This is a genomic window from Alteromonas sp. 5NS40-0096 (assembly GCF_057544385.1).
Genome location: NZ_BAAJLQ010000005.1, coordinates 1 through 230,686, shown reverse-complemented (window position 1 = coordinate 230,686; position 230,686 = coordinate 1). Strand labels below are relative to the sequence as shown.

Below are 230,686 nucleotides of genomic sequence, written 5' to 3'. Positions count from 1 at the left end.
TCGTCGCTAAGCCAATGGGCGTGCGTGATGGTGTCGATTATGAAAACACAGGTATGGTTCGCCGTATCGACACCACAGGCATTAATGATCACCTGAACGATGGCTCAATCGTTTTGCTTTCTCCAATGGGTTATTCGTCTACCGGCGAAGTGTTCAATCTGTCCCATGAAGATGTGGCTACCCAAGCGGCTATCGCACTTAAAGCCGACAAACTGATCGTTTTCTCCAGCAAAGACGGTATTTTCAACCAGGAAGGTAAATTGCTTCGGACCTTGGTTCGTCCAGATTTACAGAGAATGGTGAGTGACGGCGCTATTCAAACCGAAACGACAGTAGCAACCGCACTTGCCACCAGCGTAGCGGCAGGAATCCCTCGAGCGCATTGCGTGAGCTTTGTCAAAGATGGTGCGCTGTTACAAGAATTGTTTACTCGCGACGGTACGGGTTCCTTGGTGATGGAGCATCATTATGAGCAATTACGCGGTGCCACCATTGACGATGTAGGCGGGATTCTCAAACTGATTAACCCATTAGAAGAACGGGGAATATTGGTGAAACGGTCCCGCGAACGCTTAGAGAGCGAAATTAACCAATTTGTTGTTATCGTTAGAGACGGCATGATCATCGCCTGTGCTGCCTTGTACTTATATGAGGATGAGGGATTAGCAGAGTTGGCCTGTGTTGCGACCCACCCAGACTACCGTGGTAAGAATCGTGGCGAGCGGATCCTGGAGGAAGTGACACAGCGTGCAGTGAATGCTGGTATCGATAAATTATTTGTTTTAACAACCGTCACCGCACACTGGTTTCTTGAGCAAGGCTTTGAACAAGCTGATGTCAGGGCGTTACCTTCACAAAAGCAAGAGCTCTATAATTTTCAGCGTAACTCCAAGGTATTTACCCTGAATTTACGATAGTAATAATAGTGCAGAGCGCCTGCTAGGGCTCGAAGCTTCAAGGAAGCGCATTAACCAGCAGGCCCCTCTCTACCCCTTCTCTGGCCAATAGATTCTCCTGCCAATCGCAAATGTGCTTGTACTGGGCCAGATTGAGAGTATCACCTGCTTGATAGAATCGATCTAGACACAGTAACCAAGGCAGGGTTGCCATATCTGCGATTGTCATTTCCTCTCCAGCGATGTAAGCGCTGTGGCTGAGCTGATCGTTCAGCACTCCCAAAATCCGTGTCGATTCATTTTTGAATCGTTCTATCGGATAACTCAGCTCTAAACTTTGATCCGCAAAGACGGTGAAATGACCGAACTGCCCAAACATAGGGCCCAGCCCCGCCATTTGGAAGAACAACCATTGCATCGTTGCCATTCTGCCATGGACGTCTTGTGGTAAGAATTGGCCCGATTTTTCGGCTAAGTACATTAAAATCGCACCTGACTCCGACAGTATTAACGGTTCTCCATCTGGCGTATCAGTATCCACCAGCACGGGAATTTTACCGTTGGCATTCATGGCTAAAAACTCCGGCGTTTTCTGTTCACCTTCGCGAATATTAATTAAAACCGGTGTATACGCTAAGCCCATCTCCTCCAATGCAATTCCTATTTTTTGACCGTTGGGCGTGGCCATAGAATAAAGCGTCAGTGATGGTTTGGTCATTTTGCACTCCCCTAGGTGAAAGCGAACTCGTCATGTAAGCATAGATTGATATTAGTAATCTGCGCGGTGATTTGTAAAACGGCATGAGACGCTTTGGCCTTTGCTCTGCATATTGGCAACAACCTGAGCGCTTTTACGACGATACTTGTTTGTCTGCATTGCCACCCACTATCAAATACACGCCACAAAGACCAATACAATCTGGTTTATTTAACACTATTCACTATGATGAATTTACTCGAGAGTCGACTTTGCCTTACACTCACACTAACTGGTAATACCAGATTGACGTCGAGGGACAATATGAATGACAACATGACAATAACCTGTAGCGATGGACACCCTTTAGCTGCCAGTGTGTATACACCAACAACACCAATCAAAGCCGCCATAATGATTGCGCCAGCGACGGGTATCAAGCGACAGTTTTACCATAACTTTGCAAATCATTTAGCGCAGCAAGGGTATGGCGTCATTACGTTCGACAATCGCGGTATCGGCGAGTCTCAACCCGTTCCGATTAATGAAAGTGAAGCGGATTTAGTACAATGGGGGCGCCTCGATATGTCGGCGGTTCTTCGCACCCTACAAACGACCTTTCCCTCTATGTCTTATCATCTGATTGGGCACAGTGCCGGTGGCCAGCTCGTAGGTTTAATGGATAACGCTGAATCGCTAACTTCAATGTTTGCTTTTGCCAGTTCGTCTGGGCAATTGCGTAATATGGCATTTAAATCTAAGTTCAAAGCTCACTTTTTCATGAATACCTTTATACCTCTTAGCAATATGGTGTTTGGACATACTAAATCGCAGTGGCTTGGCATGGGCGAGCCACTACCTAAAAAGGTCGCGCGCCAGTGGCAAAAATGGTGCAATGGTCAAGGCTATGTCAAAACGGATTTCAATCGCGCTATCGATTCGCACTTGTACGACAAAGTCAATTTTCCCGCTCTTTGGGTTAACGCGAGCGATGATTTTATTGCATTAGATATCAACGTCGATGACATGCTCAGTGTTTACACTAAAGTGAATGCACAGCGCGTGAGCTTAGAGCCGAAGTCACTGGGGTTGAAAGACATCGGACACATGAAATTTTTCAGTCGTCAGTGCCAATCACTTTGGCCACTTGCCACTGATTGGCTAGAACAACACAGCACGGATAAAGCCCAAGCGAGTTAGTAAGCATGAGCTACCAAGAAAATGGTTACCTCCACCTGACAAACTTTCTGCCAGTGGCAGACCTTGAGTCTTTACGAGAACACTTGGTATCGTATTTCGAGCGATGGAAAGACGCTAATCGCACCTTCTATCGCGAACGAGCGGTCAATGCGGCCTACCTAACCTCTTTAGAGGTCATGGATAAGGCGGGGCGGCAATTTTTGTTCGAATTAATTACCGACGCTAAACTGGTTGAGATCGCCGAAGCGTGTTTGGGCGAAGCCCCTGCGTTCATGAATACCCAGTTGTTTTTCAACCCCTATAACACCACTCAACGCAATTACTGGCACCGCGACGGGCAATATCATTTGTCTTTAGCTGAGCAGCAAAAAGCCCTTCATCAATCGGATGTATTGCATTTCAGGCTACCCGTTTTTGATGAACCTGGTATTGAACTAGTGCCGGGCTCTCACAGACAATGGGACAGCGAGGAACAACTCGACATCAGGTTGGCTAAAAATGGCAAAACGGTTTCAGATCCCATGCAAGAAGGTCGAGAGGTAGCGCTAGCCGCAGGTGATTTACTCGTGTTTTCTGCAAACATGTTGCACAGAGGGATATATGGCGGCGAACGCCTTGCGTTAGATATTATTTATTGCCCCCAGCAACGGGTACTGTTGAAGTATGTTGATGTGAAATGTCTACCTAACACATCGGAATTACGCGCGCTCAATACCCCGCAAGTGTTTGAGCGCACGCTAGCCTGTATCGACAAAGCTTAGTCGAAGGTTCGGTCAATATCGGCTGCGCTGTGTCGCTCAGCCACTTGCTCGTCCTCTGGCCCCCAAGTACGATTTACTCTTCGCCCTCTTTTCACGGCCTGACGGCTTTCAATCTGTTTTGCCCAGCGCACGACATGTTCATACTCATGAACTTGTAAAAACGTTGCTGCGTCGTACAAGTACCCTAAAACAAGACCTCCATACCAAGGCCATATTGCAATATCAGCAATCGAGTATTCACCCCCTGCCATATATTCATTATTAGCAAGATGCTGATTAAGCACATCAAGCTGTCGTTTGGTTTCCATGCTGAAACGGTCTATCGGATATTCCATCTTAAATGGTGCATATGCATAGAAGTGGCCAAAGCCGCCGCCCAGATAAGGGGCTGATCCCATTTGCCAAAACAACCAGTTCATACACTCCACGCGAGCCAACGGATCCTTTGGAATAAACGCATCAAACTTCTCAGCGAGATACATGAGAATTGCCCCAGACTCAAACACTCTTACCGGCTCACCGGCAGAATAATCGAGTAGTGCAGGAATTTTGGAGTTCGGGTTCGCTGCGACAAAGCCCGAAGAAAATTGGTCACTATCCCCAATGCGAATGAGGTGGGCGTCGTATTCTGCGGCCTTGATGCCTGAAGCTAACAACTCTTCGAGCAAGATAGTGATTTTCTGACCATTAGGTGTGGCGAGGGAATAGAGCTGTAAATCGTGTTCACCTTTGGGTAAATCTCGCTCGAATCTCGCGCCTGACGTAGGCCTGTTAATACTTGCCCATTCTCCACCGTTCTCTGAATCCCATGTCCAAATCTCTGGTGGTGTATAGTTAGCGTCACTCATCCTGTTCTCCAATTTTCAAAACGATTCTGTTGTGCAATACAAAAGGTTGATTGGTATTTCTTTATCGCGGTAGACGTATTACATGGGGACGAGTACTGTGATGCACTAGTCCATTGTGATCTTAGTTAGCTGATTTATGCTTAAAAAAAAAGCAGGCACTCCTTTGCCCGCAAAAGTACATCATCAGCCTATACATAGACCTTCTATGCACTCATCTACTTTCGTCTATATTTACATTTTTTTTACTCGTCTCGAAAACCTAGTGTTTGTGTCGCTAACATCGCTTAACTACCGTGAAACGTGCAAAAAAAAGCCCGCGTTGCTGCGGGCTTTCATACATTATGGACTTAAATACTGACTCGCTTGTAAGGTCGATACTCAGCCTGCCAGAAGTGTTTTTCAATGCGATCTCGAAGCGCTTCATCAGACATTTCTAATGTCAACGACTGCTCCATCGCCATTTTGCCAACGGCAAATGCAATCTGTTTACTCAAGTTAGTGATTTCGGTCAACGGGGGCAACAATTCACCTTTGCCTGTTGTCGCTAACGGAGAGTTGTCAGCCAATGCATTACTCGCTGCCATTAGCATTTCATCGCTAATCAATTTTGCTTTTGATGCAATCACACCTAACCCAATACCTGGGAAAATATAACTGTTGTTACACTGTGCGACGGGATAGGACTTCCCTTGATACTCTACTGGTTTGAATGGACTACCAGTAGCGATAATTACCTCGCCCTCTGTCCATTCAATGACTTGCTCAGGTCTCGCCTCAACTTGCCTAGATGGATTACTCAAAGGGAAGATGATTGGCAGCTCACAATGTTTTTTCATCGCCTTCACTACCTGCTCAGTGAACAAGCCAGGTTGCCCTGATACACCAATCAGGACATCAGGTTGAGCACAGTTAACGACGTCTAGCAGCGACGGATAGTCACCACTAAATTGCCATTCAACGAGGTCTTCTCGTTTTTGCTGTAATTTTTCTTGGAAGTCTCTTAGCCCTTCCATGCCCTCTGTCACCAGACCAAAGCGATCTATCATGAACACCTGCTTACGGGCTTGCTCATCGGATAAACCTTCGCGGCGCATCTGTGCGATCAGCATTTCAGCAATACCACAGCCTGCGGAGCCTGCGCCAACAAACACAACTTTCATCTGTGAAAGTGTCTGCTTCTTCATCTTACATGCCGCGAGAATCGTGCCCAAGGTTACCGCGGCCGTGCCTTGAATATCATCGTTAAAACAGCAAACCTCATCGCGATACTTTTTCAAGATTGGCATCGCATTGGGTTGAGCAAAGTCTTCAAACTGAATCATGGCCTCTGGCCAACGACGTTTAACCGACTTGATGAACATATCAATAAATTCATCATACTCTTCCTGAGCAATACGCGGATGTCTCGAACCCATATACATAGGATCGTTCAACAGTTTCTCGTTATTAGTGCCCACATCTAGCATAACTGGCAATGTATACGCGGGACTAATCCCACCACATGCGGTGTACAAGGAGAGCTTTCCGATAGGAATGCCCATGCCACCGATACCTTGGTCGCCAAGCCCCAAAATCCGCTCACCGTCTGTGACAACGATCACTTTCACTTTGCGCTTAGTAGCATTTCGCAAAATGTCATCTAGCTCATGTCGTTCTTCATACGACACAAACAAACCACGAGAACTGCGATAGATGTCAGAAAACTGCTCGCAAGCGTCACCTACCGTGGGTGTGTAGATAATTGGCATCATCTCGTCGATGTGCGCTTGCACAAGGCGATAAAACAGGGTTTCGTTATTGTCCTGAATCGCTCTGAGATAAATGTGTTTGTTCAGCGGCTCACTGAAACTACAATATTGCATATAGGCTCTTTCTACCTGCTCTTCGATGCTTTCATAGCGAGGAGGCAGTAAGCCAGTTAAATTAAACGTCGCACGTTCATCGGCGGTGAACGCGCTGCCTTTATTGAGTAAGGGGGTCTCTAGTAATGAGGGTCCAGAGTGCGGGATATACAAATATCTTGATGATTCGTCAGACATTATTTTTCCGAATTTATAATTATCAGGCAACAGAGAATGCCAAACCCGAAGTACTAAAAAATATCTTCGGGCTCAGTTAGGGTATCTTTTTCCTGTTCGGCAGGGTCAACAAACTCGCTTGGGCTCACATATACCTGCGGTTCTGTCCCTTTCAGGAAATATTCGAATAGTGTGGTATGGTCTGTCAATCGAGTCAACTTCCCACTGGTACGATCAATCCTTACACGCACGATATCATCGGGGATTGGCATTGGCGTATGTGGCATTTCTGCCATGGCTTTTTCCATGAAACGAATCCACGCTGGTTGCGCCGCTTTCGCACCATCTTCCGCGCCAATTAAACCATTACCGATCCAATTGAATTTCTCAGGATTGCGATTGACAAGGTGCTGGTTTCGAGTGGTGCGGCCAAGTTGTCGATTCATGTCATCAAAGCCGACCCAAGCCGTTGCCACTATGTTTGGATTGAAACCACTGAACCAAGTATCTCTGGAGTCGTTTGTTGTACCGGTTTTACCGGCTATGTCAGTCCGCCCTAGAATGTTTCTAGCTCGCCACCCTGTCCCCAGCCAATAGGTCTTTTTGTTCCAGTTACCATTCGCTCGCACAGCCGTACGCATCATCTCTGACACTAAAAATGCGTTCTGTGCTGAAATAACACGAGGCGCACTGCGCTTGTCTTCTTGCGCCGCAGGCTCTGTCGCTTCTGCGCCAAATTCTGCGGCTAAGAGCGCTTCTAAATCGTCTTCGGCGATGGCTTCGTCAGTCACGTCAGCGCTACAAGGATCACATGCCCAAACCGGCTCAGCTCCCCAAAGTGTTTCACCTAAGTCATTTTCTACGCGCTCGATAAAGTAGGGTTCTATCAAGAAACCACCATTCGCAATCACTGACATTGCGCGGACAACTTCGATGGGGGTATGCGAGCCCGAACCCAATGACAAGGTTTCATCGCGGTTGATTTCATCTCTGACAAAACCAAATTTGGTCAAATGCTCGATGGTTTCGTCTAGGCCTACCCCGCGAAGCAACCTCACCGAAACCACGTTCTTGGACTTACCAAGTGCAACCCGCATTCGAATTGGGCCATCGTAAACCGCTGGAGAGTTTTGCGGACGCCAAGCGACACCTGAAGAGGCATCCCATTGGTTTATCGGCGCATCATTGAGCAGGCTCGCTATGGTGTAACCATGCTCAAGGGACGCAGAGTAAACAAAAGGTTTAATATTCGAGCCCACTTGACGCTTGGCTTGAGTCGCGCGGTTAAACTGGCTCTGGTAGAAACTGTATCCGCCAACGATAGCCTGCACTGCGCCATTTTTTGGATCAACTGCGACAAATGCGCCACTGACTTCCGGTAGCTGAGCCAGTCGCCATTCATCATCATAGTGGCGGATATACACTACCTGCCCAGGCATTACGATATCTGTAGCCGCTTGTGGAATATCGCCTTGTTTGTTGTCCGAAATGTAAGGTCGAGCCCAATCCATACCTTGCCATTGGATCGTGCGGTTAATGCCATTGGTATCAATAACGGAGAACGTTTTTTCATAAACAAAGGTCACCACCGCTGGAACCAACTCCCCATATTCTGGGATAGGTTCAAGTGCACTGATTAGCCCCGCTTTATCCCATTCCTCAGGCACGCCGTTAGTCCATTGCTTTGGAGTTTCTTCATTTTCTACGGCGTTCCACAATACCGAAAGCGGGCCTCGATAACCGTGACGCTCATCATAGTCATGCAGGTTTTGCTGAACAGCAAACTGGGCGGCTTGTTGTAAGTGTGAAGGAACCGTCGCGTAGACTTGATAGCCACCTGTTTCCGCTTCTTCTTTACCGTACAACTCAACCATCTCGGTATAAATCAAATCTGCGAGGTAAGGGGCGTCTAATTCAATTTCCGCACCGTGTTTTTTTGCCGTAACTGGAGCGGCTACGGCCTCTTCAAACTCAGCTCGGGTGATAAAGCCTTCATCGAGCATTCGCAGCAACACTATTCGTCGTCTTTCAACTGAGCGCTCGGGCCGGCTAATCGGGTTTAACACTGAGGGCGCCTGTGGCAGTCCAGCCAATGTCGCGAGTTGCGCAAGTGATAAGTCGTTTAAATCCTTTCCATAATAAACCTGTGCCGCTGCGCCAACACCAAAGGAACGATGTCCTAATTCTACTTTGTTTAGGTAAAGTTCTAGAATTTCATCCTTAGTGAGTTCGTTTTCCATATGCAGCGCAATAAAGACTTCTTTAATTTTGCGGATATAGGTTTTTTCACGGGTTAAGAAAAAACCACGCGCTAGCTGCATGGTTAACGTACTGGCACCTTGGCCTTTTTCACCCGTTACTGCCAAATTGAGCGCTGCGCGAAAAACACCAATAGGATCAACGCCATAGTGTTCGTAAAAACGGCTATCTTCGGTAGCGATAATGGCTTGAATTAACGCTTCAGGCGTCTCCGTTAATTTAACAGGGATGCGGCGTTTTACCCCGTACTGTGAAATTAATTTGCCGTCTTGAGTGTAAATTCGCATCGGCGTTTGAAGACGCACGTCCTTTAAAACAGTGACGCTTGGTAGGTCCGGTTTGATATAAAAATAGATACCCAATAGACAAAGGCTACCGAGTACGATTCCGGATAATGTAAAAAGAATTAGGGCTTTGATGTACTTCACAGGGTAATATTACCAAGGCAAAAGTGTGAAAATAACTTAATATTTATACGTACGTGTCGTTAATAGAACCATACGCTTACAGAAAATTGCGTAATATCCTAATCTAGAATACTTATTTGGTACGTTGGACACCATGATATGAAAAGCTTGTTCAAAAAGAAACTGCCTTCCATTATCGGTCTCGATATTGGTACAAGACAAATAAAAGCAGTTTTAATCGAGCAATCAGGCGACGGTTATATTTTACAAGGTTATGCGTGCGAAACAATCGCAAAACAAGCTTTTTCCGAAAGAGAAATCAAAGATTTTGACGCGGTAAATCTTGCGCTTAAAAAAGTAAAACATTCGCTAAAGACAAAAATTAAGGATGCTGCAATTGCTGTGGCGGGTACATCCGTTATTAGTAAGATTGTCTACATGGATCCAGACCAAAATGATTTCGAACTTGAAAGCCAAATCGAAATAGAGGCGGATAGTTTAATCCCCTACCCGCTTGAAGAAGTGTATCTTGATTTTGAAGAGGTTGGCCCGAGTCCTACGCATGTCGGTAAAGTCAACGTTTTACTCAGTGCTGCACACAAAGATGCTGTCGATTCTCGCCTTACCCTCGTACGAGAGATTCCTTTTGTGCCAAAAGTAGTCGACATTGAGGGCTATGCCCTAGGTAATGCACTCGATTATTTCTATCCACACTCTTCGAGTGAAGAACAAATCGTCTGCGTTAATGTAGGAGCAAGTCTGCTTCAGGTCTGCGTTTGGCAAGACGGCCAAGTCATTTACAGCAAAGAACATCAGTACGGCGTGGGAGCGCTTGTGCAGGATTTGTCGGTTATCCATATGCTTGATAAAGAAGAAGCAGAGCGACAACTGCTAGAAAAAGCCTTACCCGGAAACTGGATAGACGACACCTTGCCAATATTTGCAGCGAATTTACAGCAACAAATCAACCGTGCGTTACAAATGTACATGACGACACTTAACGCCCAACGACCAGAACGTATCCTCCTGACTGGTGGTGCCGCTAATATTGCGCCTTTGGTTGAATTGTTACAGCAAGACTTAGGATTAGATGTAGACGTGTTCAATCCATTTGCCAACATGAAGGTAAACAGCAAAATTGATCAAGCTGCACTGGAAACCATCGCACCACAGCTAACCATTGCGGCTGGACTTGCTAGCAGGAGCTTCAATACATGGCACATATAAACCTGCTTCCCTGGCGTGACGCACAGCGCCAAAAACAAAAACAGCAATACCTTGGCATGTTGGCTGCAGTCGCTGCTATTTCGGGTCTGATCTTTTGGTTTATTGGCGAAGCCATCGATCAACAGATTAGCAATCAAAATGCCCGAAACCGCTACCTAGAGCAAGAGATAGCATTGCTCGATGCGCAGATTCGCCAGATTCAGAAGATCAAAGAAAGCAAGAATGCAATTGAACAACGCATGGCATTAATTGAACAACTTCAAGCGAGTCGAAATACATCGCCGGCGATTTTCGATGAACTCGCTCGAATTGTACCACCTGGTGTGTCGTTTAAGACGATGCGCCGCAATGGCAACAATATCGAAATTCAAGGTGTAAGCGAGTCAAACAACCGCCTATCAGAATTCATGCGCCGTATCGAAAATTCAGATATTTTTAATAATGGTGAACTGTCATCCATTGTCGCTGACACCACGAGTACTGATTCGGTAAGTGACTTTATTCTCACATTTACCATTAGCCCTCAGTTGGCACCTGATTCCGTCGTTGAGAACACAACAGGAGGCTTACAATGAGAAAGTTTGACGTTGAAAAGCTCAAAGAACTCAACGAACTGGACTTTGAACAGGTTGCCATATGGCCATTTGAAGTTAAATCGGTAGTCGCCCTGTTTGTTGCCGTTATTGTTTGTGCGCTCACTTACTACATGGTCGTCAGTCCCAAGCTTCCATTATTGGACTCGGCCGAACTAAAAGAGCAAGAACTCAAACTTCAATTTGAAGCGAAATATCGCATTGCGGTTAACCTTGTCGCCTACAAAAAGCAATTGGAACGCATCGAAGAAGACTTTTCTTCTATGTTGAAGTCGTTACCGACCAGTAACGAAACGCCAGGGCTTTTGGACGATATTACCTATGTTGGCACTACATCGGGGCTCACATTTAAGTTGCTCAACTGGCAACAAGAGATCCCCAAAGAGTTTTATACCGAATTACCGATTGAATTAGAGGTAACTGGCAGCTACCACAACTTCGGCGATTTTGTATCGAAAGTCGCTGACCTGCCAAGAATCGTCACATTACATGATTTTGCCATTGATGCTGAGAAGGATGGGTTACGCTTACAAATGCAAGCAAAAACCTATCGCACAGCAAGTGCACCTGTTGGGCAACAAACGGCGGAGGCAGCGCAATGATGAAGTATGCAAAGCACCTCGTTTTGATAACGGCTACTTTTTTAGTCAGCGCCTGCGCGCCGCGTATCGATGACTTGGTTGCCTACACCAGCCAAGTGAAACAAACGACGCAGGTTAGAATTGAGCCTTATCCTGAGTTTGAAACTCAACCCCCATTTAAATATGCTGCACAGCATATGCGCAGTCCATTTAGCCGTCCGAGAGGTCAGAATGAAGCGCCTGTAGTTGTGCAAAAAGCCAATTGTATTCAGCCCAACTACCAACGCTCGAAAGAAGAGCTAGAATCCTATGGTTTAGATGCCATCGCATTGTCTGGTTCATTCTCAATATCGGGTAAACAATGGGTACTGTTTAAAACCAATGATGGTGGTTTGTACAAAGGCACGATAGGCACACACTTAGGTCTGTTCCACGGCAAAATCAAACGTATTACCGGTGACAGTGTGATCATCGACGAGTTACTACCCGATGGCGCGGGTTGTTGGCAACAAAAAGAAACAACGTTAACAAAAATGGCGTTAACAGGAGAGCAGGATAATGTCTGAGCGCTATATCTTTAATAAGAAGCTAAACCGCAGCCACCGAGTAAGGTACTGGCTCACAGGTTCAATCATCGCCTGTGCTGCAGCAACGGCATTTGTTTCTCCAGTGAGAGCCCAAGAAGATCCTGTGCTTCTCAACCCTAACGCGGCGCAAGAACAGGTATTTAACAATACCCTGACTAACATCGATTTTAATCGCAATATCGGCAACACTGCGGTCACTACCGTTACGTTTAAAAATACTGCTATCGTGCCGCAAATGGTTGAGTCGCAGGGTGAACTGTCTATTACTTTTCCCGGCGTTGATATTGACGAAGATCAGCTAGTCAAACTCGATGTCGTACAATTTGCGACGGCAGTTAGCGAAATAGAAACGTATCAAGATACCGATAGCTCACGCTTGGTTATTCGCTATGAAGGTCGCGTTCTGGCTCGCCACAAAGTCGATAACAATGTTTTGCAAATCGAAGTGTCTCCTATGACCGAAGAACAGGTTGAAGAACTCAACCAGCAAACGGTGTATACCGGCGACCCAATTTCCTTGGATTTCCAAGATGTCCCTGTGAGACAGGTACTACAGATTATTGCTCAAGTTAACGGATTTAATTTGGTCACCACTGACACGGTAACAGGTAACGTTACCATAAGCCTTACCGGTGTACCTTGGGATCAAGCTTTAGAAATGATTCTCAAGATTAAAGGGCTCGACAAACGACTAGAAGGCAACATTTTGCTAATCGCACCAGCGGACGAGTTAACAGCAAGAGAAACACAACAGCTGCAGTCTCAGAAGCAAGTCGCCGATTTAGCACCGCTTGAGTCAGTGAATATCACAGTTAACTACGCCAAAGCACAGGAAATGGCCAACATCCTCAAATCAACAGAGGGTGGCATTCTAAGCCAGCGCGGTTCGGTTACAGTAGATGAGAGAACCAACACGTTGCTGATTCGCGATACGCAAGTTTCGATTGATGAAGCTCGCCGCATGATTGACGCACTGGATATCCCGGTTAGACAGGTTCTGATTGAATCACGTATGGTCACTGTTCGCGACAATGTCGATGAGCAATTAGGCGTACGTTGGGGTTTCACCGACCGTCAGGGTGATGATGGTGTGTCGGGTTCATTAGAAGGCGCCGACACGGTAGCCGGCGGTGTTATTCCAACGCTGGACAACCGCTTAAACGTAAACCTCCCAGTTTCCTCTGCCGCGGGCCGTATCGGGTTCCAAGTGGCGAGCCTAGTCGACGGCACTATTCTCGACTTAGAGCTTTCTGCTTTAGAAAACGAGAACAAAGGCGAGATTATTGCGAGTCCGCGTATCACGGTGGCAAACCAACAAGAAGCCTATATCGAACAAGGTACCGAAATACCATTCGTTCAAGCGACATCCAGTGGTGCTACCTCGGTTGAATTCAAAAAAGCGGTATTGAGCCTGCAAGTGACGCCTCACATCACACCAGATAACAGAATCATCTTGGATTTGATCGTCACTCAAGATACTCGCGGCGAAACCGTTAGTACATCGACTGGCCCAGCGGTCGCGATTGATACGCAAGAAATCAAGACACAAGTGCTGGTTGAGAATGGCGAAACCGTGGTTTTGGGCGGTATTTTCCAGCAAATCAATACCGACGATGTCAGCAAAGTTCCTCTGTTTGGCGATTTACCTGTGGTCGGTTCACTTTTCAGAAATACATCAACTGTGTATCAGAAGCGTGAACTTTTGATTTTTGTCACGCCAAAGATCGTAACCGACTCGCTATAGCCTGAGCTTATAAGCAAAAGCCCAATGTTCTATAAGAAGCGGACTAAACGTCCGCTTTCTTTTTTACTTTTTGCCTCTATCTTTGGCCAAATCGCAATCCACCTTGCCGATATTGGTGTTTTTTCTCATACTTATTCGCGGTGATTGATGCAAAAACGCAGTAAAATCATACAAAACCAAATATAAGCCATTGAATTAAATGAATATTCAATAAAGGCACAACAAAACTTGCAACCCCTTGTATGAAACTGAGATAATCCCGCTCTCGAAATTTAAGCGAGGTAGATGGAGTGGTGCTTATTGAGTTTGAATAAGCACGTGCGTATGGGTAGTCAACGACCAGTTTATTATTACTACCCTCAACAGAATTTAAAGTTGTGATAAAAGCAAAATGGCTGAAAAACGTAATATCTTTTTGGTTGGCCCTATGGGTGCCGGTAAGAGCACTATCGGTAGACACCTAGCAGACGAACTACACCTAGAATTTTTCGATTCAGATCAAGAAATCGAACGCAGAACAGGCGCCGATATTACATGGATTTTTGATTTAGAAGGCGAAGACGGATTTCGCAAGCGTGAAGAAAACGTAATTAACGACCTGACTGACAAGCAAGGTATTGTACTTGCGACAGGTGGCGGCTCTGTTATAAACAAAGCGGTACGTAACCGTTTATCTGCACGTGGCATCGTAGTATATCTACAAACACCAATCGACAAACAAGTGGCACGTACACAGCGCGACAAGAGACGCCCGTTGTTGCAGAAGGACGATCCTGAAATTGTACTTCGCAACCTGGCTGAAGAACGCAACCCGCTTTACGAAGAAGTTGCGGATTATGTGATTGACACTAATGAGCAATCGGCTCGCGCAGTAGCGAATCAAATCATCAGTAAAATCGGCCTATAACGGCTAAAAAGGGAGTAGCGCGCATGTCAACCTTAACAGTAGAACTAGGTGAGCGCAGCTACCCTATCTTTATTGAGCCAGGGGCACTTAATAAAAAAGGTCTACTTGACGATTTTATTAAAGGCCCATTGGTAGTCATCGTCACAAATGAGACGATCGCCCCACTATACTTAGACAACGTCGTATCATCACTTACTGACGTTGTTGTTGAAACCATCGTCTTGCCTGACGGGGAACAGTATAAGTCGCTCGAGCAATTTGGTGTCGTAATGACTCGCCTACTCGAAATGAACGCGGCTCGCGATACGACACTCATTGCACTTGGTGGTGGCGTAATAGGTGATTTGTGCGGATTTGTCGCCGCTACCTATCAAAGAGGCGTCCCATTCATACAAATCCCCACAACTTTGCTGTCTCAAGTGGATTCTTCGGTCGGTGGCAAAACGGCGGTGAATCACCCGCTCGGCAAAAATATGATTGGTGCATTTTACCAACCTGTTGCTGTAGTCATCGATCCTGCGACCCTACAAACACTGCCCAAAAGAGAGTTTGCCGCCGGTATGGCTGAGGTCATTAAATACGGCATCATATATGATGCGGCATTTTTTGACTGGCTTGAGAGCAAAATCGATTCATTGAAAGCACTTGATGATGCGACCTTGTGTGACGCGATAGAGAAATGTTGTGCCATCAAGGCCGACGTTGTCGCGAAAGACGAGCGAGAAGGCGGTTTGCGTGCCATACTCAATCTCGGTCATACCTTTGGCCATGCCATTGAGGCTGAGCAAGGTTACGGCAATTGGTTACACGGCGAAGCTGTCGCCGCTGGTACTATAATTGCTTGCCATGCTGCAGAGCATCTGTCTTGGATGACATCGTCAGAAACTCGTCGCATCCAAGACCTTTGTGAAGCATTTGAATTGCCTACGTCAGGTCCACAGACTATGACCAAAGCGGATTATATCAAACATATGAAGCGCGACAAGAAAGTGGAAGCTGGCGCCATTCGATTTGTTATTCCTCAGGGGATTGGCAAAGCGGTCGTCACCAAAGACGTAACAGAAGACATTCTGAGCGCAATTCTATAACCCGCTTCACTTGATTAACAAGCGCAGGCGCAGAAGTGTCCTACGGCTGAGTATATTTAGAAGAGGGCGTCGACGTGAATTCGGAACTTCATGAGCGTTTAGAGTATCTTGTCAATTTTTCATCGCAGCTAATTTTTGTTAGCGGCGATTCAATTGCACAGCAACAACGTACGCTAGAAGCTTTCGTTTATCAGCAACATGATGATACTGAAATTGCCTACCTCACTGCCGACGAGAATGCCGATGCTTCAGACTATCGACGACAACTGTGCCGTCAATTACTCGGCCAAGTTGTGGGTAGTTTTGTTAGACCGTTGAACGAGCTATTAGCAGAGCTTAATCAGCACGACGGTCCCATTCTTATCACCATTACTCAAGCCCAGCATCTTCCCGATGGTTTGTTACAAGAACTATGGGATCTAGTGTTACAAAGCCGATTTGCGGGAAACAAGCAACACCTCAACGTGTTGCTATTCGGTGAGACCCAATGGGCTGAGCAGGCAAAACAATGGTTACCCGCCAAAAATACCGACACACCTCTGCTTATAGGAAGCCAGTCCGTCAGTTCTGATGACGATACCTCCGAACTAGACAAAATGATTGCGAAACGTCGAGCTGAGTTTAACGACCACCTAGCGAAACGGGCACAAGCGGGTGCGATTACCGTGAATAGCCGCATGACGTCACCTTGGTTTTGGACTGGGATGGTCTTACTGTTCGTCTCCTTGTTCTTTGCCATATTTAGTTGGCAGTATGGCGAAACGTTTAGCACCTTGTTCAACCCCATTGAAAAACAAGCACCAGAAAGTCAAGTATCAGTGCCCAGTGCTCAGACGGCCGTGGTGCAAGAGAGTCAGGCCGGAGCTATCCCGACTGCTGTAATTGTTGAGCCTGGAGAGGCGACAAGCGAGCCGTCTGAAGAGATACCCAGCACAACAGATAGCTTGTTAGTGACTGACTGGCCTACCGCACGAGAAAATCTACCAGAAGTTGGAGAAGCGGCAATCAACGAGACGCTTCAAGATGAGTCTAGCGCTAGCCCAGAATTGACGCTGACAACGCCAGAACCAGAATCAACAGCCACCCCACAGATAGCAGATGATTCGAAACAAGACACGCTTGCCGTGCCGTCGGCTAATGAAAGTATTGATACGGTTGCCACACGTCAACCTTCCGATAACCAATGGCTACTGGATAACCTTTCACCAACCGATTACGTGATTCAAATCGCCGGTATGAAAGACAGAGCCCTACTAGATGATTTTCTCAATGACAACGCATTAACATCACTTGTTCGGGTATATGAAACTCAGAGATACGGCGGTGATTGGTTCGTTATTGTGCTGTCAAACACTTACCCAAGTTTAAATGACGCACGAAACGCCATAACTCAGATGCCTGAGTATCCGCAGCGCAGCCAAGCTTTTGTTAAATCGGCTACCGCGGTGCTCTCTGAGATAAGTCTCGAGGCGCAATAATAAGCAAAAGTCGCGATAACTCTTGTTTTTCTGTTGTCGGGATCTTCGATGCCAGATACAATCTTATTTTTTACTGATGTAAGTGTGTGATTTTGTTTAGCCCTCGGGCAATAAAACCTCGCATTTTAACACGCGACACTTTCTAAGCGCGTTTGCTCAATATAATTACAATGACAAAAAAGAAACATCGCGCTTTTCTGAAATGGGCGGGCGGAAAGTACAGCTTAGTAGAAAATATCAATGCTAGATTACCCAGCGGTAACAAGCTTATTGAGCCTTTTGTGGGCGCCGGCTCAGTATTTTTAAACTCAGACTATCGTCGCTATTTGCTCAATGATATCAACCCCGATCTCATCAACCTGTATAACCTGTTGAAAGCGCAACCCGATGCCGTTATTCACGATGCGTCGCAATACTTTACGCCCGAATACAATGAAGAATCACGATATTACGCGATGCGTGAGGAATTCAATAAAACCCACGATGATTACTATCGCGCCATTTTGTTTCTCTACCTCAATCGTCATGGTTACAACGGATTGTGCCGCTATAGCTTAGCTGGTAAGTTCAACGTCCCTTTTGGACGATATAAAAAGCCTTACTTCCCTGAAGAAGAAATGTTGATATTCGCTGAGAAATCACAAAAAGCGACTTTCACTTGTTTGCCGTTTGAGAAAGTCTTCAGTCGGGCGAGGAAAGGCAACGTAATTTATTGCGATCCACCCTATGCACCGATTAGCAAAACGGCACAATTTACCAGCTATGCAGCCAAAGCATTTGGCCTTGATGCCCAAGCAAAGTTAGCACAGCTGGCCAATAGAGCAGCCTACAAGCGGGGGATACCCGTGCTAATTTCCAATCACGATTTACCTTTGACCCGAGATTTATATGAAAACTCAGATATGTCTGAGCTTTCAGTAAAACGTTCAATTAGTCAAAATGGTGCCAAGCGAAAGCCTGTCATGGAGCTGCTGGCATATTTCGACCCAGCATCGCAAAAGTAGTTGCTGTTAGGGTGTCACTAACGCCACAACGGCGTATATGGCCAACACAAATAACAAAAGAAATACGATACCAACAACGATGAAGCGCATAGGTGATTGCGCCTCGAAATCTTGTTCGTAGTTAGAGTGAGACTGCACGCCGAACACGCTAGCGAATACACTTTTTAGCGCATTCGCCCAGGTGACTGGCTTAGTACCTGCCATTATGGCGTCGTCGCGTGGTACGTCTCAGCGTCTTCGCGAGACAGCAATTCGAGTAAGTCTAAGAAATGAAACTCAAACGAAGAGGATTGACCTGTTACCCAAGAGAGCCAGCTCACTCGTTCATTTTGCTTCGAAGATGCGCATTGTGAGGGCGCTTCGACTAAATTCACCATTGGCGTAACGGTAGCATTAAAACTCGGTGCGTCGTCAGCGCAAAAGAATGCTGATACGCTGTCTACATCAGACAAAGTAAGCGTAAGCACGCCAGCGCAGGCCATTGCAGCTATCGTTTTTTTACGTTGTTCTTTCCTGAACATAATGCACCTCTGTTTAATTTTCATACGAATTATACTCATTTTAACGTTCGCAACAATGTATTTAATCGCGATAAATCGCATATACAGCGGTGTACACATTAAAAATACGTACGACTGTATCCATTTGTTGAACGTTTATAGTGATAGTACGCAGAATGTTGCCCTGAGGATTAAGTATATCTCAATACCGTAAACATACAGAATGGCGTGTTATCAGCCAAAGCAAAGCATAAAAAAAGCCGCGATAACTCGCGGCTTTTGAACGCTTTAGCTGAAACTAATTACAGCTCGAAATCGACTGCGTAAGATACGACAAACTTCACTTCGTCGTTGTCAAGGTTATCAGCACCAGCGTCGTCAAGGTCAGTTGAGCTCACCATGAATGTGAAACCGTCTTTAGACACGCTTACGTTGTAATCTGTGTAGCTTCCTGGCACGCCGTTAAAGCCTTCGTTAAAGTCACCACTGTGGTGACCTACGTGGAAACCAAGTTCTACGCCTTCTTTCACTTCAAATGCGTAATCTGCAGACAAGTAATACGCGTTACCAAAATCGTAATCAAGGATCTTTTCGCCCGCTTCATTTACAGGTTCGTCAGCTTCAGTGTTAGTGAACAAGTAACCCGTCAATGAGAAACCACCCATACCAACTGACGCGTAAATTTCACCGAAGTCGAATTCTGCTTCACCGTCGTAGTTGTAGTACAGGTAACCTACGTCATATGAAATGCCGTCTACTTCACCAGCGAAACCAAAATAGATGTCGTGCTCGTATGAAAATACATCATCTGCTGCGTACTGAACGTTTGATGCCCAAGTACCTACGTAGAAACCACTCTCTGATGCGTAGTCGATACCACCTTGTACCGCTGGTTCGTTGGTAGTTTGCGTCAAACCACGCCAAATGTAGTTGTTTGTGACAGATGCATTAGCACTCCACTCTGCTTGCGCAGCGAAGCTAGATAGTGAACCTAGTGCTACCGCAGCAGCAACAATAGTTTTGTTAAAAGATTTCATGTGTGTTCTCCGATTTATTTTTAAGGTTTTTAATCTTTAATCTGTCTGTGTTTTTATTTTTATGGCATTGACTACGCAAAACCGATGCCCAAAAAAGAGACATGCACAAAAATGGAGAAGAACACACGTAAAACCTTGTTTAAAAAGAACTTTACTTACTTACATTTTGTTTCTAACGAAATTCCCTCCGTGTAATTCACATGAAAAATGCACCACGATGGCGCTGCCTCACCAAAAACGAGCAAAAATCTCACTTTTTTCGCCCCTCGCTTTTCGTTACACTCCCACGCTATTCAAAACCGCTTGATGAATGAGCGATTCAGCGTGTTATTCCATCGCGTAGTGACACAAACACTGGGGACTCTTGATGAAAGAATTTTTGATTGCACCGTCGATACTCTCAGCGGACTTCGCAAAATTAGGTGAAGACGTAGAAGCAGTACTTAAAGCAGGCGCCGACATTGTTCACTTTGATGTAATGGATAATCATTATGTTCCCAATCTCACATTTGGCCCGATGATTTGTAAGGCACTTAGAGATTATGGCATTACGGCGCCAATTGATGTCCACCTTATGGTTCAACCGGTGGACGAGATGATTACACAGTTTGCTGAAGCCGGTGCATCGATGATCAGTTTCCACCCGGAAGCCAGTCAACATGTTGACCGCAGTTTGCAATTGATAATCGACGCTGGCTGTAAACCAGGGCTGGTATTCAACCCTGCGACACCACTTCATTACCTTGACCACACGCTAGACAAGCTTCATCACGTATTATTAATGTCCGTAAACCCTGGTTTTGGTGGCCAAGCGTTTATTCCGTCAACTCTCGACAAAGCGCGCCAATTGAAGCAGCGTATTGAAGAAAGTGGTCGCGATGTGAGAATTCAAATTGACGGCGGCGTGAAAGTCGATAACATTCGCACCATCGCCGAAGCAGGCGTCGATATGTTTGTCGCAGGCTCCGCTATCTTTAATCAGCCAAGCTATGCATCGGTGATCGACAAGATGCGCGCAGAACTCGCAGCTGCCGACATAACAAAGTAACAAAATTAGGAAACACTATGAGTAATAAACCTGTTGTATTAAGTGGCTGTCAGCCTTCTGGCCAACTCACCATTGGTAACTACATGGGCGCCCTTAAACAGTGGGTTAACATGCAAGATGACCACAACTGCCTTTATATGTTGGTTGACTTGCATGCCATTACTGTAAGACAAGATCCCAAAGCGCTGTATGAAGCCTGTCTAGACGGCCTCGCACTTTACATCGCTTGTGGCATAGACCCTGAAAAAAGTACGTTATTCGTTCAATCTCACGTACCAGAGCATGCTCAACTTTCTTGGGTGCTCAACTGTTACGCGCAAATGGGCGAACTCAATCGCATGACGCAGTTTAAAGACAAATCTGCGAAGAACGTCAACAATATCAATGTTGGCCTATATAGCTACCCTGTTCTGCAAGCTGCTGACATTCTTTTGTATCAAGCCGATAAAGTTCCCGTGGGCGAAGATCAGAAACAACACCTTGAACTCACTCGAGATATTGCAACGCGTTTTAACAACCTTTACGGTGAAACATTCCAACTGCCGGATCCCTATATTCCAGAGTTCGGTGCGCGCATCATGAGCTTGCAAGAGCCTGAGAGAAAGATGTCTAAATCAGACAACAACCCAAATAATTTTATTGGATTGTTGGAAGAACCCAAAAAGTTAGCGAAGAAAATTAAACGCGCGGTAACAGACTCTGACGAGCAAGCCCGTATTTATTTTGATGTTCAAGAAAAGCCAGGAGTGTCAAACTTGTTGACCTTGTTATCACTGGCAACAGGAAAATCAATCGATGCACTCGTGCCAGAGTACGAAGACAAGATGTACGGTCACCTTAAAGGTGACGTTGCAGACGCTGTAGTTAGCTTGGTAGAACCCATTCAACAACGCTTTGAAACGCTCAGGAATGACCGCGAGTACCTGAACAAAGTTATGAGAGAAGGTGCAGATAAAGCATCTGCAGTGGCCTCTCAGACGCTTAAATCCGTTTATGAAGCTGTAGGCTTTATCCCAAAACCATAACTGGATGACAAGCCTGCTTTGTTGTTGCTAATCGACAATTTTGACTCGTTCACTCACAACCTTGCTCGATATTTTATTGAAATCGGGCAGGATGTGCGTGTTGTTCGTAATAACGACATCACCATCGAAGACATCGAACGACTATCTCCAGATTATTTAGTCATATCTCCTGGGCCATGTACTCCTAATGACGCGGGAATAAGCCTGAGTGCTATTTCTCATTTTGCAGGTAAAATTCCAATCTTTGGGGTGTGCTTAGGCCATCAAGCGATAGGTCAGGTGTTTGGCGCCAATGTCGTCGGTGCACAAGAAATTAAGCACGGTAAAGTATCTCCTGTTATGCATAATGATCATGGGCTATTCGATCATATGCCTAGCCCATTTAACGCTACCCGGTATCATTCACTCGTACTCTCTCCGCAATCGTTGCCACAATCACTTGAATCGCTAGCTTGGTGTGAAACGAAAGACGGCGAACGCGAGATAATGGCGATAAAACATAAAACGCTGCCAGTCTGGGGCGTTCAATTCCATCCCGAATCCTTGTTGACTGACTTCGGCCATCAACTTCTCAAGAATTTTATCGCGCTAGCATCTCAATTCAAGTAATCGTCTTTCTCCGCATCTTAGACCAGATCTGTCAAAGGTTTTGCTATGCTTGCCGATATAAGCGATGCGCTATATGTTATTAGGTCGATAAAACGTCATATTCTCGTAGGCTGATTGAACAGTGATCACCTCCAAATGTGATAAAAATGCGCAAATTGACGTGAAAGCGTCGCGTATTTGGTTGATTTGCATATACTATCAAGTGTGAGTCTGTAAAAGCGGTATTGTGTGGAGTCATTGGTGAAATCGGAAGTTGTCGACACCGAACCTAGTGTCAGTGAAAAATTCGAAAATTTGCTCATCCATAAGGAGCGTGTAATCGATATGCTTGGTCTTGAGGTCCCCGGTAAGGTGACCTTTGAAGAATCAGAGCAGAACAACGCGCGCCGCCAGCTTTTAAAAGTGGAAAAGGTCGCCATTCGCAAGAAAGAAAAAATTGCGGTGACAGAAGCAGACTTCATCGAGCAAGCCAAAGACCGAGTCAATAGCCTCACGCTGTCAGAGATTGAGCGCGCACTCGATAAACCCGGTGATATCTTCGCAAAAACACTGGGGCTGAATGATCACGTCACCAGTTTAATAGAAGCACTGTCTTTACGGGCATCTTCTATTTCTCAACTCGAGCCTTTGGTTGCAGAGCTACCTTGGTTACAAGAAGAACTGCTGCGCATGGTCAATTCCCCGAAATACCGGAGAAAAGACGCCACAGGTAAGCCTTTACTTGTCGAGAATTTGCGAACGGCACTGAGTTTCGTCGGTATAGAAAACTTACAATTGATATTCCCAGCATTAGTAGTAAGGCGCTCTTTACCCCCGATTACTGACCCTTACCCACAGATAAAGAAAAAACTGTGGCGGTTTGCAATGCAGTCTTCTTTGTCTGCCCTGGAAGTGGCTAACTTTATCAAACACAAAAAGCCCTATGATATCTTTGTGCTAACCATGCTCAGTCATCTCGGTCGATGTGCGATTGGGCGGTTGTATTTTAGGACCTTTGATCAGGTACATCGCCAAGAGTTGGAACACGCGCAACGGGAGAAAGACCGCAAAGGTCACGCGAGTTTAATGCGCATCGAACCATGTGCGAATTATTTTATCGCACTGGCTGAAGAATATTCTGACCGTATCGTCAGTGATTTGTTCGACTACATGGGATTTAGACGAATTAACGTTACTAATCCCATGCGCAATGTCGCGTTAAATGAAGTGGATACCGCCCACGACGCGCCTGAGCGCATCTTGGTTCAAGCGCGAGCCTATGCCAAGTACCGAATGCTCAACGACGATAAACTCATTACGCGAGAAGAAGCCGTCGAACTACTCAGCCCTCTCGGTTTCCCCGTTGGTGCTTTGGAAATGCTTAAAAAGAAAGAGCTACAGCATCTTCCGATCGAAATAGAAGAACCGAAGCGATAATTTTTTTATCAATATTTATGCAAAATCGCTTAAAAGCCGATTATTCAATCGCTCAATCTCTACGCAAAATTCACCCTTAGAAAGTCAAAATCTGCGTGTAGCTGGCTTTTACAGGTATTGGCAAAAAGCCTGACGGTGCCTCGATTACAAACCTACGAACGGGGATTACAGTGCGAATACCCAGTGTTTTTGGATAGTTATTCACTTTTCCTGCAAAAAGAGCCAGAGTCCTTGAATTTAAAGGCTTTCAGCGATTTACAAGCGAGACAAATCGAACGAAAAGTGTCATACTTTGGCAAAATTTTTGTCCCGTTTTGTGACTGAAGAACAATAATAGCTAGTCGCAAAGCCGCAAATGAACTCACTTAAAGAGGTAATAAAATGAATGTAACTCGCGCCACATTTGATGAAGTAATGGTACCCAACTATGCGCCTGCCAAAATGGTTCCCGTTCGCGGAGAAGGTTCTCGCGTTTGGGATCAAGACGGTGCCGAGTACATTGATTTTGCCGGCGGTATTGCCGTTAATGCATTGGGCCACTGTCACCCAGAGCTTGTCAATGTACTTAAGGAGCAAGGTAGTACCTTGTGGCATTTGAGCAACGTATTTGCCAATGAACCATCAATTCGCCTTGCTAAGAAACTCACAGATGCGACATTCGCTGAACGTGTTTACTTCTGTAACTCAGGTGCAGAAGCAAACGAAGCGGCACTAAAACTCGCCCGCCGTTATGCGCTAGACAAGTTTGGTCCAGAAAAAGACCAAATCATTGCATTCAATCAAGGTTTCCACGGCCGTACGTTCTTCACCGTGACGGTAGGTGGTCAAGCAGCGTACTCTGACGGTTTTGGTCCTAAGCCTGGTGCGGTTGATCACTGCGCGTATAACGATTTAGCAGCGTTTGAAGCACTTATCTCAGACAAGACTTGTGCGGTTATGATGGAGCCACTTCAAGGTGAAGGCGGTATCATCAGCCCAACTCAAGAATTTATCGAAGGTGTTCGCGCACTGTGTGACAAGCACAACGCGCTATTGATCTTTGACGAAGTACAATCAGGTGTCGGCCGTACGGGACACTTATATGCCTACATGGGATTGAACGTAACGCCTGATATTTTGACTTCTGCTAAAGCATTAGGTGGTGGTTTCCCTGTTGGCGCTATGCTGACAACCACTGAGATTGCACAACATCTCAAGCCTGGTACTCACGGTTCAACCTACGGTGGTAATCCACTAGCTTGTGCCGTTGCCGAAAAAGCGGTTGATGTAATCAACGACCAAAGTGTGCTTGATGGCGTGAAAGAAAAAGAAGCCTTGTTCCGCAGCCTACTTAACGACATCAATGAAAAGTACGATGTCTTTTCAGAAATCCGCGGGAAAGGTTTACTACTCGGTTGTGCGCTCAATGAAAAATATGCGGGTAAAGCTCGTGATTTCTTACTCGCATCAACAGACAACAAACTAATGTGTTTGGTTGCTGGTGCAAACGTAGTTCGTTTTACTCCTTCGTTGGTGATTCCAGAAGCCGATATCCGTGAAGGTTTGGCTCGCTTTGAAAAAGCGGTAGCTGACGTAGTAAACGCAAACGCCTAAAACGAACTAAATAGCGAGTAAGCGAACATGAATATAATTCGCCCAATCACTGCGGCTGATTACGACGCACTATACGCGATAGCGGAAGAATCAGGCATTGGCTTTACGTCTTTGCCTGTGAATGAAGAACTACTGCGCAAGAAGATTCAACGAGCTGAACATGCATTTTCTCAAGAAGTAGAAAATGTTGGCAATGAGTCTTACTTGTTTGTTATGGAAGACACCGAAACTGGCCAAGTACTGGGTACTACAGGTATCGAAGCAACGGTTGGTTTGGATGATGCCTTCTACCACTATCACTTGGGCAAAGTCGTTCATGCCTCTCGAGAGCTCAACGTACACAATACCGTAGAGATCCTTACGTTTTGTAATGATTACACTGGGGTATCTGAGATTTGTACGCTGTTCCTTCGCGAGTCGGCAAGAAAAGGCGTTAACGGGCGTTTCTTATCGAAAGTTCGCTTCTTGTTCATGATGGAGCACCAGCATCGTTTTGCTGAGACCGTCATTGCAGAAATGCGTGGTGTAAGCGACGAAGAAGGTCGCTCACCGTTTTGGGAATGGCTAGAGAAACACTTTTTCTCTGTCGATTTTCCTACCGCAGATTATCTCACAGGTATCGGCAACAAGGTGTTCATCGCCGAGTTGATGCCTAAGTACCCTATATACGTGAACCTACTCAGTGAAGAAGCACAAGCTGTCATTGGCAAGGTCCACACTAAAACAGAACCAGCCCTAAGACTTCTCGAAGAGGAAGGCTTTAGCTGTCGAGGCTACGTTGATATTTTTGACGGTGGCCCAACAGTAGAAGCCGATCTAACCAAAATCAATACCGCTTTGAATAGTCAACGACGCCTTATTGAAATCAGCGATAAAGCCGCAGAAGACGGTCGCCAAAGCTATATTATCAATACGTCGGTTAGCAACTTCCGCGCTACCGTGGCCAATGTACTATTTGAACAAGACAGCGACACCGCACTTGTTACACAAGCTACAGCAGACGCGCTGAATATTCAGGCTGGCGACGCGATTCGCTTTGCACCGACTAAGTGTAAAGACTAACGACAGGACACAATTATGCAAACCACTCACTTTATTGATGGCCAATGGCTTCCTGGTGAAGGCAGTGCTTTTCAATCAATAGACCCGGCGAAGAATCAATCAATTTGGGAAGGCGCAGGTGCCAGCCCTTCACAAGTTGATTCTGCGATTGCTGCGGCGCGAAGAGCATTCGAAACGTGGGCGATGACGAGCGTTGAAGAACGTCTCGACATTATCAAACGCTACGCTGAATTACTCGGCGAGAACAAAGCCTTACTGACGAAAGCGATTGCCAAAGAAACGGGCAAACCCGAATGGGAAACCGCAACTGAAGTAGCTGCCATGATTGGCAAAATTGGTATTTCTGAGAAAGCCTACAATGAACGCACCGGTACAGTTGAAAACGCGATGCCAGTAGGCAAGGCATTCATTCGTCACAAACCCCATGGTGTGGTTGCGGTATTTGGTCCTTACAATTTCCCTGGTCATTTGCCTAATGGCCATATTGTGCCAGCGTTAATCGCGGGTAATACCATTGTCTTTAAGCCGAGCGAATTAACCCCTCTGGTTGCCCAAGAAATGGTGAAACTCTGGGAACAAGCAGGTTTACCTCAAGGTGTTCTCAACCTTGTTCAAGGTGAAGTTGAAACGGGTAAAGCCTTGGCTGGCCACCCTCATATCGACGGCCTATTTTTCACGGGAAGCTCCACTACAGGCAAGTTACTACATGAGCAATTCGCGGGGCACCCAGGAAAGATATTGGCGCTAGAAATGGGCGGCAACAACCCGCTAATCGTCCGTGATGTCAAAGATGTCGATGCAGCGGTACATGACATTGTACAGTCGTCATTTGTCACAGCTGGTCAACGCTGTACTTGCTCACGCCGTTTGTTCATACCCAATGGTGAATTTGGTGATGCCCTTCTTGCACGCCTGATTGAGGTCACTAAACAAATTGAAATTGGCCACTACGATGCAGAAGATCAACCCTTTATGGGCTCAATGATTTCTGCACGCGCTGCAAGCATGATGGTTGGCGCACAACAAAAACTGGAAAGCTTAGGAGCCGAGGTATTAGTTCGCCTTGAACACACTGACGAAAACACAGGTTTTGTTACACCAGGCATCATTGACGTCACCAGCATCCTCGCATCGTTGCCTGATGAAGAGCACTTTGGCCCCTTGGTTAAGGTGATTCGATACAGTGATTTCGACCAAGCCATCAAAGAAGCAAACAACACTAGCTTTGGTTTGTCTGCTGGCTTGTTAAGCGATAGTGAAGAAGACTACAACCATTTCTTCGCTCGTATTCGAGCAGGTATTGTTAACTGGAATCGTCCGATCACAGGTGCAAGTAGTGCAGCACCATTTGGTGGTATCGGAGACAGCGGTAACCACCGCGCCAGTGCCTACTATGCTGCGGATTACTGTGCATTCCCAGTGGCATCGGTCGAACTCGATACGGTAACGCTACCTGGCAAGCTTAGCCCTGGCCTTAAGATGTAAGTTAGGACACACAATGCATAATAATATCGATACCCTATTTTCAGAATTGTGGAAGGACTATGTTGCAATTACACCGTCTGCACACAAAATTCACGCATTGTTGGCGAATAAAGCGCAAAGCGAAACTATTGTTAACGACCATGTTGCGTTTAGAACGTTTAATACCGAAAAGGTAAACCTCGAAAAGTTGGCCGCCCACTTCTTAGCATTGGGTTATGAAGAAAAAGGCCAATACAATTTTGAAGCAAAGAAATTATCGGCTAAGCACTTTGAACATGCAGATATCACTAAACCCAAAGTGTTTATCAGTGAGTTACGAGTTGAAGAGCTTTCAGATAAGGCACAGGCCATCATTGCTAAAATGGTCGAAGGCGTAAATGCTGAGTCAGTCGTTGCGGATAATTTCTTATACTCAGGCACACATTGGCAGGTGACCAAAGCAGAATACGACACGCTGCTTAATGAGTCAGAATATGCGGCTTGGATGTCTGCTTGGGGTTACCGAGCCAATCATTTTACAGTAAGTGTTAACCAGCTCAACGGTGATTACACCTTACCTCAAGTCAACGACTTACTGAAAGAAGCCGGTTTTACGCTGAATACGTCCGGTGGTGAAATCAAAGGCGGAAAAGACGTTTGTCTGGCGCAGTCATCGACCATGGCTGACTCAGAGACTGTGGTATTCAGTGATGCATCGGTTGCGATCCCAAGTTGTTTCTATGAATTTGCCGAGCGCTTTGAAATGGCTGATGGCCAATTATATCAGGGCTTTGTCGCCGCCTCGGCGGACAAAATCTTTGAGAGCACCAACGCCTCATAATGGTAAAAAACGAAAAAGCCCTCTTTTAAGAGGGCTTTTTTTGTGATGTTACCTAGAGCCTGTTGCTCTATTCATCAATGATTTTTACACTCAACGCATAGGTACCTGGTTTCTCAGCTTTCTCAGTAGAGCGTTCTATCTTGTTATTAAATCTGGCAGCCGCGCCGTCAATTAACCCCTCTGCCAACGCGTACAATTCCCGTTTTGAGGTGTAGAGTAAATCGATATGGCTGTCGCTACTGTCGATGACCTCAAAAGTGGGCAAATCAGCATCGGCATAAAGTTTTCGCACCTGAACGTGAATATCGTCTTCCAACGATTTCAAAATATCAACGACCGAGTACTTATCCGTTGCCACCTGCGGGTGCGCATTGATTAACGTGTTGAACAAGTAGATACCATAGTCGTACAACAGCTCATTTACCGTTTTACCCGTTTTATTGCTGAGGATAGTCAACAAGGTCACCATCTCTTCAAAAGGATAATAACCAACTGCTGTGTATGCGCCTTGATGAGGAAAATCGGCTTCCACCAAGACCTCGTCTGCGAAATCTGGTGACACATTTTCTTCCAACATATCAATGAGTGTAGTGAATACAACACCTAACATAATTCGTCCTTAAGTTTTCGAGATGGACGCGTAAACTGCGCTGGCGTGCCTATTTAAGTGTAGATGAGTTAGTTTGTTAGACAAGTCAACAAAACGCCCACCAAAAGGTGGGCGTTGTAGGCTACTCTGCTGGTGTATCAGGTGAATCCGACACTTGGGTATCAGCCACTGCGGACATTTCGACTTCCACCCCATCTACACGTTGCAAACCTCTGGGGAGCTTGTTACCTCGGCGGCCTCTCTCACCGTGATAATGGGCAAGATCATCAGCACTCAATGTCATCCCCCGTTTACCGGAAATGATTTTCACCGTAGCTTTGTCTGGTACAACTGCAATGACTTTGACGTATTCCTCTCGCGATTGCGCTTTTGCCGATGGAATATTGATCAGTTTGTTCCCTTTACCCTTGCCCAAGCTCGGTAAATCTCTCAGCGGGAACAATAGCATGCGGCCTTCATTTGAAATACACAAACACCAATCAGATTCAATATTTGACACGTTTTGTGGGCCGAGGACTTTGGCACCTGTCGGTAGGCTCAAATACGCCTTACCCGCCTTGTTCTTACTGACCATGTCTTTGAAGGTACCGACGAATCCATAACCTGCATCAGATGCAATCAGGTAACGTCGGTCATCATCGCCCATTAGCACGTGTTCCCACTGCTCACCCGCCACCATATTAAAACGCCCAGTCAAAGGCTCACCTTGGCTTCGAGCTGACGGTAAACTGTGCGCATCACAGGAGAATGCTCGCCCTGATGAATCGAGGAAAACGGCTGGCTGATTACTGCGTCCAGCAGCGCTTGCCAAATAGGCGTCACCAGCTTTGTAGCTCAGTGCCGCAGCATCGATATCATGGCCCTTCGCACAGCGTGCCCAACCTTTTTCTGATACCACAACGGTTACAGCTTCAGACGGTATCAATTCTTTTTCAGACAACGCTTTCGATTCGGCTCTTTCTACGATAGGTGAACGTCGGTCATCACCATAGGTTTCAGCGTCTGCAAGAATTTCTTTCTTGATGAGGGTTTTCATACGACGGTCAGAACCTAGGGTAGTTTGTAGCTGGTCCCGTTCTTTTTCGAGTTCATCTTGCTCGCCGCGAATCTTCATTTCTTCTAACTTGGCAAGGTGACGTAGTTTTAACTCAAGAATGGCCTCTGCTTGTTTGTCGCTTAGACTGAAACGACGCATCAGTTCTGCTTTTGGCTCATCGTGGAAGCGGATGATCTCAATCACTTCATCGATGTTGAGGAAGGCCACCATCAAGCCCTCTAAAATGTGTAGTCTCGCCAGTACTTTATCTAGACGATATTGCAAACGACGAGTGACAGTCTCGCGACGGTACACTAGCCACTCGCTTAGGATGGTTTTCAGATCTTTGACTTGAGGTCTACCGTCTAAGCCAATCATATTGAGATTGACGCGATAGCTCTTTTCGAGGTCCGTTGTAGCGAAAAGGTGCTGCATCAACTGTTCGACGTCAACGCGATTAGAGCGAGGCGTAATGACCAATCTCGTTGGGTTTTCATGGTCGGATTCATCTCTTAAATCACTGACCATTGGCAGCTTTTTCGACTGCATTTGCGCCGCAATTTGCTCGAGCACCTTAGCCCCAGAACACTGATGCGGCAGAGCAGTAATGACCACATCACCGTTTTCTTCTGAGAATACGGCTCGCATTTTAATCGAGCCACGACCCGTCTCGTAAATTTTTTGAATATCAGGACGCGGCGTAATAATTTCCGCTTCTGTTGGGTAATCTGGGCCTTGAACATGTGTTAACAGCTCTGCCATATCACTGCGGCTGTTATCCAGTAACATAGCACACGCGTTTGCAAGTTCTCTCACATTGTGAGGTGGTATATCTGTTGCCATACCAACCGCAATGCCGGTTACACCATTGAGAAGAATATGCGGTAGACGCGCAGGCAAGGTACTAGGTTCTTTCAAAGTGCCATCGAAGTTCGGTACCCAATCTACTGTGCCTTGACCTAGTTCATTGAGTAACACTTCACTGAACTTAGACAATCGCGCTTCGGTATAACGCATCGCCGCGAACGATTTAGGATCATCTGGCGCTCCCCAGTTACCTTGGCCGTCAACCAAAGGATAACGGTAGGAAAAGGGCTGGGCCATTAGCACCATGGCTTCGTAACACGCCGAATCACCGTGAGGGTGGAATTTACCTAATACATCACCGACAGTCCGTGCCGACTTTTTGTATTTCGCCGTCGCACTCAATCCCAAGTCAGACATTGCATAGATGATACGCCGCTGAACCGGCTTCAAACCGTCACCGATGTGAGGTAGTGCTCGGTCCATGATTACGTACATGGAATAGTTGAGGTAGGCTTCTTCAGTGAAACGTCGTAAGGGTAGTTGTTCTACGCCGTCGCGGTTTATCGTTATGTCGTCACTCATAGTTTCTTATAATTCTCGACCTAGTAATCCTATGCTGTACACAGCATCGCGCTCCCCATTCTGTGCTAATCAGGAACGTAACGCAATGCCATTGTGAGCAAATAGATGGGCGCGATAAACAAAACGTGAAGTACCTTGGCCTGGCTGCAGAGGTTGGATGAAAACGAAAAATGTTTATGCGAAAGATTGCATTGATTTGATAACAAAGGTTACAGTTTAACAGTACATTAACTTCAGCCACTTTATTCAGACGCCAGTGACAATGCCACTTTCCAAAATAGTAAGAATGCTTTGCCTAGTTGTATTTACACTTGTTACTGCGCCCAGCTTCGCTCAATCCACGATTCAGCTTTACGACGAAAAGAATACGGTGGATTTATCTGAGCACTTTGCCTACTACTTTGAAGGCAGTAAAACCCTGACTATAGAAGACGTCGTAAAACGTCGGCAACAGTTTCAATGGTACACAGAAGACAACCCCAATTTTGGTTTCCACGAACGTGGCTTGTGGTTAGCCAATAAATTGAGCAATGTCAGTGATGTAGACGAATGGGTATTCAAAATTCCCTTTAGCCAGCTCGACACTGTCGACTTTTATCTGGTATCCGGCGGTAGGGTGTTACTGGAAAGCCATCAAGGCAAATTGCAATCAGACCAGATTCATCGTTATCCAACCTTACGCGCTAACTTACCCGTCGCCACCCCTTTGGAGTTGTATATTCGGGTAGAAAGCCATAGTTCGAGTTTGATCGTGCCTTTGAAAGTCCAGCCAGAGAATCAGTTTGATAAGGAAACGCAATTTGACAGTGTTCTTTGGGGATTGTTTTACGGTGGTCTGATAATACTCGCAGTTTACAACCTTGTTTTATATGTAGGTGTGCGAGAGCCAAGTTTGCTCGCTTATGTCGGCTATATTTCTGCAGTATTGGTGTGGCAGTTTGTGTGGGGCGGCCATATCCAATTGATATTTGACAATGGCCTTCCAGACGCCCTAGTTTCTCATACAGAACTCATCTTCGTGGTCATTGGTATCAGTTCTGGGATTTTCACCGTCACTTTCCTCGAAACCAAAAAAATGCCGTTAGCTCTCATCCCATCGTTATCGGATTACTGATATTACAGGGTATTTTAGGCGCGTCATCGGTATTCGGACTATTGCCACCTGTATGGGAGAACAACCTCATTTATGGCATAGGGATACTCGCTATTTGTAGTTATATCTATGCTGGCTTTGAAGCGTTTCTCAACCACTTCCAACCCGCCCGCTACTTTATTTTCGCTTGGACCATGCTAGCCCTAGGCGCGGTAGTTGGAATGCTCAGTCTCATGGGAGTGTTACCTTCCAACACCTTCACCACATACTGCTTCCAAGTCGGTGTATTTATCGAGTCGGGCTTATTTTCTTTTGCGTTAATGGAGAAGAGCCGCAGTCAACTCGAGTCAGAAGTGGCTCAAGCCACCAATGACTTGCGCAACAATATGGAGTTGATTGAAGAACAAAATGTGCGACTAGATATCGCGCGCAAAGATGCGATTAAAGCCAGTAACGTCAAATCTCAGTTCTTAGCGAATATGTCGCATGAAATTCGCACGCCTCTCAACGCCATCCTAGGTTTTAGCCGGGAATTGAACTCGTTTACTTTACCTGCCGAAAAACAGGAGCAAGTTAGGATTATCAATACTGCGGCGGACAATCTACTTTCCATCGTCAATGACGTGTTAGATTTTTCTAAGATCGAAGCCGGTAAGCTACAGATAAACAACCAACCCTTCTCGCCCAATCAATTGCTGGAAGAGATGGTAACCATGATGTCTAAATCAGCACACTCGAGAGGCCTCGAATTTGTATACAACTTAGGTCCCTTGCCTGAGAAATTGATTGGTGACGTCTTCCGAATAAAGCAGATACTCAACAACCTTTTGAGCAATGCCCTCAAGTTCACGTCGTCGGGCAATATTACGTTGTCGATAGAAGGCCAAGCCCTGCCTCATGGTATTCATGAGATGACTATAAAGGTCGAAGATACGGGAATAGGTATTAGCCGCCAAGACAGAAAAAAGCTGTTTTCAGCCTTTTCTCAAGTTGATGATGCACTTAACAGAAACTACCAAGGCACCGGCTTAGGGTTGGTCATATGTCAGGAGCTGGTAAGGTTAATGCGCGGTACCTTGACCTTAAAAAGTACGCCAGGGGTAGGCAGTTTATTTACCGTAACACTGAAAACGAACCAGCTAAGTCAAAAGTTTGCGCTGACCCCCAACGCCGAGTGGCTGGGCAAGCGAGTCACCTTGTTTGATCCCATCCCTGAGACTCGCCGAGCAAGTGCATCCATGTTGAAACACTTAGGGGCTAATGTCACCTCGGCAGAGTCCACTGACTTTTTATTGCGCCTCGATACCACAGCAGATGTTCTCATTGCTACCGTGCCAGGCAGCCAAAGTGAAAAACGCGATGCCATTCTCGCTGAATTGGTAAAAGTCCCTGCGAAAAAGCGCATACTCATGTACTCAGGTGAAGAGCCGTTCGCTCAATTCCCGACCCTTGCACAACATTTCCATTCACAAGTCAGAATGCCATTAACGCTGTCCAAGATGGATAGTATTCTGCACCACAAAGACCACAGGATGCGCAACCCTGTACAAGAGAAATTGAGTGGGTTACCTCGTGCACGCATTTTGGCAGTGGACGACATGGACATGAACCTGAAACTATTGCGTACTTGGCTAAAAGATTCATCTATCGAATTAACAACGGTATTGAGTGGTACAGAAGCCGTAGAATTGTGTCAAAGCAACGAATACGAACTGATTTTGATGGATGTTCAGATGCCCGTGATGGACGGTTTAAAAGCCTCGAGACTGATTCGTCAATCGCCCCTTAATTTGGGTACGCCTATCATCGCAGTCACCGCCCATGCATTTAAAGAAGAACAAGAACGTCTTTTGGCGTCTGGTATGGATGACTATTTACCTAAGCCGATAGACGTCGAACAATTACTCGACCTTATCAAACGTTGGTGTCAAATTACGGACCCTGAAAAGCTCGCACTGCCATCCTTAGACTGGCAACTTGCTCTCAAGCGTACCAATCACAACGAAGAAGCCACAAAAGAACTGCTTAATGACTTCATCAACCTTTTGCCTCGTTCAATTGAGGCAATCAAAACCGAGTGGGAGAACCGAAACTATGCGGGCCTCCAAGCAGAAGTGCATAAATTGCATGGTGCCAGTTGCTATACTGGCGTACCCAAGCTGCAGGGTTTAGCTGAAGAAATTGAAGGGGCATTAAAACTCGGCCAGCACTTTGTTGTAGCAGAGCAGTTACCATCTTTGATTATCGAGGCTGAAATCATTGTGGCTGAGGGAAGAACTGCACCGGAGTTAGACCCCAGCTAAGCCGCCCAGCCTATCAAGAATTGGCGCGCTGCCGCCTGGCTTGGTCACAATCTTTGAGTAAAGAAACAAACTCACTTGGTGTTCTATCTAGTTCGTTAGACGAGACAAACACATCGTAACCCAACCTCTCGCGAAGCTGATGCATTCGGCTTGCTAGCATCGCTTGTACTCCCGTTAACTGCTTCCCACTTTCCAATTTAAAGCGAGTATCTTCCATGAAATCGTTGCCGTAGCACGTACCCGTGGGGCAATCTTCGAGGTTTTGCATCAATAATGGTCGTTGTTCCATCAACAAATGCGTCGCTAGCCTAGGCGAAATCGTCTGAATAAAATTGTCGTAGTGTTTAAGCCTAAACCCCACGGTTTCCAGCGGAACCATATCCAAACCACGACGGACTTTGGGCATATCAACCCGCTGGATATTGTCCCAGTCAAGTGCCCACTGGCCTCGCCTGTGTTGGTAAATGATGGCATCTGGACGAATTTCCAAACTATGCGCAGGTTCTCTCATCTTAAAGTAGCCAATCAGGATAGTGACTATTGATGCACTCGTTAGAAACACCGTCCCTAAAAACAGCCAGTCTGGCACAAGTGCCAAAGCGAGCAGAGATAAACACAGTGCAACAGTGCCTATCACTAGTGTCGTAATACTATTGCGCTTTGCACTTGCAGTAATGAAGATGGATTCTGTTGAATTCATGTAACCAAATACTCGTGTTTCTCAAAGTTCGGCGGCTTAAGCCCAGAACAGCAGATAAACTCCGCCCATCAACACAGCCCAAATCACGTATAACCGAATACGTTGGCAATATGGGCAGTCGGTCTTCCACCAACTGTTTGATTGACTCTTTTTCATACTGTGTGCATGCCGGATAGATCACAAACCAATAGCAGCAGTATACCAAGTTTTAAACGGAGAATGAGAAGCGCGAGAATAAAAAAAGGTGTGGGCGCTAAACTCAACCCACACCTGAAGCTAAACGGTAATTAAGCAGGTATGCATTCGCCAAAGCGGGCGATTTTTTTGGCGCGTAAACGTGCCAGAGCCGCAACGATGGTTGGCGTAAATATCAAAGACAAGATGACGGAAAAGCCAACGCCACCAGCCAGCACCACCGCGAGAGGCGGCCAGAACGATCCTTCGCTGAACAACAACAATGGAATAAGACCTCCTACCGTCGTAAAGGTAGTGGACAAGATGTGACGACTACAGCTTAATGTCTCGTCGATGATGGCCTGAGTATCACCGAGTTTGGCCTGGGGGTTTGCATTGATTGCAGCAATGACAACGATGGAGCCATTGATTGCAACACCAATTAGACCGGCGCTACCGAGCAGCGGATTGAAGCCTATTGGCAAACCAGACAACCATAAACTGAACATTCCCAACCCAACAGATAGAATCGCTACCATACCGATAACCCCGGCCATGCGAATACTACTGAATGTTAGAATCAAGGTGGTAATCATCATCACCAACAACACTGGTGCATAAGTGCCAAGCTGTCCTAACGCTTGTTTCTGTTCATCGGCGTCACCTGCCATCTTGATCCGATATCCAGGTGGGGCACTAAAACCACTGCTCTGCAAGGCGTCACGTACTGCATTTGACGCATCAACGGCTGGCACACCTGGCAATAAATAGGCTTGAATGCGATTGATACGCTCACCATCTTGGCGTGTAATACCCGATAACGAAGGACGCAATTCGAACTCACTTACCGCGGCCAGTGGCATCCATTGTCCCCCTTCTACCACAGTTGGATTTAACAAAGGAATCGCACCTAATGACGTCAAATTACTTCTAGATTGCTCAGCTAAACGCACTCGAACTGGAATCTCCTCCGTGCTTTCAAGTACTGATCCTCCCGCCAAACCACTGAGATTGACCTGCATTTGGTCAGCCACATCTGACAAACTAAATGCGCCAAGTGAGGTATTGTCACTAGTCGTATCAACAACCAACTCGGGATTCCCCATGGTAATGGATGCGGTTGATTGGGAGATCCCCGGTACCTGAGACATCGCTCGTCTCACTTCCTGACCTAAGCGATCTAACGTTGCCAAATCTGGGCCGATAATATCCACCTCAACAGGGGCATCAATCGGTGGGCCTTGGCCAAATGCTCTTACCACAATTTGCACATTGGGGAATTGGGCTTGGAGCTCAATTTGCAACTTCGCAATCAAACCAGCCGCTTGTTCGACTGTTTCAGTAGATATCACGCCATTAGCAAAATTCGGCGAGTTGTCACGCTTCATGATTTGGTTGTAATACACAGAAGGAGCGGAACCACCAATCAACCATGAAACTTGTTTAATACCGTCATAACTTCTGATCGCTTCATCAATCGCGAGTGTTGTTTGTTGTGTTTGCTTGATACTAGAACCGTCGCCAGTCCATACGTATATTTCAAACTGGTCACGGTCTGCACTGGGGAAGAACACATTGGCCAACTGCGATGACAACACGAACCCACTCAAGCATATTGCAATAACAACCGGCAGCACGAGGATAGGTTTGGTCACCCAAACCGCTAAGTACTTGCGAAAAACCTGGGTAACCGATGGCATTTGAATACCACGAGCGTACCAAGCGTGCTCTGCTGATGTTTCGCCCCGTGGTAAGAACCTCGCAGCTAACGCGCCAATAATGGTGATAGAAATAAACAATGAGCCAATCAAGGCCATCACCACACTAATAGCGATGGGACCAACGAAATCACCAATGTTGCCGTTTAACAAAAAGATAGGCATAAAACCCAAGATGGTGGTCAGCGTAGACGCCAACAATGGAGCAAATAAATGGCGGATACTTTTGGTTAACGCTTGGCCGCGTGTAAGCGCCCGGTCTTGCAAGTTGATGCGAATCTCATCGGTGATAACGATGGCATTATCAATTAACAAACCAATGGCAATGATAATGCCAAAAATCGACATCTGATGAATCTGCTCTGAGAAAAAGCTCAATGAAAACAAGGCAAACGCTGCACATAATGGCAGTGCCAAACCAACAATCCAACTCGCCCGCATGCCCATAAAGACCAAGATAACCGCCATCACGACCAAGCTACCCATCAGCAAGTTCTGCGTAAGTTCTGACAGTCGAGCGTCAGTGTATACGTTTTGCTCGAACACAACTTCGGCATCAACAGTGTTATCAAACAATTGATTAAACTCATCAACCACTTCAATAGCAGACTGCGTCCACTTATCAACGCGTACCGTTGTTTGCATTCTTGCTGCAACAAAGATAACAGGCTCGCCATTGACTAACCCCATGTCCGACTGGGGCTGACGATATCCTCGAGAAACCTGCGCAATATCGCCTAATCGCAAATAAGCGCCTTGTTGGTTAATCAAAGGGATGTTTTGAATCACCGAGAGGTTGTCTAAGGTGTCACCGACTTGAATTCGAATATCATGGGTATCAGTATGTACCACCCCTGCAGGCAATTTTGGGTCCGCCCGCTGGATGATTTGGCTAATTTGTCCCAGTGTGAGCCCGCTTCGCGTTAGCTGACTCGGGTCGATACTGACGTTGATTTCCTCTTCAGGATCACCGTAAATGCGCACCAACTCTGTACCTGGGACATTTCTCAATCTATCTGCCAACTCGTCGGCCAAACGCCCCACCATCGTCATTGGGGTTTGATCTTGAACACTCGGCTTGATACCAATCAGTAATGTAAATGCGGTCGCACCGCGCTTTTCATCGAGCAACGGTGTACCCGCGCCCGCCGGAAATGCCGTTGCAGCATCTGCAATCGAGTCGCGAATTTCACTGAATAATGACTCATTGTTACTGTTGTTCACCCAGTCTTGCATTTCAATTGAGATAACGGAAATGTCAGCGCGAGAGGTCGATTTAATCTCTTTTATCTCGTAAATTTCACGCAATTTGTCTTCGATAACGTCAGTAACCAATGCTTCGACTCTGTCAGCCGATGCACCAGGGTATGGCGTTATTACCAATGCGTTACGCGTATCAATCCTCGGATCTTCCAATCGCGGCAAATTGGACAAGGCTGACAAGCCTGCAACCAATACGATAACAATGCTCAGCGCAAGTAGATGCCCACGTCGATAAAAAGACGTAAACCAGGGTAATTTAGGTGTTGTAGACACTGTGGTTACCCCGCGTTGACATCAGTCGAAGATTTTACGGCTACCACTTGCTGATTGGGCACCAGTCTGTGGGTGCCTGACATCACAACGTAATCCTGCTCACTTAGGGCACCACGGACAAAGGCTTTGTCACCATTGGTGTAAATCACTTCAACACTGCGACTCGACAGCGAATCATCTCCTTCATGGCCCACGACATAAAGTGTCCATAACCCTCGTAGCCCATTGCTCAAGGCAGAGACAGGCACCCAAACACCCCTTTGATCGAATTCTTGCTCGAGCGTCGCGGTAACAATGTCACCGGGTAGCAGTGTTTGAGAGGCATCTCGAACCTCAACCATCACATCAACCGTTCGCGTTTGCAATGCGCGCTGTGGCAACTTAGCGCGAACAATACCCTGATAACGCATTTCGCCTTGCTCTAGAGTTAGCATCTCGCCTACCTGCGTGCGCTTGGCGAGGCTAGACGGCAATGCAAATCGAGCTTCTAGTGAAGAGTTTGCGGTTAATCCAAGCACCGGTTGACCGGCGTTAACTACGGTACCCGTGTCTACGAATCGCCGAGTAATTTGGCCATCGAAAGGGGCTAACAGTTGACTCTTGTCGATTTCGACGCGAATGCGCTCGATTCCCGCTTGAATTTCTGAAACCTGCGCTTGAGTCGCACGCAGCTCGGCGTTGACCTCATCTAAACGCTGGCTAGACTCCAGATTTTGTTTGACCAACGATGCCACGCGTTTAGCCGTCAAATTAGCCAAATTCGCCTGTGCATCGGCCCGTGTCAGGCTTGCCTCCAGTTCGGCTTGTTGAGCTTCGAGTCGACGGGTATCCAAAAGTGCGATGACATCCCCTTTCGCCACTTTATCGCCTTCGTCAACAGTGAACACTGAGACTTGACCACTAAGCTCAAAGCCTACATCAGAGTTTTCTTTGGCTTCGATTATGCCCACCCCTTGTGTCGTTTGAATGTAGCTAGATTCCAAACTGACTTGCATCACTTCCACGGTTTGAGGTGTGGGAGAAATCGCCGCTTGATTAGCACGGCCGACTCCAGCAAAAAACAGCAGTAATACCAGCGAGCAAACAAAGCTAACCGTGAGTAGCCAAAAACGACGGTGAGAGGGCTGAGAAGAAGAGAGCCCAACTGATTCATGCGACATGGTCATATCCAAATTCCGTAAAAAGCCGAAGTTTCTATAGAGCCTGTTGAACCATGGTGTAAACTAGCTTTGCAATGCTGACGCCTTATCGCAAAAAATCGCGCAGCAAGCTGTAAGTTTAACTATTTTGATTCAACAGTCTTTACCATACTCGGCGATCGTAAAAACCGTTCAAAAAGTACAATAAGTGTACAATCACTGAGTATATGCTAGACTATAAATACTGGACTGTACAGTTTAGTAATATAATTTTTAATCGATTTGTGTTGTGAGAAGTAATTTTGACCGAAGTAAAAACCGTTAAAGCAGGCCGCCCCAAAAGCGCTGAAAAGCGCAACCAGATTATGATTGCAGCAAGTGAACTCTTTCTGGAACACGGCTTTACCAACGCGTCGATGGACCAAGTTGCAAAACGTTCTGGCGTATCAAAACAAACGGTTTACTCTCATTTTTCTAACAAAGATGCACTTTTTACGGCAGTAATTGAGTGGAAATGTAACCAGTACCGACTGGCTCCTGATGCATTGCAATCTGCTGAACTTGATTTGCAAGAAAAACTCACCCAAGTTGGCCAGCAGTTCTTGCAATTAATGCAAGATCCACAGGTCAATGCCATGTATACCGTGGTGATTGGCGAGGGTCGAAACAACCCAAGTGTCGCGAGCCTGTTTTACGAAGCGGGACCGAAGCGCGCCATTAGTGTCGCGACTCAACTGATCAAGCACGCTCCTGGGTTAGAGCTCACTGACCATCAAGCAGTGGAATACAGTGTCGACTTTTTCAATTTGCTCAAAGGCGAATTTCATATGAAAAACATGCTCGGTTTAGAAGAAAAGTTAAAGCCCGGCCGTGCAGACGCGTTAGTAGAACATGCCGTAACGAAAATAATGACACTGATCAAAGTCCTGCATAACAGTTAACAAAACAGACTTTTAGCTATAAGCAATGCCAGTAAAACTCTGTTAGACTACGCCCGTCAAAAACATCCGCGAGTTTCTTCATGTCAGAGTTTACTGGTAATCACATCTTGTCGGTCAACCAATTTGACCGCGACGCCATTGAGCGTATTTTTCACGTTGCACATTGTATGGCGCCCTACGCCCAAAGGGAAAGAAGAACAACAGTTCTAGACGGCGCAATTCTAGGAAATCTTTTTTTTGAACCCAGTACCCGTACTCGTGTGAGTTTCGGCACCGCTTTCAACTTATTGGGCGGTGAGGTTCGCGAAACGACTGGCATGGATAACTCCGCCTTAGCAAAGGGCGAATCACTTTACGACACCGCCAGAGTGCTCAGTGGATACTCCGATATCATTGCCATGAGGCATCCGCAGGCAGGCTCGGTTAGTGAGTTTGCCGAAGGTAGCCGCGTTCCAGTTATCAATGGCGGTGACGGTGCAAACGAACACCCAACTCAAGCATTATTAGACCTCTACACCATTAGGCGTGAGTTAGAGCACAAAGGCAAGACGATTGATGGGTTACATATCGCTATGATTGGTGACCTCAAATTTGGTCGAACCGTGCACTCACTGTCGAAATTGCTTTGTCTATACAAGAACGTTAAGTTCACCCTGGTGTCTCCAAAAGAACTTAGCATGCCTGATTACATTATCGACGAGATAGAAAACGCAGGCCATCAATTGGTGATTACTGACCAACTTGAAGGCAACATGGATGCCGACATCTGTTACCAAACTCGAATTCAAGAAGAGCGTTTCCCATCGCAAGAGGAAGCCAACAAATACCGCGGTAAATTCCGCTTAAATCAATCCATCTATACCAGACACTTCCAGTCAAAAACCGTCATCATGCATCCACTGCCACGTGATTCACGTGCGCAGGCAAATGAACTAGACAATGACCTCAATATGAATCCCAATCTCGCTATCTTCCGTCAAACTGACAATGGCGTCCTAGTGAGAATGGCATTGTTTGCACTAACTTTAGGTGTAGAAAATCTAGTTAAGCAATACGAACGTAGTGTGGTGTGGTACACAAATAAGAGTAATGAATCTAATGCATAAGTCAGAACAACTTTTCGCGCGCGCTCAGCAAACTATTCCAGGTGGCGTAAATTCTCCGGTTAGGGCATTTAAAGCCGTTGGCGGGACGCCACGCTTTATTACCAAGGCTGACGGCCCTTACATCGTTGATGCCGATGGCAAGCAATACATTGATTACGTGCAATCATGGGGACCAATGGTGCTTGGTCACAACAATGCGAAGATCCGTGAAGCCGTCATAGCGGCCGCTGCGAATGGCTTGAGCTTTGGTGCACCAACAGAAGCAGAAATCATCATGGCGGAGACGGTTAGCCAATTGGTACCGTCAATGGAAATGGTGCGTATGGTAAATTCGGGCACCGAGGCTACTATGTCGGCGATTCGCCTCGCTCGTGGCTTCACCAACCGCAACAAAATTCTTAAATTTGAGGGATGTTACCACGGCCACGCTGACGCCTTGCTAGTCAAAGCGGGTTCTGGCGCGCTGACGTTGGGCGTACCAAGTTCACCGGGCGTACCAGATGACTATGCTAAACACACGATGACGGTTGAATTCAACAATCTAGACAGTGTGCAAGAGGCTTTTAATGAGCACGGCGATGACATCGCTTGTATTATCGTTGAGCCAGTAGCCGGTAACATGAACTGTATCCCTCCGGTTCCTGGCTTTTTGGAAGGCTTGCGCAAAATTTGTGACGACTTCGGCAGCGTTTTGATTTTTGATGAAGTCATGACTGGGTTCCGCGTTTCCCGCGGTGGCGCACAAGAGCGTTTTAATGTGAAACCCGACCTAACTTGCCTAGGCAAAGTTATCGGTGGTGGCATGCCTGTTGGTGCGTTTGGTGGCAGACGCGATATCCTGACTCACATTGCGCCTACGGGCCCAATCTATCAAGCTGGTACGCTATCAGGTAACCCTGTCGCGATGGCAGCTGGATTGGCTGCACTTGAGCAAATCTCTCAGCCCGGATTGTACGACAGCATTTTCGCGAATACACAAGCGCTAGCCGATGGTTTCCAAGACCTTGCCAATCGGTATGGCATTCCGTTAACGACAAACGTGGCAGGCTCTATGTTTGGTATCTTTTTTACCGATATTGAGCACGTAACCAACTATCAACAAGCAATCAATTGCAATACAAAACAGTTTAACTCGTTCTATCATGGTATGTTGGAACAAGGGGTGTATATGGCGCCTGCGTCTTATGAAGCGGGATTTGTCTCTAAACAGCACGATGAAACTATCATCGCTCAGACGTTAGAAGCGGCAGAGACGGTATTCAAAACCCTATAAATTGTTGAGGAAATAAGCGCGCGTGAGTGAGTTCATGGCCATCATAGTGTTGTCAGTCATTCTGTCTGTGTACAGTTTGGTTGTTACACTGCTGTACGTTCGAGAAAGGCGATCTTCTCGCTTGTCTCGACGGTTGCAACGGGTCGACAAGACAGCTTCGCTCGCGCTGCTTGACACGGACGAGCGCTTCAAAGAGAAAGCCGACGAAGCAATGCGGCTAACACAAACATTTCAAAAGTTTGTCCCTCGCCAATTTGTTGAGCACTTTGCCAAACACGGTACAGTGAACCTCGAGCTCGGTCATGCCGATGAAGACGAAGTGGCCATTTTGTTTTGTGATATTCGCGGCTTTACTGGGTTGTCTGAACAAATGCGGCCTCAGGAATTGATGAACTTTCTCAATTCTTACTTCTTGAGAATGAACGACCCGATTCATCAAAATGGTGGCTTCATTGATAAGTTTATCGGCGATGCCATTATGGCGCTGTTTGATCATCCAGGAGGCTCTCAAGTCCACAAGACTCGCGATGCCCTATCAGCCGCATTGGATTTGAGAAAAGCCATCACCATTTACAATATGCACCGCAGCAACAGCGGTTATGAACCGATTAATATTGGCATCGGCATTCACTACGGCCCAGTTATCATTGGTACTGTGGGCTCAGATGACAGAATGGATACCACGGTTATTGGCGATAGCGTCAACATTGCCTCCCGTTTAGAGGGTTTATCTCCGGTGTATCACGCCGATATTATTATCAGTGCCCAGGTGTTAGAGGCATTGGGCCCAGATTACCCAATACGCACTAAACTTCTCGACTGGGTCAGAGTAAAAGGCCGCAAAGCACCGTTACAAATCTATGAGGTGTTAAGCCACTTACCCGATGCTGAAATTGAACGCAAGCTGGCTACAGAAGTGTACATAAAAGCGGGCATAGAATACCGAATCTCCCGGAATTGGGAGCAAGCAAAAGCGCAGTTCTATCAAGCGTTAACCATCCAACCAGATGATCCTCTTATCGCTCACCACATTAGCGTTTGTGAAAAGTACGAGCACATGAAACTATCCAGCGATTGGGATGGCGCTTTGGCCTTATAAGCCACTACCCTTCGAAGTTTTGATGTTGTTTAATGAAGTTAACGGAGGGCGCAAAGAAGGCGGCCCCGGTTTGTGCACTGGTGAAGTCCAGCCAACGGTCGTAATCGTTGTTACCTGAACCAAATATCTGACTGTGAAGCATGGCCTTGAATGGCTGAGAACTGGAAGCGCAAGAGACAAAGAGCAAACCTTGAGAAGTCATATCCCCATAGGGCATACCTTGTTTCAGTAATTGCGGGTTATCCCCTCCAGGAAATTTCGCCGATGCTCTTACACTGTGAGACCATTCAGATTGTTCGGCACTGGGTAAATTATGTTCACGCGTCATGCCCATCGTTTGCTCTTGCTGCCTTTCAGAAAGGCTAAGCCAGCGTCTTAAATCATGTTGGTATCGCTGGACATGTACATAACTTCCACCTGCGAAATCCGTATCCTGATCACCCACTATTGCGACTTCTCGGCGGTACATCCCCCTTGGGTTGTCAGCCCCATAGACGAAACCATTGAGATCCCGCCCATCGAGATAACGGAAGCCTTTGATCTGTTCCACAAGTTCCACGTGCAAACGCATTAAATCAATCACTTCAAGGCCAATTGCATGGCAAATATCCATGCGGTCAGCGCGAATTTGAATAAAGAGATCTACCGGTGTAACAGGAGCACAGCGGTCTTCACATTGCATATCGGGGAAGGGCTTGAGTTCTAAAGGAATCAAACCGGGATACAATTCGTGCCAATACGAGGTACCAATCGCAATCATGCCGGTTACCATAGCCTCGTAATGCTCATTGTCGTAGTGCTCAAAGATATCTAGGATTCGCGCGAGTTTTGCGCGCACCGCCTCGCAGTCGTCATCGACAACATTTAGCATTAAGTATTGCGCATGTAGATTAGGTTCTGCACACACACCTTTTTGAGGCTGAGACATCGTTTATTATTGTCCTTTTACTCGGCCGATGTAATCTCGTCAGTATCCTGCTGCCTGGCCGTCTTTGCGACTTTCAGATGCACCAAAATACACATTCCGTTTACTATCATAACTGATTGCTTGATACCCACCAAATGAACCAACGTTATCTTGGAGTTTATGACCTCTTTCAATTAGTTCGCGCTTCGTCGACTGAGCGACTCCCGACTCTAGACTAACAAAGCCGCCATCCAACATCATTGCGCCCGTTGGGCTGCTCGAGCCCGAGTGCAAAATACGCGGAGCATCGCCGGCCTCTTGCAAGTTCATACCGAAATCAATCATATTCACAATAATTTGTGCATGCATTTGTGGTTGGGTTCCCCCCCCCATTACGCCAAAGCTTAACCATGGCTTACCATTGCGCGTCACAAATGCTGGAATGATGGTATGAAATGGCCGCTTACCCGGCTTATATTCGTTGGCGTGGCCTTCTTCTAACGTAAAAAGTTCACCCCGATTCTGTAATATAAAGCCGAGTCCCGGCGGTGTCATTCCCGATCCCATCCCACGGAAGTTACTTTGAATCAGTGACACCATGTTGCCATCACTGTCTGCAACCGTCATATAGATGGTATCACCGTGATTAATGCCAGCATCAACGCGTTTTGCGGCTTTTTTAGGGTCAATGAGTTTTTGTCTTTCTCTTGCGTATTCCTTGGAAATCAACCAATCCACTGGCACGTCACTAAACGCCATATCCGCATAAAATTTAGCGCGGTCGGCAAACGCCAGTTTTTTCGCTTCAACGAAGGTATGAATGTAATCAGCGGAGCCAAAGCCCATGCCTTCGATATCATATCCCTCTAATATATTGAGAATTTGCAATGCGGCAATGCCTTGACCATTGGGTGGTAATTCCCATACATCGTAACCGCGATAATTGGCTGATACTGGCACCACCCACTCAGATGTGTGCGAGGCCAAATCTTCGTATGACAAAAAACCGCCTTGCTCTTTGATATAAGCATCTATGGTTCGCGCAATATCACCTTTGTAGAATGCATCTCTTCCACCCGTTGCGATTTTCTCGTATGTCGCCGCCAATGCAGGATTGGTAAAGATGTCACCTTTTCTTGGTACTTTACCATCGGGCAGGTAAATATCGGCAAAGCCGTCGTAGTGCCCAATTCGGTCTGTATTCATCTGCCAGTAATAGGCAATCAACTCACTGACGGGGAAGCCTCGCTTTGCATACTCAATTGCTGGTGTCAGCACGGTTGTCATTGGCAATTTGCCAAAACGTTCATGCAGCATAAACCAGCCATCGACGGCACCGGGAACTGAAACAGGCAATGGCCCAAACGAAGGAATTTTTGTCATCCCCTGGGCGGCGAATTCTGATTTTTCGAGGGATTTGGGTGAGCGGCCCGATGCGTTTAAGCCAACCAAGCTTTGATTTTCTGCATCCCAGACAATGGCATACAAATCACCTCCAATACCGCATCCAGTTGGCTCTACTAACCCCAGCATCGCATTTGCAGCAATCGCGGCATCAACGGCACTGCCGCCGCGTTTTAAGATATCAAGCGCCACTTGTGTCGCCAATGGCTGGCTCGTTGCTGCCATCCCCTGTTGGGCAATAACTTCCGAACGGGTCGCAAATGTATGGCCGGTTATCCTATCGGCGGCAAAAACCGAGATACAAGTGGATAAACCCAAAAACAAACTGGCTAGCTTTTTCATGATGGCTCTCTTCGTTTTTCTTGTTGTGGCCACTTTCCCGCGCAAACGGGGCAAAAGATTTACGCACAAAAACCTAAGGATATTGAAAAAGTATAGATGACAACGCGTTGATACAAAAGCGATTTAAGATGGCCACCAGGGCTTTTGTTTCAGGCAGAAAAAAGCCCCGCAAAAGCGAGGCTAATCGTGGTGAGTCAGGCTTATTATTATTATTTTGTTTGCCTAATCATGAATCCGATTATTTACGGCCGCTTGTAAAGTCAGGGTAAGCTTCTAAGCCACACTCACTCAAGTCAACGCCGTCAAACTCTTCTTCTTCGCTTACACGAACACCCATGATAGCTTTCAGTGCGAACCACACAGCCAAACTAACAACAAATGTCCAACCGAAGATAGTCAATGCACCAATCAACTGACCAGAGATTGAAGAACCATCATTTGTAGCTGGTACAAGTAATAGACCAAGAAGACCTACAGTACCGTGAACAGAGATAGCACCTACTGGATCATCGATTTTTAGCTTGTCTAGAGTAATGATGCTGAATACTACCAAGGCACCGCCAAGCGCACCGAAGAGTGTTGCTTGTAGTGGTGTAGGTGTAGACGGCTCAGCTGTGATTGCTACTAGGCCAGCCAATGCGCCATTTAATGCCATAGTCAGGTCAGCTTTGCCGAACAATACGCGAGCCAATAGCAACGCGGCGATAGTACCACCCGCAGCTGCAGCGTTTGTGTTCATGAATACAACAGCAACGCTGTTTGCACTTTCTACTGTGGCTGTAGCCAATACAGAACCACCGTTGAAACCAAACCAACCCATCCAAAGAATGAATGTACCTAGAGTTGCTAGTGGTAAGTTTGCACCTGGGATGGCGTTAACTTTGCCATCAGCCGTGTACTTGCCTTTACGAGCACCTAGAACTAGTACACCCGCCAATGCTGCTGCAGCACCAGCCATGTGAACGATACCAGAACCAGCAAAATCAGAGAAACCAAGGTCACCTAGCGTATACATACCGAATACCGCTTCGCCGCCCCAAGTCCAACGACCTTCCATTGGGTAGATGAAACCTGTCATGACAACAGCAAAAGCAAGGAATGCCCAAAGCTTCATACGCTCAGCAACTGCACCCGATACGATAGACATTGCTGTTGCAACGAATACCACTTGGAAGAAGAAGTCAGCTGAAGGTGCATACGTTGCAGGCTCTTCTGCACCTGTTGCGCCGTCGCCAGTAATATCTTTTAAGAACCAAGAGAAGTCATCGCCACCGTACATGATGCTATAACCGCAAACCATGTACATGGTACAAGCGATACCAAAAAGCGCGATGTTCTTAGTCAAAATTTCAGTTGTGTTTTTCGCTCGAACTAGACCAGCCTCAAGCATTGCAAAGCCTGCAGCCATCCACATGACAAGCGCACCACAGACTAGGAAATAGAAGGTATCTAATGCATACCCAAGTTCAAATGTGATTTCCATTATTATTTTCTCCGCAAAATTATCAGTCGCGCTTACAACGCGTCGCTGTCAGACTCGCCGGTTCTAATTCGAACGGCATGCTCAAGGTCATAAACAAAAACCTTTCCGTCGCCAATTTTGCCGGTTTTCGCTGCGCCAACGATGGCTTCTACTAAACGCTCTACCTGATCATCCTGAACGGCGATTTCCAATTTCACCTTAGGTAGAAAATCCACTTGATACTCTGCACCACGGTAGAGTTCAGTGTGGCCTTTCTGACGTCCGAAACCTTTCACTTCGGTAACGGTTAGACCGTCGATACCGATTTCTGAAATGGCTTCACGGACATCATCTAGCTTGAAAGGCTTGATGATAGCTGTGACTAGTTTCATGAGTTGCTCCCAGATTTGAATGGATTTATTGCAATTTTGTTTTTATGTATTGTCCTTAACACAAGACCTATGCCACAAATTCAATCTCATAAAAAACAACAACTTACACTCAAAACAAATTATCACGCACTGATTTAGTGCACCACAATTGTGCAAGGGCTAAGCAACGCACCCTATTGGATCGCATCCACTGGCAATATCAAATTTGTCTAATAAATGGGAACTTTTTAAACACAGTCGCGTCTATTTTGCTGCGCAAATTGGTTTGTGAATTTAGGCGTACTTATACTTCAAGTTGAGACAACTAGGGACAGTAAGGGCAATGCAACATATTGAATTATCTGGTGAATATAGATGACAACACAGATAATTGGCGGTTTTTCCGAGCTAATAGAGCTGCCTGCTAGACCCACTCCTTTAGTCAAAAAACGTCAAACATCGCTGATTTTATTGAGCTTGTCGCTATTGGTGCACCTGGCGATTTTTTTCGCGCTGTCACTGGGCAACGACGTCTCTGTATCGAGTGACAAGGTGAACGAACCGATTTCAGCGATCTTAGTATTTCCTACTGTCGTCCCTCAATCCGAGCCAGAGCCCATTGTTGAACAACTCGTCCCTCCAACGGAAGACAGCGACGTGCAAACCCAAGCGATAGATAAAGCCCCTTCGGAACCCGAGGTATTAAACTCACCAGAAAGCCCGCCGGCTCAGCCTGCAGAGGCCATAGCGTCGCCGCCAAGCCCAGAGATACTCACTACGGACTCAGAAAACGCAACGACACAGCTGTCTCAAAAGCAATTGAACTTGTCGACAAAACAAGCCTTACAGCAGTTCATGCAGTCCCATCAAGACCGAGCAATTAACGAAGACGGTGCCCGAGCGGCGCAAGAGCATAGACGTTTAAAAACGTCACCTGATCTACCTGAGCGAGACTTGGTGCAAGAAGAGAGAAAACGCGCGACGCTGCAGCCGACCAAAGTTAATTGTGATTCTGGCGCAGCAAAAACCTTGGCCGTTATCAGTTCATTTACCGGTGGCCGAGTGCAATGCAACAAACGCAATGATGGGTTAGATAAATTTATCAAAAAACATGTCAACAAAGAGAGTGACGTGGACAACTAAGTCTGGGTAGAGCGAGTATTAGCAGCGATAGCCGTGTCCTCGCCCCGTTTACAACAAAGTGAGTGGTCTTTTTGTCACCGCATAAGTGCACCAACGATTTTTATTTGGTCACACCACGTGGTTAGTACTATCAACTCTGCTTGGTCTAAGACATTCTCTCGGTTTGGCACCCAGAAACAGAGTTATCGTATGAATTGCTTTCATTGCTATTGAAAAGTTACGCTACCACGCCCTCCTCGGACACATGCTAACAACGTTAAGGTTATTCTCCCTTTTAGTGTAGCTACTCGTTAGAATACAAACGCCGAGCGACCATTTATCTACACGCACTGGCATGAGCGCAAAAGCCTTGTTTGGCCAACTCGTTCAACCAGTCCATTTACGCATTTTCAAACGATACGCAATACTTGCTTTTTTAACTGTATGCCCGAAGATAGAGAAAAAAAGCTAACAAGGAAATTGCATGGCTTCTGCCAATTTACTCGCTCTTATTGACGATATTGCGACACTGATGGATGACATTGCTGCTATGTCAAAAGTGGCAGCGAAAAAAACAGCCGGGGTACTGGGCGACGATCTCGCCCTGAATGCAAACCAGGTTCAAGGCGTAAAGGCAGACCGAGAGCTTCCCGTTGTTTGGGCCGTTGCAAAAGGGTCATTCCTTAACAAAGTCATCTTGGTACCCAGCGCCTTACTGATCAGCGCATTTTTTCCACCACTAATTACACTTCTATTAATTGCCGGCGGCCTCTTTCTGTGCTTTGAGGGTTCGGAAAAGGTACTCCATCGTTTTATCTCCGGCGATGATCACGAGCGCGAGGAGCGCTTGAGTGCAGCATCCCATCAAGAAGTTGACATGGTCGCTTTTGAAAAAGAAAAAATTAAAGGGGCTATCAGAACTGACTTTATTCTGTCAGCGGAAATCATTGTCATCGCACTGGGAAGTGTTCAAAAAGCAGATATTGTGACGCAACTTGGTGTACTTATCGCGCTGAGTATTGGCGTAACAGTGGGTGTGTATGGACTCGTAGCGGGCCTTGTCAAAATGGATGACGCCGGGCTTTACATGCTGAGAAAGTCTTTTTCTGGTGGTTACAATACTTTTCAAAAATGGTCTGGACGCGCCCTACTCATTGCCGCCCCCGCCCTGATGCGATTACTTGCAATCGTTGGGACAATCGCGATGTTCCTCGTCGGCGGTGGTATTCTTACCCACAATATTGGTCCATTACATCACCTAGCAGAACGTCTAAACCAGATGGCGGCCGACTATTCGTTAGCTTCTGCACTGCTGTTTGATGCGGCATGTGGCTTTGTCGCTGGGGCCTTAGTGTTGGGGATCGTCATGGTAGCCAAAAAGCTAAAACGCTAGCGTGACAAAGTGTTGGTCAATTTCACAAAATCATCTGTGAATTTGACCAACTTTTAGTTTCAACAGATCAGACAAAATCCACTTCTCATTCTCATAAAAATTAAAAAGCATTATAAATCAATAATTTAAAATTTTTTTCTAAATTGGCACAACTATCGCAAATGTTATTGCGACTTAATTGTTAACTGCAAAGCAGAAGTAAACAGAGTGCAGTTTTTTAACCAAATTTTAGGAGAACATCATGCTTTTTAATCGTCGTCTTTTCACTGCACTAGTTTTTGTTGGCGTATCATCAACAGCTGCTGCAGCACAAAATCCCGTTGAGAATGTATTGACTCAGTACATGAATGAATCAATCGCTCAAACACAAGCCCAGCTGTCAGTAGACGCAACACGTAACGTGCTAACTGCTAGCTTGTATTTTGAACCAGAAGCGGTTGAGAAGAGTCTAGTTGCAGACGTCACTGTAACAGACTTACCAGCTCAACAAACTGCTGCCAACACTGACGCTGAGTAACCAGTATGTTAGTGGGCGCAACACCAGTATTAATGCTCGCGATGGGACCTGTGCTTGCTTTCCTAGCCAGTCTCATCGTGTTCAATGGTGTGCGATTCATCGCACATCGCCTCTCCCAACCAAAACCCTTACTCCCGTAGGGCCTTTCCTCAGGTAAATCATGATGATCATTTACCCCATCATCATGATTCTCCTGGGGCTTTTTATCTGCCTAGTAACCTATCCCACCAAGTTCGTTTTTTCTTTTTATCCGCTGGCGGTGGCATACCTTTGCAATCGGAGGGCGCAGGTAAAACGTCTAGCACGGCTGGCACATTCAGAGTATTAGGACACCCAGGCGCCATAATATCTCCGCTACTTCTGTCGAAATTTGCGATCCCCAAGCCTTGTGGAAAGCGTCTAGATAATGATTTTGGCGATTGCAAACGCTGATAATTGACAAAAATAGGTAGCGCGCCGCTAGCCCCCGTCAAGCCAATTGGCTGATTATCGTCGTTACCTACCCAAACCGTAGCCACGTTATTTCTGTCGAACCCGGTAAACCAACTATCTCGATAATCGTCAGTTGTTCCCGTTTTCCCTGCCATATTAATGCCCGGAAATGTTTGGCTGATGCGTTTAGCCGTCCCTTCCACAGTGACTTTATACAGCGCATAGTTCAGTAAATAAGTTGCCGCTTCGTCAACTCGTTGCTCAGAAAAGTCAGCGTACTGCCACAATAACCGGTTATTGGAGGACACAATTGAATTTACAGTATGTAAAGGGGCGTAGCGGCCACTATTTGCGATAGTTTGGTACATTTGATTCATCGAAAATGGACTAAGCGTTACCGCGCCCAGTGTTAACGCGGGCACCTGCTCGATTGGCTCACTAACACCCAGCCGTTGTAGCGTGTTAGTAATGCTGTCTAACCCCACTTCCAAGCCAAGGTTCACGGTAGGCACATTCAAAGAACCTGTTAATGCATCAATAAGTGGCACTTGGCCTCTGAACTTTTTGTCTGCATTGAGCGGCGACCACGGCTGACCTTCTCTTCCTTTGAGGGTGACGGGTTCGTCTTTTAAAGGCGTTGCTAAGTTATACAATCCGGGGCTTTCAAGCGCAGTAAGATAAACCGCGGGCTTGACCAGACTGCCAATTTGACGGCGAGCATCCAAAGCGCGATTAAAGCCCGAGTAGCTGGTATTCACGCTCCCGACAATTGCTCGAATCTCCCCAGCTGAAATGTTAGATACTACCATCGCACCTTCCAGCGGAACGCTGCGATTTTTTTGCAACGAGCCGAGCGTAGATGTCAGTGACTTTTCCGCTCGCCTTTGCGCGTAGATATCCAGTGAAGTAAAGACTTTTACCCCTGACTCCCGAATATTCGGATCCGCAAGGATATCAGACAATTCACGGCGAACTTGCTCCATAAACGCAGGGTGTTTGCCACTCGCCAGACTGGCCCCGCTGGCAAGTGTTAGTGGAAAGTCAACGAGCGTTTCGTATTCAGCTCTATCAATTTCATTGGCTTCAAACAAGATTCGGAGAACGAGATTTCGACGTTCAAGGGCTCGCTCAGGATAACGACGAGGATTGTAATAGGATGGCCCTTTTATCATCGCTACCAACGTAGCGATTTCCGCTGTGTTGAGTTCATGCGCTGGGCGATCAAAGAAAAAGTGGCTCGCTAAACCAAAACCGTGTACTGCGTTTTCACCATTTTGGGCAAGAAACACCTCATTTAAATAGGCCTGTATAATCTGTGTTTTGCTGTAACGGGCATCAATAATAATGGCCATCAAGGCTTCTTTTATTTTTCTCACGATGGAACGCTCGCGAGTCAGATACAAGTTTTTCACGAGCTGTTGAGTCAGGGTGCTGCCACCTTGAACAGTCCGCCCTGCCGCGATATTGGCCATGAGTGCGCGAATAATCGAAAGTGGTGCTACCCCGTGGTGATCATAAAAGTTTCTATCTTCAACCAATGTCAGCGCTTTGGGCAACAGAGGTGGCACCTCGTTGATATCGAGTAGCATTCTATCTTCACGAGAGCTACTAACCAGCCGGGTAACCAACCAAGGCTCTAAACGGATAGTTTTCACATCACCGAGGTCACGGTCGAGAATACGACTTACTCTGCTACCCGACCAATGAATCGCGATTTCGCGAAGTGGTTGAGAGCCATCGGGAAAGTGAAACCCACGGCGCTGAACGTGTAGTACTCCATTTTTAAACGTATATTGGCCACTTGTTTTGGCATTTTGCACGCGTCGATAACCGAGCAGCTTTAGCTCGTCAATCACTTCTTTAGTTGTGATCTCTTGTTCCACCGCTATCGCTAAGGGACGAGCATATATCTGCGCGGGAACAACCCATTTGTTACCTTCAAAGGAGTGCTTAATTTGAGCATCGAGGTAAAACATGTAAGCGCCGAGTAACACAGTACCTACTAAGCTCAACTTAACAATTAATCCGGTCCAACCACGCTTTTTTTGCTTATTTTTCGTTTGTTTTTTCGCCACTTATCATGCCATCATATTTAAAGGAGTGAAGAATCGACTCGTCCGCTCAAGGAAGGCGCCTCATGGTTTCGCACCATGAAGTATATCGAACGAGAATGTCATTTTGCGGCCTAACTGGGGGAAATTCCAGTGTATTTTTGCCACATTTCGACAATCTTCACACATCAGATACGTGTAGTGGCGGTTTGCAAGCGTATAAACCTTCATGCCAGTGAGGATAACAGCATGAAAATCACTATCGATGTCGACTTGTCTCCCCAAGAGGCCCGCGAGCTATTTGGCTGGCCTGATTTAAGCGCGCTTCACGAACCGACGCTAAAACTGCTACAAAAGCAAATTCAGCGTGGCGATATCAACACGATGTCGTCCCTACTACAACATTACCTCGATGGCAGTCAGAATGCCTTCACAATGTATTCAAAATTGTTTGAGAATATTGCCCATTCTCAACGTTCGGAGAATTAATCCAAGGAGCTAGCGTGCAACATACACATGATGACGACATATTGGATACACTCAACCAATATGCTCACCAATTCAATGCCATGGTCAAAGAAGTATTATCTCGCAGCGCAAGCAGTGCAGATACTGCAGCAATGTTTGATCCAGCCAAATTACAACATTTGTTGTCGGGCTCTGTAGAAGTGGATACGGCGAAGTTGGTTGAGAACCAAATGGAATTCATGCGACAACAAACCGAGCTGTGGCAACAAGCTACCAAAGCTATGCTAGGTGAAAAAGCGCAAGCTGTTGCTACCGAAGAGCCCGGCGATAAGCGTTTTGTCCATTCTGATTGGCAAGATAATCCCGTTTTCAGTTACCTCAAACAGGCGTATCTCATCAATTCTAAAATGCTCCAAAGCATGTTAGAAACGATGAAGTTCGACGATCCAAAATCGGCAGAACAAGTGAAGTTCTATACCCGCCAGTACATCAATTCTGTGTCTCCCACTAACTATTTGCTGAGCAACCCCGAAGTCTGTGAAGAGATTCTCAAAACCAGAGGCCAAAACATGGTTCACGGTATTGAGAACTTCATGCGCGACTTGGAGAAAAGCCCAATAGAAGCATTTAAAATCACCCAAACAGACAATACGGCTTTTGAACTGGGTGACAATTTAGCGAATACGCCAGGTAGTGTGGTGTATCAAAATGCCTTAATTCAACTTATCCACTATCAGCCGAAGCAGGCCAAAACGTACTCCCGTCCAATCTTGTTTGTTCCGCCGTTTATTAATAAGTACTACATACTCGACTTGGAAGAACGTAAGTCCATGGTGAATGGATTGCTCAACGCAGGCCACAGTGTATTCATGATTTCGTGGGTCAATCCAGATGCCACTCTAGCTGACTATGATTTCGTCGACTATATGAAGCAAGGCCCTGTTGCAGCATTAGATGTTGTCGCAGACATCACCCAACAAGAGAAAGTCAATATGGTGGGCTTTTGCGTGGGAGGCACGTTGCTTTCAATGGCAAGTGCTTACCTGAGAGCGAAAGGCGACGAAAGACTCGGTTCGATTACCTTGCTGACTACATTGTTAGACTTCAGTGAACCGGGAGAAATTGGCAATTATCTAACAGATGAGGCCCTTCCTTTACTCGAACAAAATGCTGATATTAAAGGAGTATACGACGGCCGTATTCTCGGTTTGAGCTTCAGTTTATTACGCGAAAACAATTTGTTCTGGTCTTATTTCATCAATAATTACCTGAAAGGCAAAGATCCAGCCGCGTTTGATATTTTGTATTGGAACAGTGATGCAACCAACATCACGGCATCTTGCTTCAAGCAATACATCAATACAACTTACTGGGAAAATAAACTCAAAGAGCGAGGTGCCATTGAGGTTGATGGTATTGCCATTGACCTTGGCAACATTGATGTGCCCGTTTATTTTCTCGCCACACTGGCAGACCACATTGTGCTTTGGCAAGGCGCTTATAAAGGCACTCAGTTAGTCAAAGGAGACACCCGATTTGTCCTTGCTGGCTCGGGGCATCTCGCTGGCGTTATCAACCCACCAGAAAAGGGCAAGTATCCACACTGGATCAATGACCAATTAGATGCCGACCCGGCAAAGTGGTTCGACAATGCACAAAAAGTCGAGGGGTCTTGGTGGCCCGATTGGTATCAGTGGCTTGAGCACCAAGACAGCAGCAAGGTTGAAGCTCCACAACCCGGTAGCAATGCTAGTTATCCGACATTAGAGGCCGCACCGGGCAGTTACGTTCGCAAGCGACTCGACTGAAATAGTGTGAGTTATCTGTTTCAGTCGCTGCCCTGTGATATCGTCACAGGGCAGCTATTCCTTGCAGCGACAGACTCAGATAAGCTACTCTCATGCTTCCACACCCAGCGATTACAGATATCCATGATCACGATTAAGAAGTACCCAAACCGCAGAATGTACGACACATCTCGTAGCCAGTATGTCAATCTGGACTATATCAAATCGCTGATCAATCAACGGGACGAGTTTCGTGTTATCGATTCTAAAACGGAAGAAGATTTGACTAAGTCGATTCTGTTGCAAATTATCAGTGAATCAGAAACCAATGAAAATCAGTCTCTGCTGACCAATTCACTGCTCAAGCAACTCATTCGCTTTTATGACTCAGACATGCAAGCCTTTGTTAGGCAATACCTAGAACAAAGCATCGTCAGTTTCATCGAGCAACAAGACAAAGTACAAGGCATGATGAAAAATATGGTTGAAACTAGCCCGTTCGGTATGTTCAACAAAATGATGGAACAGAACATGGATGCATGGATGAAATCCACCAAACGCAATAAGGACGACTGAAGTTTTATTTAGCTTACCTCTAGCAGCCCTTAGCAGTCCCTAGCAGCGCCCTTATGCTGCACCGCAACATAAAATAACCTATCGATAGAATTTATTGTTCTAAGCATCATGCTGCAAAGCAGCAATTTGTACTTGATCACGAACAACACCTTGTCTAATATCTAACCAACTACGCTGCTGCACCGCAGCAATTTATCCTTATTCGTTAGGAGAAAAGTATGTTTGGTAAGTTTTCAGAGCAACTCAAAAAGTCGGCTAAGCCAGTAAACTCACTAGTCGCACTGAATGCAAAAACGTTCGAAGATCTGTCTCAACACCAGACAGAGCTATTCACAGGATTACTGAGCGAAAGCGTCAAATACATGGAAAGTGTCACGCACCAAACAGAAGTTAAAGGCGTAATGGCTGCTAATTCCGCATACGCTCAAGCGATGCGAGAACGCTTTGCGAGTGTTTCTAAAGAAACCTACTCCACGCTCAGCGCCATGAGTGAACAAGTAACTAAGGTTCTGCAGCAATCGATTGAGAGTCCGGTGATTGACACGCCTGTCCCAAACTCAGCAGCAAAAGCAGAACCTGCCGTCCCTAAAAAGGTTACCAAAGCAACCGAAGTCAATCCTACGGCGGTATCGAAATCGAGTCCAACCGCTGAAGCGAAAACTGAAGTAAAAGCAGCACCAGCAGCGAAGAAAACCGCTGCAAAAAAACCAGCAACGCGTACACGTAAAGCCTCGAGCCCTACAACGAAGGCAGCCGCGGCAAAAACGGCAAGTAAAACCAACGCTTAACCCTGTAACATTTTAAATTGATACTGGAGATACACCAATGTTCGAACAATTCAACGAAACAATGAAAGACGCAATGAAGCCAGTTACAGATTTGGCGACATTGAACATGAGCACGATGCAAGACTTGGCAGAAAAGCAGAATACACTGCTGTCTACCCTACTTTCAGACGGCATGGCTTTTGTAGAAAAAGCGAGCCAACAGAAAGATGTAATGAGCCTTGCTGAAGCACAAAAAGCGTATTTCGAGGGTTTCCAAGAAACACTGACTGACGCGGCGAAAACTAACTACAGCATCCTTTCAGAAGCGCAACAAAAAGCAGGCGAAATGATGAAAGTGATGTCTGAGGACATGACCAGTAAATTTACTACTGCCAAGTAATAACGGTTAGCACGTACAAATGGGGAATCGTGCAATAGTGCGATTCCCTTTTTGTTGGTTTGTTATGTAAATCATTCAATGCTGTTGTGCCGACAATAGTGCCCTATCCTGCCAGTCTAACTCTTCGAGGAATAACGCATGAACTACCAAGCTTATGATTATCTCACCCGTAGCGCGCAAATAATGCACGAGGGGTTTAGTTTGATGAACGATATTGCAAACCACCCCGCTAACCCATTCAGCCATTCTATCGGCGGAAGGATTACGCGAGCCTCTTTGGAGACCGCCATGCGGCTTACAAGACGCTACGAAAAGCTTGGTTTCAACATTGAAGATATCAACATTGATGGTCAGCGATACCTAGTACGCGAAGATGTCGTGATGTCCAAACCCTTCTGTGACCTGATGCATTTTAACCGAGTAGGCCATAGCGAGGATCACAAAGTACTCTTGGTCGCGCCCCTATCGGGCCATCATGCAACCTTACTTAAAGGAACGGTGGAGGCACTCTTACCGGATCACGAAGTGTACATCACCGACTGGGGAGATGCTCGTGAAGTGCCACTTAGCGAAGGCCCTTTCAGTTTCGACTGCTATGTCGAATACCTGATTGAATTTCTTGAGTTTCTTGGGCCAGATACTCACATGATTGCTATTTGTCAGCCAACAGTGCAGGCGCTAATCGCGACGGCTGTCATGGCGGAACAGAAAAACACTTGCGTACCCCAATCTCTTACCTTGATGGCCGGCCCGTTAGATACCAGTAAAAATCCAACACGAGTCAATGACTTTGCACATGAACATCCAATGTCATGGTTCAAAAATGTCGCCATCATGAAGGTCCCTTATGGTTATCCTGGAGAAGGAAGAGAAGTGTATCCGGGTTTCATGCAACTCGGTGGTTTCATCAGCATGAACCAAAGGAGCCACACCAAAAAGTACATGAACTTCTTTCAAAACCTAGTATTTGGTGAAGAAGAAGACGCAGACCGCTTTCGCGCGTTTTACGACGAATATCTAGCCGTGCTCGATATGCCAGCTGAGTTTTATCTCGAAACGATAGAACGTGTATTTAAAAACAATGAAGTGGCAAAAGGTGCAATCACTTACAAAGGCCAACCAGTCAACTTTGAGGCCATTGATGATACGCCATTGCTCACTGTGGAAGGGGCTGAAGACGACATTTGTGGCCTTGGTCAAACACAAGCGGCACAGACAATTTGTAAGAGCTTGCCCAAAACCATGCGTCGACATCACGTACAGCCAGGAGCCGGGCACTATGGGATATTCAGCGGCTCCAAGTTTCGTAAACATATCCGACCGCTAATCACCGACTTTATTCATAAGTACACCTGATTAGCTCGATCATAGGGTATGGTTTGGGGTAGCATGAGGGTTACCCCAATTGAAGTGGTTTGATACATGATTCGACGCGTTTCTCTTTCTCTGTTTTCTTTTTTTCTGATTCATCACGCCGGCGCCGCGGAAGTAACGGCTGACGATTTCGAAGCGTGCAAAGTACAATGGCAAACGCTGGCAACTGATGCCCAGCTCAGTGACGACACCATCGACAAAGTCATCCCCTCTCTCAAGATTCAGCAACGCGTGCTTGAACTAGACAAGCGTCAGCCTGAGTTCGTCCAAACCTTTCCGGGCTACTTCAGCAAGCGAGTGACCAAATGGCGAGTCGAAAAAGGCCAAGCCATGTACAAAAAACACAAAGCGCTTTTAAAAGGCTTAAATGATAAGTATGGGATTCCTCCCCACTACTTGCTCTCTTTTTGGGGCTTAGAAACCAATTTCGGCAGCTACAAAGGCAAAATGCCTGTGCTGGATTCCCTTGCAACGTTAGCGTGTGACAAACGTCGTTCGGCTTACTTTACTCAGGAATTGATGGTGGCACTACGGCTGATGGAGCGTGAAAACATAGAACAAGCGAATATGGTTGGCTCGTGGGCAGGCGCCATGGGGCATACGCAGTTTATGCCATCAGCCTATATCAACTACGCAGTAGACGGCGATGATGATGGCCAAGTCAATCTGTGGGAGAGTGAAGAAGATGCCCTCACATCCGCAGCCAACTTCCTTGCTCAGCTCGGGTGGAAACCGGGTTATCGCTGGGGACGTGAAGTACAGCTATCTGAGGACTTTGATTTTGAATCCGCCGGCATTCAGAAAAAACGCACCATGACTGAGTGGGCAAAGCTAGGGGTATTTCAAGCAGACGGTAGCGCGCTCCCCAAAGCTGATATTCAGGCTTACCTCGTTGTACCATCTGGCAGTGAGGGGCCAGCGTTTCTCGCCTATACAAACTTTAACGTGATCATGCGTTGGAATAACTCTGAATTCTATGCCATTGCGGTAGGCCATTTAGCCGACCGTATTGCGGGCGCATCCCCATTAGTACAACCATTACCTGATCTGCCTGCGTATAGCCGCAAACAAATCCAGCAATTGCAACGCTTGCTCAATGAAAACGGCTATGACGTTGGTGTACCTGATGGCATCATTGGGCCAGCGACACGCAAAGGTATTCGCGCATTTCAAACGGCTGAGTCCTTGACCGCTGATGGCTTCCCTTCTCTTAGTGTGATGGAAAAGATTGGTGTAAAGGTTGGCGCAGCGTCAAGCTAGAGTGAATTGATGTTTTCAAAGTAAGTTGGCTTAATCTGAGCACGCTAGATACAAAAAAGCGCGGCTTCTCGACCGCGCTTTTTTTACACCTTCCGGTTGTTAGTACATGTGCTGGCCGCCGTTAATCGACAGTGTAGAACCTGTCATAAAGCCAGCTTTATCCGAGATTAAAAACATCACTGCATCAGCAATGTCTTCTGGCTTGCCAAGTCGGCCAACTGGAATAGTCGCGATAATTTTCTTGAGCACTTCCTCAGGTACCGCGCGGACCATGTCAGTGTCAACATAGCCCGGCGCAATGGCGTTCACGGTAACGCCTTTTGCTGCCGTTTCTAGCGCCAACGCCTTGGTAAAACCATGAATACCAGACTTAGCGGCCGCATAGTTAACTTGACCATATTGCCCAGCTTGTCCATTAACTGAGCCGATATTGACTATACGCCCAAACCCCCTTTCACGCATACCCGTAATAACACTCCGGCAAGTGTTAAAACACGATGCTAAGTTAGTTTGAATGACGGCATCCCACTGCTCAAAATCCATTCTGTGCATTGTGCCATCGCGAGTGATACCAGCATTATTGATAAGAATATCAATCGGCCCATAATCATTCTCAATTTGCTCAATTGCCATGTTCGTCTTTTCAAAGCTCGAAACATCAAACTTAAAAGACGGAATCCCTGTGCGTTCGGTGAACGCTTTTGCAGCCTCGTCATTACCGCCGTAATTCGCCACAACAGTGTAGCCAGCGTCCTTCAATGTCGTACAAATTGCCTCACCGATACCGCGGGTCCCACCTGTCACCAATGCTACTTTAGCCATGGCTTTTCTCCTTTTTTACGGTTGCTCAATTATTAAACTTTAGTCTATTAAGCACATATAAAAGAAAGATGACAATAGCGGTATAAGACCTTAGTGTTAGTACATTTTTTACTCTAAGTTAATGATTTGTAAACAATAAAATAAACTGGTTAAAAATCAACCCATTGCCTTTTTGGTCTTAGTCGTCGCTTGCGCACTGGTCGGATCGTCTGGCCAGTAGTGTTTTGGATAACGCCCCTTCATTTCTTTTTTGACATCGGCATAACTGCCACTCCAAAAACCACCTAAATCTTGCGTCGTTTGGATAGGTCGCCCAGCTGGATTGAGCAACTCTACCGTCACTATCACTTTCCCCTCGGCCACATAAATTGGTGCAGCTAACCCATACATTTCCTGCATACGCACGGATAATTTCACTTTGCCATTGTCGAGGTAATCTAACTTGCGTTGATTGCCACTTGGCACCGCTAGGCTGCTAGGTAAAAATTGTTTAATGGCATCTTGCTGAGGCCAGGTTAACATTTGGGTGAACAACTCCGTCCAATTCAATTTTGCTAAATCGGTTAGTGATGTACATCGGCTGAGTGGCGCTTGATAGTGCTCAATAATACCATCGAGTAACCAGTTCTGATTGGGTTGTGGCCAAGGATCGTCGCCGTCGTATGCCGCAGGCTGACGCAGGGAAATGCAACGGGCCAACTCAATTTTTTTCAACCACTGCCAGTCTGATTCTTGCAGTGGCCATTGTTTGAAGTCCAGTTGCTCTAAATAGTCGATCCAAGCAGCAGCAATTTTATCTTTCGCTTTTCGCTGTGACGGTGAACGTTCTAGTATTAACTGCTTAAATGTCAGGGCGTCTTCACTTCTCATTCTTTGCGCATCTTTGTCAAAATGCACTATCGTTTCCCGTTTGAACTGGGCGCCCATCACACGTTCAAACAATGAGTATTCGAAAGGTGTAGCTTGTGATATGACAACCTCAGAATCCTTGTTTTGCCCACTCAGTACAACCAGCCAATCAATTGGTTTACCTGTTTCTTGTCTCAGTTGAGCGCCACTCCCTGACGCCATGGTATAGCGGCCACTCCCTCTTCTTTTGGCGATCCGACTTGGGAAACACAAGATGGCGGCAATCGCGATACTGTCGTCGTTTGAGCCTTCGGGCTCGGGCATAGGGGAACTTGGACGAACCAAAGACCATAAACGAGCAGACTGTTTCAACCACTGCTTTTTCTTCGGGCCGGAAAGCTCACGCCACTGATCGAGTATATTACCACTGTCTTGGCGCCCTATACCTTCCTCAACCCAAGCGATAAGAAAACAGGCGGCTGCCAATATGTTTGGCGCGTCATATTGCTCCGCATAATTCGTGCTATCCATAAGGCCAGCACCATATTGAGGAGCAATAGGAAAGGCAGCTAGCTTTTGACCTCGCGCGAGAATTTGCCCGTTTTTGTCAATCGCCCCGATGTCAAAAAGTGTCGTTTGGCTAAATCTAGATTGGGCTCGAGACGGTTGTGTCAACATTGCCATCTCAGTTAATTTTGTCCCCCACGCTAGCGCATCTAACGTCACGCCCGTGACATCTTGGGCCAATATTTGTGGCGTAATATCCTTTGCTAGCCGACTTTGATTGTCCTTCCCCCACAAACGGTAACAATGGCCAGCTTGTACACGCCCAGCTCGTCCTTGTCGTTGAATAGATGACGCTTGTGAGATCATTTGTAGCGATAATTGCGTCAAGCCAGAGGCGGCGTGAAAACGTGCCTGCTGCTCGCGACCACTGTCCACGACCACCGTAATGCCAGGTAAGGTCAAACTGGTTTCCGCAATATTGGTAGACAATATCACTTTGCGTTTTGACAAGGGCGCAGGCGCGATCGCTTGTTGTTGCTCGGCCTGAGATAACGCCCCGAAAAGAGGCACTAGGATGACATCACTATCACTAACCCGTGCTTCCAACTTATTCAATGCCTGATTTATCCAGCGCGCGCCAGGCAAAAACACTAAGATATCGCCCTCGTGTTGATCCAATGCTCGAATGACACATCTCACTGATTGCTCAACGATATCGTCGTGTTTTATGTTACCGACGTAAATTGTCTCAATCGGGAACTGACGTCCCTCACTGTGTAAACATGTGGCATCAGGTAACAGGCTTGCTACTTCTTCCACGTTGAATGTCGCAGACATTACCAATAAACGCAGGTCCTCTCGCAGCCCTTGTTGCACTTCAATTGCCAGCGCTAAACCATAATCACTGTGAATACTGCGTTCATGGAACTCATCAAAAATAATCAGCGATACACCGTTTAACTCAGGGTCAGACTGAATCATTCGAGCAAGTACACCCTCTGTGATGACTTCCAATCGCGTTTTAGCACTGGTTTTTGTCTCGCCTTTAATACGATAACCAACGGTTTCACCCACATTTTCGCCCAGTTGACTCGCTAGGAATTGAGCTAAGCTGCGAACCACTACTCGTCTGGGCTGCATTAAAAGAACTTTGCCGTCGAAGCCTTGTTCTAGCAGAGCCAAAGGGACAACTGTAGATTTACCTGCGCCTGGCGCAGCTTGAAGAATCACATCGTTGCCGGATAGCGTCGCGTCCATCAGAGGTTGAATAACGCTTGTTACGGGTAATTGTTGGCCAAAGGAAGACAACTGACTTTCACCTTTTCCTATGCAAGTACAAAATCTAATACTACCATTATCCGTGAAATCAACGTTTGATGCACAGCTAACCGCAATTTTTACAGGAGTATGCCGCCCTACAGATACCTCAAACCACAATGACAAAATAACGCTTCGCTGTATTCATACAGCGGCATGGATAACAAATATCATGACGAATCAGGTGAACTATGCGCTTATTTATTGGTTTGGATCTCTCTAAAGAAAGCAAACTAGCGCTCGACGATTGGCGCTTCAATGCGTTACCCGAGCTCTGTTTTACGCCCAGAACTACCCACGGACAAGCTCAACCACGAGCCATTCCACCCAAGAATTTTCATATTACACTGTGTTTTTTAGGTCAGGTGGAACACCGCAATTTAGATGAATTAATTGAAAGACTTGATGACATAATTTGCGAACCCATTACATTGCAACTCGATACGACCGGTTACTGGCAAACCCCCAAAATTGTATTTGCTGCCCCAACATCACCACCGGATACCATTAAAGCTTTGGCAAAACAAACAAGAAAAGCAGCCCGCAGCGCAAACATTGAGGTCGAGAACCGTCCCTATCGCCCGCACGTCACCCTAGTTCGAAAGGCAAACAGTACATTGCCACCACCGCTTTTCACGCCCGATATCACTTGTCATTTTGACAAATTTCATTTGTTTGAATCTGTTTCTACACCAAGTGGAGTCACCTACCCGATTCGTCATTCATGGTCACTGAAACCGGCAATGAGTCTGCGAGAGCAATTAAAAAATGGACTAATCGGTTAATTTCTTGAGTTCCCCCTTTACAGCAGACGTCTAGATGGGTAAAAAGGGGGTCATTGTTTTTTACCGAAAGCCATCATGCAACCTACTTATCGCCTTGTAATTGATTGTCCCGACCAAGTGGGCATCGTCGCCAGTGTTTCTCAATTTTTAGCCGAGCACGGCGCCTCTATCGTTGAAGCGAGTCACCACACTGATCAGCAGACTGGTTGCTTCTTTATGCGTCACGAAATTCGAGCAGACTCTATTCAGCTCAACTATCAGAGCTTTATCGAGGAGTTTACGCCTCTGGCCAACGAATATCAGATGAATTGGAAGCTGTCGGACTCATCGAAAAAGCAACGGGTGGCATTATTGGCAAGCTTAGAATCACACTGCTTGGTCGATATTCTTCACCGATGGCATACTGGCGAATTGGATTGCGACATCCCCTGTATTATTGCAAACCACCCGCAGATGAAACAATTTGCAGACTGGTATAAAGTTCCTTTTCACTGGGTTGACTTTAAATCGTTAGGGAAAGAGGCAGCATTCGAGCAAATTGCGACTTTGCTAAGAGAGTACAAAATCGACCTCACAGTACTCGCTCGCTTTATGCAAATTCTGCCAGATTGGTTGTGTGAGGAATTAGGTGGTAAGGCAATCAATATTCACCACAGCTTCTTACCCTCTTTTGCGGGCGCTAAGCCTTATCAGCAAGCCTATGACAGAGGGGTAAAACTCATCGGTGCAACGTGTCACTACGTCACAAAAGATCTTGATGAGGGACCAATCATTGAGCAAGCCGTAAAACGCATTAGCCACAGTGATACTGCCGCAGACATGGTGCGCAAAGGTAAGGATTGTGAAGTCAACGCGCTGGCCCACGGCGTACGCTATCACCTAGAAGACAGAGTCATCATTCACCGTAACAAAACGGTTGTATTCGCCTAATCAAAGCTTGAAAAAAAGCGGGCTTTTGCCCGTTTTTTTGTGTTCCCACTCCCCCTTGATACGTTATCACATAACGCAAAAAAGCGTTAAAACACAGATACATACGACAAATTTGATTTAACCAACTAGAGTAATGTTCTACGCTAAGGTGTTTAGTCATATTTAACGACCAATTTTCAATCAAAACTTATAAAAACGACAAGACGGGAAAACCATGGAAAAATTCAAAAAAGCCTTGCTAGCGACAGGTGTTGTGCTTGCATTGGGGGCATGCAGCGATACGAAAGCACCACAAACTGACGTAGCAGCTGAAGCAAAATCTGAGAGTGCAGAGCCAATGGCGCAGAGCAACGTACTTGTATCTGACTACACGGGTCCATACGGCGGCGTACCTGCCTTTGACAAAATGAAGCTTGAAGATCTCAAGCCCGCCTTGGAAGAAGGCATGGCATTGAATCTTGCTGAAATAGAAGCAATTGCCAATAACCCAGACGCTCCAACATTTGAAAATACCATAGTAGCTATGGAAAAAGCCGGAGATGCCTTGGGGAACGTTTTCACGTATTACGGTATTTGGGCATCGAATAAATCGAGTAAAGAATTCCGCGAGATTCAGCGTGAAATGTCTCCTGTGTTGTCTTCATTTTTCTCGAAAATTACCCAGAACGACAAACTCTTTCAACGTGTAAAAGCGGTATATGAGAGTCCTGAATATGCAAATCTCACTTCGGAAGAGCAACGTGTTACTTGGCTAACGTACAACAGTTTCGCTCGCAATGGCGCAACGCTGACTGGCGATGCCAAAGCGCGTTATGCTGAGATCAATAAAGAGTTGGCTGGACTCCATACGCAGTTTTCAAACAATGTGCTCGCTGACGAAGAAAGCTATGTCACCTATATCACCAAAGATCAGCTTGATGGCTTGCCTGAGTCATTTGTTAAAGCGGCTGCTGCCGCGGCAGAAAGCAGAGGAGAAACCGGTAAATACGCGATTACCAATACTCGCTCTTCAATGGACCCATTCTTGACGTACTCAACAGAACGCGACCTGCGTGAAAAAGTATGGAGAACCTATTACAACCGAGGCGACAATGGTGACGGTTTTGATAACAATGAATTAATTAAGCAAATCTTAACCCTTCGTGATGAACGTGTAGCGCTACTAGGTTATGACAATTACGCGCAATGGCGTCTTGAAGACAGAATGGCCAAAACACCTGAAGCCGCGATGGAACTAATGATGAGTGTCTGGCCTGCTGCTATTGCGCGAGTGGAGCAAGAAGTTGCCGATATGCAAGCCGTAGCAGATGCACAAGGGGCAGATATCAAAATCGAGCCATGGGACTATCGCTTTTACGCTGAAAAAGTGAGAAAAGCAAAATATGATCTCGATTCCAACGAAGTAAAACAGTACTTACAATTAGACAAACTGCGTGAAGCTATGTTCTATGTCGCGGGTCGCTTGTTCAATTTTGATTTCAAGCCAGTACCAGAAGGCTCGGTACCCGTGTTCCACGAAGACGTGAAAGTGTGGGATGTAACAGATAAAACAACTGGTGAGCACATTGGTCTATGGTATTTAGATCCCTTCTCTCGTACTGGTAAACGTTCTGGTGCATGGGCAACAACCTACCGTTCTCACACCACATTTGATGGCAAGAAAACGGTCTTATCGTCAAACAATTCAAACTTTGTTAAAGGTGCCGAAGGCGAAGCGACATTGATTTCGTGGGATGATGCTGAAACCTACTTCCACGAGTTTGGCCACGCGCTTCACTTCTTAAGTGCAACGGTTAAATACCCGACTTCTCATTCAGGTGTACGAGACTACACAGAATTTCAATCACAGCTTCTAGAACGCTGGTTGTTAACGGACGAGGTTATCAACAATTACCTCGTTCACCATGAAACGGGTGAGCCGATTCCTAAATCGCTTGTTGATAAAATTAAGAAGGCCGCGACGTTTAACGAAGGTTTTGGTACGACTGAATATCTCGCTTCCGCCATTATGGACTTGTTGTATCACACGACAGATCCTGAAAAGATCGAGCCAGACGCGTTTGAACGTGAAGAATTGACGAAACTGGGGATGCCAAAAGAATTGGTAATGCGTCACCGCAGCCCTCACTTCGGACACGTGTTCTCTGGTGAAGGCTATGCAGCAGCATATTATGGCTACATGTGGGCAGAAGTATTAACCGCCGATGCATCAGAGGCCTTTGCCGAAGCACCAGGTGGTTTTTACGATAAAGCCTTGGCAGATAAGTTAGTTGAACACTTATTCTCTATACGAAACGCTATGGATCCGGGTGAGGCATATCGCTTGTTCCGAGGCAGAGATGCCAAGGTTGAAGCTTTGATGCGTGACAGAGGCTTCCCCCTTCCAAACGAAACGGAATAACCTGACAACCTAAGAACTAAGCCAACCTTTCGGTTGGCTTTTTTATTTCTGCCGCGAATTATCGTCTTTTGACGCAACGGTAGAAAAGGAACGTGGGCCGCGTAGTTAAACGCTCATAGTACTTAGGAGAACGGGAGGCTAAATCAGGCGACACTTGTCCTTCTGTCAATCTATCGATGACAAAACCTGACTCATTGATGGCATGGGTGACGTCACTTAGTGGCCTTCTGTAGTAACTAACCGTCTCAGGACGACCCAAGGTATTCCACTGTTGAGTAATACGCTCCGTGTCATAGTACTGACCGGCAGGTGAATCGGCAAAATCGACAATGGGATGGTGCGTGGAAAACACAAAACTGCCATCTGGTTTGAGCACTCGCGCAATATCCTTAAACAGCGGTAACAGCGTTTTTAAGTAGTGAATCGTTAACGGACTGATGACCAAATCATATTGTTCTGTCGACTCACGAGGTAACCCCAGCGCCAAATCTTGTTGATAGCAACGATGAGACGAACCAATTTTGGCTTGAGTAATCTCAACCATCTGGGCAGAGGCGTCGACTGCCGTTACGCTCGCACCATTTTGCACTAAAATGTCTGCATACATCCCAGGACCGCAGCCCAAGTCAAGCACTGTACTTCCCGCCAATGCCGGCAACAAAGTCAGCAAAGATGGGCGTTCATACATACTGTTGTATATGTTGTCACTGACTGCAGCTTCATATTCTTTTGCAAATTCGGTATACATGCGACTACTCATAACAAAGGTCCCTTCTTAAGACTCGGTGTGGTAAACAGTTTTCGCCATTGGTTGGGCAGCGTATCAAATCGACTTTTAAAGTGTTTACGAAAAATCTGCTCAGAGGAAAATCCAGATTTCTCTGCAACTTGAGCGATGGATAACGTCGACTCCTCAAGTAACCTTAGCGAGGCATTTAGACGCTGATGAATTAGCCATTGAATGAAGCCAATCCCATAGGCATGTTGAAAGTGACGATTAAAGCTGCGGACGCTCATCGCACACTGCTTAGCGGCATAAGCTAACGTGAAATCTTGTGTTAAATCATGCAATACATGATCAATAAAATTCGCCAGCCTGTTATCTTTTGGACGTTCAGGAATGGGTTGCTGGATAAATTGGTTCTGCCCTCCCTGTCTACTCGGAGCGGCCACCATCATTCTCGCAACTTGATTCGCAATACTCTGCCCGCGCAGCCTTCTCATCAAATACAAACAACAGTCTATTGAGGCGGCACTGCCAGCAGACGTAATGATATTGCCACTATCGATAAATAATGGATTTGTTTCAAAAGTAACGGTTGGGAATTGCCGTTTGAAGTCATCGGCATAACGCCAATGCGATGTTGCACGTTGTCCGTCAAGCAACCCCATATAGCCAAGTGCATAAGCGCCTACACAAAGACCCACTACCATTTTGCCGCTATCAACTGCGGATTGTACGTTGCGTTTTAATACGTTGGAAACAGATAAACCAGGAGACCAGCTGGGAAATATCACGACATCAGCCACACCGATAAAAGACCAATCCGCTTGCGCGCTGACGACAAGGCCACTCGCAGTGACGATAGCCTTGGCGTTTTCACTACATACACGGACATCATAAGGGTGGCTATCGACAGCCAGCGCGTCGTGAAAAATCGCGATAGGAATAGACAAGTGAAATAGACTAATGCCGTCAAAACCAATAAGCGCAATTTTCATATCATTTTGGCGTAATAGTAATGTTTAATACCATTTTAGCCATCGTTGAAATAGTTTGCATCCTCTAACATGAGTTTGTTAAAAAGCAATGGAGATCAACAATGGCAGTCACACACAGCTACCCGCTAACTGACCGTATTTTAGCCGAGTACAAGAGCACTATCGGCAAAGACTTTGACGGCTACAGAAACCACGTCACGAGAATGCTAAATTTTTGCCATTATCTATTACCCGATCACTCTCAAGAAGACAGTGAAAAATGGCAAATTGCCGCAGCATTTCACGATATTGCATTATGGACGCACGACCGCGTAGATTACCTCGTGCCGTCTTATGAATTGTGCAATGAGTACCTCAAAATGACGGGAAGAGAAGCCTGGATTCGCGAAGTGCAAACCATCATTGATATGCATCATCTTGTGTTTAGTTATCAAGGGCCGTACCAGCGTTTAACAGAGGTGTTTCGCAAAGCGGACTTGGCAGACTTCTCCCTTGGTGTCATCGCCAATGGGGTCGACCGTGCTTTTATACGCGACGTCAAAAAGGCTCTACCCAATCGTGGCTTTCACGCTTGTTTAGGCCGCTTTACTCTCAAGCAACTAACGCGCAACCCGTTGAACCCGGTACCAATGATGCGATTAAAAAATCATTACAAAACGTCAATTGAAGACTAAATCATGTCGGGTGTTTAGCGTCATTTAAGGTGAGTAGTTTACTCTGCGAATAACTTCGTCGATGGGCAAGCTTGATGCAATACATGCCAATTCGACGATGCCTTTTAGTTGGATTTTTATCGATAACTAGATTTGGGGTGTTCGAAAGGCGGTCGATGCTGCCTTTGGGAGCCTCTACTAAACCATCAAATAGCGGTACATACCCTTGAAGCCCGTCATTTCAGCCGAAATAAACATGATTGGCCCAATTGACATGTTTTGTATGGCGCAGCAATACATTGGTATTCGATATCATACCAATCAGACATCAGACCAGTCGAAAACGTGCTATAATCCGTCAGCTTTGTTGAATGAAGCAGGATGCACTCATATCAAAATAATACTAAACAATTGTTTTAATTAAAATAATAACAAAGCATGCGCTTATATATTTTTTCATACCTATAAGGTACCGATGTTGTTTAATAAATGGGTTGTTATGCGTGGATTTTTATTGTCATTAATTGTGTTGTTTTCCTTCTCCGCTGGAGCGAGAAACTATGTCATCAATGTGAGTGAAAGCTTGGACAATTCGATGGCAGGTAAGCATCTAGAAAAGTATTTAACCATGGCCTATCAAAAGGTCGGGATCACGCCAGAGTTCACGTATTACCCATCGGGTAGAGGACTACAAAAAGTGGCCTCTGGCGAACTTGATGCGGACGCTGGGCGTTTACCACCGGTCATGGAAAGTTATTCAGGCGTCATTCGTGTTGATGAACCGTTAGGTGAAGTGCGCTTTGGTCTTTTCTGTTTAGAAGATAGAGAGTGTCGCGCTGTTGAAGGCGCGTTTTATGGAAGGCAGTCGGGCTCCGAAATGTCACAGTTAGTATGTACTGACAACAATCTAGCCTGCATCCCGGTAGCCAGAACATATGATCTCGCCAAACTTTTGGAGGCACTTCGGGTGTCAGCATTGCTGCTCCCTTTACACAATGCACCGGAAGTCTTATGTCAGCTCAACCGAAAGGAAGTCTTTTATAAAACGTTTCCGGCTTACTCTTTTTTCAGCTATCACTATTTAAGCAATAAAAATAGCGAGCTAACTCCCTCACTGACTGCTGCTATCAGGGATATAAAGAAAAATGTCGATATGACTGCGATATTGGGTAACAACTGGAAAACTCGCCTCAATGCATGCCAAGTCCTGCTCGAGGAATCGAAAAGTGTGAGCTAAAGGCTGAACCTTTGTGTTTCGCAATAGTCGAAAAACACAAGAGCCACTATTGATGAAAAAACGATGAAAAAATTTGGAGTCATTATCACTGCCGGTGCGATTTTACTATCGGCGTGCAGTTCAAGGGACCTTTATAACGCTGCGCAAGAGAATCGATTACAAGAATGCAGAAAGCTCTATGGTGCGCAACGCGAAGAGTGCGAAGCTCGCTACCAAAAGGATTATGACACTTATGAGCGAGAACGTCAGGAAGTTATCGATCAATAGCCCAATAACTATTGGGCTTTGAAAATGGGGTTATAGATTAGCCCTAGTGCATTGCCAAATGGGTCTTGGACAACACCGAGTCTAATTCCTCCGCCGACGTCACTAATACCATCAACCTCGGTCGCTCCCATTTTCTTTAGGCGTTCAAATGTGGCATCTAAGTCCTCGGTCCCCCAATATGCAATCACATTTGCCGTTCGCCGGCCCTTCTCGCTCTGCATCAACCCCAACTCGTAACCTCGGATGTTAAATCCAACATAATAAGGTTCGTCAAAATACGGCTCGATACCAAACGCTTGGGTATACCAGTTTTTTGCCTGCTCAATATCGTCGACCATGTATACCACGGTTCTCAAACCGAGCATGGAAGAGGTGGATTCATCACGTGCCACTGCCCCCATATTCAAGACCAGTGTCAATAGTACTGCAATCATCATACGCATCAAGATTCTCCTTTTGAGCCAAGTGTTCGATATCGTAAATACGCTGATCGATACCGAACACATCTGTCGCGTCATACTAGCGAAGCCTCTAAACTGAAACAATAAATATTATAAAAATCATAATGTTAATTTTAAAACAACAATTGGCATACTCCTCGCAATACTGGAAACGTTCCCAATACCAAATGGAGAAACCAGATGGATATTCCAGTTAATAATCAGGCAACAAAAAAAGGCACTAAACAGCACATAACAATCGCGTTAGGTGTGGCTTTACTCTGTGCGACAGTCGCCTCCCTATACCTTTTTGATTCAGCTTTGCCTTCAGTCAATCAGCAGGATGTTTGGGTAAGTAAGGTCCAACAGGGCAACTTTATTCGCGAAGTGCGAGGAGTGGGTGTGCTAGTGCCGTCCGAGATTAGATGGATTGCAGCCAGTAGCCCAGGCCGTGTCGAGCGCGTTTTAGTCAAACCCGGCGCTCAAGTAACGACAAATACTGTAATCGCCGAGCTGTCCAACCCAGATCTTGTCAGTCAAATGCAACAAGCTCGTTGGGAACTTGATGCGGCAGAAGCCAATCTACTTGCCCTAAAAGCACAGTTAGAAGAGCAAACATTAGAGCAAGAGCTTTTAGTAACACAGGCCAAAATGGCATTCGCCTCAGCTCAACTCAAAGAAAAAGCAGAGCAACCACTGGCTGACAAACACATCATTTCAGAACTTGATTTCGCTAATACCAAATTACAAACAGCCCAAAAACAAACCGAACTAAATATCCGCCTGAAAACGCAAAAGCGCAGAACCGATGTTGTCGATGCGAAGTTACGAGCGGAACAAGCTAATGTGTTGAAGTACCAAAACTTAGTCAACTTATTCGAAAAACAAATACAGGCATTGAGTATCACGGCTGACTTTGACGGTGTTTTGCAACAAGTTTCGGTCGATGTGGGCCAGCGTATAGAAATTGGTAGCAACATAGCACAAGTTGCTAACCCAGATTCATTGATGGCAGAACTGCAAGTACAGGAAAACCGTGTGCAGGAATTACAAATTGGTTTTCCCGTTTCAATCGACACTCGCAACGGTTTAGTCGAAGGCGTTGTAAAACGTATCGATCCAAGAGTTGAAAATGGCAATGTTCAGGTAGACGTGACACTCGTCAGTGAATTGCCGTACGGCGCTAGGCCCGACCTAAGTGTCACGGGCACGGTTACAGTAGAGCACATAGCTGATGCGCTATTTATTGAAAGGCCAATTGGTTCAGTCGCCTCTACTCAAACCACCTTGTTCACACTGACTTCCGACGGAAGCCAAGCACAGCAGAGAGACATACTGCTAGGCAAGGCCTCCGTGTCAACAATACAAATCGTTTCAGGCTTAAAACTCGGTGACGCTGTCATTGTTTCAGATATGTCTGAATTTAATCAATTTAATGCGATACAGTTAACACAATAGCCCAGCGCTTTGGAGAATAAACATGACACCAACATCACCTATTATCTCGTTGAAAAATGTCAGTAAAATTTTTCGCACCGATGAAATTGAAACCCATGCGCTGTCCAGCATTGAATTTGATATACAAGCAGGAGAGTTCCTATCCATCTCTGGTCCTTCTGGGTGCGGTAAATCGACTTTGCTGTCAATTCTCGGATTGTTAGATGTCCCAAGTGAAGGCAGTTACTCAATCAATGGCAAGCCAACTCAGGATTTAAACCTCGACGATCGCGCATTGTTGCGCTGTCAATCTATCGGCTTCGTCTTTCAAGCCTTCAACTTAATTGGCGATCTGAACGTTTTTGAAAACGTGGAGTTACCACTGACATACCGCAATGATTTGAGTAAAGCTGAACGCAAAGTCAAAACTGAAGCGGCTCTCGAAAAAGTGGGCATGAGTCATCGCCAACGGCACTTCCCCGGTCAATTGTCCGGTGGCCAACAACAACGGGTCGCTGTGGCAAGGGCATTGGTATGCGAGCCAGCGCTCTTATTGGCTGATGAACCAACAGGTAATCTAGACTCCAAAAACGGAGAAGCGGTAATTCAATTGCTAGGGGAGCTCAACCAACAGGGCACGACGATTTGTATGGTCACGCACGACAGCCGCTATGCTGACGTTGCCCATCGCGTGATTCAATTGTTCGACGGCAAAATGGTTGACGAACAAATACCTGTTCACCCTATGGCCGCTAATCAGTAGGAGGCTCTCATGGAACGTTTCATAGATGACCTAAAATTTGGTGGCCGTAGCCTACGTGCCAACCCTACATTTGCGCTGATTTCAATTCTGACTCTCGCGCTTGGCATTGGTATCACCACCGCGATGTTTACCCTAGTCAACAAAGTCCTGTTACAGCCTTTGCCCTTTCCAAATGCCAACCAGTTGGTATATGTCGGTGCGTTTAACCAAAAGAAAAACGAATTTAATAGTGGCTTGAACATCGGCTTTTACGACCAAGTACGGCAAACCGAATCGCCTCTCAGCGAACTTTCATTCTACGCTTATGATCAAGTGACCTTGGCAAAAGGTGACCGACATATTCCTTTTACTGTGCTTATCACAAGCCACAATTATTTATCGATGTTCGGCGTAGAGCCCATTTTAGGGCGTTGGTACGAGGAAAGTGACATCAATACTCAATCCGTCGTTATCAGTTACAACATCTGGCAAGATGAATTTAACCGTGACCCTGACATACTTAACCGCGTTATCACCCTCGATGGCCAAGCATTCAATGTATTAGGTGTGATGCCACAAAATTATTCAAATACCGGATTTACGTCCGTCGATTTTTGGCAACCTATTAATCAACTACAACGACCCGTTTTAATGGTAGGCCGATTGGAAGGTGACTTATCGATTGCCCAGGCTACGCAGCGTTCCGCGGCGTTACAACGCATGCTTGACCAAGACAATAGCGATGGTGGCAAAACGTGGGTGATAAAGTACACCTCGGTTTTAGAAGCGATTGTCAAAGACACTAAAGCGTCACTCTACTTGCTCTTAGCCTCAGTGAGCGCCGTTTTTCTTATTGCGGTGCTCAATGTCGTTAATTTAACTTTTGCCCAATACGCCAACCGCACCCAAGAGTTGGCCATCCGAGTATCGGTTGGCGCATCCAGAGCAAGATTGCTGCGTCAGTTATTAACGGAAAGCGCACTGCTGTGTTCGATTGGTGGTTTGCTTGGGCTACTCCTAGCGGCATGGTCATTGGAGTGGATAGCTTCTATTATGGGCGGCCGCCTACCCAGACTTCATGAAATCGGACTAGATCAAACCACCTTATTTGCAGTGCTAGGGTTAATCACCTTTTCAACTATATTAACAACCTTGGTCCCCGCATATTCTATCGTCCACCCCAGCAAATTATCCGAGGCTATCAAGCAAGCTGGCCGCAAAGTGACAGGCGACAAAAAAAGCCAGCATGTCAGAAGATTATTGGTATCAAGCGAAGTGTGCGTTGCTGTTGTACTCCTTGTCTGTGCGGGGTTATTGCTGCGCAGCTATTTATCACTTGCCAATCAAGATACCGGGTTTACCGCCAAAAATATCGTTACCGGGCACGTATGGCTACCCGATAATTTTAATCCCCAACCCAACCGCTCACAGTATTGGCTCGATTTAGCTGAACAGCTCAAGGCGGATCCTAAGGTGGTCGACGTCGCGGCAACATCGACCATGCCAATGGGTAAAACAGGCATCGACTATCCGGTCAACTACACCTATGCAGGTGCACCTGCAGTGCCGGTAGGAGAAGAGCCGTCGGCGTCAGTGCGATCGATTACACCTGGCTATTTCAACCTACTCGACATCCCTGTCACTCAGGGACGTGAGTTTGACTTCAGCGACACACCTGACAGCCCAAAAGTTGTCATTGTTAATAAAGTACTAGCGGATAAAACATGGCCGGGTCAAAACCCTGTTGGCAATGTATTGTCGCTACCCGCTTGGATGGGCGGAAATCACACCGTCATAGGCGTCGTTGGCAATGTTAAACATCGCGGCCTCAGAGCCATTCCGATTGCAGAATTCTATTTGCCAGTCACTCAACATAACTACCCGGGTATGAGTTTCCTAGTCAAAACGACTGGTGGCAACCTTGGCTCAGTCAAAAACCACATGCTCAATGCCTCAACGGCAATGGAAGCGACTGCCCCCATGATTTTGATTGAGACACTGGAATCATTAACTAGCGGTTCTATAGTAAGTGAGCGGTTACTGTTAATCGTACTTGCCGCATTTTCGGCTGTTGCCTTAATTCTCGCAAGTATCGGCGTTTACGGCATAAGCGATAACATGGTAACCCAAAGAACGAATGAAATTGGTATTCGAATGGCAATTGGTGCGCGACCTTCTGTGATTAGACGTTGGATCATCATTGATACTTCAAGGCCAGTTTTAATCGGTGCTGTTGTCGGCGTGATACTCGCTATCTTGTCGGGCAATCTAATCGCGAGTCTACTCTATGGTGTTAACTTGGCGGATCCGATAACCTTTGTGTTAGTCCCGTTTATTTTGTTCGCCGTTGGTGTTATTGCAACTTGGTTGCCCGCGAGAAGGGCGACGCGCATACATCCTCAGCAAGCGCTACATTATGATTAACAAGGCAATGTAAAACGTATGACAAACGCCCAAATTCTCATTGCAGACGATCAGTCTCATATTCGTCAGTCGCTTGATATACTGCTTGCACCTGAAGGATATGAGATTGTTGAAGCCGACTCGCCAGACGCAGTATTGCATTTGCTGGACAGTCGCCCGATTCAATTAGTGTTGATGGACATGAACTATGCCAAAGACACCACATCAGGAGATGAAGGCATTGCGCTGATCAAAAAGATTCGCGACATCGACCCTGTGCTCCCCATTATTACAATGACGGCTTGGGCCAATGTTGAACTCAGCGTTAAAGCAATCAAGCAAGGTGCCAATGACTTTATTGAAAAGCCATGGAATAACGCAAGATTGCTCTCACTCATCGCCAATCAACTGGCGCTGGCTTCAACCAAACAATCCAATATACGTCTAACGGCTGCGGCAAGCAGAGGACCAGCTGAGCCCGATATCATCGCCAACGCTAAGAGTATGGAAGCCGTTATGTCGTTAATAGAGCGCACTGCAGCGAGCGACGCCAATATTCTATTAACGGGAGAAAGCGGTGTAGGGAAAAGCCTCTTCGCAGGGGTCATTCATCATTTAAGTAGCAGGAATTCTCTTCCAATGGTCAGCGTCAATATGGGGGCCTTGTCTGACTCATTGTTTGAAAGCGAACTTTTTGGGCATCAAAAAGGAGCGTTTACCGATGCCAAAGCCAATCGAATGGGACGATTTGAGATGGCCGACAAAGGAACACTCTTTCTCGATGAAATTGCCAATATTCCGATGGGATTACAAGGCAAACTCTTACGCGTACTCGAGAGCGGGGAATTTGAACCTTTGGGCAGTTCAAAAACTAAACGTGCCGATGTCAGGGTGATCTCCGCGAGTAACGTTAATTTCGATGACGAGTTAGCCGCAGGTCGCTTTAGGCAAGATCTACTGTACAGACTAAATACGATTACCATTGAAATTCCACCGCTTCGACAACGAATAGAAGATATCGTACCGATTGCAGAGCGTTTTCTCTCATCGCTAAGACAGAAATACCGACGCCCGGAAATCAACTTGAGTGAAGACGCGAAATTGGCATTGCGCCACCACACTTGGCCTGGCAATGTGAGAGAGTTGTCGCACTGTGTGGAGAGAGCGGTGCTGATGGCTACCGGTTCGATGATCAGCGTTGTGGATCTAGGATTACAAAACAGTCCATCGCAACAAGGACTGGACAATATGACATTGGAGCAAGCTGAGCACTACTTGATCACGCGCGCTCTGAACCAGAGCGAGGGTAATATACTTGCTGCCGCCCAAAAACTAGGCATTTCTCGTGCAGCCTTGTATCGTAGATTAGAAAAATATGCAGACATTATCGATACCGACATAAAGGAATAGGCCAATTACCATAACAACACCATCCGCATCGAGCTTGGAGTCGCGAATTTTTCGTTGGTTTCTGCTTCTGGGTATCCTACTGATATGCAGTGTCGCGGTGCTTTTGTGGACGTCGGGAGTAAGTTGGTTGGTCGCTCTGACGGTAATGCCCTTGCTAATAGGGTTATGGCTGCTCATCGCCTTTCATGTCAAAAACACACTTACCCGCCATTTTCACAGCCTTGCCAATGTCATTGAAAGCCTCAGAGTCGGCGATTTCAGTTTACGGGTTGCTGCTCAAACCGATTCCAGTGCTTGGAGTGATGTGTATCGCGAGATTAATCTGTTAGCGCAACAACATCAAAATAAACGCCTCGATGACCTAGAGTCAGACATTTTACTGAACAAGCTGCTCGCTGAATTTGATATTCCTGTGTTTATTTTTGATCATCAAGACGTATTGCAAAATTGTAATGAAAAAGGTGAGGCACTGTTTTTAACTAGCCGTTCATCGCTAGTTGGATTGTCTTCAAGCCAATTACAAATGGGGACAGTACTCAACCAGCCCTCTGGTAGCGTTTTTGAGCACTGGTTTCCCAGTAGGGGCGGCCGTTGGGAATTGCGTAAAAACCGTTTCGTACAACATGGCGTTTCTTACTCGCTGGTTTTGATCAACGATCTTTCTCGGGCATTGAGAGAGGAAGAGCGCACTGCCTGGACTCGATTAATTCGTGTATTAGGCCATGAGTTAAACAATTCATTGGCATCACTAATTTCCGTCAGTGAGACCTTAGTCACACGACTCGATGATGACAAAAATGAGCAATGGCATACTCAATATCACAAAGCGCTCAACTTAATTCACGAGAGAAGCAGTAGTTTGTTGCGCTTCACTGATTCCTACACGCGACTAGCGAAATTGCCAGAACCGCAGAAAAAGCCCGTTAACTTGCGCAATGTATTTGCGGCAATGACCGACCTTGTCGAAGGCACTTTTATCCTTACCAACAGCACCGACTTAGTGCTTCAAGCTGACCCAGATCAGCTTCAACAATTGCTGATTAATTTGATGAAAAATGCCGTTGAGGCATCAGCCACGAATGAGCCTGTTTCGATTGGCTGGCAAGCCTTTGATCACGGCGTGAGAATCGAAATTATCGATAATGGCGTTGGCCTGCCCAGTTCAGACAATTTATTTGTTCCTTTTTACACAACAAAGCCACATGGCAATGGCATTGGCCTTTTCTTGTGCCGTCAAATTGCTGAGGCACACCAAGGCACGCTACGATTGGTCAATCGTAGCGATACCAACGGCTGCATTGCAGAGTGCTGGTTGCCCAACAAACACTAACATTCCCTTGACTTGATATTGGTAGTGATGCCGAAACAAAATATGACTTCGAATGCAATTATCAATATACTGGCCAAAACAGACAATCAATATCTAGGGCAAATGAAAAAAGTACTTACCTCCCACGTAGGCTCGCTGCCTCGATCACAACCCGTTGTAGACTTCATATTTGCTAAAGAGAAGCAGCACCCCTACGACGAGGTAGCTTTTGATGATTGCATGCAAAACGCAGTTCAAGAGACCGTAAAAAAACAAAAAGACGTTGGTATCGATATTGTCAGCGATGGTGAGACGTCAAAGATCTCTTATGCCACTTATGTGAAAGACAGATACACTGGCTTTTCAGGTGATAGCGAGCGAAACGCCCCTGCCGATTTAAAATTGTATCCGAACTTTCTCCAACGCATCGCTCAGTCGGGCGGTACACCTACCTATGCCCGGCCGCGTTGTACTGGGGAAATCAAAGTCAAAGACATGGCCGCACTGCACAAAGATATTGAAAACCTCTCCTTGGCATTAAATACCAATGATATTAGCCGTGGTTTTATGAATGCCGCCTCACCTGGGGTTGTGTCCTTGTTTCTACAAAATGATTTTTACGCCTCGCGGGAAGCCTACCTCGCCGCATTAGCTGATGTGATGAAAGCAGAGTATGAGGCAATTGTGGCTGCTGGGTTTGACTTGCAATTAGACTGTCCTGATCTTGCTTTATCTCGCCACATGGTGTTCACCGAGCTAAGTGACAGTGAGTTTATCCGTATCGCCAATATGCATGTTGAGGCAATGAATCACGCTTTACAAAACATTCCAGAAGAAAAAATCCGACTTCACATTTGTTGGGGAAACTATGAAGGACCCCATGTTTGTGATATCGGAATGGAAAAAATGTTTGATACGCTGATGAGTACGAAAGCGACTTACTTATCGTTTGAATCAGCCAACCCGAGACATGGTCATGAATGGCAAGTTTTTGCTGAGCGCAAAGCCGACATACCTGAAAACAAAATATTAATGCCAGGTGTAATTGATAGCACGTCTAACTTTATCGAACACCCAAAACTAGTCGCTGAGCGCATTGAAAAATTCACAAATATCGTAGGCCCTTCACGTGTAGTTGCAAGTACCGACTGCGGGTTCGGTACATTTGCCGGCTTTGGTGCAGTTGACCCCGATATAGCATATGGGAAACTCACATCGTTAGCCGAAGGAGCGCAACTTATAAACCAAAAATTAGGTTTAGCTTAAATCATTATACCCAGGTCACTTGTGACCTGGGTATTGTATTTAGTGAACGATAAACCTCGAATAACAAGATTCATCGGCGATAGCTCTTACGAGCACATCAGATGAACTAAGGCGCCAACAGCAGCTTGCCCATGACTTTTCCACTTTGAATAAGGTCATGAGCCTCAGCCGCACTAGACAATGCCATCTGAGAATAAACAGGCTTTAACTTGTTCTCACCCAACAGTTGATAGACGTACTCAAGAGACTGCTTTACCAGAGGGAAATTGCTGAAATAGGTGGCGTAGATTTCCGAATACGTCAACGTGGGAGATTTACCAAAGTGATTCACAATTTCCGCTTGCGTATTTGTATCACCTACACCCGCTAAAAACCCGAAGATGACGATGTGACCTAGGGTTGCTAGTACCTCCAAGTCTTGTTTAATGGTGTCGCCTGCAACAGGGTTAAAAATGTAGTCTACACCTTTGCCACCCGTCACTTGCTTTACGCTCTCAATCCATGGCTGGGTCGAGTTAAACGCAAAGTCCGCGCCCAAATCTAATGCCTGTTTAACTTTTGCATCTTGTCTGTCGAGTGCAATGACTTTTACCCCTGCCGCTTTCGCTAGCTGAATTAGCGCGGTCCCTACGCCCCCGGTAGACGCATATACGAGAGCAAACTTATCAGACTGCGCTTTCACTACATTATGTAGCATGTGATATGCAGTGAAATAGGTCACTGGCATTGCCCCCGCAAGCATTAGATCGGCGTTGTCATCGAGTAGAATCAGCTTGTTGGCATCTACCGCGGTATATTCGGCATACATGGATGCGCCAATAGGGCCGAGATAGGCAACTTTCTGGCCTACTTGCATGTCGGTTTCATTCGCATCGACGATGATACCGCTACCCTCAACTCCCGAAATAAAAGGTAAATTCGGCATCATTCCTGGTGGCATATTGCCCTCTCGAATAATGGTATCGATATAATTGACAGGCGCCGCTGCCACTTTCACTAACACCTGCCCTTTACCTGGTTGTGGGGTCTCAATATCTTTATAAGTCAGCTTGTCGCTACCACCAATTTGTTCAAGTACTACAGCTTTCATGACACGCTCCTCAGTTGCGATTCGGTTTAATTGAAACGCCTGCAGTGTATGAAAAGCGTTTGCTTTTAAAAATACGCAAGATTGGACATCAGAATTCCAAAAATGAAATAATGACATGACACTCAAGTGGAGAAGACTATTTGCTATGCAACGCATATACGACGATTTACAGCTCTTTTGTGCAGTGGTAGAACACGGCAGCTTGAAGGCTGCATCAGATTCACTCAACATCCCACATAGCACTGTAAGTAGGAGAATAAACGCGCTAGAAAATAGTCTCGGTTTGTCATTACTTCAGCGCACAACAAGAGAAGTCAAAGTCACACCGCGAGGACACGAACTTTATTTAGACTGCCATCCCGTTTTTGAGACACTTAAGCAGTCAATTGGCAGTGCAATCGATGCCGAGATTATGTTCAAAGGTCGGCTGAATGTCTCCATGCCAGTAAGAGCTGGGCTTGATTTCCTCGGGCAATGGCTCATTGATTTCGCCAAACTTCACGCTGATTTACAACTCGATTTGTCGCTATCGAATAGCAACAAAAACTTGGTAAAAGATGACATTGATTTGGCCTTTCGGGTCGGCCCTCTTGCTGATTCATCGGCAATTGCACTGCGCTTATGGGACATCCCCTACACGCTTTGCGCCCATTCCAGCTTTGTAACTCGTTATGGCTTAACCCATGCCACCATTTCCCAAGAACAGTTGATGACACTGCCCTGCGTTGTTTCGCGCCCTGCCGTGAAATGGGCGTTTGTCGATGAGCGAGATAACCCCAAATTCATTCAACCTAGTGCAGCGCTTACCGTCGACGATCTCGCATTGGCGTTACACGCTGTCGAAAGTGGTCAATACATGGCGATGATGCCTACGTCGATGTTGAACAATGATGACATTAAACACGTTGTGTTACATGGTTTGGCTCCGCGAACTCGTGTTATGTACGCCTATTACTTGGGCAGACGACACGCTCAAAGCCAAATCAAAAAGCTAGTCGACTACATAAAAGTGCGTCATGCCCAATCTCTACGAGAGAGTACTATGTAGCACTGAATTGCCAAACTGGTCATTAGTCCCGTTTAATCGCCACCCCGACTTGTGTTATCAACAATGCCGCACCAACAAGTGCCCAGCCTTTGATGAAATGGGCTTGTTGTAGGGCTCTTACTACTTCGTCTTGTGCGTTTAGCATTTGATAACCATGAACCACAACAGTGACAGGTATCAAGAACAGCACCAGAAGCCAAGCGCCCATTCGCGCCTGCCGATTAAATAGGATCATAAAGGCGCCAGCGAGTTCAACGACACCCGAAACGTAAATCCAAAACAGTGGAAAAGGAAAGCTGTCAGGCATCAAGCCTAGGTAATAAGGCACATTTGTAAAATGCGTTACTCCAGAGAGTAAAAACAAAAATACAAACAAAAAACGTCCTAAAATATTTAATGAACGGTGTTGAGGAAGAAGGTTCTCTATCATATTTTCGTCCTATTTCGGTATGACGACATGCTGTTTTAGCCACGATGAAATTTGCTGTTTTCGGGCTTCACTGACATCTAGCGTCACTGATTCTACAATTTCGGTGAGTTTGACTTGCGCCAAGGAGTGGCGAAAACTCGCTTCTGCTTCACGAAATGAAGCGGCAATCTTACACGGCATAAATACTTCGTCTGACGATGCGCCACATGGGCCTTGCTGCCGAACTTCAGTACAACGAAAGCTAGGTGCAGTCCCTTCAATTGCTGCGGTGATATCCCACAGCGTTATGGTTTCGGGTAAACGGGCTAATTTATACCCACCAGCAACACCGCGCTTCGTTGAAACAATGTTTGCTCGACTGAGCATTTGCATTTGCTTCGCAAGATAAGGCGGCGTAACCCCAATAAACTGCGCCAAAGTTTCAAGAGCAAGTACACCATTTGCAGGTATTACCGCTAACAATGCACAAGTATGTGCGGCCCATTCCACGCCTTTGTTAATTTTCATTACGCCTCCACAATTACGGATAAATTTTATCCGCAATTAATATGGAAATCAAAAACCCAAAGTTAATTATTAGAATCAATCGCTTATAGAAATTTAGTCAGGAGTAGCGTAAATCCAATCTAGCCCTTGAACTAAGGTTGTTGGGAACGCCGTGGTATGTTTTGCCCCAGCAATAATGTTGAACATTAGGGTGACTTGATCACCTGACTGAGCCTTTATTTTTTTCACTAATTGTCTAGCGCCGTCAACCATGTCCTGGCCTTCACCAAATTCAGGACGCTCTAACTCACCCACGGCCACATAAACTTTTACTGGTGTAGTCGCTGATTTTGTCGTCTGGTTCAAAATGCTATGACTATCAAACCAAACTGAAGGGCTACCCAATATATAACTATTAAACATGTCAGGTGCATCGAATAAAATATAAGCGCCAAATAGCCCGCCTAAAGAATTGCCCACAAATGTTCGCGCTGTCTTATCGACTCTATAATGTTGCTCTACGTAAGGAAATACGACGTTCCGCAACAACGCTGCATGAGCACTTGCTCCACCGGTTTCCATTTTCCACTGCTCGGCAGTCGTTGGCGTGTAATCTCGTACGCGGCTAGTCGACCCTCTGGAGCCTCGTTCGTATGATACCGCGACGATAATCGCTTCTTGCATAGCGCCACTATTCATCGGGAAACGCGTAGCACCTGATGCCAATTGAAAACTATAGGAACCATCCATCAAGTAAATCACGGGGTACGTTTTATCACCTTAGGACCCGTGAGTTCGGGGAACCTTAATGAAAATGGGATACACTCGCTTTGTTGTGGGGTCTGTTAATTCAACCACTTGACTGCGCGGGACTTGAAAGGCTTCTTGTGCGACGCAGGGGAAAAATACGATCATCAAGACAAATACAATAGGTCTCACATTACACTCCGTGAAAAGTCGAGAGGTAGTTTAGTCAACAATTTAAACTTGATGCGCCGGCCACAGACAAGCTTCTAGTTTCATGTCTGAAAACTTCGCAGTAAAAGACGCGTTTTGAGGGCTACAGGCATACAAGCCAAAGGATACGGGTTCGGATGGCGCTATGGGAGGGTCAGCTTTACCCATTTCTGCTGTTGTTTCACCAAGTACATGCAAGTGGAAGACGCGCATCTGTTTAAAGTCTTTCCCATCTAATGAAGTTTCGATGAGAAAATCGGGGCCCCGGCGATGAAGCCGATACCAAATAGATTCAGGCAAAGTGATATCCGTTGTCGCCCAATCCGAATACCCGTGATTTGTCACCACACTACCTAGACGCGAGAAACTTGCACATTCGTATTCGATTGACGCTTTAAACCAGTTTTCACTGTCGAGGTAAATCATTACCCCACACTGATCGAATTGCGTTTGATATTCAAATTCCACCTTAGTGGTAAAAGAAAAATTATCGCTGGAACTGAGTTGCAATACTGGCGCGTTGTCATTGCGAAAACCGTAGTACGAGCGCTGCCAAAAATCCGTACAAGGCTCGGTAATTATTGTCACTTCTCTCTCTGATACTTCATGATTTTTGGGCTCATGAAGCCAAACTCCTTTTGTAAAATCTACCATGGCTCTGTCGCTCCGAATGATAACAACCTACTAGTCGGCTTGTTGCGGTACTTTAGCAAATCGGTGACAAAAACACTGCCACCGATTTACATTCCCTATGAAGTGATTGCACTAGGACCAAGTTTGTATGCCAATAGCACCAAACCAAACTAGATAGCCTACCACCAAAACCTGAACAAATAAGTAAGTACACACATACAACTTAGTAAACCGACCTCTTGTAGTACTAATATTTTTTGCGGTTTGCCAACCGGCAAAGACTGTCGTCACGACCAATCCCAAACTCAGTAGTAACAGACTCAAAGAAATGGCATTGGGCGCCCCTAACCTTTCGATGGGTGCCATCATGCCGAAGGCCAATAGCAGTAAGAACCCCCACGCATTAGCGACTGCATACATAGTGGCTTTACGAATTCGACGGTCCGCTTGTTCAGCCATTCGACCGCGAGCCAACTTTATCATCCAAACAATGGTGATAGGCAAGCCAACCAACAACAAGAGTAACCAAAGCACCGCAATACACTTATCCACCAAGGCCGACATCGCTGATTCTCGCTTGAAAACGCGATCGCCATAGTGCATTACCTCACCTAAAATAGGGTCCTGCGCTTCTATCATTACCACCTCTCCCTTGTCGTTTTGCCATCGCCCATTGCCCACGTATTGGAGCTCTCTCACCCAGCCGGGAGGAATAACGCTTGATAATCTCGCGTTGCTGCCATCAACTCGTAAAGAGTAGCTTGCCACCAAGCGTTCAAGGAAGTAGCGCTTTTGATTGCGTGGATTGTGATAACGGTAGTAGCCGTTGAGTTGTGAACGCTCTTCGTCTAATACAGATTCCAATCTGATATCTTTGGCCGATTTTGAAAGTAAGTAATCACTAATTACTTTAACTATCGCTCTAAAGGCGCGGTCGTTTTCACTGTTTTGTAGCACCACAAAGCCAATATTGTGTTTGGGCGAATACGACAACTCAGCGCGCCACCCAGGGAAGGCACCATCATGACCTCGAAAGCGTTCGCCTTGATAGTAACGAGCATAATTGAACACTCCATATCCAGCTTCAAACTCGCCTACATTAGTACCAAATGAGTGTTCGATACGCTCGTAGCTATCTGCTGAAAGTAGAATGGGTGAACGATTTTTCATGGCTTGCAAAATCACAGTGAGATCCTGCAAGCGAATTGATAATCCACCAGCATGGCTAAGTAATATCGGTTTGTAATCTATTGCTTTTTGCGTCACTGAATACCCGGAACTCACGTCTTTCGGGAAGTTACTATAGTCAGCAGAGCTAATGTTGAGAGGGGCGAAAATATACTGTTGCGCATATTTTTCAAAGGGCATCTTAGTGACGTTTTCTACCACAAGAGCTGCAACCGCAGCAGCCACATTAGTATACGCATGTCGAGTCCCTGGCGGCCATCTCGAGGCACGATGGTTTGGGAATAATGATAGTGCCTGAGCCAAAGGTAGCTTCGGCTCGTTGCGAAAGGCAAATGCTTCAAGGGGAATTTCATCCCAGCCAGTTGTGCTCTCTACCACATGGAGAAGAGTCAACGGGTGAGTAGCTTCCCACTTATTTTCAAAAGACAGTGTCGGTAGCAAGTCGGACAATTTGTCGTTTAGGCTCAACTGACCCGACTCTACCAACTGCATCACCGCAATGCCGACCACCATCTTACTTATCGAAGCTATTCGGTATGATGAAGTTGATTGATTTAGCTCACTATCGGCGCTGAGCTGATAGTAAGTCACTTCATCACCTTCCACTATCGAATAGGCCAGCGACGGCAATTTATGAGTTTGAACAAGAGCCTCTACCTGCTGATTTACACTTTTCAATGAAATAGCGTCATTAGCAAGACCATCGGGTGGAGAATCTTGAGCGTGAGAAAAAAAAGTCAGTAGCGTAGCAATGAGTGCCGTGATAAACGTTAACGTTTTATGCAAGGTATTCTCCTTTTTAGTGTTTTTAAACCGCGTTTTGTGCAACGTTAATCTCAGAGCGCGATGGAAAAATACGAAACTTTTGTTATCTCTTGTGATTCTGTGTAAAACTTGACTAGGTCACAAAAAGTCACATTACTAAGCCACTGATTTATGGATGAAAATACGAGTCGAACGACAATACATACTTTTGCGAATTTTCGTTTAGATATTACGAGTGAACGTTTGTATAAAGACGACGAATTGATAAGAATAGAGCCCCAACTCTATGCGCTGTTACGACTTTTTGTCACCCATCCATCACAACTCATCACCAAGCAAACTATTGAAGACGAGGTTTGGAATCGGCGCCCTGTGACTGATGACGCATTGAGGGCCGCACTCAAGAAATTACGTGATTTACTGGGCGATGATGCAAGATCCCCAATATTTATAAAGACAATTCCCAAGCAGGGGTATCGATGGTTATCTCCGGTTTTTACCCAAGAACCAGTACCACGGCCGCCTCAAAAGCATGTGAAAAAAACAATGAGCCCCGGGTTAAAATGGGGGCTTTTCGCCACTCTATCGGTTGCACTATTGTTGGCGGTTATTGCGATTTTTGTGCCTACCTCCCAATCGTCATTGCCGACACTCCCCATTGCTCAAATCAAAAGCGTGACGCAACTAACAGGCTCAGAAGTCGACGCCAGCTACAATGCCAAAAAGAACCTGTTGGCGTTTATCCATCGAAGCGCACGCAATAGTCCGCAACAACTTTACTTAAAATCCTTAAATACTGGCGTCGTCACCAGATTGAGCTGGGATCAAGCTAATTACAAAGATAGCTACTGGTCATGGGACGGGCAGAAACTGGTGTTCATGCGTCTCATTGATCAAAGGGACACGCTGCATATCGCACACTTCAATCCGGCTGGGGAAATTGAACAACTAGAAACACTCGAAGCTGAAGGCTTGCAAGACAAATACGCTATCGGCTGGCTGGAGGACGACAGCGGGCTGATATTAGCTGAGAACATGCGCCCCAACAAACAACATCGTATCTTTGCCTTCAATTTCTCAACTGGTGAAGTCACACCTCTCACCAACCCTAACGTCGCTGGTAGAGGAGATTACAAAGCGAGTTTGTCGCCAAAGAATGACCTTCTGGCTATTCTTCGAGAGGAAGTATCACAGGAAGCAAGCTTACTGATTACGTCACTTGGCACAGGTAACTTGGTTGCCAAAGCCGTATTGCCATTTGTCCCTAATAGACTAGTTTGGACACCTAGCGGTGGCACTGTGGCTATGAGTAACTTTTACGGCGACCACATTCGCTTTGATCTCGAAAGTGCATCGTTATCAGCCCTCCCGAAGCTACCAGAGAATAGCCTAGATTTGTTTGCAGCCTGTGATGAGCAGTGTTATTTCCTACGCCAACACAACGGCAACTTTTTAGACTTACAAGAAACCCCACTGGCGTCGTTACAATCACTTGCATCACCAGACAATGGCGTACCCATTCTCAACAGTGGCCGATTATTAAGGCGTGCAGGCGCACAGGACTTTCCTCAATATATCGGTGATGATGGTGATTTACTGTTTGTTACGCTCGAAAATCGCATGCTCACTTTCCAGCGATTTGCGCGCCAAAATCAATTGCAAGATGTCGCATACATGGATGCGACTTTACCACTAAGCGCTGTCGTAGTAGCGCCAAATGGTGAGCAACTTGTTGGAATGTCAGCCGGCAGAATGTTTCGCGCCTCATTAACCAATCCTGCAGCCATTGACGTTGAATTTGTTACAAATGCCCTGGAACAATTTGCCAACCCCACTTGGCACCCTAACAGCGAACATGTGTTCGTCGCACAGAAAACGGCAAATCAAGCCGCTATCGTCAAATATCATCTAGCGACAAATACCGCATCGCCAATCATCGATGGCCTAATTGCATTCGCATTACTGCCAGGGCAAGACGAACGGGCGGTCGGGATTACTCCCCACCATCAACTCGTGTTGTTGGGCCATCAGGAAGGCCAGTGGCAGCAAATTCGAACGTTGGGACAGGTGACGTCGGCCAACCCCAATCGCTGGAAAGTCACACCAACCGGTATATTCCACACCAAGTATCAGATGCCAGAAGCGTTTTTATGTCATATATCATTGACTGAGATGAGTGGCACGCCAGCAGAACAGTGCTGGTCTATCGGAGACAACCGATTCCGCCTGCATTTCGACATTGATGCTGCGCTCAAAAAAGTAATGCTAGTAGAGTCTCTTAGTGCAGAAAGCGATGTGATAAAGATGCAGTGGTAAAAAATTTAAAAGCACTTACAAATGATTTCGAAGACGAATCTAGGTGACTCAATCGGGCCAACAGGTGTAGGACGCAAAGTCTCACTCACCCAGTGATAACCCAAGCTTGCCGTATAGTTTTTGTACCTTGCACCGAGTTTAAGATTGGCATGCTGGTAATCCAACTGGCTGTCCAAATCAAAATAACCCGTGCCCAACGAATAGTAAAAAGGCTCAGAGAATACTTCTTGATATTGAACTTCAATGCTCATAGATGATAAATCAGATGCGTAATAATCTGGCGAGTAATCGAGGCGAACGCTCAGGCCACTTTGATGAGATGCCGTGAGACTGAATTCTTCGAAGTCCCATTCTCGAGCACCGTCGAAAAAACGTCGAGACTGCACGTAAGTACCTGCAAACCAGTCCTCATCTAGCGCCATTTCAAGCCCAATATAAGGCGTCAATGCTCGGTGCCTTTGACGTATTCCGTCAACACGCCCCTCCGATGCATAAAGCCCAAATACAAGTAGTTCAGAGGCTTGCCACTCTGCATTAATACCAATACTGGGTTCGCCAGCGGTTTCACTTAAACCGTGATAGATAGTGTCGGTCGACGCTTTTAGGTAGACGCTGAGTGCCTCTGAGGCCAGGCTGTTCACACTGAAAAACGCCATTGTGGCAACGACGACATATCGACACAAAAAAGACCACATGAATGGTTACGTGACTCACTGATAATTGGGATACCTGTCAGTTAACCATTGTTTTAAGTGCATTACCATATCGTCATGAGAAGAATCAGGGTTATCGCCCATGTATTTCGCAGCCAAAGCCGTTAAGTGTGGCGTCGCAATGGAGTGGCCCGTAAAAACATCATATTGGCCATTAGGTGCTAAAGACAGCGCATTGGCAGGCGCAAGTAAAGAATATTCTGGAATATTGCTTGGCAAAGCATCACTGATACCATACGCAAAAAAGACACCATTCTGTGCCGTGGGAAAACGTTCATCGTATGCTCGTTTTTCATCAAAGGCGGTAATCACAACGCCCCCCTCATTAATAAGCCGTTGTACGAGCTTTTCAAGGATGACATCTCGTGGCCCAGACAAACTCAAATTGATAAGGTCAGGCTTCACTGCCACTGCTGCATCTAGCGCTAATGCCAGCGTCAGCGTATTACATCGCCCCTTGCCATGGTCGTCTTGCCAACAGCCGCGGAAGTGATGAATTGACGCTTCAGGAGCAAACCCACTGAAATTAGGCACGCCTTGTCCGTTCATACGTTTGGCCGCAATTAAGCCAACCACGGCGGTACCATGGGCTTCGTTGCGACCACCGCCGCGCTGGGAGACAAAGTCTTGATAACGCAGTTTCGAATTTTGTAGCGCCGGATGGTCGTAGTCCATGCCGGTGTCTATCACAACAATATTTATACCTTTCCCATCACTGGAAGCAGGTTCTTGAAACTGTTTACGATTTGGTACGTTTGCATCCGTTGCTTTCGGCAGGCTTTGTAGTTCGCCTTTTACATCGTAATGGTTAAAAGGCTGTATCCACTTTACCCGTTCATCCCGCTTTAACGTGTTCAAGACGTCGGTACTCGGGCTTTCGATGACAAAGCACAACACCCCTAAACTATTGATAGGCCATTGTTCAGACAATGTGAGATTGTAATCATTCGCAATTTCTCGGGTCACACGTGCCAATAATGGGTCGCTCGAATAATCGAACAATGCATTGTAATGGTTACCCGCGGCTTCTCGTCTTTGTCGCTCGCTTCTTGGGTCATCAATTACCACAAGAAGCGGTTCGGTTAAGGTATTCAATTGCACTTGTGGCGCAAAAGAAGCACAGCCCAGTGGCAACCATATAGCAAGGAGTGTAACGCCAATGAACTTAACAAAATGAGAGCACATATTAATCGCCCAGCGGTTTAATCAAAACAGTTCGGGAGTCCGCTTCCAGTTGCTTAATAGTTTCTGACAAGTTACTGGAATGAGTAACATCAACGGCATTCACGCCGGGATAACGTTTGATAACGGATAACTGATACTCGCTGATCAATGCGTCCAAATTCGACTGAGAATCAGCAACTAACCTAACCGCGGGTTGCGTATAGACTTGATTGGTATCGGTTAGCGTTTCAAACTCATTGACCTGAGTCGATGGCGTAACGATGACAAAAACCGCCAATGCCGCCGCGGGCACCGGCGCCCAGTTATACCATTTGGCATACCAGGGCTTGCGGTCCAAACGTTTGCTAAACGCCTCGAAGTCAGGTTGTGTTGTATTGTCGCCACGGGCTTTCAGTGCAGTTTGCAACATTTTGGCACTTTGCATATTCGCAGCGAACTCAGGATCGTTGCGAATGCAATCTTCCACTTGCGCCATTTCATCATCGTTTAGCTGCCCATTTAAATAATCGGCGATTAAACCTTCTTTATCGAGATGATTCATGCTCACTCCTACTGCTGCTCGGTCAATATTACGCGAATTTTGTTTCTCGCATGATGTAATCGGGTTTTTACGGTATTCAATGGGCAATCAGCTATTTGACTTATTTCTTCCACAGAATAGCCCTGAAAGTAGCTCATCTCAATGACCAACTTTTGCTTCGCTGGCAATGCGCGAATCGCCGCCTCTAATTGACTATTATCAGCAGAATCCCGTTGTTCATGCTCCATTTCATCCAGCGTGTTCTGCTTGAATATTTCAAAAAGTCCACGCCGAGTCTTCTGCTTCTGTAACAACTTCAGACACGCCCTATACGTAATGGCAAAAATCCAGCTAGACACCTTTGAGTCGCCTTTGAACTGGGACGCCTTATTCCAAACTGTCAACATCACATCGTTGTAGACTTCCTCTACTAACCCAGAGTCCTGAGTCATGCGATGGAGAAACGGAATCAATCGAGATTGATACGCTTGATACATTGACTCCATTGCACGTTTGTCCCTGTTTTGCGCAATTTGTTCTAACCAGATTAAATCTCGGCGAACGGCAATGTCTTCTTCAGCTGCTGCTTTCAATGTCATAAACCCAATTACCTTTTGTAGCACTAAGACACCTTCACTCAACAGACAGGTTCAATTTAAAAAAAATTTTTTTGTTTTGAACCTTATCTTCACACCACTTCATCTTAGCAGTCACTAACTCAGTCCATTGGAGAGAATAGAATGTTAGAACGACGCACCAAACATTTCGCTTTATCTTGCTTCACTATCGCAGTTTTGACTGCATGTGGCAGTGACAATGACCCCGTTGTAGAAGAACCTACTGTACAACCGCCAGTTGCAACCAACAACTGTCCTGCGGTGGGTAACCTCACACCTGAAGATTTGGGGAACGATCAATGCCAAATTGGAGGCGTTTTAACTCAAGACGCCACCCTAACCGCTGGCGTAACTTGGTTTTTGGAAGGCGGCCTACAGGTTGGCAACAATGATAATACCGCTGTGCTCAGTATCGATGCCGACACCCAAATTCGTGGTAACAACGCCGATCACTTAGTCGTATGGCCGGGCTCTGCGTTACAAGCAAACGGAACAGGGGCTCAGCCTATTCACTTTTTATCAGACGATGATGGCGTTGAAGGCTCGGGTGAATGGGGAGGCTTATTTCTGCGTGGGTTCAATGGTTTAACCAACCTAACGGGTACCCAAGGAGAAAACCGCCTTGACTACGTCGTTGTCGCTGAAGCAGGCGCTTCGGTAGAAGTTACCATTGATGGCAGCACTGCTACCTATCAGGACAACATTGTTCTCAACGGTGTCGACGCCTCTACCACACTAACCTTTGTTCAATCTCATAATTCAGCCCGAGATGGTTTTCATATTTTGAATGGCGATCCAAGAATGTCTTGGTTACTGTCGACCGGCGCCACCCGAGATGGCGTATGGTATCGAGATTTCAGCGGTGTGATTAAAGATTTAATGGTCATTCACAACCCAGAGTCTGGTCGTTCTGGTATTTACGCTTCAGAGACAGAAGCAGGAGATTCCAACCCGAGAATCGTCAACGCCACATTGGTGGGGCGTGACGGTGCGAGTGTTAGCGCTGGCGCAGATGACGCTGAATTTGGCATCCTGTTCGCAGACAACACAGACCAAATCCGAATGGCAAATGTTGTAATTGCGAACTTCAGAAACGGCTGTTTCTTAGCGAACGATGGCGCGGACCTTTCGCAAATTAACGACAATGTGCCAGGCCCCACTTATTTAGATGGTGTGCACTGTGCAAATGAAGCTGGGCCAAATGGTAACTTTGGTGTCGTTGCAGACGACGCTGTTGGCTTCCCTGATGGAACCATAGCGACTAACAACAGTATCAATGCGAATGGTTTAGTGTATTACAATGGAGCCGCTCACGGCATTACCTTTACGGGTGAAATTGCTGACCGCTCATCTGCCTTTACCGCTGGGTGGTACCTGAGCAACATCGGAGGCATCCCCAATGGCTTAGCAGCCGACTCTACGTCACTTAATGCCTTTTTAGATGGCGATACCAACCAAGATGGCGTTGTAAATGGTGACGACAACGGCTCAGCATTCTTCATGTCTGATGCCAACCCATTCAATCTCGATGTCGCCTCAGATACAGGAGGTTACGATCTCACGCATATCGGCGCATCTCGAAGTGGTAATCCAGATAACGCTGCACAATTTGATAATTGGACCGTTGCCACTGGCAGTGATGAAGGCTATGCCGTTCAACAAAATGCCAACTTGCAAGGGACTTCGGTTTGCCCAGCTGATGTTGGCGGTGCCTCGGTTTCTGCGCTCGATAAATATGCAGGCCGAAATGTCTGTGAAATCTCCGGCGTTATGACCGCCGATGGCGAATTGACGAGTGATATTGACTGGCAATTAGAAGGCGGCTTCCAAGTTGGAAACAACGCGAATACGGCAACTCTCACCATCGAAGCGGGCACGCGAATCAGCGGCGACAATGTGGATACTACAGACTACCTCGTTGTTTGGCCCGGTTCCGCCATTGATGCCCAAGGTACGGGGGCGAGACCAGTGCGTTTTACCTCTGACGATGCCGGCATTGACGGTTATGGCGAATGGGGTGGCGTATTCCTTCGCGGCTTCAACGGCTTACCGACGATGTCAGGTACACAAGGTGAAAACCGTTTAGATTATGTCGTTGTTGCAGAGGCTGGCGCTCAAGTGAGCGTGACTATCGATGGTGTCACTGCTAACTACCAAGACAACATCGTATTGAACGGTGTTGACGCCGATACCACATTGACCTTTGTGCAATCTCACAATTCTGCCCGTGACGGTTTCCACGTACTCAATGGCGATCCCCGCATGTCTTGGTTACTTGCCACTGGTGCGCAACGTGACGGCTTTTGGTATCGCGATTTTAGCGGCTTAGTCAAAGACCTCATGGTGATTCACAATCGCGATTCTGATGGTTCAACCGGCCGTTCAGGTATCTATGCATCCGAAACTACTGCAGGTGATTCTAACCCTAGATTTGTCAATGTCACATTGGTCGGCAGAGACAACCAAAGTCTCGTTGCTGGCGACGCGGACAATGAATTTGGTATTTTGTTTGCGGATAATACCGACCAAATTCGCATGGCCAACGTGCTGATAGCCAACTTCAGAAATGGCTGTTTCGAAGCCGACGATGGCGCAGATCTCAGTGCGATTGATACCACGGTTCCCGGTCCGAACTATCTTGATGGTGTACATTGTGCCAATGAAGCAGGTCCAAATGGCCAGTTCGGTATTGTTAGAGATGATGCCGTTGGTTTCCCTGCTGGTACCATCGCCGCGAACAATTCAAATGGCAACGGTCTGGTTTATTACAATGGTGCGAACAATGGCATTGTCTTCACTGGTGAAATGGCAGAGCGTGGGAATGACTTCACGGCTAGTTGGTATCTCAACAATATTCGTGGCATCAGCAATGGCCTGATTGCTGACCCGAATGCCCTCAACGGCTTCTTAGATGGCGACACGAATAACGATGGTGTTGTGGACGCTGACGACAATGGCTCCGCCTTCTTTATGTCAGATGCCAATCCATTTAATTTGGACGTTGCCAGTGACACTGGTGGCTATGATTTAACCCACAACGGTGCAGTAAGGAGTGGCGCAATCTCGGCAACGAATGCGCAATTTGACAACTGGACTGTATCCACGGGTAGAAGTAGCGGGTTTACCGTACGCGTATCTCAGTAATGTAGACGCAAATGGTAGCAAAGCCTGGTCGGTTCACAGCCAGGCTTTTTTTCTTATCTTAAATTAGACATTTCATGTGTAACGACCTTATCCAGCAAATACTCCAGTCGCCTTTTGTCATTCTGTTTTTTCTATTTGTTTGCAGCCAATGGATAGAAAGCTCATCAAGTTGGTATGTAAAACAAGGGCAGCGCCAGCTTAAAAAGGGAAATTGTCAGCGTGCACGCCATTATTTCGAGAGCGCACTCAAACGAGACAGCAAGTGCCAGTTAGCTCGCACCACACTGCGACATCTTCCAAAGACCACTTCAAGCTCTGTTGATGGCATACGAACCGTTGATCACTTACCTCCGGCCGGCACAACTGATGCCCATAATCGCCTTACTCACAACAACGCTTGTTTTCCTCGTCATTGGCCGAGCGCAATACCAACACAAATCCACCCACGCCGTAATGGTTAGTGTGAAAACTCGGTAGCGGCAAGAGAAAAACTTGCTTACATTTTCATCCACCTTATGTTTTTACATTTCGCTCCTAAGTGGTAAGAATTGGAAAAAAACACAATAGGCTCAACATTATGCGCTACTTTGTCGCTGCGTTATTTTTTATCTCTTGGGCTGCCAATGCCCAAGACAACATCAGTAACTTTCACAGGCTAATTTTGCAAAATGACCAAGGCGATGTGTTAGTCGTCAAAATAAAAGATAGGGATTTTTGGGTAACGCCTGGCTGGTATCAAACTCAAGATAAAAGCATCGAACAAGGATTAAGAGATCTCGCTCTCACTCACGGAGTTACCATCAAGGACATCCAGTTAAAAGGCGTATTTACTCTCAGAGACAAAGAACAAAAAGTATTATCACTTAGGCATTTCTACACTGCCAAAGTCGCATCTGGTTCTGTCACCTTACCGGACAATATTGAAAACGCAGAATGGCTACCCAAAGACCGCGCCATAGCCACAATGACCTTCCCGCATATTCGATTGTTAATGTCTCCTGTCATGTCACAAAGTCAGGGAGTATTGTCTGGAGATGTTATGCGCTATCAAGAAAATGGCCAATTCAAAGCTAAGCTACTGGGGCCTATTACTCATTGGTGAGTTGATGTCATTCTAATCTTATTCGCCGTGCACATTATCGCACGGCTCTACTCATCGCCATATTCAGGTGATAAGGTGGTGGCCCTTTAGGCTATCGCGAACAACAATAATGAAAAAAGTACGCCTGTTGGCTTCCTTATCGGTACTCCTGAGTCCTGCTGTATTGGCTGACAGCCCAACTCTCTCTGCTAGTTACGAAGACGTATTTTCTCAATTGGCACTCGGGTGCATACACAAAGAGTACAGCAATAAAATCGCTCACTACATGAATAGTGACGACGACTTAAAACCACCACGAGACCTCTACCCCGCTTTTTATGGCTGCTTTGACTGGCATTCCTCCGTTCATGGCCATTGGCTATTAGTCCGCATGCTCAACACCAGCCCAGACAAAGTTGACCGTGCATTGATTATTGAAAAGCTCAACCAAAGTTTAAGCAAACAGAATATAGAGGCCGAGCTAGCCAATTATCAGCGTCCCGGCATGGCGTCATTTGAACGTCCTTATGGCATAGCCTGGCTGTTACAACTCACAGCAGAACTGCGACAGTCAAACGTTGAGCAAGCCAAAGTCTGGTTGAATAATTTACTTCCTTTAGAACAGCAAGCGGTTAGTAACATCAGTGATTGGCTACCTAAACTAAGCTTCCCGATCCGAACGGGTGAGCACAGCCAAACCGCATTTGCATTTGGTTTAATGTTAGATTGGAGCCGTATATCAGAAGACAAAGCTTTCGAAACTTTGTTAACCAACAAAGTAAGAGCGCTGTATGTGAATGATAAACACTGCCCACTCGCGTATGAACCATCGGGCCAAGATTTTCTCTCGCCTTGTGTGGCGGAAGCCGATCTGATGCGCCGAGTAATGAACCCGCATGAATTCTCCGCATGGTTAACTGACTTTTTCCCAACGTTGACAGGCAATACCAAGCAAGATTGGCTTGTACCAGCCGTAGTCACGGACAAAAGCGATGGAAAACTCGCTCACCTTGATGGCTTAAATACGAGCCGAGCTTGGATGTTAGAGGGTATCGTTAATGGCTTACCAAGCAACGATGCCAGAATTTTACCACTGAAACGCGCGATTGAAGCACATAGAAAAGCTGGGCTAGACGCGGTACTGGGCGACATGCATTACATGGGGAGCCACTGGCTGGGCAGTTTTGCGACGTACCTACAAACGCAACGAGGCCTACAATAACCTCCTTGATATCACCTTGTTCATTCAATTGATGTACCTCACCTTTTCGCCTTATTCCGATGGGATAAGGCTTGTTTTATGCCTCTAAGTCATGAAAAATGCAGTGTTAAGGGCCCCGAAAAAAGTAGAGGGCCTATCACGACTTAAAGAAGGCTTCGGACAATGGTGTTAACAACCGATTACGCAACGCATGCTGGAAAATTGAGAGCGGCTGGTGACAACATCGGCGCAATTGCGGCTTATCGGAAACATCTCAACACCAATGCCAATGACACCATTAGTATGCATAATCTGGCGGCTGCACTGGGTGATGTTGGCCAACACAAAGAAGTGGTCAAAGTCCTAAAGAATGCGTTTTCTAAAGGTTTAAATGCACCTGAGTCTTGGTTAGTTTATGCCCGCTCTCTGGGCCACTTATCTAGATTCAAAGACGCGCTAGAAGCCTACAAGCAGGGCCTGACACGCGCTCCAAATAACGCCAACGTACAAATGGAATACGCACAGTTACATTGGATGGTAAATGGCGATCTCAATGCGGCACTGAGCTTGTTTCATGAAGCCCTAAAAATACAAACCAGTATCAGTGACATTCACGTCATGTACGCTGAAGTGATAGGTCAGATGGGAGATGCTTCACAACAGTTTGATTTGTTAAATCAAGCCTATGCCAGCTCGGGCCACCACCCGCGACTCGCCTATTTTTTGAGTAAGGCCGCGCTGAAAAACGAGAAATTTGAGCTTGCGTTGCAGCTGAGTCTGCTGGCGACCAAGGCGTTTCCCCAAGAATTAGACAATGCGATTAATGCCTGCAATTGCCATCTTGCGATGGGCCAAGCCGACGCCGTATTAGCAATAGTTGAACGATTCCTGAAAACGTCGCCGAATAACCAGCACTTGATTGCACTGCAAGCTACAGCCTATCGCTTACTGGGAGACGACCGTTACCCGTTACTGTACGACTACACATCATTGGTAAAATACTTGCCATTAGGCGTGCCAAAGGGGTGGTCTTCTCTATCGGGTTATATCAGCGATCTGGAGGCCGAATTAGAAGAACAGCATAAGTTCGTGCAACATCCATTCTTTTTATCAGTTAGAAATGGAAGTCAAATCCCTTCAATTGCACGAATCCAAAAGCCGGCAATTCAAGCATTTTCAGAAGCAATGGCACAACCGGTAAACGAGTATGTCAACGCCCTCTCAGGTAACAAAAATCCGATGACGTTACGCAATACGGGAAAGTTTACCCCGCTTCCCGCATGGTCGGTGTTGTTGCCTCCTGGCGGCTATCATGTCAATCATGTGCATCAAGAAGGCTGGTTGTCGGCGGCCTGTCATATTAGGCCAGCTGAAAACGAAGTAGGTAATGATAAGGCGGGTTGGTTGGCATTAGGCGAGCCCGGTTCAATAACACAACCTAAGCTCGATGCAGAAATGTTTATAGAGCCCAAATCAGGCCATCTCGCCATGTTCCCTTCATACATGTGGCACGGTACCGTTGGCTTTAATCAGGGGAAACCACGGCTAACCGTTGCATTGGATATCGTGCCAGGATAAACCTATTGCCTTTGTGCACCGAGCCAGCTGGCAAAATAGGTACTAGGGCGTGTTGACCTAGTTTGTTGCCAGTTTATCCTTATACTTGTCTACCACCTTCCCAGTGAATGCCCAGACCATTACGGCGCACCATGCGATTACTGAAAACCCGGCTGGCACGCATGCAATGGCAATATGCTTAACGTGTTTAGGATTAAAAAATACGGCAACTAAAACAGGCAAAAACCACAAAGCCACAACCGATACAACCAGTATCGCTAGAAATGGTCCACTGGTTTGCTCAAACAATTGGCTAATTTTTTCCATTACTATTCCTCAATATTCTCTACTAGATTCGAAATGAGGTTGCTTCCTGCTGAAACGCATCAGAACAACCTTGGTTATTCGTACTAGTCATTGCCTATCAAGATTTATTACAGACGGTGTCGAGAAAAATGAAAAACATTACTTGGTAATGACGTGATAGATGGAAAGTTCGTTCGTTGTAGGCTGCTGGCAATAAGCCTGCATTCCCTGAAACAAAACGGCTTGGATATCCCTTTTGATTAGGGGCTCTTGTACTGTTTTTTGTAAATGCTGCAACATTAGCGTTGCTCTGTCTGCGTTAGAATCACAGCCATAATCTACCGCGAGATAAAGCTTCGCATACTCATCGCCCTCCTCTGAGGCGTCTTTTATCAGCGGGTAGTTTTGTCCTTCTTCTAAGATTCCCAAGATAAATTTAGCTCTACTATTGTTTCTTTTTTTGATCAGATATTTGAGTATGGTTTTCGCTTTGTATGACGAGCGAGGATAGCTTTCAATTAGCTCTCCATACTTGTTTGGTAGCCAACCTGTTTGGTAGGCATAAACGTGAAGCAGCGCATCTTCAGTCGACATCTCATCGAGGCTAGTTGGTGTGACATCAATCGCTTTACTTTCAAATTGATTTGACACACTCTCCCGTTGTGCCATTTCGTTATCAATGAAACGATATTGATCGACTGTATGCAGGGCTACAACACTGACAGAGAGCAATAAAATAGTAAGTAAAAATACGCTAGGCAATACGAAAAACCACCGGTTTTGCCACTTTGTCTGGCTAGAGTGAACTGACATTTTAGTCAATTGAAATAAAGCGCGTTGCTCCAGCATCGGTACGTTGCGACGAGCAAGATACATGGCACACCACGCACCGCCACAATAAAGCCCCAGGAGTATTGCAGCTAAGAGACTCTGCCCCGCAGCCAGTCCCATATCCAATGCGAAAGCAGCGACGACGATTAGCATATGTACAATAAAAGCAACGCCAGAAAACAATCGCGTAATACCTCTGCCGTGAAGTCGAACAAGCAAACCAACAACGATGCCACTAACCGTTAGAAACACGGGAGCAAAGCGAGCTTCAATTTGAAACGAAACGTACCAAGCCAAGAGAATCAAAACACTCCATAACGGTAATAGTAATGCCGCTTTTAACGCATTTTGTTGGTTTAATTTAACGTCGATTTTGTGTTGATAGTCTTGCTCAATACTCAAATGTGAGTTCCTTTCTCGTTCAGTATGTACTTTGTGGCAGGCATCAATTCTGACAATCTATTTCTCAAACATCACTTGCCGATTCACGGTCAGTAAAACGTGCGGCGAGCGTCGCGATTCTCGCGCCTAAATATTCAGCGGTTTCCAAATCGACATTATGCAAGACGCCATCTACTGAATGCGCAATAAGTCCTGATTGTGCACCTAGCCGGTTCCTGCCCTTCGCGTCACAGTTACCTGGGAGGTCTAAGCCCGCCCATATCATACCGTGCTGGTTAGCGAATATTTGCATGTACTGTATGGTGTTTAACTGGTCACCACTAAGATTTGACCCTATGGTAAAGCCACCAGCTAACTTGTTAGCCCACCCTTGATGTGCCCATATTTCCCCTGACGCATCGGCAAACGCTTTAAACTGTGCAGAAACACACCCCATAAATGTTGGAGAGCCAAATACCACGGCATCCGCTTTTTCGACAAGTTCTAAAACGCTTTGATTCACATAGCGCCCCTCGATAATGTCTCTAGGGTTGATTTCAACTAGTTGAACTCTAGCGTTTTCAACACGGGCAACCCCATCGGCGATAGACTCGGCAAGGCGTCGAGTGGTGCCAGTAACTGAGTGATATACGAGAACAATATTCGCCATAAGTCGTCCTTTTCATTGCAAATGCGATACACGTTTAAATTGGGTTTCTTTGGGGATTCGGGAGTAAATAAATATCGCGACTTAACCCGTCGGGAAAGGCCATTCTTCTGACCTTTTCTCCACCGAGTTTTTTCACTAAACGCCGGGCAGCATGATTGTCATCATTCATGTAAGTTTCTACCGCTTCCCAGTGCCAGCTATTGTAAGCAACATTGAGGGCTGCGAGTGATACTTGTGTCGCCACACCTCTACCTCTCGCTTCAGGCAAAACCCACCACGTCAGTTCAGTCGGCCACGCTTTACCTTTCCAAAAGCCACATGTTCCAATATATCGGCCATCATCCTTAGATTGGATAACCCAAACCCCGAATCCTAGCAGTTGCCAAGAGCCCACATCGGCTTTCAGCCTCGCCCAAGCTTGTTCTTGAGTTAGAGGCCCGCCATACATCTTCGAGGCTTCGGCGTCGGTATAGAATTGTTCATACATTTCGGCGTGTTCGCGACTGGGTAATACTAATAAAAAATTGCCGGTCTCAACGTTTTTCATGGCTTCCATACTTGCCTGCTCCATCTGATTACATAGTACATAAAGCTGCGATTCAATCACACTAAAGATTGCACAAGTGTCAGAAGTTGTTGTCACTCAAAAGTGAGCAGGAGCATTGCCATTGTGTCGTTTGTGATGCAAAGTTCTATAAGTAAAGCCTTAATCAATATTGGTACACGGTGGCCGAATAGATATGACACAACTGCATAACACTCCACGAATAGGGTGGGTTCCGTGGCCTCCACTGGCCGCACTGTTAAGCGTTTTATTTGTAGCCATACCTTTGCTCTCAACCTCTCTGATTTTAGAACAGTTCCAACTTTTGGATGAAATGGGCGAGCCACGCAGCTACTCAGGGCTTGTAGCATTTCTTCTTGTTCCATTTTCCGCAATATTCGTGACGATTTATGCGTGGGTAAGACTTATTGAAAAACGGCAATTATCAACCCTGGGGTTGCAAGCTGATAGGCTGCCGCAAGATCTCGCGACAGGTGTTGCTATCGGGATAGTAACGACATTATTCTTGGTTGCTAGTATCTGGACCTTTGGTTATCTAAAAATTGATGGGCTTTTTTCTGCGTTCACGTCTTCCACAGCGCTCGCAAAAATCGCACTACTTTTTCTTTGTTTTGGCGTGCAATCAGGCGCAGAAGAATTTTTGTTTAGAGGCTGGTTGATGTCCGCAGTCCGGCAAAGAGCCGGAATCACTTGGGCTGTTGCCATTAATACTGCAGTTTTTACTTTTCTACACTGGAGTCCAGGTCAGCCATGGTACGAAACTCTTAGCTCTATTTCATTTTCATTGTTCGCATCTGCACTCGTCATTAAGACGGGCAGTTTGGCTATCGCAGCCGGTTGGCATATCGGCTGGAATTGGTTAATTGGAACGGGATTCGGCTTACCGATTACTGGCCTAGATCTGAACCTACCTGCACTATTGTTCGAGGCTCTACCAACAGGGAGCGAGATCATGAGTGGCGGTTCAGGAGGGCCGGAATCCAGTATTTTTTGCTCAATCCTACTCGCCTCACTATGCCTTTATATGTGGCTAAAAAAATAGTCTAGATTCAACTCAAATGGTGATTGGCGGTGAAATTCACCGCCTTGAGTTCGCCAATTCCTGTATTAAAAGAAATCAAATATTTGGTTGGACTTCGCTAGTAGGCTTGGATTCAGCGCCGAGCATCGCGAACCACGCGCCTAACAAGCATAATGGGAATGGCATAGTAAGCTTGGCAATTTGATGAATCCAATGATGCTCTGGGTGCATGAAAATCCCTGCGACACCGTATAAAGCAAGTATAACCCCAAAGTAAAAAGCGTGTTTGTAACCCACTCTGCCCGTTTTAATCGTCACCATGCAAGCACATAAAATTGCGAGCGTCGCTCCAATCACTGCAGATGCACTCGCAATAAAAGTAGAGTTAGCAGACATTTCCGCGATTTGCTCTTGCGAATATTGAGTAATGTCTAACCCCATCTGCCAATAAATAGTCAGTACAATTGCCAAACAAATTGAAGAAATTAAATAGGTAGCAAAGGCTAGGCCTAATGCTTTTACATTAAGTGGTTGAGCGTTCATCTTTTTTCCTTGATATAGACGCAGCAGTTTTGCGCGCGGCTTAGTAGTTAATACAAGTGTTAAAACAAAGATGAGCCAAGGCCGTATTTTTTCTTTAAGTGCCTATGTTTAAGGGCACACAATACGGAAGAAACTACTAAAGTAATCGACACCGAGTTTTTCAATAATTTGAAAGTCTGTTCGTCGATTTGGTTCAGACCATAGGCGGCGAAAATCCCTACAAAACCAAATAAATGGCATGCAATCACAACGTTAAGCACGGTGTACAAGCGCTTAAGTTCAGATTTGCCCACCGCGGTTGCTTCTGATTCGGTTTGGTGATCAACCGGTGTTGTAGGTTCGCTGCTAGCTTCAGTAGCAAGTTCAGGAGACACGCTCGCTGTTTCGTCGACCTCTGCGGCGTCGTCAAACAGTTCATTCAATTGGATTTCAAACACGGCGCCCAAGCATTTGATGCTTTCTTGTGAGGCTACCGATTTAGCTTCAATTCTTTGCACTGTTCTCAAACTCAAACCCGACAAATCAGCGAGCTGTTGTTGGGACCAACAACGACTTTCTCTGAGTTGTTTTAGTTTGTTTGCATTGATCTTCAATTGCATTGATGAGTCTCCCGCTGGCTCAATTTCAAGCTAACAGAAGTGCTCATATTCCTTTACGAAACGCTCACGTAACGCTTACGTTACCAGTACGACACTTATTTTTAAACCCTTAATTTTTATGATCTTTTAAAAAAATTTTGGCAGAGGAAGACATTACAACGACTGTCAGTGTTAAGAACTGAAAGCAAAGATATTATGGTGGACAAAGCGACAAGCTGTTTTAATAGCTCGGCGTTTTGCTCTAACCAACATAAGATAGGAATAGCTTTGGCGCTATCAACGTGATAGTGCTTGAAGTTTCTCGAGCCACGCTTTGACGTGAGGCTTTTTTAGGTTCAACTCTCGCCGCTCAACAACATCAAGTGCGTCAGATGCATATGCTTTGGCAATATCGATTTGGTTTTGCGAATAAGCTAACTCAGATAAATTCATCAAACCATTCGAATATCCAAGTGGACACTGCAGCACTTCATGATAGTTCATCGCTTTAGTGAAAGCCGTATTTGCACTATCAAAGTCTCGTTCATACTGAAATACTCGCCCTTTGACCTCTTGTGCATAAGCAAGGTATAGCCAGTCATTTATAGAATGGGCTATTTGATCTACCTTTTCCAAACGAAGTACTGCGTCTGTAATGTTCCCTTGTTGAAGCAAGCCCACAGATTGCCAAAAGTAAAGTCGTACAAGTTCTCTTTTATCCGATGCCGATTGAGCTAATTTAATACCCTGCCCTAGAAGTTGTTCGGCTCTAAGTAGCTCTCGATTATTCTCAATCAACGTTTGGCCTAACAGACGTAGGGCAAGGATATTGGTAGGCTCTGTCGTCACGACAGCTTCCATCAGACTTATAGCTTGATCATTTTCACCCAATTGCTTGTGTTCTATCGCACTAACAAGCAATTCATTGGCTAACAAATTAGTGTATTGCTGGCTATCTACGACAAAGTCAGGGTCAAGACGTTTACCTACAATAGCTGTGAGTTGCGCTATTGCACTGTCAACGTCAGGGCTTGAAATACTGCCTTTCTCTAAAGAATTTCGGTAATACAGAGTGTAAAGCAACTGATAATCGCTGGTGGCTCCCGTTAGCGTTCCCTCAATAATGAGGTTCGCCCCAGAAACCTGAAAGACTTGACGAATGTGGCTAGAGTCGTAGTGACTCATTGGCATGTTAGCTCTGGACATAACATCAAATACATAGTCAGTTTGAAGTACTGCCGCTTCGTTGGTTGAGTACAAACCCTGTATAAGCTGGTCCATTGCACCTACTCGTACCCATTTGTGATCTGAACCTTGGACTGTATTGTGAAATGGCAAAACAACAATTGAGCCTGCCAACGCTTCGTTACTTGATGGTTTTGGGTTTATAAAAACAATGCCCAAAACTAGCAGTGCAATTAAGGTAAAGCCTGCCCAAACTTTAGCATTTGGAAAATCTAACCAGCGCTTTGATTTCACTTTGCTCGGCTCATCGATACGTTCGACAGCTTCCGCCCAAGCATACCCTTTACGGGGGACATTCCGGATAACATCAGAATTACCAAATAGCTTTCTAATCTCCTTAATAGACTGAAACACTACCTGATCATCAACTAAGACATCATCCCAAATCGTCGCCAGTATCACCTCTTTGGACACAAGCTCTGCATTCGCCTCTATCAATAAGAGTAGAAGTTGCATTGTCTTCGGACGAACGGATACCGCTATGTCGTTCTTCGACACTGTGCTTTTTATAGGATCGATTTTCGTATTGGCGGTGATGTAGTAATGAGACACGTCTACGCAACTATAAGCTTCTGGGCTAGAGGATTATACCAATAAGCCAAATCACTGAAAAAACAAAAAAGTGTTACATTTCATAAATTTAAGATGTTCAACACCAAATTTCAGAAGATTTCAGAGTAATTCAGTAGTAATTCTTTGCCGCCATAGCATGCTCAGGGTGATTCATTTTTGAGGTATCACAATGCACAACCTAGCAAATCATTTAACTCGTCATCCCGTAAAATACAGTGTCGGAATTGTCTTTACGCTTATCTTTTTTTCACAGTTTGGCGCGATTTTATCGCGGTTCCTCTCCCCTGATTTTGAGAGTCCGTACATCACAACAATACTACGCCTGCTATCGGGCGGAATCGTCGTCTTTGCGTTGATAAAACTACGATGGGAAAAGGATGCTTTCGTTTCCACTAAACCAGGCGAATGGCCTAAATACTGGTTCGCCATACCGCTAAGCCTTTCCATTGTTGGATTTATTAACCTGCTGAATACAAATTGGGACGGGTTGGTTTTCAGCTATTCAACCATGATGTTTTGGTTTTTTGATAATTTGAGCACTGGCGTATTTGAAGAAACCATGATGAGAGCAATTGTGTTTTGCTTGTTATTAAAAGCTTGGGGGACAACACGAGCCGGAGTGTTTAAAGCAGCGGTTACTCAGGCGCTTATTTTTGGTCTAGTTCATCTGCTCAATCTACTCAACGGTTTTTCAATTGAAGTCTTCGCTCAGGTGATTTGGGCAACATTTATGGGCTTTGGTTTTGCAGGCGCAGTGATTTATGGACGCAGTATTTGGCCAAGCGTGATTGTACATGGCTTTATCAATGCAATGGCCAACATCGATAACTATTTCGCCATCGAATTCGCGCCGCAACCGATGGAGCAAAGCACATTAATCGTACTGCTTGTACTAATGTTTGTCATAGCAGTAATACCCGGTTATTTGGGCATTGCGAAATCCATGTTTATCTCGAATATTGGCAACAATACAAAGGAGCAAAGTCATGCTGAGCTTGCTTAAGAAGGTACTTTACCTCTCTGTGCTGTGCTGCTCGCCTTTTGTTTTTGGCGCTGACGAGCCAGATAACCCATTAATATGGTCGACATTAGATAGGGCATTGAAAGACCTAAAAGCCCGAAGGGTAGCGTTGGATTCTGCTTACCTATTACATTATCAAAAGCAGGAAACCGACCGTCTTGGCAATTACAAGACTTGGCACATTCAGCAGAGCAATTCTGGCATCTTAAGTACTCAACCTATTGCAACATCGGGAACTATGGCATCAGAACAAGGGGTCGATTTGGATTTTGAGCTCTTCGTTAACTTTTCAACAGCGGCGTTTGAAACGGCCAAGTTCGTGGCCGAAAATGATACGCACTACACATTTGAAATCGCTCCCCCCATTGCCGCCAGTAGTGACAGTGGTTCCGTGAGTGAGACTGATATTAGCGATGCCAACGCATCGCTCCAATCCAACCTCACAACCCTCGTAAACGTTTCTAAAACAACGGCGCGCTTATCCAGTATGCGAATTTTTGCAGCCGACTCCTTTAAACCAAACCTGCTTACTCGGGTAAAAACCTTCAACATTACAATGGAGTTTGATGAGAGCTTTAAGGGAGGCCCTTTGTATGTCAAACGGCACATACGAGAGTTAAAGGGTCGCTATGGATTGCTCATCGCTATTGACCAATATTTGGAAACATCGATTGCCATTCTTGAGTTTGCAGCACAGTAATAATCAACTGAAGCGAAATTTTTTGGCCTGCTACTACCAAAATCCAGAAGCGAATGCTGTATAGATAGGTTCTGCAACAAGGTATGTTTAGGCAGAGAACTCAACCTGATTGCATCACTTTGCGCAATTCATCGACTCGGGTCCTACCTACCGGTAGGACTTCCCCCGATTGTAATGTCACTGTGTACTTTGAGCCTGAGCTGGCGGTCAGGCTTACCAAACGTTCAAGATTGATGGCATAGGAACGATGAATACGGAAAAAGCGAGAAGGTAACACTTTCAACAGCCCATCGAGGTTTTTCTCATGAAGCACGCTTTCAAGGCTATTGCTAAAGACCTGACAGTAGTGACCATCCGCGGCAATAAACTCAATACCATCAATGGGCATCATTTTAAGCTGCTTGCCAGAGTGATAGGTGAGGTATTTGCACTGCCCCAAACGTTCAGCACTAAACAAACGTTCGCAAGCGGTTTGTACTCGCTGTTGGGTAAAAGGCTTAGCAACGAAATCCAACACGCCCAAGTCATACGCTTCTATAGCGCGGTCGGCGTTGGCTGATACAACAACCGTTTGAAACCCCTTACAGAGTTGACTCTTAAGTAGTTCGAAGCCATCTCGACCATTCAAGTTAAGGTCTAAAAATAGTATGTCTATCTGATGCTCTGACAAATAGTCCGATGCATCATCAAGCTGATGAAATACCCGAATAGTGACAGGCCCCCGCTCGTTTAAACTGGTCTCAACGAAGCGTTTTAGGCGTTTCGCAATCATGAATTCGTCTTCAACTATGGCGACATTAATCATGGCCGCTCCCGTCATTTTTTGTTGAGGGAAAGCTAACCGTGAAACTCCAGCTTTCTTCATTCTGAGCGATACTATGATGCCAGTCGTCTTGATAAGCCTCATTCATTCGAGCAAAGATATACTGATTACCCATACCAGTCCCAAGTGCAGAACTTTGAGGTTTCATGGTGGTTTGATTTCCAACCGCAGTAAACGTAATGTCAATTTTTCCGCTTTGAAATCGCTGGCAAATAGCAAATTCGCAATGCTTGTTGTGGCTAGGAAAGTGTGAAATCCCGTTTTCTACAAGAGTTAGCACTATGCCCGGCGGTATTTGAACATTGCTATCAAGGATGTCTTTGTGCAAGACAAATTGGTTAGCAGTGCGGTATTCCATCACCGCCATATGGCTTTCGCAAAGCGCAATTTCCTCCGATAGTGAAATAAAGGAGCGTTGAGACAGCTGTGCTATATGACGAAACTCTTGTGCCAGTGCATGAATAAATTTTATCGATTCGGAAGGCGATTCTTCAATCCATTCTTCTACAGCCGTCAGGGTGTTTAAAATGAAATGAGGCTGAATATTTCGCTTCACTAGCTCTAATTCTAGCCGCGTCTTTGTTAATTCACTTTTCGCCAATTGCCTCTCGTGATCTTTGAGAGAGCGACCTTGAACATACAATACAAATGCCAGCAGCACGCCAGACGACACAAAGAAATATCGGTCGGTAAAGTCTAAGAGCCCGAGAGACGCAGGAGCAAGGAAGATGACCAAAACTAATAGTAACAACTTAGCGTAAGGCTTTCTCTGTGAGCATGCTACAAGTGATACCACCAAGCTAATGCCTGCTCCCGTGAAGACAAACAATAAACTCTGGATATCGCTAGAGGCAACGGTTGCCAATGCGACAACGGCGCACACCAAGAACAGCGCAGTACAGGCAAATTGAAACGTTTTGGTGTAGCGAAAAAAATTCAAAATGAATTGCAGCAACACGAGTGAAGTCAATAGTGTCAGTAGCGTTACGATAGCCAGACGCCATTCGTGCCAATAGTATGGGTATCCCACTAAACCTCGCCAAGACTCGGCGGTCATGAGCAACAACAAGCACAGCGAATACAGTGCACTGTATAACAGGTAAACTGGCGCCTTACTGAGTGAAAAATACAAATAACTTAAATAAATGAAGATGAGTAGAGTAGCACCACTCATCACCATTGGAACTAGCGCCCGTTTGACACTAATACCTGACAAGGTTTCGTAGTCGGTTGCAAACATCCAAATGAATGACGATGAATCCGATACCGCCATGTGTTGCCGAGAGATGGTCAACACCACTGTATGACTACCTCTCGTTGCAAGGTGCGAAGGTACAAGAAATACACTGTCGATCTGACCCGCTATTTCACTTTCTTCAGTCTGCCCTATTTGCCCATTTTCACCAATAAACTCGCCATCCCACTCAACTCGATAGCTACCCAAAACATTAATAAATAGGCCAAGCGGCTGAGGGGTAGATTCCACTAAAACCATTTCGCCTTTGAGCTGATATTGTTTGTATTTTTGTGGGATAGATTGGTTCGAGTCGACAACTTGCCAGGCGGTGTAGTTACGTGTGCTACCTCCGTCAGCGATCACACCTCGATAGGAGAGTTTCTCGATAGATGCCAATGCGGCTGCATCAACAGCCGTTGATATACTGGCCACGAAAAGACAAATCCATATCGCCAAACCGTATCGAATCAAAATCTCGTATTCCCCATGATTGATGAACTTACATCATATCAGTGATTCGACAACATGATAGAGCTGTTCACGTCGCAGCGGAGCAGTTCAAGAATCAACCGATCATTTTACCCAATTTGCCGTTTACCTTTATGGCTCGGTGACATCAATGAGGAGCAAAGGTATGGCAAAGTTAAAGTTAATTTCAAAGATAGCAGTAATGATCGTGCCCGCAGTAGCGTGGGTGGGGTTCGCCTTTTTCATGGCATTTGAAGGCATGTGGATGACGCCTGTCTCTGTCCCAAATGATTCACAAGCTTTTATCCAGTTTGCCAAGCAAACTATGGACGAGAAGCTGAAAGGAAATGGCGCTTTAATACTTGTTGAGCAAGGCAAAATTGCACAACGTTACTTCAAAACAGCCTCAACTGCTGGCGACGACATATCATTTGAGGTCACCGAAAATACGTTGTTTCCAGCAGCATCTATGAGCAAGTTAGTTGCTGCCGTTGCCATACATACGTTGGCGGAGCAAGGTCATATATCACTTAATGATAGTATCGAAAAACACGTATCGAGCTGGCAACTACCTGACAGTGCATACGATCACGAGCAGGTGACGATTGCAAGACTGCTAAGCCACACGGCTGGACTAACTGATGGCTTGGGCTTTGGCGACTATACGGCGCACGAGACGCTACCCAGTATTACCGAGTCACTAGCACAACCTCGCAGCGCTAGCGGAGATAAGCAGATAGTGGTCGGGCAAACACCTGGAACCGCCTTCAAATATTCCGGTGGTAGCTACTTGTTACTCGAATTGCTCGTAGAGGAGGTCACTGGAGACAGTTACGAGTCCTGGGTTAGCAAAAACGTGCTGCGCCCAAGGGGTATGATACGAACAAACTTTAACTACATCGAAAAGTCAGATGATTATTCTCTGTCTTACGACATCAATGGACAACTATCACCATCGTTTCAATATGCCTCTTCTGCAGCAACGGCAATGAATACGACAGCAGCTGATTTAGTGGCGTTGATTCAATCTTTGCTAACGCAGCCAAGTATAATTGAACAACTGAGTCAACCAATGGGGATGGCGATGGGTGCGCCAATTTGGGGGCCAGGTGCAATGTTGTATGTGCCGTTAAACGAAGGGCGCTATGTGATAGGCCATGATGGTAGCAACGATCCTGCAATCAACACCAGTGTGAGGATTAATCCAGAGACAGGGGATGGCTTCATTGCTTTAGTGTCTGGGCATACGAGCTTAGCGTCTGAGATAGGCTATGAGTGGGTACTTTGGCAAAGTGGTAAACCAGACTTTGTCTTCACGGATAGAGCCATAGCATCTGCAGTAACGCCAATGGCCATAGGCGCTATTGGCTGGCTAGTCTTTTGTTTACTCGCTTTTTGGTTGAGAGGCAAAAAGCGATAGGCATTATTCCAAGACGAGGTAGTACTCTCTAACCGCGCTTCACTATTTACTGGCAAAAATGACAGATATCATCGGATATGTGTCATTTTGCCATTCATTCAATGCTCGTAACCTATCCATGTGTTTAGTCATTTACTGAGGAAAACTTTCATGACCACACTTGGACGTTGTTGCAAAATCATGACCCTTTGGCTGGGCTTGGTGTTAAGCCTTAATGCTGCGGCTCAGGATAAATTCAAAGTTGCGATCCTGATGTTTGATAATGTGCAGATTATCGATTTCGCAGGACCATACGAAGTATTTGGGCAGGCCAGATTCGAGGTCATTACGGTTTCAAAGGACGGTGAACCCGTTGAAACGGTAATGGGGCTAAATGTAACACCGAGCCACAGCTTCGCAACGATGCCTGCAGTCGACGCAGTTATCGTACCCGGAGGCAATGTGCACGATGCGATGCAGGATAGTGACATCCAAAAATGGTTGAACAGCCAGCAAAAAACAGCCGCTCACATTTTGTCAGTGTGTACTGGCTCGCATATATTAGCGGAAGCGGGGTTACTTGACGGTAAAGGGGCCACCACTTTTCATCGGTCTATTAATTGGCTTAAAAACGACTACCCTCAAATTGACGTACAACCCAAAAAACGCTTTGTCGATAACGGCCAAATCATTACCTCAGCCGGTTTGTCATCAGGCATAGACGCCTCGCTACATTTAGTCGGCAAAGTGTTGGGATTAGATCGCGCCAAAACCATTGCCTTGCATATTGAATATGATTGGGACCCTGATGGCGGCTTTGTTAGAGCTCTAATGGCAGACAAGCAATTTCCTGACAACCAATATGACTGGCCTGAAGGCGTGAATTTTAATCGAACGAGTTCATTTGGTGACGAAGCATTCTGGCAAACGACTTATCAAGTAACTACCGATATCCCTATTAAAAACCTCATTGCAGCCTACCAAAAAGCGATGAGTGTACATGACGACTGGCGCATGACAGAAACCGACCTAACCAACCAATTAAATTGGCAAGGGCTCGGCAAAAACTTAAACTGGAATCATCAATTAACGATTGTAGAAACAGATCTCGCAGATACCTTCAAACTGCAAGTTACTGTGAAAAAAGAGAGTTGAACGTCTCGCTATGATTAAGCAAAAAGTGGGTTTTGTACTTTACGACAATGTGAATGCACTGGACTTGGTGGGCCCTTTAGAGGCTTTTCATACGGTATCAGAAGTTGCAGGGCCCGCTTATGAAATGCGGTTTGTTAGTCATCAAAAAGGCCAAGTGAAAACCGAATCGGGGCTGCCACTAGTCGCAGACAAATCGATTAATGACATTGGCCCTGTCGATATTCTCATTGTACCCGGCGGTTCAGGCTCTAGAGACAAGCAGGTGCTATCCTGGTTATGCCCTTGGCTGCAATCGGTTCAACCCGAAATTAAACGTATCGTCAGCGTTTGTACCGGAGCTTACGTATTAGCCGCGGCAGGGTTGCTTGACGGCTATCGCGCAACAACCCATTGGGCGCATATCGACGATTTTGCTCAACGGTTTCCAAAAGTAATGCTACTCGCCGACGAATTGTATGTCGACAATGGCCACATTGCGACGTCTGCGGGTATTACATCAGGAATCGATTTAACCCTGAAATTGATAGAAGATGATCTCGGCGCTGACATCGCCGCCAAAGTTGCACGTTACTTGGTGGTTCACTACCGCCGCTCTGGCCACCAAGCTCAATTTTCCCTACCTCTAAAATACCAGATCAAAGCAGATAGCCAATTCGCTTCGTTGCATGGCTGGGTAATGGCTAACTTACAACAAGATTTGAGTGTCAGCCAGTTGGCCGAACAGGCACAAATGAGTGAACGAAATTTTTGCAGGCGCTTCAAAGAGCAAATGGGCCAGTCACCCGGGCGCTATGTAGAGTCGTTGAGGCTAGACTATGCCAGACAACTGCTAGTAGAAAAGCCTTGGCCAATAAGCCGAGTCAGCGAAGCCTGCGGGTACCAGCATGACGACGTGTTCAGGCGAGCTTTTGAAAGGCGATTCCAAGTCGCGCCAAAAGCTTATAGAGCCATGTTTGCCCCCCAAAGCAACCAATAATAGCAACCGATAACTTCACAATTATTCGCTACAGCGGCAGCTCGCCTTGTATCAATGCGCGTTTATCACGCAGAGCTTGAGTCAAATATTGCATCAATACTTTCACTCTGATCGTATCTTTTAAATCAGGGTGTGTCAGTACCCAGATATCGACTTGGGGAGTGGGTGACGCGTTGGGAAGCCTGACGAGGTCAGCACAATCATCTCCGAGAAAACACGCGGTACGCCCCAATCCATGGCCGCGTTTCAGCGCGATAAAACGAGTGACAATATCATCAATGGTAATACCGATAGGGACATCTGGATAGGCAGAGCCTTCAACTAAATCGGGCCATTGCTCGGATTGTGAGGGCGCTATCCAACGCAACGCATCACGGGGCGTCGACTCCAAATATTGCCGATTCGCGTAATAGCACAAACTGTAGGGAAACAAACGGTGCCCCACTAAATGTTCAGGTAGTTTTCGCGCTGCTCGAATCACCACATCCGCTTCCGATTTGTCTAGATCGGCAAATTGGGTCGAACTATTGATATTCAACTGAACTCGAGGATAGCGCTTGGTAAAAGCAAACAATTCGTCATGAAGTAAATACTGAGCCATAGGCTCACCAATTGAGAGTGTCACTGGCCCAGCCATGGCGTCATCGGTATCTGATGAAAAACGCTCCGCACTCATCACGACTTGCTCCATGCGCCTAGCAGTAGCAAGCATGGGTTCACCAAACGGTGTGATGTGATAACCGCCAACGCTCTTTTCAAAGACATGGCCTTTATGCCGCCGATGCAGTTGCTCTAAGCGCCTTGCCACTGTCGTATGAGTAGTGGCCAATGTCATTGCTGCACCGCGTAATGTACCTGTGCGATGTAAGGCAAGAATCAATAAGTAGTCATTCCAATCTTCCATTGGAACGATTTTGCACCACTATGAATAAAAAACAACCCTCGCATCCACTTTTAAGGCTAGATAAAGTGCTATTAAACATACAAACAGGACTCTAGCCCATGTTCTCAAGATCTTTCAAAAACAACTTTAAACCCATGTTTAATATAAAATTATTAATAAACACCGCATTGCTATCGACCTTTTCATTCAATGCGTTAGCAAGTACTCAGCAATGGGCGGTTGATATTGAACCAGGACAAGTCGTCCAACTCATTGCACCGGTTTCATTGCCCGAGACTCTGGCACTGAGAAAGCAATATTATCGCGATGCGATCCCTTTAGCAGAACAATATGGTTTTAAGAATCACGGGCAGCTGATCATTGAAAAAACAATCTTGGGCGACTTCAAGCCACCAACATTGATTGTTGGGTCTTGGCCATCACCAATGGCTATCGACCAATTCGAGCAAGAGCCTCAATGGCCTAAATTGAAAAGAGACCGAAGCGTCGCATGGCAAGATATCCGTTTATACAATGGCGAAGTCGACCGCCCCAAAAACATGACGTTCTCCGCAGACAAAACCTACACTGTCGCTTTTGCTTGGGTAAATACCGACAATCCTAACGATTATTTTGAGTACTTAAGTAACGTGGAGCCCCTATTGGAGGAAATTGGTGCGCGATTTATGTTTAAAATCCGCTACCCCAAAATTGAAGCAGACCACCCAAATACCCCCGCACCAGACCAAATTACCTTTGTTGAATGGCCAGATGCAAACGCTTTGGCAAGACTAAGAGCCATGCCAAGATACAAAAACATAGTGTCATTACTCAATCGCGGTGTTACCCAATTAGACTTACACGTGGTTCGCCCAAAAGCGTTCATCCAATAAACACACCACACTACTAAATAAAATACTGTAGAGGCTGGCCTAAACCTGCCATTGAGCCAGCCTACTTTTAACGCTTGCCACTTCTCACCTCCTCTGTCCTCCCTTAGGTGAGAAATCACAATGTGGTAATAATTACCACATTGTGATTCAACGGAGCCTGCCGTAATAGTGTATTGGTGTGGTCAAATAGACTAACATTTGATTTTTTTCAACGAAGCATTTGCATACCAAGTAACGAAAGCCCCACTTAAAACCAATAAAATCAGATATTTAAATAATACTCACCACTGGCATTTTAATTGCTAATTCATTGTACTTTTTAGTACCCCAAGCGAGTTGACACAAAAGAAAGTGTTTTTGGCGAACATCTCATGTTCCCAAGATGAAGTCAGCGCTGTTGTCATTTCACTACGAAATAAAAACAACATCGAAATGCGTTGGCTCTTTCGATTATTCAATAGATAAAATTTTGTTTAGTCGCTTTGAAGTTACAGCAACCAAGGTTCCAATAAGGGAAGTTGTAGGGCATTTCCGGCAGCTTAGTTAACGAGCACTTAACAGACAGAAAAACATGAAAATTGACAAAAATTTGTATTTAGTTTCTTTCTCTTTACTCTTACTTACGGCTTGCGGAAGCCGTTATGTTCCTAACAAGAATTTGCCATTAGCGGGCAAGGTTGATGAATATTTTACCTATTTAAAGGAAGAAAAAGACTTTCACGGTGTTGTACTAATTTCTAAAGAGGGAAAAGTGTTAATCAATAAAGGTTACGGCAGTGCTTCGGATGAAAAGCAGTTGCCCATGGTACCTCAAACTGTCTTAGATATTGGTTCCATAACCAAGCCATTTACCGCAACGGCGATTTTAAAGTTAGTTGAGGAAAATGTATTGGATACACAACAAACCATTGTCGATTTTTTTCCAAACGTTCCCGCTGACAAAACCGACATTACGATTCATCAATTGCTCACGCACACCTCTGGACTTCCCTCTGATTTTGCGGACGATTTGGATACACTGACTAAATCACAAGCTCTAGAGAAAATATTAAGCAGTGAGTTAGTGGCCAAACCGGGTGAAAGATATGAATATTCTAATGCGGGATATGCCACATTGGCCTTAATCATAGAAAGTGCCACTAACCAAAGTTATCACTCTTACGTTAGAGCCGCTGTTTTTTCACCACTAAGTATGGATTCATCGGGTTTTTACGGCGATCAACATTTGTCAGCGCACTTGTACTATACCGGTTATATGAATAGCACAAAGACAGATTATGCTTCTCTAAACGCTTCATACTTGTATGGTAATACTCTAGGAAATGGTGGGCTCCTCTCCACAACAGACAACTTGTTAAAGTGGACAGAAGCGATTACTGATGACTTTTTTAGCGCAGTCACTAGAGAAAAAATGTTTAATAGCAATGCTGATGGCTACGGCTACGGGTGGGTAGTTAAGGATTCTGAATACGGCAAACAATTCTGGCATGACGGCGGAGGGCTTGGTGGTAACGCCTATTTGGCGATCTACCCAGAACAACACATCACCATTATTATTCTGTCAAATCGCATTACCTACCAGACCGTATTTGGCCTCCCTGTTAACGTACTGATACCAGCAGACGAAGCAGGTAAACAGATCATGGAGAACATAATGCGTGATGACTTTACCCAAATGCCTGAAAAAACCTTCCCTGGTGGAAGATGGTGAGCCCAGCCCATTGGTTAGAGAGGCTGAGCGACTAATCCACTGGCTACTGTTTCGCGTCAATTTCTCGAATGCGATCTGGGATGTGCTGATAAGAGGAATCTAAATCCAACGCTTTTTGATAGTTGGCTTTGGATTTGCTGTACTCACCGACGTGATAAAGCGCTTCAGCATAGCTGTCATAGGCATTTGCCGACTCTGGGTAACTCATGGTGTTGAGTTCGAATAATTTGAGCGCCGCCACAGGAATGGTGTCGAGCAATTGATAACCCAAATTGTTAATCAGGTTTTCCGTGGGTATCTGTTGAGTATTCGGATGCTGTCTAAAGGCGAAATAGCTCTGTGCCATCTGTTCAAATTGGTTGTTTTCTGCCTGCGACAACAAACGTTGTGCTAACTCTACTGAGTCCATCTTTATCTCTGCATTAACGGTATTTGCCAGTGCATAAGAAAACTCAAAAGCGTTAAACGACGGATGGAAGCCACCATTGGTTAAGTGTAATACAGTGACGCTTTGAGAAGGATTATCGTTGATATAGAAATGCCGCGCATTAATGATATTACCACCGTAATGGCCGACTGCTGTCGCTTGGGACTCTGCCTGAACTTGCCAGCCATGAGAATAAGTGGCTGTTCGGCCTGTTGTTAATTTAAAGGGTTGCCATGCACTTAGCAGTGTTTGTGGTTTGACAAATTCGCCGGAAACTAGCACTTCAAACCATCTGGCAATATCAACTCCCGATGTATTCAAACCCGTTGCCGCATACATAGTCGTTGCAAACGGCCACACACCAAAGTCGCTGATTTCACCTTTATCACGAATGTAATAATGAGTAGAACGGCCCGGCACAGTGACGTTACCACCGCCGTATACCGTGTGATTCAACGAATAGGGCTTAATGATTTCACTATCGATCACATCGATTAATGATTTGCCATAGAACTTTTCGATGATGAGCTTCAATAGCAAGAAGTTCGTTTGATTGTATCGAATGTTTGTGTTGGTTTGAAAAGCAAATGGCTTGTCTCTTAACGAGCGAATAATTGCTTTAGGGTCTTCACTGGTTTTTTGCGAAAGATCGAAAAATTCGGGCAAACCAGAAGAATGCGCCATCAATGATGACACTTTGATACTTCTCCAATTATCAGGCAAATCATCCAGATAATGAGAAACAGGCTGCGAAGCCTCTAATTTACCCTGCTCAATGAGGCGTAAAAGCATAGCCGATACATACAGCTTGGTAACTGAATAGATGGGGTAAATTGTATTGTTTGTCACGCGGCTTTGTGAATCCACCGAAACCAAACCTTGGCTCCGTGAATAGGCAAGTTTACCGTTTACGAGGACCATGACAGTATGACCAACAATGCCGTGCTCACTGTTGGCATTGTCAACCAGCTGATTCAGCCGTGCGGTTTGTATATCGGTCAGTACTGCGGGAGATTCGGCTCTTGCCAATGCGCTCTGTTGAAGAAAAAGCGCGAGAACAGCCAATTTAATCCCTTGTTTGAATAACGCCATGAAGCTTCCCTTTTATGTTAATAACGCGAGTTGTAATCGTCTTCGCAACGTTAGTCGCGTAACAATCATAAAAGGTTGCGCACAATTTAAAATTTATTGTTCAACACCAAAAGGGAGTAGACAACTCTAACTGAGTCAGTCGGATTGAATGCCGAGCTAACTCCGCATCGTTCTGATTTTCCAACATAACCGCGAGGGTGGCTCGGCATATAACACGCCAAATTGTCACATGCTACGCATTGCCCTTTGGCTTCAATGGCGCCAGTAGCAAGTAGAATATCCAAGCAAACCAAGATATGAATATCACGGCCAGAATCCACACGAATTTCTCACCACCTTGAGTTTTACTCGAGGCGACAATGGCGATAACAGGGATGGCCCAAAGCAATAGTAAGAAAAGGCCAATAATAGAAAAAGTCATGAAACTTCCTTGCTGTACTGTCTAGCGTTCCAATTTAGGGAAGGATAAGGGCAAGTCGACACATTGTCACTTTTGTTTTTTAAACTTGCGAAACTATAACTCTGGTTATTTCTATGCGTACAAGGTGCGCGTATCGATAATATGTAACTCCAGTCTACAGGCATAAAAAGGGGTTACCTTAATCCGTAACCAAGATTGCAGCTGACTTGCTTTTCTGATTCAATAATCGAATAACTATATAAAAATTAATGGATTAATATGGCCTTTTCTCTTAAGCGACTGCCCTCCAATAAATTAGCCGTCGTCACTTTGGCAGTGATAGCGTGTTATTTGCTATTGCGTATTGTCGCTTACTTTGTGCATCAGCCAATTCCACTACTCGGAGACTATTTTTCCTTTAATGGCAAACAAGTGAGATATGTCTGCAAAGGCAACGGTGAACCTTATGTGTTCTTTGAGTCGGGTTATGGCGATGACTCAGAAGAGGTCTGGGCTTCAATTTCCGAACAGTTACCAAAAACATTCACGTCGTGTTTTTACGATCGATTGGGCCATGGTGGCAGTGACAATATTCCTTCAGATTTTACTCGGGAAGATAAAGCCGAACTTCAAGCCTCTCTCATTCAACATGTAGCAGGAGACAGCCCTGTTATTATCGTGGCGAGGTCATACGGCGGTATTATCGCCAGACACACGGCGGCAAAAGGCGGCATTAATTTAGCGGCACTAATATTGTTAGATTCCGCCCACGAGAATCAACACGAAATACTGCGCGGTACTTTCTCACCCATCGCGTCTCATGTACAAGCTTGGCATTATGCTGACCCCATTCTTGGAATATCAGATATCAAGAACCTATTTAAGCACTATGACTCGCCATTGGCTGAACGGCTAAGCCAGTACTATTCCAGTTTTCGATACGCTAATGTGATGGCAGCTTACCGAAGTGAAGGCGGTTTCTTCACGCCGTTAGCTGACTTCAACTATGACTTCGGTGACTTAAAATTGGTGGTAATGAGCCATGACCGAGAAGCCTACAAAGCGGCTCCGCGTTTTTACAACGTCGGTGATAAATGGGCTGAGATGCAAAAAAGTATCGCGAAGCTTTCTCGCAACTCTGAACACATCGTCGTGAAAGATGCCACGCATAACATCCCTGGGGACGCACCAGAAGCGGTAATATCCAAAATTGTAGAGACCGTTAATCATATTGCGCAACAAGATTAAGAGAATCGTTAGCGTTGATTAATTTTTAAATCGCACACAAGGCTTTCTAGAATACGCAGGTCACCTGTCTTGGGGCTGGAAACACGCTTTCCAAGCAAAGTATGAAATAGTGGGCAGGGCTATTCTCCTTTGTATAGCGCTATATTTTGCTACTCATAAAGTGAACTCGGATATCGAGTAAAGCACGCTAGCAAGCTACTAATGAAAGTGAAATTGGCGTTGTTATTGGCTAAGGAAATGTGATGAAAAAAATACGTCTACTCGCTATTTTTGTATTATTTTGCTATCTGCTCCTGCCAACGAAAATACACACTCAAATAGACTCGCAACATGGTAAAAATACATTTCAATATTTTCAATTCTCAATGATCTATTGGCGAGTAGCGATTTTAGATGATGTTGAATCTGTAACGGGTATTCATGTATTTGAATATTTCTCAAACGCTTTAAACAATGATGCCTTGTCCATTGAGGAGAGGGAGTACTATTTACAAACCTTAAAAGCCTTGGGTGGGTTTATTTCCCGAGAACGGTTTAATCAAGAACAAGTTACCAAGATGCTTATTGATAGCGTTGTAAACTCCGATGTGGAAAGGTTTCGTTATTTGTACGTCTTTTTTGATGCAGGCAATATCAAGGAATTACATTATCGGTCTGAATTAACTGGCGAGCTTTATTCACTTAATGCCTTGTTAGAGGAAAAATATGGCCGAAACAACAATCCTTTTTGTAAAGTTAAAGAGAATCGATGCACATATTAAGTCGATGAGAAGGTGTATGAGTTTCTCAGTAGTTCTTGGGACATATACAAATATCGTATGTAACTTATGCCGCCATACTAGTAGTGACCATTTAGTCAGACACGCCTTGTCTCCAGTTTTCCATTTTGGTTGTCAAACCGGGATAGCGCCAATCAAAGATATAAATTACCGGTGATAAATACAGTAAGACCAATATGAGTTGAATAAACGACTTTGTGACTGTCGGAAAGTCTAAGTTGTTTGTTTCGTGTTTCAAAATAAATACGAAAAGCGCCATCCCTGTTAAAAACGGCAGCATCAATATATAGTGCGTAATCAAATTCGACATGCTTCTTTGTTTCGTTATGTGACGAATTTGAAGCCTGCAAAGCACTTCTACAATAAATGCATTTAAACCCGTTGCCAATATCGCGATAAGAATTAGTTTAAGCACTTAGCTTGTCCATGTAATACGTAGCGCATACCTTCCTAATACAGGGCTTATCAAAATTTACCTATACTTTTTAGTCGCATGGAACCGAACCAAACTTTAATAGCTCTCACTTGATTGCCTTGTCAGGTAATACGAGCGCTACTCGCTTTCAACGAAGCCAAAACTAACATTACGATCGGAAACAGCAACAATACTGTACTATCAAAATTACTTATCGAATGTAATTTTTCAAAAGGGCCTATGACTTTTCTATTGAATGAGAATTGATAGATTTCATTGTCGTTTTTTTCATCAAACCAAAGTGTGAGAAAGCCTTTTTTATCTAACGCTTTCTCAAATCGAGAGTAGTATGGATTTGACTGAGAAAATTCAAAAGTTCTATCTTGATAATTGAAACTTATAAAGTCTTCACAATACCGACCGCAGGGTACAACCTGATACGCTATTGGAGTCCGAATATTAACCTTTGGAAAATCAGACGCTTTTGGCTCTGGAGGCGCCTTATAATTAAGCAGTATTATTAACACTACAAAGCCAGAGAGAACCCACGCCCAGTGTTTATTGATAAAGGTAAGCATGCCTGTAGTAACTAACTCCCAAAGCCGTATTATGTTTTTGTCCCAGCAACCCTAAATGCGGGGTGCGGCCAAAACGTTTCGTTATTCATTACTCCATTCTTCACTTATGGAATATTTCATTTTATCTAGCTCCTTACCCATTAATGTGCACTCGATATAATAGATATCCTTGTCTTTTGTGTGCACTAAAATCTCATAAGCATCGTTTAACTGATTACCATTTTCTTGTTGCATTTCTAAATGAGAAAACCTAGTCAGCTCGATTATCCAGCAGGTTACTTTGTCCCTTTGGTAATAGATTTTGTCATTTTTTTTAAAAAGGCGATGCGTGACCAGTTTGCGATAACCTTTAGGTTTAAACAACCATCGAAACAGAAGAACGAAAATAACACTGCTCCCGTAAGTTAGAGGCTTCGATTCAATTTCCCATTCAAACATATGAGCTCAATATTGACATGAAACGCCCCAGTAAGTAGCGAACACTTGCTGTAAAAACAACCAAACCCCAGCGAGTAGGCGCCCCAGCGAGCGGAGCGAGTTTATTTATTAGTTTTTTACGCGACACTGTGAATAAAACCCTCGATTTTGTCTTTGCTGGCACTTAAGGAGAACTTTTCTGGGCAGGGTGAATAATGAAAACCAACAAGATCCATACCTAAGTACGCAAAGGTTTGTTTAAACTGCGCCAAAAAACAATCTGGCAAGGCGTCGTCAGTGCCTGTAGAGATAACAGAACATTTAAGTCCGCGCAGTTTACGCCCTAAGTCTCTATGAACAGTTAATAAATCCGTAAACCTATCGAAGAAGACTTTCATCTGTGAAGACATTGAATACCAATAAACAGGTGTAGCAAAAATGATATGGGAATACTGAACAAGTGATTCAATTAGACTGGCAAAATCATCGTCTATATTCCGATGTTTATAATCGAAGGCCGAGATATTGTACTGATTTAAATCTATGAATTCGGAGTCTAGCCTCTCTGATATGTATTGAGAGAGTTGTGAAGTATTACCATCGCTTCTCGAGCTACCTAAAACTACCGCAAATTTCATAACTACCTCTTTGTCGCTTAACGCCTCAATCAGAGGCTTTTAAAAGTCCATTTCTGCATTGACTTGTTATGTAGCTTTTAGTGCAGTTTTTCAAATACACCGTCAAGAACGCCAAGCAGTGCGTCAGTATCCCAGTCAGGATTTTCATTCCTATCAAATTTACTCGAAATCACAGATGAATTCTCAATGCCCCTAACGCCTTGCCATTTCTCGCCGTTAGACATCCAATTGACAACTTGTTAAACCTTTACACTTGCATGAATGACACTCTTGAGTTCCATTCTTCTTTGAACACACTGCACCAGTCCTTGCGAACTGAATCGAACCACTCTAATGTGGCTAAAACGCTAGACTCGTTAACTTCAAAGTTACTTATATGGTACTCGATGGTTTCATCCGATAACGTTAATTTGCTCAAGTAGTCGTAGAAAGACTCCGCAACGACTACAATCGAATTTTCTTGCCTAAGGCCAGTCCAACCCGGCATCCCTTCAACAAATGCTACGATCTTATAGCCATCTCTAAGGTCTATATAGAGGGTGCTACCGCCCCCATCCGTAGCAATAGGAAGTACGCCTTTGTCAGGAAACCCTTCCTTTTTCTGCTCTTGTAGCAATTCGAAGGGATTAGATTCCCAATCATTAGAGATTTTAAGCGTGTAAAGAGATGAATATGACATCCATTCCTTATTGCCATCTTCAAATTCAACAAGCAGATCATATTCCAAGTACCCGCCATTACAGCTAAGTAAAAATTCCTTGTAATCATCAGGAATTTTGCAACCCAACTCTGTTTGAAGTGCTAAAAGCTGTTCTTCAGTAGCTGATTCATTCGTATCTTCTATTATAAGGTTTTGAAAGTTCATCCTTGCTTACACCGAATTCTCATTGACTTAACTTCCCAATAAGCGGCAAATGCTTATTGGCGATAATCGCGAAGCCGCCAATGGGTATTTGTCCCAGGGAGCAACGCGAGCGAGTAAACGTCCCGCTGACTTTGTTTGTTAGCTACTACCAATCTTTTTCCATTCAGGGTTAATATTTTGAGAAGTCGCGTCTACAAACTGGGTAAGTTTGGCTCCTAAAAATAGGTATTCGATAGAATGCGGCTTAAAGTCCAAATCTCCTTTAAATCCTAATCCACTCTCTTCTATCCTTGAATAGCTTTCATAGGGAACGCGCCTCAGGTTTTTTAATTCAAAAGCACCTTTTTTCCATTCAAATCTAAAACCTTCAAACTCCCCCAATTTTGACGTTCCAAGAATATGCTTCTTTCCATCTTTAGAAGATACGATGGTAATTTGAGGTTCGTTTTCAGTCTTGTTCGCATCGATACCAAACAAAATAAACTTATCTCTTTTTTCGTTCCATACCCGATACATAGCACCAGACTCATTCGAAGACTCAAAGTCCAAACGTTTAACGTCTAAAAACATAGTAAAAAAGCAATCATCTTCACAGAACACAAGAAACGAATTTAATTCAGCTTGACCTGCAGGTGTGTCGTGCTCAGAAGGAAAAAGAGTTTGAGCTGCAGCTGCATAGGTAGCAAAACAAAGAATAAATAAAAGCTTTTTCATAAAACATCCCTGAAGTTAAACATAGCAGCTAACGCCCACTTTTAGGGCCGACCGAAACGTTGTGTAGGTTATCCCAACCGCGATAGCAGCGACAACATGCGCTTGTATGTGTTGTAGGCCTCATAGTATGTGGCGAGTATTTTATAAATACCCCAGTTGCATGTTACCCAAATTGAATATGACGCCCAGGTTAACTGTCAAACCAAGCTTCGTATATTATCGAAAACTTGATGGCGAATAGCTAGTGCGCAGGCTCTTAATCCGGGGGGATTTTTGACATGCATTCTTCGGGCTACACAAGCCCGTTAGATAGGAAGGACTAAGCTTTCAATTAGGCGGTGATTATAATTAGCGTTGAGCGACCGCTGTCCATCCCAAAACATTGAGCCTTGCTTTAGTTTGAGAATATCCGCTTTACGTATATTGCTGCCTTTCAAATTCATCGACTCATCTATCTCAAAATCTATATAGGTCCAATGCGATCGCTATCACTACAAGTGAGATTTACAGAAGACTTGTCAAAACAACTGAGATTCCACAAATCATCACGAAAAAACTTGATCTGAGTCAAGCTTACATTTAAAGTTTCAGTAATTTCTGAAACTTCATTATGGTCAGTAAAATGAAAATGACTCCTTTAATCACATCCGCGGTGATGCACTTTGGTGAAATGGGTAGCCGTTGGGGCTTCAATCGTACAGTCGGTCAAATGTTGGCGCTGATCGTTTTGAGTGAGGAACCGGTTAGTGCCCAAGAAATAGCAGATTCACTCAATATCTCTCGGGGCAACGTCAGTATGGGCTTGAAAGAGCTTCAGGCCTGGCGATTGGTAAAGTCCCATTTTGTCCCAGGTGATCGCAAAGACTATTTTATACCCGCAGGCGATATCTGGACTCTTGCTATTCGAGTTTTCGAAGAGCGCCGTAAACGTGAAATCGACCCGACGTTAAGCCTGCTGCGTGATTTGCTACTTGATTCTCCTGCCAATACACAGGAAGAGCAGGCCCAAAATACATTAACGGAAATTCACGACCTACTCGAAGCGGTTACCAGCTGGTCTCAAGAGTTGCAAAACCTTGGGCCTGATAAGCTAAACACCCTAATGAAACTGGGTTCAGGAGTAGGCAAGGTACTCGACATGAAAGAAAAATTCATGCCCAGTAAAAAAGCTTAGGAGATGCTAATGGATGTACTCTTGTTGTCTCGGCTGCAATTCGCTCTCAATATTAGCTTTCATATTCTGTTTCCCACGATCACGATCGCATTGGGGTGGTTCTTGTTTTACTTCAAGCTGAGATCAGATTTATCTGGCCACCCTGTTTGGATGCGTATCTATCGGTTTTGGGTGAAGGTTTTTGCGTTAACATTTGCCCTTGGCGTAGTCAGTGGTGTCACCATGTCCTTTCAGTTCGGCACAAACTGGCCAGGCTTCATGGAAAAAGTCGGTAATATCGCTGGGCCTTTGCTCGGCTACGAAGTGCTGACGGCGTTTTTCCTTGAGGCCACCTTCCTCGGTATCATGCTGTTTGGCCTTAAACGCGTGCCCAATTGGTTGCACACTACCGCCTCTTTTGTTGTGGCTTTCGGTACCACGGTTTCGGCATTTTGGATATTGTCACTCAACAGCTGGATGCAAACACCGCAAGGTTTTGAAATGATCGATGGCGTAGCCTACCCAACCGATTGGATGGCGATTATTTTCAATCCGTCGTTTCCTTACCGCCTCGTACATATGCTGCTGGCTAGTGGCCTAACTGCAAGCTTTCTGATTGCTGGTTTATCCGCCTATCGCATCTTAAAAGGCGATGATAAAAAAGCGCCAACCATTGCTTTTAAAACCGCAGTGTATACCGCAGCAGTGCTCATACCCCTGCAAATATTTGCGGGTGACCTACACGGGCTAAATACATTAGAGCATCAGCCACAAAAGGTCGCAGCGATGGAAGGGCTTTGGCACACCGAAAAAGGCGCGCCGCTTGTACTTTTTGCTATCCCGGATGAGGAAACAAAAACCAACAAATTCGCGATTGAAGTCCCACATGGTGCAGCAATGATCCTGACGCACAAATTAGATGGTGAACTCAAAGGGTTGAACGAGTTTGAAGGTGAACACCCACCAGTGGCGCCTGTCTTTTTTAGTTTTCGAATCATGGTTGGCCTGGGCATGTTGATGCTAGCGGTGGCGTGGCTAGGTAGCCTTTTCTTGGTACGCAACAAAGCGCTGCCTGATTGGTTGATGAAAGGCTTTATCGGGATGACTTTCAGTGGTTGGGTCGCCACGTTGGCTGGCTGGTACGTAACTGAGGTAGGTCGTCAACCCTACCTGGTCAGCGGCGTACTGAGCACGGCCGATGCCGTTACCAGTATTCCAAGTGCAAATGTAGCGTTCAGCTTTTTTATGTACTTAACGGTTTATGCTGTCCTATTGGTGGTTTACATCAGGACGCTATTCCGCCTGTGCCGAAAGTCTGTTTATGTCGAGGAGATCTCTCCTCAAGAACAGGCCATGTTTAAATACAACGCGCAGCAACTCAAAGAGCAGGAGGCGTAATCATTATGTTCGAATTTTCTGCCCATACATTGGCACAGATATACCTTGGATTGTTTGGCCTTGCCGTTTTGGTTTACGGCATACTCGACGGTTACGATTTGGGTGTAGGCATATTGCTGCCAATGGATAACGAGCAACACCGAGATACCATGATTGCTTCAATCGGCCCTTTTTGGGACGCGAATGAAACCTGGCTCGTGCTGGCCGTTGGTTTATTGCTAATCGCTTTTCCAACTGCGCACAGTATGGTGTTGCAAGCACTTTATATCCCCGCTTCTCTAATGTTACTTGGCTTGATCATTCGAGGCGTAGCCTTTGATTTTAGAGCCAAGGTCAAACCCGTTCGCAAGCAATTATGGGATAACGCGTTTAAGTATGGTTCGCTACTCACAACCCTAGCTCAAGGTTATATGTTGGGAATGTATGTCACTGGATTGGATAACTCTTGGTATGCCCATCTGTTTGGCGTCATGGCTGCCTTTGGTGTTACCGCCGCATACCTATTTATTGGAGCGTGCTGGCTCATTTTGAAAACGTCTGACGACTTACAACAACTGGCTTATAAATGGGCGAAACTCGGTGTTTACATTCTCTCTGCTGGGATTGCAGCCGTGAGTGTGGCCAATGTTGCACTTCACGATTTTGTTATGCAGCTATGGTTCAGCGCACCCTCTGGGTTGTTGCTTGCAGCAATTCCGGTAACGTGTTTTGGATTATTAGTGCTATGCAATCTCATCCTTACCCGTTTACCCAAAGCGGCTGGACAAGGCGAGTGGCTCCCCTTTCTGATTGCGTTATTGGTGTTTACCCTGTGCTTCGCTGGATTAGGGATCAGTTATTACCCCTATGTTATTCCAGGTGTTTTGAAAATTGATGACGCACTTGCTGCACCATCGTCCCTCACCTTCTTACTCGCAGGGGCCTTGGTCGTCATTCCCTGTATATTGGCTTACACCGTTATGGTTTATCGCATATTTTGGGGTAAGGCAGAAAAGCTCAGTTACTACTGAGTGACCGCAATAAAAAGCAGCCTTTCGGCTGCTTTTTCGTGTCGACGCTTAGAAAAATGCTTGCAGACCTGTTTGCGCTCGGCCCAGAATCAAACCATGAATGTCGTAAGTACCTTCATAAGTATTCACGGTTTCCAAGTTCATAAGGTGGCGCATCACATGAAACTCATCACTGATGCCATTTCCGCCATGCATGTCTCTGGCATCACGAGCGATCGCTAACGCTTTGCCACAGTTATTGCGTTTGACCAACGAGATCATTGCAGGGTCCACTTTACCTTCATCAATCAATTGGCCCACTCGCAATGACGCCTGTAGGCCTAGGGTAATTTCAGTCTGCATGTTTGCAAGTTTGGTCTGAAACAATTGAGTCTGCGCGAGCGGCTTACCAAATTGTTTCCGGTCGAGCCCATATTGCCGAGCACCATGCCAGCAAAATTCAGCGGCGCCCAATGCGCCCCAAGAAATACCGTATCGCGCCATGTTTAAGCAGCTGAAAGGGCCTTTTAATCCTCTGACTTTGGGTAGCACATTGTGATCAGGTACAAACACGTTATCCATCACTATTTCGCCCGTTATTGACGCTCGCAATGACAACTTGTTTTTGATTTCAGGACAGCTTAGCCCCTTCATTCCCTTTTCTAGGACAAAACCAGTAATCGCACCATCTTCCTCTTGGTTCTTTGCCCACACTACCATTACATCGGCAATAGGAGCGTTGGTAATCCACATTTTACTGCCCGTAAGGCGATAGCCCCCCTCAACTTTTTCGGCACGCGTTTTCATCGAAGCCGGATCGGAACCCGCATCAGGTTCGGTTAAACCAAAACAACCAATCCATTCTCCTGTGGCGAGCTTTGGTAAAAACCGTTCTTTTTGCTCTTCACTACCAAACGTATAAATGGGATGCATTACCAAGGACGACTGCACACTCATTGCGCTGCGATAGCCACTGTCTACCCGCTCAACCTCTCGCGCGATCAGACCGTAACCCACGTAGCTGGCCCCCGCACAACCGAAGCCTTGAATAGTCGCTCCCAACAACCCCATTTCTCCAAATGCTCGCATAAGATTCGGGTCAAAGTATTGATTGCGATTCGCCGCTAAAATCGTCGGCATCAATGTGGATTGGCAAAACTCATGAGCTGCATCTTTAAGCATACGAGATGCTTCATCAAGTTGGTCGTTGAGTAATAAAAGGTCATCCCAAATGGGTAAAGGCACTGAAGACATAGGTAACCTATTGTTGTGTTTTGTAGGGTGGGTTAACTCTTACCTAAATGTGGCTTAAAGGCAAAGCCGTATCGTACTTTATTTGTTCCATCGCAAAACTAGAAGTGACGTCACCCAAATTAATACCGTTAACTAAACGTTTATAGAAATGATCAAACGCCTGCATATCTTGAACCATGACTTTGAGCATATAATCGTACTCTCCAGACATTCGGTAAAATTCAACGACTTCCTCGAAAGATGAAGCATGCAATGCAAAGTTGTCTAACCATTTACCATCATGCTTTGCCGCTTTTACCTGTACTATCACTGTCATTCCGAGATTCAATTTACTCTGGTCAAGTAGTGCCACTCGCTTAGTAATTACGCCTTGTTCCTGAAGCTTTTGAATCCGCCTCCAACAAGGTGTGGAGGTTAAACCTACTCGTTCCGCGATTTCTGCCACTGGCACGTCAGCATCACTTTGCAATATTGACAAAATCGCCTTATCCAATTTATCTAGCATAAAATTCTCATTAAAAATAAAATTTAGAATAATACTGCAAGAACATTTATTCCCATGCAACTATTTAGCATTTTTACACCAAAAGCACGATAGATAATAGATCACGTTCAAAATTAAACGCCGCCAAAAATGTGGGAGTGATTATGTTAGACCAAGCTTTTCAACAAGATGTGTTATCAACCGATGTGCTAACCGACAAAAACAGCGTAAATATTTACGATGACATCACTCAAACCATTGGAAACACCCCGCTTGTCAGATTATCGAGGCTGGCGAAGCAGTATAATTGCAAGGCGGATATCGTTGCTAAAGTTGAGTTTTTTAATCCAGCAGGATCGATCAAAGACAGGCCTGCGTTCGCAATGCTGCAAGCGTTGATGGCGGATAAAAGCTTTAACAAAGATACTCAGATTATCGAGGCATCATCAGGTAACAATGGAGTCGCCTGTGCCTGGTTGTGTGCGATGTACCACATTCCATTGACAATCGTGATCCCAGAGCATATGAGTATTGAACGCCAACAGCTGATTAAACACTATGGCGCAAATGTGATAACCACACCAAAGACGTTAGGCACGAAAGGGGCGATTGATAGAGCTGCGGCACTTGTCGAGGCTACGCCAGGCGCAGTTTCTTTAAATCAGTTTGGCAATGGTGCCAATCCCACTGCACACATCGACTCCACCGCACACGAAATTTACCGCGATACTCAAGGCGAACTTGACGCTGTTATCGCCGGTGTTGGCACTGGGGGTACTATCACAGGCTTAGCCAAAGGGCTGAAGAACAGAGTCGATAACCTCAGCGTCATTGCGGTAGAGCCTGCTAGCTGTCCGGTATTAACCGAAGGCAGGAGTGGCGTACACAACATTCAGGGGCTTAGCTCAGGCCACGTTCCTGATGTGCTAGCGACCGATTTACTTGACCAAATTATCTGTATTGAAGACGAAGACGCGGTTGAAATGGCACGAGAATTAGCGCGTGTTGAAGGCCTCGCGGTAGGTATTTCTTCAGGTGCCACGATGAAGGCAGCCATTCAACTAGCTCAGAAACCAGAGTGGGAAGGAAAACGTATTGTGGTGATTTTAGCCGACGGTGCTGAGCGTTATTTTTCCACAGCCTTGTTCGCATAACGCCTGCTTTGGCATATCAAGCAGTATGTAGTCGCGATGTACTATACTCAAGAGACAAATCATCAGCGTGATCTGCTTTTTATGCCTAAAAATGACGCGGCAATCATTCAATTATTTGAAGATTTTATCTGTTCTAGTCGCGACGGCTATGCCATTTTTAGTAAAGAAGATGTGCTTCTTTATGCCAACCAGGCCTTTGCCGATATCTTTTGTCTGAAAGGGGAACAGCAAGGGAAAGTACATTTTACCGATATGGTAAAAGTCGCCTTTGAAGAAAAGCGCGGTATCAACATTGAATCCGATGACTTAAATGCTTGGCTTACATATGTCGAGAGCGTGCGCAGGCAAAGGGAGTTTCGGATTTTTGAAGTCGACCTTGTCGATGGCCGTTGGATGTTGTTCTCTGAACAAATTCTCGAGACGGGCGAAATGTTGGTGCAAACCAAAGACATTACCTCGCAAAAAGTGATTGAGGGTCAACTCAAAACATCAATAGATGAACTGTCACAGTTGGCCCTGACAGATGAACTCACGCAACTAGCGAACCGTCGTAGCTTTGTCGACTCAGCCACCAAAGAGCTGGCTAGGTGCCAGCGTAAGTGTGAACCATCGACTATGATGCTTATCGATCTCGATCGGTTCAAATCTATCAATGATACCTATGGCCACTTTTCTGGCGATACTGTGCTCAAATCTATTGCTAGTACGTTAATTCGTACGTTAAGGGAATACGACATTATCGGCCGCTTGGGTGGAGAGGAATTTGCGATTTATTTAGGTCAAACTGATGCTGAGCTTGCCAAAGTAGTAGCAGAGCGACTGCGGGCTAATATAGAGAACACGCCAGTACATTGCAGCGGTAACGTAATTCATTTAACTGCATCCATTGGCTGTGCTGTCCAAATGGCTAACTCGACCTTTGAAAGTTTGTACACCCAAGCAGATGAAGCCTTATATCGCGCCAAAAAACAGGGCAGAAACCGAATAGAATTCGCGAACTAAACGCCAATCAATAACAGCGGTTGCGGAACAAAGGAGCGTGCTGCTCCTTTGATGCATATAACACTATTCGAACAACGCCGCCGTACTCACACCGCATCTCGGGTCAGATTGCTGAACACCCTTGATCATTTCTTGAGTCAACACATGGCCATTGGGTAGTGTGATCGGATCACAACCGTGATCCTGTTCACAAATCATATCAAACTCAGGCTTGGCTTTAGCGTGACACGCAAAACAGTTACCACCAAACTTGTTGACGACCTCAAACGCTCCCCTAACGTTGATTTCACTACCTTGCTCGGAGACTTTAAGCTCAACAAACTCCCAGTCTTTAGTAATACTATTAAAACCTGCTTCTCGTTTTACCATGACTTCGGAAGGCACAAGCTGAACAACAGAGCCTACCGGATAAACGATGCCCTCTTCCGCTTCTGCCGCTTTAATCGTCTCTTCAAGGTTGCCGAGTAAATTATCTACGAAAAACCCTCTAACAGGCGTCATTTGGGTTAAACATTTGAAATCCGCTGCGGTAAATTCAACTTTTTCTTCGGCCAATGCCAAGGAACTGAAAAGTGCTACCAACGCTCCCATCAACCAATATCGTTTGCATTTGTTCATCGCTATTCACCTCTTGTAGTATTCACTTGCGACTACGTGGTCACCCAAAGCTATAGCCAGAACAACAAAAACTACACACTCATTTACCGCCGCATAATTAGTATACTAGACAGTAATTAATTTGCATGCAAACAATATAAATCTATAAATTTGAGTGATAAAGCTTACTGAGTACTTTGCCACCAAGGTGTATCGAACTTGACGTTTTCAGGTTCAACCACCAAACGATAAGGAGGACCCATGCTTTCCCAAACCATGGTAGCTAGTTGTTCATCAACCAGCTCTAACGCACCGCCGTTGAGCTCGCGCTGAAGCAACAATCGATACGATTCAATTGGGGCAACAGGGTTTGATTGTTGAAACACCACGGTCCCACCGAACTCTTCATACAAGGCTTTGTCAATTTGCCAGCGATAGACAATTTCTTCGGCATTCATTTGTTGCTCCTCGGAAATTGTCTCTTCTTCGGGGTAAAAGGTATTAATCACACTCTCGATCAACGCCTTGTCTTTGCCTTTTTCGATGCCTCGTTCGGAAGCGAATTTAGCCGTTGCTTCGTCTAGCAAAGTCTTGATGAGTCGCCCAGTTCTAACTTGTGCTAGATAAAACCGATATTTGGGCATTTGTCTCACTAAACCCATTTCTTCTAACTCTTCGCTATTTGGCGTGATAGCTTGATAGCTGATTGGTTTGCCGTAAATGACAGCAGCGGGCGTTTCCTTGCCCTCAACTGATAATGAAAAAATGGCAAGCAACCAAACTAGAGATAACAAACGCATACAGAACGATCTCCTTGTTTTGAATTCTATGCTTATTAGATACCTTAGAGTACAGGATCGTTCATAGTAAAACTATTAACGAATGTAATCAGAAGAGCCTTAGTCATGCCTAACCATACTTTATCTATCGTCACAGGCCAGCCGGCCGTTGGTAAGACAACGTGGGGAATGACGCTCGCCCAACGTCAAAACGCTACGTTTATTGATATCGATATTGTTAGTGAGCCAATTGTTCGCGCGGCATTGAAGCTGGCTAACATGTCTGCGGACGACAGAGATAGCAAGGTATTTAAGGCCCACTTCCGTCAACCCATTTACGAGAGTTTGTTTGCTACAGCGAAAGCTAACTTAACGCACAACAATGTCGTCATTACTGGCCCTTTCACACAAGAGCTTCAACAAAAGCTGTGGAAAGAAGAGCTCATGGCAACATTCCAGTGCGATGTTGAAATTTATTGGTTAACAGCGGATGAAGAAGCGATTAGAGAAAGAATGCAAAAAAGAGGGGCCAAACGAGACAGATCCAAGTTAGAAAACTGGGATGAATATCAGTTGTACTTTGCAAATATGACTTCACCAAAATGCCGTCATACTAAAATTGAGACATAAAAAAACGGCACCCATAAGGGTGCCGTTTTTTGTGCTATTAGATAGCTTGAACGTTTGCCGCTTGTAGACCTTTTTGGCCTTCTTCTACGTCAAATTCAACTCTTTGGCCTTCAGGCAATGTTTTGTAACCGTCAGAAACGATCGCACGGAAGTGTACGAACACGTCCTTGCCGCCGTTGTCTTGAGTTAGAAATCCATAACCTTTATCAGCGTTAAACCATTTAACTGTGCCTGTAACTTTAGACATGTAAACCTCAAATATCACTAAATTTCGTGCAATATGCACACTAACACTTTAAGCAGAATGAGTTATTTGAGATTTCACTATGACGAGTGGGCAAACGTCTGCAGCAAATCACAGAATTACTTGAGAAGTTTAGCATCAAGCAAATACAAATTAGTCATGCCTACCTAAAGACATGACCACTATACCAGTTGTTCAGTGAATTGATACAAATTCCGTTCGATTATTGGCCCAGATCACAAAAAATTCATGATCCAGAAGCAAAATCGGTTTGACAACTACTGATCCAGGCCTTTTCGCCACGCCCAAAACCAGCAACCGAGACCTACCGTGGCACTGCATATTGGCAGGATCCAATGCAGATCATATGACGGGATAATGCCACTGAGAATGACAAACGTCGCGCCAACGATGCTCAAATGTGTTGCCCGTTGGTTTTGCTTTTGTCTTTCGATCAATTCTTGCTGTAGTAACTTTTGCTGATATGGAAAGTGTTTTAGCTGCTGCAATGAATCGTGAATGAGGTCCGGCATGTCAGGCAATTTCTCGGACCAGAATGGGAAATTACTCTTAATCTTGCCCAGCATCGCAGGAATACCAATCTGCTCTTTCATCCAGTTTTCTAAAAACGGCTTCGCCGTTTGCCATAAATCAAGTTGTGGATAAAGCTGGCGGCCAAGCCCCTCAACGTACAAAAGCGTTTTTTGTAGCAGTACAAGTTGCGGTTGTACCACCATATTAAAGCGCCTTGCTGTATTGAATAACTGAAGAAGCACGTTACCAAAGCTAATTTCGGCCAGAGGTTTTTGAAAAATAGGCTCACATACGGTACGAATCGCAACTTCAAACTCATCGATATTAGTATCTGCTGGTACCCAGCCCGAGTCAGCATGTAATTGCGCAACTTTGCGGTAATCGCGATTAAAAAACGCTATGAAGTTTTCCGCCAGATAGCGTTTATCTTCGCGATTCAGCGTACCCACAATGCCAAAATCTATCGCAATGTATTTGGGATCGTGAGGGTTTTCTCTCGAAACAAAAATATTGCCCGGGTGCATATCCGCATGAAAAAAGCTATCTCGAAAGACTTGCGTGAAGAACACTTCTACACCGCGTTCCGCCAACTTTTTCATATTGGTGTTTTGCACAAGTAGCGCTTCGACATTGGCTACTGGGATACCGTAAACACGTTCCATCACCAGTACATTACTAGTACAGTGATCACCATAGATTTCAGGTACATATAAGGCGTCTGATGTATCGAAATTGCGGCGTAATTGAATGCCATTAGCCGACTCGCGTTTTAAGTCTAACTCGTCAAAAATCGTCTTTTGGTATTCGTTTACCACTTCCACTGGGCGCAGGCGTTTGCCATCTGGCAACCATTTTTGCAACACTTTGGCGATGGTAAACATCAAGTCCATATCAGCTTGAATCGTATTTTTGATGTTAGGCCTAAGTACCTTTACGACGACGTCTTTGTCGCCTGCTTTCAATCGTGCGGCGTGTACCTGTGCAATCGACGCCGATGCCATCGGCGTTGGCGTAAACTCGCTAAACAGCTCCTCTAATGCACGGACACCCAGTGCTTTTTTTACAATTTCCTGTGCTAGGTCACTGTCAAATGGCGGAACTTTATCTTGCAAGGATGCCAGTTCGTCGGCAATTTCTGGTGGCAATAGATCTCTGCGAGTCGAAAGCATTTGCCCGAACTTGATAAACACTGGACCTAATGTCTGTAGCGCCAATGTCAGGCGGCGCCCTTCAGATTCGCCTTTATGTTGGTTGCGAATCCAGAATATGCCTCGTCTTGCCAGCTTTGCGTACCAAGGTAGCCACTTCGCTGGAATCAAATCATCCAAGCCGTGTTGAAGCAGAACTTTATTAATGAAATAGAGGCGACCTATACGCATAAGGTGTATTAATTCTCTTCTAGTTTGGCGAGCCTAGCTTCAAAACGTGCTACGTCATCACGTAGCGTCGCAACTTGGTCATTAAAATGGATGACGGCGAGCTTGTGTGCAGCAATAGGCTTCTCTTCTAGCGCGCCATTGGCGAGCATTGTTTGTATTCTGCCAAGGGTCTGTGCACCATGGCTAACAGCCTGTTTAGCCAAGCTAAAGGTTTGATGTGCAAATACGTCTGAGGTTTTTTTAGCAAACTCCTCTTCCCAATCAATGTCAATGGACTGGGCCAATTCGCTGACGTGTTGAGCGACAGATAGCTCGCCTTCCACAGCCAATTTGCCTTGCCGAATCAGCGCCGTCAGTTGGCTGGAATCACGCAACAGTGGTAAAACGTCGACACTCGTTTTTATCACACAATGGTTAGGGGCCAGATCTGAAATCAATGCATCGAAGTCTTGCAACTCGGCCAACACATCGATGTGATTGGCTGAAAAAAATAGACTCAATTGAATGGGTGTGCCCTGCAGAAATACAGATAAACGGCAGTCGGTTAATGCCACCATTTTCTCTCTGCCTTTCGGGTCGAGCGACACCAACTTGTTTAAGCTGGTTTCAAGTAGCCCCGTCACCAATGCTGAGGTGGGCATTAAAACTTATACCCTCTGTGTAAAGCCACAATACCGCCGGTTAGGTTTTTATAGTCGCATTGCTCAAAACCCGCAGTCTCGAACATCCCTTTTAATGTTTCTTGGTCGGGGTGCATGCGAATCGACTCAGCCAAATATTGGTAGCTCTCACGATCATTGGCAACCAGCTGGCCCATCGTTGGGAGAATATGAAACGAATACATATCGTACGCTTTGCTCACCGGCTCCAATGTCGGCTTCGAAAACTCCAACACTAACAAACGTCCACCAGGCTTTAGCACGCGGTAAATTGACGCGAGCGCTTTGTCTTTATCAGTAACATTGCGCAGCCCAAACGCCATTGTGACCACATCAAAGGTATTGTCTGGAAACGGCAAAGCTTCCGCATTCGCTTGCACATACTGAATATTGTTCACTAGACCGCGACCGCGAAGCTTTTCTCTGCCGACTTTAATCATAGACGCATTGATATCAGCTAACGTTACAGAGCCAGTGCTGCCGACTAAACGAGAAAATTTTGCGGTTAAATCGCCAGTGCCACCAGCTAAATCTAATACATTGTGACCAGAGCGGACGCCACTGCAGTCGATTGTAAAGCGCTTCCACAAGCGGTGAATTCCCATCGACATAACGTCATTCATGATGTCGTATTTTGCTGCGACAGAGTCGAATACACCGGCAACCATAGATGCTTTTTTTGACTTATCGACAGTTTGAAAGCCAAAGTGTGTTTGCTGGTCATCTCCAAATGTGGAGCTTGCCCCTGTGTTTGCCGCATCTTGTTGCATTGAAGGCGTATCGCTATCGCTCATGAAATACCTATGTGTGGTCGACTATTCAAGAGCATGCAGTTTACCGAATAACCCGAGCAATACCAATGCTTAATCACGCCCTTGCCCATGTTGCGCGCGATTTCAATCGAGAAGCCACCAATGCTATTTTCAGACCGCAAGTAAAATTGTCTCGCGTGCAAACTGAATAATATAAAAACGATATAATTTTACCGTAAAACATTAAAAAAACATTGATTAGAATTATTTTATTGTTAGGATAACTTCACAATTTCATTCCTCATGTGCAGTTTATGGAAAAGATTTCGTTTTACAGCCGACTGATTAAATGGGCCATAGTGACGGGTGCCGCATTGCATTTCGCCGTTTGGACTATCGCTATTTTTACGCAAAACTCACTGCCCACCTCACAAGACGACAGTGCGACCGCCAGTATTACCCTTTTCACTGACTACAAACTTGATGCCTTCACCTCTGAGATTACTCAACTCAGTCAAGCCGGAATGAATGGCTTGTTTTGGCTGTCGTTGCCGCAAGTGGTGCTCTACATATTCATTTATTGGTCTTTGTTTCAGCTCTTCTCTTGTTACCAAAAAGGGGAAATATTCGCGATCTCCGCAATTCAGAAAATTCGTCTAACAGGCAGACTCTTTATTTTGTGGCCCATCGTTAATTTTGTTTATGGGCCCTTGCTGATTTTTATCTGCAAGATGCTGGGCTTGTTAGAGCATGGCGAAATCAATATTGGCTTGGGTAGCGATGACTTTCGTCTGATAGTTTTGGGCATCATGTTATCCGTTGCAGGACGCATCATGCACGAAGCAAAAACGCTGCAAGAAGAGCAGGAGTTGACTGTCTGATGGCCATTATTGTCGATTTAGATGTCATGCTTGCGCGACGAAAAATGCGCCTGAATGATCTTGCTGAACACGTGGGTATCACGCCACAAAATTTATCTGTACTGAAAACGGGAAAAGCCAAAGCGATTCGCTTTTCGACCCTCGACGCCATATGCATAGCGCTTCAGTGCGAACCCGGAGACATCCTCCGCTATGAACCCAACGACAAGGAATAAAACCATGAAGAAACTGAACTTTTTGTATTGGCTAACGCTTGTACTAGCGACCAGTGCTCATGCAACACAAGATCCCCTGCAATTTGAATTGGGCATTAGCTTGGATAACGGAGATTCACTCGCTGTGCCAGCCAATGTGGGATACGACAGTAATATCGTCACTCAACTTTCTTTAGGTTTAAGCAAGCAATGGCAGCTGGATGAGGAATGGCGCTTCGATAGCGCTATGTCTGTGAGCTACGCTTTTACCGACGTATTCGCTCAGTCAAATTCAACAATGGCAGCTGGCAGCGACCTTGAAAACATCGGCATATGGGCCGACAGTGCTTTGGTTTACACTGGATTTTCAGACTCTGCGAGACCATTCTTGCAACTTGGAGTAGGCAAAGTCTATGGAGATTACGACAGTGCTGACGTTTCGGTGTCAGGGTGGGAAACCGGATACCGAGCGTTGGCCGGATTTGAGTTTGACCTTATTGGGGATTCTACCTTACGCATCGCGGTAGGAGAATTTAGTGTTGGTGATATTGAGTAAAAAGCCAATGGCAGAGAGCCCACACTCTCTGCCTACAACTTTTACTCACCTAAGCGATAGTTATCGCCGCAACTGAGCGACACTAATTGGCTCAAGCTCTGGAGCGACCAATCACTCTGCTTTTGCCACTCGATAAATGCCGCGTTAATCGCGGTTAAACTGCGTTTTGACGTCGCACTTCCACTGATCAAGTCATGTTGCCGAAAATACCCTTCTACATCTCGGCTCAATAAGAAAGTATCAATGCCCAAGGTACGAAGTGCATAAGGCCCGGTATTTCCACCTAATCGGGCGCCGTGTTTTTTCAGATACGCCCATAACTCAATGATGTTGTCAGCGCTATATGTATTGGCGAAAGCGCCAAAACTACCGTGGCTACGGGCGATATCACTCAGCATCAAAGCATTGTCCCTGACCGTCATCACCTTTTTGTAATTGCGAACTATACGTTTATCTGTCGATTTCTGTTCGAGCATTTCATCTGGCATCAACAGAACTTTTTCTACGTCGAAACCGAAAAACACTTCCTCAAAATCTGGCCATTTTTGTTCAATGACTCGCCATACGAACCCCGATTGAAAGACCTTTTTCGTAAAGGCGGAAAGCACTCTGTCATCGGGAAGTGATGCAATCTCTTGCGTTTCTAAAGGCGCAGAGATCATAGTGTTAAGTATGCTCTCTCCCCCTTTGCGCTCTGCCGCTCTGTGGTAGATGGCATCGAATGATTCTAGCCTCATCCTCGAATCCCACTATGGCGAAGTAAGGCATCGACCTGTGGCTCACGTCCTCTGAAGGCCACGAACAGTTCCATTGGTTCTCGGCTTCCCCCCATTTCAAGAATATTGTTCAAGAAAGATTGGCCAGTTTGAGCATTAAAAATGCCGTCTTCTTCAAATTTACTGTAGGCGTCTGCAGATAAGACTTCTGCCCATTTGTAACTGTAATATCCCGCCGCATAACCACCAGCAAATATATGACCGAAACTGTGTTGGAATCGGTTAAAGGCTGGAGGCGTTAAAACCGCCACGTCTTCACGCACAGCATTTAATGTTCCTTGAACATCAGCTTGACCTTCAGCTTGCTGATGCAACTTAAAGTCGAAAAGTGAAAATTCTAACTGACGTACCATCTGCATCGCAGACTGATAGTCACGGGCGGCAAGCATTTTATCCAGCAAGTCTTTAGGTAGCGGCTCGCCTGTTTCATAGTGTCCAGAAATGAAGCCAAGTGCTTCTTCTTCCCAACACCAGTTTTCAAGAAATTGGCTCGGAAGTTCGACGGCGTCCCAAGGCACACCATTGATTCCTGATACGCCAGCAACGGATACTTTCGTCAGCATATGGTGAATGCCATGGCCAAATTCATGGAACAAGGTCACGACTTCGTCATGAGTAAACAACGCCGGTTTACCGTCCACAGGGCCATTAAAATTACACGTTAAATAAGCAACCGGAGACTGTAGCTCGCCATCTTGCTTAACTCGACGCACGCGGCATTCATCCATCCACGCTCCGCCGCGCTTTTTCGCTCTGGCGTACAAGTCGAGGTAAAAGCTACCACGCAATTCACCATCCGCATCGTTGATCTCAAAATAACGAACGTCGCTATGCCAAGTGTCAACACCTTCTCGTTCAGTTATCTGTAAACCATACAAACGACGAACGACTTCAAACAATCCTGATACGACTTTTTCTTCTGGGAAATAAGGACGCAATAGCTCGTCAGAAATCGCATATTTCTCTTGCTTTAGCTTTTCACTGTAAAACGGGATATCCCAAGCTTCTAACGTCGTGACACCGTGAGTTTGTGCGGCGTAGGTACGCACTTCTTCAAGCTCTTTTTCCGCTTGCGGTTTTGAGCGAGCAGCAAGGTCTTCTAGGAAGCTAATGACTTGTTGTGTGGAGTTGGCCATTTTGGTGGCCAAGGACTTCTCGCTGTAGTTTTCAAACCCGAGTAGCTTGGCTAATCTAGCGCGTAACGCTAAGGTTTCATCAATGACTTCAGTATTGTCAAACTTACCCGCTAGTGGACCTTGATCCGACGCACGCGTAACATAAGCAACATACATTTCCTCGCGAAGAGAACGATTCTCTGCGTACATCATTACTGGCAAATAACTGGGGATGTCGAGTGTGAAAAGCCAGCCTTGAATGTCTTTTTGCCTAGCAGCTTGAGCGGCGGCGGCAAGGGCAGATTCTGGCAAGCCTTTGAGCTCGCTTTCATCGGTTACCACCTTATGCCAGCCCATAGTGGCATCCATTAAATGGTTGCTAAATGTAGACGATAATTCGCTGAGCTTAGCCTGAATCTCAGCATACTGCTGTTTCTTTTCCTCGCTCAGTGACACGCCAGATAGGGTAAAATCGCGCAATGTATTGGTAACGTGTTTTTGTTGAGCTTCACTGAGCACAGCGAACTCTTCACCATCGCGCAGTGCTTGATACGCTTTGCAAAGCCCCTCGTGTTGCCCTACCCAAGTACCAAACTCGGACAGAAGTGGTAAGCACGCATCGTGGGCTTCACGAAGTTCATCACTGCTTACTACCGAATTCATATGCGAAACCGGTGACCACATCTTACCTAGGGCATCGTCAACTTCCTCAATCCGTTCTACAACGTTGGCGTAAGAGATATCACCAGATGCAACCACCGCTTCAATAGTGGCTTTGCAGGCGTCAATCGCTTTTTCGATTGCGGGCTGGATTTGCTCTGGTGTGATGGATGAAAACAGGGGAAGGTCGTTCACTTGTTCAATAGGTGTGATACTCATTTGTCACTCGTCTTTTTACATTGTTCTAGAATGAATGTAGGGATGGGCGCTAACAAAAACAAGGAACGGTGTTTTATTGATCGCAAAATAGTTTGCAAAATGCGAGTTGTGCAGCAGCTTTTTTGTATTTTTCAGATATGCTCTATTAGAGATAAGTTGAAAAACTAATAAAAACATAAAGTTAATTTATTCCTTTAGGTTGGCTTGCGAATTGCAATAGCTACCAGTAATACTAGAGGAGATTAATAATGACTGCTGCTAAACGTCGTAGGCTGGGAGTTCTAATGGGTAAGCACATCGCATCAGAGGATCAAACTCAACTGACTATTTTGTTTGTTGATGATGAACCAAACATTTTGAAAGCGCTAAAGCGCGCGATGTACAAAATGAAGTTGAACATGTTGTTTGCTGAAAGCGGCGCAGAAGCACTTGAGATTCTAAAAGAAAATACGGTACACGTTGTGGTGTCAGACATGAAAATGCCCAACATGTCCGGGGCTCAATTGCTTGAGCAGGTCGCGGAATTATATCCCGACACGTTTAGAATCGTATTGACGGGCCATTCAGATTTCGACACAACGATTCAAGCGGTAAACCAAGGCAAGATACATCGCTTTATGCAAAAACCTTGGGACAACCGTGAATTGGCCGACTCAATTTCTGAGGGATTTGAACGGGTAAAGCTCAAGCTTGATAACCAGAGACTACAGTTGCTGACTCAAAAACAAAATCATTTGTTAAAAGAGGTAAATCAGGATCTAGAAACTGTTGTCGTGAAGCGGACGAAGCAAATCAGAGCGGCTTTGGCGAAAATCGAGGCAAAGAATCAAGCGTTAGAGAAAGTCCTGTTTAATGTCGTTAGTATCAACCCGAGCATCGATGGTAAGTTTGCTATCGAGGTCAGCGATTTAACAGGGTTGTTGGCGAGAAAACTTCACGTTGATAAAGCCGAAATCAAACGCGCCCAGTATGCTGCAATGATCTGCGAAATTGGCCTACTGGGTTTATCGCCAGAAGATTACGACACACCGTTTGAACAGATGACATTCGAACAACAATCGACTTACTTGTCTCAAACCAAACAAGCTGCGCTTATCTTAGCGCCATCTGAACACTTGCATGAAGTAGCTGAAATTATCGAATTTCAGTACGAACATGTTAATGGGTCTGGGCTGTACAAAAAGGAAGGACCTGAGATTCCATTTGGTTCCCGGTTAGTAGCAGTGGCAAGAGACTACTGGCGGTTAGTATCGGGCCGGCTGACCGGTAAAAAGATGAACGCGATGGATGCTCGTGCGTACATGAAGAAACACAGAAATACTCGCTATGATGGCAACATATTAGATGTGTTATTGGATACCGATGAAGTCGCGTTACCGGTCTTGATGGATAACGTTATTTCAACCAAAGAATTGCAACCAGGTATGGTATTAGGGAATAACTTGTACAACGACAACCACATTCTGTTATTGCCAGAGGACCACGTTTTCAATGACGCCACGATTGCGAAACTGAAGCAATATGAAGAAGACCACTCGTTGTTTTTAAAAATAGCGGTGAAAGCACCTTCTGAAACAGACGGTGAAGTCATTGAGGAACAAAACGGCTGACCCTTGATGGGTACAGCCGCGAAAAAACACGATTCACGCTTTGTATGAAATTTTCTTTCGTGCAACACTATCTACATAGTGATTTCATATATAGCGTGAGTATCTTATGCAAACTTTTGATTACATCTGTATTGGTGGTGGTAGTGGCGGCATCGCTTCTGCAAACCGCGCCGCAAAACACGGCAAAAAAGTCGCCTTAGTTGAAGCAAAGGCAATGGGTGGTACCTGTGTTAACGTGGGCTGTGTGCCGAAAAAAGCAATGTGGTTCGGTGCTCAAGTCGCAGAAGCCATCAACCATTACTCTGCAGATTATGGCTTCGATGTCACGCTCAACGATTTCAGTTGGGAAAAATTAGTAGAAAGCCGCCAAAACTATATTTCTCGCATTCACGCCTCGTATGACCGTGTGCTCAGTAACAACGGTATCACTGTTATCGAAGGCTTTGCTAAGTTTATCGACAACAACACCATTGAGGTTAACGGCGAGCGTTATACAGCCCCGCATATCACTATTGCGACCGGTGGACGCCCAGTTATTCCAAATATCCCAGGCGCCGAATTAGGTATCGACTCTGACGGTTTCTTCGCTCTACAAGAACAGCCTAAGCGTGTTGTGGTGGTAGGCGCTGGCTATATTGGTGTCGAACTAGCTGGTGTTATGCATAGTTTGGGCAGTGAGACTCATTTAATTGTGAGACGCCACGCGCCATTGCGAAACTTCGATCCCATTATTCATGAAACAATCGTTGAGATGATGGCCGAATCAGGCCCAACATTGCATACGCACAATGAAATCACTCATGTTGAAAAGCAAGCTGATGGCAGCTTAAAGATTACCTTGAAAGGCGATGCGACTTTGGAAGCAGATTGCCTAATTTGGGCAGTTGGTCGTTCGCCTGCAACGGACAATATTGGGCTGGAAAATACCGACGTTGAGCGTTTGCCGTTTGGAACTATCAAAGTAGACAAATACCAAAACACCACTGCTTCTGGCATTTATGCGGTCGGCGATATTACCGGCGAAGCCGAACTGACACCTGTTGCAGTAAAAGCAGGACGTTTGTTGAGCGAGCGTTTGTTCAACAACCAAACCGACGCGCATATGGACTACTCATTGATCCCGACTGTTGTATTCAGCCACCCGCCCATTGGTACAATTGGTATGACAGAGCCTGAAGCGAATGACACGTTCGGTGAAGACAATGTCAAAGTTTACTCTTCGAGTTTTGCCGCAATGTACACAGCAGTGACGCAACATCGCCAAATGACAAAGATGAAGCTAATTTGTGCTGGAGACGATGAAAAAGTCGTAGGATTACACGGAATTGGTCATGGTATGGATGAAATCCTTCAAGGGTTTGCCGTCGCCATTAAAATGGGCGCAACCAAAGCTGATTTTGATGCCTGCGTCGCAATTCACCCTACGTCTGGTGAAGAATATGTCACTATGACCTAGGTACCCAAACTTGGCATGTAACAAGAAAAAAGCGAGCTTCAATAGAGGCTCGCTTTTTCGTATACATTGTTCAGAAAACGTTTTTATGATCGTTTATATAGGTGAAACACTGAGTCCCCGCTTTTTCTAAACGATTGTGCGCCTGGCTCTCGGAAAGTCATCGAAATCTGCACATTGCTTCCAGTAACAGACGAATCGTCGTCGCAGTACAAAACCGCGGATATTGGATGGATACCACGTTCTACCATTACATCGCCCGTGACCAGTTCATTACTTTTCTTTGTGACATTGAACTTGATCCGTTTTTCAATGACCCGCTTGTTGTTGACATCTAGGCGAGCAAAGCACGACACATAACGAGACATCACAGCTTCGTTGCCACCGTATTCGTGAAGAAAACTGAATCTCATACCGATTTGGAAACGCCCTGCGTTGTTACTCGGTAACACGCCATTCATTCGATAAAGCGGATTGACTGGCGATTCGACACCGTAACTTTGGTGCGACGCCAGGGTAAATGTAGATTGGTCCAAAATAAATGCACCCATGTCCATCATCGAACCGAGTTCGCCTATTTTATCTGGAGCAGTGTAAACTCGCGTAACCCAGCCGGGTAGCATATCTCGAGACGCTTCTTTGGATGTCAAAATTTGCGCGTATTTATACTGGTATGGATTAATACCTCGCAGCACCATCAACTCTTTTTCCTGAGCCGATACCAACGCCTCGAGTTCGGTTAATTCATCATCACTCGACTTTTGCGCTTTCCACTGTACAAACACAATCCCGGACAAACTAAGGACAACACACGCCAAACCCACCAAACCAACATACAGCGTTGTAAGTCGCTTTTTATTTGTCCGACGATAGCCTCTGCCTTCGCGGTAATACTGTTTCGTTGTCATAACCGCCCCCCGGTTTTATCAGACCTAACCAATTGCAAGACTCGAACCATTGACGAGGTATCTGATTTATATGGAATTATTTAGGTACTCATGTTTTACCCTGTTCGCAAATTGCAAAATCGTGGTACCGATTTTCGCGTAATGCAAAAAGACTAAGCTGCCGCCTTACGAAAAAAAGCAGGAATATGAATGCGTTAGAAAATGGCAGCGATATTGCACCGTAAATTTGCGCACAACGCCGAAAAAGGAGGCTGTCGTGAAAAAAGTGAAAATCGTAATGAGCTTTTTGATGTTCACGTTACTAATGTCAAATGCTCACGCAATAGAAGAAGTCGCAGTCGATACCGAGTTACAGTTGTTGCTGGACGTATCAGGTAGTGTCAATTCAAACGAATACCAGTTACAGCTCGACGGGTATTCAAATTCGTTCGCCAGCTCAAATCTGCAACAAGCTATTCTGAACGGGCCAATTGGTTCAATAGCGGTGCAATTGATAATGTGGTCCGGAAGCGATGACCAACAAGTCATGATCGATTGGACACTAGTAGACTCCATTGAGTCTTCCAACAGCTTGGCTTCGACCATAGCATCACTGGCTCGCCCTTTCGCAGGGTGGACTGCTATTGGTGAAGCCGTCGCGTTTGGTTATCCGCAATTTGAAAACAATGGGTTCTCAGGTACTCAGAATGTTGTAGATGTGTCTGGCGATGGCACTAATAACAGCGGTATGTCTCCATCCCAAGCGCGAGCCTTAGCACTTGCCAACGGCGTCGATACTATCAATGGCATTGTGATTACGAATTCTCAGGCCGTAAAGACACAATATGAAGAAGACGTCGTAGGTGGTCAAGACGCCTTCATGCTAGCAACGAACAACTACCAAACCTTTGAGCAAGCCATTGACCAGAAGCTAATTGGCGAGATTACGGGCAACAAGCCAGATGGTGCAGTTTCAGTCCCGACGCCAAACTCACTGATCATTTTAATGCTTGCTCTATGGTTCGTTCTTAGACCGTCACTTAACATCAAAACCGTTCAGGAGGCACTATGATTTACCGTCTGATCTTTTTATGTTTGTTTTGCGCGTCGGCATCTGCTGCTCAAGACACGTACACAGTGAACTTTGGTGTCATCTTGAAAAATGATATGGGCGAACCCGTTGGCTTTGAAGAGACGACAGAGATTCCCGTTGGAAAAGCTAACACGAAAACCTTGTATGGCATTGTAGTCACGCGGAATGATGAACAGCCATTTACGCTTGGCACCGTCCACGTCATTCCTACGCTAGACAGTAACGTAACGACCAAAGTCATGGGTAAACCGATGCAGAGCACTAACCGCGGAGCCGTATTTTTACAGAGCGATGAATACGATATCCCCGGAGACTATGCGATGGAAGTCTACCTAGACAACCAACTGCTCACTACCATCAGCTACCAACTCATTAAAGTGGCAAATGCTACTTCGCCGGAACAAGACCAGCCCAATATAGAAATTGCGGCGAAATAATACAGTACTCGGAATATTGCTCGCTAGGGACAGCAGTCTTCAACGAATTACAAACGCAAATCGCGTTTAAGAAAAGTGAGTAATAGTATGACTACAGAGCAAACACTCAACAAATTACACGAAATTTGTGCAACATTTCCACAGATCAAATACAGAGGTAGGGACAACAAAACGCAAGAGCAAACCTGCTTTGCCTACCGCTACGTCAGTGGCAATAAGGTCTATGTGAGTTTTCGCATCGCTTTATTAGATGTGCTTCGAGCATGTAAGGAATTACGCGGTATCTCAAGAGAATGGCACCTACGCAAAGGTGTATGGCTAACAATCCCCATCAACGAGGCAACAAACTGGTCTCAGGTAAGACTTTGGATTGCAAAGAGCTACAGAGTGGTAGCAGGTAAAAAAGCGCTGGTTTATTCCACGCCAGCATTTCTCAGGCAAAACTAGAACGCTAGCCACTGAAAATACACTGGAGTTCAGTTATTATCCAAGGAAATAACCCGGATTTGAAAGGGGAATCATGGAATCTGAACACCTTGTGATCACTGGAGGCTCCTCCGGCATTGGGCTTGACCTTGCGCTAGCGTATGCTGCGTCAGGGTGGAGCATTAGCATTGTTGCCCGCGACGAACAGAGACTTCAACAAGCAGTTGAGGCTTGCGAGCAACGGGCTGTGTCGCCAACTCAAAGGTTTTATGCATATTCCTTGGATGTATCAAACCCGGCGGAATTAGAAAGCCTCTCACAACGAATTGAGGCGACGTCAGGTACACCAGACCTCGTGATTATGAGCGCTGGAATCTGCTATAGCAAACGCTTCATAGATGATTCGGATGCCTCTTTCGAGCAAGTATTTTTGACAAATGTGATGGGGAGCCGGGCTATCGCTAACGCGTTTTTACCGGGCATGATATCCAAACAAAAAGGCCAGCTGTGTTTTGTTAGTTCCATGGCAGGCCTTGTGCCCGTATACGGCTACAGTGCATACAACACCAGTAAATTTGCATTACTGGGTATGGCTGGCGCGTTAAGACAAGAGCTGTACGAATACAACATCAGCGTGTCGGTACTTTGCCCTCCTGAAGTAGACACACCGCTCATTGCTGAGGAAGCGAAGCACATCTTGCCACAAACCCGACTACTGAAAAATGTCGGTGGTACATTGACGGTAGATGCGGTCACACGCTCAACCATCAGAGGGTTAAAAAAGAAGCGATTCCTCATTTTGCCTGGTTTTATGGCCAAACTTACCCATTTTCAAGCTCGATTGGCGCCTAGGCTTTCAGCTTGGATTACCCAGCAATTGGTAAATCGAGCGACTTCATCTCGATAGGTGAGATGCGATAAGACGAATTGCGGCCTGAACTGAATGATAGGCACAAACGTAAAAGGCTCTACAGACAGCGTATTTTTTTAGGCACGATGGTTTAAGGTGAGCTACGCAAAAACGCGCTTGTCCGACTATATTTTAAATGTAGTGTCACATTAGGTTTAGCTTACATGTTCGAAGATGAAGTGCTGTTTACTGATGATGAACCCCATGAAGAACTGTCGATTGTACAACGCGGTTGGCGTATCCTTGTGGTGGATGATGAGCCCGAAATTCATCAGGTAACCAAACTTGTACTCAACGATTTTCATTTCGACAGCCTGCCCTTGGCTTTGGAGTTCGCAAGCTCCGCAGCAGAAGCCAAAACCCGTTTGCAAGCAGATTCAAACCATGAAATTGCCGTTGCCATCATAGATGTAGTGATGGAGAGCAATCACGCTGGTCTAGATCTCATCAAATGGGTGAGAGAATCTTTAAACAATCACACAATTCGAATCATTTTGCGCACGGGTCAACCTGGTGAAGCTCCCGAAGAAAGCGTCATACGCGACTACGACATCAATGATTACAAGAACAAAACCGAATTAACGGCACTTCGTTTGAAGACGTCTATTTATTCTGCCTTGCGTTCATACCGCGACATCAAGGTCATTGAGACTCATCGGGTAGGCCTAGAACGGATTATTGACGCCACATCAACCTTCATTGAGTGTGATTCACTGAGTGATTTCGCAAGCGCCATTCTACGTCAGATATCAGTTGTCTTAGGCATCGAATACAATGATATTGTGTGTTGTGCCCTCACCCGCGAAAAACTGGTAAATGGCCACTCCAAATTGAATGTACTTGCTCACAATAGTCAACACGACAATCCACTAACGCCGGAGATAAAAAGCCGCATAGATGAAGCGTTGGTCAATAAACAAAATGTCATGAATCAAGACTTTTTTGTTGGATACTTCACAACCAAACGCGGTACCGAAAACGTCTTGTACGTTGCCAAAGAAACCCACTTGGAAGACGTACAGCATCACCTCCTTTCCTCTTTCGCGCACAATATTGCTGTCGCACACGAAAACCTCAAATTGCGTGAAGTCATCAAAGAGTCTCAACGGGAACTTTCCTATGTTATTGGTGAAGCTGTTGAACTGCGTTCGAAAGAAACGGGGAGCCACGTAAAACGAGTCGCTCACATCAGCCACTTATTGGCCGTCTTGTACGGCATGAGCGAGCGGGATGCAGAATTGATTCAATTGGCTTCTCCATTACACGACGTAGGTAAAGTGGGGATACCAGACGTGATACTCAATAAACCTGGCCCCCACTCAGACGACGAGCGCACGGTGATGAAAACCCATGCGCAAATCGGTTACGAAATGCTATGTAAATCGGACAACCCCATATTACAGCTTGGCGCTCACATCGCCCACGAACACCACGAGTGCTGGGACGGCAGCGGCTATCCGCGAGGCCTTTATCAAAACGAAATTCACATTGCTGGGCGAATCTCAGCGGTCGCTGACGTGTTTGACGCTCTTGGCAGCAAGCGTTGTTATAAACAAGCATGGGAAGACGATGCCATATTGGCTTATTTTGAACAGGAAAAAGGCAAGCGATTTGAGCCACAGTTGGTAGATTTGCTCATCGGCAACATCGACAAATTTCGGGCTATTCGCCAACAGTTTCCCGATCCTGCATAGTGTCGTTTACGGCTGCTGTCATAAAATTTTAACCTTTAATCGTATTTTACGTGAAATTCATCGCACCTCTAGCCTATAGTGGTCGTTGCTATTCGGTTGCTCGAATCTTTATCGCAACCCAATGCAACAAACAATAATTATAGGAATCGCAATGACTATCACCTCACGACGACTATTTGCCGCCGTCAGCTTTGGCGTGGCATTAGGGCTCGGCACTGTCTCAATTGCCGCGGCAGAAGAAGCCACAACTCCAAGTTACGACGTTGAAAACTGGGATGTATTGAACCCACCCTTTTCGCTGTCAGAAGTCAAAATCAATACCGATGAAACTACCTGGTCTAGCTTAGATGTCAGCCCCTCAGGTGAATTTATGGTCTTCGATATGCTCGGCGACCTTTACAAAGTATCAATGAAAGGTGGCAAAGCCGAGCCGTTGACACAAGACTTTGCCTGGAATATTCACCCATCGATTTCACCTGATGGGAAAAAAGTCGCATTTATCTCTGACAGAGATGGACTGTCTAACGTCTGGGTGATGAATGTTGATGGCACAGAATTGACTCAAGTCACCAAGGAAAAGAAAAACCTTATACACTCTCCCAAATGGAGCCCAGATGGTGAGTACTTAGTCGTCACCAAAGGCATCATGTCAAGCCGAAGCATTCCAGCAGGTGAAATTTGGATGTATCACCACACCGGTGGTGATGGGCTACAAATCAAAGCACGAGTATCAGGTAAACGAGACCAACAAAACATTGCTGATCCGGTGTTCTCCGCCGATGGGCGTTATATCTATTTCACACAAAATACCGTACCTGGCGCAACGTTTTCATATAATCGCGACCCCCTAGAAGGGATTTTTGCCATCACGCGTTTTGATCGTGAAACTGGAGAAGAGTCACGCTTTATCAGCGGTACTGGTGGTGCAGTCGTACCGACACCTTCTCCCGACGGTAAGTCAATTGCGTTTGTTCGACGTGTAAAAAACAGAACCGGCCTTTTCATTAAAGATCTAGAAACTGGCCTAGAGCGCCCAATAACATTGGAGCTCGAACGAGATATGCAAGAAGGATTCGGTTCAGAAGGCTACTTCGCGTACTTTGATTGGATGCCAGACAGCTCTGCGATTGTCTATTGGACAGGGGGTAAATTTCACAAAATCGACGTCCAAAGTGAACAATCAACAACTATCGATATTGAAGTTGAAGCGACCTTGAAGTACGCCGATGCGCTTCGTTTCGATGTCGATGTGGCACCAGACGAATTCGACGTGAATATGATTCGTTGGTCTCAAGCCTCCCCTAACGGCAAATCTATTTTGTACCAAGCACTGGGCAAGCTTTACATCAAAGACATTAAATCGGGTAAGGTTAAGCGCCTAACTAAGCAAAATGACCACGATGAATTCTACCCGCGTTATTCGAATGACGGAAAGTCTATTGTTTACACAACATGGAATGACCAAAAATTAGGTGATGTCCGGATCGTCTCTGCAAGAGGAGGCAAAGGTAAGGTCATTACGAAAAAGCCAGGGCATTATGTAGAACCTAGCTTTTCACCAGATGGTGAACTAGTGACGTACCGCAAATTTACTGGTGGTTACTTACTCGACCCCAAATACTCAGTGAACCCTGGTTTGTATGTCATTAACCTTGATGACAAAACAGAAACCAAAGTCACTGATGGCGGCTACCAACCCCATTTCACTGCCGATAATAAGCGCTTGTATTTTACCGAATCTGTCGGCGGCACTAGCTACCCAGAGACTCAATTTAGCAGCGTCAACCTCGACGGCAACGATAAGCGAGTGCACTTGTATGGAGCGGACAAAGTCAGTGAGTATCGCCTCTCTCATGATAAGAAGTGGGTCGCCTTTGTACACCAATTCAATACGTATGTAGTGCCTTTTGTCGACAACGGTAAAAAAGTTTCTATTGGTCCGAATATGTCGTCCTTACCCGTTACCCAATTGTCTTCGCGTGCAGGTGAGTATCTTACTTGGCGCCCTGATAACGGTGCCGTCGGTTGGTTCCATGGGCCATTCTACTTTGAGCGTGAACTCAAAGAAGCGTTTGCATTTGTTGATGGCGCGAGCGAAACAATGCCAGAACCATTGGCTGAAGGTATAAACCTCAGTTTTAAAGCCACTTCAGATAAACCTCAAGGTGTAAAAGCCCTTGTCGGTGGTACTGTTGTGACGATGCGTGATGCCAATAATACACAAGAAGTGATTGAAGATGGTGTGGTGCTTATTAAAGACAATCGCATTATGGCGGTTGGCAAACGCGGCCAAGTCTCCATTCCTGACGAAGCAATGTTAGTGGATACCAAAGGCAAAACCATCATTCCAGGGTTAATTGATGCTCACGCTCACGGCGCGCAAGGGCGCAATGAAATTATCCCGCAACAAAACTGGAGTCAGTATTCCAATGTTGCATTTGGTGTGACAACGATTCACGATCCTTCGAACGACACAACGGAAATATTCGCTGCTGCAGAAATGCAAAAAGCGGGGGATATTGTTGCTCCTCGTATCTATTCGACAGGTGCCATTTTGTACGGTGCAGAGGCATTGGGTTACAAAGCCGTAATCAACGACTACGAAGACGCCTATTTCCACGTCCGTCGATTGAAGGATTCTGGTGCAATATCGGTAAAAAGTTATAACCAACCTCGTCGCGATCAACGCCAGCAAGTGTTGTGGGCATCAAGAGATCTCAACATGATGGTAGTGCCAGAAGGTGGCGGTAAATTACAACAAAACTTATCAATGTTGGTCGATGGCCATACAGGACTAGAACACAGTATTCCTATCGAAACGGGCTACAATGATCTTACTCAGTTGTGGAAAGCCACAAAGTTCGGTTATACCCCGACGTTCGTCGTTTCTTATGGCGGTATGATGGGTGAAGAGTATTGGTACGACCGAACGGAAGTCTGGAAGAACCCCCGTCTACTTCGCTATACCCCATCATTCCTGCTAGACCGCAGAGCGATAAGACGACCAACAGCGCCAGATAACCAGTACAACCACGTCAATGTAGCAGAGTATGCAAAAACGCTACGTGACAATGGCGTAGGCGTGCATATAGGTGCTCACGGCCAACGTGAAGGCCTCGCGGCTCATTGGGAGCTATGGATCATGGAACAAGGTGGCTTTACACCTTGGGAAGCCCTTCGTGGTGGAACCATAGATGGCGCGGTACATTTGGGAATGGACAAAGATATCGGCAGTATTGAAGTCGGAAAACTTGCCGATTTGGTCGTGATCAATGGCGATGTGCTCAATAACCTCAAACTGAGTGAGATGGTCGAGTACACTGTGCTAAATGGGCGTATTTACGAAGCTGCGACAATGAATGAAGTGGGTGCTAAGCAAAAGCGCCAGCCATTCTTCTTTGAGCGCAATAACGTACGATTCATGCCACAACAAACGGCCAATGAAATCCACAATAAAGCACACAAATATCACTGGAAACATTAATGTAAACCGGTGTTGAAAAGGGAGCAATCGCTCCCTTTTTTGTGTGTAACGTCTTTACCGCAAGCACTGGACGTATGCGTCAACAACCTCTACATTGAGAAAAACAATCGGGTTTCTGAATGGATAGACGTACCGCGTTAAAGCTCTTCGCTAGTTTAAGTAGCTTGTCGTTGGCCCCGAATGCGCTGGCCAAATCATCGAAAAAGCGAATCCTTGTGATTGGCGCCGGCATCATTGGTGCATCTGCTACCTATTATCTGAGTAAATTGGGTCACAAGGTCACGCTTATCGACCAACTAGCCCCCGCTTCTCACGCGACTCGCGGAACCTTTGCGTGGCTTAATGCAACTTGGGCCAAACAGCCGAAACACTACCACTATCTCAATCAACTTGGTCTGAATGAGTGGCGAAAAATTGCTCCTGAGCTTGCTATTCCTGTTCGTTGGCATGGCTCCATTGAATGGTTTGATAGCGAGGCACGTACGACAACGCTGGCGCACCAAATTGAGGAGCAGATTAAATGGGGTGAGCCAGCAAAAATGATAGATGCTAGCGAAATTCGTCGTAGGGAACCGAATATTGAGGTGAACGACAGTGTGAGAGCTGCGCTGTCAGGTAATGATGGTGCACTAGACCCTATTTTTGCGACACAACAATTTATTCAAGCGGCAAAAACTTTGGGGGCAAATATTCTCTCCCCTTGTGAGGTTCTAGCGCCCGTTTTTCAATCGGGCCAACTCGCCGCAGTACAAACCACAACCGGGACTATCCAAGCTGACGAATTTGTCGTTGCCACGGGTGCGAACCCAATACTTCCCGAAACCTTATCTAAAATAGCACTACCGCAACGCACCACGCCCGGTGTGATTGCCATTACCGAACCTTTACCACCATTAGTTCATTCAATTGTCGCCGCCCCGGGAGTGCATTTGCACCAGCGACATGACGGCAAGATCGTTTTGGGAGAACAAGCTGGCGCGCCGGTCGGCCAAGCCCACGAGTTACGTCTAAAGGGACGCCCCAATGACTTTCCACATCAATCCATTGCCAGAGCCCATGGTGAACGCATTTTAAATGTGGCCGCGTCCTATTTCCCAGCGCTAAAAAATGCGCAAATTGAAAATTGTTATATTGGTTGGCGGCCCTTACCGATTGATGGCCATCCTGTACTGGGACATAGCATTGATCAACACAATGTCTATTTAGCTGTTATGCATAGCGGTATCAGTCTGGGCCCGCTAGCGGGAAAAATCATTGCTCAAGAAGTCGGTTTAGATACGATTTCCGGTGAGCTAGCAGCCTATCGTCCAACGAGAAATTTCATTAAACAAGTAAGGTATTAACCGGCGCCTCTTTGTCAGCTGCAACGTAAAAGAATACAAAGTCTTATATAAAAATTGCTAAAAATCATTGAATTAGGATTCAATCAACGACATAAAACCTCAGGCCAGAAACCTCTTCCACATAGTCAATTCCATTGCACTTAAGCAGGCAGCGACGTCCTGTTGAGCTTGTATATACTCAGTTTGGTCAAAACACTTCGCCCGCATCATCAACACCCTACCAAACTGAACAGGGGCGGATTGACTTGGGCATAACATCGCAAGATCATCGTGTAACAAACGCAACGCTTCCACATTTTTGGCTTTATAATTGACGAACATAGCTGCACAGACCAATGTCGGCATGGATACATCGTCTTTGTCAGCGCCATTCAAACATTGCTCTATGAAAACTAACGCCTGTGGCATTTTTCCATTACACGCTAAAGCTGCCCCGAGATAAGCCTGAGCAAGCCGGATACATCGAGGATAACCCGAGCGTTTGGCGATAATTAAGCTATCCTCGCAAGCCATTAAACCGCGCTCAAAATCACCCAAGCACAGATAAGCGGCCCCCTTTAGCTGATGAGCTGTACACAGAAACAACGCTTTTTCGATAGAAGGGGAATCTGGCGAACAAGCCTCAATACACAATTCTGAAAAAGCGATAGACCTGTCGAATTCAGCTTTGTACAAGTAGTAGAGTGCGAGAGTATTGTAATAGTGCGCTAGCTCTTGCCCTGCATGTTCAATGTCAGATTTGCAGCGCTGTAAATACAGATAACACTTAGCGTATTCACAATCGATAAAATACATGATGGCGAACGCCAAGTTCACGGAAAACAACACCTCTGAATGATCCGTACTTTCAGCCTTTAGCGCGGCTTTATCAAAGTACTTCTTCGCTGTCTTTTGTTTTCTATGAATCAGTGCCGCGTAGCCCAGTTTGGTATAAAAACTGGCAGTAATCGCACTGGGTAGCATTGAATGAAATGTCGACTTAATAAGTGAAATAGCCAGCCTAACTTTACTGCTCATAATGAGCTCGTACAGCAAACTATCGTTGTATAACTCGTTAACCAAGATGTCTCGGTTTTTTTCACTGGGATACTGCTCTGCCTCAGATACGGCAACGAGCTCACTTAATTCACAATCCAAAACGTCAGCAAGCTTTTTTAAATTGCTGTGGCGAACTCTTTTTACATCGCCATTTAGCCATCGCGTTAGGGTCTTTTCAGATACGTTAACCGATTGTGCTAACCAGGCATGTTTGATGTTTCGTTCATGAATCCACTCAACCAGTTTGGAGCGGTTGAGTAACACGGTTTTCGTTGCGCTCAAAGCGAAGAACCCACTGAGTTTCCATAACTCATTATTCAATATTTTCCTTCGTCTTGCACCGACTGGTTTTGAGATTCACCAAGTAAAAATGTCTCCTAATGTCCGTTGAGGCGATTTCAACAGAGCAATACCATTGGAAACTCAGCTTGATATAGAAAGGAAAACATCACTATGAGAAAACGTTCACAGCTCAGTTTAGCGCTATTGCTCACCTTGTCCGCAACAGTGCATGCCGAGGAATCTAAGATCATCCTCGGGCTTGAGGTCGGCTCAAGCCGATTGGATTTAGGGGCTGACATCATTGACGATATCAACCCTGATGAACTCGACAGTGGTGGTGTTAGCGCAACTTACTCAATGGCTTATCGCTGGGCCAACAACATCGTTGTTGACGGCAGCCTCACCACTTCCGGCAATGCATTTTTCAATCTCGGATTAAGTGACTTCTACCTAACGTCTGAGGCCAAGGTACTGGTGGGCTACAACATTGGGATAGCTGAGCACTTTCGTATCGTTCCACTTGTTGGTATCAGCCGTTGGGATACCGAACTACAAGAGAGCTTTTTTCTGAATCCAGGACCTGAAGCTCAAGGGGAATTCGATGGTACCGATTTCAGTTACAAAATCAGCGCCGAATTTCCTTTGAACAATGGTTTTATTCTTACTCTCTCCCATGCGAATACCAACAGTGACATCGGTGATTTACGATTAACGCAAGCGGGAATCAAGTTTGAGTTTTAATCGTTGGCAAAAGTTAACCGTGTAGTAAGAACTCAATTACCTACCCAGTACGGGGAACATTGTAGTTAAGCCTTCGCCTAGCATACCCACTCCAATGGCCATAAGGATTAACCCCATGATCCGTGACGCTACGGCCATGCCGTTGTCGCCAATGCGATTGGCGATAGGCTTAGCGAAGGAGAATAGCACGCCGGTTGCAACACATATGCCTATGATAACTGCGGACATTTCAACGTGCGCCACGATACCGGCGTGATGTTGAGCCGTTACCAATACCGCAGCCATAGTACCGGGGCCAGCCAGAATTGGGATGGCCAACGGCACTATGGCAATCGAAGCGCTCGCATCATCAGTTTGATCGTCTCGAGCTGAATTGTGTTCGTGTTTATCGAAAAGCATATTCAACCCGATGATGAGTACGATTAAGCCCCCTGCAACTCGTATTTCATTGACGTTAATGCCAAAGATATTGAGTATGATGTTGCCTACCCACACGACGACAAGCAACGTTATCGCGGCGGCAAGGGCACATTTTCCAGCAATCTGTGTCGCTTCTTTTGCGGTTTTGTTGGCAGTCATACCCGCGAATACACCGACCCCGCCGATGGGATTCATCATCGAAAATAGCGCAGCGACAAACGTCATTAGTTCATTTAAAGTCATTTTTTTCCTTGGTTTTCGTGCTATTGGCTTTCTGACAAAACCTGTTCAATTTTTGCAACCAGCTCTTCGCCCTTAATTGGCTTATACAAAATGGGGACTTGAGAGATGTCGATAGATTGATTGCGTAGCACGTCTAAATCAACGGTGATAAAAACAATGGGAATGTGAGCAAGTATGGGCTCGCTTTTGATTTGCTCGTAGGTTTCTAAACCACTCCAACCGGGCAATAACACATCAAGTACGATAACGTCTGGCAGATAACTCAAAGCCGTTTTGTAACCGCGCTCGCCATTGTAAGCGGCGCAAACATCATAGCCTTGTTCTAGTAGTAAACTGAACATGGTCTCGACGCTCATGGGATTGTCATCGATTATCAGTATGCGCTTACTCATATCCTTTCCTTCATTCAAAACTCACAGGCTTGGCATTATCCATGAATGCGTCAAGCGACAGGGCTGTCAATGACTCACCTGCGCAAGTCGAGCATTTGTATTCCACCACCACTGCTGCTGATGCCAGCGATTGCCTCTTGATAGTATCAATTACATTGTCGTTAAGACGTTTTACTAGCATCTGGCAATCTGCTTCGTTCACGTTGGGCAACATACACGCGAATCCGTCTTGTGCCAGCCTTGCAATGATATCGCCGGGTCTGCCGAAGGTACTGGCAATAGACTCTGCGACGCAAACTACGATGCGATTGACCTGCTGAGAGTCATAGGACACTACCAACTCGTCAAAGTTCGAAATGGTGATATCAACCAGCGTCACAGGCTTGTTTTCTCTCGCACACCTTAACATTTCTGTTGTTGCCAACCTAACAAAGAGATCAGAGTTGGCAAAAGACGTTAAGCCATCGACCCCCGCCTCCTGCACTCTCATTTGCGCATCTCGCCTCGTTTCAATATGACGCTCGACTCGTGCCAGAACCACCTCTTGATTTAAAGGCTTGAGAATAAAGTCGACGCCTCCCATGGCGAGGCATTCTGATTCAATAGACGATTTCGATGATATAAAAATAATTGGGATGTCTTTGGTCTTACTATCAGCTTTTAAGTGTTCGCATATTTGATTGCCATTCATCAAAGGTAACGCCATATCTAGAATGATTAAATCTGGATTGTGCTGGCGGGCTTTTTCTAAACAGGTTTTACCGTCTCCGGCGGTATAGACACGATATTTAGACTGAAAAAAATCGAGTAACACATCGAGCTGCAACCTGTCATCATCGACCAACAACACAGTGCGCGGCGCAAGGTTGGATTTAGTATCGTCCAAAGTATTGAGGTAAGTTTCTTCACTATCATCAGAGCCCGATTGTGAAAGGAAAGACTGAAACTGCCCTACTTCCCTCTTTACTGCTTCTATCTCAGCGAGCAAACTGTCCGCCAACTCGCTGTCTAGCGCACCGTGCTCACTTGAGAGTTGTTTTTCACTAGTAATACTATACTGGGCAAGTTTATGCGCGCCGATATAGGCTGCGACTCCGGCCAACGAATGGGCAATCTGCGCGGCAGTCTCACTGTCATTTCGCTCGAGGGCTTGGAGTATTTTGTCGCCATCATCACAATGGTGCTGATGAAAAATGTCCAGTAACCTGAGGAGTTTCGATTTAATATGCCCTGCGCGCTCAAGTGCGTCTTGAGCATCCAAATGAACCAGTGAAATACGGTTTGATGACGATGATTGGTCATCATCGACTGGTGCTGCCGACATACTTGCCTTTTTGCTACTGGCCAGCCAGCGGCTCAGTACCTGTTTAAACAAAGCAAAGTCGATAGGCTTAGCAATGAAATCATTCATTCCCATACGCAAACACTCTGATTTTTGAGCCTCCATGGCATTCGCTGTCATTGCAATGATTGGCAGGGTATTAAATTGCGTGTTTTGACGAATGATAGACGTCGCTTCAAGCCCGTCCATAACTGGCATTTGTAGGTCCATTAACACGGCGTCAACAGTCTCTTGATTCAGTTGCTCTAGTGCGACTTTGCCATTGTCTGCCGTTATAACCGAGACTCCCAATTGTTCGAGCAGGTCTTGAGCAATAAGCTGATTCACTGGGTTATCTTCAACAAGTAATACCCTTTTGCCTTTTAACTCGGCGACTTCATCAATAGCCCAGCTCTTTTTCATCGCGCCACCGCTTTGCGAAGACACAAGATTGACCAAAATATCGAACAAATCAGAGTCTGTGACTGGTCGATTCAACAGAGCAATAATGTTGTTCTCAACGGTAATATCCGCAGCTTGTTCCAGAGAATTTGCAATGATAACCACCGGCAGCAATGCGTTTCCATCGTCGGTTTTGATATGCTCCACTAGGTGCTGGGCGCTCATATCAACCATTTCGGATTCAACAATCAACAAATCAAACCGAATATTGGGTTCTGATAAAGCGTGTATCGCTTCGCGGCCGTTGCGGACTAGGGTATTAGCAACACCAATGCGATTGAGTTGCTGCATGGCGATTCTTCTATTTTCTGGGTCACCATCAGCCCACAAAATATGCATGTGATCGAGTTCTTCAGGCAATCGCTTATGCTTGACATCAGAGAGCATGGCACGGTCAAAAATCACGTTAAATGAGACGGTCGTGCCTTTACCAAGCTCACTTTTCACATCGAGCTTTCCACCCATCCGGCTGATCAAGGTATCACTGATTACCAAGCCCAATCCGGAGCCACCAAATTTACGAGATGTTGATTCATCTGCCTGCCCAAAGGCGTTAAAAAGGTTCTTTTGCTGCTGTTCCGATATACCAATACCGGTATCCTTAACGTTGAATCTCAGTCGAACGCGCCGAGCACCGCAATCTTCACTCGTCACCTGAATCACAATGTCGCCGCTTTGCGTAAATTTAATGGCATTATTCAGCAGGTTCAGCAAAACTTGACCAAGCCGCAATGGGTCCCCCCAAACAACTATGTTTTTGTCAGGTAAATCGAATTTGGGAAACAACCCTTTTTCATTCGCCAGTACCTTGGTTGCATCTGCTAATTGGTCAAACATATCAGCAAGCACAAAAGGCGTACGCTCTAGCTCCAGTTTGCCTGCTTCTATTTTTGAAAAATCGAGAATGTCATTGATGATTTGCAATAAGAGGTTGGCTGATGAATGTATTTTTTCTAGGTAATTCCTTGGCTTGCCTTGGATGTCGGAGGCTAAGCACAACCTAGACAAACCCAAAATAGCGTTCATTGGCGTGCGAATTTCATGGCTCATGTTGGCTAAAAACCGGCCTTTGGCCTCATTCGCATCTTCTGCCTGTTGCCTCGCAAGCAAAATGGCCTGCTCAGCTTGTTTACGCTTCAATGCCAATGCATTAATAGAATTGGACAGAATATCGTTTTCACTTTTGGGGCTCACCTCGACCGCAAAATCGCCCTCGGCCATCTTTTTGCAAGATTCGTCGATTTCAACGTAATAGTCGATGACCTGATCCAATGCTCTGGCAATAGCGGACACTTCATCTTTATTGGCGACATCATCTTTGTGCGTAAAATCACCGGGAGGAAGCTGCCCTCGTGACAAGTAACTCACCTTAACTACGGCGGACTCAATTCGCTCTTTCATACTGCGCAAAGATCGATTTAAAACAAAAGACGCAAAGGCAATACCCAGCAAACTGCTGCCCAACAGCCAACCCAAGGTTTGCCACAGGGGCCGTGAAATCAGCTGCGCATCTTTGCGAACTATCACCATCCAGTCGCCCGTCGCTATTTTCGCAGCGACAAAATAATAAGACTTGCTGTCGACGGGATCATCGACAAGAGTCACATTTGATTCTGGGTCACTTGTCAGCTCAAATACCACAGACCGATAAACGGTTTCGCTTACCGGTTTGGTACGGATTTGCTCATTTAACAGTGTTGTCGAAGCGATGAATCTACCCGACGCACTCAAGAGGAAAACGTCGACGTCATTTGACTCTCTCGCTTGATTGAGCAGCCCAAGAACATCATCAAGTGAGCGGTCAACCCCTGCGATACCTTTAAACCGGCCATCGATAACAATTGGCGCACTGTGCTCAACGATAAGCTTCCCATAGTATTCATAAGGCTCGGTAATCAAAGCACTTTGCTCGTTAGTATCCAAAAAGCGTTGCTTTACACCTTGATAGTAAAGTGAAGTCGTCATGTCCTTTAATGGCTCGACTTCAATAATTTGATTATCTCGTGGACTCCTAAACCAATAGGGTAAGAAACGACCATTCACATCAAACCATGCCGCTTTGGGATCATCGATAGAGGTATTTTGAGATTGGCCATCTAGTCCATCGGCGTTAGGCTCATACCCAAAATAGGCACCTGTAAACTGGGGATTGTCGATCAACACCGCTTTGGCGTAATCCGAAGACGTCTCTCGCTGGCCAAACATGCCACTTTGTTGCGCTTGAGCCATAGTATTGGCAGCCATTACGGCCAGTTGATTACTCGCTTCAACCTTGGTCGCTATTTGCTGAGTGAGTAACGCCAGTTTTTGACTTTCTGACTGTAGCTGACTTTTAAAATAAAAAAACTCATTGATGGCAAGGGCAAAGATCATAACGACAATTAGAGGCAAAAAACCTTTCACCAACAATTGCTTGGAAAGTGGGGAAGAAACTGAATGTCGTCCGTGTTTCATTTGATACCGAGGCCCTAACCGAACATTTTTTAAGCATACACGTTTTTTGATCGGAAATTCATCTTGAATCATACAGAAAGCATTGAATGATTGTGATTTTGAAGATTTGAATACGCAAACGCCCAAGATTGTTAGCCTTGGGCGTTTGTTCTCACTAATGGATGACGACAGCCGAACCTTATAACGATAGATGAAGGATGGGAAATGGCTTGCCCATATCATCGAGCGGAGACCGCGATACAACTTTGAACCCCATGTGCAGATAAAAACCGACAGCATCTGGGTTTTGCTCGTTTACGTCTACCGATGTGGCTCCCAAAACATCGATCGCATGCTGTAACAACACGCTACCAATACCTTTTCCACGAGCCTTATCAAGCAAAAACAACATTTCAATTTTACCGTTAAGGACACCTAAGAAACCGAGAATGGCGCCTTGACTATCTTTAACACAATACAGTGCCACCGATGGAAATGCGTGCTCCATAATTATCGGCTTAAAATACTCAATGTCTTCCTCTTCGAGAAAATCATGAGTGGCTCGGACCGAATTTTCCCACACGACTAACAATTCTGCGTAATCGCTGGGAAACACACTTTCTATTTTCATATTGCAAGATCTCTACAGATTAGAAAAAGGGTGCAGCCGCATTAATAGCCTAACATAGGGGCTCAGTAAAATATGGAAAAATCCCCTTCAAGCGTGCCAACACTTCCTTTCATCAGAGAAATATCAGCTTTTTTTCATCTTTTCATCAATACATCCGGGCCTACAACTGCCATTTTCACCACTAGTTTACAACACAGGGAAATTCTCGATGTCATTGATAATACGCAGTCTGATATGTTTCATATTCACAGGCATATCCATAGCATGCATGGCCGATACACTTACTCACCAACTACAATCTAAGCTGGCTAACCATATGCTGAACTTTGAAGTAACCTTGCCAAGTGGTTACGACCTTCAACAACCCAATCGATATCCGGTTTTATACACAGGTTCCGGTGACCGACGTCTCAACCTTTTACGTCAGCAAGTGGATTGGCTCAGCCATGTTAATTTTGCGCCACTACCACCTGTGATCCTAGTCACTCTACCTGTCATTGAACCTCAAGGAGCCATTGACAAGAATGCGATGGCTGCTGGCGCAAACCTAGAGCTATCGATTCAAGTCATTGCTACAGAGCTGATTCCCTTTATTGATAATACATACAAAACCCAACCTTACAGAATTGCTGAGGCCTTCTCGAGCAATGCCAACCAACTATTATCGATATTTGTTGAGCGCCCAGAGACATTCAACGCTTATGTATTGCATAGTCCAGCGCTAGCATTAGACAGAACAAACACTATTGATAAGTTGAGCCAAACCAAACCCCGTGCTGAACATGCCTATCGCTTTTTGTACGTGAGCCTTGGAAGTTTCCCGGAAAACAAAAAGCCCTTTGACCGACTGGCTTATGGACTAGAAACGTGGCGTGAACACAACATCGAAGGACTTGAAATGATGACGGATGACCTGAGTCGCCACAATTATTTGTCCGGGCCAATCGTGGGTTTAGTTGCGGCATTTGAGGAAATGTTTAAGGACCGTCAACCAGCGCCAGCAGACTTTGCATTATCAGGAATAACAGGGATACAACAGCATTTTGAAAAGGTCAGTAAAAAATATGGCTACACCATGGATGCCGACGCAGTCATTCTCGATCTCGCTTTTTACTATGCCGAGCAACAGCTAGCAGAAAAAGCCGTAATGACAGCGCAATACTTGTTGAATCAACAGCCCAAGAGTCTCTTTCTGCTCACTCGGCTTGCCGATATCGAGAAACGCGTAGGGAAAATCGAAGATGCCAAAAGTACATTAGAAAAAGCCCTCGTACTAGCGCAAGACGCGGGAGATCAAGAGCCTATTACTTACATCAAAGCGAGGCTTGCCGAGCTCTAACGTGTATCAATCCAGACGAGCTCTTTTAGACCATCCGCAAAGTTAGTCGTTAACATCGACTTTGTGGATGGCCGAAAATCAGACAAAAACAAAGCGTTCATATCGTATCGGCCAACAATATTGGCCGCTTCGATGACTGGGTTGTACCGCCATACATTCTGATGTTTGTCCTGTACATAGAGGTAACCATCACGCCATACAAAGATTGATTGCACCACAAAATCTTGAGGTAATGCCGTAATCGCACTCTCAAGCCCGTGAGTATATTTGTACAAATAGCCTCTGGCGTCATTTACCAAAACAATAGATGGACTCGCCTGTTGAGCCCATTCTGGTGCAAACGGCAGCACATCTGACACAGTAAGAGAAGCAGTATCGAACCAAACCACTTTGCCCTGTTCCCCTTGTGCTATCGACATGAGTACACGATGACCTTCAGCTTGAAACAATCTCTCTACCTTAGTTGTTGCAATGCGCGTTGTCGTTTTCGTTGCGATATCAAGGCGCCAAAGTGTGCCAGCACTTGCGTAGAACAAATGCGTTTCCGCTCCCCATACCCAGTCATCAATCCCTGAGTTTGCTTGTGTAATTTGTATACCCGTTATGCCATCACTGAGCCACAACTGGCGCTCTCCATTGCGCTCAGACAAAAAAGCAACATCGTTACTATTTGGTCGATACTGAGCATTCCAATCGCGATAAACACTGTTATCTAACGATTGATCGACAACGTCTGTGTTTGATAAGAATTGTCGCTGCTTGATATCGGAATCCTGCCGTTCCAATATCGCAAGAAAACCCTTTGAACCCTCGCGATATTCCAGTTTTGTAATCTGGCGATTCAAGACAAGGGGTTGCTGTTTGATAATCTCGCCATCCAAATTAACCCAATACACGCTTTGGCCCTTGGTGATAAGTAATGTGCGCTCGTCGAACCAACTTAAAGAGTCTGGCTCGGCGAGGTTCTCATCAAGCTTCACGCTCTGTACATCGTTAGTGCTTGCCGCATTGACCTCTGCTATGAATAGCGTTGTGCGCCCGACTAACCATGCTAGCTTGGTGAAAAAGGTAACCGCGGACAGCGATTCGAATTGCTGCGTTAACGCCGACGTTTTGCCTGTTTGCGTATTGACAACATAAAGCTGACTCAGGTTGTCTGTGGTCGTGGCTTGATAAACGATATGCTCGGAACTTAGCCAAATTGGCGAGTGATGAAAAGTATCGCTACACGGAGTAATAAACTCTACTTCCCCAGTTCTAATAGTCACTGACGCTAATTGTATACATTTAGTGTTGTGAGCTTCATCACTTGTTTGCCAGCCCAGCGCCACTTTTTGATTGTCCGGAGAGATGGCGACACTTCCTTTTGTTACAACAGAAGGCAACAACACCGACTCGCTATCGCGTTCTACATCGATGTGAACCAGGCTTTGGGCATCGCCAAGTTGCGCAAGATAGACCAGTGCAGAGCCATCACGTGCAATACTGGCGTGATTAACCCGCTCTCCTTTTGAGGTGACTGGGGTTATCGTATTTAAATCGGGGAAGGTCGGGGGTGAGCTAAGTTGCCACCAAGCCATAACACCAACGACAAGCAACGTACAAATCATTCCGATGATTGAGGTGGTATTCCTAGCAACTTTGGTTTCAAAAGGGGCAGTGTTTGATATCAAATCAACGTTGAGGCTGTACCCCAATTTAGGGTGGGTTTTAATCACCTTTTGTGCTTTGGCATCATCGCCGAATAATTTTCTTAGCTGAGCAATACATCGCTGTATCGTATTTGGCGAAACAACGGCATCTTTCCAGACTTGTTTCAGTAATGCTTCCTGAGAGACGATTACTCCTTGTGCTTCGTACAACTGTATCAGCACTGCAAGCAACTTGGGCTCGATGGATTGCTTGGTGTTACCACACGTCACTTGGGCAAGCGAAAAGTCCACCAAATGGCGATTAATCCATATTTTTTCTTTCAACGTGCTAACCTTTCACCACTGCGAAATCGAATTCTCTTCTGATTGCAGGTTACCACGTCAAAATTAACAATTCACCGCGCTAGCCAAGCAAACGCTCGATGTAGGGTTTGACGGACTCAGGTGTGGTGCAGTGGTTGGGAATGGATGTACTGCGATAACCATCACCTAAGAAGGCCCTATCTACTTCAATTAGTACGCCAGTTTCGCGACCATTGTCGACAAAGGTAACTTCGAGTTCTCTAGCGCCAAAGAAAGAGCGAGATTCTGGTTTAAACTCATACTCTTGGTAACAGTTGAGATGTGAAACAAACTCTCTTGTTTGCACACCACCGGCTTCAATATCCGACTTAAACAAGCGATAGCCACTGTTTGAAATAAATTCCAGTACAGCCAATTGCGTTGCCGAAGGTAGGATAATTAAAGGGTCCTTATCTGAACCATCAATTCCGCTTTTGATATCTAGGCCGGTTTGTAGCCAAACTTTGCCGATTTGTTGTCCAAACAAATACGTTGCAGGCACTTCAGGGTGTAAATCCAATTCAAATGATTCGGTAATAGTTTCACCAGGTTGAATTAATATATCCATAGGTTGCGCCCAATGCTGCAACACAATGCTTTTGGCATAGGTGATATCAGTATCATTGACCTCCGTTTCCGCTTTAGCACTCGCCATCACAGCAAATTCCAAACCGTTAATTTGCTGTTCAACATCGCCACCTTTGATGACAACTTCAATGGGAAAGCTATCGCCAGCACGTAGCTTGTCAACCAACAAAATCGTATCTACGGCCGCTTTACCAATACCTACACTCGCTAAAAGCTTTTTCAGCATGTCTCTATCCTTATGCAAACGTTGTCTGGTTCACGGCACTTCACTCAAGCCGCGTATTGATAATAAGTTGGAGGCGAAACGGGGTAAAACCAATCCCCGCAATCTTAACAAAATGTTTCTGTCCCGATATCGGGTCTGCTTGTCCCAAACCCAATTCCTATTGCCACATCATCAATGTTTAATGGCACATAGAGTTTAATCAATGCACTACCCATCTCAAGGATACTCATTTATGCGAATCAAAGGCGCGCTTCTTTCCCTGCTAATGCTGTCTTTTACTTCGGTGGCCGACAACCATGACGAACGAGACCAGATCGAGAGAGCCGTACTGGATTATATAGAATCTCAGCATAAGGTGATGCCAGAATTGATGGCTAGAGGAGTGGACGAAGCACTCGCAAAACGGACGTATTGGAAGACCAAAGATGGCTCTGAAATTGTGCTGGAATCAACTTACCAAGACATGCTGAAGCTAGCAGGTTCTTACAATAAGGCCGGTGATAAATTCCCCGACTCCCCAAGAGCTGATATCGAAATCTACGATATCGATAAACGGGTAGCTTCAGTGAAACTGCATGCTGATGATTGGATTGATTACATGCACCTTTACAAGAATGATCAGGGCCAATGGAAGGTGATCAACGTATTGTGGCAGTTTAATGAAACGCAATCCCATTCAAGCGCCTCACGATAATCACGATTACTCTATAAAAAATGCATAGCCTAACATCCTCATTTTGATGTTCGTTTGGCTTCTTTAAATTCGGTAAAAAGGACAAATCATGCGCCTTAAATCATGTTTTTCCTCACATTACCCGTGATCCTATTGCCTCTATTGGCACAAGCGAATGAGTGTGATGAATACTGCAAATTAGAGGCCGCCTCCGCACACTTTACGGCCCTAGTTAAGGTTGCCAAGCAAGGTTCCTCGATTGACGATATCGACGCACTACTGTCTCTCACACGACAAAGTGATGTAAGTTCATGTCGAATATGAAGCGAATTTTACCAAACAAGCTTGGCGCAAGGCTTTTGTTCGACAGCTCAACCTTGGAAATTACCAAAACACGGACAAGAATGAGACGCAAATTATCAATGCGATAAATGGCAAACATCACATTGCTATTGAGTATTCTCATGGTGTCATAAATGACACTGGTGTCTGGTAACCAACTGACACCTATCTCGCTTTTTTTGGCTCCAAAGACGGTAAAACTTCATTGATTAAAGAGCTTTGGTGAGCCTACGCAAAGCCGAGTGTACTAATAAAATTGGGGCTGGTACTGAGTTGGCACATCTCGGTGTTGGGATGTTATTGATAGGAGATTTTTATTTTCGAGGAGGCCGGGACAGCCTGGCAGGCGAGAATCGCTCCCTGTTTTACTTCTTCCTCACCCAACGCTAAGTTGGTCATCATACTCACTTCACCCTCTTCCAGATGACATTGACAGGTACCGCAAACCCCCCCTTCACAAGAGGAAGGAGAGTCAATACCACTTGTACGCATCGCCTCGAGCAGCGTTTGTTGTTCAGCAACCACCGTTGTATGAGCGTTACCATTCAGTATGACCTCCAGCGAGGCTTCAACACCTGGCGATTGGCTCTGATTGACTTGTCCACCAAAAGACTCCATGTGAATACGGTTATCTGGTACGTCGATGTTGTTTAAAGCCCGTTTTACGTCTGGTAAAAATGCGCCTGGGCCGCACAGGTAATATTGCGCGTTTTGTGCATAGGGAGGATTGTCTTTTATGAAATCGTTTACCGCCAATGCATCAATTCGAGCACTACGCCACGGACTTTCTTTAAACCAACTCGGGTCACTATGGCAATCAGCCACAATAAAACGAGATGGATATTGCTTAGCAAGAGACTGTAACTCGTTGCGAAAAATAGTCGATTTAGCGTTTTTATTGCCGTAAAGCAGATAAGCGAAGCTCTCGGGTTCCTCTTCTAAAACCCTCACGAGCATGGCATAAATTGGTGTAATGCCAGAACCCGCCGCAAAAAAGTAATAAGACTTGCGTTGCCGCGAATCAGTCTCAAGTAGAAAGCGTCCCTTCGGTGGGCTCACCTGAAGAACATCACCTGGTTTCAGGTCGTAATTTATATAGTGGGATGCAACGCCCCCCTTTGTATGCTTAACCGTAATTTGCAACGCATCCCGCCGGTTTGCAGAAATAGAATAATGCCGCGTCACAATCGAACCGCCAATATTGATTTGAACCTGAACATGTTGCCCGGGCTGCCAAGCAAAAGTATCAACGAGTGATTCAGGTATCTTGAACAATACCGATACTGTGTCTTTCGTTTCTCGAATCACAGACGCCACTTCTAGTGCAAACAACGACATATCCTAACCTTTCAATGCTGATAAATAGGGTTTGAGATAGCTCATCACGACAGATTGGTGATCTCGAACTGGTGATTCGCCGTGATAAGCAGAAGGGCCTAGCTCGAAATGCGGGCTTTGATACGACTTTTGTTGTTGTTCACAAACGTAAATGTCTTCTTGCATGAAATCTGCTGAACCTAACGGGTGGGATTCATCCTCAGTCGCATATTTGGGCCCCACTCTCTTCTCCCAGAATGCCGATGCTCGCATACCAGACTTTGCAAAGCTCCAGTCAGACACAGGCATGACTTTCGTGCGAACTTCAACGCGAGTACGATCTGCCGCTATCGGGATGATATGAAAAACAGACCAGCTGGTTTCTGACTCTCCTAGCCCAATACCGGGGAACAGCATGGGTACCGAAGCGCCAAGTTGTTCTTGAGGAATGTGGTCTATTAGTGGCATCCCCGCGTTATTGGCGAGATCTTTAGCATACTCAGCTTCTAGCGGTTCCCAAAACGCAAAGTGTGGCCCGACAAATCCAAATTCAGCGTTCCCATGATCATACATATTCAGCGTGCCACTATGCAGTTGGGCAAGATGGTAATGATCGATATAATTCTCAACCACGATTTTCCAGTTTGCTCGAATATCTTCAATCACTCTGCTCTCTGTGGCTTCGACAAGTTTGTCCGGTTGATGAGCACCAAGTTGCGGCGCTATTTCGCCAAACCACTGGCTAACTGCTTCTGGATTTTCATCTGGATGTACCCATAACATTCCTCGCCAAATATCAACAGAAGCGCGTTTTAACCCTAAACAGGATTTATCTAAGTTTGCGAATTCGGTTGCCATTTTGGGCACCGATATTAATGCCCCATCTAAGTCGTAAGTCCAATCGTGGTAGGGGCAGGTAATCGCTTTCTGTACTTTGCCATGGGCACGTAACAATTGCGTGCCTTTGTGACGGCACATGTTGTGAAACGCACGTAGCCGGTAATCTCGTCCCATCACTACAATAATATTATTGAGACCAGCCTGAATACTTTTGAATTGACCCGGCTCACTAATATCTTCAGCAAATCCAGCGTATGCCCAAGTCGTTGAAAAGATATGGCGCATTTCCAGATCGAACCACGCCTTATCGGTATATGCCTCTGTGGGTAAACGGTCGTTTTTCAGCATAACTCACCTACTTGAGTTTTGGTTTGGGTGACCAGCCAGGTGGCATCGCAATTACCCCTAGCTTGTTAATCAAACCATCTGCTTTCTTCACTTGCTTAGCAAGTCTCGTGAGCCCGATGAAAAACACTTTCACAGGGTTAATACTGTCGACAGGTACGGTAATTCCATAGGTGACTTTGGCCTTTTCTTCAGCAAAAGTACCAAACAATTTATCCCAGATAATAAAAATACCAGCATAGTTTTTATCAATGTATTCGGGATTCGAACCATGATGTACACGATGATGAGAAGGAGTATTAAACAACCACTCAATTGGACGTGGAAACTTTTTCACCACTTCGGTATGCAGTAAAGTTTGATAAAGCTGAACAGCCCCCTCTGCGGCAATTATCACAATGGGGTTAAAGCCCAAAATGGCCAACGGCAAATGGAAAAAGAAGGGCATAATGCCGTCCAACGGACCGAATCGATATGCGACTGAAATATTAAAGTAGGGAGAAGAATGGTGCACCGTGTGAGTCGCCCAGCCGATACCACAGCGATGCATAAACCGATGTTCCCAGTAATAAGCTAAGTCCGCTAACAGAACACAAGTGAGGATAACCCAACCGTTTATCGGCAGTTGGGTTATGCTCAAGTTGAGATAAAACCAGTAAAAACCTGCTACGTAGGCCGCACCAACCAACACGTAACCGACGGCATAAAACATGGCCAAAGTACCAAAGTTGGCAAACGCATCACCAAGCACTCTTAGACTGAACTGTTTTTTGAATGCTAAAACAATCAGCTCAATAACCAGGATCGCAGTCGCGATAACCAGCCCCCAATCTTGGATAAAGGTTTCCCAGAAATACAGTGTTTCTTCAGAAATTATACGATTTAAGAAATCCATAAGTGCTCCTTACTTCCAGACCACAATCGCGTCTGCAGCGACAGTTTCGCCGTCTCGATTCAACGTATGGCGTTCAATTAGATTTTTGTGCTCGTAGGCTTTCAACCAAGCTTGTTCTGGCGGATACCCAGAGCGCAGGTCGATATTAAATCGGTCAAACTGCCCGCTAGGGAGAAGCGTCATCGACTTGTCACTGTGCAGTTTCAAATCTTCAACATCAAAGCCAATACTCAAGGTTGCAGATGCAAAGTTTGCATCAAAATCACGATAGTAGGCATAGGCTTTGATTGAGCCTTTTGACCAATCTACGTTGTTCACTAGTGGCTTATTGGCAAGTAACTTTTCCCAAACTAATTCGACATCGTCTGCGCCATTTGACAAATCAACACGTGTTTCAATGCCGGCGATCGTCGGCCCTTTAAACAATGCCTTAGGCGACACCGTGACCGCTCTAACCTCAACATCAGCAGTTGATACTTCAAATTGGTCCGTATTGTCAGCTTGCCCATCAGAAGCCTTGTTTTGTGCCCCAGGGACAGATTCAGCCGCTTGGGCGACAAAAGGGTGGTCAATCAAAAATAACATTCCAACGTACACCGAAAATACGATCAGCACCGTAACAAACATATGGCGAGCCATAACAATTCTCCTCGTTGATTCATTGTTGCGCATTATGTGACCTTAATAATAAATTGTCAACATGACAATTTATTATTTCATGACTCGATTAACGGCCACACTAAGCAGCTAACGGCGACGAGTAGCCACAAAAAAATCACCAACACAAACCCTTCTGGTTCTGCATTGAAGTAGAACGCTCGATGTAAATACACGCGACCAATCATCAAGTCATACAGCAGCCACACCAATAACAGCGATCCTAAAAATAGCCAAAACATGATGTTTAGTTTCTCTCATCATTATTGAGTGTGCCGTTCAGGTTGTTGTCTAACGCCATTCTCCAACCTTGACCTGGCACCGCACAGGTATACGTCAGGCTATTTGCCGATCGCGTCGCTAACCGTTGAAGTTCTGCCGCATCTAGTAACGAGGCTTGCGCGCTATCGGCCCTGAACTTGTTTTGATTAGGCAGATATAAGTAGCCTCTTGGTTCTCCATCGATTGTGCCCAGCGCAATAAGGTCACACTCGGTAACCTCTCCACCTAATAGTTTAGATACGAATGGCGTTTTTGCCCTTTCATGTAAGAGCGCAAGGCGTGAAGCGACAACATCATGAGTGGTCTCGTTGAGCGTAACTTGTTGTCCTACGATAGGCGCTATATCGTTATCGAACGCCATCAAATAGTCGACTAGGCCTTCCCGAGTTAGCTCGTCTGGAATACCAACAAATCCCTGATTAAAGTCGCACCCATGGGCGGAATTGAGCCCCTCTGGGCAGTCACTTTCGCCATTGTCGAACACACCGCCCCGAAGAAAGTTGACGAGTTGATCAGTTGCACCATCGTGTAGGAAACCGAAGCCGCGAATTTGCTCTCCCTGATGTGCTTTTGTGTGGCTTGGGAGAAACCCTTCCCTGTCTGGTAAACCAAACATACCAACGCGAGTATACAAGTTGCGTAATTGTGGCACTTTGAAAATCTGAATTTCCCCTCCGTGTGCAATCTCACCTCGAGTGCCATAAAAACCTTTTGCATGGTCAACACCGTGACAGCCCTCACAGTTGACTCCATCTCGCTCTGGACCATTTGCATCGACATCTTCTGACAACCCATCAGAGCGCCTTACGCCATGGAAAAACGCTTCACCAATTTGCGCACTGGTAGACAAGGAATTATCAAGATTGCGAATAGGGTTTGGAGGCATAGCCACAGCCAGCATGAAATCAGCAAATTTGTCCATATCTTGTTCAAGCTCGAACAAAGCGTCTGATTTTTCTGTGGCGTCAACGTTGTCGGGGATGTCGATGTCTAAACCAAGCAATCCTTCAAATGCCACTATGAAGTTCTTGAATGACGTTCTCTCGTCCAGCGTTTGCTCGATATCGTCACCAAAATAGCCATTAACGCGGTCTCCACGCCAATGCATATGACCATGAGTACTCATTCCACGCATGGTCTGTGTCGCCATTGGGCCTTTCATCGATGCAATGCTATATTCGTCGCCATTACCATTTATCAACTCCAGCAATTGACAGCTGGGGTCTTCAGGACCAACAAGATCACATCCCAAGCGAGACATATTCGCGGTGGGAAAAGGCTGTGGGTTTCGAGTGTTGGCGACATCAGGGTTACCCAAATTCCAGCTCAAATGATCGGTATCACCAAACACATGGCAACTGGCGCATGAGGACTCACCATTTGAAGAGCTCCTATTCGCATCGTACAGCATGAATCTTCCGGCTTGAAAAGATCTGGGTTCAGGATTCGGCATCGTGGTGCGAGCAAGCTCCTCCCCTGTAGTGGTATTGATAGTAACCAGTGCATTGTCATATTTGGTATAGACATAGAGGTGCTGTTGCGCCTCATTCAGTAACAACCCCATTGGGCCGCCCGATACATCAATGTAAAATTGACTCGACTGAGTCGGGTCAAAGTCATTGGCGTCACCATCCCAAAACCGGTTATTTGCCAGTTGTTCGGTACTGAGCACTGCTATTTTGTCTGATCCCATTGCTGCCATATACAGAGCACTACCAGATGCATTAATCGCCATTTGTGTTGGGGTAGATAAACTGTGTTCCTTGACATCATTCGACGCCTTGAGAACGTCGTAGTTGATGTGACCATTTAGATGTCTGGGGGAAACCTTTCCATCCGCAAGACGAATATGGGTTATTCGTGTTTTTGCTATATTTCCCTGCACTGTGCTGCCACCGAAGCGACCCTCTCCCTCAAAGCGCACAGCGTTGTTCGCTTCTGTGTTTGTCACAAACAAGTCACCCGACTTTGGATGAACTGCGATATTGAACAAGGTTGTACCGACATGTGAAAACGCCCTTGTCTGCATCAAGGTATCGCTGTCGATAGCAAACACATCTCGATCTGGTAAAGAAAAACGGATGCCATTGCTGAAGTTACGCCCTTTTGTATCACGCCATTGACCTGACCCTTCGTCATACTTAACGATCATGGATGTCCATGGTTGGTATTCACCTTCGGCATTCACACCAGGTGCCGTACGCCCGCCCGGTAACCAACCGTCTTCAAGTCCGTTTGGACTAGACAAGCCATCCATGACTTGGCATGGAGATCGTCCATAGTCATCATCCTCGAAGCCATAACACATAACCGCTTCGTGCACTGCAGTAGTCTGATTTCCCGAATGGAATACACTGACATAGACTTCTGATTGGTCTGGACTCACCGCCAAACCCCTTGGACTATCTCCAAATAAACTGACGATCTTTAACGGCACGCCACCCAGGCCATTGCCGAGATTCAAAGGATCAAACACCCACACATCTGCTCGGCCGACACTGGGTGTATGAAGTTGGGGATCGCCAGCACCTTCAACACCTCGAAGACTATGGTGCAACAACTGTTGCCCCCTATGTGCAGTGCTAATAAAGGCCTTACCACGAGCAAAAACAATATCCTGTGGTTCATCTCCGACAAGCAGTGTTTTTGTCACAACAGGAACAGGCACGCTTACATCGACAATACTCACTGAGTCAGAAATATGGTTAACAACCCAAAGTTCATTTGCACTGGCAAACGCCAAAGCGACAGGTTCGAGGCCAACAGGTATCTCCTGCTGATAACTCAGACTACCGTTATCTTGAATAGTAAAAATGGAAACGCTGTTGTTCGAAGTGTTGACGACGAATACTCTGTTACCCTGCTGTGCGATCGGCCTGACCGGAGCCGATTCAAACCCTAAATACCGCGTTGCTGGCGGCTCAATCGTTAGTGGTGGCTCTGTAGGCTGGGGCATAGGCTGCGGTTGTCGATTTCCTTTACCACTGCCGCACGCCGTTAACAAAAGCAAAACAGGTAGCACACTCAAATGAAACTTACGCATAGATGTTCCTAATCAATAAATTGTCACATTGACAATTTATATCGTAAGAACAAATCAAGTAAGTTGTCAACATGAAAATTTATTGATAATCTGCGTGTCGATTAATTAACGTAGTTGACGGGAATTTGCCGATGCCACGACCGAGTATGGCCGCACAGCGAAAAGAAGAAATCTTAGACGCCTTCGAAGAATGTATTCTCAATGATAGCCTTGAAGCCACATCACTCGAAAAACTCGCAGAGCATGCAGGCATGAAACGCAGTATCTTGCGTCATTACATTGGCAATCGCGATGACATTATTGTTGCACTGAGTGAGCGCTATCTCGGCTACTACGCAGCGCAGTGGGAGCAAACGATAGCATGGCTGCCAGACAACAATCGCATGCGTTGCATGATAGATATCTTGTTTGGTGAAAGAAATCGCAGTTACGTTGAAAAGAGCATTATCGGCGACGCGGTTTTTGCGCAGGCTAAGCGCATAGAAGCAGTGCGGGCCCATCAAATTGCGTCCATGAACCAGTCTATTGACATCTTATGTAACGAAATACGCCGTGATTACCCAAACGCACCTGAAAAGAAGGTAGCGTTGGTCGCCAGAGGCGTGCTTGCGCACTACTTAAACAGCGAATCTTTATTACCTTTCGACATGCCATTAGAAATTGAAGAGCTAAAGCAGGTCAGTATTCTGCTACTGAGTACACTAGACACTGACAAATAAACCATACAAAAAGGCAGATACACTCAGTGTTTGCGCTTGTTGTATTGTCTGCGATCTGCTGCAACTGTGCTTGTTTCAGCCCACAAAAACAAATACAAAATGATGATTTTCGTCACTCCACTTGTTGCAGCAATCAGGAGTAACGGCCACCCGTCACTCAAACCAAGGCTTAGCCCCAAAGCAAAAGTCGACACGTCCATCATCAAAATGAAAACGCTCATTCTTTTATCTAAAGCGCCTGTCTCACCTGCATCGAGGACTCGTTTTATTTGGTAGGCGTACCCACGCGCTAGAGCAATAGAAATCCCTACCATTAACCAGGCCATGATAGTTTTCCCTTCGTCTGTATATGACTGCCCCAACAAACCGAATAAACCACCCGCACTGAGACAAATTATAGTCAACAGACTGATTGCTTTTGTCGATGTTGTTTTTCTATCTAAAAAAAGCTCTCTTAGAATGAAAGCGACCAACACACAGGCGATTAACCTTGGCCAAACAATCCAGTGATTGAACGGTGATATTGCCATGCCATACACAAAGAATGCGAAATAGGCGAGAAAACTGGTCGTAAACATATTGAGAGATAGCACACTGGTGGCGTCAGATTCATATCGCTTTCTACGTGCCCATATGGTTCTCAACTGAGAACCGATACCTATGACACTAATACAGATAAACAATGTATTTACCGCACCGAAAATATGAAGCCACATAACTATCTCCAAATATCAAATTGTCGACAATATACGACACAAATAAGAAAATATCGTATCAATTACTTTTATATCGACAATATTGTATACAAAAATACATTTCACATTGGAAATGTTCGACAAGCTAACACCACAACAAGCAAAAGTGGAAAACTGAGCCCAACGGTAATGATTTTGAGATAGACGACAATGATGGTGACATCAGGTCACTATAGACTGATGTAAAACTTATCAGGATGTGGAAATGAGAATATCACGGTTAGCCATTGTTGCGCTTTTCGTCGTCAACATGAACGCCTTTGCGGATCAGAACAAACTACAAGTCACTCATTCGGAACCGCGTACCCAAGGGACATCGCTTGCTGTCGATTCCACCATTTTTGATGAAAGTCGAATAATAGATATCTATGTGCCTGAAGGCTACGAGCACAGTCATAGACGCTATCCTGTCATTTACGTGATGGACAGTGATTATTTATTTGATATGACGGTTGCTATTGCAAAGAATAGGTGGTCAAGAGATCTTGCTCCGCAATCCATCATAGTCGGGTTGGCAGCGCGGAATAACCACGAGCGTTTTGATTATGCTATGCCTATGTTGCGAGATGATGGTGGCGTTTCTTTTGCAGATTCTAAACCACAAATAATGTCGGCTTTTCTAACCAGCGAATTAATCCCTTACATTGATGGCAACTACCGCACCAACGGTTATCAAGTGCTCATTGGCATGTCGCCAACATCAACTAACGTTATTTACGACTATCTATCTGCATCTCCAGTCTTTGACGCACACATAGCAATTGCCGCAGATTTACAGATGAAGTCACTGAAGGGCGAACCGCTCAACTTGGCGATTACAGAACAAGGGAAAAAGCGAAAAGACGGATTCATCGTCGCCAGTCGCGCAGCAACAGACCTCCAAAATGACCCAAGTCGAGAGGCGTTTTTTCAATACCTGATCAACTTCCCCAACGCCGATGAGCTCGGTATTTACGGGTATTTACCTGTCGAAACCGAGCACTATTCTGTCGCCCTGAGCACTATCGACTTTGCGTTTGAAAAACTGTTTCCATTGGCTCAGTGGCGCCCTAATTACCGCGCTTTGCGCAACGCGGAAAAGCCCGTGACTTACCTCAAAGCGTTTTATGAAGATTTATCAACAAAAGTTGGTTTTCAAACCTACCCAACGGTAGACGGATACTGGATGGGCAATTCTATTTTGGGCTTATCGAGAGCATTGGGCCGAAATGACAAGCTTCCCCAAGCGATTGAAGTACTCAAATGGGCAGATGAGCAACTCCCCAATAACACATGGATTAACCACTATCTGAGCCGCGTTTATGCGCGAATGAACAATGTTGAACTCGCTCTGCATTTCGCCCAGAAAACCGTAAAACTGGGTACCGAGCAACAAGATGTCAATCTGGCGATATTTGTTGAGAACCGAGACACACTTTTGGCACTAGCTACGTCAAACAAAGGTGACTAACCCCTATTGTTGCAAATTGTTCTATGCCATTAGCGAGAGCAGCGCTAAGTTGTCGACTGATTTCTGCGCGCTGGCTCACTTTCATGGATAAAAGCGCCATAGCCATCAATGGGATGAGACACACCAGCCTGATCCAAAGTACGAGCAATATTTCCCCGATGGTAGCTACCGTGATTAACAATATGGAACAGAATTTCTTGGACCGTCATCGTCCCCTGTTTTCCATCGGCAAAAGTAAACGAGATAGTCTTTTGAAAATCAGCTTCAAGCTCAATAAAACGAAGATACCAATTGCCCGAACATACTAGCCTAGACGCCAATTCGTCTAAACAAGGGACATCCACCGTATTTGTGGCGCAATGCGGCGCAGGAGTGCCCTCTAACCTGCTGCGAAACAATTCCTCAACAATAACCATGTGATTGAATTGTTGGCACACAAAAGCAAAGTCATCGGAGTAATGCCTCCTATCTATTTTTTTGGACGCGGCAAGCGCGCGCTTGTCAGCCCACATTTTGTACTTGAAGTAGTCGCTATCCACCATTCGTGTTTACCTTGGTCGCAAGTCGCTGTAACGCTAGCTTCAAAAAATAACTATCTTCATGTAGACCAACAAGTTTAAAGACGCGGTTACTGGCCTGTTGGGTTAGCCAAACTCCAGGAGCGGCATCAGTACTACACGATTTAGGTGCTAATTCAATAGCGTTAATCTCCTCAAAAGGGAGCGTGCGCTTGTGCAGAGGATAGGTAAAAGATAGCTTGCTGTGTTCGACTTGGACTGCAAATGGTGTGAAAAGGTATTCGTAGCTCAGGTAGAAGAGAAAGACGATAAAAATAACGTTAGTGCCGTTTGTCTCTAGTAACAATGGCAAAAACAGACTACAAAGAAAAAGGCTCAGCAAAGTAACTACAAAATGTATGTGATAATGCTTTTGACGTGACAAAGTTGAAGGTATTTCCAGTCGTTTCTCGTGATTGACCTCATGCTGTATGCGTTGCCGCAGTGCCTCAAAATTTTCGAGTTTTGCGTTTAACGTCAACACGACCTGGCGAGAAGGCGACAACAATTCGACATAATGGCTTTTGTTTAACTCTCGCACGAAAGCAATGTTTGACCACTCAACAAGTCCGTGCTCCTTGCCAACATGCAAATACCAAATGCCATCCTCATCACATCTCACTGCAACAGTGTTGTATTCCCTAAGTTGGCGATAGCAAGTCAATCCGTAAGCACAGCATGCAATGGCTGCAGCTAGCAGAATATAGGCATTTGTTGACCCCATCTTTTCATAATACAAAACGAAAAAGGCAATACTGCAACACGTCAACAACGCCAACACAATGAGACCACTACGCGAATTCCTTACCGCAATTTCCGCTATTAAAAAAGTATGAACACCGCTCACTCGTCTACCTCAAATGCTAAAAACGTCAAAAATGCAGAAATAGCCCCTCACAATGTCGATAGAATGCCAAGAACAAAAATAAAATCGGTGTCAGGGACGCCGCGCCCTAAATCAAGCACAATACGATGAGATACAAAATATGAAGTAGTGATACACGCCACAAGGCCAGCTGCCACCCATTTTAGAGCATCCCTGTAGCCCTCGCGTTTTTCGGCTTTACTGAACGCTTTCATTCACATCCTTAATGAATACTGAGAAATACGTGCTCAGTATAGAATATAAAAAGGCGCCGTTGGCGCCTTTTTACCTGTCCTGATAGCCAGTTTTATCGGTTTCGACCGTATTGTTCGTGTGAAGACACCCAATCGTTAGAAGAGATGGCAGACGCCAGAGAGATTTCACCCGCAAGTGCTACCGCACCGACAATCTCGGCAAACTTCTGTACGCGATCTCGTCCATAACAGTCCATTAATTCTAAACATTCACGTTGGGTACCGATCCCGGTGCCTCCGCCATATGTCGCAACGATTAGTGATGGAATTGTCAGTGACAAATACAAATCGCCTTCATCGGTCAGTTCCGAGTACAAAATACCGGCTGACGATTCCGATACGTTTGCTACGTCCTGTCCTGTTGCAATAAACATCGCGGTGATACCGTTAGGCGAGTGTAGGCCCGTGTTATTAACACCTGACAAGAATGATCCAACACCAGCCACGCGCCCGTGGTAATCAATTTGTTTAGGATCAACGCGCATAACGTTGAGTAAATGTTCACGCTTAATTGTCGCTTCTGCTGTAACACGCTTACCACGTGTACGCATAATATTGATTTGAGACGCTTTTTTGTCGGTAGCAAAGTTAGACTCAAGATAGAAATTCTCGATGCCTTTGTAATGATCTAAGATCCAACCACACGCCGCAAAAGTCGCACGACCCACCATATTTTGGCCCGCAGCATCACCGGTTTTGAAGTTAAAACGCAAGAACGCAAACTTGTTCGATAAGAAATGGTCTATATAAGTGAGCTTCGCTACAGATGACGTAGCTTCGGCCTCGACTTTGATTTGTTCAAAGTTCTCTTTTACCCACGCGACAAAATCGCGCGCGCCACGAGCATCAGAGAAAACGAACACAGGTGCACGCTGCATGGCGTCATCAACCACAGTTGCTTTTACCCCACCACTCATATTGAGCAGTTTCATACCGCGGTTGTATGAAGCCACCAGCGTGCCCTCTGTTGTAGCCAGAGGTATGGTGAACTCGCCTTGTGCATGTTCCCCATCTATCTTCAGTGGACCCGCAATACCCATTGGTACTTGCGCCACCCCGATGAAGTGTTCAATGTTGCCTTGTAGTTCATTTGGGTCAATTGAGTACTGACCGACGTGATTCACTTTTTTATCAGTGGCCGACTCAAAAAACGCTTGTCGCTCCTTGATAATTGGCGTGCCGTAATCATCGTGTGGATCACGAGGAATGTAAGCTTCGTTTTTTGTCGCTTCAGAAACGTTGTCTTCCACTTCAAACTTTAATTTACCAAACGGCGACGCCTTGAACGATATACCCAGTTTGCGCTTTTCGTGACACACGGGGTAATCCACCCCACTAACCATGACGGTCAATGTCGACTTTAAATCGAATTGCAGCGCGCCGTCTTGATTAACCTCATCCAACGTCATAAAGGTGTTAGGCCCAACTTGAAACTTAATTTGCTCAGCTGGTACTTTCTCACCATCGATTGAAATCCAATGAATTTCATTAATTTTCGCGTCTTTCAGACGGTTTTTTAACAAAAAGAGAATTCCATCATCCGTTTTTGTGAGACTTCCATGCGTGTATAGCTGTTTAAGTAGAATACTAGGTATAAACATCGTATTTCCTTGTTACTAAGTGTTGCTTTTTAGGAGCGACTTCTTTTTGCCCAAACCAGAACAAAAAACACTCTACTTTCTCTAATTTATACAAGGTTTGTTGAACTAATATGACAACTGATTAGACCAGTTGCAATACTTATGTTTACTAATTCACCATAACTATCGGAAATACGGCTGAATTTTCCGACAAGTGTAGTGCAATAAATAAGCTGTATAGTCCACATTGAACCAAGAAATGAAATTAGTCAAAGGACACTACAAAAAATGCGTCTTTATTTTCAATATTGGGACAAAACCCTCTCAGCGCGGTAACACATAGCAAATTGTCTCTTGATTAATGTGCTTTTTATCACTCGAGGACCATACTCCCTGTCGAGCGCAGAGAGAATAAATGCCCAATAGATGACGTGTTAGGTTTTTCGATAACGCGGGTTGTGAATTACGCGGATATTGAATGACTGACTTGCTTAGCAACAAGCGGGGCGTCCTAGCTCTTTGCATGCACGGCACTGATGCCACTTATACACACATTAAGGAAATTCACTATGTTTAAAGACACTACGGAGCTAACATTCGACAAAAGACTAGAAACACTTTCTAAACGCGAATGGCAAGTAACAGAAAAGATTTTGCAAGGTTTACCCAACAAGTCTATTGCCAATCAGCTGTTTATCAGCGAGCGTACTGTGAAGTTTCACTGCGCCAATATTTACCAAAAATTACAGGTGAGAAATCGAGCCTACTTAATGGCGCATTATTTTAAAAAGCGCTTTGAGTCTGGGCAAAGCAGTGTAGGCAGTATACTTCACTAGTAAAAAAGGCGCCTATTGGCGCCTTTTTTGTCACAGTTCACACTACACGTCTAAAGAATGAAACGGCTTAGGTCTTCGTTGTCGACCAAGGTCTCTAAGTGTGAATTCACATATTCAGCATCGATGGTAACGGTATCGCCGCTTTTTTCTGACGCATCGAAAGAAATATCTTCCATCAGACGCTCGAGAACCGTGTGTAAACGTCGAGCACCAATATTCTCAGTACGCTCGTTCACTTGCCATGCCGCTTCGGCAATGCGCTGAATACCCGAATCAGTGAAGGTAATGTTCACACCTTCTGTCTGCAACAAAGCGATGTACTGCTCCGTCAGCGATGCATTAGGCTCAGTCAGAATACGTTTGAAGTCTTCCACTTCCAATGCTTGTAGTTCGACTCGAATAGGCAAACGGCCTTGCAATTCTGGGATCAAATCCGAAGGTTTCGCCATTTGGAATGCACCAGATGCAATAAACAAAATGTGGTCGGTTTTAACCATACCGTGTTTAGTGCTCACTGTTGATCCTTCCACCAAAGGAAGCAAATCGCGCTGTACACCTTCGCGACTCACGTCCGCAGAAGAGGCCCCTTCTCGCTTACAGATTTTGTCGATCTCGTCGATGAACACAATGCCGTTTTGCTCAACAGACTCCAACGCCTTTTCTTTCAAGTCTTCTTGATTAACAAGGCGCGCCGCTTCTTCTTCGATGAGTAACTTAAAGGCTTCTTTCACCTTGAGTTTCTTTTTCTTCTTTTGGCTGCCAGATAAGTTCTGGAACATACCTTGAAGCTGATTAGTCATTTCCTCCATACCAGGAGGCGCCATAATCTCAACGCCGACTTGTGGCAAAGCAACGTCGATCTCTATCTCTTTATCATCGAGCTGGCCTTCGCGTAGCTTCTTGCGAAACGCCTGACGCGTACCCTTATCTTGTGGCTCTTCTTTATCGCCCCATACGTTTTCAGGTGGTGGCAAAATGACATCGAGAATGCGCTCTTCAGCGGCTTCTTCAGCGCGATATTTCACTTTGGCAGTTTCTTGCTCTTTTGTCATTTTGACCGCAATGTCAGCAAGGTCGCGAATAATGGTCTCTACTTCCTTACCAACATAACCCACCTCGGTAAACTTGGTCGCTTCCACCTTGATAAATGGTGCATTGGCCAATTTTGCCAAACGGCGAGCAATTTCAGTTTTACCCACACCTGTAGGGCCAATCATCAAAATATTCTTGGGGGTAACTTCTTGGCGAAGTTCCGGTGCCAACTGCATTCGGCGCCAACGATTACGCAAAGCAATCGATACCGCGCGTTTGGCGTTTTGCTGGCCGATAATATGGCAGTCCAACTCGTGGACAATTTCTCTTGGAGTCATCTCTGACATAAAAACCTCTGTCTTTCCTGAAGGTACTCAGGTAGCGAACAAACTCAGCTTGTTCGGGAAAATTTAGTAATCTAGTGTTTCGACTGTTTGGTGATGATTAGTAAACACACAAATATCACCCGCGATCGTCAATGACTTTTCAGCAATCTCTTGCGCGCCAAGATCGGTATTCGCTAACAGTGCCGTTGCCGCTGCTTGGGCATAGTTACCGCCCGAACCAATTGCAATTAAGTCATTCTCGGGCTGGACCACATCGCCGTTACCAGTGATGATAAAAGACGCGGTATGGTCTGCGACTGCCAACAGAGCTTCGAGTTTGCGCAGCATTCGGTCGGTACGCCAGTCTTTGGCGAGTTCCACAGCAGCTCTGGTAAGGTGGCCTTGATGAATCTCGAGTTTAGATTCGAAGCGCTCAAACAAAGTAAATGCATCGGCAGTGCCTCCGGCAAAGCCTGCGAGTACTTTGTCATTGTACAGTCGTCTCACTTTTCGGGCATTGCCCTTCATCACGGTATTACCAAGAGATACCTGACCATCGCCAGCAATTACCACCTGATTATTTCTTCTTACGGATACTATTGTAGTCACTCTATTCCCCAGTTGTGGGTATACGCTGCATTATTGAGCGTAGTCAAAAAACGAATTACTTATTAAGTGGGGTATGCAAAAGAATTTTCAAGTAAGTGAAAAGAATGAAACGCAGTGAGCGCCCCAAAACTGGGGCACTATGTCGAGATGGATTAGTTGTTCCAATACCAAATTTGGCAAGTCGTGATGTTGGATTTACGCAACGTATGCTTTGCGCGCTCAGCATCTCGTTTGGTATCAAACGGCCCTAAGATGACCCTAAACCACTCCCCATTCGATCCATTGGAGGCGCGAATTTGAGCTTCAAGGCCTTGGAACGCAATCTTCGCTCGCATCTCATCGGCTTGCGCTCGCGTTCTAAACGATGCGCATTGCATCAGGTAGCGTTTGTCCGACTTTTCCTGCTCAGAAACATCAATTTCTACCTCATAACCAGGTAAAGAACGTATGTATTCCCACTCTTCTTCTGGCAACTCAGGTAATTCGTCTTCGCTTTGTACAACAGTGGGTTTCACGGGTGCATCTGGTACTGTTTTCGCTGCGTCTTTAATCGACCACAAAAACACGGCAAAACCAATCAGTAAACCGGCGACAATCACTACGCGCAGCCATTGCAGTGGGCTGGGTTTACTCGCTTGTTCAGCCTGCTTTTTGTTTTTTTTCTTTTGGGGAGCTCTTCCCCTTGATACGTAATCACGTTGAGCCATAGCGCATTGTCCCGACTTCTTATTTTTATGGGTGGCGTCTGCTATTACTGAAATGCCATCGTAATGCAGTCTGCTCGAAAGACCGCAGTGTAGCGTGAATTGAAAAAAAATGCTGCCCAGATTATCGGCAGTTTTTTGCTAACTGAAGTCAGTGGGGTCGACGTCAATGGCCCACCGCACTTTGCTGCTTAATTTTAGCTTTGGGATCCCAGGCAATACAGTGGCGATCACTCGGTGCAAATCGGCCCTCTGTTTTGCCTGCATCACAAGCATAAATCGATATCGTCCCTGTTTTTTTTCAAGCAAAGTAGGAACTGGCCCCATCACACTGTATTGATGACCTTGAGGCAATAGCTCTCGCACGGCCTGAAGAAAATCAAAGGCCAACCTGCCGTCCATTGCCTCGGCTCTAATTAAACACTGACTCGCATAGGGAGGTAGCAATGCCATCTTTCTCTCTAGCAACGCATGACGTGCAAAATGGCCATACCCGTTATTAATTAAATCTTGCAATAGGGGGTGGCCTGGATTGTGAGTTTGCAAGTACATTTCACCTAACTTCCCGGCTCTACCTGCACGACCGGCTAATTGAGTCACTAATTGAGCTAATTTCTCTGGCGCTCTGAAGTCACCACTAAATAATGCGCCATCACAATCGAGGACGACTACCAAGGTGACATGGGGAAAGTGGTGGCCCTTTGATAGAATCTGGGTTCCGATGAGTAACTGGTATTTTCGCTGGTTAATCGCGTCAAGCATGGACGTCAACTTATCTTTGCCTTTGATGGCATCGCTGTCGATTCGTACCTGTTTGATATCAGGGAATAATTTAGCCAGCCCTTCTTCTAACTGCTCGGTACCTACGCCTTGGGCGATGAGGTTGTCACTGCCACAATTTTCACAACGATTGGGCATGGGTCTTGTGTGACCACAGTGATGGCATTGTAGTCGTCGTTGCGCTTTGTGCACTGTATATGGCCTCTCGCATCTTCGACAATGGGAGGTGTCGCCGCAATGATGGCAAATGAGTGCTGGGGCATAACCTCTACGGTTAATAAAAACCATCACCTGATTCCCCGCCGTTAAATGTTGCCGCATAACACTGAGAATCGGTTGGCTAATGCCGGCATTCAAAGGCAAATCTTTGATATCGACGACCAACTGCTGAGTTTGCTGAGCGCCACCAGCCCTAGCTTGCAGTGTAAGGTGGGTATATTTACCGCTTAGCGCATTATTGAGGGTTTCTAAAGAGGGAGTAGCTGAGCCTAAAAGCACGGGAACTTTGTTTATTTGACCTCTAACTAGGGCTAAATCCCTCGCATTATATTTTAAACCATCTTGTTGTTTGAAAGAGTCGTCATGTTCCTCATCGACTATAAGCATCCCTAAATTGGCTAAGGGCGTGAAAATAGCAGACCGAGTGCCTATTATTAGGCCAAGTTCATTGTTTTTTGCCCGCTGCCAGACTTGGTATCGCGACTTGTCATTCATTTGTGAATGCAAAAGCCCAACCTCGATGCCAAACCTCTGCTCAAAACGGCTTACCGTTTGTGGCGTCAGGCCTATTTCCGGCACGAGAATCAATACTTGCTTGCCCTTTTTTAATACCTCTTCGATAGTCTGCAAATACACTTCTGTTTTGCCGCTACCGGTAACACCTTCAATTAAAATTGGGGTAAACGATTGATTGCACGCATTAATCCCAGCGATCGCTACCGCCTGTTCTGGGTTCGGCATAGGTTTATCAGAGACGGCCATACTCTTGACCCACTCACCAGAATTGATCGCGGGTGCACGATATCCCGTTTCTATGACTCCTTTTTGCTCCAACGCTTTGATTATGCTTAGAGAAAAGGACTCTCGAACTAGATGTTTCTCGCGAGCACCAGCTTTGAGTAGTTCGACAAGTGCACGTTGTTTTGGACTGCGGTTAAACTCCTCCGCCTTGAGCTCATGCCCTGAAGCGGTTAGTTCTAGTATGGCGATATCATCATTTGGCAGTGGATCCGACTTTCTCAGTAATACAGGCATGACAGTACTGAATACTTCACCAATGGGATGGTGATAATAGTTAGACAACCAGCCAGCGATACGACAGGTTTCGTTATCTAAAGCCGGTTCGTCATCTAATACTTGCTCAACAAATTTAAGCTCTCCCGTCGCCTGCGGTCCCTGCGCTTTTTCTACGACAACACCAACCATGACTCGTTTGCCAAATGGAACGAGTACACGCATACCTTGTTGAATATCGGTATCGCAATGATAAGCAAATGTTTGTCTTAGCGGCACTGGAACCGCGACGTGAATCGTTGGCATGAAATCTTTTCGTTGGCAAATGAGTATAAGTAAACGGCCTGCTGGCAAAGTCGCAAACACTATTAAAGTTTGCAGTATGCTATTGAAAATCGCAATCAATGCTAGAAATCATCTCTAGACTGGGAATAAATTGTGCTATTTTCGAGCAAACATGTTGATCAATAGGGCGTCTTCCATTAATATGCGCGCCTCTTTGCAGCAAGGCCCTTTGGGGACTTGCATATTAATTAGTAGCGTATGGTGTTCAGCTTCGGGCTGGATTGCGATGCGGCCTTATGAATGAGGTAACCCATGAAAGAAGGTATCCACCCAACTTACGAAGAAATTACTGCAACTTGTTCTTGCGGCAATGTCATTAAAATTCGCTCTACGCTAGGTAAAGACATCAACCTTGACGTATGTTCAGCTTGCCACCCTTTCTACACTGGTAAGCAGCGTAATGTTGACACTGGTGGTCGTGTTGACCGCTTCAAGAAGCGTTTTGGTGCACTTAGCAAAAAATAAGCAGCACTGCTTCTTAAAAAAGCGCCTAAATGGCGCTTTTTTTGTATCTGAAATTTGTTCCTCTACCAGTTGTAAAAAGCTGTCAAAAGCAGTCTAGATTTCACTGACACAATTGGACAGTTTGAGACGGATTCTCTCCACATCTTTTGCCATGATATGCCCAGTTTATAAAGGAGCAACTCATGACAAAACACAATCACAAACACACCTTAGCATTTACTTTCGTAATACTGGCATGTGGCCTCGGTGGCTGCACTTCTTTTCAATCAGGCGCTAACTATCGTCCCATTGTGGATGGCGGTGACCTTACGGCATATGAAAGTGATTTAGCACAATGCCAGTCAGTAGCGACACAGCGCGGCTATATCAATGACGACGTCAAAGGTGATGCTATGGTTGGTGCGCTCGTTGGTGCCTTAGCCGGTGCAGATGGCAATACGGGCGACATTGTAGCGGGAGCAATTGTCGGTAGTGCAGTGGGCGCGGGAAGCAGTGCATACGGCATTAGAGACGAACGAAAAAATATCGTAATCAAATGTATGGAAAATCGCGGATACAACGTTGTTGAATCAACAAATGTATAACCCCACCTAACTGGCCGCGTAGATCATTCCGGCCAGTTATACCCTCCCACAATTTTTATATTTCATTCCATCTTTGACTAACAGGTAGGATCTGGGCTCTACTATAGTTGTCACAAATCTGTTTTACTTTAAAAAACAAGTGCTCACGAAACCGAACAGCCTAAAATACATATAATAAATACCAATACACACATTCAATAAAAAATGTGAATGTTGAGTATAGATAATGTGCGTTAGAGGCCGACTAAATTCCAGTTTAGATTACGAATAACGTGGCCTGATCAGATATGTGCTGTGAATGTGACATGATACAGTTCAAAAATAATAATAATACGTATCTCACGTACACAATAAAAACCTCGAACCCTACAAAAAAGGACACTGAAAATAATGTCAGACTTTCGCCAACGCGCCCTCGATTATCATGCGAAACCAACACCGGGGAAAATTCGAGTAGAGCTATCCACGCCTGCTGAAAGTGTCGATGATTTGGCTCTCGCCTATAGTCCAGGTGTTGCCGAACCAGTCAAAGAAATTGCGGAAGATCCATCCACCGCTTACCAATACACGGCTAAAGGTAATATGGTAGCCGTGATTAGCAATGGTACCGCCATTTTGGGCTTAGGGAATCTTGGCCCCTTGGCTTCCAAGCCTGTAATGGAAGGTAAAGCTTTATTGTTTAAACGCTTTGCAGGGCTTGACGCTATTGATATAGAGGTGAAACACCGCACTACCGAAGAGTTCATCAACACCGTCGCCAACATTGCAGATACGTTCGGTGGTATTAACCTTGAAGATATTAAAGCGCCTGAGTGTTTTGAAATAGAACAAGAGCTCATCAAGCGTTGTAAAATCCCTGTATTCCATGACGATCAGCATGGTACGGCAATCGTCACTGCCGCAGGCATGCTCAACGCGCTAGAGATTCAAGGCAAGAATATCGAAGACGCTAAGATTGTTTGCATGGGGGCTGGTGCCGCAGCGGTGGCCTGTATGGAACTATTAATTAAATGTGGCGCACAGCGCGAGCGCATTTACATGTTAGATCGCAAAGGTGTTATTCATACCCGCCGTGACGATTTAACACCGCATAAACAGTTGTTTGCCAATAACACTGACAAGCGTTCTTTAGAAGATGTAATGGAAGGTGCAGATATATTTGTGGGCGTATCCGGCCCTGACCTATTGCCACCAGAAACATTGGCCCTAATGGCGCCCAACCCGATTGTTTTCGCCTGTTCGAATCCAGACCCAGAGATTAAGCCTGAGCTCGCTCATGAAGTTCGTCAGGATTTAATTATGGCAACAGGGCGTTCAGACTACCCAAACCAAGTCAACAACGTGCTGTGTTTCCCGTTCATTTTCCGTGGTGCGCTAGACGTAAGGGCGTCAGCAATCAATGATGAAATGAAAGTGGCAGCGGTAGAAGCCATTCGTTCGATCTCAAGAGAACCTGTGCCTAAGGAAGTCCTTATTGCCAGTAAAAGTGAGACACTGACTTTTGGCAAAGACTACATCATTCCAAAACCGATGGATCCAAGATTGTGTGCGCGAATCGCAAGAGCGGTAGCACAAGCCGCCATTGACTCGGGTGTTGCTCAGATTGAGGCCTTGCCAGAAGGATATATGGCAGAATAGTTTTTACTAGGTATCAAAAAGCCGGCTCTCAGATGCCGGCTTTTTTATTACTCTTCTTCTACATCAGGGTCGATACCCATTTCTTGCATGATACGGCGTGCCTCTGCCGGAATGCGATTTTCATTGTCTTTCTTCAAGTCGTCATCGTTTGGCAATGGTTGACCTGTAAATGCATGCAAAAACGCTTCACACAACAATTCTGAATTCGTTGCGTGTCGCAAATTATTAATTTGCCGACGAGTCCGCTCGTCAGTCAGTACTTTGAGTACATTGATAGGGATTGAGACAGTAACTTTCTTAACTTGCTCACTTTTTTTACCGTGCTCAGCGTAGGGATGTATATATTTTCCGTTCCATTCTGCCATTTGGTCCACTCTGTGTTCTATTTTTTATAAAGAGAAATTCTAAACAATAAGAATAAAAGGTCAATTGAGCAGTGTAAACCTCTTGACGTCTAGACATACATTTTGTAGTTTAGACGTCTAAACGTCCAGAAGGTAACTAAAATGGTTTCATACGCACAAGGTATCGATGCTTTGAATCAATCTCTTTCAGAATTGAGAGATATTGATGTGTCTTTCGAGTTTTTCCCGCCGAAATCGGAAGCAATGGAAAAAACCCTGTGGAAATCAGTGGAGCGACTCGCCCCCCTGAAGCCATCATACATGTCTGTTACTTATGGCGCGAACAGTGGTGAGCGTGACCGTACTCACGATGTCGTAAAGCGCATACAACAACAAACCGGTATTTCGGCAGCACCTCACCTTACGTGTGTAGATGCATCGCCAGAAGAGCTACAGCAAATTGCGCGAGATTATTGGGATTCTGGCATACGTCGAATCGTTGCTTTGCGTGGCGATTTGCCACAAGGTGTGGATAAGACCGACATGTACGCATCGGATCTTGTGGCACTTTTGAAAGACGTCGCCGATTTCGATATCTCAGTCGCAGCTTACCCTGAAAAGCACCCTGAAGCCCCCAATGCGCAGTTTGATCTACTCAACCTAAAACGCAAAGCCGAAGCGGGTGCAAATGAAGCAATTACACAGTTCTTTTTTGATACCAGTGTTTACTTGCGCTTTAGGGACCGCGCCGCTGCAGCAGGCATTGATCTGGATATAGTACCAGGTATATTGCCGGTCACTAACTATCAAACCTTGGTAAAATTTGCCGGTTTTACTAATGTTCACGTACCGGGTTGGTTGCATAAAATGTTCGACGGTATCGATGAACAAGATCAAACGACAAAGAACTTGCTCGGCGCCAACATCGCCATGGAACAGGTAAAAGTGTTAGCGAAGGAAGGAGTGAAGCACTTCCACTTTTACACGCTAAATCGCAGTGAACTAAGCTACGCCATCTGCCATATGCTAGGCGTTCGCGGACAATAACTATTTTCTCTTGCTAAACGAACCGTTACACTCTGTTTTTTAGGCAAAGGGAGTTAGGCGTGAGTACGGTTCCGCTTAGAGACAAATGGCAGTCATTTCAGCCCGAATTAGTGGCGCTGTTTCGCTGTTTTGTGAAACGCTGTAAAGATGACAGCATCACCATTTCTGCAGGCCATCTAGCCTACGTAACCTTATTGTCTTTGGTGCCCTTTATCATGGTGTTTTTCACCATTATGTCGGCGTTCCCAGCCTTTGCGAATGTCAGAGGAAAACTCGAAGCATTCATCTTCAGTAATTTTGTCCCCACCGCTAGCGATACCGTGCATAAATACATGGCAGATTTTGTCGGTAACGCATCAGAAATGGGGGCTATTGGTATATTGTCACTACTTCTTGTGGCCTTACTGCTCATTTCAAATATCGATAAAACCTTAAACCGAATATGGCGTACTCAGATTACTCGTCCAATGGTTTACACATTTGCGATTTATTGGATGGTCATTACTTTAGGCCCAATGTTAATTGGATCTAGTGTCATTATTAGCTCTTACTTGGTTGGCCTTGCCTCATTTGCGGAAGAATATACGCCGGGCCTAGGTACTCTGCTACTCAAGCTAGTGCCCTCATTCGCGGCGCTTTTGGCCTTTGCAATTTTGTATATGCTGGTTCCGAATACGCGAGTCAATGCAAAACATGCTTTGATTGGCGCATTGCTTGCGATGTTTTTGTTTGAGATGACCAAGAAAGGCTTTGCGCTCTACGTTACGAGTTTTCCCTCCTACCAGTTGATTTATGGCGCACTTGCGGTTATTCCCATTTTGTTTGTTTGGGTATATTTGTCGTGGATTGTCGTACTGGTAGGTGCAGAGTTTACGTGCAGTCTGGAAGACACTTTCAACACCGAAGACAGTCAGGAAGAAAGAGATGCGCCTGAACACACAGACGCATCCTAAATGCAGTAGTTAGTTACCGTTGTTCATCTCGGCGATAAACGCATCGGAGACGGCAATTGATTCTTTCATCTCTTTGATAAGTACGGCCACTTCTTTTTCGATTTGGCCGAGCTCACCTTGTAGCGCCCCAATCGCAGAGGCATTCAAATTATGCTTCAAAAACAACACATTGTCCTGAAGTGCAGACAATACGGGCTGCATGGTCTTCTCAGCATTTCTCATAGCGCGAATCAGCTTGCCATAACGCAGTTTAGTTTGGCGCAATTGCTGTTCACTGTTGCGACGGTAAGTCGCATTAGTATATTGCTCGAGTTCTTGTTGCCACTCGTCAAACAACGCTTCTGCAACCGATTCAACACTGTTAATGCGGTCACTGACTTTATCCGCAGCTGACTGACTTGCTTCATATTGCGCATTGAGATCGTCATAGATGTCTTCCAACTCACCGCCATCAAAATTGATCAGGGCACTAAATTGTTCAAGTGCTGAGCTAAACTCTTCTTGGGCATCTTCTTGTGAGTCTTTGGCATTTTCAACGCGATCAACAAGTATATCTCGTTTCTCTACACCTACTTTTTCCCACGCCGCGTAATAAGCGGATTGGCACCCGGTTAATACGGTTGTAAATACAGATGCTAGCAGTACTGCTTTAAGCAGAGTACGCATTAGTCGCCTCCCGAATACTTAGCCGCATCAATTATCGCCCAAAGGTGGAAGATTGCGCCTACTGGCCATATAAAGATGAGGATGACGGTTGCTGCTAGCGCATAACAAACCGTTGAAACAAGGAAAAACATCAGCGCTTTCATGATACGCCCCTGGACTAGTTGACCTAACCCTGGAATGAAAAAGCTACATATTGCCGCGATGACATTACCACCAGAACCTTGACCAGACATACGACCTCCGTGCAAAAATAAATAGTGTTACGCTTATCAGTGTCTACACTAACTTACACTAAGTCATCGAAAAATGGAAAACGATGCCACACTATTTCAATACAGAATGTTTCCTTAACGGTTATCTGGAAGTTTCTACAGATGCCTCAATTTATTACGAATTAAGTGGGAATCGTAGAGGAACACCTGTTCTTTTTTTACATGGAGGCCCGGGGGCTGGTCTGCCGCAAAACTACCAACGCTTCTTTGATCCCGAGCATTGGATGGTAATAGGATTTGACCAAAGAGGATGCGGTCGTTCTACACCCCTACCCTCGCTATCAGACAACACAACCCAGAAGCAACTAGAAGATATCGAAACACTTAGACACAAATTGGGTATCGAAAAATGGGTAGTATTCGGTGGTTCGTGGGGGGCAACCCTGGGGTTACTTTATGCAATAGCCTACCCGCAGAGGGTAAAACACCTAGTGTTAAGAGGAGTGTTTTTGGGAAGAAGAGTTGATACTCACTGGTTTTTAGATCCTCAAGGCGGAGCTGCACAGTTGTATCCAGACGCCTATCGTGATTTTATCGCTGACATAGGATCAGATACGTTGACACCAAATACAATTTTGCAGACGTATTACAACCACTTTCAAGCCGACAGCGAAGAAAAAGCAAATGCGGTGAAACGCTGGTGTCACTGGGAAGAAGTGCTCTCGCAGATTGTAAATGCGCCGGTCAGTGTGTCCCGGCCAACACTATCTAACCCGCCCTGTAAAGCAATGCATGATATTGCCACATTGGAATGCCATTACTTAGTTAACCAAAACTTCATTCCCAATGACTTTATTTTGGATAATACGTCGCAACTCGCTACAATCCCCGGAGATATTATTCACGGCAGATTTGACGCCGTTTGCAGCGTCGATGCTGCATACTCACTACATGAAAAATGGGCGAAGAGTAAGCTCAATATCGTTCCCAATGCTGGGCATAGTTTATCAGAACCTGGGATTGGCAAAGCCCTTCTCAACGCCCTGGCCGAGTTTATTAATAGGAAGTAAATGTGATTGGATTAGTTCAGCGAGTGTCGCAAGCCAGCGTTGCAGTCAACAACGAAGTGATTGGCGATATTAAGAAAGGAATGCTGGTTCTGGTTGGTGTGGAACAAACTGATACGAGCCAAAATATTGAAAGGCTCGCAAACAAACTAGCCGCGTACCGGATGTTTTCCGACCAAGACGGCAAGATGAACCTGAATGTACAGCAAGTCGGCGGTGCCATTTTATTAGTTTCTCAGTTTACGTTGGTCGCTGATACCGCGAAAGGCAATCGCCCTGGATTTTCTAAGGGAGCGTCACCGGAACATGGTAAGGCGATGTTCGAACAATTAGTCGAGGCAGTCCGAGCCAAACATATCCCAGTAGAAACGGGCCAATTTGGCGCAGATATGCAGGTTTCACTTATCAACGATGGGCCTGTCACCTTCCATTTTGATCTTTGATACCCATATTACCCATCCGGTGCTGCTCAGAAAATCTGCTTGCCGCGCCGCGCTGCATCATATTTAATGACTATTCAGACTAAAAAAGGGCATCCACTACGTGTTTAAAATTGAAACACCTACCACGGACGAAATGCTAACGGCCTATTTTGATTTTCGTTGGCAACACTTAAGGCAACCATGGAACTTCCCCCAAGGTTCGGAGAAAGATGAATATGAGCAGGTCTCTGAGCACAGGGTAATCGTCAATGGTAAAGGCGACATCGTCGCTTGCGGACGAGTTCACTTGAATACGTCTGAGGAAGCCCAAATAAGACACATCGCAGTAGATCCCAAGATGCACCGGAAAGGGCTAGGGCAGATGATACTGTCTGCTTTGGAGTCAGTAGCCAGAGAATTAGGGGCAGTTCGTGCTGTCACAAATAGCCGTGAAACGTCCATGGCATTTTTCGAATCGTGTGGATTTGCAATTGAAGGCGACGCATCGAGTGAGCTCGGTATGCTCAAGCGCCACCAGATGGTTAAAAAGCTCAATGATAACAACACATTAGTTATGCATCCCAAATGGTGCCAAGAGCTGCAACAAACTTGGACGGAAACCATTCCCATTACGGAACACATGGGCATCAAGTTACATCAATACAGTGGCAGGACACTAGAAACGCGAGCATCGCTAAACAAGAATATTAATATTCACGGCACTATGTTTGCTGGCAGTATTTTCTCTCTTGCCACGCTCACAGGATGGGGAATGATTTTCCTTCAATTGAAGGAGCGCGGTCTTGAAGGAGATATTGTACTTGGCGATGGGGATATTCATTATCACAAGCCCATTACAATGAAGCCAAGGGCGCTGTGTAACAAAGAAAAACTACAAGGTAAATTCAGCGTATTAGAAAAACGCCATAAGTGCCGTATCACCCTTCAAGTCGACATATTGGACGATGAGCGACCAGTTGCAGAATTCAAAGGCGTATATTGGATTTTACCGCCTAATACAGAAGATTAAGGGCCGCCAAAACAGCGGTTGTAGTATCGCGAAACAAAAACAAAAAAGGCGAAGTATTTACTTCGCCTTTTTCATATGTCGTGTGATGAAACTATACCGCCATTGCAGCCTGTAGTTTCTTCATGGCGTTCTTTTCAATTTGTCGAACACGCTCAGCAGATACTTCATACTTATTTGCAAGATCTTGCAATGTGATCTTGTTGTCTGCCAACCAACGGGTTTCAATAATATCTTGGCTGCGCTCATCGAGTGTTTTCAATGCAGAGTACAGGCGCTTGCTTGCGTTACTGTCCCAATCTTCATTGACCACACTCATTTCAACGTCAGTGCTTTTGTCTTCTAGATATTGAGCCGGCGCAAAATTACCGCTTTCATCATCATCCGCGCCCAAGTCAAACGCTTGGTCTTGGCTGCTCATGCGCGATTCCATTTGCAGTACTTCTTTCGTACTCACACCCAGCTCGTTAGCAACGGTTTGCACTTCTTCGTGAGTGAACCAACCCAGTCTCTTTTTGGCCTTTCTCAAATTAAAGAAAAGCTTACGCTGTGCTTTGGTCGTCGCCACTTTCACAATACGCCAGTTTTTTAAGACGAACTCGTGAATTTCAGCTTTGATCCAGTGAACAGCAAAAGACACCAAGCGAACACCAACTGACGGGTCAAATCGCTTAACAGCTTTCATCAAACCGATATTGCCTTCCTGGATGAGGTCAGCCTGAGGCAGGCCATAGCCTGAGTAGGATTTTGCGATATGGACAACGAAACGCAAGTGAGACATAACAAGTTTACGCGCGGCTTCGAGATCCTCGTTTTCGCGTAGACGAAGTGCTAATTCATGCTCTTCTTCAGCAGTAAGCATATTGATGCTGTTAACAGCTTGAATATACCCTTCAATACTTCCACTGTGAGGCACAGATAGTGCCATTGACTGCATGTTATTGCTCATAATTACCTCAATTAACTAAGCCTCTGATGATAACAAATGAGAGGAGGCTTTGCGAGACGTTTAGCTAGGATCCGAGTGGATAAGCCGTTACAAGTTATGACTATATGGTCATACATCTAAATATCAAGACCAGATCAACAATAAAAAGTTTCATATTGTTTGCAGAAATATAGTCCATAATAGAAAGTACAACATAAGCCAGCGGCGTGATATAACATAACGATAAACGTATGATATACGCGTTGAGTAACCGTTCTATACCGCTTGCGTTATTGGGACATTTGCCCAAACCCTAAGGGTTTCAACAGTTTGATGTGTTTATCACTCAGTAGTACAAAACAGTGAGGACCGTATGTTCGCCTATGTAGCACGCCAACCCATTTTCGATCGTGACAAAAACGTCTACGCATACGAACTACTTTTTCGAGATGGCGAACAAAACTGCTTCCCAGACATTTCCCCAGACGAAGCAACCTCAAAAATTATCACCTCAAGTCATTTGAGTTTGGGGCTAGAAGAAATCACTGGCGAAAGCCTGGCGTTTATCAATTTTCACAAAGACACCTTGATGTTTCGTTTCCCCACATCAATGGATGCCAGTAAGGTCGTCATCGAAATTTTGGAAAATATTGAAGTCGACGAGCAATTGATTGCGGCTTGCAAGCATATCAGAGGCCTAGGGTATACCATTGCACTCGATGACTACGACGGCGACCCCAAATGGGATGCCTTCTTGCCATTTACGAGTATTGTTAAGTTTGATGTTCGCGCTATGTCGCGTATTCAAATTGCGATGAAATCCAAGATATTAAAACAGCAAAAAATCAAGTTAGTCGCTGAGAAAGTCGAAACCATGGAAGAGTTTGAAGCCTTTAAAAAAATGGGATTCGACTACTTTCAAGGCTACTTTTTAGCACGCCCCGAAATCGTCAGGCATCGTAAACTCAGCTCCTCAAAATTGACGTTGCTCGAGTTATTGGCAGCAAGTAGTACTGTGGCTTTCGACTACGACAAAATAAATGGTATTCTCGAGCGTGATGTCTCACTTACCTACATGTTACTGCGTTTCATTAATAATCCCAGTATAAACAAACGCAACAAAATCTCTTCCCTTCGCCATGCACTGACTTACATGGGCGAAGTAGAAGTAAAGAAATTTATTGCGCTTCTTGCGCTGGCAAATTTAGGCGAAAGCCAACCTGTAGAGCTGTTACAAATGAGCCTAGTGCGTGCAAAGTTCTGTGAGCTAACATCCATAGCACTAAAAGAAAAAGAAAATCCGCCAACGGGTTTTTTAGCCGGTTTGCTGTCATTGATCGATGCATTGATGGAACAAAACATGGATGACCTAATGGAAAAGGTACCTGTTGCCGATACAGTAAAAGACGCGCTTTGCGGCAAAAACAATGTTCTTAAAGATTGTATTGAGTTGGTTCATCAATTTGAAAGCGCAAACTGGGACGGGATCAACCGGTTATCGGAAAGGTTGGGGCTAAAACAGCAAATGCTCCATCACTTCTACAACGAAGCCATTAAATGGGCAAGAGCGCTACAGAGCTCACTAGAACAGAATTGATGGCTATACTACCGAAGTTATAAATGGATTATAATTTAGGCATCGGGTAAAGTAGTTTTGGATTTGCTTGGCACTGCCAGCAACAAAAAAATAAAAATAGATACAAAGGAACGATTTCAGCACTTATGTTTGCTTTCATTGCTCGTCAGCCCATATTAGACAGAGACAAAAATGTCTTTGCCTACGAACTGGTTTTTCGCGACGGAAAAGGCGGAACTTATCCCGAGCTTGATCCTGAAAAAGCCAAATATGTTGCTAATCGCTTCCATACCCTTGGTCTAGACGATATTTGTGGCGAGAAAAAATCCTTTATCAATTTCTCAACAGAAACACTCATATCTCGTTTTCCGACGACGCTCAACCCAGAAACGGTTGTGATCGAATTAGCAGAGAGCCCGATCAAGCAAGTTGGACTAGTAGAAGCATGCCAACATATTAAACACTTAGGGTTTAAACTGGCGATTGATGATCCCATGATGGTCAGTGGCCAGCACGAAATATTCCCGTTAATCGACATTGTTAAAGTCGACGTATCCAAAGCGCAATACGGGCAAATTGAAAAGAATATTTCACGATTCACTGATTCAAACATTCAGCTTGTGGCTGAGCAAGTTGATACCTATAACGATTTCAATACCTGCCGCGATCTCGGTTTTGATTTCTTCCAAGGTTATTTTTTCTCGCAGCCAGAAGCTCGTGTGCAACGCCACCTGCCTGCATCCAAAATGAACCTTGTCGACCTGATGGGCGAAAGCTCTCAAACGACATTCAACATAGACCGCGTGAATCAAATCATTGAAAGGGATGCCGCTCTTTCCTATTTATTGTTGAAGTTCATTAACAACCCAACAATTAACAAACGTTACAAGATTACATCGCTACGCCATGCTCTCAATTATATGGGAGAGGTCGAGATCAAAAAATTCATTGCGTTGTTATCCTTAGCAAACTTGAGCGATGATAAGCCAATAGAATTGATTCACATGTCACTGGTACGCGCTAAGTTCTTCGATTTAGTCGCAGAAGAGCGCAATGTAAAGAATGACCCTCCAATCGGTTTCTTGATTGGCCTGTTCTCTTTGCTCGATGCGTTACTAGATCAAGATATGCCTAACATTTTACGTCAGCTTCCACTTACCGAAGACGTCAATAACGCGTTGCTCGGCAAATCTGGAGAGTTCAACCACTATATTACGCTGGCTAAAGCCTTTGAGAGTGCAATTTGGCTTAATGTGATTAAGCAGTCGAAAGAGCTCAATATCGACCAAAAGCATCTACACAGTTTGTATAATCAGGCGGTAGTGTGGGGCAATGGTGTTAGAAAAACGATATCCGCTTACTTCCCTCGGACAAAAGTACAGTAACACTCATTGTGCAGTGAGCTTGTTACAATAGCTTAACCCTAGTTAGTCTACTGTGGTTCGATCGAGCGTACGTGTCTCTGAACGGAGATCATTGACCCGATAAGGCCCAGTGCGACTGATAGACCTAACATCAACAGTAAGGCGTTGCCGGTTAACCCCGTGATGTTGAAATCCTTCTGATAAAGCGATGCAAACGCTTGGATACTGCTATCCATCCACCAAAGAATAAGCACGACAGCAAACCACGCCATTAAGCCGCCCAAAAGACCATACCAAAAGCCGGTATACAAAAAGGGCCGATGAATGAACGCATCCGTAGCACCGACAAGCTTCATCACTAATATCTCATCGCGCTTATTCAGAATGTTTAATCGAATGGTATTACCGATAATCAAGACGACGGCAAGAAACAGTAAAGCCCCTATCATTGTCACCAGCTCGGTAGCAATGTCTAGCAAACCGTATAATCGCTCTAACCATTCAATGTCGAGCTTGCCGATATCCACTTCTCGTTGCTGCTTTAGCTTATCAAGCAGAATACCCGCAGCCGTTGGCGTAGCATGCTTGGGAACCGGCGTCACGAGAACAACATCCGGCAGCGGGTTGTCGTCTAGGTAGGCAATTGCGTCTCCCAAACCCGAGAGTTGCTTAAATTCTTGAAGTGCATCATTTGAAGAGATGAACCGCACGCCGTCGATTTCCGGCCATGTATTGAGCCGAGTCAGCAGTTGTTGGGTTGCCGCGGGAGACGTTGAGTCTTTGAGGAAGAGCGAGATCTCAGCTGCCTGCTCCCATCCTGCACTGATCTTTTCGGTATTCTTCACGAGGATGTACAACGTGCTGGGCAATGTAATGCTCAGGCCGAGTACGCCAATGGTCATCAATGAAGCTGCTGGGCTTCTCCATAAGTCACCCAAGCTCGCGAGCGCTTGGCGGATATGACTGACGAAGAACATAACAAACGCTTGAAATGCGCCAATTTTCGTCTTTCTTGCCCCTTGTTGACGGCCTTTGAAGAGAATACTCACAGTGCTCCCCCTTCTTCATTGTCAGTGAGGCCGTCGGTAATCATTTGACCATTTTTAAGCGTCAAGGTGCGGTATTTCATTCGCGCAATCAAACCGAGATCGTGGGTCGCAATGAATACTGACACGCCCGCTTGGTTGAAGTCTTCAAACAAACGGATAATTTCCATAGATAGCTTAGGATCAAGATTGCCAGTAGGTTCGTCTGCAAGCAGAAGTGGGGGCTTATTCACCACGGCGCGAGCAATGCCAACCCGTTGCTGTTCACCACCAGAGAGCATTATCGGAAGGTTTTTAGCTTTCTCTCGCAAACCAACCATCTCTAGGGCGGCGTGAACCCGTTTTGTCGTCTCTTTGTGGGTGTAGCCTTCAATAATCAAAGGTAAGGCGACATTGTCAAATACGGTTTTATCCATCAATAATTGATGGCTTTGGAAAATCATCCCTATATCGCGACGGATGTAAGCGATCTGACGGCGCTTTATGACATTGAGATCATGGCCATTGATAAGCACTCGGCCTACTGTTGGTCGCTCCATCAAGCTGATTAATTTGAGCAGAGTACTTTTACCCGCGCCAGAGTGACCTGTGAGAAATGCCATCTCACCGGGCTCAATGTGGAAGTCCACTTTACTGAGCGCCCTTTGTCCACCGGGGTACGTTTTGCTTACCTGCTCAAACTTAATCATTCTACGACCCTAACTTGTCCCTTAATCGCTTGTTGCTTCACCTTCACTGAACAACGCATCGATGAACTCTTCGCCATTGAATGGACGAAGGTCATCAATGCCCTCGCCCACGCCAATACAGCGAATTGGTATGTTAAACTGATCAGCGATGGCGAATATTACGCCACCTTTCGCCGTTCCATCGAGCTTGGTCAGGGTTAACCCGGTTAAACCCACGGCCTCATTAAAGATTTTCGCCTGACTCACTGCATTTTGACCTGTTCCCGCGTCTAAGGTCAACATCACTTCATGAGGCGCTTCGGGGTTGAGCTTTTTCATTACTCTCACCACTTTTTTTAACTCTTCCATGAGGTTGTTTTTGTTCTGTAAGCGACCTGCAGTGTCAGCAATTAAGACATCAACACCCCGTGCTTTAGAGGCCTCTAACGCATCGTACAACACGGAAGCACTGTCTGAACCTGTCGCCTGAGCAATGACTGGAATGTCATTCCTCTCGCCCCACACTTGTAACTGCTCTACCGCAGCGGCACGGAAAGTATCGCCGGCAGCCAACATGACTTTTTTGCCTTGCTGTTGAAACTGCTTAGCGAGTTTACCGATCGTCGTGGTTTTACCGACTCCATTCACGCCGACCATCAAAATTACAAATGGCCCCTGTGCTCTATCATGCTTATCCATCGGAACAGACAAAGGCTCTTCAACTTGATGCAGCATTTCGCTCATTTGTTGTTTGAGTTTTTCGTAAAGCGCGTCACCGTCTTTGAGCTGGGAAATCTTGGCAGAATCCGTGAGGTTTTTGATAATCTTCTGCGTAGTATCCATACCCACGTCAGCGACGAGTAACTGAGTTTCTAACTCCTCGTACAAATCGTCGTCAATGGCTTTGCCTTTGAACAAACTGACAATGCCACTTCCTAAGTTGGCTTTGGTGCGAGACAGGCTAGCTTTTAGTCGTTTAAAGAACGATGTTTTTTGTTCAGGTTCGGCCGCACTCTCTGTTTCCTCGGAAACGTCTTGAGTCTCTGCGACTTCAGGCACCTCATCAAGCGCAGGAGTAGACGCTTCAGCTTGCTCCGGAGCCTCATTGGCGTCCTCAGATGCTGCACTCTGGTCAACGACATCGTCGCTGGACTCGGGTTGCGATGTTTCAACATCTGTTGAAGGTTCAGGCTGAACGTCTGTGACTTCTTGCGTTGTCTCTGGCACTTCGCTTTGTACCGGTTGCTCAGTGTGTTGCGTTTCAGGCTGTGGTTGTGATGATTGGTCTTGCTTGTTCTTATTGAACCAGCCAAAAAGTTTCGACATCTTGCGGACAAACCCTTAGTAAATAGATGAAAGTCGGCTAAACTATGCGCCGTTTTATTTTTCTATGATATCACTGACTACCCTTATGAAGCGAGTCCCTAAATCAGCAACATCACCCAGCCGCTCATCGGGCCAAGTCAGAGTCATTGCAGGGCAGTGGCGAGGGCGTAAATTGCCTGTCAAAAATGCCGAAGGCCTCCGACCAACAACTGACCGAACCAAAGAAACCTTGTTCAATTGGCTAATGCATGATCTTGCTAATTCGAGATGTCTCGATGCCTTTGCAGGCTCGGGTGGATTAGGCATAGAGGCGTTATCTCGTTACGCCCAAGAATGCGTCTTTATCGAAGCGGACAAATCCGTCGCAAACGAGTTAAGCAAAAACCTACAATTGCTCAAGGCCAATGGACGTGTCATTCATCAAACCTCTCCCTCGGCCTTCAACTCACTTGAAGGTAAATTTGATATCGCTTTTATCGACCCACCGTTCAACAAAGGCCTGGTTGTACCCACCATAGATGCTTTGATAGAAAACGCGCTGTTAAATGTCGGAGCAAAAATCTATGTTGAACAAGAAGCCAGCACCCCAATGCCGGCTGTTGATTCGCGTTTTGATTTGATAAAAGAAAAGTCAACGAAGGCGCTGAGTTACGCCTTGTACGAATACCTGGGTTAAATTTCCAGGCCAATATTGGTCATTTTTTCTTCGAGCGCCAGTATCCTAGCCCGTTCAACAATATCAGTGGCTTTACCGGCACCTTCTACAACATCAAGTAGTTCGTTTTGCAGCGCGACCTCGAACTGCATTAAAGGATGCTGCTTCACAGAGTCGTCATCTGCTTCACCTGAGGCAAGTAAATAAGCCTCTACGCTGCCTTGAGATAACTTACTCACGACCACCGCACCTTGTGGGTCAACATCGAGGATTAAATTGATCGTTGCGGCCAATGCCATACCTGCATCAACCGCGGGGAATACACCAAAATTATCATAGTCAGAAGGGTCAGGAATCACATCCTCCACTTTCTCCAATTGAACAGCAAAGTTCACTTTGGTTTTCGGCGACTTCAGGGTTTCCCAAATCAGTGATAAACACTTTTGGCAGATATTCCCATGCTCGTATTCTGTGAGTTCACAAAACAATTGATAGTTCGGCACCATACGCTCGAGTAACGCCGCGCTGAATGCGACAGCTCGCCATCCCGAAAGCGCTCTGACTCGAGCAAAAGTATTAAGTTTGGATTTGCTCATTAGGCCACTCCTGGAGTATGTGAAAAGTAATTACCAATCCCATCTAAGAACATTTGAATGGCGATCATCACTAGAATCATGCCCATTAAACGTTCCATTGCGGTCAAACCTCTTTCGCCCAGTAAACGATGAAATACACCGGAGAAAAGCAAAATCACCGCAGTGATTAGCCAAGACGCACCTAACGCAATCGACCAATCCAACATGCGATCTGGATTTTGATTAGATAACAATATCAATGCAGCGAGAGTGGACGGCCCCGCTATCATGGGAATCGCCAAAGGCACCAAGAAAGGCTCTTCGCCGACAGCCAGATCCGACGTATTGCCTTGCTGAGGAAAAATCATTTTTAAGGCAATCAGGAATAATATAATCCCACCAGCAATGCTTACCGTTTCTTGTTTGACGTTGAGAAAATCTAATACAGCCTGACCACTGAACAAGAACACATAGAGTATGACAACCGCAAACAGCAGCTCTCTTACAAGGATAATTCGGCGTCGCTTGGGCTCTATTGTTTTCAACATGGACATAAACACCGGCAAATTGCCAAGGGGATCCATGATAAGGAATAGCATGACAGCCGCGGACCAAGTATCCATATTGCAGTTGAGCCTTTTAGTAAGAGTTTGCGCCGTTTATTAAGAATTTTACAGCCGAAAAATGGCGGCATTTTGCCCTACGCCACGACAACTGCAAAGAAAAGATTCGCAAATTGTCTCATTTCAGCTTAAATTTTACTATCTAAACAAAAAAACATGCCTTTTTAATTGGTTTTTAATTATGACAATGATGACAGTAAAAGAAGTGGCCGCGTTTTTGGATGTGCAAGAAGTAAGGGTAGAACGACTAGAACGAGAAAGCTTGCTGATTGCAAAAGATAAAGATGTAGACGGCGCCCCCCTGTTCGCTCGTGAAGACGTAGAAAAATACAAGGTATTGGCCGACCGCCTTGGCGGGATCTAGTCCCTCCAACATTTCATCCGGTTAAGAAAAAAGCACTGGTTTGGACTTGTCCACCAGTGCTTTTCTTTTTTTACTTCGTTAACAGTAAATTGGCAATACTGCGAATGCCCAAGCCTGTCGCTCCGATTGGCATTTCAGAAGTGGCACTACCGTGGTAAGCGGCAGCTAAATCGAGATGAATCCATCCCGCGCCTTCATTCGGTACAAATCGAGACAAGAAACCTGCCGCATTGGATGCACCACCAAATCCGCCACCTTTTTGTGGGCGACTATTCGCAGTATCAGCAAACGCAGACGGGCAACGCTCCTGATGGAATGGTTCAAGGGGCAATGGCCAAAACTTCTCATTCTCATCGCTAGCACAAGACAAGATAGTATCTCTTGCCTCGTCATCCAGTGTAAATACGCCGTGATAATCTTGTCCCAAAGCAACAAGCGCTGCTCCGGTGAGAGTCGCGGCGTCTAAAATCCACTTTGGATTGCATGCACTGGCCTTGAGCAGGCCATCAGCCAATACTAAACGCCCTTCAGCATCAGTGTTGACAATTTCAACACTCAAGCCATTGGCATAGGTCAAGACATCACCCAATTTGTACGCATGGCCGCTAATCAAGTTTTCCGCGCAACACAAGATGAGTTTCACACGCTTGTCGAGACCTTGAAGGATAGCTAGCCCCAGTGCGCCTGTGACCGTAGCTGCGCCCCCCATATCGCACTTCATGTCCAACATACCTTCGCTACTTTTGATACTGTAGCCACCGCTATCAAAGGTGATACCCTTACCAACCAATACGGTGTGAACTGGTGCATTAATATCGCCCGTCGGATTGTAATCGAGGTGAAGCATAACAGGAGGACGTTCACTGCCTCGACCTACGTTATAGATACCAACCCATCCCTCTTTGTTCAGTGCTTCACCAACGATCATTTCTGTCGTGACACACTCTGGGGCTAGCGATGTAATCCAATCTGCAGCGCGATTAGCGAGGTGCTCGGGAGACAATTCTTCTGGCGTTTCGTTTACCATTGCTCGAGTGAACACTAATGCTGAGTAAAAAGACTCAAGCTTCGCTTTGTCTGCGTTATCGGCAAAATTAATAGGCGTGGCGTTACGAGCGCGGGTGAAACTGAGCGCAAAAGCCCATTGCTGCTCAAAGCTCCACTGTCCTACCAGTGTCACGCTCGGCAGTGAGAAACCATCCAACTGACGCGCCGCTTTTTTTATTGTCCGAGTGGAATCACCTGTCTCTTGAAGGTGAATGACGGCTCCACTTTCTTTCATCGAAAGACGGCCCAATCCTCCCCACTGGCTTGGAGCCGAATGGCTGGACAACTCGACGGTAAAATCTGTCATAATGGTTTCCTTATTTTAAATTATAGGTTTTTCAATCCGCTATGCTTTTCCACTCCCCGTTGCACAAGGGTATTCTGCAACAGCGCTACAAGCGATTTCTAGCCGATGTAACACTTGAATCAAATGGCGAAACCGTTACCGCCCATTGCCCCAATACTGGAGCAATGACTCACTGTGCTGAACCGGGCTTCACGGCTTGGTTGAGCTTTAGTGACAACCCCAAGCGCAAATTAGCTTACACTTGGGAGCTTGCACAAACCCAAAGTGGGCATTGGATTGGCATTAATACGCATAACGCTAACAAATTGGTTGCTGAAGCGCTAAATAACAAGTCTATTTCTGCATTTTCTCACATCACCGACTGGAAAGCAGAAGTAACACCTCCAGGTGGCGAAGGCAGATTAGACTTTCAAGTGACTGAAAATAAAAATGGAGCCGAAACGCTTGGCTATATCGAAGTCAAGTCAGTCACGCTTGCGGAAGGTAATCAAGGTTTCTTCCCCGATGCAGTAACAACTCGCGGAGCTAAACACTGTAAAATGTTAGGAGAGCTTGCTGCGTCCGGCGTCCCGTGTACTTTACTATTCTGTGCTCAACATACTGCAATTGAATCAATTGATGTTGCCAGACACATCGACTCGAAGTACGCCGAGGCACTTGAGTATGCCATAGCTCAAGGTGTGCGAGTCATTGGCGTGAGTTGCACAATTAATGAACAAAAAATCAGCATTGATAAAGAAATTCCAATATTAGTGCAAAAAACAGCTTGATTTTTTTTGGTTAAGCGCCATATTTGCGCCTTGCTTTTACTCATCTTCACTGTGTATCAGTTAAAGATTGGTACGCTAGCGAACGGATAGAAAGACACTTTACGTTGCCTGTCATCGATGATTCTGCTATAGATTATCGATTAATATCAGGACATGCCGAGTGTCGTAGTGTAGGAGATGTGGCATATGCCAACAGGAAAAGAAACGAAATCCCTCGGACTATTAGCTCTAGCCGGCCTTGAGCCTTATCAGGCGGCAGCTGATGAAGAGTACATGAACGATGCGCAAATGAATCACTTCCGTTTGCTGCTGAAGGCATGGAGAGATCAACTTCGCGAAGAAGTGGACCGCACAGTAAGTCACATGAAAGACGAAGCTGCAAACTTCCCTGACCCTGTCGACCGCGCAGCGCAGGAAGAAGAATTCAGTCTTGAACTTCGAACGCGTGACCGCGAGCGCAAGTTGATCAAAAAAATCGAAAAGACATTGAAGCGCATTGAAGAAGACGATTTCGGCTTCTGCGATTCTTGCGGTATCGAAATTGGTATTCGCCGTTTAGAGGCGCGTCCAACAGCTGATCTTTGCATCGATTGTAAGACAATGGCTGAAATCAAGGAAAAACAACTTCAAGGTTAAACACTTTGAAGATGGTTCCTTATTAACAAAGCCTGCGCGGTCGTGATGTACGCCATCGCGCTGGCTTGTTAAAACGCACTATGGCGTTTCACTCTCAATACATTGGCCGTTTCGCGCCTTCCCCTTCTGGCCCTCTGCACATGGGCTCATTGCTTGCTGCACTCGCCAGTTTTTTAGATGCCAGAGCCAATCATGGTAAATGGTTGCTAAGAATCGAAGACTTAGACTTCCCTCGCAGCGTCAAAGGCGCAGACATTCAAATTCTCGACTCACTGAGAGCCCATGGTTTGTATTGGGATGATGACGTTGTTTATCAAAGCGAGCGATTAGACACTTACCACAGCGCAATTGCCGAGCTTACCGAAAAAAGCGGTGTTTATTACTGCCAGTGCACCAGAAAACTGATCCAAGCGACAGGAGGTGTGTATCAAGGCACATGTCGAGATCTGTTATTGCCGGCTGAAGGAAATGCACTGCGCTATAAGTTATCTCAAGTTCAGCCGGATTTTTACGACGCTGTACAAGGGCATGTGACAATTGAAGACAAATATTGCTTTCAAGACCCCGTTATTCTGCGCCGAGATGGTATCATTGCATACAATCTCGGTGTCGTGGTCGATGATATTGCTCAAGGGGTCACACATATTGTGCGAGGGCATGACTTATTGAGCACCACTCCCGTTCATTTGCACCTATACAATTCGTTCGGGCACAAAGCACCGAACTATGCCCATGTACCTGTGCTTTGCGCAAGCCCAGGGCACAAATTGAGCAAGCAAAATCACGCTAAAGCCATTGCTAACAACACGGCTGGCAGTAATGTTTATTTTGCGTTGTCACTGCTTGGGCTTGAACCGCCAAAATCGTTAGTCACTGACAATCCAGAAGGGCTAATCCACTGGGCAATAGCGCAATGGCATATTGATAAGATACCAAAAGCAGCGGAAATCGTTGTGGCGACAGGCGATTCCTCTTATTATAGCGACCCTCAATGAATTGGAGATAGTGTCATCATTAATCGCGTGCTTAAATCTGTGAAAAGTGTCTTTGGTAAATCCGGCGATGCCGACGTGCCAGAGGTAAATATTATTCCCAGATCCGAACATTCGATATCGCGAGAAGATATCTCTGCGAATGCCTTGAAAGTGCTTTACAGGCTCAACGGCGCTGGGTTTCAAGCACACCTCGTTGGCGGCTGTGTACGGGATTTGATGCTAGGCCTTCATCCAAAAGACTTTGATGTTGTCACCGATGCCACGCCAGAACAGATAAAAGGGCTATTCAAAAACTGTCGCCTCATCGGTCGTCGTTTTAGGCTTGCCCATATTGTTTTTGGTCGCGAAATTATTGAAGTCGCGACATTCAGAGGCCATCACGAGACAACAGGTGACAAACAGGATCTCGCCAAACAAGATAAAGACGGTTTGTTACTTAGAGACAATGTCTTTGGCAGCATAGAAGAAGACGCACAGCGTCGAGATTTCACCTTCAATGCGATGTATTACAATGTCGCCGACTACACGATTCGCGATTTTGCCAATGGCGAAGCCGCCATTGAAAAACGTGAAGTTGAGCTTATTGGCGACCCAGAAGTTCGATACCGCGAAGATCCGGTAAGGATGCTTCGAGCGGTGCGCTTTGCAGCCAAATTGTCGATGACTATCAGCCCTGGTACCGCAGAGCCAATCACTAAACTTGCTCATTTGTTGAATAACATTCCACCCGCCCGGTTGTTTGAGGAGACCCTTAAACTCTTTTTGTCGGGTAAAGGGTTGGCGACATTCGAGTTAATGTTGGACTATCAACTGGTTACCCCGCTGTTCCCACAATTAACGGCGTTACTGAATGACAAAAACAGTAAGGAATACCAGTTTATTCGACAGGTATTGATTAACACTGACAACCGCATCAACAGCGGGCAACGTGTTACTCCCGCATTTTTGTATGCGGCACTGTTGTGGTACCCACTAGAAGAACATGCCGCGAAATTAATGGCAGAGTCTGGGCTGACACCACATGATGCTTTCAATATCGCCATCAACGATGTGATACACCGTCAAACTCAGCGAATCATGATACCTAAACGCTTTTCCACTGTGATCAGGGACATTTGGATTCTTCAGCAGCGATTGCCAAGGCGTTTTGGCCGCAGAGCTTATCAGCTTCTCAACCACCCTAAATTCAGAGCAGGATATGATTTCCTTCTCATCAGAGGTCAGATTGAAGGTGGCTCACTTCACGAACTTGCAGACTGGTGGACTGATTTTCAGCACACGGATGCCGCTAAGCAAAAGAATTTGCTAAATGCATTGCGAAAACAAGAAGGTGGCAACTCCAATCGCCCCCGACGTAAAAAGCGTAAGCCACGCCAGGAAGGTTAATATGCAACAAGAAGTTGTATTTGTGGGAATGGGCAGCAATTTAGGGGATTCTGCGGGTCAACTACAAAGTGCACTGCAAGCGATGAAAGCCCTGCCTTCAACTTCAGTCATTGGTGCCTCCTCCTTGTATGCGAGTAAACCAATGGGGCCTCAAGACCAGCCTGATTACGTCAATGCCGTAGCCTGTTTGCAAACTGGTTTAGCACCGGAACCACTGCTGCGCGCCCTACAAGAAATAGAGCAAAACCACCACAGAGAACGAAAAGAAGAACGGTGGGGGCCAAGAACATTGGACCTCGATATTTTGCTCTATGGCGACTTAAAGGTCGATACGCCGACTTTGACAATACCTCATTACGGAATGGCAGACCGAGAGTTTGTTCTTGTGCCGCTGTTTGAATTGAAACCGGACCTTATAATGCCGGATGGCAAAGTGATAGCGAAATGGGTTGCCCAATGCTCCCTAGCAGGTCTTCGTCGTCTAAGGTCTTCCAATCTAAGCTAAAATCCGTATAGTGCGGCGAAAACCCTATAAAAAGCGGACAATGTTTATGAAAAAAGTCACCGTGTCTAGTTTGCTTGCCAAAAAGCAAGCTGGTGAAAAGATAACTGCGCTTACCGCGTATGATGCATCATTTGCAAAAATGTTCGATGAACAAGGCATCGACGTCATGTTAATTGGTGATTCGCTTGGTATGGTTTTGAAAGGCGATGACGACACCCTAGCGGTAACCGTCGAGAATATTGCTTATCACACTCAGTCTGTACGACGTGGCACCGACAGAGCTTTTGTCATCGCAGACATGCCCTTCATGTCGTATGCCAACCCCAATGCTACTTATGAGAATGCTGCCAAACTTATGGCGGCTGGCGCCAGCATGGTCAAGCTAGAAGGTGGCACTTGGTTAGCAGAATCGATAACTGGTCTAAATCAACGCGGAGTGCCCGTGTGCGGGCATTTAGGCTTAACCCCCCAGTCAGTGCATGTCTTTGGTGGGTTTAAAGTCCAGGGCCGCGATGAGGACAAAGCACAGCAATTGCTTGAGGAAGCCATCGCTTTGGAGCGTGCAGGTATACAGTTGCTGGTACTGGAATGTGTACCCACCAGCTTGGGTAAAAAGGTTTCCGAAGCCTTGACGATTCCCGTAATCGGCATAGGTGCAGGTAATCAAACGGACGGTCAAATTCTCGTCATGCACGACATGTTTGGGGTGAGCGCCAACTACATGCCAAAGTTCTCGAAGAATTATTTATCTGAAACTGGCGATTTAAGACAAGCTGTCAGTCAGTACATTGAAGAAGTGCAATCCGGCGCATTCCCGTCAAGTGCCCATAGTTTCGAGTAAAATATGCAAGTCATAGAAAATATCAGTGAACTACGTGAAATCCGCCGCCGTTGGAAACAAGAAGACAAAGTCATTGCGTTTGTTCCGACAATGGGTAACTTGCATGACGGCCACCTCCAGCTTGTGAGAGCCGCCAAAGCAGAATCTGATATCGTAATTGTTTCGATTTTTGTTAACCCTTTGCAGTTCGGTCCAGACGAAGATTTGGATGCCTACCCGCGTACAATAGAAGAAGACAAAGCGAAACTCGCCGCATTAGGTGTGACCGCGCTTTTCTTACCCAAGTCTTCAGATATTTACCCACGGGGATTGGAACAACAGACCTTTGTCGAGGTGCCTGGCATATCCTATATGATATGCGGTGCCAGCCGCCCGGGTCACTTTCGTGGCGTCGCTACTATTGTCTCCAAATTGTTCAATATGGTGCAGCCGAATAAGGCGTTTTTTGGCGAAAAAGATTACCAACAACTTCAAGTCATCAAGGCAATGGTTACCGACCTCTCAATGAACTTAGAAGTGTTTGGTGTGCCTACCCAACGAGAAGATGACGGTTTGGCCATGAGCTCGCGCAATGGATATTTAACCGACGAGCAACGACGGCTTGCCCCACAACTGTATCAATTACTCAATGCCCTTGGTGATGAGATTCTCGCAGGACGTCGAGACTTTAGTAAGCTTATCCAAGCATATAGAGAGCAAGTCAGTGCAGCGGGATTTAAGCCTGATTACATAGAGATCCGTGAAGCATCAACACTGCTACACCCCAGTCATGAAGACACCGAATTGGTTATCTTAATTGCGGCGTTTTTAGGCAAGACAAGGTTGATCGACAACCTACAAATATCGCTTTAAAATTAAGGAGTGAGTGTACACTCACTCTTTATCAATTCATTCCAAAACAACGCTTTTGTTGCTATCTCGTGTTGCTCTTCGAGAATATTTTCTAAGTCATCTAAAGTCGTTAACGGGTTTGCCAGTACCACTCTAAACACCGTCACTGGCGCTTCGGGATAGGCAGGTGCTTCGAGGCGAGTACGAGACACAAAAGACTTACCGGCTTCCCGTTGTTGCTTTTGCACTTTGACAACCAGCTTATCGAGTTTTTCATTCAACGCGACCCTGTCTTTCTCGTCAGTAAGTCGCTTGGCAAGGCACGCAGGGCGAACGCGATAAGTTAGCAAAGATAATGTTGGCGCGGTGATCAATTCAAAATCAGGATGTGCTTCAATCATTGCAGCAAACGTTTGGGCTTTTTCAATACTTTGGTCAATAAGCAGTTCGTAGCCCTTGCGCCCAAAGATGTGCATTGATGAATACACCATCATGGCCATACCATTACGAGACCCTTCAAGGGTAGTTGCCCCCAAGTCTTTGGAGCCCTCACGCAAAATATACTGTGCATGATGACGCACCGCATTGGCATCTTCGGGATTTTTAAACAACGCCATTCCTGCGCCCATAGGCACGTACATCTGCTTGTGTGCGTCTATGGTAATTGAGTCTGCGCGTTCAATGCCTTTGAGTCTGTCGCGATATTGATTTGAGAACAGGGTTGCCCCGCCCCAGGCCGCATCGACATGGAACCAGCAGCCCAACTCTTTCGCGACATCAGCTAGTTCATCTAGCGGGTCAACATGGCCAGTTTCAGTAGTGCCACCAACGCCGACAATCGCCAATAAACGGTTACCTTGCTCCTGGTACTGCTTACCGGCTTCTAATGTGGCTTGAGGTGATAACGTTTGCGATGGGCACTCTAATTTGAGTAACTGGTCACGCCCAATTCCCAGCACATCTGACGCTTTGGAAAGCGAGTAATGGCCGCGTTTAGAGCACAAAATACCGAGATTCTCGATGCCATAGTGGCGATAAGCCGCAGCCAAACCTTTTTTCGCCACGCCTGCAAAACCAGGGCCTGGACCCAAAATTTTATTTCTAGCGACCCACAGGGCTGTAATATTCGCGACCGTGCCACCCGAACAGAATGCACCTAACGCGTGGCGGGCACTGTGCAAATAATTAGCGTAAAAAGCATCGTCTTGGCCGTATACAATGTGGTGCATCATGCCAAGTACCTGTCGCTCTAATGGCGTAAAGGCCTTAGACGTCTCAATCTTGACCAAGTTTTGATTGAGACCGACCATCAATTTCGCGAGTGGCAAATGAAAATATGGCAATGCCGATGTCATATGGCCGATAAAGGTAGGCGAATAGGTATTAACGGAGTGTGCAACTAGCTTTTCGAGTAGCGCTTCTGCATGGGTAGAGACAAAATCGGGGGCTTCAGGAATGCGGGCTTGTGAGAAATCTTGTTCAATCTCTTCCAAAGAGGTTTTTTTCGTCACCACGTGCTGGGACAAAAAATCCAATATATTGTCAGATAAGTGCTGCTCAATCTGAGCCAGTTTTGAGTCCTTGTGTTCAGGCTTGGTAAAGACCCTAAACAAGTGCTCCAAACTTACTTGCGCTTCACCCACTAAACACCTCTTACCCTTCTTGTACCGATCCTAAAGCTTCTGAATAAACGCGTTATTCTTGTAAAACGCAGACGCTTGAAGTTGCGATTGAAAGCTTTGCAGCTTTATTACAAAACCCGCGAACTTTACCGCAAAATACAGATAAACGCCAAATTTATAACGTTTATAACTCGTATTGTGATTGCGTTATTAAGCATCTCATTGATTGTACCTTTCACGTTTTTCATCGTAATTCGAACAGCTCTGCTATATTTACTAATACTGGTTGAATTGCGATTTCGATTGCAACGAATACCAGATAGGTAGTTAAGGAGGCGTCTATGCCTATCAGAGAAATCACAGAGCACGTACACATTGAAAGTATAGTGCCTTATTTCCAACCCATCATTGATATACAGCAACAGAGAGTGTGGCGCTACGAATGCTTGGCGAGGTTGGTAACACCTGCGGAGCAAACGTTCCTGCCAAGCGAGTTTTTGTACCTGCTAGAACGAGACAACCATGCTCAACAGTTAACAGAAACCATGTTTACGCAGAGCGCTCGCTACTTTATGCATTCCAATCTGCCTTGGAATATCAATTTGAATGCGGTCGACCTCGATGATGATCACGTCACCAATACGTTACTCACCTTGCTGGGTGACTACCCCAATCCATCGAGAGTAAGTGTTGAGGTAAGCGCGCAAACTGCCCTTGAGCACACCGAAGCGTTACGACGATTTATCGACAAAAGTTTGCACAGTGGCTTGGGTGTATTTATTGATAATGTGGGTAAAACGCCCATTAATATCAATACATTGTTTGCTATGCCTATTAGAGGAATCAAGTTGGCGGGCGAGTTGTTTTCTCACTATTTGGCAGAGCCGGATGTCCAAGATTACGTTCAGCATGTGTGCACTAAGGCGAAACAAAAGCAGATAACCGTTATTGCAGAACAAATTGAAGATGACGTCACCTTAACTCAGGTGGAGAAATTGGGTGTTAAATACGCTCAAGGCTACGTCTTTTGCCAACCTGCACCGTCAGTATCACACTGACGGTTTACAGTTTATCTGCCAACAAGATTGGCCACTTTCGCGATATTTTTTCTCGAATGGCGTCATATAGTCGTTACCGGCTATCACCTTGAGCTCGGTACTCAGCCCATAGGCGCTAGCAGCTTGAGCGAACTCTTGACAGTAGATTTTCCAGTTACTTCGCACTTCGACGTGCGGGCAGATCGCCATTAAATCGACCATCGCTGGCGAAGCATGCCAACGCTTTTGGACTTGGGTGCCTTTGGGATAGGGGTTGGGGTATAGCAAGTAGTGTTTGATCACTTTCCAACGAGCTTGATGCACCAGCCGCCAAAAATCATTTACATCCGCCCTGACTACCATGTAGTTGTTTTGCGTTGAGGCATAGTGAGCGTGCTTATCAACGCGTTGTGCCGACTTATCGATACCAATAACTCGCGCATTAGGATAAAGCTGCGCCAAGGTGGCGGTGCTTTGGCCAACACCGCAACAGGAGTCTAGAACGATATCGCCCTGCCAATCACCTAACCAAGCTAGAGTATGTTCATACGCGTCTTGTGTATGCGCAGACACAGGACGTCGATTCTCAGCTTGTTGGTATTTGAGAACCAACTCGTCTAGCTTATCGTGTACCCCTTCCTGGGATGTAGTAATGCCCCTTGAATTACCTGTGGTCATTAGTGCCTAATTCCCGTGCCTCTTTTCAGCAACACGTATGCGGTAGTAAATAGCGCGGCATTAAACAGTACAAGAAGACCTAAGGACAACCATACATTCACATCAGACACGCCTAAAAAGCCGTACCTAAAACCATTAACCATATAAACAATCGGATTGGCTTTGCTCACCATTTGCCAAAATTCAGGCAATAGCGTCAGCGAGTAAAATACGCCTCCAAGATAGGTAAGTGGTGTCAACACAAAGGTCGGGACGATGCTGATATCGTCAAAGGTTTTGGCGTAAATGCCGTTGATCAATCCCGCTGTGGCAAACAGACTTGAAGTCAATAGTACGGTCAGCACGATCACTGCGAAGTTGTGAATTTGAACATCGACAAATACCAATGATACCAAAGTAACAATAATGCCAATCAGGATGGCTCTTGCAACGCCACCACCAACAAACCCCATGATAATCACCCAAGTTGGGACTGGCGCTACCAGCAACTCTTCAATATTGCGCTGGAATTTGGCACTGAAAAAGGAGCTAGAAACGTTGGCGTAAGAATTTGTGATCACAGACATCATGATAAGGCCTGGAACGATAAATTCCATGTAACTAAAACCACCCATCTGGCCAATTCTTTGGCCGATCAAATTACCAAAAATTACAAAATAGAGGCTCATGGTGATCGCTGGAGGAACAAGGGTTTGCACCCAAATTCGCAGCCATCGAGTGCACTCTTTAATCCAAATCGTTGTTAACGCAACGCGATTATCACTCTTGTGCATATTACTGTTCTCCCCCGTTGCGGCCTGACTCAACTAAACGAACAAACAGTTCTTCGAGACGATTGGCTTTGTTTCGCATACTCATAACCTGCACACTTTGCTCAGTGAGCTGCTGAAATACCCCGTTCATACCTTGGTCTTTCTCGACATCAACTTCTAATGTGTGTTCATCCAACATTCTGGATTCGAAACCTTCAATTGTTGGAGTGAAACCTGGCGTTTTTAAATCCAGTACAAAGGTTTCGATGTTCAACTTAGACAATAAATCTTTCATCGTCGTATTCTCGACGATTACACCTTTGTCGATAATAGCGATGTTTCGACACAGCATTTCGGCCTCTTCCAAATAGTGCGTCGTTAAAATAATGGTGATGCCTTGGTTATTGATTTCTTCTAAGAATTTCCACATCGAGCGTCGAATTTCAATATCAACACCGGCAGTTGGTTCATCCAGTATCAGTAGCTTAGGTTCGTGCATCAGTGCTCTAGCAATCATTAAACGGCGTTTCATTCCACCCGATAGCTCACGAGCTCTGGCGTTGCGTTTTTCCCACAAGTCGAGTTGCTTGAGGTATTTCTCAGCGCGAACTTTGGCAATGTTACGAGGCACGCCATAGTAACCCGCTTGGTTTAAAACGATTTGCAGCAAGGTTTCAAATTGATTGAAATTAAATTCTTGCGGCACCAATCCTATAAACGACTTGGCGAGTTCTTTTTGTGTGGTCAAATCGTGTCCGAAAATATTGACCGTACCTTCGGTTTGATTGACCAAAGAGCTCACGATACCAATGGTCGTTGATTTCCCTGCGCCATTTGGTCCGAGCAATGCGAAAAAGTCGCCTTGTTCGACAACGAGGTCGACACCTTTGAGCGCCTGCGTTCCGCCATCATAGGTTTTTTTGAGTTGCTGAATATCTAATGCTTTCATTGCACCATCCGGTGATTGTGAGTTGCTGTGCGGTAACTAAGGTGATAGAAATAACGACCAAGCCATTTGCTTAACAAGTTATTAACACAACTAGAATTTTTCAAACTCCGTAGAGGTGTTGTCATTTTGCCACATTTCAACCCCTACACTCTATTAAAACGATAAAACGACAAGAGGAATTTATGGCACATTTATCTCCACTCCCTGCAGAGACTACTCCAGAACTGGCCGATGACTTTGCAATTTTCGAACGCATTCTTGGTTTCGTGCCAAATAGCTTGCTCACTATGCAGCGTCGACCAGATATCGTAAAAGGGTTTGGCGTACTGACGAATGCCGTTATGTCTCCTGAGGGCAGCGTGGATTTGGGTTTCAAACGCCTTCTAGCACACTTTGCTAGCCGTGCTGCGGGTTGTCAGTATTGCGAGGCGCATTCATTGATCGCTGCTGGTATTCACGGGATCAGCGATGAAAAAATTGCTGCTGTATGGGAATACCAGTCGAGTCCGCTGTATAGCGACGCTGAGCGCGTTGCCCTCGATTATGCGCTGGCCGCAGGTAGTGTACCTAATGCCGTTGATGAGCCTCTTATGGTGAGAATGAAGCAACATTGGCAAGAAGATCAAATTGTCGAGATTTTAGGGGCGATTTGTTTGTACGGCTTCTTAAATCGTTGGAACGACTCAATGGCGACAGATTTAGAAGAAGCCCCGACAGAGCTTGGCGATAAGGTGCTCCGTCAGGGCGGTTGGACAGGCGGTAAACATCGGGATTAGACCGCCTTTTGGGGGAACGCTGGTGTAGTAATAAAAAACAGTAGGTGAGGCAGGAGGAAGGGTTCACCTACTGCGCGCCAGCATCGCGCAACCTTATCGACGAGTTGTTAGGCTAGCCTAGCGACTCGCCGTTAATGCGTTGGGGCTATCGGCAATTTGCACTACCACTTTTCGGTCAAAGAACGCTGACTCGCCTTTGACTCCTGAGCTTTGGTCCTCACCTAAAGCCAGAGTGAGTATTTGCTCACTATTTACCCCTTTATCAACAAGGTAAGCTTTGACGCTAGTCGCTCGCTGCATTGATAACGTCTTGTTGTATTGCGCGTTACCTCTGTGGTCAGCATGGCCAATGAGTCTGACTTTCAGTTGATCATGGCGTTTCATCGCTGACGCAATGAGGTCGAGTTGGGGCTTGTAAACGTCCTCTACCTCTGCCGAACCCGTTTTAAACTGCACATTGGTTTCAATTGCCAAAACACGTTCTGTCGGTGACGACTCCATTGCCACATGGGTAGCTTTTACTTGTTGCTGCATGCTTTCAATCGCGTCATGCATGGCAAATAGTTCCTTCTGCGCGCTTGATAACGCTTGTTTGGCCGCGACTAACTCCATTTCACTGTGTTTTAACTCTTCTTCTTGCAATACGTCGTTGCCAATCATGGCGCCAAAGATCCCACCCACCGCGGCGCCAATCGGCCCAGCGATAACTGCACCGACAAGGACACCCGAGCCCATGCCAATCGCAGGGGTATATTCAGACTTAGTATCGTTTTCTTGCGTGTGAGTGTTGGCAAGAGCATGACCACTTAATGAAGTCACAATGGCAGTAGCGATAATGGTGTTAACTAATGTTTTACGCATGATGTGTTCTCCCGTGAATTGCGTTTACGGGATTAATTAAACGAGAACAATCTGGCAATGTTGAGGAAAGCTAGAGCCAATGTAACGATACTAAAAGGCAGATTAGCAATGTATATTCGACGTGCGCAAAATGCGTAGAAACACCCGCAAGCCCAACAAAAGTGCATGATTTAAATCATGATTTAGCATTTATTCTCGATAGAAAATGGCAAGAATATGGCGATCATGGGGATTTTCTGCCTCCTTTGCCTCATTTTTGACATTCTGAGGTATGATGAATCCCATAGTAAAGAAGTGAAGGATATCGGTTATGCCCAAGGTGATTGCATTAGTAGAAGACGATGCAGCAATCAGAGAAAACTATAAGGCTGCTTTATTAAGCCAAGGCTACGAAGTTCGCTCTTTTAGTGACAGGCCTTCAGCTTCCCAAGCGTTTAGCGAGTCGCTGCCAGATCTCGCCATTATCGATATTGGTTTAAACGACGAAATGGAAGGAGGTTTTGTGTTGTGTCAGCAGTTGCGCCAGCTTTCTCAGTCTCTTCCCATCATATTTTTCACAGCACGAGACAATGATGTCGATACCATTAGTGGATTGCGAATGGGAGCCGATGACTATCTGACGAAGGACATAAGCATGGCGCATTTGTTAGCCAGAATTGCTGCCTTGTTTCGCCGTGTGGATTTGCAAACTAAGCCTGTCGCTCAAAGCGATGAAATTAAAATCGGCCATTTGAATGTCGATATCAATCGCATGACGGTGACATGGAAACAGCAAGAGGTTGCCCTCACCGTCACTGAGTTTTGGATGCTTCACGCATTGATTAAACGCCCCGGGCACGTAAAAAGTCGCCAGCAACTAATGGACGAATCACAAATGGTTGTAGACGATACAACGATAACCAGCCATATCAAACGTATGCGTAAAAAATTCGTCCAATTGGATGCTACATTCGACCACATTGATACGGTTTACGGCATGGGCTACCGCTGGCAATAATCATGTTGAATATCAGATTGTCCATTCGCGTTCAGCTGTTGTTACTTTCATTGTTCTTGTTTGCTATCCCCTGGCTTGGTTATAAATATGTCTGGGAACTAGAAGAATATTTAAGGATAGGGCAAGAACAAACCATGATAGGTACGGCTAGAGCAATCGCTACCGCGCTTCATGAACAACCTGCACTATTTGACAATCAATCCGCATACCTACAAACCGTCAGACCGGGAACCGATCTTTACGCTCCACCTATTGACGTCCCAATCCAGCTCGATGGTAGCTTGAGTGATTGGGAGAGCGTATGGCCACTGGTTCAACGTTATGACGACAACAATGTGGTCCATTGGTTTGATGACTCCTTTCCTCGCCCCGATATCAGCTTGTCATTTGAACACATGGTAGGTCGATATGGTGCGTATCTTTATGCCATGTTTTCGGTACGTGACGACATCACAGTTTGGCGACGTCCCAGTTCGCTTTCTGTAGATAAAAGTGACCACTTACTTATTGGTCTTCTCAATGAAAACGGCGATTTGGAGAGATATGTTATTTCGCCCTATGGCTCTGGATGGGTCAACGCTTATCACCTCGATCAGGTGCAAAACACATATCGCGCCGTTGACAATGAATTGCGTATTCAAGGGCATTGGCGTCAAACTGATTCAGGTTACAATATTGAACTTAGGTTTCCCTTGGAAATGACATCGGGGTCTCTCGCCTTTGCCTTGATTGACGTTGATAAACCCATTGAGCGTAACAAACGCTATGCCGTGGGTACAGCCAACCCGAACAAAACCGACGCACTCGGTACCGTTCTAACACCATCTCCAGAAATTAAACGAGTACTGTCGGGGCTGAAATACGCGGATTCTAGGGTCTGGGTAGTAGACAGACACAAACGCGTGTTAGCGAAAGCAGGTGACATACAGTCAGCTAATGGTATCAACGTTAGATTCAGAACCCCGCCCAAAGACACCCTGTGGAATCGCATCGAACAAGATTATTTACTGCCGCTTTACTATCAGATTTTGACCAAGCCACCGGCCGATTTTGTTGATGAACTGGAAGGAGCATACGCTTTAGTTGGTCGGGATATTTCAAGTGCGCTGAATGGAAAAGCGGATTCGTTGTGGCGGTTATCGCCAGACAACAAAGCGGTTGTGTTATCTGCAGCTTATCCGATTTTCATTGATGATGTCGTGCGCGGTGCGGTTATCGTAGAGCAAACGACAAACGGAATACGAACGCTGAGAAACCGAGCGCTTGAAGAACTCTTTCACGTTATTCTAGCCGTTATGCTACTGGGAACACTCAGTTTGCTGTTATTTGCTAATCGTATATCAAGCCGAATCCGCCGTCTTCGCGATAGTACTGAGGCGGTAATCGATGACAACGGCAAGATTATCGGTGAACTTCCAGTGGTTACACAAAAAGATGAAATCGGTGACTTGTCTCGCTCATTCAGCACTGTGCTAAGCCGCTTGCAACAATACAATTCTTATCTGGAAAATATGGCCTCTCGTTTGTCACATGAGTTGCGTACACCAATTGCCATCGTCAGAAGTAGCCTAGATACCTTGGGCCATGTCAAAGAACCTGAGCAACAATCTCAGTTTATCGAGCGCGCGCAGTCTGGGCTAAACCGATTGAGTAATATTCTCAACAGCATGAGCGAAGCCACACGATTAGAGCACGCCATTGCACAAGAGGACAGTGAACAGTTTGATGTGGTAAAAGTCCTGACTGGCTGTGTTGAGGGCTATCGACATGCCTACCGTGAGCGACAATTTGTTGTCAAAGAATCGACGAGCCAAGCCATTGTATTAGGGTCAGATGAACTGTTTGCTCAGATGCTTGATAAAATCATTGCTAACGCCGTTGAGTTTAGTGAACAAGGCGACGTGATTTCTGCTCATGTTTGGCAAGACGCCAAACAATTGCACCTCTCTGTTACCAACCCAGGACCATTGCTACCCGACGGTATGAAAGAACAACTCATTCACTCGATGGTTTCGGTTCGCCCCGATAAAGGCAATCAGCATAATGATGACCCTCACTTAGGTCTCGGCCTATACATCGCCCAAATGATCGCGAGTTTTCACAAGGGTAATATAACGCTGTCAAACCTACCTGATAACACTGGCGTTTGTGTTGTCATCAGTCTACCCATTCACTCTTGAGCTAATGCGAGTGGCAGTCGCCCCTTTGATCGAAACAGGGGCGGCTTGGTTTCCAACCGATTTTTATTATCCTAAAGTTGTAACCGCATGAATTTCATATTTTTTATTCACTACTATGCTTGAAGTTATAAACAAAAACGTGATTTCGAGCATCGTGATAGCGAAAAATACAACGCCGAAATTTTGTTCGGCATGCCTCGGTCACTTAATGCAATCGCAATGTGGAGTGTGAAAACACACCACTTGCCACGCAATCTAAGACACTGCCCCTTTATAGGTAGTGACGACAACAGGAGTGACAATAATGAAACGGTACATCACGAAAAAGAATATCATCGGCGTAATGGTGCTCTACATCAGCATTGTTTTCTTAAATTCTTTACGCTTCAAATTCACTAACGACCCAGAGACGCAGCATATATTTGGTACATTGGATTTGTGGGCATCGGACACTTTCGGTATCGAAGGTCTATTTAATCCCGGTGGTCTTTTTAGCGCAGTGACTATTGGCTCAGCAGAATTGGTTGCGTCATTTATTCTATTGACCGGCTTGTTTACTGCCAGAAAGATTCTAATCCCCCTAGGTGCCGCCATGGCAATGGGCATAATGACAGGTGCGATTTCATTCCACCTGTTTACTCCACTGGGCGTAGAAGTCATTCGTGCTGATGGTCAAGGTGATGGAGGCGCGCTGTTTAGCGCGGCCGTTGGAATATGGGTAGTATCGGGGATCTTGTTATTTTTACACAAAGAACTAGTCATTAACCTTTTTCAAAAAGACTAAATTCTCATTTGCGGTGATATGCGAGGGGCATATCGCCGTTTTTATCTCTTGTGCCGATTAGACCCACCAATTTTTTCGATTTTCTTTTGTTAAAGACGACAGCAATACTTGCCCTATGATTTTGCGATGATTTGCGCTTGATGTTTGTGCAATTAGCAAAGCTCAACCTTGGCGATGGACGACTAACATTGAAGATCAAAATTTCACTTTGCTTGCTGGCGCTTAGCCATGTATTACCCTGTACATCAAGTGCAGCCACCACAGACATTAACAACACTGAAATTCGTCAAAAGGCGAAAGTGTTCGGCACTATTCCCGAGCGAATGCCACACAGCGGTGCAGACACGGCGCAACAGATAGCGTTGGGTAAAATGCTGTATTTCGAAACGGCACTGTCGGTGAATCGAACACAATCTTGCAATAGTTGCCATAACCTACTCAACGGCGGTCATGGTGTAGATCACCTGAAAACCCCCACTGGTGCAACGGGCGTTATCCTTAGACGCAACGCGCCCTCGACATTCAACGCGGGTTTCCAGCATGCTCAGAATTGGGATTCTGTCGTCCCCACCCTTGAAGCGCAGGCACAACGCGTTTTACTTAGCCCAGATGAAATGGCCTTGCCATCTGAAGCTGTAGCCGTACAAAGAGTAGAGGATAAGTACTTGGCTGCCTTTGAGAAGGCATTTCCGAACTCGCCAGATCCGGTTTCATTCGCGAATATTGCCGCTGCACTTGCAGCTTTTCAACGTACCCTGATTACCGAAGACAGATTTGATCAATTTATTGCGGGTAACGATAACGCGTTAACAATCACAGAAAAGAAAGGCTTTTTACAATTTTTGCGTAAAGGATGCGCGGCCTGCCATTCAGGCCCGATGATGGGTGGCCAGTTTGACATGAAGATTGGCTTAGTTGTTCCCTACCCTAACACGCAAGACAAAGGCATTGCTGAAATCACTGGACGACAATCACACGAGTATCTATTCAAAGTGCCAATTTTGCGTAATGTGGCCAATACATGGCCGTATTTTCACGATGGCCAAGGGAGCTCGCTGGAAGACGCCGTCTTTCTCACGGGTTGGCATCAATTAGGGCAAAAAATGAATGATCAGGAAGTCACTGAAATCAGTGCATTCCTACGCAGTTTGAACAATACAAAGCCCTACAAAGACTAAGGAGTGCTCACACGCAAACTCAGCCTGACGCCAAAGCTACAAGAATAGCAATAAATAACAGACCTCAAACGATAAGAGAGCAGAGTTTACGTGCTCTGCTCTCGCAATATTGCGCTATGCGTTGGCAAGTTCTGGGGATGCCTTGCTTACGCTTGAGACAATCACATTATCCAAAGCCAATCGGCCAGCGCCTGATATGAGCAATGAAACTGACATCCCAAAAAGTGCTAGCCCGAACTCATATCCATTACTTGCCATGAAAAAGCCATTCTCGAAGTGCACAGCAAAAATGGCAACAACCATAGTGAAAGCGGTAACGATTGCCGTTGGTCGCGTCAATAGTCCAGCGATAAGGAATAAGCCACCAAAAAATTCAGCGCTCCCTGCCAATAAAGCCATTAAATAACCCGGTTCCAAGCCAATTGATGCCATCCACTGTCCAGTACCTTCCAGTCCATATCCTCCGAACCACGCAAACAACTTTTGAGCGCCATGAAGCGCGAAAGTCAAACCCGCAATTACGCGTAAAACGACGGGAGCGAAACCTGCAGAGCCATTAGAAAAAAGTAACGATGTAAGTTGAGCAGCCATAATAATATCCTCATAAAGTAAACCAATGCTTCAGTAACTGAAATATTATTATCTAAATTAAAGAACGTAAATACGTTAAAATATACAATTAAATCCTAATTTATAGAATGAATTAAATTTTAAGGTGCTTTAATGTCACACTGTGAAAGCTTTTAAAGTGCTATCCTTTCTATTATTTAAAAAGTCTCGGAGAAAACTATGCGAACTACGCTAGTCATTGCTAGCTTGTTAGCGTTTGGGGTGAGTCCAGTATTGGCTGACGATGTAAACATTACTGTTATCGGTAGTGATGGCAAGCCAGTAGAAGGGGCTGTTATTACACTGAATTCACCAGCGGCAAGTGCACTACCGACTGACCAAAAGCAAGCCATCATGGACCAAGTTGATAAACAGTTTACACCCCATGTACTTGTGGTTCAGAAAAACACCGAGGTGGCCTTTCCCAATTCAGATTCCATTCGCCATCATGTTTATTCGTTTTCTCCAGCGAAGCGTTTTGAATTAAAGTTGTACAAAGAGTTTGAAGCAAAGCCTGTTACCTTTGAAGAATCAGGGTTAGTCGAAATTGGCTGTAATATCCATGATTGGATGGTGGGGTACATTTTTGTCGCAGACTCACCCTATTTTGCGAAAACTGGCATCGATGGCGTCGCAACTATAGACGTACCAAGCGATGACTATGAAATCACTTTTTGGCATCCCGCCGCTTCTTTTGAAGACAATGAGAAAGTCTATTCATTGAAGGCGTCTGAAAAAATGAAAACAATTCAACTCGAAGATGAACTTATAGAGGGGTTGGACTTCTCTACTGGTTTTGAAGAGTATTAACTGGGTACTGAGATAGATGTATAGACTAATATCGATAACCACAGCTTTATTGTTTTCTTCCATGGTTCATGCCGAGGTACAGGGTTTGTTCCGCTTAAGTGGCGTAAACGCTACGGGCCCTGACAGTTACCAAGACGATGGTTCGGGTACTTTCAGGTACACGGGAACAGATCTCGTACTATCGCAGGCAGTCATAACTGGCGACTTTGATTTAGGTGCAGATTTTAGTTTTCACGGCGTAGCCAATGGTTATTCAGATGGCGAACAACAACTTGGTTTCACGCAGGCATATGTTAAATACCAGCCACTGATGGCAGGAAAAGCCAAAGTGAGTGCAAAGGCAGGCTTTTTCTACCCGGCCTTATCAGTCGAAAATACCGACATTGGATGGTTGTCCTCGCACTATTTAACAAACTCAGCCATCAACAGCTGGATTGGCGAAGAGTTACGCACTGCAGGGCTTGAATTAACGGTAAAACTGCCGGGTAGACAAAGACGTAGCCCATGGAGCTGGCAGTTCAATGCAGCAGGCTTCAAAGCCAATGATACCTTGGGAGCGCTTCTCACTTGGCGCGGTTTTGCTCTACACGATAGACAAAGCCTCAATAACGATGAAGTTAACTTTGCCCCTTATCCTGCGGTGATAAACCCAGAAATTCTCAATAGCCCCAGTTGGAATCAACCTTTTCATGAAGTAGACGGTAAGTGGGGGTTCTACGTAGGGGCACAAGCCAACTATCTGCGAAAGTTCGACATCCGATATTACTATTATGACAACTTAGCAGACTCCAATGTAGTAAATGATGAGCGGCTATACGCTTGGCGCACCAAATTCCACTCACTCGCCGCTCGCTACATGTTAGGGAATGGGCTAGAGCTATCTGCTCAATTCATGCATGGTGATACCATGATGGGCTATAAACTTGTCTATGCTGACTACACAGCAGGTTTCTTATCTTTAACTAAGACGTGGCAAGACCACAAATTTTCGGCACGAATAGAACGCTACCTAGTCTCAGAAGACGAGCTTGATATGGTACCTGAAGATATCAATTCTAGCGCCGGTAATGCACTCACGTTGAACTGGACTTACAGTGTCAATGAGCATGTTCAAATCGCGCTTGAGGGCACTATCAATAAGAACCGAGTAGATAACCGTGTGACAATCGGAGAAGATCCAGAAGATACGGCGACACTCACTCAAATAGCAGCGACGTATCGCTTCTAGGGAGACAACATGTTGAAATGTGACTTACATGATTACTTAGAAATCGCTGCCATGTTCAACATCCCAGTAGCGCTTACTAGTGAGTCCGGTAAACGTCTAGAAGGTATCATTGCCGATATTTTCGTCGACGCCGAGCGACAAGAAAGCGTTAAACTGGTAGATAAGGGGAATTCTGAAGTCGTCCCAACCAACGCGTTGGTCTCCATGAAAGCCCTTGTAAACAACACGCACTTCGATGAAGTGAGTTTCAAATAAACTAAACGGCATTGTGCAAAAATACACCTAGTCTACTTTACATAGGCTAGGCTGCACTTTGTCGAAACTTTCTATCGCTCCACACCTTCGACATCAATTTTATTTTTTTACCGCCTTAGACGTGGATTTGATGACCTAAGGTGATGCCGCCTATCTGATAAAGATTCGCCCTTTTTAAAACTATTTTTTGCTCGCACTCGACTTATGTAACTTCAGTTACCAATTTGTATTAAGGAATCCACATGAAGGTTACATCTGTTGCGCTTTGGCTATGGGCAGGCCTGACGACAATGACAGCAATTGCACTAGACAGCCCGACACCCGTTGAAACCCAGGATTTTGACGGGGACTATTACGCCGCCGCCAATGCGGATCAATACGGAATAATAGTATTGACGGGGTCAGCTGGAGGCAAAAACACTTTTATGGCGAAGAAGCTCAGTGCCTTGGGTTACCCCGTGCTTTCTCTTGCTTATTTCGATTGGGATAGCAAAACAGCGCTACCTAACTCATTAGAGCTTATCCCACTTAATTATCTTAAAAAGGCAAAAGAATGGTTAATGCGTAACCCAAATACTCGCAACGACGGTGTTGTTGTCTATGGTGTATCGAAAGGGGCTGAGTTGGCATTATTGCTCGCATCGCTCGATAGTGACTACAAAGGAGTCATTGCTACAGCGCCAAGCGCGGTAGTTTGGAATGGTATTCCTCAAAATCCAGGTAACGATTATTCTGAAGTATCCTCGAGTTGGCTTTTTGAAGGCGAGCCTGTCGATTACATTCAGTATGTCCATAGAGAACCGTTCAGAAAAGAAGGGATAACTATGCTTGATTGGCATGCGGCATCTATTCAAGCCGCCGACAATTTTGCCTCAGCTCGCATCAAAGTAGAGCACATAAAAGGCCCGTTACTTTTATTTTCTGGGGGAAAGGATACTGTTTGGCCCTCAGTACAAATGGGTAACAGCATTTGCGCCATTGCAAACTTGGCCAATAGTGCAAATACATGCAAACACGTGATTTATGAGACCGCTCCTCATTTACTCGGCGACTACGGTCCTGATGCACGCTTGGAAATGGAGAGATTTCTCAAGGCCATAAATAAAAATAGTCATTAATCTCCAATTAAGTTTTGCGTAAAAATCTAGTGTAGTTTGAGAGATGAAAAACAAAAAAGGCGCTCAATA

Annotated in this window: 214 protein-coding genes and 1 pseudogene (1 of these 215 cut by a window edge); 117 read left to right on the top strand and 98 right to left on the bottom strand. The window is 45.6% G+C overall.

Going from position 1 to position 230,686, the window contains the following annotated elements; all coding sequences use genetic code 11:
- A protein-coding gene (gene argA / locus AC27G9_RS16010) for an amino-acid N-acetyltransferase (protein ID WP_487075477.1) crosses the window boundary here: on the top strand, window positions 1-917 show its 3' portion. Its footprint begins 397 nt before the window's first position; the window shows 917 of its 1,314 coding nt (coding positions 398-1,314); its start codon lies off the left edge, out of view; its stop codon occupies window positions 915-917.
- Window positions 918-954: 37 nt separating this feature from the next.
- Here the strand turns inward: argA and AC27G9_RS16005 are convergent, their stop codons facing one another.
- Window positions 955-1,614 (bottom strand): glutathione S-transferase N-terminal domain-containing protein, encoded by a 660-nt coding sequence (locus AC27G9_RS16005; RefSeq protein WP_487075476.1) that lies wholly within the window; start codon window positions 1,612-1,614, stop codon window positions 955-957.
- Window positions 1,615-1,697: 83 nt separating this feature from the next.
- On the opposite strand from AC27G9_RS16005, the gene AC27G9_RS16000 reads away from it, so the two are divergent.
- From AC27G9_RS16000 to AC27G9_RS15990, 3 genes are read left to right on the top strand one after another with little or no spacing between them, the layout of a single operon-like run.
- Window positions 1,698-1,892 carry a hypothetical protein gene (locus tag AC27G9_RS16000; protein ID WP_487075475.1) on the top strand — a complete coding sequence of 65 codons (195 nt, stop codon included), beginning with the start codon at window positions 1,698-1,700 and terminating at the stop codon, window positions 1,890-1,892.
- A gap of 37 nt (window positions 1,893-1,929) precedes the next feature.
- Window positions 1,930-2,793 carry an alpha/beta hydrolase family protein gene (locus AC27G9_RS15995; protein ID WP_487075474.1) on the top strand — a complete coding sequence of 288 codons (864 nt, stop codon included), beginning with the start codon at window positions 1,930-1,932 and terminating at the stop codon, window positions 2,791-2,793.
- 5 nt (window positions 2,794-2,798) lie between these two features.
- The gene (locus AC27G9_RS15990; protein WP_487075473.1) at window positions 2,799-3,554 is read left to right on the top strand and encodes a phytanoyl-CoA dioxygenase family protein; all 756 of its coding nucleotides are present in this window, start codon (window positions 2,799-2,801) and stop codon (window positions 3,552-3,554) included.
- Here the strand turns inward: AC27G9_RS15990 and yghU are convergent.
- The 3 genes from yghU to AC27G9_RS15975 all read right to left on the bottom strand — a co-directional run bounded on the left by yghU (window position 3,551) and on the right by AC27G9_RS15975 (window position 9,107).
- Window positions 3,551-4,402 carry a glutathione-dependent disulfide-bond oxidoreductase gene (gene yghU / locus AC27G9_RS15985; protein WP_487075472.1) on the bottom strand — a complete coding sequence of 284 codons (852 nt, stop codon included), beginning with the start codon at window positions 4,400-4,402 and terminating at the stop codon, window positions 3,551-3,553. The two genes, AC27G9_RS15990 and yghU, sit on opposite strands and share 4 nt — an antisense overlap.
- A gap of 347 nt (window positions 4,403-4,749) precedes the next feature.
- Window positions 4,750-6,441, bottom strand: a complete 1,692-nt coding sequence (locus tag AC27G9_RS15980) for an NAD-dependent malic enzyme (protein ID WP_487075471.1) — start codon at window positions 6,439-6,441, stop codon at window positions 4,750-4,752.
- 53 nt (window positions 6,442-6,494) lie between these two features.
- Window positions 6,495-9,107, bottom strand: coding sequence for a penicillin-binding protein 1A (locus AC27G9_RS15975; protein ID WP_487075470.1), 2,613 nt, complete (start codon window positions 9,105-9,107; stop codon window positions 6,495-6,497).
- Between the two features lie 138 nt (window positions 9,108-9,245).
- Here AC27G9_RS15975 and pilM point away from each other — a divergent pair, with 138 nt between their 5' ends.
- From pilM to AC27G9_RS15930, 9 genes are all read left to right on the top strand, one after another.
- Window positions 9,246-10,313: a type IV pilus assembly protein PilM gene (gene pilM / locus AC27G9_RS15970; protein ID WP_487075469.1), complete on the top strand. Its 1,068-nt coding sequence runs from the start codon at window positions 9,246-9,248 to the stop codon at window positions 10,311-10,313.
- The gene (locus tag AC27G9_RS15965) at window positions 10,301-10,888 is read left to right on the top strand and encodes a PilN domain-containing protein (protein ID WP_487075468.1); all 588 of its coding nucleotides are present in this window, start codon (window positions 10,301-10,303) and stop codon (window positions 10,886-10,888) included. Before pilM ends, AC27G9_RS15965 begins: the two co-directional genes overlap by 13 nt.
- Window positions 10,885-11,508 (top strand): type IV pilus inner membrane component PilO, encoded by a 624-nt coding sequence (locus AC27G9_RS15960; protein ID WP_487075467.1) that lies wholly within the window; start codon window positions 10,885-10,887, stop codon window positions 11,506-11,508. Before AC27G9_RS15965 ends, AC27G9_RS15960 begins: the two co-directional genes overlap by 4 nt.
- Window positions 11,505-12,053, top strand: a complete 549-nt coding sequence (locus AC27G9_RS15955) for a pilus assembly protein PilP (protein ID WP_487075466.1) — start codon at window positions 11,505-11,507, stop codon at window positions 12,051-12,053. The genes AC27G9_RS15960 and AC27G9_RS15955 overlap by 4 nt, the downstream gene beginning before the upstream one ends.
- Window positions 12,046-13,818 (top strand): type IV pilus secretin PilQ, encoded by a 1,773-nt coding sequence (locus tag AC27G9_RS15950; RefSeq protein WP_487075465.1) that lies wholly within the window; start codon window positions 12,046-12,048, stop codon window positions 13,816-13,818. The genes AC27G9_RS15955 and AC27G9_RS15950 overlap by 8 nt, the downstream gene beginning before the upstream one ends.
- 391 nt (window positions 13,819-14,209) lie before the next feature.
- The gene (aroK, locus tag AC27G9_RS15945; protein ID WP_487075464.1) at window positions 14,210-14,725 is read left to right on the top strand and encodes a shikimate kinase AroK; all 516 of its coding nucleotides are present in this window, start codon (window positions 14,210-14,212) and stop codon (window positions 14,723-14,725) included.
- Between the two features lie 23 nt (window positions 14,726-14,748).
- Window positions 14,749-15,813, top strand: coding sequence for a 3-dehydroquinate synthase (aroB, locus tag AC27G9_RS15940; protein WP_487075463.1), 1,065 nt, complete (start codon window positions 14,749-14,751; stop codon window positions 15,811-15,813).
- A 74-nt stretch (window positions 15,814-15,887) separates the two neighbouring features.
- The gene (locus tag AC27G9_RS15935; RefSeq protein ID WP_487075462.1) at window positions 15,888-17,291 is read left to right on the top strand and encodes an AAA family ATPase; all 1,404 of its coding nucleotides are present in this window, start codon (window positions 15,888-15,890) and stop codon (window positions 17,289-17,291) included.
- Window positions 17,292-17,461: 170 nt separating this feature from the next.
- Window positions 17,462-18,295: a Dam family site-specific DNA-(adenine-N6)-methyltransferase gene (locus AC27G9_RS15930; protein WP_487075461.1), complete on the top strand. Its 834-nt coding sequence runs from the start codon at window positions 17,462-17,464 to the stop codon at window positions 18,293-18,295.
- A 6-nt stretch (window positions 18,296-18,301) separates the two neighbouring features.
- Here AC27G9_RS15930 and AC27G9_RS15925 read toward each other — a convergent pair whose 3' ends face one another.
- The 3 genes from AC27G9_RS15925 to AC27G9_RS15915 form a co-directional block, all read right to left on the bottom strand.
- Window positions 18,302-18,499 (bottom strand): DUF2970 domain-containing protein, encoded by a 198-nt coding sequence (locus tag AC27G9_RS15925; RefSeq protein WP_487075460.1) that lies wholly within the window; start codon window positions 18,497-18,499, stop codon window positions 18,302-18,304.
- Window positions 18,499-18,816 carry a hypothetical protein gene (locus AC27G9_RS15920; protein WP_487075459.1) on the bottom strand — a complete coding sequence of 106 codons (318 nt, stop codon included), beginning with the start codon at window positions 18,814-18,816 and terminating at the stop codon, window positions 18,499-18,501. The genes AC27G9_RS15925 and AC27G9_RS15920 overlap by 1 nt, the downstream gene beginning before the upstream one ends.
- A gap of 281 nt (window positions 18,817-19,097) precedes the next feature.
- Window positions 19,098-19,832: a TorF family putative porin gene (locus AC27G9_RS15915; RefSeq protein WP_487075458.1), complete on the bottom strand. Its 735-nt coding sequence runs from the start codon at window positions 19,830-19,832 to the stop codon at window positions 19,098-19,100.
- A gap of 367 nt (window positions 19,833-20,199) precedes the next feature.
- Between AC27G9_RS15915 and rpe the strand changes: the two genes are divergently transcribed.
- The 8 genes from rpe (at window position 20,200) to AC27G9_RS15875 (ending at window position 28,890) form a co-directional block, all read left to right on the top strand.
- Window positions 20,200-20,880 (top strand): ribulose-phosphate 3-epimerase, encoded by a 681-nt coding sequence (rpe, locus tag AC27G9_RS15910; RefSeq protein ID WP_487075457.1) that lies wholly within the window; start codon window positions 20,200-20,202, stop codon window positions 20,878-20,880.
- Between the two features lie 17 nt (window positions 20,881-20,897).
- On the top strand, window positions 20,898-21,905 hold the full coding sequence (gene trpS, locus AC27G9_RS15905; RefSeq protein ID WP_487075456.1) for a tryptophan--tRNA ligase: 1,008 nt from the start codon (window positions 20,898-20,900) through the stop codon (window positions 21,903-21,905).
- An 18-nt stretch (window positions 21,906-21,923) separates the two neighbouring features.
- The gene (locus tag AC27G9_RS15900) at window positions 21,924-22,514 is read left to right on the top strand and encodes an anthranilate synthase component II (protein WP_487075455.1); all 591 of its coding nucleotides are present in this window, start codon (window positions 21,924-21,926) and stop codon (window positions 22,512-22,514) included.
- A gap of 240 nt (window positions 22,515-22,754) precedes the next feature.
- Window positions 22,755-23,930, top strand: coding sequence for an HDOD domain-containing protein (locus AC27G9_RS15895; RefSeq protein WP_487075454.1), 1,176 nt, complete (start codon window positions 22,755-22,757; stop codon window positions 23,928-23,930).
- Between the two features lie 381 nt (window positions 23,931-24,311).
- A complete protein-coding gene (locus AC27G9_RS15890) occupies window positions 24,312-25,523 on the top strand; it encodes an aspartate aminotransferase family protein (protein ID WP_487075453.1) in 1,212 nt (403 codons plus the stop codon).
- Between the two features lie 27 nt (window positions 25,524-25,550).
- The gene (astA, locus tag AC27G9_RS15885) at window positions 25,551-26,585 is read left to right on the top strand and encodes an arginine N-succinyltransferase (RefSeq protein WP_487075452.1); all 1,035 of its coding nucleotides are present in this window, start codon (window positions 25,551-25,553) and stop codon (window positions 26,583-26,585) included.
- Between the two features lie 12 nt (window positions 26,586-26,597).
- Complete coding sequence (astD, locus tag AC27G9_RS15880; protein ID WP_487075627.1) at window positions 26,598-28,070, top strand: succinylglutamate-semialdehyde dehydrogenase; 1,473 nt, start codon at window positions 26,598-26,600, stop codon at window positions 28,068-28,070.
- A gap of 13 nt (window positions 28,071-28,083) precedes the next feature.
- Entirely contained in the window at window positions 28,084-28,890 is an 807-nt protein-coding gene (locus AC27G9_RS15875; protein WP_487075451.1) for a 2-oxoadipate dioxygenase/decarboxylase family protein, read from the top strand.
- Window positions 28,891-28,957: 67 nt separating this feature from the next.
- On the opposite strand, the gene AC27G9_RS15870 is transcribed toward AC27G9_RS15875, so the two are convergent.
- Together AC27G9_RS15870 and parC are read right to left on the bottom strand one after the other, a co-directional pair.
- Window positions 28,958-29,500, bottom strand: coding sequence for a heme NO-binding domain-containing protein (locus AC27G9_RS15870; RefSeq protein WP_487075450.1), 543 nt, complete (start codon window positions 29,498-29,500; stop codon window positions 28,958-28,960).
- Window positions 29,501-29,621: 121 nt separating this feature from the next.
- Window positions 29,622-31,925 carry a DNA topoisomerase IV subunit A gene (gene parC / locus AC27G9_RS15865; protein ID WP_487075449.1) on the bottom strand — a complete coding sequence of 768 codons (2,304 nt, stop codon included), beginning with the start codon at window positions 31,923-31,925 and terminating at the stop codon, window positions 29,622-29,624.
- A 262-nt stretch (window positions 31,926-32,187) separates the two neighbouring features.
- Between parC and AC27G9_RS15860 the strand changes: the two are divergent.
- Window positions 32,188-35,321 (top strand): annotated as a pseudogene (locus tag AC27G9_RS15860) (hybrid sensor histidine kinase/response regulator).
- 13 nt (window positions 35,322-35,334) lie between these two features.
- Here the strand turns inward: AC27G9_RS15860 and AC27G9_RS15855 are convergent.
- From AC27G9_RS15855 to AC27G9_RS15845, 3 genes are all read right to left on the bottom strand, one after another.
- A complete protein-coding gene (locus tag AC27G9_RS15855) occupies window positions 35,335-36,021 on the bottom strand; it encodes a DUF2982 domain-containing protein (protein ID WP_487075448.1) in 687 nt (228 codons plus the stop codon).
- Between the two features lie 287 nt (window positions 36,022-36,308).
- A complete protein-coding gene (locus AC27G9_RS15850; protein ID WP_487075447.1) occupies window positions 36,309-39,449 on the bottom strand; it encodes an efflux RND transporter permease subunit in 3,141 nt (1,046 codons plus the stop codon).
- 5 nt (window positions 39,450-39,454) lie between these two features.
- Entirely contained in the window at window positions 39,455-40,609 is a 1,155-nt protein-coding gene (locus tag AC27G9_RS15845; RefSeq protein WP_487075446.1) for an efflux RND transporter periplasmic adaptor subunit, read from the bottom strand.
- 281 nt (window positions 40,610-40,890) lie between these two features.
- On the opposite strand from AC27G9_RS15845, the gene AC27G9_RS15840 reads away from it, so the two are divergent.
- The 4 genes from AC27G9_RS15840 (at window position 40,891) to AC27G9_RS15825 (ending at window position 45,007) form a co-directional block, all read left to right on the top strand.
- Window positions 40,891-41,529 carry a TetR/AcrR family transcriptional regulator gene (locus AC27G9_RS15840; RefSeq protein ID WP_487075445.1) on the top strand — a complete coding sequence of 213 codons (639 nt, stop codon included), beginning with the start codon at window positions 40,891-40,893 and terminating at the stop codon, window positions 41,527-41,529.
- Window positions 41,530-41,609: 80 nt separating this feature from the next.
- The gene (locus AC27G9_RS15835) at window positions 41,610-42,635 is read left to right on the top strand and encodes an aspartate carbamoyltransferase (RefSeq protein ID WP_487075444.1); all 1,026 of its coding nucleotides are present in this window, start codon (window positions 41,610-41,612) and stop codon (window positions 42,633-42,635) included.
- On the top strand, window positions 42,628-43,908 hold the full coding sequence (gene hemL / locus AC27G9_RS15830; protein ID WP_487075443.1) for a glutamate-1-semialdehyde 2,1-aminomutase: 1,281 nt from the start codon (window positions 42,628-42,630) through the stop codon (window positions 43,906-43,908). Before AC27G9_RS15835 ends, hemL begins: the two co-directional genes overlap by 8 nt.
- Before the next feature lie 34 nt (window positions 43,909-43,942).
- Window positions 43,943-45,007: an adenylate/guanylate cyclase domain-containing protein gene (locus tag AC27G9_RS15825; RefSeq protein ID WP_487075626.1), complete on the top strand. Its 1,065-nt coding sequence runs from the start codon at window positions 43,943-43,945 to the stop codon at window positions 45,005-45,007.
- 4 nt (window positions 45,008-45,011) lie between these two features.
- Here the strand turns inward: AC27G9_RS15825 and AC27G9_RS15820 are convergent, their stop codons facing one another.
- The 4 genes from AC27G9_RS15820 to glnK form a co-directional block, all read right to left on the bottom strand.
- Window positions 45,012-45,935, bottom strand: coding sequence for a Dyp-type peroxidase (locus tag AC27G9_RS15820; protein ID WP_487075442.1), 924 nt, complete (start codon window positions 45,933-45,935; stop codon window positions 45,012-45,014).
- 39 nt (window positions 45,936-45,974) lie between these two features.
- Window positions 45,975-47,660, bottom strand: a complete 1,686-nt coding sequence (gene ggt, locus AC27G9_RS15815) for a gamma-glutamyltransferase (protein ID WP_487075441.1) — start codon at window positions 47,658-47,660, stop codon at window positions 45,975-45,977.
- A gap of 238 nt (window positions 47,661-47,898) precedes the next feature.
- A complete protein-coding gene (locus AC27G9_RS15810) occupies window positions 47,899-49,143 on the bottom strand; it encodes an ammonium transporter (RefSeq protein ID WP_487075440.1) in 1,245 nt (414 codons plus the stop codon).
- A gap of 32 nt (window positions 49,144-49,175) precedes the next feature.
- Window positions 49,176-49,514: a P-II family nitrogen regulator gene (gene glnK, locus AC27G9_RS15805; RefSeq protein ID WP_012516988.1), complete on the bottom strand. Its 339-nt coding sequence runs from the start codon at window positions 49,512-49,514 to the stop codon at window positions 49,176-49,178.
- Between the two features lie 354 nt (window positions 49,515-49,868).
- On the opposite strand from glnK, the gene AC27G9_RS15800 reads away from it, so the two are divergent.
- From AC27G9_RS15800 to AC27G9_RS15790, 3 genes are all read left to right on the top strand, one after another.
- Window positions 49,869-50,636 carry a hypothetical protein gene (locus AC27G9_RS15800; protein ID WP_487075439.1) on the top strand — a complete coding sequence of 256 codons (768 nt, stop codon included), beginning with the start codon at window positions 49,869-49,871 and terminating at the stop codon, window positions 50,634-50,636.
- Window positions 50,637-51,099: 463 nt separating this feature from the next.
- The gene (locus tag AC27G9_RS15795; protein ID WP_487075438.1) at window positions 51,100-52,008 is read left to right on the top strand and encodes a DUF808 domain-containing protein; all 909 of its coding nucleotides are present in this window, start codon (window positions 51,100-51,102) and stop codon (window positions 52,006-52,008) included.
- Between the two features lie 241 nt (window positions 52,009-52,249).
- On the top strand, window positions 52,250-52,525 hold the full coding sequence (locus AC27G9_RS15790) for a hypothetical protein (protein ID WP_487075437.1): 276 nt from the start codon (window positions 52,250-52,252) through the stop codon (window positions 52,523-52,525).
- A gap of 203 nt (window positions 52,526-52,728) precedes the next feature.
- Here AC27G9_RS15790 and mrcB read toward each other — a convergent pair whose 3' ends face one another.
- Entirely contained in the window at window positions 52,729-55,032 is a 2,304-nt protein-coding gene (mrcB, locus tag AC27G9_RS15785) for a penicillin-binding protein 1B (RefSeq protein ID WP_487075436.1), read from the bottom strand.
- A 225-nt stretch (window positions 55,033-55,257) separates the two neighbouring features.
- Here mrcB and AC27G9_RS15780 point away from each other — a divergent pair, with 225 nt between their 5' ends.
- From AC27G9_RS15780 to AC27G9_RS15750, 7 genes are all read left to right on the top strand, one after another.
- Window positions 55,258-55,497, top strand: a complete 240-nt coding sequence (locus tag AC27G9_RS15780) for a hypothetical protein (RefSeq protein ID WP_487075435.1) — start codon at window positions 55,258-55,260, stop codon at window positions 55,495-55,497.
- A 14-nt stretch (window positions 55,498-55,511) separates the two neighbouring features.
- The gene (locus tag AC27G9_RS15775; protein ID WP_487075434.1) at window positions 55,512-57,284 is read left to right on the top strand and encodes a PHA/PHB synthase family protein; all 1,773 of its coding nucleotides are present in this window, start codon (window positions 55,512-55,514) and stop codon (window positions 57,282-57,284) included.
- A gap of 6 nt (window positions 57,285-57,290) precedes the next feature.
- The gene (gene phaR / locus AC27G9_RS15770) at window positions 57,291-57,839 is read left to right on the top strand and encodes a polyhydroxyalkanoate synthesis repressor PhaR (RefSeq protein WP_487075433.1); all 549 of its coding nucleotides are present in this window, start codon (window positions 57,291-57,293) and stop codon (window positions 57,837-57,839) included.
- A 218-nt stretch (window positions 57,840-58,057) separates the two neighbouring features.
- The gene (locus AC27G9_RS15765) at window positions 58,058-58,627 is read left to right on the top strand and encodes a phasin family protein (RefSeq protein ID WP_487075432.1); all 570 of its coding nucleotides are present in this window, start codon (window positions 58,058-58,060) and stop codon (window positions 58,625-58,627) included.
- Window positions 58,628-58,664: 37 nt separating this feature from the next.
- Complete coding sequence (locus AC27G9_RS15760) at window positions 58,665-59,006, top strand: phasin family protein (protein ID WP_487075431.1); 342 nt, start codon at window positions 58,665-58,667, stop codon at window positions 59,004-59,006.
- A gap of 138 nt (window positions 59,007-59,144) precedes the next feature.
- Window positions 59,145-60,362 carry a polyhydroxyalkanoate depolymerase gene (locus tag AC27G9_RS15755; protein ID WP_487075430.1) on the top strand — a complete coding sequence of 406 codons (1,218 nt, stop codon included), beginning with the start codon at window positions 59,145-59,147 and terminating at the stop codon, window positions 60,360-60,362.
- A 66-nt stretch (window positions 60,363-60,428) separates the two neighbouring features.
- Window positions 60,429-61,640, top strand: a complete 1,212-nt coding sequence (locus AC27G9_RS15750; protein ID WP_487075429.1) for a lytic murein transglycosylase — start codon at window positions 60,429-60,431, stop codon at window positions 61,638-61,640.
- Between the two features lie 99 nt (window positions 61,641-61,739).
- Here the strand turns inward: AC27G9_RS15750 and phbB are convergent, their stop codons facing one another.
- On the bottom strand, window positions 61,740-62,462 hold the full coding sequence (gene phbB / locus AC27G9_RS15745) for an acetoacetyl-CoA reductase (protein ID WP_487075428.1): 723 nt from the start codon (window positions 62,460-62,462) through the stop codon (window positions 61,740-61,742).
- Window positions 62,463-62,618: 156 nt separating this feature from the next.
- A complete protein-coding gene (gene hrpB / locus AC27G9_RS15740) occupies window positions 62,619-65,126 on the bottom strand; it encodes an ATP-dependent helicase HrpB (RefSeq protein WP_487075427.1) in 2,508 nt (835 codons plus the stop codon).
- Between the two features lie 200 nt (window positions 65,127-65,326).
- Here hrpB and thpR point away from each other — a divergent pair, with 200 nt between their 5' ends.
- The 3 genes from thpR to AC27G9_RS15725 all read left to right on the top strand — a co-directional run bounded on the left by thpR (window position 65,327) and on the right by AC27G9_RS15725 (window position 69,251).
- Window positions 65,327-65,920 carry an RNA 2',3'-cyclic phosphodiesterase gene (gene thpR, locus AC27G9_RS15735; protein WP_487075426.1) on the top strand — a complete coding sequence of 198 codons (594 nt, stop codon included), beginning with the start codon at window positions 65,327-65,329 and terminating at the stop codon, window positions 65,918-65,920.
- A gap of 75 nt (window positions 65,921-65,995) precedes the next feature.
- Window positions 65,996-66,850 carry a formyltetrahydrofolate deformylase gene (purU, locus tag AC27G9_RS15730; protein ID WP_487075425.1) on the top strand — a complete coding sequence of 285 codons (855 nt, stop codon included), beginning with the start codon at window positions 65,996-65,998 and terminating at the stop codon, window positions 66,848-66,850.
- A 214-nt stretch (window positions 66,851-67,064) separates the two neighbouring features.
- Window positions 67,065-69,251 carry a M3 family metallopeptidase gene (locus AC27G9_RS15725; RefSeq protein WP_487075424.1) on the top strand — a complete coding sequence of 729 codons (2,187 nt, stop codon included), beginning with the start codon at window positions 67,065-67,067 and terminating at the stop codon, window positions 69,249-69,251.
- Window positions 69,252-69,309: 58 nt separating this feature from the next.
- Here the strand turns inward: AC27G9_RS15725 and AC27G9_RS15720 are convergent, their stop codons facing one another.
- On the bottom strand, window positions 69,310-70,011 hold the full coding sequence (locus AC27G9_RS15720; RefSeq protein WP_487075423.1) for a class I SAM-dependent DNA methyltransferase: 702 nt from the start codon (window positions 70,009-70,011) through the stop codon (window positions 69,310-69,312).
- On the bottom strand, window positions 70,008-70,973 hold the full coding sequence (locus AC27G9_RS15715; protein WP_487075422.1) for a GlxA family transcriptional regulator: 966 nt from the start codon (window positions 70,971-70,973) through the stop codon (window positions 70,008-70,010). The genes AC27G9_RS15720 and AC27G9_RS15715 overlap by 4 nt, the downstream gene beginning before the upstream one ends.
- A 101-nt stretch (window positions 70,974-71,074) precedes the next feature.
- On the opposite strand from AC27G9_RS15715, the gene AC27G9_RS15710 reads away from it, so the two are divergent.
- From AC27G9_RS15710 to AC27G9_RS15700, 3 genes are all read left to right on the top strand, one after another.
- Entirely contained in the window at window positions 71,075-71,647 is a 573-nt protein-coding gene (locus tag AC27G9_RS15710) for an HD domain-containing protein (RefSeq protein WP_487075421.1), read from the top strand.
- Between the two features lie 478 nt (window positions 71,648-72,125).
- Window positions 72,126-72,863, top strand: a complete 738-nt coding sequence (locus tag AC27G9_RS15705; RefSeq protein WP_487075420.1) for a hypothetical protein — start codon at window positions 72,126-72,128, stop codon at window positions 72,861-72,863.
- A 63-nt stretch (window positions 72,864-72,926) separates the two neighbouring features.
- The gene (locus AC27G9_RS15700; RefSeq protein WP_487075419.1) at window positions 72,927-73,130 is read left to right on the top strand and encodes a hypothetical protein; all 204 of its coding nucleotides are present in this window, start codon (window positions 72,927-72,929) and stop codon (window positions 73,128-73,130) included.
- 8 nt (window positions 73,131-73,138) lie between these two features.
- Here the strand turns inward: AC27G9_RS15700 and AC27G9_RS15695 are convergent, their stop codons facing one another.
- Window positions 73,139-73,573 carry a VOC family protein gene (locus tag AC27G9_RS15695; protein WP_487075418.1) on the bottom strand — a complete coding sequence of 145 codons (435 nt, stop codon included), beginning with the start codon at window positions 73,571-73,573 and terminating at the stop codon, window positions 73,139-73,141.
- A 198-nt stretch (window positions 73,574-73,771) separates the two neighbouring features.
- On the opposite strand from AC27G9_RS15695, the gene AC27G9_RS15690 reads away from it, so the two are divergent.
- From AC27G9_RS15690 to AC27G9_RS15665, 6 genes are all read left to right on the top strand, one after another.
- Window positions 73,772-75,028: an efflux RND transporter periplasmic adaptor subunit gene (locus AC27G9_RS15690; RefSeq protein ID WP_487075417.1), complete on the top strand. Its 1,257-nt coding sequence runs from the start codon at window positions 73,772-73,774 to the stop codon at window positions 75,026-75,028.
- A gap of 22 nt (window positions 75,029-75,050) precedes the next feature.
- Window positions 75,051-75,770 (top strand): ABC transporter ATP-binding protein, encoded by a 720-nt coding sequence (locus tag AC27G9_RS15685; protein WP_487075416.1) that lies wholly within the window; start codon window positions 75,051-75,053, stop codon window positions 75,768-75,770.
- A gap of 9 nt (window positions 75,771-75,779) precedes the next feature.
- Window positions 75,780-78,173, top strand: a complete 2,394-nt coding sequence (locus tag AC27G9_RS15680; protein ID WP_487075415.1) for an ABC transporter permease — start codon at window positions 75,780-75,782, stop codon at window positions 78,171-78,173.
- 18 nt (window positions 78,174-78,191) lie between these two features.
- The gene (locus AC27G9_RS15675) at window positions 78,192-79,562 is read left to right on the top strand and encodes a sigma-54-dependent transcriptional regulator (RefSeq protein WP_487075414.1); all 1,371 of its coding nucleotides are present in this window, start codon (window positions 78,192-78,194) and stop codon (window positions 79,560-79,562) included.
- A gap of 97 nt (window positions 79,563-79,659) precedes the next feature.
- Complete coding sequence (locus tag AC27G9_RS15670; RefSeq protein WP_487075413.1) at window positions 79,660-80,892, top strand: sensor histidine kinase; 1,233 nt, start codon at window positions 79,660-79,662, stop codon at window positions 80,890-80,892.
- Window positions 80,893-80,934: 42 nt separating this feature from the next.
- Window positions 80,935-82,137 (top strand): cobalamin-independent methionine synthase II family protein, encoded by a 1,203-nt coding sequence (locus AC27G9_RS15665; protein WP_487075412.1) that lies wholly within the window; start codon window positions 80,935-80,937, stop codon window positions 82,135-82,137.
- A gap of 106 nt (window positions 82,138-82,243) precedes the next feature.
- On the opposite strand, the gene AC27G9_RS15660 is transcribed toward AC27G9_RS15665, so the two are convergent.
- Window positions 82,244-83,227, bottom strand: coding sequence for a quinone oxidoreductase family protein (locus AC27G9_RS15660; protein WP_487075411.1), 984 nt, complete (start codon window positions 83,225-83,227; stop codon window positions 82,244-82,246).
- A gap of 115 nt (window positions 83,228-83,342) precedes the next feature.
- Between AC27G9_RS15660 and AC27G9_RS15655 the strand changes: the two genes are divergently transcribed.
- Entirely contained in the window at window positions 83,343-84,275 is a 933-nt protein-coding gene (locus AC27G9_RS15655) for a LysR family transcriptional regulator (RefSeq protein ID WP_487075410.1), read from the top strand.
- 22 nt (window positions 84,276-84,297) lie between these two features.
- Here AC27G9_RS15655 and AC27G9_RS15650 read toward each other — a convergent pair whose 3' ends face one another.
- From AC27G9_RS15650 to AC27G9_RS15630, 5 genes are all read right to left on the bottom strand, one after another.
- Entirely contained in the window at window positions 84,298-84,705 is a 408-nt protein-coding gene (locus AC27G9_RS15650; protein WP_487075409.1) for a DoxX family membrane protein, read from the bottom strand.
- A 9-nt stretch (window positions 84,706-84,714) separates the two neighbouring features.
- Window positions 84,715-85,212 (bottom strand): RrF2 family transcriptional regulator, encoded by a 498-nt coding sequence (locus AC27G9_RS15645; RefSeq protein ID WP_487075408.1) that lies wholly within the window; start codon window positions 85,210-85,212, stop codon window positions 84,715-84,717.
- Between the two features lie 93 nt (window positions 85,213-85,305).
- Window positions 85,306-85,953: an alpha/beta hydrolase gene (locus AC27G9_RS15640; RefSeq protein ID WP_487075407.1), complete on the bottom strand. Its 648-nt coding sequence runs from the start codon at window positions 85,951-85,953 to the stop codon at window positions 85,306-85,308.
- Window positions 85,954-86,172: 219 nt separating this feature from the next.
- Complete coding sequence (locus tag AC27G9_RS15635) at window positions 86,173-86,802, bottom strand: DUF1349 domain-containing protein (RefSeq protein ID WP_487075406.1); 630 nt, start codon at window positions 86,800-86,802, stop codon at window positions 86,173-86,175.
- Between the two features lie 111 nt (window positions 86,803-86,913).
- Window positions 86,914-88,755 carry a serine hydrolase domain-containing protein gene (locus AC27G9_RS15630; protein WP_487075405.1) on the bottom strand — a complete coding sequence of 614 codons (1,842 nt, stop codon included), beginning with the start codon at window positions 88,753-88,755 and terminating at the stop codon, window positions 86,914-86,916.
- Window positions 88,756-88,905: 150 nt separating this feature from the next.
- On the opposite strand from AC27G9_RS15630, the gene AC27G9_RS15625 reads away from it, so the two are divergent.
- On the top strand, window positions 88,906-91,050 hold the full coding sequence (locus AC27G9_RS15625; protein WP_487075404.1) for a winged helix-turn-helix domain-containing protein: 2,145 nt from the start codon (window positions 88,906-88,908) through the stop codon (window positions 91,048-91,050).
- Window positions 91,051-91,055: 5 nt separating this feature from the next.
- Here the strand turns inward: AC27G9_RS15625 and AC27G9_RS15620 are convergent, their stop codons facing one another.
- Genes AC27G9_RS15620 through AC27G9_RS15605 form a run of 4 tightly spaced genes read right to left on the bottom strand, consistent with a single transcriptional unit; the run spans window position 91,056 to window position 94,067 of the window.
- Complete coding sequence (locus AC27G9_RS15620; protein WP_487075403.1) at window positions 91,056-91,745, bottom strand: TorF family putative porin; 690 nt, start codon at window positions 91,743-91,745, stop codon at window positions 91,056-91,058.
- Between the two features lie 15 nt (window positions 91,746-91,760).
- Window positions 91,761-92,948: a S8 family peptidase gene (locus AC27G9_RS15615; protein WP_487075402.1), complete on the bottom strand. Its 1,188-nt coding sequence runs from the start codon at window positions 92,946-92,948 to the stop codon at window positions 91,761-91,763.
- A 1-nt stretch (window position 92,949) separates the two neighbouring features.
- Window positions 92,950-93,489: an anti-sigma factor family protein gene (locus AC27G9_RS15610; RefSeq protein WP_487075401.1), complete on the bottom strand. Its 540-nt coding sequence runs from the start codon at window positions 93,487-93,489 to the stop codon at window positions 92,950-92,952.
- 8 nt (window positions 93,490-93,497) lie between these two features.
- Window positions 93,498-94,067: an RNA polymerase sigma factor gene (locus AC27G9_RS15605; protein ID WP_487075400.1), complete on the bottom strand. Its 570-nt coding sequence runs from the start codon at window positions 94,065-94,067 to the stop codon at window positions 93,498-93,500.
- Window positions 94,068-94,208: 141 nt separating this feature from the next.
- Here AC27G9_RS15605 and AC27G9_RS15600 point away from each other — a divergent pair, with 141 nt between their 5' ends.
- The 4 genes from AC27G9_RS15600 (at window position 94,209) to AC27G9_RS15585 (ending at window position 101,089) form a co-directional block, all read left to right on the top strand.
- Window positions 94,209-97,229, top strand: a complete 3,021-nt coding sequence (locus AC27G9_RS15600; protein ID WP_487075399.1) for a hypothetical protein — start codon at window positions 94,209-94,211, stop codon at window positions 97,227-97,229.
- 577 nt (window positions 97,230-97,806) lie between these two features.
- Window positions 97,807-98,331, top strand: a complete 525-nt coding sequence (locus AC27G9_RS15595) for an NUDIX hydrolase (protein ID WP_487075398.1) — start codon at window positions 97,807-97,809, stop codon at window positions 98,329-98,331.
- 109 nt (window positions 98,332-98,440) lie between these two features.
- The gene (locus AC27G9_RS15590; RefSeq protein WP_487075397.1) at window positions 98,441-99,532 is read left to right on the top strand and encodes a DUF2891 domain-containing protein; all 1,092 of its coding nucleotides are present in this window, start codon (window positions 98,441-98,443) and stop codon (window positions 99,530-99,532) included.
- 162 nt (window positions 99,533-99,694) lie between these two features.
- The gene (locus tag AC27G9_RS15585; protein ID WP_487075396.1) at window positions 99,695-101,089 is read left to right on the top strand and encodes a 2OG-Fe(II) oxygenase family protein; all 1,395 of its coding nucleotides are present in this window, start codon (window positions 99,695-99,697) and stop codon (window positions 101,087-101,089) included.
- Between the two features lie 57 nt (window positions 101,090-101,146).
- Here AC27G9_RS15585 and AC27G9_RS15580 read toward each other — a convergent pair whose 3' ends face one another.
- From AC27G9_RS15580 to AC27G9_RS15565, 4 genes are all read right to left on the bottom strand, one after another.
- Window positions 101,147-101,395: a superinfection immunity protein gene (locus AC27G9_RS15580; RefSeq protein WP_487075395.1), complete on the bottom strand. Its 249-nt coding sequence runs from the start codon at window positions 101,393-101,395 to the stop codon at window positions 101,147-101,149.
- A gap of 138 nt (window positions 101,396-101,533) precedes the next feature.
- On the bottom strand, window positions 101,534-102,607 hold the full coding sequence (locus AC27G9_RS15575; protein ID WP_487075394.1) for a hypothetical protein: 1,074 nt from the start codon (window positions 102,605-102,607) through the stop codon (window positions 101,534-101,536).
- A gap of 64 nt (window positions 102,608-102,671) precedes the next feature.
- Complete coding sequence (locus tag AC27G9_RS15570; protein WP_487075393.1) at window positions 102,672-103,256, bottom strand: flavodoxin family protein; 585 nt, start codon at window positions 103,254-103,256, stop codon at window positions 102,672-102,674.
- Window positions 103,257-103,290: 34 nt separating this feature from the next.
- On the bottom strand, window positions 103,291-103,812 hold the full coding sequence (locus tag AC27G9_RS15565) for a GNAT family N-acetyltransferase (protein WP_487075392.1): 522 nt from the start codon (window positions 103,810-103,812) through the stop codon (window positions 103,291-103,293).
- Window positions 103,813-103,996: 184 nt separating this feature from the next.
- Between AC27G9_RS15565 and AC27G9_RS15560 the strand changes: the two genes are divergently transcribed.
- Complete coding sequence (locus AC27G9_RS15560; protein ID WP_487075391.1) at window positions 103,997-104,863, top strand: CPBP family intramembrane glutamic endopeptidase; 867 nt, start codon at window positions 103,997-103,999, stop codon at window positions 104,861-104,863.
- A gap of 75 nt (window positions 104,864-104,938) precedes the next feature.
- On the opposite strand, the gene AC27G9_RS15555 is transcribed toward AC27G9_RS15560, so the two are convergent.
- From AC27G9_RS15555 to AC27G9_RS15545, 3 genes are all read right to left on the bottom strand, one after another.
- On the bottom strand, window positions 104,939-105,385 hold the full coding sequence (locus AC27G9_RS15555; RefSeq protein WP_487075390.1) for a hypothetical protein: 447 nt from the start codon (window positions 105,383-105,385) through the stop codon (window positions 104,939-104,941).
- 59 nt (window positions 105,386-105,444) lie between these two features.
- Window positions 105,445-105,984: a helix-turn-helix domain-containing protein gene (locus tag AC27G9_RS15550; RefSeq protein WP_487075389.1), complete on the bottom strand. Its 540-nt coding sequence runs from the start codon at window positions 105,982-105,984 to the stop codon at window positions 105,445-105,447.
- Between the two features lie 276 nt (window positions 105,985-106,260).
- The gene (locus AC27G9_RS15545) at window positions 106,261-107,760 is read right to left on the bottom strand and encodes a winged helix-turn-helix domain-containing protein (protein WP_487075388.1); all 1,500 of its coding nucleotides are present in this window, start codon (window positions 107,758-107,760) and stop codon (window positions 106,261-106,263) included.
- 190 nt (window positions 107,761-107,950) lie between these two features.
- On the opposite strand from AC27G9_RS15545, the gene AC27G9_RS15540 reads away from it, so the two are divergent.
- Window positions 107,951-108,784, top strand: a complete 834-nt coding sequence (locus AC27G9_RS15540; RefSeq protein WP_487075387.1) for a CPBP family intramembrane glutamic endopeptidase — start codon at window positions 107,951-107,953, stop codon at window positions 108,782-108,784.
- Window positions 108,768-109,502: a hypothetical protein gene (locus AC27G9_RS15535; protein ID WP_487075386.1), complete on the top strand. Its 735-nt coding sequence runs from the start codon at window positions 108,768-108,770 to the stop codon at window positions 109,500-109,502. The genes AC27G9_RS15540 and AC27G9_RS15535 overlap by 17 nt, the downstream gene beginning before the upstream one ends.
- A gap of 100 nt (window positions 109,503-109,602) precedes the next feature.
- Here the strand turns inward: AC27G9_RS15535 and AC27G9_RS15530 are convergent, their stop codons facing one another.
- Window positions 109,603-110,307: a LytR/AlgR family response regulator transcription factor gene (locus AC27G9_RS15530; protein ID WP_487075385.1), complete on the bottom strand. Its 705-nt coding sequence runs from the start codon at window positions 110,305-110,307 to the stop codon at window positions 109,603-109,605.
- Window positions 110,300-111,994 (bottom strand): sensor histidine kinase, encoded by a 1,695-nt coding sequence (locus tag AC27G9_RS15525; RefSeq protein WP_487075384.1) that lies wholly within the window; start codon window positions 111,992-111,994, stop codon window positions 110,300-110,302. Before AC27G9_RS15525 ends, AC27G9_RS15530 begins: the two co-directional genes overlap by 8 nt.
- 202 nt (window positions 111,995-112,196) lie before the next feature.
- Between AC27G9_RS15525 and AC27G9_RS15520 the strand changes: the two genes are divergently transcribed.
- The 3 genes from AC27G9_RS15520 (at window position 112,197) to AC27G9_RS15510 (ending at window position 115,560) form a co-directional block, all read left to right on the top strand.
- Window positions 112,197-113,450: a serine hydrolase domain-containing protein gene (locus tag AC27G9_RS15520; protein ID WP_487075383.1), complete on the top strand. Its 1,254-nt coding sequence runs from the start codon at window positions 112,197-112,199 to the stop codon at window positions 113,448-113,450.
- 150 nt (window positions 113,451-113,600) lie between these two features.
- Entirely contained in the window at window positions 113,601-114,584 is a 984-nt protein-coding gene (locus AC27G9_RS15515; protein ID WP_487075382.1) for a DJ-1/PfpI family protein, read from the top strand.
- A gap of 10 nt (window positions 114,585-114,594) precedes the next feature.
- Entirely contained in the window at window positions 114,595-115,560 is a 966-nt protein-coding gene (locus tag AC27G9_RS15510; protein WP_487075381.1) for a GlxA family transcriptional regulator, read from the top strand.
- A gap of 28 nt (window positions 115,561-115,588) precedes the next feature.
- Here the strand turns inward: AC27G9_RS15510 and AC27G9_RS15505 are convergent, their stop codons facing one another.
- Window positions 115,589-116,464: a LysR family transcriptional regulator gene (locus AC27G9_RS15505; protein ID WP_487075380.1), complete on the bottom strand. Its 876-nt coding sequence runs from the start codon at window positions 116,462-116,464 to the stop codon at window positions 115,589-115,591.
- Window positions 116,465-116,562: 98 nt separating this feature from the next.
- Here AC27G9_RS15505 and AC27G9_RS15500 point away from each other — a divergent pair, with 98 nt between their 5' ends.
- Together AC27G9_RS15500 and AC27G9_RS15495 are read left to right on the top strand one after the other, a co-directional pair.
- Window positions 116,563-117,336 carry a DUF1330 domain-containing protein gene (locus AC27G9_RS15500; RefSeq protein WP_487075379.1) on the top strand — a complete coding sequence of 258 codons (774 nt, stop codon included), beginning with the start codon at window positions 116,563-116,565 and terminating at the stop codon, window positions 117,334-117,336.
- A gap of 571 nt (window positions 117,337-117,907) precedes the next feature.
- On the top strand, window positions 117,908-119,047 hold the full coding sequence (locus AC27G9_RS15495; protein ID WP_487075378.1) for a serine hydrolase domain-containing protein: 1,140 nt from the start codon (window positions 117,908-117,910) through the stop codon (window positions 119,045-119,047).
- 43 nt (window positions 119,048-119,090) lie between these two features.
- Here AC27G9_RS15495 and AC27G9_RS15490 read toward each other — a convergent pair whose 3' ends face one another.
- Together AC27G9_RS15490 and AC27G9_RS15485 are read right to left on the bottom strand one after the other, a co-directional pair.
- Window positions 119,091-120,566 carry a serine hydrolase gene (locus AC27G9_RS15490; protein WP_487075377.1) on the bottom strand — a complete coding sequence of 492 codons (1,476 nt, stop codon included), beginning with the start codon at window positions 120,564-120,566 and terminating at the stop codon, window positions 119,091-119,093.
- A gap of 232 nt (window positions 120,567-120,798) precedes the next feature.
- Entirely contained in the window at window positions 120,799-120,987 is a 189-nt protein-coding gene (locus tag AC27G9_RS15485; RefSeq protein WP_487075376.1) for a hypothetical protein, read from the bottom strand.
- A gap of 258 nt (window positions 120,988-121,245) precedes the next feature.
- On the opposite strand from AC27G9_RS15485, the gene AC27G9_RS15480 reads away from it, so the two are divergent.
- Both AC27G9_RS15480 and AC27G9_RS15475 read left to right on the top strand, forming a co-directional pair.
- Window positions 121,246-122,214, top strand: a complete 969-nt coding sequence (locus tag AC27G9_RS15480; protein WP_487075375.1) for an alpha/beta fold hydrolase — start codon at window positions 121,246-121,248, stop codon at window positions 122,212-122,214.
- A 242-nt stretch (window positions 122,215-122,456) separates the two neighbouring features.
- The gene (locus AC27G9_RS15475; RefSeq protein WP_487075374.1) at window positions 122,457-122,975 is read left to right on the top strand and encodes a hypothetical protein; all 519 of its coding nucleotides are present in this window, start codon (window positions 122,457-122,459) and stop codon (window positions 122,973-122,975) included.
- Between the two features lie 91 nt (window positions 122,976-123,066).
- On the opposite strand, the gene AC27G9_RS15470 is transcribed toward AC27G9_RS15475, so the two are convergent.
- The 5 genes from AC27G9_RS15470 to AC27G9_RS15450 all read right to left on the bottom strand — a co-directional run bounded on the left by AC27G9_RS15470 (window position 123,067) and on the right by AC27G9_RS15450 (window position 126,620).
- Window positions 123,067-123,408, bottom strand: a complete 342-nt coding sequence (locus AC27G9_RS15470; RefSeq protein ID WP_487075373.1) for a hypothetical protein — start codon at window positions 123,406-123,408, stop codon at window positions 123,067-123,069.
- A 1,132-nt stretch (window positions 123,409-124,540) separates the two neighbouring features.
- Window positions 124,541-125,041 (bottom strand): flavodoxin family protein, encoded by a 501-nt coding sequence (locus AC27G9_RS15465; RefSeq protein WP_487075372.1) that lies wholly within the window; start codon window positions 125,039-125,041, stop codon window positions 124,541-124,543.
- 77 nt (window positions 125,042-125,118) lie between these two features.
- Entirely contained in the window at window positions 125,119-125,265 is a 147-nt protein-coding gene (locus AC27G9_RS15460) for a hypothetical protein (RefSeq protein WP_487075371.1), read from the bottom strand.
- A 23-nt stretch (window positions 125,266-125,288) separates the two neighbouring features.
- Window positions 125,289-125,906, bottom strand: a complete 618-nt coding sequence (locus tag AC27G9_RS15455) for an SMI1/KNR4 family protein (RefSeq protein ID WP_487075370.1) — start codon at window positions 125,904-125,906, stop codon at window positions 125,289-125,291.
- A gap of 138 nt (window positions 125,907-126,044) precedes the next feature.
- Window positions 126,045-126,620, bottom strand: a complete 576-nt coding sequence (locus AC27G9_RS15450; RefSeq protein WP_487075369.1) for a hypothetical protein — start codon at window positions 126,618-126,620, stop codon at window positions 126,045-126,047.
- Between the two features lie 622 nt (window positions 126,621-127,242).
- Here AC27G9_RS15450 and AC27G9_RS15445 point away from each other — a divergent pair.
- The 3 genes from AC27G9_RS15445 to AC27G9_RS15435 are packed head-to-tail and all read left to right on the top strand — an operon-like array spanning window position 127,243 to window position 130,181.
- A complete protein-coding gene (locus AC27G9_RS15445; protein WP_487075368.1) occupies window positions 127,243-127,794 on the top strand; it encodes a GbsR/MarR family transcriptional regulator in 552 nt (183 codons plus the stop codon).
- Between the two features lie 9 nt (window positions 127,795-127,803).
- Window positions 127,804-129,171 (top strand): cytochrome ubiquinol oxidase subunit I, encoded by a 1,368-nt coding sequence (locus AC27G9_RS15440; protein ID WP_487075367.1) that lies wholly within the window; start codon window positions 127,804-127,806, stop codon window positions 129,169-129,171.
- A 5-nt stretch (window positions 129,172-129,176) separates the two neighbouring features.
- Window positions 129,177-130,181 (top strand): cytochrome d ubiquinol oxidase subunit II, encoded by a 1,005-nt coding sequence (locus AC27G9_RS15435; protein ID WP_487075366.1) that lies wholly within the window; start codon window positions 129,177-129,179, stop codon window positions 130,179-130,181.
- A gap of 48 nt (window positions 130,182-130,229) precedes the next feature.
- Here AC27G9_RS15435 and AC27G9_RS15430 read toward each other — a convergent pair whose 3' ends face one another.
- Together AC27G9_RS15430 and AC27G9_RS15425 are read right to left on the bottom strand one after the other, a co-directional pair.
- Complete coding sequence (locus AC27G9_RS15430) at window positions 130,230-131,414, bottom strand: acyl-CoA dehydrogenase (protein WP_487075365.1); 1,185 nt, start codon at window positions 131,412-131,414, stop codon at window positions 130,230-130,232.
- 43 nt (window positions 131,415-131,457) lie between these two features.
- Window positions 131,458-131,919: an Lrp/AsnC family transcriptional regulator gene (locus tag AC27G9_RS15425; protein WP_487075364.1), complete on the bottom strand. Its 462-nt coding sequence runs from the start codon at window positions 131,917-131,919 to the stop codon at window positions 131,458-131,460.
- 143 nt (window positions 131,920-132,062) lie between these two features.
- Here AC27G9_RS15425 and cysK point away from each other — a divergent pair, with 143 nt between their 5' ends.
- Both cysK and AC27G9_RS15415 read left to right on the top strand, forming a co-directional pair.
- Entirely contained in the window at window positions 132,063-133,052 is a 990-nt protein-coding gene (cysK, locus tag AC27G9_RS15420; protein WP_487075363.1) for a cysteine synthase A, read from the top strand.
- Between the two features lie 81 nt (window positions 133,053-133,133).
- Complete coding sequence (locus AC27G9_RS15415; RefSeq protein ID WP_487075362.1) at window positions 133,134-134,054, top strand: GGDEF domain-containing protein; 921 nt, start codon at window positions 133,134-133,136, stop codon at window positions 134,052-134,054.
- Between the two features lie 63 nt (window positions 134,055-134,117).
- Here the strand turns inward: AC27G9_RS15415 and AC27G9_RS15410 are convergent, their stop codons facing one another.
- Together AC27G9_RS15410 and AC27G9_RS15405 are read right to left on the bottom strand one after the other, a co-directional pair.
- A complete protein-coding gene (locus AC27G9_RS15410) occupies window positions 134,118-134,672 on the bottom strand; it encodes a hypothetical protein (RefSeq protein WP_487075361.1) in 555 nt (184 codons plus the stop codon).
- Between the two features lie 164 nt (window positions 134,673-134,836).
- Complete coding sequence (locus AC27G9_RS15405; RefSeq protein ID WP_487075360.1) at window positions 134,837-135,451, bottom strand: hypothetical protein; 615 nt, start codon at window positions 135,449-135,451, stop codon at window positions 134,837-134,839.
- A gap of 105 nt (window positions 135,452-135,556) precedes the next feature.
- On the opposite strand from AC27G9_RS15405, the gene AC27G9_RS15400 reads away from it, so the two are divergent.
- Window positions 135,557-136,060, top strand: a complete 504-nt coding sequence (locus tag AC27G9_RS15400) for a P-loop nucleotide/nucleoside kinase family protein (RefSeq protein WP_487075359.1) — start codon at window positions 135,557-135,559, stop codon at window positions 136,058-136,060.
- Between the two features lie 37 nt (window positions 136,061-136,097).
- Here AC27G9_RS15400 and cspE read toward each other — a convergent pair whose 3' ends face one another.
- The 4 genes from cspE to ubiE form a co-directional block, all read right to left on the bottom strand.
- Entirely contained in the window at window positions 136,098-136,307 is a 210-nt protein-coding gene (gene cspE / locus AC27G9_RS15395; RefSeq protein WP_487075358.1) for a transcription antiterminator/RNA stability regulator CspE, read from the bottom strand.
- A 275-nt stretch (window positions 136,308-136,582) separates the two neighbouring features.
- On the bottom strand, window positions 136,583-138,217 hold the full coding sequence (gene ubiB, locus AC27G9_RS15390; protein WP_487075357.1) for a ubiquinone biosynthesis regulatory protein kinase UbiB: 1,635 nt from the start codon (window positions 138,215-138,217) through the stop codon (window positions 136,583-136,585).
- Between the two features lie 8 nt (window positions 138,218-138,225).
- Window positions 138,226-138,858, bottom strand: a complete 633-nt coding sequence (locus AC27G9_RS15385) for a ubiquinone biosynthesis accessory factor UbiJ (RefSeq protein ID WP_487075356.1) — start codon at window positions 138,856-138,858, stop codon at window positions 138,226-138,228.
- The gene (gene ubiE, locus AC27G9_RS15380; RefSeq protein WP_487075355.1) at window positions 138,858-139,670 is read right to left on the bottom strand and encodes a bifunctional demethylmenaquinone methyltransferase/2-methoxy-6-polyprenyl-1,4-benzoquinol methylase UbiE; all 813 of its coding nucleotides are present in this window, start codon (window positions 139,668-139,670) and stop codon (window positions 138,858-138,860) included. Before ubiE ends, AC27G9_RS15385 begins: the two co-directional genes overlap by 1 nt.
- A 272-nt stretch (window positions 139,671-139,942) precedes the next feature.
- On the opposite strand from ubiE, the gene AC27G9_RS15375 reads away from it, so the two are divergent.
- From AC27G9_RS15375 to AC27G9_RS15365, 3 genes are read left to right on the top strand one after another with little or no spacing between them, the layout of a single operon-like run.
- A complete protein-coding gene (locus AC27G9_RS15375; protein ID WP_487075354.1) occupies window positions 139,943-140,509 on the top strand; it encodes a DUF2975 domain-containing protein in 567 nt (188 codons plus the stop codon).
- Window positions 140,509-140,724, top strand: a complete 216-nt coding sequence (locus AC27G9_RS15370; RefSeq protein ID WP_487075353.1) for a helix-turn-helix domain-containing protein — start codon at window positions 140,509-140,511, stop codon at window positions 140,722-140,724. The genes AC27G9_RS15375 and AC27G9_RS15370 overlap by 1 nt, the downstream gene beginning before the upstream one ends.
- A gap of 4 nt (window positions 140,725-140,728) precedes the next feature.
- A complete protein-coding gene (locus tag AC27G9_RS15365) occupies window positions 140,729-141,259 on the top strand; it encodes an outer membrane beta-barrel protein (RefSeq protein ID WP_487075352.1) in 531 nt (176 codons plus the stop codon).
- Between the two features lie 41 nt (window positions 141,260-141,300).
- On the opposite strand, the gene AC27G9_RS15360 is transcribed toward AC27G9_RS15365, so the two are convergent.
- Window positions 141,301-141,996, bottom strand: a complete 696-nt coding sequence (locus AC27G9_RS15360; RefSeq protein WP_487075351.1) for a DNA-3-methyladenine glycosylase I — start codon at window positions 141,994-141,996, stop codon at window positions 141,301-141,303.
- A complete protein-coding gene (gene prlC, locus AC27G9_RS15355) occupies window positions 141,993-144,029 on the bottom strand; it encodes an oligopeptidase A (RefSeq protein WP_487075350.1) in 2,037 nt (678 codons plus the stop codon). Before prlC ends, AC27G9_RS15360 begins: the two co-directional genes overlap by 4 nt.
- Before the next feature lie 248 nt (window positions 144,030-144,277).
- Here prlC and nosR point away from each other — a divergent pair, with 248 nt between their 5' ends.
- Complete coding sequence (gene nosR / locus AC27G9_RS15350) at window positions 144,278-145,639, top strand: response regulator c-di-GMP phosphodiesterase, NosR family (protein WP_487075349.1); 1,362 nt, start codon at window positions 144,278-144,280, stop codon at window positions 145,637-145,639.
- A gap of 106 nt (window positions 145,640-145,745) precedes the next feature.
- Window positions 145,746-147,095: a glutathione-disulfide reductase gene (gorA, locus tag AC27G9_RS15345; RefSeq protein WP_487075348.1), complete on the top strand. Its 1,350-nt coding sequence runs from the start codon at window positions 145,746-145,748 to the stop codon at window positions 147,093-147,095.
- Between the two features lie 83 nt (window positions 147,096-147,178).
- On the opposite strand, the gene AC27G9_RS15340 is transcribed toward gorA, so the two are convergent.
- Window positions 147,179-148,000: a hypothetical protein gene (locus AC27G9_RS15340; protein ID WP_487075347.1), complete on the bottom strand. Its 822-nt coding sequence runs from the start codon at window positions 147,998-148,000 to the stop codon at window positions 147,179-147,181.
- Window positions 148,001-148,256: 256 nt separating this feature from the next.
- On the opposite strand from AC27G9_RS15340, the gene AC27G9_RS15335 reads away from it, so the two are divergent.
- The 7 genes from AC27G9_RS15335 to AC27G9_RS15305 all read left to right on the top strand — a co-directional run bounded on the left by AC27G9_RS15335 (window position 148,257) and on the right by AC27G9_RS15305 (window position 157,366).
- Window positions 148,257-149,051 carry a DUF1194 domain-containing protein gene (locus tag AC27G9_RS15335; RefSeq protein ID WP_487075346.1) on the top strand — a complete coding sequence of 265 codons (795 nt, stop codon included), beginning with the start codon at window positions 148,257-148,259 and terminating at the stop codon, window positions 149,049-149,051.
- Window positions 149,048-149,509, top strand: coding sequence for a hypothetical protein (locus AC27G9_RS15330; protein ID WP_487075345.1), 462 nt, complete (start codon window positions 149,048-149,050; stop codon window positions 149,507-149,509). The genes AC27G9_RS15335 and AC27G9_RS15330 overlap by 4 nt, the downstream gene beginning before the upstream one ends.
- Before the next feature lie 87 nt (window positions 149,510-149,596).
- Window positions 149,597-149,956 (top strand): MmcQ/YjbR family DNA-binding protein, encoded by a 360-nt coding sequence (locus AC27G9_RS15325; protein ID WP_487075344.1) that lies wholly within the window; start codon window positions 149,597-149,599, stop codon window positions 149,954-149,956.
- A gap of 73 nt (window positions 149,957-150,029) precedes the next feature.
- A complete protein-coding gene (locus AC27G9_RS15320; protein ID WP_487075343.1) occupies window positions 150,030-150,842 on the top strand; it encodes an SDR family oxidoreductase in 813 nt (270 codons plus the stop codon).
- A gap of 167 nt (window positions 150,843-151,009) precedes the next feature.
- Entirely contained in the window at window positions 151,010-152,539 is a 1,530-nt protein-coding gene (locus AC27G9_RS15315) for a DUF3369 domain-containing protein (RefSeq protein WP_487075342.1), read from the top strand.
- A gap of 151 nt (window positions 152,540-152,690) precedes the next feature.
- Window positions 152,691-156,023 carry an amidohydrolase family protein gene (locus AC27G9_RS15310; protein WP_487075341.1) on the top strand — a complete coding sequence of 1,111 codons (3,333 nt, stop codon included), beginning with the start codon at window positions 152,691-152,693 and terminating at the stop codon, window positions 156,021-156,023.
- Between the two features lie 119 nt (window positions 156,024-156,142).
- The gene (locus AC27G9_RS15305; RefSeq protein ID WP_487075340.1) at window positions 156,143-157,366 is read left to right on the top strand and encodes an NAD(P)/FAD-dependent oxidoreductase; all 1,224 of its coding nucleotides are present in this window, start codon (window positions 156,143-156,145) and stop codon (window positions 157,364-157,366) included.
- A gap of 99 nt (window positions 157,367-157,465) precedes the next feature.
- Here the strand turns inward: AC27G9_RS15305 and AC27G9_RS15300 are convergent, their stop codons facing one another.
- Window positions 157,466-158,725, bottom strand: coding sequence for a helix-turn-helix domain-containing protein (locus AC27G9_RS15300; RefSeq protein ID WP_487075339.1), 1,260 nt, complete (start codon window positions 158,723-158,725; stop codon window positions 157,466-157,468).
- A 132-nt stretch (window positions 158,726-158,857) separates the two neighbouring features.
- Here AC27G9_RS15300 and AC27G9_RS15295 point away from each other — a divergent pair, with 132 nt between their 5' ends.
- Window positions 158,858-159,427 carry an outer membrane beta-barrel protein gene (locus tag AC27G9_RS15295; RefSeq protein ID WP_487075338.1) on the top strand — a complete coding sequence of 190 codons (570 nt, stop codon included), beginning with the start codon at window positions 158,858-158,860 and terminating at the stop codon, window positions 159,425-159,427.
- A 36-nt stretch (window positions 159,428-159,463) separates the two neighbouring features.
- Here the strand turns inward: AC27G9_RS15295 and AC27G9_RS15290 are convergent, their stop codons facing one another.
- From AC27G9_RS15290 to AC27G9_RS15275, 4 genes are all read right to left on the bottom strand, one after another.
- A complete protein-coding gene (locus AC27G9_RS15290; RefSeq protein ID WP_487075337.1) occupies window positions 159,464-160,090 on the bottom strand; it encodes a MarC family protein in 627 nt (208 codons plus the stop codon).
- Between the two features lie 20 nt (window positions 160,091-160,110).
- On the bottom strand, window positions 160,111-160,482 hold the full coding sequence (locus tag AC27G9_RS15285; RefSeq protein ID WP_487075336.1) for a response regulator: 372 nt from the start codon (window positions 160,480-160,482) through the stop codon (window positions 160,111-160,113).
- A gap of 10 nt (window positions 160,483-160,492) precedes the next feature.
- Entirely contained in the window at window positions 160,493-164,719 is a 4,227-nt protein-coding gene (locus tag AC27G9_RS15280) for a response regulator (protein ID WP_487075335.1), read from the bottom strand.
- A gap of 178 nt (window positions 164,720-164,897) precedes the next feature.
- Window positions 164,898-165,329: a GNAT family N-acetyltransferase gene (locus tag AC27G9_RS15275; protein ID WP_487075334.1), complete on the bottom strand. Its 432-nt coding sequence runs from the start codon at window positions 165,327-165,329 to the stop codon at window positions 164,898-164,900.
- 208 nt (window positions 165,330-165,537) lie between these two features.
- Between AC27G9_RS15275 and AC27G9_RS15270 the strand changes: the two genes are divergently transcribed.
- A complete protein-coding gene (locus AC27G9_RS15270) occupies window positions 165,538-166,668 on the top strand; it encodes an alpha/beta hydrolase-fold protein (RefSeq protein ID WP_487075333.1) in 1,131 nt (376 codons plus the stop codon).
- Here the strand turns inward: AC27G9_RS15270 and AC27G9_RS15265 are convergent.
- Together AC27G9_RS15265 and AC27G9_RS15260 are read right to left on the bottom strand one after the other, a co-directional pair.
- Window positions 166,665-168,644, bottom strand: coding sequence for a winged helix-turn-helix domain-containing protein (locus AC27G9_RS15265; RefSeq protein ID WP_487075332.1), 1,980 nt, complete (start codon window positions 168,642-168,644; stop codon window positions 166,665-166,667). The genes AC27G9_RS15270 and AC27G9_RS15265 overlap by 4 nt on opposite strands.
- A 79-nt stretch (window positions 168,645-168,723) precedes the next feature.
- Window positions 168,724-169,476 (bottom strand): sporulation protein, encoded by a 753-nt coding sequence (locus AC27G9_RS15260; protein ID WP_487075331.1) that lies wholly within the window; start codon window positions 169,474-169,476, stop codon window positions 168,724-168,726.
- 232 nt (window positions 169,477-169,708) lie between these two features.
- On the opposite strand from AC27G9_RS15260, the gene AC27G9_RS15255 reads away from it, so the two are divergent.
- The gene (locus AC27G9_RS15255; RefSeq protein WP_487075329.1) at window positions 169,709-170,170 is read left to right on the top strand and encodes a nuclear transport factor 2 family protein; all 462 of its coding nucleotides are present in this window, start codon (window positions 169,709-169,711) and stop codon (window positions 170,168-170,170) included.
- 618 nt (window positions 170,171-170,788) lie between these two features.
- Here the strand turns inward: AC27G9_RS15255 and AC27G9_RS15250 are convergent.
- From AC27G9_RS15250 to AC27G9_RS15225, 6 genes are all read right to left on the bottom strand, one after another.
- Window positions 170,789-171,829, bottom strand: coding sequence for a 2Fe-2S iron-sulfur cluster-binding protein (locus tag AC27G9_RS15250; protein ID WP_487075327.1), 1,041 nt, complete (start codon window positions 171,827-171,829; stop codon window positions 170,789-170,791).
- A 3-nt stretch (window positions 171,830-171,832) separates the two neighbouring features.
- Complete coding sequence (locus AC27G9_RS15245) at window positions 171,833-172,996, bottom strand: aromatic ring-hydroxylating oxygenase subunit alpha (protein ID WP_487075326.1); 1,164 nt, start codon at window positions 172,994-172,996, stop codon at window positions 171,833-171,835.
- Window positions 172,997-173,003: 7 nt separating this feature from the next.
- Window positions 173,004-173,888 carry a sterol desaturase family protein gene (locus AC27G9_RS15240; protein WP_487075324.1) on the bottom strand — a complete coding sequence of 295 codons (885 nt, stop codon included), beginning with the start codon at window positions 173,886-173,888 and terminating at the stop codon, window positions 173,004-173,006.
- 9 nt (window positions 173,889-173,897) lie between these two features.
- Window positions 173,898-174,527: a hypothetical protein gene (locus AC27G9_RS15235; protein ID WP_487075323.1), complete on the bottom strand. Its 630-nt coding sequence runs from the start codon at window positions 174,525-174,527 to the stop codon at window positions 173,898-173,900.
- A 77-nt stretch (window positions 174,528-174,604) separates the two neighbouring features.
- The gene (locus AC27G9_RS15230) at window positions 174,605-174,787 is read right to left on the bottom strand and encodes a hypothetical protein (protein WP_487075321.1); all 183 of its coding nucleotides are present in this window, start codon (window positions 174,785-174,787) and stop codon (window positions 174,605-174,607) included.
- Between the two features lie 5 nt (window positions 174,788-174,792).
- Window positions 174,793-177,870, bottom strand: coding sequence for a YncE family protein (locus tag AC27G9_RS15225; protein ID WP_487075319.1), 3,078 nt, complete (start codon window positions 177,868-177,870; stop codon window positions 174,793-174,795).
- A gap of 131 nt (window positions 177,871-178,001) precedes the next feature.
- On the opposite strand from AC27G9_RS15225, the gene AC27G9_RS15220 reads away from it, so the two are divergent.
- On the top strand, window positions 178,002-178,589 hold the full coding sequence (locus AC27G9_RS15220; protein WP_487075318.1) for a TetR/AcrR family transcriptional regulator: 588 nt from the start codon (window positions 178,002-178,004) through the stop codon (window positions 178,587-178,589).
- Window positions 178,590-178,612: 23 nt separating this feature from the next.
- Here the strand turns inward: AC27G9_RS15220 and AC27G9_RS15215 are convergent, their stop codons facing one another.
- Window positions 178,613-179,305 carry a hypothetical protein gene (locus AC27G9_RS15215; protein WP_487075316.1) on the bottom strand — a complete coding sequence of 231 codons (693 nt, stop codon included), beginning with the start codon at window positions 179,303-179,305 and terminating at the stop codon, window positions 178,613-178,615.
- Between the two features lie 244 nt (window positions 179,306-179,549).
- Here AC27G9_RS15215 and AC27G9_RS15210 point away from each other — a divergent pair, with 244 nt between their 5' ends.
- A complete protein-coding gene (locus AC27G9_RS15210; protein ID WP_487075315.1) occupies window positions 179,550-180,794 on the top strand; it encodes an alpha/beta hydrolase in 1,245 nt (414 codons plus the stop codon).
- A gap of 44 nt (window positions 180,795-180,838) precedes the next feature.
- Here the strand turns inward: AC27G9_RS15210 and AC27G9_RS15205 are convergent, their stop codons facing one another.
- From AC27G9_RS15205 to AC27G9_RS15190, 4 genes are all read right to left on the bottom strand, one after another.
- Window positions 180,839-181,336 carry a DinB family protein gene (locus tag AC27G9_RS15205; protein WP_487075313.1) on the bottom strand — a complete coding sequence of 166 codons (498 nt, stop codon included), beginning with the start codon at window positions 181,334-181,336 and terminating at the stop codon, window positions 180,839-180,841.
- Window positions 181,326-182,075 carry a hypothetical protein gene (locus AC27G9_RS15200; protein WP_487075312.1) on the bottom strand — a complete coding sequence of 250 codons (750 nt, stop codon included), beginning with the start codon at window positions 182,073-182,075 and terminating at the stop codon, window positions 181,326-181,328. The genes AC27G9_RS15205 and AC27G9_RS15200 overlap by 11 nt, the downstream gene beginning before the upstream one ends.
- 170 nt (window positions 182,076-182,245) lie before the next feature.
- On the bottom strand, window positions 182,246-182,431 hold the full coding sequence (locus AC27G9_RS15195) for a hypothetical protein (protein WP_487075311.1): 186 nt from the start codon (window positions 182,429-182,431) through the stop codon (window positions 182,246-182,248).
- Between the two features lie 92 nt (window positions 182,432-182,523).
- Window positions 182,524-184,071 (bottom strand): hydroxymethylglutaryl-CoA reductase, encoded by a 1,548-nt coding sequence (locus AC27G9_RS15190; protein WP_487075310.1) that lies wholly within the window; start codon window positions 184,069-184,071, stop codon window positions 182,524-182,526.
- A gap of 548 nt (window positions 184,072-184,619) precedes the next feature.
- On the opposite strand from AC27G9_RS15190, the gene AC27G9_RS15185 reads away from it, so the two are divergent.
- Entirely contained in the window at window positions 184,620-184,886 is a 267-nt protein-coding gene (locus tag AC27G9_RS15185; protein WP_487075309.1) for a helix-turn-helix domain-containing protein, read from the top strand.
- A 50-nt stretch (window positions 184,887-184,936) separates the two neighbouring features.
- On the opposite strand, the gene hslU is transcribed toward AC27G9_RS15185, so the two are convergent.
- The 4 genes from hslU to priA form a co-directional block, all read right to left on the bottom strand.
- Window positions 184,937-186,265: an ATP-dependent protease ATPase subunit HslU gene (gene hslU, locus AC27G9_RS15180; RefSeq protein WP_487075308.1), complete on the bottom strand. Its 1,329-nt coding sequence runs from the start codon at window positions 186,263-186,265 to the stop codon at window positions 184,937-184,939.
- Window positions 186,266-186,328: 63 nt separating this feature from the next.
- A complete protein-coding gene (gene hslV / locus AC27G9_RS15175) occupies window positions 186,329-186,853 on the bottom strand; it encodes an ATP-dependent protease subunit HslV (protein ID WP_487075307.1) in 525 nt (174 codons plus the stop codon).
- Window positions 186,854-187,005: 152 nt separating this feature from the next.
- On the bottom strand, window positions 187,006-187,560 hold the full coding sequence (locus AC27G9_RS15170) for an SPOR domain-containing protein (protein ID WP_487075305.1): 555 nt from the start codon (window positions 187,558-187,560) through the stop codon (window positions 187,006-187,008).
- A gap of 138 nt (window positions 187,561-187,698) precedes the next feature.
- Window positions 187,699-189,876, bottom strand: coding sequence for a primosomal protein N' (gene priA / locus AC27G9_RS15165; protein ID WP_487075303.1), 2,178 nt, complete (start codon window positions 189,874-189,876; stop codon window positions 187,699-187,701).
- A gap of 291 nt (window positions 189,877-190,167) precedes the next feature.
- On the opposite strand from priA, the gene rpmE reads away from it, so the two are divergent.
- The 3 genes from rpmE (at window position 190,168) to AC27G9_RS15150 (ending at window position 192,602) form a co-directional block, all read left to right on the top strand.
- Window positions 190,168-190,380, top strand: coding sequence for a 50S ribosomal protein L31 (gene rpmE, locus AC27G9_RS15160; protein WP_487075302.1), 213 nt, complete (start codon window positions 190,168-190,170; stop codon window positions 190,378-190,380).
- Between the two features lie 182 nt (window positions 190,381-190,562).
- The gene (locus tag AC27G9_RS15155) at window positions 190,563-190,964 is read left to right on the top strand and encodes a hypothetical protein (RefSeq protein ID WP_487075300.1); all 402 of its coding nucleotides are present in this window, start codon (window positions 190,563-190,565) and stop codon (window positions 190,962-190,964) included.
- Between the two features lie 390 nt (window positions 190,965-191,354).
- Window positions 191,355-192,602, top strand: coding sequence for a malic enzyme-like NAD(P)-binding protein (locus AC27G9_RS15150; RefSeq protein ID WP_487075299.1), 1,248 nt, complete (start codon window positions 191,355-191,357; stop codon window positions 192,600-192,602).
- A 47-nt stretch (window positions 192,603-192,649) separates the two neighbouring features.
- Here the strand turns inward: AC27G9_RS15150 and metJ are convergent, their stop codons facing one another.
- Window positions 192,650-192,967: a met regulon transcriptional regulator MetJ gene (metJ, locus tag AC27G9_RS15145; protein WP_487075297.1), complete on the bottom strand. Its 318-nt coding sequence runs from the start codon at window positions 192,965-192,967 to the stop codon at window positions 192,650-192,652.
- Window positions 192,968-193,108: 141 nt separating this feature from the next.
- On the opposite strand from metJ, the gene metF reads away from it, so the two are divergent.
- Both metF and AC27G9_RS15135 read left to right on the top strand, forming a co-directional pair.
- The gene (metF, locus tag AC27G9_RS15140; RefSeq protein ID WP_487075296.1) at window positions 193,109-193,993 is read left to right on the top strand and encodes a methylenetetrahydrofolate reductase; all 885 of its coding nucleotides are present in this window, start codon (window positions 193,109-193,111) and stop codon (window positions 193,991-193,993) included.
- A 59-nt stretch (window positions 193,994-194,052) separates the two neighbouring features.
- The gene (locus AC27G9_RS15135; RefSeq protein ID WP_487075295.1) at window positions 194,053-194,946 is read left to right on the top strand and encodes a virulence factor BrkB family protein; all 894 of its coding nucleotides are present in this window, start codon (window positions 194,053-194,055) and stop codon (window positions 194,944-194,946) included.
- A gap of 9 nt (window positions 194,947-194,955) precedes the next feature.
- Here AC27G9_RS15135 and AC27G9_RS15130 read toward each other — a convergent pair whose 3' ends face one another.
- Together AC27G9_RS15130 and AC27G9_RS15125 are read right to left on the bottom strand one after the other, a co-directional pair.
- Window positions 194,956-195,612: a DUF2959 domain-containing protein gene (locus tag AC27G9_RS15130; RefSeq protein ID WP_487075293.1), complete on the bottom strand. Its 657-nt coding sequence runs from the start codon at window positions 195,610-195,612 to the stop codon at window positions 194,956-194,958.
- Complete coding sequence (locus AC27G9_RS15125) at window positions 195,612-195,845, bottom strand: hypothetical protein (RefSeq protein ID WP_487075292.1); 234 nt, start codon at window positions 195,843-195,845, stop codon at window positions 195,612-195,614. The genes AC27G9_RS15130 and AC27G9_RS15125 overlap by 1 nt, the downstream gene beginning before the upstream one ends.
- A gap of 83 nt (window positions 195,846-195,928) precedes the next feature.
- Between AC27G9_RS15125 and pip the strand changes: the two genes are divergently transcribed.
- From pip to AC27G9_RS15110, 3 genes are all read left to right on the top strand, one after another.
- A complete protein-coding gene (pip, locus tag AC27G9_RS15120) occupies window positions 195,929-196,894 on the top strand; it encodes a prolyl aminopeptidase (RefSeq protein ID WP_487075290.1) in 966 nt (321 codons plus the stop codon).
- A gap of 2 nt (window positions 196,895-196,896) precedes the next feature.
- Window positions 196,897-197,334, top strand: coding sequence for a D-aminoacyl-tRNA deacylase (gene dtd, locus AC27G9_RS15115; protein ID WP_487075289.1), 438 nt, complete (start codon window positions 196,897-196,899; stop codon window positions 197,332-197,334).
- A gap of 100 nt (window positions 197,335-197,434) precedes the next feature.
- Complete coding sequence (locus AC27G9_RS15110; protein WP_487075287.1) at window positions 197,435-198,343, top strand: bifunctional GNAT family N-acetyltransferase/hotdog fold thioesterase; 909 nt, start codon at window positions 197,435-197,437, stop codon at window positions 198,341-198,343.
- A gap of 91 nt (window positions 198,344-198,434) precedes the next feature.
- On the opposite strand, the gene rpoH is transcribed toward AC27G9_RS15110, so the two are convergent.
- Window positions 198,435-199,289 (bottom strand): RNA polymerase sigma factor RpoH, encoded by an 855-nt coding sequence (gene rpoH, locus AC27G9_RS15105; RefSeq protein WP_487075285.1) that lies wholly within the window; start codon window positions 199,287-199,289, stop codon window positions 198,435-198,437.
- Window positions 199,290-199,641: 352 nt separating this feature from the next.
- Here rpoH and AC27G9_RS15100 point away from each other — a divergent pair, with 352 nt between their 5' ends.
- Window positions 199,642-200,865, top strand: coding sequence for an EAL and HDOD domain-containing protein (locus tag AC27G9_RS15100; protein ID WP_487075283.1), 1,224 nt, complete (start codon window positions 199,642-199,644; stop codon window positions 200,863-200,865).
- A gap of 125 nt (window positions 200,866-200,990) precedes the next feature.
- Window positions 200,991-202,229 (top strand): EAL and HDOD domain-containing protein, encoded by a 1,239-nt coding sequence (locus AC27G9_RS15095; protein WP_487075281.1) that lies wholly within the window; start codon window positions 200,991-200,993, stop codon window positions 202,227-202,229.
- Between the two features lie 47 nt (window positions 202,230-202,276).
- On the opposite strand, the gene ftsX is transcribed toward AC27G9_RS15095, so the two are convergent.
- Genes ftsX through ftsY form a run of 3 tightly spaced genes read right to left on the bottom strand, consistent with a single transcriptional unit; the run spans window position 202,277 to window position 205,248 of the window.
- The gene (ftsX, locus tag AC27G9_RS15090; protein ID WP_487075279.1) at window positions 202,277-203,257 is read right to left on the bottom strand and encodes a permease-like cell division protein FtsX; all 981 of its coding nucleotides are present in this window, start codon (window positions 203,255-203,257) and stop codon (window positions 202,277-202,279) included.
- Window positions 203,254-203,943, bottom strand: a complete 690-nt coding sequence (gene ftsE / locus AC27G9_RS15085; protein WP_487075278.1) for a cell division ATP-binding protein FtsE — start codon at window positions 203,941-203,943, stop codon at window positions 203,254-203,256. The genes ftsX and ftsE overlap by 4 nt, the downstream gene beginning before the upstream one ends.
- A gap of 21 nt (window positions 203,944-203,964) precedes the next feature.
- Window positions 203,965-205,248, bottom strand: a complete 1,284-nt coding sequence (gene ftsY, locus AC27G9_RS15080) for a signal recognition particle-docking protein FtsY (RefSeq protein ID WP_487075276.1) — start codon at window positions 205,246-205,248, stop codon at window positions 203,965-203,967.
- 85 nt (window positions 205,249-205,333) lie between these two features.
- Between ftsY and rsmD the strand changes: the two genes are divergently transcribed.
- Window positions 205,334-205,924, top strand: a complete 591-nt coding sequence (gene rsmD, locus AC27G9_RS15075; protein ID WP_487075274.1) for a 16S rRNA (guanine(966)-N(2))-methyltransferase RsmD — start codon at window positions 205,334-205,336, stop codon at window positions 205,922-205,924.
- Here the strand turns inward: rsmD and AC27G9_RS15070 are convergent.
- Window positions 205,921-206,499 (bottom strand): YjaG family protein, encoded by a 579-nt coding sequence (locus tag AC27G9_RS15070; protein WP_487075273.1) that lies wholly within the window; start codon window positions 206,497-206,499, stop codon window positions 205,921-205,923. The two genes, rsmD and AC27G9_RS15070, sit on opposite strands and share 4 nt — an antisense overlap.
- Entirely contained in the window at window positions 206,499-207,101 is a 603-nt protein-coding gene (locus tag AC27G9_RS15065) for a YhgN family NAAT transporter (protein ID WP_487075272.1), read from the bottom strand. The genes AC27G9_RS15070 and AC27G9_RS15065 overlap by 1 nt, the downstream gene beginning before the upstream one ends.
- Window positions 207,102-207,282: 181 nt before the next feature.
- On the opposite strand from AC27G9_RS15065, the gene AC27G9_RS15060 reads away from it, so the two are divergent.
- Complete coding sequence (locus tag AC27G9_RS15060; protein ID WP_487075271.1) at window positions 207,283-207,465, top strand: helix-turn-helix domain-containing protein; 183 nt, start codon at window positions 207,283-207,285, stop codon at window positions 207,463-207,465.
- A gap of 70 nt (window positions 207,466-207,535) precedes the next feature.
- Here the strand turns inward: AC27G9_RS15060 and pepB are convergent, their stop codons facing one another.
- Window positions 207,536-208,819: an aminopeptidase PepB gene (gene pepB / locus AC27G9_RS15055; protein WP_487075270.1), complete on the bottom strand. Its 1,284-nt coding sequence runs from the start codon at window positions 208,817-208,819 to the stop codon at window positions 207,536-207,538.
- Window positions 208,820-208,860: 41 nt separating this feature from the next.
- On the opposite strand from pepB, the gene sfsA reads away from it, so the two are divergent.
- From sfsA to panC, 7 genes are all read left to right on the top strand, one after another.
- On the top strand, window positions 208,861-209,589 hold the full coding sequence (gene sfsA, locus AC27G9_RS15050) for a DNA/RNA nuclease SfsA (protein ID WP_487075269.1): 729 nt from the start codon (window positions 208,861-208,863) through the stop codon (window positions 209,587-209,589).
- 186 nt (window positions 209,590-209,775) lie between these two features.
- On the top strand, window positions 209,776-210,225 hold the full coding sequence (gene dksA / locus AC27G9_RS15045) for an RNA polymerase-binding protein DksA (protein WP_487075268.1): 450 nt from the start codon (window positions 209,776-209,778) through the stop codon (window positions 210,223-210,225).
- A gap of 80 nt (window positions 210,226-210,305) precedes the next feature.
- Entirely contained in the window at window positions 210,306-211,220 is a 915-nt protein-coding gene (gluQRS, locus tag AC27G9_RS15040) for a tRNA glutamyl-Q(34) synthetase GluQRS (RefSeq protein WP_487075267.1), read from the top strand.
- Window positions 211,221-211,313: 93 nt separating this feature from the next.
- Entirely contained in the window at window positions 211,314-212,606 is a 1,293-nt protein-coding gene (gene pcnB, locus AC27G9_RS15035; protein ID WP_487075625.1) for a polynucleotide adenylyltransferase PcnB, read from the top strand.
- A 1-nt stretch (window position 212,607) separates the two neighbouring features.
- A complete protein-coding gene (gene folK, locus AC27G9_RS15030) occupies window positions 212,608-213,111 on the top strand; it encodes a 2-amino-4-hydroxy-6-hydroxymethyldihydropteridine diphosphokinase (RefSeq protein ID WP_487075266.1) in 504 nt (167 codons plus the stop codon).
- A 46-nt stretch (window positions 213,112-213,157) separates the two neighbouring features.
- Entirely contained in the window at window positions 213,158-213,952 is a 795-nt protein-coding gene (panB, locus tag AC27G9_RS15025) for a 3-methyl-2-oxobutanoate hydroxymethyltransferase (RefSeq protein WP_487075265.1), read from the top strand.
- A 3-nt stretch (window positions 213,953-213,955) separates the two neighbouring features.
- Window positions 213,956-214,804, top strand: coding sequence for a pantoate--beta-alanine ligase (panC, locus tag AC27G9_RS15020; RefSeq protein ID WP_487075264.1), 849 nt, complete (start codon window positions 213,956-213,958; stop codon window positions 214,802-214,804).
- Window positions 214,805-214,806: 2 nt separating this feature from the next.
- Here the strand turns inward: panC and panP are convergent, their stop codons facing one another.
- Complete coding sequence (gene panP / locus AC27G9_RS15015; RefSeq protein WP_487075263.1) at window positions 214,807-216,426, bottom strand: pyridoxal-dependent aspartate 1-decarboxylase PanP; 1,620 nt, start codon at window positions 216,424-216,426, stop codon at window positions 214,807-214,809.
- A 320-nt stretch (window positions 216,427-216,746) separates the two neighbouring features.
- Between panP and AC27G9_RS15010 the strand changes: the two genes are divergently transcribed.
- The gene (locus tag AC27G9_RS15010; RefSeq protein ID WP_487075262.1) at window positions 216,747-217,463 is read left to right on the top strand and encodes an EAL domain-containing protein; all 717 of its coding nucleotides are present in this window, start codon (window positions 216,747-216,749) and stop codon (window positions 217,461-217,463) included.
- On the opposite strand, the gene trmB is transcribed toward AC27G9_RS15010, so the two are convergent.
- From trmB to AC27G9_RS14995, 3 genes are read right to left on the bottom strand one after another with little or no spacing between them, the layout of a single operon-like run.
- Complete coding sequence (gene trmB / locus AC27G9_RS15005; protein WP_487075261.1) at window positions 217,455-218,120, bottom strand: tRNA (guanine(46)-N(7))-methyltransferase TrmB; 666 nt, start codon at window positions 218,118-218,120, stop codon at window positions 217,455-217,457. The two genes, AC27G9_RS15010 and trmB, sit on opposite strands and share 9 nt — an antisense overlap.
- A complete protein-coding gene (locus AC27G9_RS15000; protein WP_487075260.1) occupies window positions 218,120-218,893 on the bottom strand; it encodes an ABC transporter permease in 774 nt (257 codons plus the stop codon). The genes trmB and AC27G9_RS15000 overlap by 1 nt, the downstream gene beginning before the upstream one ends.
- 1 nt (window position 218,894) lies before the next feature.
- A complete protein-coding gene (locus AC27G9_RS14995; RefSeq protein ID WP_487075259.1) occupies window positions 218,895-219,821 on the bottom strand; it encodes an ABC transporter ATP-binding protein in 927 nt (308 codons plus the stop codon).
- A 182-nt stretch (window positions 219,822-220,003) separates the two neighbouring features.
- Here AC27G9_RS14995 and AC27G9_RS14990 point away from each other — a divergent pair, with 182 nt between their 5' ends.
- The gene (locus tag AC27G9_RS14990; protein WP_487075258.1) at window positions 220,004-220,597 is read left to right on the top strand and encodes a carboxymuconolactone decarboxylase family protein; all 594 of its coding nucleotides are present in this window, start codon (window positions 220,004-220,006) and stop codon (window positions 220,595-220,597) included.
- A 117-nt stretch (window positions 220,598-220,714) separates the two neighbouring features.
- On the opposite strand, the gene pdsO is transcribed toward AC27G9_RS14990, so the two are convergent.
- Window positions 220,715-221,458 (bottom strand): sortase-associated OmpA-like protein PdsO, encoded by a 744-nt coding sequence (gene pdsO / locus AC27G9_RS14985; protein WP_487075257.1) that lies wholly within the window; start codon window positions 221,456-221,458, stop codon window positions 220,715-220,717.
- 310 nt (window positions 221,459-221,768) lie between these two features.
- Here pdsO and pdsR point away from each other — a divergent pair, with 310 nt between their 5' ends.
- The 4 genes from pdsR to AC27G9_RS14965 all read left to right on the top strand — a co-directional run bounded on the left by pdsR (window position 221,769) and on the right by AC27G9_RS14965 (window position 226,597).
- Window positions 221,769-222,455, top strand: coding sequence for a proteobacterial dedicated sortase system response regulator (gene pdsR, locus AC27G9_RS14980; RefSeq protein ID WP_487075256.1), 687 nt, complete (start codon window positions 221,769-221,771; stop codon window positions 222,453-222,455).
- Window positions 222,456-222,460: 5 nt separating this feature from the next.
- The gene (gene pdsS, locus AC27G9_RS14975; protein ID WP_487075624.1) at window positions 222,461-224,635 is read left to right on the top strand and encodes a proteobacterial dedicated sortase system histidine kinase; all 2,175 of its coding nucleotides are present in this window, start codon (window positions 222,461-222,463) and stop codon (window positions 224,633-224,635) included.
- Between the two features lie 304 nt (window positions 224,636-224,939).
- Window positions 224,940-225,419: a hypothetical protein gene (locus AC27G9_RS14970; protein ID WP_487075255.1), complete on the top strand. Its 480-nt coding sequence runs from the start codon at window positions 224,940-224,942 to the stop codon at window positions 225,417-225,419.
- Between the two features lie 140 nt (window positions 225,420-225,559).
- On the top strand, window positions 225,560-226,597 hold the full coding sequence (locus AC27G9_RS14965) for a cytochrome-c peroxidase (protein WP_487075254.1): 1,038 nt from the start codon (window positions 225,560-225,562) through the stop codon (window positions 226,595-226,597).
- A gap of 114 nt (window positions 226,598-226,711) precedes the next feature.
- Here AC27G9_RS14965 and AC27G9_RS14960 read toward each other — a convergent pair whose 3' ends face one another.
- Complete coding sequence (locus tag AC27G9_RS14960) at window positions 226,712-227,188, bottom strand: DoxX family protein (RefSeq protein ID WP_487075253.1); 477 nt, start codon at window positions 227,186-227,188, stop codon at window positions 226,712-226,714.
- 198 nt (window positions 227,189-227,386) lie between these two features.
- Here AC27G9_RS14960 and AC27G9_RS14955 point away from each other — a divergent pair, with 198 nt between their 5' ends.
- The 4 genes from AC27G9_RS14955 to AC27G9_RS14940 all read left to right on the top strand — a co-directional run bounded on the left by AC27G9_RS14955 (window position 227,387) and on the right by AC27G9_RS14940 (window position 230,617).
- Complete coding sequence (locus AC27G9_RS14955) at window positions 227,387-228,016, top strand: methylamine utilization protein (protein WP_487075252.1); 630 nt, start codon at window positions 227,387-227,389, stop codon at window positions 228,014-228,016.
- A gap of 16 nt (window positions 228,017-228,032) precedes the next feature.
- Complete coding sequence (locus AC27G9_RS14950; protein ID WP_487075251.1) at window positions 228,033-229,244, top strand: hypothetical protein; 1,212 nt, start codon at window positions 228,033-228,035, stop codon at window positions 229,242-229,244.
- Window positions 229,245-229,253: 9 nt separating this feature from the next.
- Window positions 229,254-229,499: a Rho-binding antiterminator gene (locus AC27G9_RS14945; RefSeq protein WP_487075250.1), complete on the top strand. Its 246-nt coding sequence runs from the start codon at window positions 229,254-229,256 to the stop codon at window positions 229,497-229,499.
- Between the two features lie 242 nt (window positions 229,500-229,741).
- The gene (locus AC27G9_RS14940) at window positions 229,742-230,617 is read left to right on the top strand and encodes an acyl-CoA thioester hydrolase/BAAT C-terminal domain-containing protein (protein ID WP_487075249.1); all 876 of its coding nucleotides are present in this window, start codon (window positions 229,742-229,744) and stop codon (window positions 230,615-230,617) included.
- Window positions 230,618-230,686: the final 69 nt, after the last annotated feature.

Bases quoted from the DNA above. Each gene is read 5' to 3' on its own strand.
- AC27G9_RS16005 (WP_487075476.1), bottom strand. From the start codon at position 1,614: ATGACCAAACCATCACTGACGCTTTATTCTATGGCCACGCCCAACGGT.
- AC27G9_RS16000 (WP_487075475.1), top strand. From the start codon at position 1,698: ATGAGACGCTTTGGCCTTTGCTCTGCATATTGGCAACAACCTGAGCGC.
- AC27G9_RS15995 (WP_487075474.1), top strand. From the start codon at position 1,930: ATGACAATAACCTGTAGCGATGGACACCCTTTAGCTGCCAGTGTGTAT.
- AC27G9_RS15990 (WP_487075473.1), top strand. From the start codon at position 2,799: ATGAGCTACCAAGAAAATGGTTACCTCCACCTGACAAACTTTCTGCCA.
- yghU (WP_487075472.1), bottom strand. From the start codon at position 4,402: ATGAGTGACGCTAACTATACACCACCAGAGATTTGGACATGGGATTCA.
- AC27G9_RS15980 (WP_487075471.1), bottom strand. From the start codon at position 6,441: ATGTCTGACGAATCATCAAGATATTTGTATATCCCGCACTCTGGACCC.
- pilM (WP_487075469.1), top strand. From the start codon at position 9,246: ATGAAAAGCTTGTTCAAAAAGAAACTGCCTTCCATTATCGGTCTCGAT.
- AC27G9_RS15965 (WP_487075468.1), top strand. From the start codon at position 10,301: ATGGCACATATAAACCTGCTTCCCTGGCGTGACGCACAGCGCCAAAAA.
- AC27G9_RS15960 (WP_487075467.1), top strand. From the start codon at position 10,885: ATGAGAAAGTTTGACGTTGAAAAGCTCAAAGAACTCAACGAACTGGAC.
- AC27G9_RS15955 (WP_487075466.1), top strand. From the start codon at position 11,505: ATGATGAAGTATGCAAAGCACCTCGTTTTGATAACGGCTACTTTTTTA.
- AC27G9_RS15950 (WP_487075465.1), top strand. From the start codon at position 12,046: ATGTCTGAGCGCTATATCTTTAATAAGAAGCTAAACCGCAGCCACCGA.
- aroK (WP_487075464.1), top strand. From the start codon at position 14,210: ATGGCTGAAAAACGTAATATCTTTTTGGTTGGCCCTATGGGTGCCGGT.
- aroB (WP_487075463.1), top strand. From the start codon at position 14,749: ATGTCAACCTTAACAGTAGAACTAGGTGAGCGCAGCTACCCTATCTTT.
- AC27G9_RS15930 (WP_487075461.1), top strand. From the start codon at position 17,462: ATGACAAAAAAGAAACATCGCGCTTTTCTGAAATGGGCGGGCGGAAAG.
- AC27G9_RS15925 (WP_487075460.1), bottom strand. From the start codon at position 18,499: ATGGCAGGTACTAAGCCAGTCACCTGGGCGAATGCGCTAAAAAGTGTA.
- AC27G9_RS15920 (WP_487075459.1), bottom strand. From the start codon at position 18,816: ATGTTCAGGAAAGAACAACGTAAAAAAACGATAGCTGCAATGGCCTGC.
- AC27G9_RS15915 (WP_487075458.1), bottom strand. From the start codon at position 19,832: ATGAAATCTTTTAACAAAACTATTGTTGCTGCTGCGGTAGCACTAGGT.
- rpe (WP_487075457.1), top strand. From the start codon at position 20,200: ATGAAAGAATTTTTGATTGCACCGTCGATACTCTCAGCGGACTTCGCA.
- trpS (WP_487075456.1), top strand. From the start codon at position 20,898: ATGAGTAATAAACCTGTTGTATTAAGTGGCTGTCAGCCTTCTGGCCAA.
- AC27G9_RS15890 (WP_487075453.1), top strand. From the start codon at position 24,312: ATGAATGTAACTCGCGCCACATTTGATGAAGTAATGGTACCCAACTAT.
- astA (WP_487075452.1), top strand. From the start codon at position 25,551: ATGAATATAATTCGCCCAATCACTGCGGCTGATTACGACGCACTATAC.
- AC27G9_RS15875 (WP_487075451.1), top strand. From the start codon at position 28,084: ATGCATAATAATATCGATACCCTATTTTCAGAATTGTGGAAGGACTAT.
- AC27G9_RS15870 (WP_487075450.1), bottom strand. From the start codon at position 29,500: ATGTTAGGTGTTGTATTCACTACACTCATTGATATGTTGGAAGAAAAT.
- parC (WP_487075449.1), bottom strand. From the start codon at position 31,925: ATGAGTGACGACATAACGATAAACCGCGACGGCGTAGAACAACTACCC.
- AC27G9_RS15855 (WP_487075448.1), bottom strand. From the start codon at position 36,021: ATGAATTCAACAGAATCCATCTTCATTACTGCAAGTGCAAAGCGCAAT.
- AC27G9_RS15845 (WP_487075446.1), bottom strand. From the start codon at position 40,609: ATGTCGCATGAATCAGTTGGGCTCTCTTCTTCTCAGCCCTCTCACCGT.
- AC27G9_RS15835 (WP_487075444.1), top strand. From the start codon at position 41,610: ATGTCAGAGTTTACTGGTAATCACATCTTGTCGGTCAACCAATTTGAC.
- hemL (WP_487075443.1), top strand. From the start codon at position 42,628: ATGCATAAGTCAGAACAACTTTTCGCGCGCGCTCAGCAAACTATTCCA.
- AC27G9_RS15825 (WP_487075626.1), top strand. From the start codon at position 43,943: ATGGCCATCATAGTGTTGTCAGTCATTCTGTCTGTGTACAGTTTGGTT.
- AC27G9_RS15820 (WP_487075442.1), bottom strand. From the start codon at position 45,935: ATGTCTCAGCCTCAAAAAGGTGTGTGTGCAGAACCTAATCTACATGCG.
- ggt (WP_487075441.1), bottom strand. From the start codon at position 47,660: ATGAAAAAGCTAGCCAGTTTGTTTTTGGGTTTATCCACTTGTATCTCG.
- AC27G9_RS15810 (WP_487075440.1), bottom strand. From the start codon at position 49,143: ATGGAAATCACATTTGAACTTGGGTATGCATTAGATACCTTCTATTTC.
- glnK (WP_012516988.1), bottom strand. From the start codon at position 49,514: ATGAAACTAGTCACAGCTATCATCAAGCCTTTCAAGCTAGATGATGTC.
- AC27G9_RS15800 (WP_487075439.1), top strand. From the start codon at position 49,869: ATGACAACACAGATAATTGGCGGTTTTTCCGAGCTAATAGAGCTGCCT.
- AC27G9_RS15795 (WP_487075438.1), top strand. From the start codon at position 51,100: ATGGCTTCTGCCAATTTACTCGCTCTTATTGACGATATTGCGACACTG.
- AC27G9_RS15790 (WP_487075437.1), top strand. From the start codon at position 52,250: ATGCTTTTTAATCGTCGTCTTTTCACTGCACTAGTTTTTGTTGGCGTA.
- AC27G9_RS15780 (WP_487075435.1), top strand. From the start codon at position 55,258: ATGAAAATCACTATCGATGTCGACTTGTCTCCCCAAGAGGCCCGCGAG.
- AC27G9_RS15765 (WP_487075432.1), top strand. From the start codon at position 58,058: ATGTTTGGTAAGTTTTCAGAGCAACTCAAAAAGTCGGCTAAGCCAGTA.
- AC27G9_RS15760 (WP_487075431.1), top strand. From the start codon at position 58,665: ATGTTCGAACAATTCAACGAAACAATGAAAGACGCAATGAAGCCAGTT.
- AC27G9_RS15755 (WP_487075430.1), top strand. From the start codon at position 59,145: ATGAACTACCAAGCTTATGATTATCTCACCCGTAGCGCGCAAATAATG.
- AC27G9_RS15750 (WP_487075429.1), top strand. From the start codon at position 60,429: ATGATTCGACGCGTTTCTCTTTCTCTGTTTTCTTTTTTTCTGATTCAT.
- phbB (WP_487075428.1), bottom strand. From the start codon at position 62,462: ATGGCTAAAGTAGCATTGGTGACAGGTGGGACCCGCGGTATCGGTGAG.
- thpR (WP_487075426.1), top strand. From the start codon at position 65,327: ATGCGCTTATTTATTGGTTTGGATCTCTCTAAAGAAAGCAAACTAGCG.
- purU (WP_487075425.1), top strand. From the start codon at position 65,996: ATGCAACCTACTTATCGCCTTGTAATTGATTGTCCCGACCAAGTGGGC.
- AC27G9_RS15725 (WP_487075424.1), top strand. From the start codon at position 67,065: ATGGAAAAATTCAAAAAAGCCTTGCTAGCGACAGGTGTTGTGCTTGCA.
- AC27G9_RS15720 (WP_487075423.1), bottom strand. From the start codon at position 70,011: ATGAGTAGTCGCATGTATACCGAATTTGCAAAAGAATATGAAGCTGCA.
- AC27G9_RS15715 (WP_487075422.1), bottom strand. From the start codon at position 70,973: ATGAAAATTGCGCTTATTGGTTTTGACGGCATTAGTCTATTTCACTTG.
- AC27G9_RS15710 (WP_487075421.1), top strand. From the start codon at position 71,075: ATGGCAGTCACACACAGCTACCCGCTAACTGACCGTATTTTAGCCGAG.
- AC27G9_RS15705 (WP_487075420.1), top strand. From the start codon at position 72,126: ATGCGTGGATTTTTATTGTCATTAATTGTGTTGTTTTCCTTCTCCGCT.
- AC27G9_RS15700 (WP_487075419.1), top strand. From the start codon at position 72,927: ATGAAAAAATTTGGAGTCATTATCACTGCCGGTGCGATTTTACTATCG.
- AC27G9_RS15695 (WP_487075418.1), bottom strand. From the start codon at position 73,573: ATGCGTATGATGATTGCAGTACTATTGACACTGGTCTTGAATATGGGG.
- AC27G9_RS15690 (WP_487075417.1), top strand. From the start codon at position 73,772: ATGGATATTCCAGTTAATAATCAGGCAACAAAAAAAGGCACTAAACAG.
- AC27G9_RS15685 (WP_487075416.1), top strand. From the start codon at position 75,051: ATGACACCAACATCACCTATTATCTCGTTGAAAAATGTCAGTAAAATT.
- AC27G9_RS15680 (WP_487075415.1), top strand. From the start codon at position 75,780: ATGGAACGTTTCATAGATGACCTAAAATTTGGTGGCCGTAGCCTACGT.
- AC27G9_RS15675 (WP_487075414.1), top strand. From the start codon at position 78,192: ATGACAAACGCCCAAATTCTCATTGCAGACGATCAGTCTCATATTCGT.
- AC27G9_RS15665 (WP_487075412.1), top strand. From the start codon at position 80,935: ATGACTTCGAATGCAATTATCAATATACTGGCCAAAACAGACAATCAA.
- AC27G9_RS15660 (WP_487075411.1), bottom strand. From the start codon at position 83,227: ATGAAAGCTGTAGTACTTGAACAAATTGGTGGTAGCGACAAGCTGACT.
- AC27G9_RS15655 (WP_487075410.1), top strand. From the start codon at position 83,343: ATGACACTCAAGTGGAGAAGACTATTTGCTATGCAACGCATATACGAC.
- AC27G9_RS15650 (WP_487075409.1), bottom strand. From the start codon at position 84,705: ATGATAGAGAACCTTCTTCCTCAACACCGTTCATTAAATATTTTAGGA.
- AC27G9_RS15645 (WP_487075408.1), bottom strand. From the start codon at position 85,212: ATGAAAATTAACAAAGGCGTGGAATGGGCCGCACATACTTGTGCATTG.
- AC27G9_RS15635 (WP_487075406.1), bottom strand. From the start codon at position 86,802: ATGGTAGATTTTACAAAAGGAGTTTGGCTTCATGAGCCCAAAAATCAT.
- AC27G9_RS15625 (WP_487075404.1), top strand. From the start codon at position 88,906: ATGGATGAAAATACGAGTCGAACGACAATACATACTTTTGCGAATTTT.
- AC27G9_RS15620 (WP_487075403.1), bottom strand. From the start codon at position 91,745: ATGTGGTCTTTTTTGTGTCGATATGTCGTCGTTGCCACAATGGCGTTT.
- AC27G9_RS15615 (WP_487075402.1), bottom strand. From the start codon at position 92,948: ATGTGCTCTCATTTTGTTAAGTTCATTGGCGTTACACTCCTTGCTATA.
- AC27G9_RS15610 (WP_487075401.1), bottom strand. From the start codon at position 93,489: ATGAATCATCTCGATAAAGAAGGTTTAATCGCCGATTATTTAAATGGG.
- AC27G9_RS15605 (WP_487075400.1), bottom strand. From the start codon at position 94,067: ATGACATTGAAAGCAGCAGCTGAAGAAGACATTGCCGTTCGCCGAGAT.
- AC27G9_RS15600 (WP_487075399.1), top strand. From the start codon at position 94,209: ATGTTAGAACGACGCACCAAACATTTCGCTTTATCTTGCTTCACTATC.
- AC27G9_RS15595 (WP_487075398.1), top strand. From the start codon at position 97,807: ATGCGCTACTTTGTCGCTGCGTTATTTTTTATCTCTTGGGCTGCCAAT.
- AC27G9_RS15590 (WP_487075397.1), top strand. From the start codon at position 98,441: ATGAAAAAAGTACGCCTGTTGGCTTCCTTATCGGTACTCCTGAGTCCT.
- AC27G9_RS15585 (WP_487075396.1), top strand. From the start codon at position 99,695: ATGGTGTTAACAACCGATTACGCAACGCATGCTGGAAAATTGAGAGCG.
- AC27G9_RS15580 (WP_487075395.1), bottom strand. From the start codon at position 101,395: ATGGAAAAAATTAGCCAATTGTTTGAGCAAACCAGTGGACCATTTCTA.
- AC27G9_RS15570 (WP_487075393.1), bottom strand. From the start codon at position 103,256: ATGGCGAATATTGTTCTCGTATATCACTCAGTTACTGGCACCACTCGA.
- AC27G9_RS15565 (WP_487075392.1), bottom strand. From the start codon at position 103,812: ATGGAAGCCATGAAAAACGTTGAGACCGGCAATTTTTTATTAGTATTA.
- AC27G9_RS15560 (WP_487075391.1), top strand. From the start codon at position 103,997: ATGACACAACTGCATAACACTCCACGAATAGGGTGGGTTCCGTGGCCT.
- AC27G9_RS15555 (WP_487075390.1), bottom strand. From the start codon at position 105,385: ATGAACGCTCAACCACTTAATGTAAAAGCATTAGGCCTAGCCTTTGCT.
- AC27G9_RS15550 (WP_487075389.1), bottom strand. From the start codon at position 105,984: ATGCAATTGAAGATCAATGCAAACAAACTAAAACAACTCAGAGAAAGT.
- AC27G9_RS15540 (WP_487075387.1), top strand. From the start codon at position 107,951: ATGCACAACCTAGCAAATCATTTAACTCGTCATCCCGTAAAATACAGT.
- AC27G9_RS15535 (WP_487075386.1), top strand. From the start codon at position 108,768: ATGCTGAGCTTGCTTAAGAAGGTACTTTACCTCTCTGTGCTGTGCTGC.
- AC27G9_RS15530 (WP_487075385.1), bottom strand. From the start codon at position 110,307: ATGATTAATGTCGCCATAGTTGAAGACGAATTCATGATTGCGAAACGC.
- AC27G9_RS15520 (WP_487075383.1), top strand. From the start codon at position 112,197: ATGGCAAAGTTAAAGTTAATTTCAAAGATAGCAGTAATGATCGTGCCC.
- AC27G9_RS15515 (WP_487075382.1), top strand. From the start codon at position 113,601: ATGACCACACTTGGACGTTGTTGCAAAATCATGACCCTTTGGCTGGGC.
- AC27G9_RS15510 (WP_487075381.1), top strand. From the start codon at position 114,595: ATGATTAAGCAAAAAGTGGGTTTTGTACTTTACGACAATGTGAATGCA.
- AC27G9_RS15505 (WP_487075380.1), bottom strand. From the start codon at position 116,464: ATGGAAGATTGGAATGACTACTTATTGATTCTTGCCTTACATCGCACA.
- AC27G9_RS15500 (WP_487075379.1), top strand. From the start codon at position 116,563: ATGTTCTCAAGATCTTTCAAAAACAACTTTAAACCCATGTTTAATATA.
- AC27G9_RS15495 (WP_487075378.1), top strand. From the start codon at position 117,908: ATGAAAATTGACAAAAATTTGTATTTAGTTTCTTTCTCTTTACTCTTA.
- AC27G9_RS15490 (WP_487075377.1), bottom strand. From the start codon at position 120,566: ATGGCGTTATTCAAACAAGGGATTAAATTGGCTGTTCTCGCGCTTTTT.
- AC27G9_RS15485 (WP_487075376.1), bottom strand. From the start codon at position 120,987: ATGACTTTTTCTATTATTGGCCTTTTCTTACTATTGCTTTGGGCCATC.
- AC27G9_RS15480 (WP_487075375.1), top strand. From the start codon at position 121,246: ATGGCCTTTTCTCTTAAGCGACTGCCCTCCAATAAATTAGCCGTCGTC.
- AC27G9_RS15475 (WP_487075374.1), top strand. From the start codon at position 122,457: ATGAAAAAAATACGTCTACTCGCTATTTTTGTATTATTTTGCTATCTG.
- AC27G9_RS15465 (WP_487075372.1), bottom strand. From the start codon at position 125,041: ATGAAATTTGCGGTAGTTTTAGGTAGCTCGAGAAGCGATGGTAATACT.
- AC27G9_RS15460 (WP_487075371.1), bottom strand. From the start codon at position 125,265: ATGTCTAACGGCGAGAAATGGCAAGGCGTTAGGGGCATTGAGAATTCA.
- AC27G9_RS15455 (WP_487075370.1), bottom strand. From the start codon at position 125,906: ATGAACTTTCAAAACCTTATAATAGAAGATACGAATGAATCAGCTACT.
- AC27G9_RS15450 (WP_487075369.1), bottom strand. From the start codon at position 126,620: ATGAAAAAGCTTTTATTTATTCTTTGTTTTGCTACCTATGCAGCTGCA.
- AC27G9_RS15445 (WP_487075368.1), top strand. From the start codon at position 127,243: ATGAAAATGACTCCTTTAATCACATCCGCGGTGATGCACTTTGGTGAA.
- AC27G9_RS15440 (WP_487075367.1), top strand. From the start codon at position 127,804: ATGGATGTACTCTTGTTGTCTCGGCTGCAATTCGCTCTCAATATTAGC.
- AC27G9_RS15435 (WP_487075366.1), top strand. From the start codon at position 129,177: ATGTTCGAATTTTCTGCCCATACATTGGCACAGATATACCTTGGATTG.
- AC27G9_RS15430 (WP_487075365.1), bottom strand. From the start codon at position 131,414: ATGTCTTCAGTGCCTTTACCCATTTGGGATGACCTTTTATTACTCAAC.
- AC27G9_RS15425 (WP_487075364.1), bottom strand. From the start codon at position 131,919: ATGCTAGATAAATTGGATAAGGCGATTTTGTCAATATTGCAAAGTGAT.
- cysK (WP_487075363.1), top strand. From the start codon at position 132,063: ATGTTAGACCAAGCTTTTCAACAAGATGTGTTATCAACCGATGTGCTA.
- AC27G9_RS15415 (WP_487075362.1), top strand. From the start codon at position 133,134: ATGCCTAAAAATGACGCGGCAATCATTCAATTATTTGAAGATTTTATC.
- AC27G9_RS15410 (WP_487075361.1), bottom strand. From the start codon at position 134,672: ATGAACAAATGCAAACGATATTGGTTGATGGGAGCGTTGGTAGCACTT.
- AC27G9_RS15405 (WP_487075360.1), bottom strand. From the start codon at position 135,451: ATGCGTTTGTTATCTCTAGTTTGGTTGCTTGCCATTTTTTCATTATCA.
- AC27G9_RS15400 (WP_487075359.1), top strand. From the start codon at position 135,557: ATGCCTAACCATACTTTATCTATCGTCACAGGCCAGCCGGCCGTTGGT.
- cspE (WP_487075358.1), bottom strand. From the start codon at position 136,307: ATGTCTAAAGTTACAGGCACAGTTAAATGGTTTAACGCTGATAAAGGT.
- ubiB (WP_487075357.1), bottom strand. From the start codon at position 138,217: ATGCGTATAGGTCGCCTCTATTTCATTAATAAAGTTCTGCTTCAACAC.
- AC27G9_RS15385 (WP_487075356.1), bottom strand. From the start codon at position 138,858: ATGCCCACCTCAGCATTGGTGACGGGGCTACTTGAAACCAGCTTAAAC.
- ubiE (WP_487075355.1), bottom strand. From the start codon at position 139,670: ATGAGCGATAGCGATACGCCTTCAATGCAACAAGATGCGGCAAACACA.
- AC27G9_RS15375 (WP_487075354.1), top strand. From the start codon at position 139,943: ATGGAAAAGATTTCGTTTTACAGCCGACTGATTAAATGGGCCATAGTG.
- AC27G9_RS15370 (WP_487075353.1), top strand. From the start codon at position 140,509: ATGGCCATTATTGTCGATTTAGATGTCATGCTTGCGCGACGAAAAATG.
- AC27G9_RS15365 (WP_487075352.1), top strand. From the start codon at position 140,729: ATGAAGAAACTGAACTTTTTGTATTGGCTAACGCTTGTACTAGCGACC.
- AC27G9_RS15360 (WP_487075351.1), bottom strand. From the start codon at position 141,996: ATGAGGCTAGAATCATTCGATGCCATCTACCACAGAGCGGCAGAGCGC.
- prlC (WP_487075350.1), bottom strand. From the start codon at position 144,029: ATGAGTATCACACCTATTGAACAAGTGAACGACCTTCCCCTGTTTTCA.
- nosR (WP_487075349.1), top strand. From the start codon at position 144,278: ATGACTGCTGCTAAACGTCGTAGGCTGGGAGTTCTAATGGGTAAGCAC.
- gorA (WP_487075348.1), top strand. From the start codon at position 145,746: ATGCAAACTTTTGATTACATCTGTATTGGTGGTGGTAGTGGCGGCATC.
- AC27G9_RS15340 (WP_487075347.1), bottom strand. From the start codon at position 148,000: ATGACAACGAAACAGTATTACCGCGAAGGCAGAGGCTATCGTCGGACA.
- AC27G9_RS15330 (WP_487075345.1), top strand. From the start codon at position 149,048: ATGATTTACCGTCTGATCTTTTTATGTTTGTTTTGCGCGTCGGCATCT.
- AC27G9_RS15325 (WP_487075344.1), top strand. From the start codon at position 149,597: ATGACTACAGAGCAAACACTCAACAAATTACACGAAATTTGTGCAACA.
- AC27G9_RS15320 (WP_487075343.1), top strand. From the start codon at position 150,030: ATGGAATCTGAACACCTTGTGATCACTGGAGGCTCCTCCGGCATTGGG.
- AC27G9_RS15315 (WP_487075342.1), top strand. From the start codon at position 151,010: ATGTTCGAAGATGAAGTGCTGTTTACTGATGATGAACCCCATGAAGAA.
- AC27G9_RS15310 (WP_487075341.1), top strand. From the start codon at position 152,691: ATGACTATCACCTCACGACGACTATTTGCCGCCGTCAGCTTTGGCGTG.
- AC27G9_RS15305 (WP_487075340.1), top strand. From the start codon at position 156,143: ATGGATAGACGTACCGCGTTAAAGCTCTTCGCTAGTTTAAGTAGCTTG.
- AC27G9_RS15295 (WP_487075338.1), top strand. From the start codon at position 158,858: ATGAGAAAACGTTCACAGCTCAGTTTAGCGCTATTGCTCACCTTGTCC.
- AC27G9_RS15290 (WP_487075337.1), bottom strand. From the start codon at position 160,090: ATGACTTTAAATGAACTAATGACGTTTGTCGCTGCGCTATTTTCGATG.
- AC27G9_RS15285 (WP_487075336.1), bottom strand. From the start codon at position 160,482: ATGAGTAAGCGCATACTGATAATCGATGACAATCCCATGAGCGTCGAG.
- AC27G9_RS15280 (WP_487075335.1), bottom strand. From the start codon at position 164,719: ATGAAACACGGACGACATTCAGTTTCTTCCCCACTTTCCAAGCAATTG.
- AC27G9_RS15275 (WP_487075334.1), bottom strand. From the start codon at position 165,329: ATGAAAATAGAAAGTGTGTTTCCCAGCGATTACGCAGAATTGTTAGTC.
- AC27G9_RS15270 (WP_487075333.1), top strand. From the start codon at position 165,538: ATGTCATTGATAATACGCAGTCTGATATGTTTCATATTCACAGGCATA.
- AC27G9_RS15260 (WP_487075331.1), bottom strand. From the start codon at position 169,476: ATGCTGAAAAAGCTTTTAGCGAGTGTAGGTATTGGTAAAGCGGCCGTA.
- AC27G9_RS15255 (WP_487075329.1), top strand. From the start codon at position 169,709: ATGCGAATCAAAGGCGCGCTTCTTTCCCTGCTAATGCTGTCTTTTACT.
- AC27G9_RS15250 (WP_487075327.1), bottom strand. From the start codon at position 171,829: ATGTCGTTGTTTGCACTAGAAGTGGCGTCTGTGATTCGAGAAACGAAA.
- AC27G9_RS15245 (WP_487075326.1), bottom strand. From the start codon at position 172,996: ATGCTGAAAAACGACCGTTTACCCACAGAGGCATATACCGATAAGGCG.
- AC27G9_RS15240 (WP_487075324.1), bottom strand. From the start codon at position 173,888: ATGGATTTCTTAAATCGTATAATTTCTGAAGAAACACTGTATTTCTGG.
- AC27G9_RS15235 (WP_487075323.1), bottom strand. From the start codon at position 174,527: ATGGCTCGCCATATGTTTGTTACGGTGCTGATCGTATTTTCGGTGTAC.
- AC27G9_RS15230 (WP_487075321.1), bottom strand. From the start codon at position 174,787: ATGTTTTGGCTATTTTTAGGATCGCTGTTATTGGTGTGGCTGCTGTAT.
- AC27G9_RS15225 (WP_487075319.1), bottom strand. From the start codon at position 177,870: ATGCGTAAGTTTCATTTGAGTGTGCTACCTGTTTTGCTTTTGTTAACG.
- AC27G9_RS15220 (WP_487075318.1), top strand. From the start codon at position 178,002: ATGCCACGACCGAGTATGGCCGCACAGCGAAAAGAAGAAATCTTAGAC.
- AC27G9_RS15215 (WP_487075316.1), bottom strand. From the start codon at position 179,305: ATGTGGCTTCATATTTTCGGTGCGGTAAATACATTGTTTATCTGTATT.
- AC27G9_RS15210 (WP_487075315.1), top strand. From the start codon at position 179,550: ATGAGAATATCACGGTTAGCCATTGTTGCGCTTTTCGTCGTCAACATG.
- AC27G9_RS15205 (WP_487075313.1), bottom strand. From the start codon at position 181,336: ATGGTGGATAGCGACTACTTCAAGTACAAAATGTGGGCTGACAAGCGC.
- AC27G9_RS15200 (WP_487075312.1), bottom strand. From the start codon at position 182,075: ATGGGGTCAACAAATGCCTATATTCTGCTAGCTGCAGCCATTGCATGC.
- AC27G9_RS15195 (WP_487075311.1), bottom strand. From the start codon at position 182,431: ATGAAAGCGTTCAGTAAAGCCGAAAAACGCGAGGGCTACAGGGATGCT.
- AC27G9_RS15190 (WP_487075310.1), bottom strand. From the start codon at position 184,071: ATGTTTATACCTAGTATTCTACTTAAACAGCTATACACGCATGGAAGT.
- AC27G9_RS15185 (WP_487075309.1), top strand. From the start codon at position 184,620: ATGTTTAAAGACACTACGGAGCTAACATTCGACAAAAGACTAGAAACA.
- hslU (WP_487075308.1), bottom strand. From the start codon at position 186,265: ATGTCAGAGATGACTCCAAGAGAAATTGTCCACGAGTTGGACTGCCAT.
- AC27G9_RS15170 (WP_487075305.1), bottom strand. From the start codon at position 187,560: ATGGCTCAACGTGATTACGTATCAAGGGGAAGAGCTCCCCAAAAGAAA.
- priA (WP_487075303.1), bottom strand. From the start codon at position 189,876: ATGCCAACGATTCACGTCGCGGTTCCAGTGCCGCTAAGACAAACATTT.
- rpmE (WP_487075302.1), top strand. From the start codon at position 190,168: ATGAAAGAAGGTATCCACCCAACTTACGAAGAAATTACTGCAACTTGT.
- AC27G9_RS15155 (WP_487075300.1), top strand. From the start codon at position 190,563: ATGACAAAACACAATCACAAACACACCTTAGCATTTACTTTCGTAATA.
- AC27G9_RS15150 (WP_487075299.1), top strand. From the start codon at position 191,355: ATGTCAGACTTTCGCCAACGCGCCCTCGATTATCATGCGAAACCAACA.
- metJ (WP_487075297.1), bottom strand. From the start codon at position 192,967: ATGGCAGAATGGAACGGAAAATATATACATCCCTACGCTGAGCACGGT.
- metF (WP_487075296.1), top strand. From the start codon at position 193,109: ATGGTTTCATACGCACAAGGTATCGATGCTTTGAATCAATCTCTTTCA.
- AC27G9_RS15130 (WP_487075293.1), bottom strand. From the start codon at position 195,612: ATGCGTACTCTGCTTAAAGCAGTACTGCTAGCATCTGTATTTACAACC.
- AC27G9_RS15125 (WP_487075292.1), bottom strand. From the start codon at position 195,845: ATGTCTGGTCAAGGTTCTGGTGGTAATGTCATCGCGGCAATATGTAGC.
- pip (WP_487075290.1), top strand. From the start codon at position 195,929: ATGCCACACTATTTCAATACAGAATGTTTCCTTAACGGTTATCTGGAA.
- rpoH (WP_487075285.1), bottom strand. From the start codon at position 199,289: ATGAGCAATAACATGCAGTCAATGGCACTATCTGTGCCTCACAGTGGA.
- AC27G9_RS15100 (WP_487075283.1), top strand. From the start codon at position 199,642: ATGTTCGCCTATGTAGCACGCCAACCCATTTTCGATCGTGACAAAAAC.
- AC27G9_RS15095 (WP_487075281.1), top strand. From the start codon at position 200,991: ATGTTTGCTTTCATTGCTCGTCAGCCCATATTAGACAGAGACAAAAAT.
- ftsE (WP_487075278.1), bottom strand. From the start codon at position 203,943: ATGATTAAGTTTGAGCAGGTAAGCAAAACGTACCCCGGTGGACAAAGG.
- ftsY (WP_487075276.1), bottom strand. From the start codon at position 205,248: ATGTCGAAACTTTTTGGCTGGTTCAATAAGAACAAGCAAGACCAATCA.
- rsmD (WP_487075274.1), top strand. From the start codon at position 205,334: ATGAAGCGAGTCCCTAAATCAGCAACATCACCCAGCCGCTCATCGGGC.
- AC27G9_RS15070 (WP_487075273.1), bottom strand. From the start codon at position 206,499: ATGAGCAAATCCAAACTTAATACTTTTGCTCGAGTCAGAGCGCTTTCG.
- AC27G9_RS15065 (WP_487075272.1), bottom strand. From the start codon at position 207,101: ATGGATACTTGGTCCGCGGCTGTCATGCTATTCCTTATCATGGATCCC.
- AC27G9_RS15060 (WP_487075271.1), top strand. From the start codon at position 207,283: ATGACAATGATGACAGTAAAAGAAGTGGCCGCGTTTTTGGATGTGCAA.
- pepB (WP_487075270.1), bottom strand. From the start codon at position 208,819: ATGACAGATTTTACCGTCGAGTTGTCCAGCCATTCGGCTCCAAGCCAG.
- sfsA (WP_487075269.1), top strand. From the start codon at position 208,861: ATGCTTTTCCACTCCCCGTTGCACAAGGGTATTCTGCAACAGCGCTAC.
- dksA (WP_487075268.1), top strand. From the start codon at position 209,776: ATGCCAACAGGAAAAGAAACGAAATCCCTCGGACTATTAGCTCTAGCC.
- gluQRS (WP_487075267.1), top strand. From the start codon at position 210,306: ATGGCGTTTCACTCTCAATACATTGGCCGTTTCGCGCCTTCCCCTTCT.
- folK (WP_487075266.1), top strand. From the start codon at position 212,608: ATGCAACAAGAAGTTGTATTTGTGGGAATGGGCAGCAATTTAGGGGAT.
- panB (WP_487075265.1), top strand. From the start codon at position 213,158: ATGAAAAAAGTCACCGTGTCTAGTTTGCTTGCCAAAAAGCAAGCTGGT.
- panC (WP_487075264.1), top strand. From the start codon at position 213,956: ATGCAAGTCATAGAAAATATCAGTGAACTACGTGAAATCCGCCGCCGT.
- AC27G9_RS15010 (WP_487075262.1), top strand. From the start codon at position 216,747: ATGCCTATCAGAGAAATCACAGAGCACGTACACATTGAAAGTATAGTG.
- trmB (WP_487075261.1), bottom strand. From the start codon at position 218,120: ATGACCACAGGTAATTCAAGGGGCATTACTACATCCCAGGAAGGGGTA.
- AC27G9_RS15000 (WP_487075260.1), bottom strand. From the start codon at position 218,893: ATGCACAAGAGTGATAATCGCGTTGCGTTAACAACGATTTGGATTAAA.
- AC27G9_RS14995 (WP_487075259.1), bottom strand. From the start codon at position 219,821: ATGAAAGCATTAGATATTCAGCAACTCAAAAAAACCTATGATGGCGGA.
- AC27G9_RS14990 (WP_487075258.1), top strand. From the start codon at position 220,004: ATGGCACATTTATCTCCACTCCCTGCAGAGACTACTCCAGAACTGGCC.
- pdsO (WP_487075257.1), bottom strand. From the start codon at position 221,458: ATGCGTAAAACATTAGTTAACACCATTATCGCTACTGCCATTGTGACT.
- pdsR (WP_487075256.1), top strand. From the start codon at position 221,769: ATGCCCAAGGTGATTGCATTAGTAGAAGACGATGCAGCAATCAGAGAA.
- AC27G9_RS14970 (WP_487075255.1), top strand. From the start codon at position 224,940: ATGAAACGGTACATCACGAAAAAGAATATCATCGGCGTAATGGTGCTC.
- AC27G9_RS14965 (WP_487075254.1), top strand. From the start codon at position 225,560: ATGTTTGTGCAATTAGCAAAGCTCAACCTTGGCGATGGACGACTAACA.
- AC27G9_RS14960 (WP_487075253.1), bottom strand. From the start codon at position 227,188: ATGGCTGCTCAACTTACATCGTTACTTTTTTCTAATGGCTCTGCAGGT.
- AC27G9_RS14955 (WP_487075252.1), top strand. From the start codon at position 227,387: ATGCGAACTACGCTAGTCATTGCTAGCTTGTTAGCGTTTGGGGTGAGT.
- AC27G9_RS14950 (WP_487075251.1), top strand. From the start codon at position 228,033: ATGTATAGACTAATATCGATAACCACAGCTTTATTGTTTTCTTCCATG.
- AC27G9_RS14945 (WP_487075250.1), top strand. From the start codon at position 229,254: ATGTTGAAATGTGACTTACATGATTACTTAGAAATCGCTGCCATGTTC.
- AC27G9_RS14940 (WP_487075249.1), top strand. From the start codon at position 229,742: ATGAAGGTTACATCTGTTGCGCTTTGGCTATGGGCAGGCCTGACGACA.